Below are 230,686 nucleotides of genomic sequence, written 5' to 3'. Positions count from 1 at the left end.
TGGGAACTCCGCTGATTCGCTCCCACAGTGTATCAAGCGCCGAATCGGCGCCGCAACGCCCGCCTGACGACGAAAATGCGGTCTTTCTACGGACTTAGCGCTCTACGAAGGCCTTTTCGACCACGAACTGGGCCGGCTCGCCGTGATTGCCCTCGACGAAGCCGCGTTCGCCCAGGAGGACGCGGGTGTCCGCCACCAGCGCGGGGCTGCCACAGATCATGACGCGGTCGTGGGCGGCTTCCAGCACCGGCAGGCCGATATCGCTGAACAGCTTGCCCGAGGTGATCAGATCGGTGATGCGGCCGCGATTGCGGAAGGGATCGCGGGTCACGGTCGGATAGTAGATCAGCTGCTCGCGGATATATTCGCCGATCAGCTCGTCCTGCGGCAGCGTCTGGGTGATCATCTCGCCATAGGCGAGCTCCTTGACGTGCCGGCAGCCATGCAGCAGCACCACCTTCTGGAACCGCTCATAGGTCTCGGGATCCTTGATCACGCTCAGGAACGGCGCAAGGCCCGTGCCGGTGCCGATGAGGTAGAGGTTGCGCCCCTCCTCCAGATTGTCGATCACGAGCGTGCCGGTGGCCTTGCGGCTGACGATGATCTCGTCGCCTTCCTTCAGGTGCTGCAGCCGCGACGTCAAGGGGCCGTCCGGCACCTTGATCGAGAAGAACTCCAGCGTGTCCTCGTAATTGGCGCTGGCGACGCTGTAGGCCCGCAGCAGCGGCTTCTCGCCGACCTTGAGCCCGATCATGGTGAATTCGCCGTTGCGGAAGCGGAAGGTCGGGCTGCGGGTGGTCTTGAACGAGAACAGCGTGTCGGTCCAGTGGTGAACGCTCAAAACGCTTTCCTGATTGAAATTGCTCATCTCACCTTCCCTGTCGCGTCAATTGCGGTCTTCGAGGCGGTCCAGCTATGCGTCGTTTGTACACGATCATTCGTATACTAATGAATAATCCGGCTTGATCCCGCGGTCAAGGCTGCCCAAGATCGGAAGCGTTGCAGTTAGGAAGAAGGAGCCCTTTCCATGGCGCATGACGCACCCCAGGCCGCCGGACCCTCCAAGCTCGTGATCCGGAATATCGGCCTGATCCTGTCCGGCGCTCTGGAAAAGCCGATCCTGGACGGCGACACCATCGTCGCCGAGAACGGCAAGATCACCGCGATCGGCCGCTTCAAGGACGTCAACCCCGAGGGCGCGACCACCATCGTCGATGCCCAGGGCACCACGGTGGCGCCGGGCCTGATCGACAGCCACGTCCACCCCGTCGCCGGCGACTGGACGCCGCGCCAGAACCAGATCAACTGGATCGACAGCTACCTCCATGGCGGCGTCACCACCATGATCTCCGCCGGCGAGGTGCACATGCCCGGCCGTCCCCGCGACGTCGTCGGCCTCAAGGCCATGGCGGTGTTCGCCCAGCGCGCGTTCTGGACCTTGCGTCCCGGCGGCGTGAAGGTTCACGCCGGCGCGCCGGTGATCGAATGCGAGATGGTCGAGGAAGACTTCAAGGAGATGGCCGCCAACGGCGTCAAGCTGCTCGGCGAGGTCGGCCTCGGCGGCGTCAAGGACGGCCCGACCGCACGCAAGATGGTGGGCTGGGCGCGCAAATACGGCATCCAGAGCACGATCCATACCGGCGGCCCCTCGATCCCCGGCTCCGGCCTGATCGACAAGGACGTGGTGCTGGAGGCCGACACCGACGTGGTCGGCCACATCAACGGCGGGCACACCGCGCTGCCCGACGACCAGATCCGCTGCATCTGCGAGGGCTGCAAGCGCGGGCTCGAGCTCGTGCACAACGGCAATGAACGCTCGGCCCTGTTCACGCTGCGCACCGCGCGCGAGATGGGCGACCTGCATCGCGTCATCCTCGGCACCGACGCGCCCGCCGGCTCCGGCGTGCAGCCGCTCGGCATCCTGCGCATGGTCTCGATGCTGTCCTCGCTCGGCGACCTCCCAGCCGAGATCGCGTTCTGCCTCGCCACCGGCAATACCGCGCGGATGCGGCAGCTCGATTGCGGCCTGATCGAGGTCGGCCGTTCCGCCGACTTCGTCATCATGGACAAGGCGCAGCACTCGCCGGGCAAGAACATCCTGGAGAGCGTCCAGCTCGGCGACCTCCCCGGCATCGGCATGACCATCATCGACGGCATCGTGCGCACCCAGCGCAGCCGCAATACCCCGCCGGCCGGCAAGGTGCCGGAGGTGGTGGCGAAGTGACCCAGGCGGAGCGGCCAACCGCTCCGCATCGTCCCTCGAAGGGTTTGAACAAGTTTGCGGCCTGCTGCGTCTAACGCAGGCAGCCCTCGGCGGCGGCAGTTCATTGCTGGACCATCGAGGGGGATATGAAAAGCTCATCGCGAATAGCCGTCGGTGTTGCCGGCGCGGTGGCGGGCTATATCGCCACTTTTGTGCTGTTGTCCTTCTTCGATTTCGGCAACCGGGCGGACCCGATCACATCGGGCCTGCTGGGACTGTTCGTCTACTCCCCCATCGGCGCAATCGCCGGCGCGGTGCTCGCAAGCTGGCTGGTGACGCGCCCAGAGACGGACGCAAGCAACGGGAGCGTCGCCCGCACCAGCCTGAAGTCCCTTGGTATCGTCGCACTCTTCTGCGTCGCAGCCGCCGCCACTTACCTCGCTTACGCCTATGCGACCGCGACGCCGTGGCTCAATCCGAACGCGGCCAATCCTCTTCTCGTGTTCGAGGTCCGCCTTCCGGCGGGAGTAACGGTGCCGGCGTCAGCACAGGGCATCAGCATCGAATTGCAGACCGACCTCAACACCATGCCCGCCGATTTGACCCCGGCCGCCTTCTATCGCGACGGCGACCGGCCTGTCATCGCAGGCGAAGTCGAACTCGCCTTTCGAACCTCGCACCGTCAACTCGCTGTGAGCATCCAGGACCAACCGACCCGAATCTATCCGATCAACTTGACGGCCCGGGCGCCGCATACGCCGGAGTTCGGAACGTGGCGGCGACTTAGCGATGGCAGCGAAATCCGCTACCGCGCCAAATGGCCGGGCAAGACGTAAACCTCGAGAACGGCACTCTTTGGGAATTCACGACGCGCACAGATGTGCGCCCCTTGTTCAACTGCCGTTAGGGTGGGCAAAGGCGCGAAACGCCGTGCCCACGATCTCTTGCTGATTGAGAGAGATGGTGGGCACGCTGCGCTTTGCCCACCCTACGCACTACGGCACGTCGCTACCGCAGCTTGTTCAATAGCCCCATCAGCGTCTCGCGCTCTTTCGCGTCGAGCGGGGCCAGCGTCTCGCGGGTGATCGCCAGCGCGTTGGGCGCCAGCTTCTCCGCAAGCTGCTGGCCGGCTCGCGTCAGGCTCACCAGCAGGCGCCTTCCATCCTCGGGATCCTGGCTGGTCTCGGTCAGGCCGCGCGCCGTGAGGCGGTCGATCACGCCCTTGATGGTGGCGACATCCATTGCCGTGAGGCGGCCGAGCTGGTTCTGCGAGCACGGACCGGTCTCGGCGAGCTTGGACAACGCCGCCCATTGCGTCGGCGTCAGATTGGTACCGATGTCGCGGGCGAAGATCGAGCTGTGGCGCTGCCAGACCTGGCGCAGGATGAAGCCGACCTGCTCGTCGAGCACGTAAGGCGGTTTTGCCGGTTTGACGTTCTTCTTCGCCGTGACGCTTCTCGCCATCCGTTCCCCGCCCTTACAACGACAGATGCGCGTCGCGGATATCAGGACGCGCGTCGAGCTCGGCCATGGTGCCGCCGAAGCAGATGCGCCCGCGCTCGATGATGTAGGCGCGATCCGAGATCAGCCGCGCGAAATGCAGGTTCTGCTCGGAGACGACGATGCTGACGCCTTCCTTCTTCATGGTCAGGATGGCATCCACCATCTGCTCCACGATCTTCGGCGACAGGCCTTCCGAGGGCTCGTCGAGCAGCACCAGCGAGGGATTGCCCATCAGCGTGCGTGCGATGGTGAGCATCTGCTGCTCGCCGCCGCTCATGCGGCCGCCCGGACGGCTCTTCATCTCACCGAGATTGGGAAACAGCGCAAACAGCTTCTCGCGGGTCCAGTGCGGTGCGTTCGCACGCTTCGGCTGGCGGCCGACCTCGAGATTCTCTTCAACCGTCAAATCCGTGAAGATACGCCGCTCCTCCGGCACGTAGCCGAGCCCCTCGCGTACGATCTCGTGGGTCGGCTTTGCCGAGACATCCCTGCCCTCGAACATGATGCGGCCGGTTCGCTGTGGGACGAGGCCGACGATCGAGCGGAACGTGGTCGACTTGCCGGCGCCGTTGCGCCCGAGCAGCGCGACGACCTCGCCCTCGCCGACCTCGAAGCCGATGTCGAACAGGATATGCGCCGGGCCGTAATGACTGTTGAGGTCCTGCACCGTGAGCTTCATGCCGAGGTCCCCTCGCGGTGGCGGGCATCGTAGACCAGGCCCTCGCCGAGATAGACCGCCTGCACCTGCGGATTGCCGCGCACCTCGGCCGGCGAGCCCTCGGCGATCAGCGCGCCGCGGTTGAGCACGATGATGCGGTCAGCATGCTCGAACACCACGTCCATGTCGTGCTCGGTGAAGAGCACGCCGATCGATTTCTCCCGCGCGATCTGCGCCGTGAGCCGCATCAGGTCGACGCGCTCGCGCGGCGCCATGCCGGCGGTCGGCTCGTCCATCAACAAGAGCTTGGGCTGGTTGGCGAGCGCCACCGCAAGCTCGAGCCGCTTGAGGTCGCCATAGGCGAGCTCGCCGCAGGGCCGATCCGCATAGCCGCCCATACCGACCAGTTCGAGCAGACGGCCGGCCTCGTCGCGGTCGAACTTCGGTGCAGAACCGAACGGATTGAACAGCTGCCTGCCGTGCGAGATCAGCGCGACCTGCACGTTCTCGCGCACGGTCATGGTGGCGAAGGTCGCGGTGATCTGGAAGGTGCGCCCGACGCCGAGCCGCCAGACATCGCGCGGCTTTCTGCCGGTGATCTCTTCGCCGAGCAGGCGAACATGGCCGCTATCGGGCTTGTTCTGACCGTTGAGCATATCGAAACACGTGCTTTTTCCCGCGCCGTTCGGCCCGATCAGTGCCAGGATTTCGCCTGATCGCAGCGAGAACGACACCCCGCGCACGGCGTGGATGCCGCCATAGGATTTGGTCAGACCTTCGACCGCAAGAAGTGGGGGTGCGACGCTCATTCGGCAGACTCGATCGGCTTGGCAAGCAGAGGTGAGGCCGGCGGCGGCGCTTTCCTGCGGCGCTGCGCCAACGTTTCCAGCATGCCGACGATGCCCTTGGGAAAGACGACGACGATCAGCATGATGAAGCCGCCGAGCACGAGCTTCGACAGATCGGTCTGGCTGACCAGCCAGATGTTGAGCGCCTTGTAGACGATGGCGCCGATCACCGCGCCCGACACCGTCTCGACGCCGCCGAGCAGCACCATGACCAGCGCGTCGACCGACAGCGAGATGCCGAGATTGTCAGGGAAGACGCTGCCCTTGAGGTAGGCGAACAGCGCGCCGCCGATGCCGGCAGTCGTGCCTGCGATCACGAACGCCGTCCACTGGATGCGCTTGGCGTCGATGCCGATCGCTTCGCTGCGCAGCAGCGAGTCGCGCGTGGCACGAAGCGCGTAGCCGAACGGCGAGAACACCGTCGCCCGCAGCGCGATGGTCACCAGCGCCGCAACGCCGAGCGCCAGCCAATAGAAGTGCGACGGGCTCGCCGCCCACTTTTCCGGCCAGACGCCCAGGATGCCGTTGTCGCCGCCTGTCACGCTCACCCATTGGAACGCGATCGACCAGACGATCTGTGCAAAGGCCAGCGTCAGCATCGCGAAGTAGACACCGGAGAGCTGCACGGCAAAGAAGCCGAACACGGCGGCGCCCAGGCAGCCAAGCAGCGGCCCGAGCAAGAGACAGACGACCATCGGCAGCCCCGCCATCTTGGCAAGGAATGCGATGCCATACGCACCGAGGCCGAAATAGGCGGCATGGCCGAACGACGCGAGTCCGCCGACAGACATGAGGAAATGCAGGGAGACCGCGAAGATCACGAAGATCGCGATCTCCGAGCCGACGGTGAGCAGATAATTGCCCGCAAACAGCGGCAGCGAAGCTGCGACGGCAAGCGCCGCAAGCGCCATCAAACGCTCGTTCGCCGTCAGCGGCCGCCACGGATTGACGGTGAGCCCCGGCGTCTTGCGCGCGGGCGCCTCCGGCTTGCCGAACAGGCCCCAGGGGCGCACGATCAGCACCACCGCCATTACCAGGAAGACCAGGATGATGGAAATCTTCGGAAAGATCAGGATGCCGAAGGCATTGAGCTCGGAGACCAGCACCGCCGCGACGAAGGCGCCGATGATGCTGCCGAGACCGCCGATCACGACGACCACGAAGACCTCGACGATGATGCGCAGATCCATAGCGTGATGCACGGCATCGCGCGGGATCTGAAGGGCGCCGCCGAGGGCTGCGAGGAAGACGCCGACCGCGAACACCGATGTGAACAGCCATTTCTGGTTGACGCCGAGGGCTGCGACCATGTCGCGGTCCTGCGTCGCCGCGCGCACCAGGACGCCCCAGCGCGTGCGCTGGAACAGCAGCCAGAGGATGCCGAGCACGACGGGTCCCAGCACGATCAGGAACAGGTCGTAGGTCGGAATGTTCTGGCCGAAGAAATCGATGGCCCCCCTGAAGCCCGGCGCGCGGCGGCCGACGAGATCGTCGGGCCCCCAGACCAGCACCACGAGGTCCTCGACCATCAAGGTCAGGCCGAACGTTGCGAGCAACTGAAACAATTCCGGCGCATGATAGATGCGGCGCAGCAGCACCATCTCGACGATGACGCCGATGACGGCCACCGCAAGCGCCGCCAGCACGATGCTGCCCCAGAAGCCGAACGCGCCGGACAGTCGCTCGGTCAGCGTGAAGGCGATGTAGGCGCCGATCATGTAGAAGGCGCCATGCGCGAAATTCACGATGCGCGTCACGCCGAAGATGATCGACAGGCCCGAGGCCACCAGGAACAGCGACGCTGCGCTGGCGAGACCGGTCAGAAACTGTACGACATAAAAGGCCATCGGCGTTCCGGTTGGATGTGGCATGCCGCGGCATGCGGAGCTTGGTTCACCTCTCCCCGCAAGCGGGGAGAGGGAGAAGGAGGGAGAAGGACATCAATCCTTCGGACGCAGCTTCGCGACTTCGGCGTCGCTGGGCAGGTAGTCCGCGCCCTTCTTGTAGGACGAATCCACCATCACGCCCTTGCCGTCCTTCAGTGCGGTCTTGCCGACGAAGGCACCGAGTGTCGACTGGTGATCGATCTTGCGGAAGGTGATCTCGCCGAACGGTGACGGCATGGAGAGACCTTCCGCGGCCGCGATCAGCTTCTCCGGGTCGGTGGAGCCGGCCTTGGCCAGGATTGCCGCCGCCGCCTTGATGGTCTGGTAGCCGACGATCGAGCCGAGACGCGGATAATCGTTGTACTTGGCCTGGTAGGCCTTCAGGAACGCGTCGTGCTCGGGCGTCTTGATCGAGTACCAGGGATAGCCGGTGACGATCCATCCCTCGGGCGTCTCGTCCTTGAGTGGATCGAGATATTCCGGCTCGCCGGTCAGGAACGAGACGACCTCGCGTCCCTTGAACAGGCCGCGGGTGTTGCCTTCACGCACGAGCTTGACGAGATCGGCGCCGAAGGTGACGTTGAGGATCGCTTCCGGGTTTGCGGCGGCGACGGCCTGCACCACGGGACCTGCGTCGATCTTGCCCTGCGGCGGCCATTGCTCGTCGACCCACTGGATGTCCGGGCGCTTCTCCGACATCAGCTTCTTGAACACCGCGACCGCCGACTGGCCGTACTCATAATTCGGTGCGATCGTCGCCCAGCGCTTGGCCGGCAGCTTGCTGGCGGCTTCCACCAGCATCGCGGCCTGCATGTAATTGGAGGGGCGCAGGCGGAAGGTGTATTTGTTGCCCTTCGACCAGGTGATGGCGTCGGTCAGCGGCTCGGCCGCGAGGAAGAACACCTTCTTCTGGTTGGCGAAGTCGCTGACGGCAAGGCCGATGTTGGATAGGAACGTGCCGGCGAGCATCGCAACCCCCTCGCTCGACACCAGCTCGTTGGCCGCGGTCTGCGCGTCCGCCGGCTTGCCGCCGTCGTCCTTGGAGACGACGACCAGCTTCTTGCCGTTGATGCCTCCGGCTGCGTTGACCTCCTCGACCGCGAGCTGCCAGCCCTTACGATAGGGCTCGGTGAACGCCGGCAGCAGCGAATAGCTGTTGATCTCGCCGATCTTGATGTCCTGCGCCATCGCCGAATGAGCTATGCCGCCTGCCAGGAGCGCGAAGGCCGCTCCCACAAAAATGTTTCTCGCTCGCATCCCAACCTCCAGTTTTTGAACTCTTTGACGTCGTCAGCGTGACCTTGTCGGGAAAGCTGTGCCCGCCTCCCCGGCCTCAAATCCTATCTCAGACCGTCTTCGCCCTTGATCTCCGCGACCGTGAGCCCGCCGACGCGCGGCAGCGGACGGCCGCTGTCGGTGACGGCGACGGCGACCATGATCTCGTTGGCGCGCGGCGCATCGTTGATCTGCACTTCCATGCCGTCGAAATGACTGCGCACGAAGGCCGCATCCTTGTGCCCCAGCGGAATGTCGAGCGTCGTGCCCGGCCCGCTGCGCTTCTTCGACGACGGGATCAGCGCCGCGCCCTTGCTCAGGACCTTGCGCACCGGCGCCCCCATCTTGGGATGCAGGATCGCGGCGGCATGCTCCAATTCGCCGTTCTCGCCGACGGCAGCGGCCTTGCCGTAGCTCTGCGCCTTCGCGCCGTCGATACCAAGCGCGGCCACCGCACGCTTCGACAGCAATTCGCCCAGCTCCTCGCCGATCGCGATCAGCGGCGAAAGATCCTCGACATATTGTCCAGCGAAGGGATTTTCGATCACGGCGATCGCAGCCGCACGCCGCGTCGGGGGCGACACCTGCCGGCCCATCTCCATCTGCGTCTCTTCGACGACGGTGACGATCTTGCGGATGATCGCGCTCATGTTTCGCTTCCCTGTTCAGGCACAGACCGCGTCTTCCGGCAGACGCGGGCGCGTTCGTTGCTCTCTTATATCCTTGGGTCCGATGACAAGCATATCACCACAAAGCCGCACTACCGCGCCCTCGATCAATCCGCGATCGAACAATCGACGTGCACATTCCGCGCCAGATTCGAGGGCGGCAGCGATCTCGTTCCGTGACAATTCACCGACATGCCGGGTGACAAGACGTGCGCCGAGATCGCTGTCGGGCTGAAGCTCGCAGGCCGGTTGCCTGACGATGGCAGGATGCCCGGGCAGATCGACGGCATTGGCGATGACCGTCGCCGCGGCATCGGCCTGCGACGCCGTCGCGGCCAGCACCGTCACCGCATCGGCGATCCCGAGAGAAAAGCTGCGGCCGTGGCGCCCGCTGGTCGCAATACCCCCGACCTGGTCATCCGCATCGACCCGCATGGCGCGCATCACGCCCTCACCATCGGGGCGATCCATCAGGCCAATCGAAAAATGCTCGCCTCTGCCGAGATGCAGAGCGATGTCGCCGCCATTATTGACATAGGCCCGATCAAGCGTCGCAGCGCCCAGCATGGCGCCGAGGATCTCCTCGGCCACGCTGCCGGCAACGGCGGCCATCGGCGTGATGAAGCCATCGGCGGCAAAGGGCGCGACAGCCGCGTGCATCCGGCGCGCCACCACGCCGCCCAGCGAGGTCCGCGCCTCGGCCGCAGCGCGTAGCGCCGGCAGCTCCGCGCAGAGCTCGTCGAGCAATCCGGTGAACCGCTGCGCCGCGGCCTCATAGGCCGCAAGCACCGCGTCCGTACGCCCCCTCGCCTCGATGATCAGGTCGATCGGTCCATCCTGCAAATGCAGCCGCCGGCCGTCAGACAGCAATGCGATTTGCGGTAGCCTCGTCATGCTCGTGGCCCAGGGATCGGGTTCTGCCACGGCAGCTGCCGCACATCCTCGCCGTTCTGCACCTCGGACAGCGGCTTCACGTAATCCATGTGGCCGCCGAGCGCGGCGTAATCAGACAGCTTCATCGTGAACTCGATCGGCGCGACCAGCGCCGGGGTCGGAACGTAGCCGAAAGCCCCCGCCGGCATCTGCGTCACATCGACCATGTAGGTGATTCCGCCGCCGGGCCAGACATAGACCGGCGCGCCGCCGCTGGTGACGCGCGTCAGCGCGTCTTTCACCGAGCGCGTCAGCCGCACCGGATTGTCGGTGACGCCGGCTCGCAGGGAACCGCCGGCCCCCGCCATGAACAGCACCGTGCACAGCGCCGGCTCGCAATTCTCCTGGATGCGCTCGACCGAGAACTTCAGATCATCAGGCATCTCGGTCTCGACCGGCTTCAAGGCCTCGTCGAGCACGTAGTAGGACGAGTGCTCACCGGTCGTGGAGACCATCAGCATGGTCAGACCGGGTCGGGCTTCCCTGGCATCGAATGGTCCGAGGATCGCTAGCGGATCGGAAATGTTGGTGCCGCCCCACCCCGTGCCGGGATCGGCGACCTGGAAATAGCGGCCCGGGGTCGAGCGCCGGCCCTTCATCTTGATGCCGGTGTCGGCGATGTCGAGCAGCTTGCCGGCCTGGTGTTCACTGAGCACGCCGGTGATGTGGTCGTCGACCACGACAACCTCGTCGACCTTGCCATGCCATTGCTTGGCGAACATGCCGATCGTCGCCGAGCCGCAGCCGACGCGCATGCGCTCTTCCCTGACGCCGTTCACGATCGGCGGCTGGCCGGCCTGCACCACCACCGTGGCGCCGCCGTCGATGGTGAGCTCGACCGGCTTGCAATTGGCGAGGTCCATCAGCGTATCGCAGGTGACGCGGCCCTCCTTCTTGGAGCCGCCCGTCAGGTGATGCACGCCGCCGAGCGACAGCATCTGCGAGCCGTATTCGCTGGTCGTGACGTGGCCGACCGCCTCACCCTGCGCGCGCACGGTCGCGGTCTCTGGACCGAGATAGCGGTCGGTGTCGATCTTCACCTTGACACCGCAATAAGAGAAGATGCCCTCGGTGACCACGGTCACCATGTCGACGCCTTCAACCTCGGCGGAGACGATGAAAGGCGCCGGCTTGTAATCGGGATAGGTGGTGCCCGCACCGATCGCCGTCACGAAAGTGGAAGGCTCATGGACGATCTTGCCGTCCCAGTCTTCGGTGCGGCTGAACGGAACCAGCTTGCCGCCATGCGAGACGGTGCGCTCCAAGATCACGTGCGGATCGACGCGGACGAGCTTGCCGTCGTGGTTGGCATAGCGGTCGCAGGCACCCGCCGCGCCCGGCTTGATGTAGCACATCACCGGACACGCATCGCAGCGGATCTTGTCGATGGCGGCGCTCGTCGTTTCAGTCACCATGTCGGAGCCAGCTGGCGCGGGTTATCATTCGTATACGAACGATGTTGCGCGCGGTCGCCTCCGACTGTCAAGCGGCGGTGCAGTGCAAAAGATGCAGCTGCCGCATAAAGCCTCATTTGCCCATCCGCTCTGTCCACAAACAAGGCAGCCGCGCTGCACTGCGGCATGCATGGCTTGCACGTTTGTGTACAAACGGTATCGTCGCGATGTCGAATTTGATGCGGGCTTGGGACCTAGGGATGACGCAGACACCGATCCGCCTCACCGTGAACGGCAGGATCCACGAGATCGATGCGGCGCCGGAGACGCCGCTGCTCTACGTGCTGCGCAACGATCTCGCGCTCAACGGCCCGAAATATGGTTGTGGTCTCGGCGAATGCGGCACCTGCACTGTCCTGATCGATGGAGCAGCAGCACGCGCCTGCGTGATTCCCCTCAGCGGCTGCGCTGGCCGCGACATCGTGACGCTCGAAGGGCTCGGCACGCGCGACAAGCCTGACGTCGTGCAGCAAGCCTTCATCGACGAGCAGGCCGCGCAATGCGGCTATTGCCTCAACGGCATGATCATGACCACCAAGGCGCTGCTCGCGATCAACCCGCGGCCGACCGAACAGGAGACGTTGGCGGCGTTGCGCTACAATCTCTGCCGCTGCGGCACCCATGTCGAGATCCTGCGCGCCGTGATGCGGGCGTCGGGCCAGCTCACCGAGGCGGCTGACTGATGGCCTCCCCTGTTTCGAACGGAGCCGACCGGTCATCGGGATCGCTTGTCGTCGTCCGCACCGTGGACGAGATGACGTCCGAGACCTTCGTCCGCATCACGGCCGACGGATCGGTCACGGCCTATAACGGCCATGTCGATCTCGGCACCGGCATTCGCACGGCACTCGGTCAGATCGTCGCCGAAGAGCTGGACGTGTCTTTTGCGCGCGTCGTCGTGGTGCTCGGCGACACCGCCGTGGTGCCGAACCAGGGCGCGACCATCGCGAGCGAGACCATCCAGATCACCGCCGTGCCGCTGCGCAAGGCCGCAGCGCAGGCAAGAGGCTTCCTGATCTCGCGCGCTGCGGAGCGGCTGGAGCTGCCGGAGGCCGATCTCAGGATCGAGGACGGCCTGGTGCGCGGACACGACAACCGCAGCGTCAGCTATGGCGAGCTGATCGGCGGCGAAGAGATCCGGCTCGAGCTTGCCGAAGATGTCGCGGTCAAACCCGTCGGCGACTACGCGATCGTCGGTCAGTCCGTCCCCCGCGTCGACCTGCCGGCCAAGGCCACGGGCGAGCTGACCTTCGTCCACGACATCCGCCTGCCCGGCATGCTGCACGGCCGCGTGGTGCGGCCGCCCTATGCCGGCGTCGATGCAGGACCCTTTGTCGGCACCAGCCTGATCGCGGTCGATGAAGCATCTGTCCGCGACATTCCTGGCCTGGTGGCCGTGGTGCGCATCGGCGATTTCGTCGGTGTCGTCGCCGAGCGCGAGGAGAATGCGATCCGCGCGGCGGAGCAGCTCAAGCTGAGCTGGAAACCGACGCCCACCCTCACCGATCTTTCCGACGTCGAGACCGCACTGCGCGCCAATCCATCGACCCCGCGCACCCTGATCGACAAGGGCGATGTCGGCGCGGCGATATCCGGCGCGGCCAAGCCGATGCAGCGCACTTATGTCTGGCCGTATCAGATGCACGCCTCGATCGGCCCCTCCTGCGCAGTCGCGGACTATCAGGACGGCAATATCAGGGTGTGGTCCGGCACGCAGAATCCGCACCTGCTGCGCAGCGATCTTGCGCTCCTGATCGAGCGGCCCGAGAGCGAGATCGAGGTCATCCGCCTGGAGGCCGCGGGCTGCTACGGCCGCAACTGCGCCGACGACGTCACCGCCGACGCGCTGCTGCTGTCGCGCGCGGTCGGCCGTCCCGTGCGCGTGCAGCTGTCGCGCGAGCAGGAGCACGCCTGGGAGCCCAAGGGCACCGCGCAGCTCATCGACGTCCATGGCGGGCTCGATGCCGACGGCGGCATCGCCGGTTACGACCTCGCCACACGGTATCCCTCGAACGCCGCGCCGACGCTGGCACTGCTGCTGACCGGTCGCATCTCACCGGAACCAGCCGTGCTCCAGATGGGCGACCGCACCGCGATCCCGCCCTATGACTACGAGCACATGCGCGTCGTCGCCCACGACACGCCGCCGATCGTGCGCGCGTCCTGGTTTCGTGGCGTCTCCGCGCTGCCGAACACCTTTGCGCACGAATCCTACATCGACGAGGCCGCCACCGAGGCCGGAATCGACCCGATCGAATATCGCCTGCGTTACCTGAAAGACCAGCGCGCCATCGATCTCGTCAATGCCGTGGCGGAGCGCGCCGGCTGGACGCCACGCCCTGTGAGGCAGGACAAGGACGGCGAGGTCGTGCACGGGCGCGGCTTTGCCTATGCCCTCTATGTCCACAGCAAGTTTCCCGGCTACGGCGCGGCCTGGTCGGCCTGGGTGACAGATGTTGCCGTGAACAAGACAACCGGCGACGTCAGCGTGACCCGCGTCGTCGCCGGGCAGGATTCCGGCCTGATGATCAACCCGGACGGCGTGCGCCACCAGATCCACGGCAACGTCATCCAGTCCACCAGCCGCGCGCTGATGGAAGAGGTCTCGTTCGAACGCGGCGCGGTGGCGGCGCGTGAATGGGGCGCCTATCCGATCATCCCCTTCCCCGACGTGCCCAAGATCGACGTCTTGATGCTGCCGCGGCAGGACCAGCCGCCGCTCGGCGTCGGCGAGTCCGCCTCGGTGCCGAGTGCGGCGGCGATTGCCAATGCGATCTTCGATGCCACCGGCGTGCGCTTTCGCGAGCCGCCGTTTACCCCGGAACGTATCTTGAAGGGGTTGCATGGTGAAACAGCGGCTGTGCCCCTGCCCGCGCCCACGGCCCCGCCTCCCTCTCGCATCTGGGAGAATCCGTTCGCCAAGCGCGCCGGCATCTTCGCAGCAATTGCGGCGGTGTGCACGGCTGCGATCGGCATTGGCGCCGCGCTGCTGCCGGGGCGCGCGATCGCGCCGATCGCACGGCCCGACGCGTCGGTTTATTCCGCAGCGACGATCGCCCGCGGCGAGCAGCTCGCAGCGCTCGGCAATTGCGCGGAGTGCCACACCACGCTTCGAGGCGCGCTCAATGCCGGCGGCCGCGCGCTGGAGACGCCGTTCGGCACGATCTACAGCACCAACATCACGCCCGATGTCGACACCGGCATCGGGGCATGGTCCTATCCCGCCTTCGCGCGCGCGATGCGCGACGGGCTGCATCGTGATGGGCGACAGCTCTATCCGGCCTTCCCCTACACGCATTTCGCCAAGACCAGCGACGCGGACATGCAGGCGCTCTACGCCTATCTGATGGCGCAGCCTGCGGTGCGCGCGACGCCGCCGACGAATCAGCTCGCCTTCCCGTTCAATCTCCATCCGCTGCTCGCGGGGTGGAACGCGTTGTTTCACGAAGCGACGGAGTTCAAGCCCGATCCGACAAAATCGGACGCCTGGAATCGCGGTGCCTATCTGGTCGAAGGTCTCGGCCATTGCAGCGGCTGCCATTCGCCGCGCAACGCATTCGGCGCCGAGCAGCGCAATGCCTATCTCGCCGGCGGCTTCGCCGAAGGCTGGGAGGCGCCGGCGCTGACCGCGCTGTCGCACGCGCCGATCCCGTGGAGCGAGGACGAGTTGTTTGCCTATTTGCGCACCGGCCATTCGCGCTATCACGGCGTCGCCGCCGGCCCGATGGCGCCTGTGGTCAGGGACCTCAAGGCCCTGCCCGACCAGGACATTCGCGCGATGGCAGTCTATCTCGGCTCCTTCAATGACGCCGCCGCCGACACACCTGCTCTCGCCGCGAAGCTGGAGAGCGCAACGCAGGTCACCGTCGCCTCCTCCACCGGCGCGCGGCTCTATCAGGGCGCCTGCGCAGTCTGCCACGAGGTCGGCGGCTTGCCGCTGTTCGGCACTCGACCCTCGCTCGCGCTGAACAGCAACCTGCACAGCGCGAGGGCGGACAATCTGGTCAAGGTGATCCTGCATGGGATCACTGATCCGGTCTCCAGCGATCTCGGCTACATGCCCGCCTTCAAGAACAGCATGAGCGACGCGCAGGTCGAGGAGCTGGTGACGTTCCTGCGCAGGCAGTTCGCACCGGACAAGCCGGCGTGGCCGGGCGTGCGCGATACGATCGCACGGGTGCGCGTGTCGGCGCACTGAGATAAGGCGAACGAAGGCGTGGCTGAACGCTCGCGTGTGGCCATCCTTCGAGACGCCCGCCTGCGGCGGGCCCTCAGGATGAGGACGGAGTACGTGGGACGAGTTCATAAGGCAAGGCTGCCGCTTAGCCTCACCCTGAGGAGACCGCGAAAGCGGTCGTCTCGAAGGGCGAGGCGCTTGCTCAGACCTCGCCCCGCTCACGCCTTCAACTCTAACCGTGCTTCATCTCCACCGGCGGGGTGCCGTGGGTGTGGAAGGACTCGATCGTCTTCAACCCCCAGGCCTGGCCTTTCTTGCGCTCCTCCTCGCTCCACACGATCGGCTTCCAGTCGGGCGCGAGGATGAGGCGCGCGCCGGCATTGGCAACCTCGACGCGGTTGCCGCCGGGCTCGTAGACGTAGAGGAAGAAGGTCTGCTGGATCGCGTGCTTGTGCGGACCGGTCTCGATGTGCACGCCGTTCTCGAGGAAAATATCGGCCGCGCGAAGAATCTCCTCGCGGCTGTCGAGCGCGTAGGTGACGTGATGGAAACGGCCCGGCACGCCGGAATGGTCGAGCGAATAGGCGAAGTCGTAGCTCTTGTTCGACATCGTCAGCCACATCGCAGCTTCCCGGCCGTCGTTGAGCACGATCTGCTCCGTGAGGCGGCAACCGAGGTAATTCTCGAAGAATTCGCGGTTGGCCTTGATGTCGACGGCGAGGCAGTTGAGGTGGTCGAGCCGGCGCACGTTGACGCCCCGCGCGGGAAAGCGCTGCGCCTGGTTCTTCAGCGCGGGCTTCAGCTCCGGCGGCGCCTGATACCATTCGGTCTCGTAATAGAGCTCGACGATGTGGCCGTCGGGATCGCGGCAACGGAAGGTCGGGCCCTGCCCCATGTCGCCGTCGATCCAGCCAATGTCGAAGCCGGATCCCTTCAGCGCGGCGACGCGGCGCTCCAGCGCCTGCTGGCTGCGCGCGCGCAGCGCCATGTGCTCCATGCCCGAGGTCTTCGACGCCGTCAGCTTCAGCGAGTAGCGTTCGTAATCGTCCCAGCCGCGCAAATAAACCGACTCGCCCTTTTGGCCGCTGACGGTCATGCCCATGACGTCGACGAAGAATTTCAGGCTCTCATCGGGCTTGGGCGTCAGCAGCTCCATATGGCCGAGATGAGCAAGATCGAGGATCGGTTCGGGCTGCATGTCTTCCTCCAGCAAGGCTGGCGATCCGCCGGATCGCGCGTTCGGGTGCAGGATCGCAACAGGCTGACCCACCCGAAGGCGGCACCGAGGCCGCCGGTTCATTTGTACTAATGTACAAATGATTAGGTCCCGTCAACAAATCAAACGCCAGTCTGGACTCGGATGACGTTCGCTGTGCGAGGGGCCATCATTCCCGAAAACGGGAAGCGGAGTGACCGGATGGTAAAATATTCCTTAACCCCTCTTTTGCGCCAACGGCCCTTGAACTGCAGCATTTTCCCGACGTTTCCGCCCATAAGTCCGCGTTCGGAAACAAACCCCACGGCCGAATTGTCACAGATTTAACGAAGCGGCCGCGCCTGGCGCTTAACCGTTTGTCCAGCGACGGCCGGGCATAGTCCGGGACAAATCTCTCGCTCTTGCCAGGTTCATTGATCGTGACATCCTTTGGACGCGTGATTTCGGTTCGCGGATCGCTCGCCCGGGTCGGGCTGCTGGCGGAAAGCCAGATGCCGATCTCGGAAGTTCGGGCAACCGTCGGCCGCTTCGTCAGCATTCGCAGTGCCAGCTCGGTCATCGTCGCGATGATCACCGAGGTGTCCTGCGAGAATTTGTCGAGCAGCGACAATTACATCGCGGTCGCCTCGGTCGACCTGCTCGGCGAAATCCTCAACGCCAGCGACAAGCCGAAATTCCAGCGCGGCGTCACCAATTATCCGACCATCGGCGATGCCGTCGACCTGATCACCAGCCAGGAGCTGCGCACGATCTACGCGCCGACCGGCTCGGACCAGATCAATGTCGGCTTCCTTCAGCAGGACCGCTCGGTCGTCGCCTATGTCGACGTCGAGGAAATGCTGTCCAAGCATTTTGCGGTGCTGGGATCGACCGGCGTCGGCAAATCGACCGGCGTGTCGCTGCTGCTCAACGAGATCCTGAAGGCGCGCCCGAACCTGCGTATCTTCCTGCTCGACGTGCACAACGAATATGGCCGCTGCTTCGGCGACCGCGCGCTGGTGCTCAACCCGCGAAACCTGAAGCTGCCGTTCTGGCTGTTCAACTTCGAGGAAATCGTCGACGTGCTGTTCGGTGGCCGCGCCGGCGTGCCCGAAGAGCTCGACATCCTCGCCGAGGTGATCCCGCTCGCCAAGGGCGTCTACACCCAGTACCAGAACGCCGACCGCATCGGCCTCAAGCGCATCGATCCCAAGCAGATCGGCTACACCGTCGACACGCCGGTGCCCTATCGCCTGGTCGACCTGATGTCGCTGATCGACGAGCGCATGGGCAAGCTCGAGAACCGCTCTTCGCGCATCATCTATCACAAGCTGATCTCGCGCATCGAGGCGGTGCGCAACGACCCGCGCTACGCCTTCATGTTCGACAACGCCAATGTCGGCGGCGATACCATGGCCGAGGTCATCAGCCATCTGTTCCGCCTCCCGGCCAACGGCAAGCCGATGACCGTGATGCAGCTCGCCGGCTTCCCGGCCGAAGTCATCGATTCCGTCGTCTCGGTGCTCTGCCGCATGGCCTTCGATTTCGGCCTGTGGAGCGACGGCGTCTCCCCGCTGCTGTTCGTGTGCGAGGAAGCGCATCGTTACGCCTCCGCCGACCGCAACATCGGTTTCGGGCCGACCCGCAAGGCGGTGTCGCGCATCGCCAAGGAAGGCCGCAAATACGGCGTTTATCTCGGCCTCATCACCCAGCGCCCGGCCGAGCTCGACGCCACCATCATCTCCCAGTGCAACACGCTGTTCACGATGCGTCTTGCCAACGACCGCGACCAGGCGCTGCTGCGCGCCGCGGTGTCGGACGCCGCCGCCAACCTGCTGTCCTTCGTGCCCTCGCTCGGCACGCGTGAAGTGCTGGCCTTCGGCGAGGGCGTCGCGCTGCCGACGCGCTTGCGCTTCAAGGAGGTGCCGCCGCATCAATTGCCGCGCGGCGAAGCCACCATCTCGAGCGTGCCGTCGGTCACCTCCGGCCACGACATGCATTTCGTCAGCGCCGTGCTCGAGCGCTGGCGCGGCGCCACCTCGCAGCGCGACGTGCCGAACGATCCGGTGTTCTCGGCCCCGCCCGCCAAGACGCTCTCCAACGTCGAGGCCCCGATGCTGCAACCCTCGATGGGGCTCGATCCGGACCGCTTCTCGCTGCTGAAGAAGCCGCTGCGGTAAGGGGCGGACGGCCGCCTCCGCAAATTCCGGTGTCATGCCCCGGCTTGACCGGGGCATCCAGTGCGCCGCAGCTTCTCTGCTCAAGCACTAACGCATCTGGAATACCGGATCGCCCGATTGAATCGGGCGATGACATCAGTGCGTTGCACCGTCGCCCGTCGCACCTCGTTGAGCCTCTCGCCCGCATAGACTATGTTTTGCCGGCGCAAAGCCGGCGGGAGATGACGGATAAGACATGACCGAGCTGGACTGGCCCGAAATCCTGCTGCGTCTCGGAAGCGCGACGCTCGCCGGCAGCGCGATCGGCCTGAACCGCGACTTGCACGGCAAGCCGATCGGGCTGAAGACGCTCGGAATCGTCGGGCTCTCCACCGCAACCGTCGTGCTGCTTGCGGTCCAATTCGCCGAGCCCGGCAAGATCACCGATGCGGCGAGCCGTGTGATCCAGGGCATCCTGACCGGCATCGGCTTCCTCGGGGCCGGCGTCATCGTCCATGAAAGCGAACGTTTTCGCGTGCGCGGCCTGACCAGCGCCGCCTGCACCTTCCTGGCCGCCTGTCTCGGCATTGCCTGCGGCGCCGGGCAATGGAAGATCGTGCTGGCCGCGCTGGCCTTCGCCTTCGTTCTGCTGACGATCGGCCGCCGCCTGGAGCGCTGGCTGCATCGGATGCTCGGTGGCAAGGACGATCCTCATCGGGTGGAGGCTTCGACAAAGACGGCCCGCCGGGACGAAGGCTAGAATCGCAGCCGCCGTGCCCATATCGGTTTCAGCAATTCGAGCACCGTGAGCACGAGCAGGCCTGCACCGAGCGTGACCATAAGATCGTTCAGGTGCAGGGGACCGAAACGAAACAGGCCGGACGCCGGCGGCCAGACCAGAGCAGTGGTCAGAATCGACGCGATCGACACGAAGATCCAGAGCAATGCCGGGTTCGGACGGAAGAAGGCGGACAGGAACGACGCGCTGAAGGACCGGTTGACCAGCACCAGCGCGACGATGCAGACGACGAGCGCGATGAAGGCGAGCGTGCGCGCCTCGTCGGCAGATATGCCGGAACGAAGCGCGACGATAAAGATCGCGGCGATCAGCGCAAATGCCAGAACCCCCTGAAGAACGCTCCAGCCGACCAATGCCCACGAGAACAGCACCGCATCGGCGCGCCGCGGCGGGCGCGCCATGACATCGCGCTCCTCCCGCTCGGCTTCGAACACCAGCGAGCAGACGGGGTCGATGATCAGCTCCAGAAACGCGATGTGAACGGGGCCGAGAATCACCGGCAACCCGAACACCAGGGGAAGCAGAGCAAGCCCCGCGATCGGAACATGGACGGCGAAAATGAAGGCCATCGCCTTGCGGAGATTGTCGTAAATCCGGCGCCCGAGGCGGACGGATGCGACGATCGAGCCGAAGTCGTCGTCGAGCAGGACGATCGAGGACGCCTCGCGGGCCACATCGGTGCCGCGGCCGCCCATCGCGACCCCGATATGGGCAGCCTTCAGGGACGGCGCGTCGTTGACGCCGTCGCCGGTCATCGCGACGATCTCGCCGTTGCGCTTCATCGCCTGAACGATCCGCAGCTTCTGCTCCGGCAGGACCCGGGCGAACACGTTCACGTTCCTGACGAGTGCCTCCAGCTCGCCCTCGTTCGCCAGCTTGATCTGCTCGCCGGTTACGACCTCCTCGACGTCGAGCCCGGCCTGCCCGGCGATCGCCATGGCGGTCGCAGGATAATCGCCCGTGATCATGACGACGCGAATGCCGGCCGAACGACATTCCGCCACTGCCTCGGGGACGCCAGGACGCAGCGGATCGGCCAGCCCGACGAGACCGAGGAAGCGAAACGAAAAGCCTTGCTGCGAGGTCGGCAGACTCTCACCGCCATGGCTCGCAGCGGCCACGCCCAGCACGCGGAGGCCGTTCTTCGCCATCGCCGCGACCGAATCGCGCATCGCCTCCTGCTGCGCACCGTCCAGCTTGCAGAGGCGGGCAATCGCCTCCGGGGCGCCTTTCGCCGAAGCGAAGACGTCCTGATGATGCGGCAACCGCCAAACCTGGGTCATCGCCAGCAGCTCGGGCCGCAGGCCGTAGGTGCGTATCAAGGTCCGAGCGCCGCCGGCTTCCTCATCCTTCGGCAGCTGCGCCTGCACGAACATGTGCAGGGCCTTCTCCATCGGGTCGAACGGTTCCGGCGAGCTCGCCAGCACGCTGCAACGCGCCAGCTCGAAGAACTCTGCTCCCACGGGAGCGGGCTGCGGTGAGGCAAGGCGCACGCTCGTCCCGTCGCGCAGCCTCAGCTCCGCAACCGACATCCGGTTCTGCGTCAGCGTGCCGGTCTTGTCGGTGCACAGCACCGTGGCAGAGCCAAGCACCTCGATCGCGGCGGAGCGCCGCGTCAGCACGCGCGCCTTCGAGATGCGCCAGGCACCCATCGCCATGAACACCGTGAGGACGACGGCAAACTCCTCGGGAAGCATGGACATGCCGATGGCGATGCCCCCGAGCAGCGCCTGCAGCCAATCCCCGCGCAACGTTCCGTAAAGCAGGACAGCGGCCAGGCTGATCGCCGCGCCGCCGAGAAAGCAAAGCCGCACGAGCCGTGCGGTCTGTTGTTGCAACCGCGGCGGCTCCGCCTGCAAGCCATGCAGCGACAGTCCGATCTTTCCGATTTCGCTGCGAGGGCCGGTGGCCTCGACCTCGGCCAGGCCCTCGCCTCGCACCACCAACGAGCCCGAATACACGAAAGGCTGATCGTCGCCGCCCGGGCGATGCTCGGCCGAAGCGGCTTCGCGCGCCGGCGTCTTGACGGCCTGCTTGCGAACAGGGACCGACTCGCCGGTCAGCAGCGACTCGTCGACCGCCAGATCATGCGCGCTGACGAGCACCGCGTCCGCCGGCACCCGGTCGCCTTCGGCCAGGACCAGAAGATCGCCGCGGACGACGTCCCGGCCCGCGATCCGCCGCCGCTCCCCATCCCTGACCACGAGGGCGCGCGGACTGGTCAGCTCCCGCAGGGCTTCCAGCACGCGTTCGGTGCGGGTCTCCTGTACGATCGTGATCACGACGGAGATGGCGCCGAACGCCAGCAGAAGCAGCGCCTCGCGGAGGTCGCCGAGCAGGAGGTAGACCAGCCCGCCGCCCAGGAGCAGCGCAAGCATCGGTTCGCGCAGCACCTCCAGCACGATGCGCAGCGGCGTGCGTCGCTCGGCCCGAGGCAATTCGTTGAAACCCTCGTGTTGCAGCCGCAGCCGAGCCTCGGTTTCGCTCAGTCCGCCGGAAACGCCGCGTTCTGCCTTGCTCACGTCTTCCGCCGCAGGCTCCAGAGACTTCCAGCCCCCACGACGGCCGTCACAAGCAGGACGGCGACGAAGGTCTGAATGATGGTGAAGTTCAGGGCATCACGCGCCACGAACAACGCGGTGATGGCGCCGGCAATGACGAAGAGGATGCGGAAGATGATGCTCATGGTCGTGTCTCCAGTTCGCATGACCTGGAGCCCACCTCACCCCCGACATCGGGGCAGAACGCTGCTTCGGCAATCATGCAGGCGGACAGTACCGGGCTGCCACCATACACGTTTGCGGAATGTCAAACCGTTGCCTCTGGCGCGATGGCGCTTCCCGCGAACTCCGCCGCCCGTTTGCTTGCTTCATTACATTCCCATGACAGGCGCGGTTCAGCGATGGGGGTGGCTCGCAGGTGAAAATGACGCCGCCGGCGGGCAAATAAAGTTCCCGTCCTGCGGGAATCAAAATGATTTCACAATCGAATACGCTTTATTAAGAGTCTCGCCCCGTACTGGCGCAAACACTTCGGCACAACCTTCACGGTTTCCGTTAAAGTCCTTGACGGAGACGCGGACGAGTCGTGCCTGCCAGAGGGCGCGATCTCATGAACCTGCGAGCATCCATCATCGCGACGTGCGTCGGCGCAGCATTCTTCGGTGCTGGCTACATGTGGAACTACCAGCCCGACATCCTCAATCCCGACGAAATATGGAGCATGTTTCAATCTGAGCATCGCAAGGCCCGAGCAGCGGTCAGCCGCATGCTGATCGAGCCGCATTCAGCTCACTTCAGCGGCCTCCGCACGGTCGAGGCGGACGCTGCGAGATACGTCTGCGGCGCTGTGAGCGCGAACGACAAGGCCGGCCACGCGATCGGTGCTGCATTCATTTACGCCGTGGCCAGCGACCTCGCCCGGGTCGACGACGGCGGCCGGATTACCTCTCAACACCTGCCATACAGATCGTGCCCAACGGCAACTGAGGTCAGGACTGCCGAACAACAAATGCCGATAGCTCCCGGCGCGCTGGCCGTGGCCAAGGCCGTCGGGAAGGTCATTCCCCAATCGAGTGGCGGCACGATGGAGCAACAGCTTGGTCAACTCGCGGCGCGGACAGCAGCCGTCGCACCGGAAGCAGCTGGCTCGCCCGTCCCGGCAACAACAGGACCGGTCCGGGCGGGAGCGGCGCCGGCAGGGCCACCTTCAGTGTCGCAGACGAAGACTGTACCGGACAGCGAACCGATCTGGCAGGCCGATCGGCCACCGGTCGCATGGCCGGCGCCGCCGCTAGGCCAGTGTCCGGCGAAATCGACGCAGGAGCTGACGGCCGCCGAAGCCTTGGCTGCTGCCAAGGAGATCGGGGCCCGTTGGGAGCAGTCGAGAACATCGCAGGCTCCGACGAAACTTGTGTCGTCGCAAGAGATCCAGAGAGCACGTTGCGCGCTGCTCGCGATCGATCCCGCCGACAAGGATTATCCGCGGGCATGGGCAGCCTTCGTGCGGCTGCGGAATATCGAACGAGACCTGGCCGGTTGACGCCATGCGCTCGCGCGCGGCCGCGTTGATGGTCGATGACATGGCGGCGCGCGGCGGCGCCGGAGACGGAAACCAGGGCGCGACGTCTATAGCGGTCGCTACGCCCGTTGTTGCAACGCAACCCTCGCGTCCTGCCGCCGCCATGACGGCCGGTTTCACGATCGCTCCGCAGGTCCATGCGCAAATAGAGCGGGCGTATGATTGCACGCGGACATTGCGAAGATTTTCTGCAACACGTTCATCCCGTATGCTATCAAAAAGCGTGCTTCGGAGTGATCCCCGCCCTATGACGACCCAGCGGCCCATAAGCTCTGACGACGAGCACCGGGTGCTCCAGTTCAGGCCGCGCACCTCGCCTCCCCCTGCGGTCCACCGCGGTAGCGGTACCGTGAAGCCGTTGCGCGGTGCGCCCGAACCGCTCGACCTAGCGCGCTACGAGCAGCCTCGTGCCGAGCCGGGCGATTTCCGTCATCGTATGCTCGCCAACATCGCGGCGCTGGCCTTCACCATCGCGTTGACCGCAATTGGAATTTGGCTCGCGGTCAGCATCGCCGACCTGCGCCGGACCCAGGATTGCGTGCTGATGGGCCGTCGCGACTGCGTCAAGATCACGACGCCGCATATCTAGGCCCGATCCGCCGGCGGGAGCGGGCCCCGGCGGGCGTCCCCAGCCTCGTCTCCTCGCCTGCCCGGCTCCATTGAACTCAGGGCGGCGCTCCGATATACGGGCTTTCGACCCGGCCAGAGCGGGGGTTGAGGGCGTCATCAGGGGCGCGATGCCCACCCACCGTGCCACTCTGGACAATCTGACAAATACCCGCAATATATCAAAGGCTTAGTGATGTCCTCCACATTCGATCAGGTCGCCACGATCATCGCTGAAACCTGCGACATCCCACGCGACACGATCACGCCGGATAGCCATGCCATCGATGACCTCGGCATCGACAGCCTCGATTTCCTGGACATCGCGTTCGCGATCGACAAGCAGTTCGGTATCAAGCTGCCGCTGGAAAAGTGGACCCAGGAGGTCAACGACGGCAAGGCGACCACCGAGCAATATTTCGTGCTGAAGAACCTGTGCGCCCGCATCGACGAACTGGTTGCGGCCAAGGGCGCGAGCGCGTAAGCGCGCGGCCATGCAACTCGAATACTTCCACATGATCGATCGCATCGTCGACCTCAAGGTCGACGAGAAGACGATCGTCGTCGAAGCCCAGGTCCCTAAGGAGAGCACCATCTTCGAGGGGCACTTTCCGGGTTACCCCTTGATGCCCGGCGTGCTCCTGATCGAATCGATGGCGCAGGCCTCGGGCTGGCTCCAGCTCGGCGTGTTCAAGTTCGAGCGCATGCCAATTCTTGCCGCCGTGAAGGAAGCCAAGGTGCGCGGCTCGGTCTTCCCCGGCGATCTCATGAGCATCGAGGCGAGCCTCACCTATGAAGGCTCCGGCTACGCCATGACCGAAGCCAAGATCAGGGTCGGCGGCAAGCTGCGCGCGAATTCGGCGCTGACCTTCACGCTGATCCCCTTCCCCAATGCGGATATGCGCGGATACATGGCGAAAGTCGCCGAGCGTGTCGGCTTTCCGCAACAGGCCGTATCGCCATGATTGACACTGCTTCGAAGCCCGGCCAGACCGAGGTCTGGATCACCGGCATTGGCCTTGCGACCTCGCTCGGCGAGGGCCTGGACGCCAATTGGGCCGCGCTTTCCGAGAAGCGCATCAACGTCGACGAGAAGGGCTTTGCGCCCTACATCGTGCATCCCCTGATGCCTGTCAGCTTCGACAGCCAGATCCCGAAGAAGGGCGACCAGCGCCAGATGGAAGCCTGGCAGCGCATCGGCACCTATGCCGCCGGCCTTGCGCTCGATTCCGCCGGGATCAAGGGCAACAAGGACATCCTGTCGAAGATCGACATGGTGGTGGCCGCCGGCGGCGGCGAGCGCGACCTCAACGTCGACACCGGCGTGCTGACGGCCGAGGCCAAGGGGGCGAACGCGCCCGGCTTCCTCAACGAACGGCTGATGAGTGATCTGCGGCCGACCTTGTTCCTGGCGCAGCTCTCCAACCTGCTCGCCGGCAACATCGCCATCGTGCACGGTCTTGGCGGCACCTCGCGCACCTTCATGGGCGAAGAGGTTGCGGGGGCCGATGCCGCCCGCATCGCGTTGGCGCGCATCGCCTCGGGCGAGAGCGACATTGCCCTGGTCGGCGGCTCGCATAACGGCGAGCGCAAGGACCTTATGGTCCTCTACGAATTCGGCGACTTCAACCTGAAGGACAAGTTTGCACCGGTGTGGGCGCGCAAGGATCACGCCGGGTTCGCGCTCGGCTCGGCCGGCGCGTTCCTGGTGCTGGAATCGAAAGCCCACGCGCAAGCGCGCGGCGCAAAGCCGTTCGCAAGACTGTCGAGCGTCGTCGCCGATCTCGCCCGGCGCAAGCAGCCCGGCGACATGGCCGCGACGCTGGAGCAGCTCTGGGCCAAGCTGCCCAAGCGCGAGGGCAAGGGCGCGATCATCACGGGCGCGACCGGTGCGGAGCCGGCAACGAGCGAAGAACGCGGCTTCCTGAAGGCTCACGCCGAATTCCCGGTGCGTTCGACCGGCACGATGTTCGGCCACACCATGGAGACGCAATTCCCGCTCGGCATCGCACTCGCCGCGCTGTCGATCTCGCGTGGTGCGCTGTTTCCGCCGAACGATTCCACCGGCACCGAGATTGAAATGCAGGGAGCGCCCACCCAGATTGTGGTGGTGGGAGCCGGACACTGGCGCGGCGAAGGCATGGCGCTGGTCGAGGCAGTAGACTAGCTCACCCGGGGGATCGATATGACTGCACCACGCGACAAACTCGGGCGCCCCGTCGTCGTCGTCACCGGCATGGGGATCATGACCTCGCTCGGTGCCGGCAAGGCCGACAATTGGGCGAAGCTCGTCGCCGGCGAATCCGGCATCCGCACCATCACCCGCTTTCCGGTCGACGGTCTGAAGACCACGATGGCCGGCACTGTCGATTTCGTCAGCGTCGAGCCGTTCTCGTCCACCGGCCTGTCCGAACGCATGGCTGAGCTGGTCACGCAGGAGGCGCTCGATCAGGCCGGCATCGGCGCCAAGGCCGATTTCCCGGGTCCCCTCTTCCTCGCGGTCGCGCCGGTCGAGGTGGAATGGCCGCAGCGCCGCGAGCTCGGTCGCGCCGTCGGCAAGCCCGACTTCAACTATGATGATCTGCTGCGCATCTCCGGCGGCGGCAAATACGCCGCCTATCATCACCGTTTCATGTTCGGCTCGGTCGCAGCGCACCTCGCCGAGACCTTCGGCACCAAAGGCTCGCCGATCTCGCTGTCAACGGCCTGTGCCTCCGGCGCAACCTCGATCCAGCTCGGCGTCGAGGCGATCCGCCGCGGCGAGACCGACGCTGCGCTGTGCGTCGCGACCGACGGCACGGTCAATCCTGAGGCCATGGTGCGGTTCTCGCTGCTCTCGGCGCTGTCGACCCAGAACGATCCGCCGCAGGCGGCCTCCCGCCCCTTCTCCAAGAACCGCGACGGCTTCGTGATGGCAGAAGGCGCCGGCGCGCTCGTGCTCGAAAGCTACGAAGCCGCCATCGCGCGTGGCGCAAAGATTCTCGGCGTGATCGCCGGCTGCGGCGAGCTCACCGATTCCTTCCATCGCACCCGCTCCTCGCCCGACGGCAAGCCGATCATCGGCTGCATGAACAAGACGCTGGCCGACGCCGGCATGACGCCGGACCAGATCGACCACATCAACGCGCACGGCACCGCAACGCCCGAGAACGACAAGATGGAGTACAACACGACATCGGCCGTGTTCGGCGAGCTCCTGCAGAAGATTCCGGTCACCTCCAACAAGTCGATGGTTGGCCACACCATCTCGGCCGCCGGTGCGGTCGAGGCGATCTTCTCGCTGCTCACGCTCGAGCATCAGCGCATTCCGCCGACGATCAACTACGACACCCCGGATCCCACGATCCTGTTCGACGTCGTCGGCAACAAGGCACGCGATGCCCGCGTCACCGCCGTGATGTCGAACTCGTTCGGCTTCGGCGGCCAGAACGCCTCGCTGATCCTGACCCGCGAACCGGCCTGACCGGACGCATGGCGCTACTGACTGCGAGCACGAAGGCCCGCGCGCGGGAGGCTGCCAAATCGATCGGCGGCAGCCTGATCGGTGCCGCCACGGTCGGCTTGCTGCGCACCACGCGCTATTTCGACCCGGTCAAGACTTCAGACTTCTTCGCACGCGTCGTGAAGACGATCGGCCCGCGCCTGCGCGAGCACCGCATCGGCCGTGCCAATCTCGCTGCGGCCTTTCCCGAGAAGTCGCCGGAGGAGATCGAACGGATCCTGATGGGCGTGTGGGACAATCTCGGCCGCGTCGGCGCCGAGTTCGCCCATATGGACCGTGTTTGGGATTACGACCGTGCCCATCCGGAGAAGAGCCGGATCGAACTGACCCAGAGCAGCATCGAACTGTTCGACCGCATCCGCGACGACGGCAAGCCGGCCCTGATCTTCGCCGCACACCTGGCCAATTGGGAATTGCCGGCGCTCGCGGCAGTCGCGCACGGGCTGGACGCTGCGATCCTCTACCGCCGCCCCAACATTGCCTCCGCCGACCGCATCATCCAGGAGATGCGCCAGGTCAACATGGGCACGCTGGTCCCCGCCGGCCGCGACGCGCCGCTGCGGCTCGCGCAGGCGCTGAAGGACGGCAAGCACGTCGCCATGCTGATCGACCAATACCTGACCGGCGGCGTGGAGGTCACCTTCTTCGGCCGCAAGACCCGCGCCAATCCGATGCTGGCGCGCCTCTTGCGCCAGGTCGAATGCCCGATCCACGGCGTGCGCATCATCCGCCTGCCCGGTGGCCGCTTCCGCGGCGAGATCAGCGAAGAGATCCCGCCGGTGCGCGACGCCGAGGGCAAGATCGACATCCAGGGCACGACCCAGGCGATCACGAGCGTGGTGGAGAGCTGGGTGCGCGAACATCCCGAGCAATGGCTGTGGCTGCATCGCAGGTGGCGGTAAGGCTTACCGCTCCGGCAATCCTGCGTCGACCTCGGCCTGAACCACGCGATCCCAGGCAGCGACACAGACTGGACTTGCGTTCTTCATCGGCGGCGAGACGGTAAGCCGGGTCGTCCCGGGCCGCAGCTTCAGTCCCTCTGCCATCGCCGCCCTCGCCTCCGCGTGCCGGCCAGATCGCTGATAGGCAGCGGCGAGCAGAAAGTGCGAGCGGCCGGTCCCCGGCGTGATCGCGATCGAGCGTTGCAGCCAGGGCACCGCCTCCTCGAAGCGCTCCATCAAGGCATACGCCAAGCCTGCGCCGAGCAGCCAGGTCCAGCGCGAGGCCGCGGGCGTATCGTAACGATCGGCCTGCTGGAAGGTCGCAAGCGCATCGTCGAAGCGGCCGAGATAGATCTGCCCCAGGCCGATCAGATAGAGCGCCGATCCGTTCCACGGATCGAAGCTCAAGGCCCTGGCGCAGGTGACGAGACTTTCCACGAAATGGTTGGTCGCGCTGAGGAAGCGGCAATGCGCCTCGAGCACCGCAATCGAATTCGGCTTGACGCGCAGCGCCTGCTCGAGCGTCGCATTCGCCTTCGCCTCCAACGTGACGGCCTCCTCCGGACTGAACCAGACCATCTGAATGCCGCGCATCTGCAGCGAGGCGAGCGCGACGGCGAGATCGACATTATCGGGATCGTTAGTGAGTGCCTGCTGCAGCATCGCTTGCGCCGCGCCAAAGCGCTCTCGCGTGGTCTGGTTGATCGAGGCGAGCGCCTGCTCGACGGCGACCTTGTCGCCGCCCGCGGACGACGTCCGGCTCGCGGCCGGCGAGGTGCTGGCCTCCAGCAACTCGTTGAGGCGGCGCGCCAGCACATGCCCCACGCCGGCGACGAGGCGCGATTGCTGAAACTGCGCATCGACCTCGTCGGCACCGACCGAAGCCGTCGCGACCGATTGAACCTCTGCGCTGCCGGTCCTGATGATGCGAGCCCGCAAGGTCCAGGCCTGATCGCCGCGCTGGAGTTCGCCGCGCACTTCGTAGTCGGGCGATACGGCCGGCAGCCCGACGCTTTCGACACCCGCCGACGCACGCGGCGCGACCACGCTGATATTCTGGATCCTGGCAAAGCCATCCGTGAGACGCCCGGTGACTTCGGCTGCCATGGCCGCGCCGCGCGGATCGTTGCTGGCATCAACGATCGGCATCACGGCGACCCGCGGCGGCGTGCGCTTGAACAGGAAGTCGGGTTTCAGCACCGGGGCCGCGACCGCAAGCCCGATGATGACGACGCCGAACGCAGTCACGGCGCCGATCATGGCCGGGCTGCGCAGGCGGAAGATGGCGCGCGGTGCCGGCGTGTGTGTCAGGACCCTGGCCTCCGCCGGCGCCGCTGGTTCGCCCGCTGCCGTAGCCGGCAGCTCGGCCTGAGCCGGGTCGGCCTCCGCTTCAGCCCGAACCTCGGCTGTCAGCGAGTAGCCGCCTCCGGCGGCGAGCTTGATCAGCTGCCGCCGCTCGTCGCCGAGCGCGGTGCGAAGCTCGCGGATGCATTGAAACAGGCTGTCCTCGCCGACATGGACGTTCGGCCAGACCGCCTCCATCAGCGCCTGCTTGCTCAGCACCCGGCCGCCGCTGGTGGCGAACAGCCGAAGCATCTCGAAGGTCTTGGGCCGGAGCTTGATCGGCGCGCCATCGGCCCCGCGCAGCTCCGCGCGCAGCTGGTCCAGCTCGAAGCCGGCGAAACGAAGCAAGCTATCCCCCAAAGCGTCTCCTAAGGCGGCTCATATAGCGGAAGTCTGCCGAAACCGCCCGAAAATCGGGTCTGAAACGCAAATATCAGAAACTTTCAGAAACTAGCCAAGCCCTTATCAGGACACCACTCCCGCCCGGTGCGAACAATCCGATCGAGGACTCGTGATTGCGCCGGGGGAAGTGGTGAGGACGGGGAAAGGTTATTTCAAAGCGAGCGGCCGCCTGCGCACCGCCCTGCTGACGTCGTCGGCGCTGGCCTTGGCCTGGGCGCTGCCGGCCGCGCCAGCGCACGCCGCCTCGGACGGCACTTGGCTCACCTCCCCCGGCAGCAACGATTATGGCACCGGCTCCAACTGGGACGGCAACTTCGTGCCAGCGGGCACGGCCTCATTCGGCACCTCTGCGACCACCAGCCTGGTGATCTCGAGCGCCAGCGTCGGCGATTGGACCTTCAACGCCGGCGCCTCGAACTACACGTTTGACGTCAGCGGTCCGTTGAACTTCACGGGCGCCGGCATCATCGTCAACGGCGGCAGCGCCACCATCTACAACAACAATCAATTGGTCTTCTTTAGTTCAAGCACCGCCGGTAACGCCGCCATCACCAACAACTCCGTCCTCGGCTTTGCAGACACCGCCTCGGCCGGTAACGCGACCATCCTCAATATCAACTTGTTATCATTCACGGGTGCAAGCACGGCCGGTGCAGCGACAATCGCCAACAACTTCAGTGCCGCCTTCTCCGGCTCCAGCACTGCTGGCAATGCCACGATCACCAATAGCGCCTCTGGCATATTGAGTTTCTTGAGCAGTAGCAGCGCCGGCAGTGCCGCCATCACGAACGATTATGTGCTGTACTTCCAGAACGACAGCACGGCGGGAAGCGCTGATATCACCAACAATGGCGGCATCGCATTCAGCGGCTTCGCCACAGCCGGCAATGCAACCATCACCAACAACGGCGGCCTGACATTCGCCAACCGCAGCACGGCGGGCAATGCGGCCATCATCAATAACGTCAACGGCTCCGTCGATTTCGGTTCCACCTCGGGCATCAACGGCGATAACAAGATCAGCGCCGGCTCGATCGCGGGCGCTGGTTTCTACCAGCTCGGCGCCATCGAACTGACTGTCGGCTCGAACAATCTCTCGACCGAGGTGAGCGGCGTCATCGCCGGCATCGGCGGTTCGCTCGTGAAGACCGGCACCGGCAAGCTGATCCTGTCGGGCGTCAACACCTACACCGGCGGCACTACCTTCGCCGGCGGAACGGTCAGCGTTTCCTCGGACGCCAATCTCGGCGACGCGGCGGCGGGCCTGACCTTCAACGGCGGGACCTTGCAGGTCGCCGGTACGGCGTTCAACACCACCGCACGCACCGTCAATCTGGGCGCCGGCGGCGGCACGTTCGACATTGCCGACGCCGCCAACGACTTCGTCATCAGCCAGAGCATCAGCGGCGGCGCGCTGACCAAGTCCGGCGCCGGTACGCTGACCTTGACCGGCGCGGCAGGTTTTTCCGGCGCGACGGTCTCCGCCGGCGCGCTGGTGTTCGACGGCAACGCGACGGCCGGCAATGCGGCCATCACCAACAACGCGGAGCTGGTCTTCGCGTCCAGCGCCACGGCCGGCAACGCCACCATCACCAACTCCAATCAGTTGACGTTCTATGGCAACACCACAGCCGGCAACGCTGTTATCTCCAGCAGCGGCAATGTGCTGTTCGACGGTAATTCCACCGCCGGCAACGCTCAGCTCATCAACATTGTATCCAGCGCCGTCATCAACTTCTTCACCCCCGGCCCGGGCAGCGACGGCAAGATCAGCGCCGGCTCGATCGCCGGCAACGGCCGCTTCGACCTCAATGGCGCAGAACTGACGGTTGGCAGCAACAATCTGTCGACCATTGTGACCGGCGTGCTCACCGGTGACGGGAGCATCACCGGAACATCGCTGATCAAGGTCGGCACCGGCACGCTGACCCTGGCAGGGATCAACACCTACAGCGGCGCGACGATCGTGGATGGCGGCACGCTGGCGGTGAACGGCTCAATCGCATCCTCCAGCAACCTCACCGTGAACAGCGGCGGCACGCTCGGCGGCACCGGCGTCGTCGGCAACACGACGATCGCGAGCGGCGGCACTCTGGCGCCCGGCAATTCCGTGGGCACCCTCACCGTCAGCGGCAATCTCGGCTTCACCGCCGGCAGCTTCTACAGGGTGGAAGTTTCCGCGTCAGCCGCCGACCGCACCAACGTGTCGGGCACCGCGACGCTCACCGGCGCCACGGTGCAGGCGGTCGTGATCCCCAGTAGCTTCCGCGGCCAAACCTTCACGCTTTTGAATGCAACCGGCGGGCTCGGTGGAACGCAATTCGCCGGGCTGACCATTGCCGGAAGCTTCAGCCCCGCCCGTAATCCCCGCCTCACCTACGATCCGAACAACGTCTTCCTCGTGCTCGATCCCGGCAAGATCGAGCTGCCCGCTGGCACGAGCGGCAACCAGACCAGCGTGGCCGGCGGCATCAACAACGCGGTCGAGAGCGGCGCGACGCCGCCGGCTGGCTTCGACGTTCTGCTCAACATGAGCGGCGCGCAGCTCGACCGGGCGCTCAGCCAGGTCTCGGGCCAGCCAGGTGCCGCCGGCACGCAGGCCGCGTTCAATGCCATGCAGCAGTTTCTGGGCATGCTCGATCCGGTCGGCGGCAGCATGGACAGCGAGCGCGGCATGAACGGCAGCACGTTGGGCTACGCCAACACCGCGCAGGGCGACGCCAGGGTGCGCGAAGCCTACGCCGCGGTGACGCCGCGCGAAGCCAGCGGCGATGTCATCGACCGGCGCTGGGGCGTGTGGGCCTCCGGCTATGGTGGCGGCAGCACGTTGAGCGGCAATGCGGCGGAAGGTTCGCGCTCCACCGCCAGCCGCATCTACGGCACCGTGGTCGGCGCGGACTACCGCGTCTCACCGGACACTCTGGTCGGTTTTGCGCTCGGCGGCGCGGGCTTCAACTTCTCCGTCGCGGATGCGCTCGGCGGCGGCCGCGCCGGTGTCTTCCAGGCCGGCCTCTATGCCCGCCACAATTTTGGCCCCTCTTATCTCTCGGCGGCCCTGGCCTACGGCTGGCAGGACGTCACGACCGACCGCACCGTGACGGTGTCAGGCACCGACAGGCTGACCGCCAACTTCAAGGCCAGCACGTTTGCCGGGCGCCTCGAAGCGGGCTGGCACTTCGTCCCCTTCCCCGCCTCGAGCTTCGGCGTGACGCCCTACGCAGCGGTGCAGGCCACCACCTTCCACCTTCCCGGCTACGGCGAGACCGCGCTCGTCGGCAGCAACCAGTTTGCACTCTCTTACGGCGCGCAGGACACGACGAACGTCCGCACCGAGCTCGGAGGGCGCACCGACCAGCGCTTCCTCGTCAATGACGGCGTGCTCACCCTGCGCGGCCGGCTTGCCTGGGCGCATGACACCAACACCAACTGGTTCGTGAATGCCGCCTTCCAGACGCTTCCCGGCGCCGCCTTCACAGTCAGCGGCGCGCGCCCCGCTGCAGATTCCGCACTGGTCGGTGGTCGCGCCGAGATGAAATGGAGAATCGGTCTCTCGCTTGCCGGAACGGTCGAGGGCGAGTTCTCCCGGAACGTGCAGACATACACCGGCAAAGGCACGGTGCGTTACGAGTGGTGAGGTTCGTGGTGCGCTCTCGTCATAATCCGCTGTCATCGCCCGGCTTGACCGGGCGATCGAGTACTCCGAGACGGTAGTGATGGAATCGAGAAGCCGCGGCGTACTTTCATGCCCCAGCCAAGCCGGGGCTTGACAGCGAGGAGAAGGACGCCGCTTGCGCTCCTGACGCACGCTTCCATTGCTTTGCGCCCGCGCGGCGATTGGCTGAGGTTGCACCACCGCTTAAGCCCCGCCACCACCGCCAACCCCGATGGTCGCGGTTCTACTGTGCATGGGGTTGTTTTTCAGGTTTTGTAGTCGAGGCCGGTTTCCGGAACGTCTACCGCCCCGTCTTCACCTTGGTCCAGAGCCGGTTGATGATGCGCTGCGTCGCCGGCTCCCGCGCCGTGATGACGAACAGCTTTGAAAGCGTTGCCTCGTCCGGATAGATGTTCTTGTCGTTCAGGATCTTCGGATCGACCAGCTTCTGGCTGGCGAGGTTGCCGCTGGCGTAGGACAGGAAGTCCGAGTTCTTGGCGGCAACGTCTGGGCGGTAGAGATAGTTGATCAGCTCATGGGCTTCGTTGACGTTCTTGGCGTCGGCGGGGATGGCCAGATTGTCGAAGAACATCTGCGCGCCCTCCTTCGGGATGGCGTAGCCGATCTCGATGCCGCTGCTGCCGTCTTTCTTGGCTTCGGCGGCGCGGGCGCGGGCCTGCATGATGTCGCCGGACCAGCCGACCACGAAACAGATCTCGCCGGTGGCGAGCGCGCTCAAATATTCGGACGAGTGGAACTTGCGGACGGACGGACGGACCTTGGCGACGGCATCGGCGGCTTTCTCCAGGTCGGCCTGCTTGGTCGAGTTCGGATCGAGCCCGAGCCAGCTCAGCGCCGCCGGAAAGATGTCGTCGGCGGAATCGAGCATGTGCACGCCGCAATCTTTGAACCTTGCCAGGTTCTCCGGCTTGAAGACGATGTCCCAGCTGTCGATCTTGGCATCGGCCCCGAGGATTTGCTTCACCTTGGCAACGTTGTAGCCGATGCCGGTCGTGCCCCACATGTAGTTGGCGGCGTAGACGTTGCCGGGATCGTAGGTCGCCAGATGCTTGGTCACCATCGGCCAGGCATTGGCGAGGTTCGGCAGCTTCGCCTTGTCGAGCTTCTGGAAGATGTTGGCCTTGATCTGGCGCTGCAGGAAATAGGCCGTGGGCACCACCACGTCGTAGCCGGACCTGCCGGCCATCAGGCGCGTCTCCAGCGTCTCGTTGGCATCGAACGTGTCGTAGACGACCTTGATCCCGGTCTCCTTGGTGAATGCCTCCAGGACATCCGGCGCCATGTAATTGGACCAGTTGTAGAAATTGACGACCCGCTGCTCCGCCTGAACTGGGGCGGAATGCAACGTCAGCGGCGCGACGATCGCAAAACCAAGGCAAAGCCAGGAAAAGCAAAGCCTCGCGCGGCCGACCTTCGTCATCACTACCTCTTGCGTCCACGCACCGCGTCAGACAGCCGTTCCAACGCGGTGTCCAGCGTCTGGTCCTTCTTGGCGAAGCAGAAGCGCACCACCGAGGTCACGGGGTCCTGCTCGTAGAATGCCGAGACCGGGATCGCCGCGACCTTGTAATCCTTCACGATGCGCCAGCAGAATTCGGTGTCGCTCTCATTGAGCCCGAGCGGCGACAGGTCGACGGTGAGGAAGTAGGTGCCTTGCGACTTCAGTACGGGGAAGCCGAGGCTCTCCAGCCCCTTGGTCAGGCGGTCCCTGCTCCGCGTCAGATCCTTGCGCATCGACAGGAAGTACTCGTCGGACTTGCCGAGACCGTAGGCCACGGCGGCCTGCAGGTTCGGCGCGGTGGTGAAGGTCAGGAACTGGTGCACCTTGGCGGCGACGCGCAACAGCGGCGGCGCGGCGCAGACGAAGCCGATCTTCCAGCCGGTCAGCGAGAAGATCTTGCCGGCCGAGCCGACCTTGATGGTGCGCTCGCGCATGCCCGGGATGGTGATCAGCGGGATGTGCTTGTGCTCGTCGAAGGTGACGTGCTCCCAGACCTCGTCGCAGATCGCGATGACGTCGAACTCCTGGCAGTAGCGCGCCAGCAGCTCAAGGTCCTCGCGCGGATAGACCACCGCGGACGGATTCAAGGGGTTGTTGAACAGCACCGCCTTGGTCTTTGAATTGAAGACACTTTTCAGCATGTCCTCATTCAGCCGCCAATGCGGCGGCTCGAGCCGGACGAGGCGCGGAATGCCGCCGGCCTGCCGGATGATCGGCAGATAGGAATCATAGACCGGCTGGAAGCACACCACTTCGTCGCCGGGCTGGACCACCGCGAGGATCGCCGAGGTCAGCGCCTCGGTGCCGCCGGAGGTGACCATCACCTCGCTCATCGGATCGAGCTTGAGGCCGTGCCAATGGCCGTAATGGGTCGCGATCGCCTGGCGCAACTCCGGCAGACCCATCATCGACGGGTATTGGTTGTAGCCGTTCAGCGAGGCCTCGGCCGCGGCGCGGCGGATGTCCTCCGGGCCGGGATCGTCGGGAAAGCCCTGGCCGAGATTGATCGCGTCGTTGTCGCGGGCGGCCTGCGACATCGCTTCGAAGATGGTGACGGGAAGGTCGGCGAAGACCTTGTTCAGCGAGGAGCTCTTGGACATCGGGTGAGGTCAGCCACCGGCCTTGCTGGGAAGACCGGCCGCCTTCCAGCCCAGCATGCCGCCGGCCAGATGCTTGTCGTAAGGCAGGCCCGCCGCTTGTGCCGCGAGCGAGGCCGTCACCGAGCGTTTGCCCGAGCGGCAGGCGAACACGACCTGCTTGCCCTGGGGATCGGGAATCGCCTTGGGATCGAAGGTCGAGAGCGGGACGACGACGCCGTACGGATAGGCCTCGGCCTGGACCTCGTTCGGCTCGCGAACGTCGACCAGCAGATATCGTCCTTCCGCGACACCTTTGGAGACCTCGTCCGGGGTCAGATCCTGTACCTGGTTTGCCACATCATCCTCCAACGTCGCGAGCCGCAGGCCGGGGCGTCCGGCCGGCGGCAACCTCGCCTCTCAGGAGACGAAAATCAAGCGCTACAAAGGCTTGAGCCGCGCGGCGCAAGTTAAAGCTAAATCGCAGCGACTTGAAGTGCGGCTTTCGGGAAGGCTGAAACCACACATCCAGGGTCATCCCCCCGCGCAGGCGTGAATCCAGTACGCCGCGGCGGTCACGGCGAGAGCGAACTCTTCGACGCCGGCCTCTGGGATACTGGATCGCCCGCCTTCGCGGGTGATAACAGCGGTGGAGGACGCCGATCTGCGCCTAGATCGCCACCTGGGTGCCGACCTCGACCACGCGGCCGCTCGGGATCTGGAAATAGTCCGTGGCGTCGTTGGCGGAGCGGCTGAGCGAGATGAACAGCCGGTCCTGCCAACGCGGCATGCCCGAATGAGCTGCGGGCTTCAGCGCCCTTCGCGACAGGAAGAACGAGGTCGACATGATGTCGAACTGCCAGCCGAGCTTGCGGGCGATCGCCAGCGCCTTCGGCACGTTGGGCGATTCCATGAAGCCGAACCTGAGCGTCACCTTGGAGAAGGTCGGTGAGATCTGCTCCAGCTTGACCCGCTCGGACGGATCGATGCGCGGGGTCTGCGCCGTCTCGATGGTGAGAATGACGTTCTTCTCGTGCAGCACCTTGTAGTGCTTCAGGCTGTGCATCAGCGCCGTCGGCGCGCTCAGGGGATCCGAGGTCAGGAACACGGCGGTGCCGGGCACGCGCTGCGGCGGCCGCTTCTCCAGCATGGCGACGAGCTCGGCGAGCGGGAACTCGAGCTTGCGCGACTTCTCGAACAGGAGCCGGCTCCCGCGCCGCCATGTGTACATCACGATGATCATGAGCGCGCCGAGCGCCAGCGGCACCCAGCCGCCTTCGAGCACCTTGAGCAGGTTCGCGCTCAGGAAGGTCAGATCGAGGAGCAGGAACGGGGCGATCAGCGCCGCGGCCGCCAGCGGCTTCCAGCGCCAGCCCTTCCAGACCACGACGAAGCCCATCATCGCCGTGACCACCATGGTCCCGGTGACGGAGATGCCGTAGGCCGAAGCCAGCGCGCTCGAGGAGCGGAACAGCAGCACCAGCAGCACCACCGCGACCAGCAGCAGCTGGTTGATGCGCGGGATGAAGATCTGGCCGGAATGGGCTTCAGACGTATGGCGAATTTCGAAGCGCGGCAGCAGGCCGAGCTGGATCGCCTGGCGCGTCAGCGAATAGGCGCCGGTGATGACCGCTTGGCTGGCGATGACGGTCGCCATGGTGGCGAGCACGACCATGCAGCCGCGGAAGAAGCCTTGCGGAAACAGCTGGAAGAACGGGCTCACGATCGCGCCGGGGTCGCTGAGCACGAGCGCGCCCTGCCCCAGATAGTTCAGCGCCAGCGAGGGCAGTACGATGGAGAGCCAGGCGAACTGGATCGGCCGCTTGCCGAAATGGCCGAGGTCGGCGTAGAGCGCCTCGGCGCCGGTGACGGCCAGGAACACCGCGCCCAGGGTCACGAAACCGATGATGCCGTGGTGGAGCATGAAGGACACGGCGTAGAGCGGGTTCAGAGCCAGCAGCACCTGCGGCTGCTGGATGATCGGATGGATTGCCGCCGCCGCGATGACGGCGAACCAGACGCACATGATCGGGCCGAAGAAGGCGGCGACGCGGGCGGTGCCGCGCGACTGCACGGCGAACAGGCAGACCAGGATCACCACCGTCAGCGGCACGATATAGGGCTCGAACCTGAGCGTGACGTCCTTCATGCCCTCGATTGCCGACAGCACCGAGAGCGCCGGCGTGATCACGGCGTCGCCGTAGAACAGCGCGCCGGAAATGATGCCGAGCAGCACGATGGTCGCCCCGCCGGTGCCGACCGCGCGCTGTGCCAGTGCCATCAGCGCCAGCGTGCCGCCCTCGCCGTTGTTGTCGGCCCGGAGCAGGATCACGACGTATTTGAGCGTCACCACGACGATCAGCGCCCACAGGATCAGGGAGAGCACGCCAAGCACCGCGGCCGGCGTCGGCAGCCCCTCTGCGCCCGAGGCGGCCATCACCGCCTCGCGGAAGGCGTAGAGGGGACTGGTGCCGATATCGCCATAGACCACCCCGATGCTGCCGAGCGTCAGCGCCCCGAAACCCGCGGTGGTATGGGCATCGCCATGCCCATTGGCCGCCACCGTTTCCGGGGCGGAAATCGCTACATCACTTGTCATGGGAGAGCCAACGGCCTCTAAAATGCTTCACTGCACAACGGCGGAAGAGCGCGCGGCTTATAGTCCTGCGCTACCGGCATGGCCTAGCCCGATTTCGGGCCTTAGCTATGCAAATCTGCATAGCTGCTACAGTTTCGTTCTAGATGGTGACCTGGGTTCCGACTTCAACCACGCGTCCGGTGGGGATCTGGAAATAGTCGGTGGCATCGTTGGCGGACCGGCTGAGCGCGATGAACAGATGATCCTGCCACAACGGCATGCCCGACTGCGCCGATGCTTTCAGCGATCGCCGTGACACGAAGAACGACGTCGACATGATGTCGAACTGCCAGCCCTGCTTGCGCGCGATCGCGAGGGCCTTGGGCACGTTCGGCTGCTCCATGAAGCCGAAGCGCAGACGAACCTTGGAGAACTTGTCGCTGATCTTCTCCATGCGGAATCGCTCCGCGAGATCGACCCGCGGCGTATGCGCGGTCTCGATGGTCAGGATCACGTTGTGCTCGTGCAGCACCTTGTTGTGCTTGAGATTGTGCAGCAGCGCGGTCGGCACGAACGCGGGATCGCTGGTCAGGAACACCGCGGTACCCTTGACGATGTGCGGGGGCCGCTTCTCGAGGCTGCGGATCAAATCGTCGAGCGGCACCTCGATCCGTCGCGTCTTCTGGATCAGAATTCCGGAGCCCTTACGCCAGGTCCAGATCGTCCCTGCCATGACGATGCCGAACAGCAGCGGCACCCAGGCGCCTTCGAGCAACTTGAGCAGGTTGGCGCTGAAGAAGCTCAAATCGACAATGACGAAGGGGACGATCACGGCCGCGGCCGTCGCCGCGCGCCAGTTCCATAGCTTCCAAATCACGACGAAGCCCATGATGCCATCGGCGACCATGGTGGTGGAGACGGCAATACCGTAGGCCGAAGCCAGATTGCTGGGAGTGTGGAACAGCAACACCAGCAGCATCACGCCGATCAGCAGCAGGCGGTTGACGCGTGGCAGATAGATCTGGCCGGCATGGGATTCGGAGGTGTAACGCACCTCGAAACGCGGCAGGAGCCCGAGTTGCACGGCTTGGTGGACCAGCGAATAGGCGCCGGTGATCACCGCCTGGCTCGCGATCACGGTTGCGGCTGTCGCGAGTCCGACCAGCGGCAGCACCAGGCTCTCGGGCACCATACGATAGAAGGAGTGCTCGATCGCGCTGGGATCGGACAGCACCAGCGCACCCTGCCCGAAATAGTTGATCAGAAGCGCGGGCAGCACGAAGAACATCCAGGCCGACTGGATCGGCTTGCGGCCGAAATGGCCGAGATCGGCATAAAGCGCCTCGCCGCCGGTCACCGCCAGGAACACCGCGCCGAGCGTCACGAGGCCGATAACGCCGTGCGACAGCACGAACTGCACCGCGTAATAGGGATTGATTGCCGCGAGCACGGTGGGGTCGTCGGCGATGTGCACGGCCCCCATCACCGCGATCACGGCGAACCAGACCACCATCACAGGCCCGAAAGCCGATGCGACCAAGGCGGTCCCCTTGCTCTGGACCGCGAACAGCAGCACCAGGATGAGGACGGTGAGCGGCACGACATAGTGCTCGAGCGCGGGGGTCGCGAGCTTGAGGCCCTGCACCGCCGAGAGCACCGAGATCGCCGGCGTGATCATGGAATCGCCGATGAACATGGAGGCGCCCACCACACCGAGCGCCATCAAGACCCAGCTTCGCCGCCCGAGCGCGCGTTGACCGAGCGCCATCAGCGAGAGCGTGCCGCCCTCCCCGTTATTGTCGGCACGCAGCAGCAGCAGGACGTATTTGGCGGTGACGACGATCAAGAGGGCCCACAGAATCAGCGAGAGCACACCGAGCACGATGACCCGTGAGACCGGCTCGCCATGGGCCGCGCCCTTGACCGCCTCGTGAAATGCGTAGAGCGGCGAGGTGCCGATATCGCCGAAGACAACGCCGATGCTCCCGAGCGTAAGGGCCCAAAAACCTGATCTGACCGGCCCTTCCTGGGTCTCGGCCTGTGTGATGCTCGCCGTCATGAGGGTGGAGAACGCTTCTTCCCTGGGAATTGATCCGGCGCCTTTTGACGCTTCCGGTGCGCCTGTCAATCGGCGCACCACCATAGCAGGCGCGGAGCCGGATGTTGTGACGCTGCAGCCACGCTCATCGCCCGCGCGACGACATGCCTCAGGTAACATGGTAGCGCAAGAGGGTTATCCTCCGGGCATGATCGCGTCGGAAGCCGACGCTCACCATGCCCGGTCATGGCTTCAGATTTGGCGGCAGCGGCGGATCCTCGCGCATCAGGGTGATGGTCACCCTCCGGTTGGCCGCGAGGGACGGATCGTCCGGAAACAGGGGCTGGGTGTCCGCCTTGCCGGAGACGGCGAAGATGTGCGACGGCGGCAGGCCCTCGCGTTCGAGAATCTGACGCACGGCATTGGCGCGGTCGGCCGACAGATCGAAGGCGCCGTAATCGCTGCGGTTCGGCACGAAGCCGGCCGCGGTGTGACCGGCGATGGAGACGCGGAGCGGCGTGGCCTTGAGCGGGATCGCGAGCTTCTCGACCAGGCGGCGGGTCCGGTCATAGGGCACCTTGGAGCCGTCGGCGAACATCGAGCGGCCGTCCTGGTCGACGATCTCGAGGTTGAGGCCCTGCTTGGTCTCCTCGAACATGATGTGCTTGGACATCTCGGTCAACTCCGGCATGTCCTGCAACGCCTGGCGCAGCGAGGCTGCGGCGAGCGCGAAATTGCGGTCGACCTTGATCTTTGCGCCGGAGGTCTTCTCGCGGTCTTCCTGATCCGGCGTCGGCGTGTTGGACGCATCTTCCGGCTGGATGTGGTCGACGTTCTTGAGCCGCGGGCGCGTCGGCAGGCCGTCCGATTCGACGATGCCGGAGTAGCGCGCTTCGCTCTGCACGCCGAACGCCTCGCGCATCGAGCCCGCGACGATCTTCAGCTTGTTGGCATCCTGCGTGGAGAACGCGACCAGCATCACGAAGAACGCCAGCAGCAGCGCCATCAGGTCGGCGAAGGTCACGAACCAGCCGTGGCCGCCGCCGTGAGCATTGCCGCGCTTCTTCTTGGCCATCTCTCAAATTCCGGGCAGCGGCCTTAGGCCGGCACCGGCTCTCCCTCGGTGTTACGATGCTTCTCCGGCAGATAGGCCAGCAGCATTTCGCGCACCAGGGTCGGGCTCTTGGAGTCGCGGATCATCAGGATGCCGTCGATGATCAGGGTGCGGTTGGTCTCTTCGTCGAGCAGCTTGCCGTGCAGCTTGTCGGCAATCGGCAGGCAGACCAGGTTGGCGACAACGGCGCCGTACAGGGTCGCCAGCAGCGCGGTGGCCATGAACGGACCGAGCTTGGAAGGATCCGACATGTTGGAGAACATCTGCACCATGCCGAGCAGCGTGCCGATCATGCCGAACGCCGGGGCGCAGTCGCCGACGGCGCGGTAGATCTTGCTGCCTTCGTCGAGGTGCATCAGGAAGTTGTCGCGGTCGCGCTCGAGATTGTCGCGAATGAAATCGAGGTCGTAGCCGTCGGCGACGTAGCGGATGCCCTTGGCGAGGAACGGCTCGTCAGTCTCGACCTTTTCCAGCCCGACCGGACCCTGCTTGCGGGCGATTTCGGCGATGCGGGCGAGTTCGTCGACGAGGTCGTGGGCCGAAAGGCGGCTCAGGGTGAAGGCAAACTTCGCGCCGAGCGGCACGCCGTGGATCATCGCGGACAATGGAAAGCGGATCATCGTTGCGGCGAAGGAGCCGCCGAAGATGACGATCACGGCGTGGATGTCGTAGAACATCCCGAAGCTGCCGCCCATCAAGATCAGCGTCGACACCACCACGGCGCCCGCGGCCAACCCGACGAGTGTTGCGATATCCATTCTCGACTCCAACGCGTACGCGACAACGGCCGTCCTGGCCGCTGGTGCGGCCCAACCCCGAACCGCATCGCAAACCCTAGAGCGCCGCCCTTAAAGCCGCGTAAAGGTTAAGTTGAGCCAGCACGCCGGACCGGCACAGTGTGCTTGGGGGATGCCGACTTTGCCGCTTGCCGACAGGCATCTCAACGTTTCACTAACCATAAAAGCGCCCTCGGCCGATGATGTCCTCGCCCTCCGGGCGGCGGACTCATGAACACGCAGCCGTTATGGCCGATACAAAAGCGTCGAGGGGTTCTCCCATGGTTTTCTGGCTGGCGAGCGCGATTGGATTGGCCATCGCCTATCTCTTCGGTTCTGTGCCCACCGGTTATCTCGCTGGGAAACTGCTGAGGGGTATCGACATCAGGGAGCACGGCTCCAAATCGACCGGCGCGACAAATGTGCTGCGCATCCTCGGAAAATGGCCCGCGCTGGCTGTGCTTCTGGTTGATGTGCTCAAGGGTGCCGCGGCAATCGTCTTTGCCCGCTGGTTCTTTGGCTGGGTCTTCACGTTTCCATCAGGCACGCCGCCGGCCGCGCTCGATCCGCAAGGCTGGATCGACTGGGCCGTGTGTCTTTCCGGACTTGCCGCGTTGCTGGGACACGCCCTTTCGATTTGGCTGAACTTCACCGGCGGCAAATCCGCGGCGACAGGGCTCGGCGTGCTGCTTGCGATGGCGTGGCCAGTCGGGCTCGGGGCTGCAATCGCTTTTGCTGTCGCCTTGGCCGTCTCGCGCATCGTCTCGCTGGGCTCGATGCTGGCCGCGCTGACGGCGATCGCCCTCGTCTGCGTCCTCGAGCAACCCTTGCCCTATCGATTGCTGGTGATTGCAGGTGGCATCTATGTGATCGTGCGGCATCGCACCAACATTCAGCGCCTGGTGGCCGGGACCGAGCCACGGTTCGGGCAATTCAGTCCGGAACCACGGCCGAAGGGTTAAGGAACTGCTCGCTCGCCATCGAAGCTGAGTTCCCAAGCGAACTGCGGCCCTGCGCCACGGGCCGGCCCCTCAATGATCTGCTATTCTGCAGCCCGCGCAGACCAAATCGCGGGAGCGATCTGCAATGTTGACGCTATTCGGTGTTCTCACCGCGTTGCCGGCGGTGCTGGCGCTCCATCTGCTCGAGCCGGAGCTGGTCCTGCCGGCGTTCAGCGCGCTGCTCTTTGTCGAGGCGGCCTTCGCCCTGCTCGCGGCGCGATTGCTTCACAGCCCCAACAGCGCGGACGACATCACCCTGTGGGATTTCGCCGGCGGCTTCGCCCTGATCGGATGTGCCGCCGCCGTGCTGGGAGAGCCGGATCAGGCTGCCCTGTTCCTGGCCGAACAAGGCAGCACACGACCGACGTCATCGCCATAGGCTCAGTGGATCTCCGCCGAGCGCTTCAGCGCGGCCTTCAGCTTCTCCAGCGAGAAATCGGAACTGCGGGCGATCTCCAGGATCGGCGTCTCGCGGCGGCCGCAGAGCTCGGCGGCCTCAGGCAGCTTTGCGGCGACGTCGAGCGGGATCACGATGGCGCCGTGCCGGTCGGCGTGTATCAGGTCGTCAGACCTCACGGTCATGCCGGCGACGCGGACCTCGCCGCCAAAGCTCTCGGCATGGACCCAGGCGTGCGACGGCCCGATCGAGCCGGCCAGCGCCTGGAAGCTGGGGGCCCATTGCGGGATGTCGCGGATCGAGCCATCGGTGATGACGCCGAGGCAGCCGAGCGCCTTGTGGACGTTGCTCTGCACCTCGCCCCAGAACGCGCCGTAGCCGACGTCGGGACCGTCGATGTCCTGGATCACGGAGATGCGCGGCCCATGGCCGGTGCCGACATATTCGTAATATTCGATGCGGCGCTTCGACTGCTCCTCGGCGGGCAGCGAGGATTTCAGCACAGAGCGGATCGCAACCGTGCGGGCATAGCCGACGATCGGCGGCAAATCGGGGAACGGGCAGACCAGTTGCTTGGTGGTGTAGCCGATCAGCCGGCGCTCGGGTGCCACGATCTCCATGGCATTGCAGATCGTCGGCGTGTCGTAGCGGCCCAGCGCTTCGAGGACGGAAGCGGGCAGCGGCCCGGTCGCTTTATCGGTCACGGCGTTCTCTCCCAGATTGGCGGCTGATTGACGCGATGCCGCCGTCACAGGGCGATATAGCCGAGATCGGGTCTCAACCCAACTCGGGGGGCCTCATGGCAGATATCCGCGTGTCGCTGCTCAGTGCAGCCGTCCGGGCCGGTCGTCGTCCTGCGGCGGCTCCGACAAATTCGTCAGCGTCGGCGCCGAGGGCGGCGAGGAGACCTCGTCTCCCGCAGGCGTAGCAGCCTCCATCGCGCGGGCCTGGTCGCGATAGGATTTGTAGCCGAGCGGCAAAGCGAGAAGATACAGCACCGTGCCGATCGACAGCACGTGCCAGGGATAGGCGATCAGCAGCGCGATGAAGACGACCACCGCGACGAAGGCCGGCAGCACCAGCTCCGGCGGCACGCGCATGCGCTTGGTCTTGCCGGAGAACACCGGCAGGCGCGACACCATCAGGAAAGCGATCAGGAGCGTGTAGGCCGCCGTCACCGCCGCAGGCATGCGGCCGAGATCGAGGAAGGCGACGTAGATCGGCAGCAGCACGGTGATCGCGCCGGCCGGCGCCGGCACGCCGGTGAAGAAATTGGCGGCGAAGGCCGGCTTGTTGGGATCGTCCATGGTGGCGTTGAAGCGCGCCAGGCGCAGGCCGCCGGAAATCGCGAACACCATGGCGGCGATCCAGCCGGCATTGCCGAGCTCGTGCAGCTGCCAGAAATACAGCATCAGACCGGGCGCGACGCCGAAATTGACGAAATCGGCAAGGCTGTCGAGCTCGGCGCCGAACTTGGACTGGCCCTTGATCATGCGCGCGATGCGCCCGTCGATGCCGTCGAGCGCGGCCGCAAACACGATGGCATAGACGGCGAGCGACATCCGCCCTTCGATCGACAGCCGGATCGAGGTCAGGCCGGCGCAGATCGCCAGCAGCGTGATGACGTTGGGGACCAGCATCCGCACCGGAATCGGGCGGAACCGCCGGCGGCGCGTATCGGGATCCTTGAAGTCATAGGGCGTCATGGCTCGTCCTCACCTTGAGGCGAGATATAGCAAGCCGCGTCCCCCTCCGCTATTGCGGCGGAAGGCCCGCGTGGACCGACTATTGGTTAATTGGCGCGGTAAGCGCGGCTGGGGTCGTCGACAGCAAGATCGGCCAGGATCGTCTCGCCGGCGATGGCGGTCTGCCCTTCCGAGACCAGCGCCTTGGTGCCCACGGGCAGATAGACGTCGAGCCGCGAGCCGAAGCGGATCAGGCCGAAGCGCTCGCCGGCGCCGATCGCCTGGCCTTCCCGGACGAAGCAGACGATGCGCTTGGCGACGAGGCCTGCAATCTGCACCACGCCGATGCGGGCCGTCGGCGTCGAGATGACCAGCGAGTTGCGCTCGTTGTCCTCGCTGGCCTTGTCGAGCTCGGCATTGATGAAGAGGCCGGGGCGGTAAGCGATCCGGTCCACCCGGCCCGCGACCGGCGCGCGGTTCACGTGGCAATTGAACACGCTCATGAACACCGAGATGCGCGGCAGCGGCCGGTCGCCGAGCCCGAGCTCGGCCGGCGGTAGCGCCATGGTGATCATCGAGACGCGGCCGTCGGCCGGCGACACCACCAGCCCCTCGCGCACCGGCGTCACGCGCACGGGATCGCGGAAGAACAGCGCGCACCACACGGTCAGGATCGTGCCGATCCAGCCCAGAGGCGACCACAGCCAGAACAGGACCAGGCTGACCAGCGCAAAGCCGCCGATGAAGGGATAGCCCTCCTTGTGGATCGGCGGGATCTGACGCTGGATCGAATCGAGAATGGACATCGTTATCTGCCGCTCGCGGTTAATGGCGCAGGTCGCGCGGGCCTGTTTAGGCCAGAGTTGGGACCGGAGACAAGGTCACACCGCCGCCGCAGGCGTCGTCAGGGCGTCATCGACCGGGGGCGGCTCCCGGTTGGGGGCCTCGCCGGTGTCGCCCATCTGCGCCAGCTTCTCGCGCGCCGCCTCGGCCTCGCGCTGCCTGTTCCACATGCTGGCATAGAGGCCGCCATGGGCGAGCAGCTTGGCGTGGGTGCCCCGCTCGGCGATGCGGCCCTGATCCAGCACGATGATCTCGTCGGCCCCGACGATGGTCGAAAGCCGGTGCGCGATCACCAGCGAGGTGCGGTTCTTCGCCACGCGGTCGAGCGCGCCCTGGATCTCGTGCTCGGTGTGGGTATCGAGCGCCGAGGTTGCCTCGTCCAGCACCAGGATCGGCGGCGCCTTCAAGACGGTTCGCGCGATCGCGACGCGCTGCTTCTCGCCGCCGGACAGCTTGAGCCCGCGCTCCCCGACCTGGGTCTCGTAGCCCTTCGGCGCCATGCGGATGAAATGATCGATCTGCGCCAGTTGCGCCGCTTCCTCGACCTCGGCATCACTGGCGTCCCAGCGACCGTAGCGGATGTTGTAGCGAATGGTGTCGTTGAACAGCACGGTATCCTGCGGCACCATGCCGATCGAGGCGCGGAGCGAATCCTGCGTCACCGCGCGGATGTCCTGGCCGTCGATCAGGATCCTGCCGCCGGAGACGTCATAGAGGCGGAACAGAAGGCGTGAGATGGTCGACTTGCCAGCGCCCGACGGGCCGACGATGGCGACGGTCTTGCCAGCCGGCACCTCGAAGCTGATGCCCTTGAGGATCGGGCGCGTCGGCTCATAGGCGAAGCGCACGTCCTCGAAGCGCACGGTGCCGGCGGAGACGACCAGCGGCTTGGCATCGGGGGCGTCCTTGATCTCGGCCTCGCGGCCGAGCACGCCGAACATCTTCTCGATGTCGATGATCGCCTGCTTGATCTCGCGATAGACCATGCCCATGAAGTTCAGGGGCTGGTAGAGCTGGATCATCATGGCGTTGACAAGCACGAAATCGCCGACCGTGTTGGTGCCGTTGCGCACGCCGATCGCGCACATCAGCATGGTCGCGGTCAGGCCCAGCGTGAAGATCACCGCCTGTCCGGTGTTGAGCACCGCGAGCGAGGTGTAGGTGCGGACGCTGGCTTCCTCGTAGCGCTCCACCGATTTGTCGTAGCGCTGCGCCTCGCGCGCCTCGGCGCTGAAATATTTCACGGTCTCGTAGTTGAGCAGCGAGTCGATCGCCTTGGTGTTCGCCTCGGTGTCGGAATCGTTCATCTTGCGGCGGATGCCGATCCGCCACTCGGTCGCGATGTAGGTGTAGTACATGTAGAGCGCGACCATGATCAGGGTGGCGACCACGTAGCGCCAGTCGAACTGCCAGAGCAGCACGGCCATCAGCAGCGAGACCTCGACGATGGTCGGGATCAGCTGCAGGATCACCATGCGGACGATGACCTCGATGCCCTCGCGGCCGCGCTCGAGCACGCGGGTCAGGCCGCCGGTCTTGCGCTCGAGATGGAAGCGCAGCGACAGCTCGTGCATGTGAATGAAGGTGATGGTGGCGAGCTTGCGCACCGCGTGCATGGCGACGCGCGCGAAGATGCCGTCGCGCCATTGCGTCAGCAGCGCCATCAGGATGCGCATCACGCCGTAGCTCACCGTCAGCAACAACGGCGAGGCGATCACCCAGAGCTGCCAATTGTCGGCCTGCACCGGCGCGGTGTTGGCGCCGGTCAGCGCGTCCGTCGCCCATTTGAAGCTGAAGGGGACCGCGAGCGTGATCAGCTTGGCCGCGAGCAGCAGCACCAGCGACCACACCACGCGCATCTTCAGGTCGAAGCGGTCGCCCGGCCAGATATAGGGCCACAGATGCGCCAGCGTGCCCATCAGTGTCCCCTGCTCGGGCGGGCCGCCGGCGGGAACGTCGGCGCCGTCGAACGATTGAGGTTGGTCCATCAAGAAGCCTGAAAGCCCACCGGATGCGGGCGTCGTCGAGATTTACGATTTTCGCCTGTCATATAGAGCCTTCCCGATGCCAGCGCACCCCGTCAAATGGCGAATCTTCGATTGTTTGCCGCCATTTACCGGTAGATTTCCGGGAGTATCGAATCACCTGAAGGGCTTGACGCCTCTTCGCTGCAATGCATCATGGCACCAATGAGCACGATCAAAACCGTCTGTGTCTATTGCGGCTCCGGCCCTGGAACCAATCCCAACTTCATCGAAGCGGCGAAAGCGCTCGGCAAGGCGCTGGCGGACAGCAAGATCCGCCTCGTTTATGGCGGCGGCTCGCTCGGGCTGATGGGGGCGGTCGCAACCTCCGTGCTCGATCACGGCGGCACCGTCACCGGCATCATCCCCGACTTCCTGCGGATGCGCGAGAACGCGCTCACGCGCGTGCAGGAGATGGTCGTCACGCCCGACATGCATGAGCGCAAGCGGCTGATGTTCGAGCGCTCCGACGCCTTCGTCGCCCTTCCCGGCGGGCTCGGCACGCTCGAGGAGCTGGTCGAGCAATTGACCTGGCAGCAGCTCGGTCGTCACGCCAAGCCGGTGCTGCTCGCCAATATCGACAATTTCTGGGAGCCGCTGTTCTCTCTGGTGGCCCACATGCGCCAAACCGAGTTCATCCGCGCCGGTCTCACCGTCGATATCCTGAAGGCCGACAAGGTCGAGGAGATCGTTCCGCGATTGCGCGCCGCTGCTGCGCAGATTCCTGACAGCCAGCGCGATCTCGCGCCCGACGTGGCGCGCCGGCTCTAAAGCATGATCCGGAAAAGTGCGCAGCGGTTTTCCGAAAAGATCATGCTTAAACAACAACCTAAAGCGCGATGACGATTCATCGCATCGCGCTTTAGGCCTCCGCTACCCTTGCGGAAACGTCACCGCCTCGATGCGGTTGCCGTCGGGATCGACGACGAACGCCGCGTAGTAGCGCACGCGATCGTGCGGTCGGATGCCGGGCGCACCGTCCGAGGCCCCGCCCGCCGCGAGAGCCGCGGCATGAAACGCATCGACCTCGTCCGTCGTCTTGGCCCGCAGGCAGATGTGCACGCCGCTTTCCCGGGCTACAGGCGGCATGCTCTCGCGCAGATTGATCCAGAACTCGGGATAGGCCTTGCCGAAGCCGACCGTCCGCGGCCGCGCGACGAGGCGCGCAAGGCCGAGCGCTGCGAGCGTGGCCTCGTAGAATTTCGCGGCGCGCTCGAGATCGCTGACGCCGACGGAAATGTGGTCGATCATTGGCCGTGCTCCCTCCCCTCGTCATTGCGAACGAAGCGAAGCAATCCAGGGCGCGCCCGCGGAAACAGTCTGGATTGCTTCGTCGCTTCGCTCCTCGCAATGACGGCGCTTGTCGCGACGCCGTCCCCTACGCCGGCGCGCCCGACTTCACGAGCTTGTAGATCACCGAATCCATCAGCGCCTGGAACGAGGCGTCGATGATGTTCGGGGAGACGCCGACCGTGGTCCAGCTGTCGCCGTTCTCGTCCTCGCTCTCGATCAGCACGCGCGTGACCGCGCCGGTGCCGCCGTTGAGGATACGCACCCGGTAATCGATCAGCCTCAAGCCCTCGATGTACTTCTGGTACTTGCCGAGGTCCTTGCGCATGGCGACGTCGAGCGCGTTGACAGGACCGTTGCCTTCGGCGGCCGAGATCAGGTGCTCGCCGGCGACGTCGACCTTCACCACCGCGAGCGCCACGGTGACGCGCTCGCCGAGCGCGTTGTAGCGCTGCTCGACATTGACGTCGAACTGCTCGACCTGGAAATAATGCGGCACCTTGCCGAGCGTGCGACGCGCCAGCAGCTCGAACGACGCGTTGGCGGACTCATAGGCGTAGCCTTGCGCCTCGCGCTCCTTCAACTCCTCGACGAGGCGCGTCAGCTTCGGATCGCTCTTCTCGTAGGGAATGCCGGCCCGCTCGAGCTCGGCGATGACGTTGGACCGTCCGGCCTGGTCCGAGACCAGCACCTTGCGGTGATTGCCCACCGTCTCCGGCAGCACGTGCTCGTAGGTCTGCGGGTCCTTCAACACCGCGGAGGCATGAATGCCGGTCTTGGTGACGAAGGCGCTCTCGCCGACGTAAGGAGCATGCCGGTTCGGGACGCGGTTGAGCATGTCGTCGAGCGTGCGCGAGACCTTGACGAGGGTCGCCAGCTTCTCCGTGGTGACGCCGATCTCGAAGGAATCGGCAAAACCCTGCTTCAACTTCAGCGTCGGGATCAACGAGCAGAGATTGGCGTTGCCGCAGCGCTCGCCGAGGCCGTTCAGCGTGCCCTGGATCTGCCGCGCGCCGGCCCGCACCGCGGCGAGCGAATTGGCCACCGCCTGCTCGGTGTCGTTATGGGCGTGGATGCCGACGTGATCGCCGGGGATGTGCTTCGTCACCTCGGTGACGATGGCCTCGACCTCGTCAGGCATGGTGCCGCCGTTGGTGTCGCACAGCACCACCCAGCGCGCGCCGGCATCGAAGGCCGCTTTGGCGCAGGCCAGCGCGAAAGCGGAATCTTCCTTGTAGCCGTCGAAGAAATGCTCGCAATCGAGCATGACCTCGCGGCCGGCGGCCTTCGCGGCCGCCACGCTGTCGCGGATCGAGGCAAGGTTCTCTTCCTTCGTCGTCTCCAGCGCGACGCGCACCTGATAGGCCGAGGCTTTTGCCACGAAGCAGATCGCATCCGCCTTCGCTTCCAACAAGCCGGCCACGCCGGGATCGTTCGAGACCGAGCGCCCGGCCCGGCGCGTCATGCCGAACGCGGTGAAGCGAGCATGATTGAGCTTCGGCTTGCTGGCAAAGAACTCGCTGTCGAGCGGGTTGGCGCCGGGATAGCCGCCCTCGACATAGTCGATGCCGAGGTCGTCGAGCATCGCGGCGATGACCTGCTTGTCGGTCAGCGTGAAATCGACGCCGTTGGTCTGCGCACCGTCGCGCAGCGTGGTGTCGAACAGATAAAGACGCTCTTTGCTCATTGCGCTGCTCCGAGCGTCTTCTTCATGGTGGTGTTGGCGAGCCACTCGTCGTTGACGGTGATGCTGTTGCGCTGCATGGCGACATAGCCGCGCTTGGCGAAGAAGCCCTGCGCGTTGTCGCTGGCGTCGACGGTGAGGCTTTGCACGCCGCGGCCGCCGGCAAGCTTCTCCAGCGCGTCGACCAGCATGGTGGCGATGCCGTACCCGGCGACGGCCGGATGCACATAGAGCATGCGGATGTGGTCGTTGCCGCGCAGCGACGCAAAACCAACCGGCGAGCCTTCGATGGTCGCGATCAGCGTCAGGTCGGCCGCGAGGTGCTTGCCGAACTCTTCGCCTTCCGCGAGCTCCATCCAGGCCTGCTGCTGCGCCTCGCTATAATCCTCGCCGGTCAGCTCTTCGATGCTGGCGGTGAAGATCGCGGCGAGCAGCGGGACGTCCTCGGGCAGGAACGGCCTAAGTGCGGGCTTTGGCAAAGTCTGTCCCATCGTCCTCACCACATCCCATAGAGCTTGAGCACCAGCGCCACGGCGCCCGCGAGCAGCGCAATCTTCAGCGCGATGTAATAGATCCAGTGCCGCGGGAAAGGCGTGTCGGGCCGCTTCATCGCGCGATCTCCCACGTGGTTCCTTCCTTGGAGTCCTTGATCGCAACGCCCATCGCGGCGAGCAGATCACGAATGCGGTCGGATTCCCCAAAGTCCTTGCGGCTACGGGCGGCAGTCCGCTCCGCGATCAGGCGCTCGACTTCCCTGGCATCGACGCCGCTTGCCTGCTGCTTGCGGCCCTCCCACTGCGCAGCGCTCTCGGACAGGAAACCGAGCAGCCGCAGCGATCCCGCCAGGGCGCTCACGTCTCCGCCGCGCAGGCCATGCAGTGCCGCGATCGCCAGCGGCGTGTTGAGATCGTCGAGCAGCGGCTCGACGACGGACGCAGCCGGCTTGCCGGGCTCGACGTCCGCCGCGACGCGATACCAGTCGTCGAGCGTCTTGGCGCTCTCCTCCAGCGACTTCATGGTCCAGTCGATCGGCGAACGGTAATGCGTCTTCAGCATGTTCAGGCGCAGCACCTCGCCCGGCCAGTCCTTGAGCAGCTCGTGGATCGTGATGAAGTTGCCGAGGCTCTTCGACATCTTCTCGCCCTCGACCTGGAGGAAGCCGTTGTGCATCCAATAGTTCGCCATGCGCTCGCGGTGGAAGGCGCAGCAGCTCTGCGCGACCTCGTTCTCGTGATGCGGAAACACGAGATCGATGCCGCCGCCATGAATGTCGAAATGCTCGCCGAGATGCTTCCAGGCCATCGCCGAGCACTCGATGTGCCAGCCCGGACGGCCCTCGGCCTTGATGCCGACCGGCGACGGCCATGAGGGCTCACCGGGCTTGGACGGCTTCCACAGCACGAAATCGGTCGCATCACGCTTGTAAGGCGCGACATCGACGCGCGCACCTGCGATCATCTCGTCGAGTGACCGCTTCGACAGCGTGCCATAGCGCGGCAGCGAGGAATTGGCCGCGTTCATCGCCTGCGGCGAGAACAGCACGTGGTCCTCGGCGACATAGGCGAAGCCGCCCTTCACGAGCCGTTCGATGATCTCGCGCATCTCGGCGATATGCTCGGTCGCGCGCGGCTCGACGCTCGGCCGCAGGCAGCCCAGCGCGTCGACGTCGGCATGAAACTGCCGGCCCGTCTCCTCCGTCACCTTGCGGATCGCCTCATTCAGCGGCAGGCCGGGAAAATCGCGCGCGGCACGGTCGTTGATCTTGTCGTCGACGTCGGTGATGTTGCGGACATATTTGACGTGCGCCTCGCCGTAGGCGTGACGCAGCAGCCGAAACAGCACGTCGAACACGATCACCGGCCGCGCATTGCCGATATGGGCGAAGTCATAGACGGTCGGCCCGCACACATACATGCGGACGTTGCTGGCATCGAGCGGCACGAAGGCGCGCTTGTCCCGGCTCAGCGTATCGTAGAGGCGCAATTCCATGACAACCCATCCCTTGCGGCCGGGCGTCCAAGGCTCTCAACGTGTTTGAGAAAAGACGGCTCCAGCCAGCGAATCGCTAGCTCGTAATCTCGCGGCAAATGGCGCAAATGGCGAGGAGACCGTTCATGCGGAACATATGGGCCATCAGGCGCCCCTGCGTCAAGAGAGCCGCGACAACCGCCGTTTGGTCTCCTGCAAGGCGCGTCCGTCATGAGGGTTCACGATCCCCTAACCATTTGAGCCCATTCTGGAACCGGCAGTTCCCCTTTTTGCCCCGGTGCCTTTTCATGCGATTCTTGCCCGCGCTCATTTCCAGCGCCTTCGTCTTCGCCGCCTCCGGCGCTTGCGCCGAGACCCGCGTCTTCATCATCGCCAACCAGGCCAGCGGCTACGGCGTCGACCAGTGCCTGGCCAAAGGTGACAAATGCGGCGCCTCCGCCGCGCGCACCTATTGCCAGTCACGAGATTTTGCCCAGGCATCAGCCTATCGCCGGGTCGATCCCGACGAAATTACCGGCTCCGTCCCCAAATCCGGCACAAATTGCTCCCATGGCCATTGCGACGAATATGTCGCAATCACCTGCCAGCGCTGAATTTGCTCGGAGCTGGCGCAGCTTAGGCCGGTCCTTGGCCCCCTGAAACGACGTGACGATGCCGCAGGAAGCGGCTATTGGGAGGGCGCGCTTCGGCCCTCCAAGTCAAGTTGGTGGATAGTCACATTGGGCCGTGACCTCGCTAGAATGGCGGATATGCCTGAATTTCTGTCTCCCTCCCGTGCTCGCTGTCTCCTTGCCTGCACCGTGCTGTTGAGCACGGCCGTGCTCGTCACCGGTGCTTTCGCGCAGGCCGGTCCGCCCGGACCGCCGCCGCAAGCGGGCCAGAACGGCGTCGGGCCAAATCCGATGTGCGTGCGCCTGGAGGGGCAGCTCGCCGCGCTGGACCGCGGCGGCGGGGGCGACCCCGCGCGCGAGGAGCAGGTCCGCCGCTACCAGGATTCCCAGACCCGCCAGCAGGCCGAGCTCGATCGCGTCACCATGCAGGCCAAGCGCATGGGCTGCGATTCCTCCGGCTTCTTCTCGCTGTTCAACGGCCAGTCGGCGCAATGCGGCCCGGTCAACACCCAGATCCAGCAGATGCGCGCCAATCTGGACCAGATAACCGGCAATCTCGAGCGCCTGCGCGGTGGCGGCCCCGGCGGCTTCAGCCCGGAACGCGACGCCCAGCGCCGCTCGGTGCTGGCGGCGCTGGCGCAGAACAATTGCGGCCCGCAATATGCCAATGCCGCGCAGTCGCAAGGCGGCGGCAACTTCCTGAGCAACCTGTTCGGCGGCAACAACGCCGGCAATCCGCAAGGCGTGCCGCCCTCCGATCTCGGACCGCAATCCGGCACCTTCCGCACCGTGTGCGTGCGCACCTGCGACGGCGCCTATTTCCCGGTCTCGTTCGCGACGGTGCCGGCGCGCTTCCCCGACGACGAGAAGACCTGCAAGGCGCTCTGCCCGGCCGCGGAAGCCGTGCTCTACACCCATCGCAATCCCGGCGAAGACATGAACTCCGCGGTCTCGATCAGCGGCCAGCCCTACACGGCGCTGCCGACCGCGTTCAAATTCCGCAGCGAGTTCAATCCGTCCTGCTCCTGCAAGGCCGCAGGGCAGACCTGGGCGGATGCGCTGAAATCCGCCGACGACAAGGCCGCGGCCGAGCAGCAGGGCGACATCATCGTCACCGAGGAGAGCGCCAAGAAGATGCAGCAGCAGCGGCTCAACAAGGGCACGCCTGCCAACGCCAAGAAGGGCGCCGCTCCCGCGCCGACGACCGCGAATGCACCGGCTGCAACGCCGCCGGCGGATGCAGCCCCCGCGACCTCGTCGGAGAACAAGCCGATCCGCTCGGTAGGCCCGACCTTCCTTCCGCAGCAGCAGAAATAACCAGCCACAAACTCGTCTGTCATGCCCGCGAAGGCAGGCATCGAGTACTCCGCGGCGGCAGTTGGTTTTCACGACGCACGCCGCGGAGTACTGGATCATCCGCTTTCGCGGATGATGACAGTGGAATGAGTCCGTAGGGTGGGCAAAGGCGCACTTGCGCCGTGCCCACGATCTTTGACAACAGCGAAGAACTCGTGGGCACGCTTCGCTTTGCCCACCCTACTCCGATCAACTCACCCCTCGAACGCGTCGATCGACGCCTTGCTCGCGCGCGACACCAGCGCTTCGTCCGCCGCAGGCAATGGTTCACCCTTGTCGCGAAAGCGGTTGGTGATGGGATAGCGGCGGTCGCGGCCGAAATTCCTTGGCGTGACCTTGACGCCGGGCGCGGCTTGGCGGCGCTTGTATTCGGCGACGTTGAGCAGATGGTCGATGCGGGTGACGATCTCGCGGTCGAAGCCGGCGGCAATGATCCGGTCCAGCGGCTCTTCGCGCTCGACCAGGCGCTCCAGGATGGGATCGAGCACGTCATAGGGCGGCAGCGAATCCTGGTCGGTCTGGTTCTCGCGCAGCTCCGCGGTCGGCGGCCGCGTGATGATGTCGGGAGGGATCACCTCGCCGGCGGGTCCGAGCGCGCCGTCCGGCTTCCAGCTGTTGCGCAAGCTTGCCAGCCGGAACACCTGCGTCTTGTAGATATCCTTGATCGGATTGAAGCCGCCGTTCATGTCGCCATAGAGCGTGGCGTAGCCGACCGACATCTCGGACTTGTTGCCTGTCGTCACCACCATCAGGCCGGTCTTGTTGGAGATCGCCATCAGGAGCGTGCCGCGGGTGCGGGCCTGGAGATTCTCCTCGGTGACATCAGGCGGCAGATTCTTGAACAGGCCCGAAAGGATGGTCTCGAATCCATTGACGGCTTCCGCGATCGGCAGCACCTCGTAGCGGATGCCGAGATGGCCGGCGAGCTCGCCCGCATCCGCAATCGAATGTGCCGCCGTGTAGCGATACGGCAGCATCACGCCATGCACCTGATCGACACCGAGCGCATCGACCGCGATGGCCGCGCACAAAGCTGAATCGATGCCGCCGGAAATGCCGAGCAGCACGCCGGGAAAGCCGTTCTTGCCGACATAGTCGCGCAAGCCCAGCACGCAAGCGGCGTAATCGGCCTTGTCGCCTTCAGGCAGCGCAGCGACCGGCCCCGCGCAGCGCCAATCCTCGCCGTTGCGGGTGAAGCGCAGCGTGACGATGCTGTCCTCGAATGCCGGCAATTGCGCCGCGAGCGAGAGATCGCCGTTGAGCGCGAAGGAGGCGCCGTCGAACACCAGCTCGTCCTGGCCGCCGACCTGGTTGAGATAGACCAGCGGCAGCCCGCTCTCGGTGACGCGCGCGACCGCGACCGACAGGCGCACGTCGTTCTTGTCGCGGGCGTAAGGCGAGCCGTTCGGAACCAGGATGATCTCGGCGCCGGTCTCGGCCAGCGTCTCGACCACGTTCTCGTAATCCTCGGACTCCTCCAGCCAGATGTCCTCGCAGATCGGCACGCCGATGCGCACGCCGCGCACGGTCACCGGTCCCGCCGCCGGCCCGCGCGAAAACAGCCGCTTCTCGTCGAAGACGCCGTAATTCGGCAGGTTGCATTTGAAGCGCAGGCTCGCGATGCGGCCGCCGTCGAGCAGCGCGCAGGCATTGTAGAGCTTGCCCTCCTCGAGCCAGGGCGTGCCAACCAGCATGGCAGGCCCGCCATCGGCGGTCTCGCGCGCCAGGGCTTCGATCGCGGCGCGGCAGGCGGCCTGGAAGGCCGGCTTCTGCACGAGGTCTTCCGGCGGATAGCCGGCGATGAACAATTCCGGAAACAGCACGAGATCGGCGCCTTCGGCGACCGCTCGCGCGCGCGCCGTCCGCGCCTTGGCGGCATTGCCCGCGATGTCGCCCATGGTCGGATTGAGCTGGGCGAGCGTGACCGCGAATGCGGCGAGACGTTCGGTCATCGGGCGCCCTTATCCGTTCCTCGTTAGACGAAACCCAACCGCTCGACGATGGCGAAAATCCAGAACGCACCGGCCATGAGCAACGCCACGCCGACCGCCGCCGAGCCCATGTCCTTGACCCGGCCGATCTGCTTGTCGTGGTCCATGGTCAGGCGGTCGGCGAGCTTCTCGATCGCGGTGTTGAGGAGCTCGACCGTCAGCACGAAGGCGACGGCGCAGACCAGCTCCACGGCCCGCATCGCGGTCGCGCCGATCAGCCAGGCGAGCGGCACCGACAGCAGAAGCGCAAAGATCTCCTCGCGGACGGCCTGCTCCGATTTGAACGCAAAGGCCAGACCGTTACGGGAATTGATCGTGGCCTTCCAGATCCGCAGCAAGGTGTCAGAGCCCCGCTGCGACCGGCATCGGCTGGGCCTTGCCGGCGCGCTCCTGCTTGAGCAGCTCAGCGACCAGGAAAGCCATGTCGATGGATTGCTCGGCATTAAGACGGGGATCGCAGACCGTGTGATAGCGGTCGTTGAGGTCCTCATCGGTGATCGCGCGGGCGCCGCCGAGGCATTCGGTGACGTCCTGGCCCGTCATCTCCAGATGCACGCCGCCGGCATGGGTGCCTTCGGCGGCATGGATCGCGAAGAACGACTTCACCTCGGACAGGATGCGGTCGAAGGGGCGCGTCTTGTAACCGGACGTAGAGGTGATGGTGTTGCCGTGCATGGGATCGCAGGACCAGACCACCACCCGGCCCTCGCGCTTCACGGCGCGGATCATGTTCGGCAGGTGCTCGCCGATCTTGTCCGAGCCGAAGCGGCCGATCAGCGTCAACCGGCCCGGCTCGTTGTCGGGGTTGAGCACATCGATCAGCTTCAACAGCTCGTCGGGCTTCAGCGACGGGCCGCACTTCAGCCCGATCGGGTTCTTGATGCCGCGGAAATATTCGACATGGCCGTGGTCGAGCTGGCGGGTGCGGTCGCCGATCCAGATCATGTGGCCCGAGGTCGCGTACCAGTCCCCGGTGGTGGAATCGACGCGGGTCAGGGCCTGCTCGTAGCCGAGCAGCAATGCCTCGTGGCTGGTGTAGAAATCGGTGGCGCGCAGCTCCGGATGGCTCTCGAGGTCGAGGCCGCAGGCGCGCATGAAGTTGAGCGCGTCGGAGATGCGGTCGGCCAGCTCCTTGTAGCGGCGGGACTGCGGGGAATCCTTGAGGAATCCCAGCATCCATTGATGCACGCTGCCGAGATTGGCGAAGCCGCCGGTGGCGAAGGCGCGCAGCAGGTTGAGCGTCGCGGCCGACTGGCGATAGGCCATCAGCTGGCGCTGCGGATCGGGGACGCGCGCATCCCTGGTGAAGGCGATGTCGTTGACGATGTCGCCGCGATAGCTCGGCAGCTCGACGCCGTTCACCTTCTCCGTCGGCGACGAGCGCGGCTTGGCGAACTGCCCGGCGATCCGGCCGACCTTCACCACCGGCACCGCGCCGGCATAGGTCAGGACCACCGCCATCTGCAGCAGCACGCGGAAGAAGTCGCGGATGTTGTTGGCGCCGTGCTCGGCAAAGCTCTCGGCGCAGTCGCCGCCCTGAAGCAGGAAGGCCTCGCCGGCCGCAACGCGGCCCAGGGCCTTCTTCAGGTTGCGTGCCTCGCCCGCGAACACCAGCGGCGGAAAGGTCGCAAGCTGCGCCTCGACGTCGGCCAGGGCCTTGGCGTCGGGATAGTCGGGCACCTGTAGCACCGGCTTGCTGCGCCAGGACTCGGGCGTCCACCGCTCGGACATCGCAATCTCTCCGTGAAGCAAAAAAGCACAACCTGATCTAGGGGTTGTGAGGGCCGCCTTATACACAGGCTCGCTGCGCCCCGCCAGTTGTAAATCCGTTTGGCGCCGCAAGCCCTTGCGGCGAAAGCCAAATTCGCATTTGCTGGGAAAGCTTGAGGAAACTGGCAAATACCTTCTGGCCATGGGCGCGGCATTGGACGACGTTTTCATCGACGAGATCAGCTTCCCGGCGGCCGACGGGTATGGGCTCACCGGCACCCTGTTCCTGCCGCGAGGTGCCAAGCGCCACGCGGTGCTGATCAGCTCGGCGACCGCGGTCCCGCGCAAGATCTATCGCGGCTTTGCTTCCTACCTCGCCCATCGCGGCTGCGCAGTGCTCACTTACGACTATCGCGGCATCGGCGATTCCCGCCTGCCGGCGATGGTCGGCTACAACCGGCCGAAGTCGCTGGTCGGCTTCAAGGCCTCGATGTCGGACTGGGCCGCGCTCGACGTCACCGCCGCGGTGCGCTGGATGCGCGAGCGGTACAATACGCTGCCGCTCGCCTATATCGGCCATTCCTTCGGCGGCCAGGCGCTCGGACTGATCGAGAACAATACCGACATCTCCCGCGCGGCCCTGGTGGCCTCGCAGGCCGCGACCTGGCGGCTGATGACTTCACCCGAGAAGTACCGCGTCTTCGCTTTCATGAACCTGATCGGCGTACCGCTGGCCCACGTGCTCGGCTATGCGCCGGGCTGGGCCGGGATCGGCGAGGATCTGCCCAAGGGGGTCTTCCTGCAATGGGCCGAGTGGGTCTCGAGCCCCCGCTATCTCTTCGATTCCAAGCTGCCGGCGCTGGACAATTTCACCCGGTTCAAGGGCGAGCTGCGCGCGCTGTGCTTCTCCGACGATCCCTGGGCGACGCGGCCCGCGGTCGAGCTGCTCACGAGCGGGTTCTCCGCGATCAAGCCGGAGGTGCTGACGGTGAAGCCGTCCGAGGTCGGCGCCAAGGCCATCGGCCATTTCGGCTTCTTCCGCCCCGAACACCGCGACACGCTATGGCGCGGCGTCGCGGAATGGGTCCAGGGGGAATGAGACCGTGTCAACGAATGATGGTCGTGAGCGACGAGTACCGCCTGTTCGGTTTTGCATCGCCCGGCGCGAATTGCGCGAATGCCTCGCTGACGCGGACCGCCGGCGGCGTGTCGCTCGCAAACCGAAACTCCTTCGGCCGCGGCGCGTAGAAGCTGGCGCGGTAATAGGCGTCGTCGAAGCGCGCCTCGCCGACCCCGAACAATGCGTCACAGAGCAGCAGGAATGCGTAGACTCCCGCGACGGCTGCGACGGTCTCCCTGAGAATTGCCATGCCCATAGCCCTGCCCTTTTGCGGGCAGGATGCAGACCGGTTCCAAAGGCCTGGTTTAAGGCGCCGGGCTTCTTGTCCGCAGGCTTTGCCGCCGCTGAACGGATTGCAGACAATTTTATCGATCCTGCAAAAAAGAGCCCGCCGGATCGGAGGATCAGGCGGGCTCCAGGCTTGACCGCTCGGGAGGTCTCAGGCGGCCGGATTCGTCAGTTGTGGACGGCTTTCTCGCGATGGCCGCTCTCGCTGAGGCGGTCGACCCAGGCGATGCCGACCGCGGAGACGATGAAGGTCATGTGAATCAGCACCTGCCACATCACACCGCTCTCGGTGAAATTGCTGCGCGTCGTGCCGAGATTGCCGGCCTCGATGAAGGTCCTGAGCAGCGAGATCGAGGAGATGCCGATGATCGCCATCGCGAGCTTGATCTTGAGCACGCTGGCATTGACGTGACCGAGCCATTCCGGCTCGTCGGGATGGCCGGTGAGGTTCAGCCGTGAAACAAAGGTCTCGTAGCCGCCCACGATCACCATGATCAGCAGGTTCGAGATCATGACCACGTCGATCAGCCCGAGCACGACCAGCATGATCTGCTGCTCGCTGGCGTCGAACGAGTGCAAGACGAGATGCCAAAGCTCCTTCAGGAACAACAGCACATAGACGGCCTGGGCGACGATGAGGCCGACATAGAGCGGCAATTGCAGCCAGCGCGAGCCGAAGATCAGCTTCGGAAGCAGGCCGACCGGCGGCAGTGGCGCGGCCGGCGCCGAAGGTTCTTTGGGTTCAGGCGTCATTGATCACTCCGGGTTGCAAGCAGGCATGCTGCCTCAGAGACTCGCGATGACAGGCGCGAGCTCGAGCGAACCCCGATAGATCATCTCGAAGGCGACGTAAATGATGATGGCAAGACCGACATAGGCGACCCAGCGCTGCTTCTGGAGCACGCGGCCGAGCAGATCGGCGGCGACGCCCATCATCGCGACCGAGAGCAACAGGCCGAAAGCGAGGATGTAAGGGTGCTCGCGCGCGGCGCCAGCGACCGCGAGCACGTTGTCGAGCGACATCGAGACGTCGGCTGCAATGATCTGCAACGCCGCCTGGCCGAAAGTCTTTGACTGCACCGGGGCAGCGTCCTGGCTGCCGCCATGGCTGAAGGCGAGTTGCCGCGAATGCGCAGACTGCTCGCGCAGCTCGCGCCACATCTTCCAGCACACCCAGAGCAGCAGCACGCCGCCGGCAAGCAACAGGCCGATGACCTGCAGCAGCTGGGTCGCGACGCCGGCAAAGGCGATGCGCAGCGCGGTGGCGGCAGCGATGCCGACGATGATGGCGCGGCGGCGCTGCTCGGCCGGCAATCCCGCTGCGGCAAGGCCGATGACGACGGCGTTGTCGCCGGCGAGAACGAGGTCGATCAGGATGACTTGGAACAGGGCGGTCAGCGCTTCGGCGGTGATGAGTTCACTCATGATTGATCATTCCTAGAGGCCGACGATTCGAGCCAATGCGGCTTGCGGCGCTCGATCCAGTCGAAGACTTTTGAACGGGAGGTGCGCAGCGCAGGGACGTCCTCGGCGAGCAGAGCCAGGCCGAGCGGCAGCATCCAGACACCGAGAATCGGAAGGAAGGACAACACGCCGCCGAAGATGAGCAGCGCGCCGGAGGGAATTCTGACCCAGCGGCTCGACGGTTTGAGCAGATAGGTGACGGTATCACCCATGCGCGGCGGCAGTCGATCGACGAGCTTGTCGAGGCGCGGGTCACCGCCCGCCAGCTCACTGGCGGGACCCGCGGCCTCACGCGTACGCCCGTTCGATGCTGCGCTCATGCTTACTCCTCTGTGGCCAATTGGCGTTCGGTGCGCCCCTGACCCGACGGGATCGGCTTCGCGCGCGGCAGCGCCAGCGTCAGCAGGCGCAACAGTTTGATCGCCTGCACTTCGTGGGGATGGACATCCTGGTCGGCGGCCGCGACCCGCTGCGACAGTTCCATCAGATGTGACGACAACGGCATGTCCGAGACCGGCCGCAGCGTGTCGATCACGACATTGGCGAAATCCGGTTCCTCCAGCCGTTCGGCGAGTGCGTCGAACATTGCAAACAGTCTCTCGTCGTCGAGATGCGGCGCCAAGCCGCGATCCCTAATGAACCGGATCACCTCGTCGCGCTCGACCGGCGAAACCTGCCGGTCGGCCACGGCGACGAGCGCGCCGGCTATCACCAGCGCGGCCGCGGCCTGCTCGTTCAGGCTGGACGGCTCTGCGATCTCGATCTCGATGGGATTTGAATGCTTGGCGTCAGACATCGTTGCTCCCTTGGTCTTGCGAAATGGCCGCACGGAGCTGCGATGGGGGTCGATGGAGTCGGAGAGAACATCAAGGGCCCGACGATCGGCCAATCCATCGCATTCGCGCGGGACAGGTCATCCGACATCACGAGGTTTGCCGACATTGTCGGCGTCCTCGCCAGAGGGGCCCGGATTCTTGTTCGGACCAGAAATATAGGTGCGTCTGTCGGAATCAAGGCAAAATGACTGCGACCAGCCGCCGCATCGGTTCCATCTGTCGGAACGGACCGAGGGAGCGATGCCTTCGAACCTCCTCCCGATGTCAGTTTGCGCAGGCGCGCACGGTCACGCGCTCCCCCCTGACGACTGCTTCAACCGTTTTGCGTGCGACGTCGTCGAAGTCGGACGGTTGCAGATAGCCCTGCGCATAAGCTTCCTGCGTCAGTCGCTCGAGACGCTTGTCTTCGCCGGTGGACCATTGCTTCGTGATGTAGTCCGCACCGGGCCTGCCAAAGGTCTCGGGGTAACGTTCGGCCTCGTTCTGACGGCGATAGTAATATCCGCTGACCGAACCGATGAACCGCTTCCGGCCCTCACCTGCGCAGCGCGAACCATAAGGAATTTCGAACGCCAGCGTCGCTTCACGGCGCGTCCTTGCTCTCCCGTCAACGAAGATCGCTTCGTTGGTGCCATAGCCCGGACCGTCGGTCGGCCTTGCAGGCTCGGCTGGCTTTTGCGGCGCAAATGCCCATGCTGCAACCTGATAGACGACCAGGGCCCAGACGATGAACCAGGCACGTTTCATCGCGCATTCGTCCCGCGTTGCTGCGGCAGGCATACAGGAGACGGATCGGACCACAGGCCGGGCCCGGCAAACTGGAGTACCGTGAGGCGGATCTCCTCCGGGAAATCCTCCTTGACGATTCCCTTTTGGTCAAACGCCTCGGCGAGCTGGGCCTGGACGCGGACGTCGAGCGGCGTCGAGTATGCGGCGTTGGCCTGATCACGCTTCTTTTCGCTACAGAACATCGCCAGTGCCGGATTGGGGCAGTCGAAAATCTTCGTGTAGCCCCGCGCATAGGCCGACGTGGCCGCGATGAGGTTCGCCTTCATCGTCTTGTCACACGGCGACATCGCGTAGGCGGTGCCTGCCTGCAGCGCGTCCATGCGTAGCGCATCGAGCTGCGGATCCTTGTCACTTTGCAGGGTGTGCTTGGCTTCCCACGCCTTGCGTTCGTGCACCTTGACACTCTCGTCGCCGAACGAGGTCGTGAGTCTCGCCTTCAACTCTCCGCTCAGTGAAGAGGAAGCGACGGTCGTGGGAAAACCACGCATCGCCCAGGACACGCCGACGAATGCGGTGACGAATGCCATGCAAGTGAAAAGAATGAAGCGGCTCATGATGCGCACTCAAATTACCGAGCGCAACCTAACCGTGTCCTGTTAACAGTTCACTACGACGCGTTCTCCTAAACCCCATCAACTCGCGCGGACGCAGGTCCGTTTAACCTTCAAGATGGGACATGGCCAGTTCGCCCCGATTGGTCCCTTGAGGGCCAACAGGCGACATCACAGTTTATCTTTTCAAGTGCGAAAAGCTGGTGCAGACAACCTCGTAACAAGGGCCGTCATCGAAGCAAATCATTAAGTGCCGAATATTCTCTTTCTGCGATCTGTCGGCAATTTGAGACCACAATTCAGTACGCCCTAAATCCACGAACTTGCCGTAAGCTGACCGGATCATCTCTCGTGTTAGAGAGGTGAGATAGGTGCACTTGAATAGCTCGGTCCCCTCAAAAGAAAGATCGTGATATTGAACCACATCAACATCATCCCTCAGCACCACTAAGGAAATGGCCAAGCGCGTGATACGCTTCGGCAACTGCTCAATCCTTGTAGATTCAACCTGAGTGGGAGGGACCGGGACCTCCCAAAGCGTTGCTGTCATGAACCTAGCCTCTGCGAATTATCTCGTCCGATCCCCGTTCAGCTTGCATGCAGTCCTCGATGACTGCAATGGGCCAAAAGCGGACGTGGCAGCATCTGAATGCTCGGTTCGATCGATCGTGCGCCGCGCGTGGCAACAATACTGATCGCTGATCGCTGATCGCTGATCGCTGATTGTGATGTCGGTCACGCCGTCCGCGCTGATCTTGAACCCGTCCGATTTGCGTAGCCACCAACGGATGTCTGAACTCAAACTCCAAAAGGACAAAACCATGATTACCAAGACGCTGTTCGTCGGCCTTCTTACAGCCGGTTTTCTCTCCGCATCTTTCGCGGTTGATGCACAAGCAGACCCACGTCATTCCCAGCAGGTGAAGAACGGGGGAATCAGCCAGCTCGGCACGACCCAGAATGGTGCCCGGGCGGGCTCCATGGATAGCTGGCCGCAGACCATGGACGAACTGACCAACGCCTATAATTGTGGTCCGTATGCGGACAAAGAGGCGGCCAAGAAGTGCAAGAAGTGAGCGCTTTTTCTTGACCGTTACAGTGCTGCAGAGGGGGTCAGCTCCACGCTGGCCCTTTCTCTTTGGCAATAACGCCGTGGCTACCACAACTTGTCAGTGACCGGGACGCTCGTCCTGCGGCCGTATGCACTGGCAGAACCCGGCGGGCAGCTCGCCAGCGGTCAGGAACTATCATGCGAGCCAATGAGTTACCGCACATCACGGCATCTCCCGACAGGATACACGCATGTGCCGCTGGATCGCATACCGGGGCGAGACGACGTCGTTCGAGCCTTATGTTACCGAACCCGAGCATTCCCTGGTCGCGCAGAGCATCCGCTCGCTGCAATCGACGGCGGGCTCGAACGGCGACGGCTTTGGTCTCGGCTGGTACGGCGAGCATCCTGAGCCGGGCCTCTATCGCGAGACGCGCCCGGCGTGGTCGGACGAAAATTTGCGCTACCTCTGCCGGCATCTGCGCTCGCATTTGTTCTTTGCCCATGTGCGCGCCGCCACCGGCACGGCGGTGACGCGGCAGAATTGCCATCCCTTTGCCTGCGGGCACTGGATGTTCATGCACAACGGATTCGTCGGAAGCTGGAATCGGCTGCGGCGCAAGGTCGAGGCGCTCATTCCCAACGACTATTACCCGTCGCGGCTGGGCACGACCGACTCCGAAGCCGTGTTCCTGGCGATGATGGGCGCCGGCCTCGACAGCGATCCGCTCGAGGCGACGCGGCGGGTGCTGCAAGCGCTCGTCGGTCTCGTCAATGAAGGCCACTTGCGCGAACGGCTGCGCTTCACCAGTGCGATCGCCAACGGCAGGGACCTCTACGCCTTCCGTGTCGCGGTCAACGACGCCGCGAACACGCTCTATTTCCGCGAGGACGGCGGCGAGGTCATCGTCGTCTCCGAGCCGTTCGACAAAGAATCGGATTGGATCGAGGTGCCTCCCAATCACGCCTTGATCGCGCGTGCATCCGAGAGCGCAAAGATTGTTCCGTTCGAGCTTGCAATTTCCGGTGAGAGCGATGCGGAACCGGTTCCGGTCAAAAGGATTATCGCCCGCAGATAGTTCCTTTGCCGGGTGGGCTAAATGTCAATCGCTTCCGACGTTTTGAAACTGCTGCGTCTCGATTCTTCCGACGACAAGCAGCACGTCGTCATCCGTTCCGCCGGCGGACGCGGCAAGGCCACCGACTATTCCTTCGGCATCGAGGAGGAGTATTTCCTGGCCGACCGCCGCAGCCTCGAAGTCGCGATCCAGACTCCCAACGAGCTGTTCGAATCGGCGAACTGGTCGACCGGCGGCCAGGCCATGCGCGAGATGCTGCAATCCCAGCTTGAGGTCGCCACCAACGTTCACGTCGACGTCAACGACGCCCGCGAGGAGCTGCGCTTCCTGCGGCGCGAAGTCGCGAACGTCGCCGCGCAATATGGCTTCGTGATCATGGCCTGCGGCACGCATCCGACGGCGGTGTGGCGCATGTCGCAGCCGAGCCCGAAACCGCGCTATGAGGAGATGATCGAGGATCTGCGCAGCATCGGCCATCGCAACATGATGTGCGGCATGCATGTGCATGTTCAGTTGCCGGATCCCGAGAAGCGCATGGCGGTGATGCGGGCGATGCTGCCGCACCTGCCGCTGTTCATCGCGCTGTCGGCATCCTCGCCGTTCTGGGCTTCGCACAAGACCGGGCTGAAGGGCTACCGCCTCGCGGCCTATTCCGAGCTGCCCCGCACCGGCCTGCCCGAACTGTTCGAGAGCCGGCGGGATTACGACGAATATGTCGGCGCCTTGCAGCGCTCCGGCGTCATCCCCGACGAGAGCCACATCTGGTGGGCGATGCGTCCTTCGATGCGGCACCCGACGCTCGAGCTGCGTGCGCCCGACACCTGCACCTTCGTCGACGATGCCGTTGCCATCGCCTCGCTCTATCGCTGCCTGACGCGTCACCTCTATCTGCGGCCTCATTTGTCGAAGGAGGTCACGGCGGTCGACCGCGCCATCGCGGTGGAGAATAAATGGCGCGCCCAGCGCTACGGGACCGATTGCATCTTCGCCTCCCGGGAAGGACCGGTCACGATTTCGGAGATGCTCTCCCGAATCATCGACGCCACCGCCGAGGACGCGGACGCACTCGGCTGCACCGCCGAGATCGAGCATTGCCGCGTCATCGTGGACCGCGGCAGCTCGGCCGAATTCCAGCTTCGCGCCTATCGCGACAACGGCGACGACATCACAGCCGTGTCACGATGGATCGCTACATCTACCCTGTCCGGGACGAGCGCGCCTGTCCAACGCAGCGCTCCTGCGCCGTCGTAGCGGCCGCGCAAGCTTTGCGAACGAGAACGTCATTTCTGAATTTGGTAGGCCGTGGGGGAATGCATGACTGACATCACCTGGTGCACCGGTTGCGGCCACAGCCTGGTTCCGATCCTGTCCGAGAACGACCGCGCGCGGCCGAGCTGCTTGTGGTGCGAGGGCGTCGATGCGCGGACCATGGAGATGGCAAAGTGGGCGGACAGCCCGGCCGGCAAGCCGGATCGGGCCGCGCCCCGCGCCTTCGATTGAGGCGCCCTCCGCGTCAGGCCCGCGCCACCAGGCGCGGACGGAACACGGATTCGGCGGCGGAGGAAAGCGCCGCGACCGGCTTTCGCGCCGGCCGCCGCCGCGGGATGAAGAAATTGTTCACGAGGATCGGCTCGTGATCGCCGAGCGCGATCCGCTCCTTCGCGAGCAGGCTCATGACCGCGCGCATCTTGATGACCTCCTGCGCCACGAAGCTGCAATCCTCGTCGCGGTTGATCTGCTCGTGCATGATCGCCTCGGCTTCGCGCATGCTGACGCGAAGCGCCCTGATGGTTCTGCGAATCTCGCTGATACGGTTGTCCATGGCTGCCTCCATCTCGGTGACAGCATAAGAACAAAACATGAACAATCTGTCAATCGCCGCTTGGCCAGTCGCGACGTTTTCGCTCATCCCAAGGCCCGCAGCGCACGCGCTTTCCCCGACGCGCTGCACGCACTGGCGAAGCTTGCTGACAAATTAGACAGCTGCCGTCGCGCCCCGGAAGCACGCGCCCCTCGCACCGGCGCCTGACAATCAGACCCAGCCATCGATCTAACGTCCCGTGCAACCATCGAATTTTCTTCTGCACAAGCACGCCCGCATCGCCGCGCCGGGCTCGCTTGACGCTTCGTCAACCGACTGGCCCAAAATTCGCAATGACGTTGCGAGCGAAGCAACGGCGCAGAGCGGAGAACGTCATGAACGTGCATGCTGCGGGCGATCTCAAGACGATCGGCCTGACTCATCCGAATGGCGCGCCGCTTCGTCTCAACATGCAGGACTTCGTCGCAATCGATCGCGACCGGAATGCGAAGTTCGAGGCGACGTATCGTCCGCAAGCGCTCTACAATCGCGCCAACGAAGGCTTTCACGCCAACAACGAAACCTTTCTGCTGCACGAAGTCGCGACCAATCTGCCGATCTACCGTCCCGACACCGGTCCCACCGATTTCCATCTGCATCTTCCGCCCGGCGGCTTTCAGCTCGTGCTGGTCACCTCAGGCGCGTTCACCTTCGACTATGACGGGCGTTTCTATAATGTCGGCCCTGGCGCGGTGATGCTGCAAAGCGCGATCGTGCATCGCCAGTTGTTCTACACCTGGTCGGGCCTGTCGACCGAAGAGAACCTGAAGACGCCCCAGACAGTGGTGCCCGACCCGATCTCGATGGGCTATTCGGGCAAATTCCTCGAAGCCTTCATCACCGATCCCACCACCTTTCCGAATCCGACCATCGTGGGTCCGGACCAGATCAACGAGGCCGAGACGCCGCGCGTGGCCTGGAGCCACAAGCTTCACAACCGGCCGGCCGATGCCGGCTTCTGGCTGCAGGATCCGCTGGCGCTGGATGCGCTGTTCAAGCCGCTCACCGATGGTTCCGTCAAATCGGCCATGCCGGTTTATCTGCGCGATATCGGCATCGAAGGCCCGAGTGGCCGTCTCGTCACCGGCCACATCATCGCAACCGATCCGCGCGGCCAGTCGCTACTGCCGAAGAGCACGTCGATCGCCGCCGATGCGACCTGCTTTGCGAAGGGCGAGGTCGTGATCTACCGCGTCATTCGCGGCTCAGCCGAATTCAGGAAGAGAGCCGGCGAGACCTTCGAGCTTGCCGCCGGCGACGTCGTGACGGCGGGCAAGGATTCGATCAGCCTCGTCGGCCTCGGCGAAAATACCCAGTTGCTCCGCCTCGGCCTGCTCAAGGGCATGAACGAGCTGCGCAGCTGGACGCCTGCGCAGCGTGACGAGATCGACGGCCTTGCCGGTCAGATCATCACCCACAGTGATATCCGTCCGCTGCGCACCGAAGGCAAGCCGGTCGGGTATCTGTACGGCTGAGCGGCCGAGCCTACTCCGCCGCCTGGCGCACGTGCCGCGCGGTCGGCGTGCGCATGGTGACGAGCTCCTCGGCCGCGGTCGGATGCAGCGCGATGGTCGCGTCGAAATCGGCCTTGGTCGCCTTCATCTTCACCGCGATCGCGACGGCTTGCGTGATCTCGGCGGCGGCATCGCCGACGATATGGCAGCCGAGCACGCGATCGGTCGCACCGTCGACCACGAGCTTCATCAGAACGCGGGTGTCGCGGCCCGACATCGTCGCCTTGATCGGGCGGAACGTCGTCTTGTAGATGTCGACGTGGCTGAATTGCGCGCGCGCCTCGGTTTCAGTCAGCCCCACCGTCCCGACCTCCGGCTGCGAGAACACGGCGGTCGGGATGTTGGCGTGATCGACCCTGACCTCGCGCTTGCCGAACACGGTGTCGGCGAAGGCATGGCCCTCGCGGATCGCGACCGGCGTCAGGTTGAAGCGATGGGTGACGTCGCCGATCGCATAGATGCTGTCGACCGAGCTCTTCGAGAAATGGTCGACCGCGATGCCGCCATTGGCGGGATTGATGGCGACACCGGCGTTCTCCAGCCCGAGATTGGCCACCGCCGGATGACGGCCGATCGCGAACATCACCTGCTCGGAGGCGAGGCTCGATCCGTTCGACAGATGCGTGGTGAACTCCTCGCCGTGGCGATCCACCTTCGCCACCGTGCAGCCGGTGAGGATGGTGATGCCCTGCTTCTCCATCTCGGCCCGGACATGGGCGCGGACGTCCTCGTCGAAACCGCGAAGGATGTTGTCGCCGCGATAGACCACGGTGACGTCGGAGCCGAAGCCGGCGAAGATGCCGGCGAATTCCAGCGCGATATAGCCGCCGCCCTGGATCACGATCCGCTTCGGCAGCTTCTTCAGATGGAACGCCTCGTTGGAGGAGATCACGTGCTCGATGCCGGGGATCGCGGCCCCGTGGTTGGGCGCGCCGCCGGTGGCGATCAGGATGTATCTTGCGGTGATCTTGCGGTCGTTCTCAAGCAGACGGACGGTGTGCTTGTCCTCGATCACCGCGCGGCTCTTGACGATCTGCGCGCCGGATTTCTCGACATTGGCCGTGTAGGCCGCCTCCAGCCGCGCGATCTCCTTGTCCTTGTTGGCGATCAGCGTCGCCCAGTCGAAGCTCGCGGGCGGAACGGTCCAGCCGAAACCGGCGGCATCTTCCAAATCCTGCCGGAAGTGCGAGCCGATCACGAACAGCTTCTTCGGCACGCAGCCGCGGATCACGCAGGTCCCGCCCATGCGGTACTCCTCCGCGATCGTTACGCGCGCGCCGTGACCGGCCGCGATGCGGGCGGCACGCACGCCGCCCGAGCCACCGCCGATGACGAAGAGGTCGACGTCGAATTCAGCCATTGTCCACTCCGACCTCTAATTCATGGTCCGATCCCGGAGGGCCGCGCCAGCGCAAAGCGTGCAGCGGTCTTCCGAGAGGACCATGCTCAAACAACAACCTGAAGCGCGATGACGCGCTTGAGGAATTCCCTGTCAGATAGGATCTGTCAGATTTCCTTGCCACGCTTGCGCATCTCGGCGCGGAAGGCCCCCATCACGGTCTCGGAGAAGGTCTGGGCCCAGGAATTGATGAAGTTCATGCTGAGCCCGATGGCGCGCGGCTCGGCGTCGAGCAGCTTCTTGCCCAGCGGCGACTTGTAGAAGACGACGAGGTCCTTCAGCTCCTGCTCGGTGAACTCGCTGGCATAGATCTGCGCCATGCCGTCGCCGATCTCGTTCTGGCGCCCGTTGAGCTGCTGGGCCACGATCGGGGCGATCTCGTTGAGGTCCTTCTGGTAGTTGAGGTTCTGCTGGATCAGCGCATTCTTGGTCTTCTCGACGAGGCCGGGCACGGCGCCCGCATACATCCCGCTGGCGTTCTTGATCTGCAGGATCTCCTTGGCGGCCGCAATCGCCCCGGGCGAAGCCTTCGACTGGGCCGGCGCCGCGGGCGCCTTCTGGGCCTGCTGCGCCACGGCCGGGACGGCCGCGAGGGCCAAGCCCGCAGCGAGCGTCGCGGCCGGCAAGAATTTCAAAAAGCTCTTCATTCCTAGTCTCCTTTCGGCTTGCGCCGTTCAATCACGCGGATTCCCTCGCCACCCGCCAGAACGGCAGAGCTGGCCAAGCCGATGAACAATCCATGCTCGACGACGCCGGGGATCGCGCTCAGCGCCTTGGCGAGGCTGGCAGGATCCTCGATCCGTCCAAGCTGGGCATCGATGATCCAGTGGCCGCCGTCGGTGACGAAAACGTGGCCGTCCTTGCCGTTGCGGACCGCCATTTGCCCGGAAACGCCGCATTCGGCAAATGCCTTCTCGATCGCGCGGCGCGTCGCACCGAGGCCGAACGGGATGACCTCGACCGGCAGCGGAAACTTGCCGAGGGTCGGCACCCATTTGCTGTCGTCGGCGATCACGATCATGCGATCCGAGGCCGCCGCCACGATCTTCTCGCGCAGCAGTGCGCCGCCGCCGCCCTTGATCAGGTTGAGGGCGGGATCGATCTCGTCGGCGCCGTCGACCGTGATGTCGAGATGGTCGATCTCGTCGAGCGTGGTCAGCGGCACGCCGCAGCGCGTCGCGTCCAGGCGCGTCGCCTCGGAGGTCGGCACGCCGATCACCTTCAGCCCGGCGGCGACGCGCTCGCCGAGCAGCTCGACGAAATGCTTGGCGGTCGAGCCGGTGCCGAGCCCGAGCTGCATGCCGTCCCGCACCTCCTCGAGCGCGCGGGCGGCAGCCTGTCGCTTCAACTGGTCCATGTTCACGTTGCGCCCGCCTCTGAATTCGTGAGCCGCCGACAGCGACCGTTTTCGGCGGCCTATGTAGCCTCGTTTTCCGCGCGGGAACAGGCCTATAAGGTGATCTTATGGGCCCGCCCCTTGCGTGGACGCGACCGGGCCGGTAGCGCTTGGATCATGACCTCCCCACACACCATCGTTTTCGATCTCGACGGCACGCTCGTGGATACGGCGCCCGACCTGATCACCGCGCTGAACTACGTGCTCGACCGCGAAGGGCTGCCGCCGGTGCCGATGGCCTCGGCCCGCAACATGATCGGCGCCGGCGCCCGCAAGCTGATCGAGCGCGGGCTGGAGGCGGAGGGCCGCACCGTCACCCCCGCCGACATGGACCGGATGACCGCGGATTTCATCGCCTATTACGCCGATCATATCGCGGTCGAATCCCGCCCCTTCGACGGGCTCGAAGCCGCGCTCGACCAGTTTTCGGCCCAAGGCCACCGCCTCGCGGTCTGCACCAACAAGCTGGAATGGCTCTCCAAGCGGCTGCTGGACCAGCTCGACCTCAGCCGCCGCTTCGCGGCGATCTGCGGCGCCGACACTTTTGGCGTCCAGAAGCCCGATCCGACCATCTTCCGGGAAACGGTGGCGCGGGCCGGCGGCGCGGTCAAAGCCAGCATCATGGTCGGCGATGCCGGAACCGATGTCGGGGTAGCCCGGCGGGCCGGGGTGCCGGTGATCGGGGTCAGCTTCGGCTACACGGACGTGCCGATTGCCGAGCTGAAGCCTGACCGGCTGATCCATCACATGCGCGACCTGCCGGCTGCCGCCAGCAGCCTGATGACCGCATAACGCCATCAACATATTGAAATAACTTGTTGTTTTAATCGACCCCGCATTAACCATTCGTTGACTATGCGCCGCCCGCCGGTTGCCTGCCTCAAACGACACTCCTAAGGTCGGTGCGGGGCTTGTGTGGCGGTTCGTCGCAGTTGAAGTGGATGGGTCATGCGTCGTGTCATCTCGGCTGCGTTAGCGGGAGCGGGCCTGTTGGGAGCGGCCAGCCTTGGCGGCTGCTCCTCGATGTCGGACGTGTTCAAATCGACCCCGCCGACGGTCCAGGTCCGGCTCGAATCCAATCCTCCGGGTGCGGACGCCACGACATCGCTCGGCCCGGGCTGCAAGACCCCCTGCTCCGTCTCGGTTCCAGCTCCCGATGGCCCCTTCACGGTCGCGTTCGCGCTGCCGAAGTACCAGCCGGCAAGCGTCCCGGTGAACCTGATCAAGAATCCTGGGGATTTCACCACCCCGGCGTCGGTGACCACGGACCCGAATCCGGTGTTTGCGGAACTGCAGCCCGCAACGCCGCCCAGACCGGTCCGCAAGCCGCACCGGCCGAGGAAACCGAAACCAACCGCAGCGACGCCTGCTGCGGCACCGCCTCAGGCTACTCCGGCCGCGGCCTCGCCGTTCCCCGATCCGAACGCCGGCCGGCGTTGAGCTAAGTATACCACCCGATTGTCCTCGCCGCGTCCGATGCTTAGATTGCGTCCCGAGCACCGCTTGAAGCCAAGGTGCGCCCGTCGCCATAAGTGACAAGGCCTCTCGCATGAACGGATCCGCCGCGCTGTCGACCCCGATGACCGATCCGTTCGGGCGGACCATCAGCTATTTGCGCGTGTCCGTGACCGACCGCTGCGACCTGCGCTGCTTCTACTGCATGTCGGAGGACATGACGTTCCTGCCCAAGGCGAACCTGTTGACGCTGGAGGAACTCGACCGGCTCTGCTCGGCCTTCATCGCCAAGGGTGTCAAAAAGCTGCGCCTCACCGGAGGCGAGCCGCTGGTCCGGCGCAACGTGATGACGCTGGTGCGCTCGCTGTCGCGGCATCTGTCGAGCGGCGCCCTGAACGAGCTGACGCTGACCACCAACGGCACCCAGCTGGCGAAACACGCGAGCGAGCTCGCCGATTGCGGCGTCCGCCGCATCAACGTCTCGCTCGACACGCTCGACCCCAAGAAGTTTCGCGAGATCACGCGCTGGGGCGAGATCGACAAGGTGCTGGAAGGCATCGAGGCCGCGCGCGCCGCAGGCCTTGCCGTCAAGATCAACGCTGTGGCGCTGAAGAACCTCAACGAGGACGAGCTTCCCGAGCTGATGCGCTGGGCCCACGGCAAGGGCATGGGCCTGACGCTGATCGAGGTCATGCCGATGGGCGAGATCGGCTCGGGCCGCATCGACCAATATCTGCCGCTGTCGCTTGTGCGTGCGCGCCTTGCCCAGCAATTCACGCTGACCGACCTCGCCGAGAGCACCGGAGGTCCGGCCCGCTATGTCAGCGTCGCCGAGACCGGCGGCAAGCTCGGCTTCATCACGCCGATGACGCACAATTTCTGCGAATCCTGCAACCGGGTTCGCATCACCTGCACTGGAACGCTGCACACCTGCCTCGGCCACGAGGATGCCTCGGATTTGCGCAAACCTCTGCGTGCATCCGATGACGACATGCTGCTTGCGGATGCGATCGACCGCGCCATCGGCCTGAAGCCCAAGGGCCACGATTTCATCATCGACCGCCGCCACGACCGTCCGAGCGTCAGCAGGCACATGAGCGTCACCGGCGGCTGACACCGGCGGATTACGGGCTTATTCCCCTTAACTATCAACAAACTTCCGATTGACTGGCGGCACGCCCGCTGGTTTGGTGCGGCGGCCTCATGCCTGCGCGGCGAGACAAGCCACGCGCCATCTCGGCGCAGTCAAGACGGCCGGGGCACAATCGGGGGAGGACCTATCGTTGCAAGCGCTCCTTAAGCTGAGCAGCAGGATTGACGCGTTCACGCGCTGGACAGGCAAGCGCGTGGCGTGGCTGATCGTGCTCGCCGTGATCATCTCGGCCGTCAACGCCATCATCCGCAAGTCGTTCGACACCTCCTCGAATTCATGGCTCGAGCTGCAATGGGTGCTGTTCAGCATCGTCTTCCTGCTCTGTGCCCCCTGGACCCTGCTCGACAACGAGCACATCCGCATCGACATCGTGAACAACGCGCTGCCGAAGAAGGCCCGCAACATCATCGACGTCGTCGGCCACGTATTCTTCCTGTTTCCGATCTGCATCGTCATGATCGTCACGGGGGTGCCGTTCTTCCTGCGCTCCTTCCAGATCAACGAGCAATCCGGCAACGCCGGCGGACTGCCGCAATGGCCGGCCAAATCCCTGATCATGATCGCATTCGCGTTCCTGCTCGTTCAAGGCATCTCCGAGCTGATCAAGCGGATTGCGGTGATGCGCGGATTGATCCCGGACCCGCATGAATCCCAGGTGTCGGCGCTGGAGGCGGAAGTCGAGCATCTCGTCGAAGCGATCGAGAAGAAATAGCCGTTGGCGACGGTGTAGGGGGAATTCATGACCGCATTCATCATCGCCAATATGGCGCCCATCATGTTCGTGTCGCTGGTCGTCATGCTGCTGCTTGGCTATCCCGCGGCATTCTCGCTCGGCGCCGTCGGCCTGTTCTATGCCGTGATCGGCGTCGAACTCGGCCAGTTCCACCCCGACTTCCTCCAGGCCCTCCCGGAGCGCGTCTACGGCGTGATGAACAACGACACGCTGCTCGCCATTCCGTTCTTCACCTTCATGGGACTGGTACTGGAGCGGTCGGGCATGGCCGAGGACCTGCTCGACACCATCGGCCAATTGTTCGGCACCATCCGCGGCGGCCTCGCCTATGCGGTGATCTTCGTCGGCGCGCTGCTCGCCGCGACGACAGGCGTGGTGGCGGCTTCCGTGATCTCGATGGGTCTGATCTCGCTGCCGATCATGCTGCGCTACGGCTATGACCGCCGCGTGGCAGCCGGCGTCATCGCCGCCTCCGGCACGCTCGCCCAGATCATTCCGCCCTCGCTCGTTCTGATCGTGATGGCCGACCAGCTCGGCAAGTCCGTCGGCGACATGTACGAGGGCGCCTTCATCCCCGGCCTCGTGCTCGCGGCCCTCTATGCCGGCTACGCCTTCCTCGTCAGCATGATCTTCCCGGCGGCAGCACCCGGCCTGCCGAAGGACGCCATCGGTTTCCGCGAAGACAATGGCGACCGCGGCCTGGTCTCGCTTGGCATGCTGTTCCTGGCGAGCTGCGTGTTCGGATGGTTCATGATGCGCAATTCGAGCACGCATGGCGCCGATTACGTCGTGCTCAGCATGTTCTACGGCATCGTCTTCGCGTTCGCGGTCGCCGTGGTGAACTGGGTCGTCGACAGGCTAACCGGCTTCCGTTTCCTGTCCAAGATGGCGCAGCAGACCACCTTCGTCATGGTGCCGCCGCTGTTCCTGATCTTCCTCGTGCTAGGCACCATCTTCATCGGTATCGCAACCCCGACCGAAGGCGGCGCGATGGGCGCGGCCGGTGCCCTCATCCTGGGCGCCGTGAAGCGCCGGCTCAGCTGGGACCTGATCCGGCAAGCCACGGAATCGACAGCCAAGCTGTCGGCTTTCGTCGTGTTCATCCTGGTCGGCGCCCGCATCTTCTCGCTGACCTTCTATGGCGTCAACGGGCACGTCTGGGTCGAGCACCTGCTCACCTCATTGCCCGGCGGCCAGGTCGGCTTCCTGATCTTCGTCAACGCCCTCGTGTTCGTGCTGGCCTTCTTCCTCGACTTCTTCGAGCTGGCCTTCATCGTGATCCCGCTGCTCGGGCCTGCCGCCGAGCATCTCGGCATCGACCTGATCTGGTTCGGCGTCATTCTCGGCGTCAACATGCAGACCTCGTTCATGCATCCGCCGTTTGGCTTCGCGCTGTTCTATCTCCGCTCGGTCGCACCGAAGGATCGCTACACCGATCGCATCACCGGCAAGCGGATGGAACCCGTCACCACGGGCCAGATCTATTGGGGCGCGGTGCCTTTCGTGATCATCCAGCTGATCATGGTCGGTCTGGTCATCGCCTTCCCGGCGATGGTGATGCACTACAAGGGTGTGCAATCGAACATCGATCCCAACACCATCAAGATCGAGGTGCCGCAGATCGAGCTGCCGCCGCTGGATCTCGGTCCGCCGCAGAAGTAGCGGGACGAGCCTTCTTCCTTCTCCCCTTGCGGGAGAAGGTGGCGCGAAGCGCCGGATGAGGGGTTCTCTCCACGCGTCAATTGAGAGTGGGACTCGCGGAGAGAACCCCTCACCCGTCTCGCCGCTAACGCGGCGCGCCGCCCTCTCCCACAGGGGGAGAGGGTGCAGCGTCACTGCCGCGCCAGTTGTTCTCAACAGCCTTTGCCGCATCCGCCAACCGAAACCGTAGCGTGAACTCGGCTCCGCCGCCGGGAAGATTCTCCACCGCAACCGTAGCGGCGTGATCGTCCGCCACCGCGCGCACGATCGAGAGTCCGAGGCCCGCGCCGTCGCTGCGGCGGCGGTCGGCGCGCCAGAAGCGCTGGAAGATCAGCTCGCGTTCAGCCTCCGCGACCCCCGGACCGGAATCGCGCACACGCACCGAACCGTCCTCGCCCACCTCGATTTCGACGGTGCTGTCCTTTGCCGTGAACTTGATGGCGTTTTCGGCGAGGTTGAAGATCGCGCGCTGCAGCATCTCCGCATTGCCGTGGATCGGCACCGGCGCATCGGTGCCCTTCAGCGCGATGTCCTTGTGCTGCGCGATCGCGAACGGGGCGATCGCGGCGACCACCTCGGCGGCGACGGCGCGCAAATCCGCGGTCTCGCCGGGATCCAGCACCAGGGTGTCGAGCTCGGCGATCTCCAGCAGCTGGGCAACGAGGCGGCTCATGGTTTCGATGTCGGCATGCAGCGCCTGCCGCGCCGCGCGATCGTCGAGTGTCTCGATCCGCGTGCGCAGGATCGCGAGCGGCGTGCGCAATTGATGCGCGGCGTCCGCCGTAAACTGCCGCTGCACCCGAAAGCCGCCCTCGAGCCGGTCGAGCGCCTGGTTGACGGCGGTGACGAGCGGCAGGATCTCGCGCGGAATCTGCTCCGTCGGCAGGCGGATGTCGGTGCGCGCCGGGCCGATATTGGCGGCCTTCTCGGAGGCCCTCCATAGCGGCGCGATCGCACGGCGAAAGATGATGATGTCGGTGGCGAGCAGGACCAGGAGGATCGGAATCGTGATCCAACCGACGCGCCGGAAGAAGTTCGAGACGATGTCGTCGATGATGACGTCGCGGTGCGCAAGATCCTCGGCGACCTGGACCCGCACTGTCTTGCCGTCGATCTCCCGGGTGACCGAGGCGCCGGAAATGCTCTCCGACGCGCGCGGTGCGGCGGCAGCGGCGCGCCGGTGCGAGGAGAACAGCAAATGGCCGTCGGCATCGCGAATGTCGTATTGATAGCGGCCATACGCTTCCGAATAGAGGCCCTTGAGACTGTCGGGCAGATTGAACGTCAACAGGCCGCCCGGCTGCGCGACGATGCGCTCCGCCAGCACTTCGGCCTGCGCGCGCATGGCATCGCGATGCAGCTGGCCGATCTCGGAATTGAGCAGCCAGAACAGCACCAGCGGCAGGAAGAGCGCGGCCACCGCGACCGCCAGGATGTGCAGGAACACGATGCGCCAGATCAGCGATTTGAACGTCGGCGAGCCGCCATAGGACCTTGCACTGGACCTGGCACGGGACCCGGTCTCGGCCACGCTATTTCTCCGCGTCCATGAGATAGCCGACGCCGCGGATGGTGTGGATCACGACCTTGGCGCCGTGTTCGGCGAGCTGCTTGCGCAGCCGCGAGACATAAACCTCGACGGCGTTGGAGGCGACCTCGCCGTCCAGCCCGAAGATATGGTCCTCGACGTTCTTCTTTGGCACCACCCGCCCCTGCCGGCGCAGCAGGATCTCGAGCACCGAGGTCTCGCGCGCGGAGATGATCCGCGGCTGGTCGTCGACGAAGATCTGGCGGCTCTCGGTGTCGTAGACCAGGTTGGCGAGACTGAGCGAGCGGCCCAGCAGCTGGCCGGGCCGGCGCAGGATCGCCTCCAGCCGCGCCACTAGCTCCTCCATCGCGAACGGCTTTGCGAGATAATCGTCGGCGCCGCTGCGCAGGCCGCCGACGCGGTCCTGCAAGCCGCCGCGTGCGGTCAGCACCAGCACGGGGAGCGGCTCCATCCTGGCGCGCAGCTCGCGCAACACCGACAGGCCGTCGCCGTCGGGCAGCCCGAGGTCGAGGATCATCGCGGCATAGCTGACGCTGCTCACCGCCTCGCGCGCCTCGGCCGCGCTGCCCACGATGTCGCTCTGGTAGCCGGCCGCCGCCAGCCCGCCCGCGACCAGCCGCGACAGCTCGGCATTGTCCTCGACGATGAGAAGGCGCATCGCATATCCGCCGAAAACTCAAGTCACCGCACGGCTCGCGCGGCATCTTCGCTCTCTTCCACCATTCCGGCCGCCTCGGCCAGCGAAAAAGCACGGCGCCGGTCGCCCTTCCCTGTCAAGTTCATGCCGGCTGTTGCTCCATTGACGAGGCCGCGACCAAACGGCTAAATTCGTCATGTCGGAAAAGGCAGACTTGGCTTGGTAAGCCCAAGTCCTTTCGGTAACGAAAGCTCTGGTCTTTGGCCCCGTGCCTGAGATCCCCACGACGAACCCGATCGCTGTTCAAGCGGTCAGGCGTTCGTCCGTGAGGTCCTCAGGTCTGGGAAACGCTCCGGTCGAACATCGACAACGGAGCAGTTTATGCAGATCCCCGACACTTCCCCCTACGACGTCATCATCGCGGGCGCTGGTCCCGTCGGCCTTTTTCTGGCTTGTGAATTGCGGATCGCCGGCTGTTCGGTGCTGGTCCTGGAAAAGGCGCGACACCCGCACTCGCCGCTCAAGAGCCAGCCGTTTGGCCTGCGTGGTCTCTCGGTGCCGACGATCAAGAGCTTCGACCGCCGCGGCTTGCTGGAGCGTCTGAAAGCTGGCGCGGCGAGCCGGGAGACGCCAGCGGGTGCGCACTGGATGCAGCAGCAGCGTCGCCCCGCCGGTCATTTCGCCGGCATCCAGTTCTTTCACGATCAGATCGATACAACGCAATGGCCACACCGCCTGCCCGGCCCGATCGGGAGCATGGCGGTCGAAATGGCGAGCATCGAGGCCGTCCTTGCGGTCCGCGCCGAGGCGCTGGGTGCAGAGATCCGGCGCGGCTGCGGCGTCGAGGCTCTGAGACAATCCATGGACGGCGTGACCGTCGACACGGCCAGCGAAACCGTCCATGGCCGCTGGCTCGTTGGTTGCGACGGCGGCCGCAGCAGCGTGCGAAAGGCGGCCGGTATCGGCTTCACCGGCACCGATCCGGAATTCACCGGCTATTCCGTGCAGGTCGAACTGGCCGATCAGGGCTCGCTCGAGCTTGCTGGCCGGCGATGCTGCGCACATCCATTCGCCGCTGGGCGGCCAAGGCCTGAACCTCGGCCTCGGCGATGCCATGAACCTCGGGTGGAAGCTCGCCGCAACCATTCGCGGCGATGCGCCCGCCGGCCTGCTCGACAGCTATTCGACTGAACGATATCCGGTGGGAGCACAGATCCTCGACTGGTCGCGCGCCCAGGTCGGGCTGATGCGCCCCACCAGGAGTTCGCGCGCACTCGAAGCCGTTGTCCGTGACCTCGTCAACACGCGCGACGGCGCGACCTACTTCGCCGAACGCGTGTGGGGCGTTTCCCTCCGCTATGATCTCGGCGGGAGCCATCCGCTGGTGGGGCGGAGTGCGCCGACTTTGAACTGGGCAATGGGACAAGACTGAGCGAGCTCCTCAGAACAGGGAAAGGACTGCTGCTTGATTTCGGCGCGCGGCCATCGCTTCAAGCGCTTGCGCGCCGCTGGATTGGCCGGATCAGCTATGTTGCAAGCGAGGCAAAGGACCGATTGGGCTTGATCGCTTTGCTCGTGCGCCCCGACGGCGTCGTGCCTGGGCCTGCGAACTAGCTCCCGACAACGAGGAAGCGTCCCGGGCCGCGGCGCGATGGTTCGGTGAGCCCAATGCCAGCCAAAGCCGTTCGTCTCGTCGGCCGTAGCGTTGCTTCGCTTCAGCCTGACTTCGTGCTGTGCAGCCGGAAAGCGGTCCTGAGCTCAGCCAATTCGTCCGCCGTCGCCCCTCGCTCTGCGTCGGCGCGGCTTGCCGGCAAGTCCACGTAAGCGATCGGCTGATCGAACTGGCTTGCCGTGAAGTCGTACCTCTCGCCTTCGATCCGATTGTAAAAATGGTCGCCGGCCGGCAGCGGCGTCTTCAGGAGGTCGCCGCCGAACAGTTCCTGCACGAGCAGCGCCGTGACGTTGCATTGTCCCGCCGCCGGATTGCTCGCGGTCCATTGCCTCGCCGTCGCCGGCGACCATGCCCTGCACAGCGTTCTCTGAACGTCATCTGGATCGAAGCTCAGCACCGTTCCCGCCTCGGCGAAGACCGCTTGGATCGCCAATTTTTTCCGATGACTTATCAATCCGTTGGCTACTGTGCATGGGGTTGTTTTTCAGTTTTCAAGTCCGGGCCCCTCCAGACACGACAGCGCCCCGGAGCTTTCACACCGGGGCGCTGCCTGCGAGAGATGGCGTGATCAGCTCTGCGAGCGGCGCGCCATGAAGATGTCGTAGCCGACCTCGGCGACCTGGAACCAGGAGTAGCCGTCGCTCGTGAACTTGGCGAGCGAGTCGTGCACCTTCTTGAAGTTCGGGTTGCTTGCGGCGACTTCGGCGTGCAGCTCCTTGGCAGCCTTGTGGCAGGCGTCCATGATCGACGGCGAGAACGGGTGCAGCTTGGTGCCGCCGGCGAGCAGCTTCTTCAGCGCCAGCGGATTGGCATTGTCGTAGCGCGCCATCATGTAGTTGTTGGCGTAGTGGCCGGCCTGCTCCAGCACGCTCTGGTAATATTTCGGCAGCGCGTTCCACTTGTCGAGGTTGACGAAGGCCATCAGCATCGGCCCGCCTTCCCACCAGCCGGGATAGTAGTAGTGAGGCGCGATCTTGTAGAAGCCGAGCTTCTCGTCGTCATAGGGGCCGACCCATTCGGCGGCGTCGATGGTGCCCTTCTCCAGCGCGGGATAGATGTCGCCGCCGGCGAGCTGCTGCGGCACCACGCCGAGCTTCTGAAGCACGCGGCCGGCGAAGCCGCCGATGCGGAATTTCATGCCCTTGAGATCGTCGGGCGTATTGACCTCTCTCCTGAACCAGCCGCCCATCTGGCAACCGGTGTTGCCCGCGAGCAGCGAGACGACGTTATAGCTCTTGTAGAATTCGTTGAGCACGTCGCGGCCGCCGCCCAGCATGTACCAGGCCTGGTTGATGCGCATGTTGGGGCCGAACGGCACGGCCGAACCGAAGGTGAAGGTCGGATCCTTGCCGAAATAATAGTAGGACGCGGTGTGACCGATTTCGCAGGTGCCGTTCTGCACGGCGTCGAGCACCTGGAGGCCCGGAACGATCTCGCCGGCGGCGAAGATCTGGATCTGGAATTTGTTGTCGGTCGCCTCAGCGACCATCTTGCACATCATCTCGGCCCCGCCAAACAGCGTGTCGAGCGACTTCGGCCAGCTCGTCGGCATACGCCATTTGATCTCCGGCATCGACTGCGCGATCGCGGGAGCCGCGAGCGTGGCGGCGCCGGCCGCGCCAAGTCCGGTGACCTTGATGAAGTCTCTTCTCTTCATGATTTCCTGCCCTGATGGTTTGCGATTGTGGGCCTTCTTGCCGAGGCTTAGGGCCAGCATGACGCAAGCCGGGACGCAATGCCATCCCCCGATCGCACTGTGGCAAAGAAAAAGCCCGGCCTCCAGGAGGCCGGGCTCTGCGGTCTTGCGATTCCAGGCGATCAGCCGCGCGTGCGCGAGCGGATCATGAAGCTGTCGTAGGTATATTCGGCAACCTGCCACCACAGATATTCGTCGGAGCGGTAGGCCTGCATGGCGTCAATCACCTTCTTGAAGTCGGCGTTCTTGGCCGAGACCTCGGCCCAGAGCTCGTTGGTCGCCTTGAGGCAGGCTTCCAGCACCTCGTTGGTGAAGGGACGAAGCTGGGTGCCGCCGGCAACCAGACGCTTCAGCGCGGCCGGATTCTGCATGTCGTAGCGCGCGGCCATCCAGGTATTGGCATGGGTGGTCGCGTTGGCGAGGATGGCCTGGTAGTTCTTCGGCAGCGCGTTGAACTTCTCCAGGTTGGCGAAGGCGTGGACGGTGGGACCGCCCTCCCAGAAGCCCGGATAGTAGTAGTACTTGGCGACCTTGGCGAAGCCGAGCTTCTCGTCATCGTAGGGGCCGACCCACTCGGCGGCGTCGATGGTGCCTTTCTCCAGCGCCGGATAGATGTCGCCGCCGGCGAGCTGCTGCGGCACCACGCCGACCTTCTGGAGCACCTGGCCGGCGATGCCGCCGATGCGCATCTTGAGGCCGGAGAGGTCTGCGACGGTCTTGATCTCCTTGCGGAACCAGCCGCCCATCTGGGTGCCGGTGTTGCCGCAGGGGAATCCGATCACGTTCGACTTCTTGAAGAACTCGTTGGCGAGCTCGTTGCCGCCGCCCTGGAACAGCCAGGAATTCTGCTGGCGCGCATTGAGGCCGAACGGCACCGAGGCGAAGATCGCGAAGGTCGGGTCCTTGCCGACGTAGTAGTAGGACACCGTGTGGCACATCTCGACCGTGGCGCTGGAGGTCGCATCGAGCGCCTGCAGGCCGGGAACGAGTTCACCGGCGGCGAACACCTGGATCTGGAATTTGTTGTCGGTCATCTCGGCGACGTACTTCGCCACCTGCTCGGCACCGCCATAGATGGTATCGAGCGACTTCGGGAAGCTCGAAGTCAGGCGCCACTTCACCTCGGGCGAGGACTGCGCGATCGCCGGCGAGGCCACTGCGGTCGCCGCCGCGCCTGCTGCCGACACTTTCAGAAAATCACGACGCTTCATCTTCAGGTCTCTCCTTGCTGGGGCGTTTCCCCTTGAACTTCTCTTGTGCCGCCGCTGATTCCGGCGACGCGACAGGGCCGCGTCGAACCGAAGGGGCTTGACTGCGGTGGGCCTTTAACACGGAAGGCGCGTTTTCGGAACGCGACAATGGCATGACGGGGCTCTACGAAAGTCGCATGTCTCCCAAGGGGACGAGGCGGCGCGCCGGCGGCCGCTTCAGGCCGCCGCGATGACGCCCTTGAGCTGGTCCCTGACCTGCTCTGCAATGGCGCGGTAGATCGCCGCATGGGGGCCGTCCGGCTCGCTGTCGACGACGGGGTTGCCGGCATCCGAGGTCGCGCGAATCGCCATGTGCAGCGGGATCTCGCCGAGGAACGGCACCTCGAGCTTCTCGGCCTCGTGGCGCGCCCCGCCATGGCCGAAAATGTCCGACCGCGTGCCGCAATGCGGGCACTGGAAGTAGCTCATGTTCTCGACGATGCCGAGCACGGGCACGTTGACCTTCTTGAACATGGCAAGCCCCCGCCGCGCGTCGATCAGGGACAGGTCCTGCGGGGTCGAGACGATCACCGCGCCCTTGAGCGGCACGTTCTGCGCCAGGGTGAGCTGGGCATCGCCGGTGCCCGGCGGCATGTCGACCACGAGAACGTCGAGCTTGCCCCATTCGACGTCGCGCAGCATCTGCGTCACCGCCGACATCACCATGGGACCGCGCCAGATCATCGCGGTCTCTTCCTCGACCAGGAAACCGATCGACATGATCGCGAGGCCGAAGCGACGAAGCGGAATCATCTTGCGCTCGTCGTTCAGCTCCGGCTTGTCGCGAAGGCCCGTCAGGCGCGGCACCGAGGGGCCGTAGATGTCGGCATCGAGCAGCCCGACCTTGAGGCCAAGATCGCGCAGGCCGAGCGCCAGGTTCAGCGCGGTGGTCGACTTGCCGACGCCGCCCTTGCCGGAGGCGACTGCGATCACGGCGGCGACGCCCGGGATCTCCGACTGCCGCGCCATGGGCGAGCCGCCTCCCTGCGGCGGCTTGTGGGCATGGGCCGGCTGCACGCCCGGCGCGCCGCGACTGGGCTGCGGAGGCGGCTGCGGTGCGGAGCCCGGCTTGCGCTCGGCGGTCAGTGCCACCATGACGGTGGTGACGCCGAGGATGCTGCGCACGGCGGCTTCGGCCTCGGCCCGGATGGATTCCCAGGCCCTGGCCTCGGCGGCATCGACATTGATCGAGAAGAACACCTTGCCGTCGGACGCGCTGATCGCGCTCAGCACATTGGCATTGGTGAGCGCGACCCCGCGGGGCGACTTGATCCTGGCGAGGCTGTCGAGAACCTGTTGCTGCGTCACGCTCAAAGTGCATCTCCTGGACGGAGCCTGATCCGGACCCGGAGGGCCGCACCAGCGCGAAGCGGGAAGCGGCTTTCCGGCAGGGCCAGGCACGAGACTTTAGGATGCCCCATTAGAGCGGAAACGCCCAAAAGGCTACTGCCTGCCGATATCGTCAGCCATCTCGGCGGGCGCCGCCCCCTGCTCCTTGGCGGCCTCGTAATTCAGCTCGATCATGACCCCGTTGGGGTCGTGAACGAAGATCTGCCAGAGATCGCCGCCGGGCACCTGGCGGGCGTCGAACTTCATCCCCTTGGAGGCCAGCCGCTGCTTCATGCCGTCGAAACCGCGGCTGACGAAGGCGACATGATGGACGACGCCGGAATCCGGCTTCTGCGGCTCCGCCGTCGCGGAAATATCGACCAGATGCACCACCGCCCGGCCCTCGCTGTACATCCAGGCACCGGGGAAGGCGAAATTCGGACGGGCGCCGTTTTCCAGCCCCAGCACGTCCTCGTAGAAACGGACGGTCTCGGCCAGATTGCGGGTCCGGATGTTGAAATGATCGAGGACGCCAACGCTCACACCGCCCAAGCCCGATGCCATGCTTTCGCTCCCTTTTTCGAAGTCCTTAGGTCCCACCATCCTAACACAGGGGGCCGCCAAACGAAGCCGTTGCCCTCCCGGCTTAACGGTTTATGGTGCGCCTCCGATCCGCCCTCGCAGCGGAACTTCGAGGGTGCCGCCCGGCGCCCTCGCCCTGCTACAACCGTAAAGCTCAAAACTACGGACAAGGTACCACACATGGCTAAAGTCGCTTTCCTCGGTCTCGGCGTCATGGGCTTCCCGATGGCCGGACACCTCGTGAAAAAAGGGGGCCATGAGGTCACCGTCTACAACCGCACCGCGGCCAAGGCGAAGGAATGGGCGGACAAGTTCGGCGGCAAGACCGCGGCGACCCCGAAGGCGGCCGCCGAGGGGCAGGATTTCGTGATGTGCTGCGTCGGCAACGACAACGATCTGCGCGCGGTCACGATCGGGGCCGACGGCGCCTTCGCCGGGATGAAGAAGGGCGCGACCTTCGTCGATCACACCACCGCCTCCGCCGAGGTCGCGCGTGAGCTGGACGCAGCCGCCGGCAAGGCCGGCTTCAAATTCGTCGACGCGCCGGTCTCCGGCGGCCAGGCCGGCGCCGAGAACGGCGTGCTGACGGTGATGTGCGGCGGTGCGCCCGACGCCTATTCCGGCGCCGAGCCGATCATCACGGGCGCCTATGCGCGGATGTGCAAACTGCTCGGGCCGGCCGGAAGCGGCCAACTGACCAAGATGGTCAACCAGATCTGCATCGCCGGTCTGGTGCAGGGTCTCTCCGAGGGTATCCATTTCGCCAAGAAGAGCGGCCTCGACGTCACTGCCGTGATCGAGACCATCTCGAAAGGGGCCGCGCAGTCCTGGCAGATGGAAAATCGCTACAAGACCATGAACGAGGACAAGTACGATTTCGGCTTCGCGGTCGAATGGATGCGCAAGGACCTCTCGATCGCGATCGCCGAAGCCCGCCGCAACGGCGCCAACCTGCCTGTCACCGCGCTGGTCGATCAGTTCTATTCCGAGGTCGAGAAGATGGGCGGCAAGCGCTGGGATACGTCGAGCCTGCTCGCGCGCCTGCAGCGCTGAGGGGCTGTTGCGGCGTCGTTCGGGGACGTGCAGCATCCGAGCTTCGTCGCGACCTCGGCCGCGACGAAGCTTCGGCCAGCGGTCGAACGGAAAGAAAAATAGCCTTCGGGGGGAGCCTTGCCTAGCGTGATCGCCGCCATCCTTGTTGTTGTGCGCCTGCTCCCGGTCGCGCTCCTGATCCTGGCTGCATCACCTTCGCAGGCGCTCGCCGCATCGCTCGATGGCGCCAGCATCGGCCCGCAATGGGCGCTTCCCTTCGCCGGCATGCTGCTGTCGATCGCGATATTTCCGCTCGCAGCGCCTCACTTCTGGGAGCACCACCAGGGCAAGATTGCCGCGATGTGGGGTGCCCTGATCGTGCTGCCGCTTTTAGTCTGGCACGGCCCGCTGCCGACCATCCAGGCTCTCGTTCATACCGCGCTGCTCGAATACATCCCCTTCATTCTGCTGCTCCTTGCGTTGTTCACGGTCGCCGGCGGAATCGTGGTGCGCGGCAATCTTCACGGCTCGCCGGTCCTGAACACCCTGCTGCTCGCGCTAGGCACCCTGATCGCGAGCGTCATCGGCACGACCGGCGCGTCGATGGTCATGATCCGGCCGGTGATCCGCGCCAATGACGACCGGCGGCACAACGCGCACGTCGTCATCTTCTTCATCTTCCTGGTGTCGAACATCGGCGGCTCGCTTTCGCCCCTGGGAGATCCGCCGCTGTTTCTGGGATTCCTGCGCGGCGTGGACTTCTTCTGGACAACGACGCACCTGTTCCCCCAGACGACGTTCGCCGCCTGGATTCTGCTCGTCCTGTTCTTTTGCATCGACGCTTATCTGTATCGCAAGGAAGGCCGCGTCAAACCGGACCCGACTCCGGACAATCCCTTGCGGGTCAGCGGCGGCCTCAACTTCGCTCTGATGGGCGTCATCATCGCTGCGATCCTCTTGAGTGCCAAGCTCGATCTCGGCGGATTCGAGGTTCTCGGCACGCACCTTCAGCTGCAGAATCTTCTGCGCGATGCCGTGATGATCGGCGTCGTGTTCGCATCTCTCGCCGTCACCTCGAAGGAGGACCACGACGCGAACGGCTTTTCGTGGGGGCCCATGATCGAAGTGGCAAAGCTGTTCGCCGCCATCTTCATCACCATCATTCCCGTGCTTGCGATCCTCAACGCCGGCAAGTCCGGCGCGTTTGCCGCCGTCGTGAACATGGTCACCAATGCCGACGGCACGCCGAACAATGCCGCCTATTTCTGGCTGACCGGCTTGCTCTCGTCCTTTCTCGACAATGCGCCGACCTATCTCGTCTTCTTCGAACTCGCTGGAGGCGACGCCAAGCATCTGATGACGAATGGCGCGGTGACCCTTGCCGCGGTCTCGGCAGGCGCGGTGTTCATGGGCGCAAACTCCTACATCGGCAACGCGCCCAACTTCATGGTGTACGCGATCGCGCGAGGGAGCGGCGTCGCCATGCCGGGCTTCTTCGGGTACATGGCCTGGACCTCCGTCCTGCTGCTGCCGGTGTTCGCGTTGGTCACGCTCGTTTTCTTCAGGTGAAGGGCCCGCGGGTTCCGCGAGCGGGAGGTCGAATCGGACCTTGGATTAACGCCCCGTTAACGTAATTCTTTAGCTCCTTAAGTCACCTCTTAAGGATTTCTTGCCAGAGATAGACAATGCAGAAGGCCCGCGTCCGGCGTGGGCAGGAATCGTTGTTGCTTGATGAGTAACCCCGCTGAAAAGCCCGAGGTTGTGCAGCTTCCGGCCGAGCCGGTAAGCGCTCCATCGGCGAGCAGCCGACGGGCTGCGGCGCAGCGGGTGCGCGAGGCGCGCGACAAGTTAACGTCGACCAGCGGAACCCGGCCGGCCTTCGACGCCGAGATGCTGCGCCAATACGCCCAGACCCGGCTGTCGGCGTCCTATGTCGTGATGCTGCTGGTGGTCGCGACCGGGTTGCTGTTCGGGCTGTGGATGCAGCCGATCCCCGCTGCCGCCTGGACCGTCGGCATGCTCTGCATTCACGCGGCGATGATCCGCAGCTGCCGGCGCTTCCTGACCGAGCCCGCCTCGCCCGCGGCGACGCGCGCATGGCGGACACGCTTCGTCGTGCTCGATCTGCTCTATGGCCTGTGCTGGATGGCGATCCTGATCCATCCCGTGCTCGACATGGTCACGGAAACGCTGATGATGTTCCTGATGCTGCTGGTGATCGCGGTATCGAGCATGGTCGCCGCGAATCTGCCGATCGCAGCCCTTGCCGCCACCGCGCCGGTCGCGGTCGCCATGGCGCTGAGCTTTGCGTTCACCGGCTCGCTGGACAATTACATCCTGGCCGCGCTCTCGCTCGCGGCCGAGGGCTATTTCGTGCTGCTGGCGCATCGCCTGCACTCCTCGACCTTCGCGGCGCTGGAGGCGCGCGCCGAGAAGGACGCGCTGATCGGCGAGCTCGAACAGGCCAAGGCGATCTCGGACGAAGCGCGCCACCGCGCCGAATCCGCCAACGTCGCCAAGTCGCGCTTCCTGGCGCAGATGAGCCACGAGCTGCGCACGCCGCTGAACGCCATCCTCGGTTTCTCCGAGGTGATGAAGAGCGAGATCTTCGGCGCCCATGCGGTGCCGGTCTACAAGGAATATTCGGCCGACATCCATAATTCCGGCGTCCACCTGCTCAACCTCATCAACGAGATCCTCGATTTGTCGCGGATCGAGGCCGGCCGCTACGAGCTCAACGAGGAGGCGGTGTCGCTGGTCGGCATCGTCGCCGACTGCCACCATCTGATGAAGCTGCGCGCCTCGAGCCGGGGCATCACCATCCACGAAGTGTTCGAACAGTCCATGCCGCGGCTCTGGGCCGACGAGCGCGCGATCCGCCAGGTCGTGCTCAACCTGATCTCCAACTCGATCAAGTTCACGCCGCAGGGCGGCGAGATCTGGCTCAAGGCCGGCTGGACCGCTTCGGGCGGACAATATCTCTCGGTAAGGGATACCGGCTCGGGCATCCCCGAGGACGAGATTCCGGTCGTGCTCGCCTCGTTCGGCCAGGGCTCCAACTCGATCAAATCGGCCGAACAGGGCGCAGGCCTTGGCCTGCCGATCGCCAAGAATCTGATCGACCTGCACGGTGGCACGTTCACGCTGAAATCGAAGCTGCGCATCGGCACCGAGGTGATCGTCACCTTCCCGCCGGAGCGGGTGATGAGCGCGCTTGCGCCGCTGTCGGACGATTCTCCACCGCTCCAGCCGGAGGGTTCCGCACTCCCCGACGAGAAGCGCCGGCCGCGCCACAAGCCGATCATGAGCGCCGGCACCGGCTCCTAACCAGATGCTTGCAGACATGCCCGACAATCCCCCACTATGTCCGAATGAGCAAAGAAACGCCGTGCGTCGCCGTCTGCATGATCGATCCCAGGACCAAGCTGTGCTTCGGCTGCGGCCGGACCTTGCCCGAGATCGCGCGCTGGCACGCCATGGACAGCGCGGAACGGCGCGCGGTCATGGCCCTGTTGCCGGCACGCATGACGGAAGCCGGGCTTGCGCCGATCGCGGCATCGCCGAAGCGGGCCTGACCGGCCTGCGCGCCCGCGGAGGCGCGCGATGATCCGCTTCCTGCTCGTCCTCGTCATGCTCGCCGGCACGGCCGGCGCGGTCGTCGCCTATGGCGATCCGAAGCAGATCGCGCGCGCCGGCCACAAGGTCTCGCACATCTTTCGCGCGCAGACGGTGGCGCCCGCCCCTGCCGTGCAGATCCCGCGCGGCCAGGGCGGCGAATTTGCCCTGCGTGCGAAGATCAACGGTGTCGCAGCGCCGATGGTGATCGATACCGGCGCGACCTCGGTGGTGCTGACCTGGGAAACCGCAAAAGCCATCGGGCTGCCGCTCGAGATGCTCGAATACGATGTCGAACTCGAGACCGCGAACGGCCACACCAAGGCGGCCCGCCTCACGCTCGACCGTCTCTCCGTCGGCCATCTCGTCGAAAAGTCGGTGCCGGCCCTCGTCGTCCAGCGCGGGCAGATGAAGACCAACCTGCTCGGCATGAGCTTCCTCGACCGCCTGGAGAGCTGGGGCGTCCGCGCCGACAAGCTGATGCTGACCGGCTACCCCGAGCTTCAGAGCAGCCCCCGCCGCTCGCGCACCGCGATCGACTAGATCGCAGCGGCGCCCGCGGACCACCGCCGGTCTAGAGCAGCGGCGGGCCCTGCCGCAGATTCATGTGCCGGTTGACGTCCTTGTAGAGCAGATAGCGAAACCGGCCAGGGCCCCCGGCGTAGCACGCCTGCGGGCAGAAGGCGCGCAGCCACATGTAGTCGCCGGCCTCGACCTCCACCCAGTCCTGATTAAGACGGTAGACCGCCTTGCCCTCGAGCACGTACAGCCCGTGCTCCATGACATGCGTCTCGGCAAAGGGGATCGTCGCCCCCGGCTCGAACGTCACGATGTTGATGTGCATGTCATGCCGCATATCGGCCGGATCGATGAAGCGGGTGGTGGCCCACCTTCCCTCCGTGCCCGGCATCGCGACCGGTTCGATGGACTCTTCGTTGGTCACGATCGCCTCGGGCTCGGCCAACCCCGGCACGCGCTGGTACAGCTTGCGGATCCAGTGCACCTGTGCAGGGCTGGGACCGCGGTTGCGAACGCTCCAGGCGCAGCCGGGCGGCAGATAGGCGAAGCTACCAGGCCTCAGCTCACGTTCACCTTCTGCCAATTTGAGCATCAACGTCCCGCCTGCGACGAACAGCGCCCCTTCAGCATCCTTGTCCGGCTCGGGCATGTCGCTTCCGCCGGCCGGCGCGATCTCCATGAGGTAATGGGAGAACGTCTCGGCGAAGCCGGACAGCGGTCGCGCCAGCACCCAGAGCCGCGTGTCGTCCCAGTGCGGCAGGTGGCTGACGACGATATCGCGTTGCACGCCGCTGGGGATGACGGCGTATGCGTTCGTGAAGACCGCGCGGCCGCTCAGCAGGTCCGTCTGGGACGGAAGGCCGCCTTGCGGTACGTGATAGGTGCGCGATGACATCATCAAGCCTCGTGAAGGTTACCGATGGGAACGTATCAGCTTGCAGCCGACTGGACGCCGAGCTGTAGCGGCTCGCTCAGCCAATATTCTTCGAGATTGGCGCCATCCCCCTTGCGGTCGACAACGAGGAACGCGCTTGCGTCCTCGAGAACCAGAAGTGGATGGTGCCAGCAGTTTCTAGCATAGTTCACGCCCTGATGGCCCTTTGCCGCGAACGCCCGGTAGCTGGACGAGACGCTGGGGTCCGTGCAGACGACGACCAGCCAGTCGGCTGCGTTCAGGGGCATGAACAGCTGGCTCCCAAGCGGATGGCGCTCCATCAGGCGGATCGCGATCGGCGCGGGCCGCACCGAGGCGACGAACCAGCTGATGTTGACTTCTCCGCCTTCCGCGACAACGTCGATATCGGCAAGCCCGTTGAAGCGCTGAGCGTAGCCCTGGTTGATCGATAGCGGGGTCCTGCCTTGCGTTTCGACGACGTCTCCGAATGGAGCGAACGCCTGCTTCGTCAAAGGCTCGATCGAGAGCGTCACCATAGCCAACCTCAAGCACTCCGCATTCAAAGGGTCTGCAGGCCCGCGACGGGACACTCAGAAGGCTCCAGCGGTCATTCGTTGACCGGGTGCGACACCAAGTCCAATATATAGAATGACACGATTGATAGGTTTTCGCTATGGATCTCCGCCAGCTTCGGTACTTCATCGCGGTCGCCGAAGAGCGCAGCTTCACCCTCGCCGCCCGGCGGCTGAACCTCTCGCAGCCGCCGCTCAGCCAGCACATCCAGGCCCTCGAGGCAGAGCTCGCGACCCCGCTGCTCTACAGGACCAGCCGCAGGGTCGAGTTGACGCAGGCGGGTGAGGCCATGCTGGTGCGGGGACGCGCCATCCTGCAACAGGTCAAGGCCGCGGAAGACGAGGCGCGGTCGATCGGAGCCGGCCTGATCGGAACGCTGGATGTCGGAGCGACCGGCTCGATCCTGCGCGGCCGTCTCGCCGAGCTGCTCGCGGCCTACCGCAAGGTCGCTCCGCAGGTCAGGATGACGGTGCATGAGCAGGCGCCGGCATTGCAGATCGCGGCGCTGCTCAGCCGCACGACCAACATCTGTCTCATTCGCGGAATTCCCGCCGAGCGCGACCTGACCAGCAAGCTGGCGTGGCGGGAAGAGGTCGTCATCGCAATGCCCCGCACCCATCGGCTGGCGCGCCGCAAGCGTATCGCGCTCGGTGAGCTCGCGTCCGAGGATCATGTCGTCCTCGATCCCGACAGCTCCGATTTCGCACGGTACGTGCGGACCTGCTGTGTCGATGCCGGCTTCCTGCCAAAGGTATCCCAGCAGGTGGTCGACGCCCAGTCGATCCCGAGCCTGATCGCGGCGGGGTTCGGCGTCGCGCTCGTGCCGCAGTCGATCGCGCGCTTCACCACCGCAGACATCGCCTTCCGTCCGATCCGGCCCTCGCCGCCCACGGCCGACGTGTTTCTGGTCTTCAGAGCGGACGAGACATCGATGGTGGTGCACAATTTCATCAAGCTCGCGCTTCGATACCTGAATCATCGCAAGGGCGTGGCTTGATGCTCCCGGCGTCGACGCCGCCTCCTCTCCGCGCCATTGCAAAACCACCGTGTCCCGGACAAGCCGCAACGCGCGAGCGTTGCGGCGCAGAGCCGGGACCCAGGGCGACACGGTCCAATGCCGCGACATGGGCCCGGCTCTGCAGCGCACCGCTGAAGAAGCGCTGCGCTGCGTCCGGGGCACGAGTGCTGAGTGGCGCACGGTTTCCTAACGACGTCATTGCGAGGCTGTAGGGTGGGCAAAGGCGCCCTTGCGCCGTGCCCACGATCTGTCCGATGCGGCGGTAGACGCGTGGGCACGCTGCGCTTTGCCACCCTACGAAATCGCGTTTGTCGCAAGCACTTTGCCTCACAGACACGCCTTCTCACTCTCGCGGCGCAATTCGCCCGAGTTTTGCTTCGTCGCTCCACCCTCAAATCCAGGAGGGCACAGGGAAGGCCGGGTGCTGACAACGCACCCGCGGTCTGCTGCGCAAAATGCACACGCAGAAGAACCGCACAGCAGCATACAGGTGGTGCCGATCACTCGGCCTTCCCTGCGCGATGGTCGGACGGCTTATGCCGTGCTCTCCCGGGAGCCGAACTTTCCTTCTGGCCTCCCTCGCCCCGCGAATTGGATGATGCAGTCTGCCCGGTTGGGCTCGCTCGCACCTCCGCAAGAGCTTGACCGTAGCAACGACGGCCAGGACCACACGGTTTTGCCGTACGCACGGCCCGCCCTTTCGCCGCAGTATTTCCAGCCCTGTCGACGAAGCCGGAAACTTACAGGCGAGACGAAGCCTAGCAGCGCCGTTCGTCCGCACGCGGTTACGGACTCACAGGGACTACCCGCCCTGCCCGCACCTCTCGTGCCGACGCTGCCGCGTCCACCGCAAGCCCGGCTCGCGATCAAGACGACCTCGAGATCGCCCCTCCTGGATGAGCCGGGATGGACGACACATACGCCATTTCCGAATTTCGGTAAAGTGGAATATTTTCGAGCGAAGGGATTGACAGAGGGCGACACAAGGTCGTCGAGATCCGCTCGCCTTCGAAGCGCAAGAGGCTCGTTTGCGCCTCAATCGTGAGCGCCGGATATTTCGTCATGCTTCAGGTGCCGCCTGCGGATATTGCGGGTGACGATCCAGATCACCGCCACGGCGATCGGCACGAAGATCGCGGTTGCCAGCGAAGGTTCGACATGCAGGCCGCCATCATGGGCGCCTTTGGCGAGATAGCCGAACAGGCTGACGACGTAATAGCCGATGGCCGCCACCGACAAGCCTTCGACCGTGCTCTGCAGCCTCAATTGCAGCCGGGTGCGGTCGTTCATCGAGCGCAGCAGATCGCGGTTCTGCTCCTCGAGCTCGACGTCGACGCGTGTCCGCAACAAATCGGCCGCGCGCGCGAGCTTGATCGACAGGTCGGCCTGCCGGTCCTCCATCGTCGCACAGGTGCGCATGGCCGGTGCCATGCGACGGGCGAGGAAGGAGGACCAGGTCGGATAGCCCGCGATCTCGCCGCCTTCGATCACCGCGAGGCGAGCCTGCACGATCTCGTTGTAGGCCCGGCTCGCGCCGAACCGAAACAGGCTGCCGGCCGCGCCCCTTTCGAGCGAAGCCGCCAATGCGGTCAGTTCCGTCAGGAGATGATTGTTGAGCTTGAGGTCTTCGGCGCCTTGCATCTCCTCGAGCACTTCGACGAGACGCCGGCCGATATGATCGACGGAGGGCGCAAGCTCGAGCGCAGCGGGCAGACCGAGCAGCGCCAGCGTGCGATAGGTCTCGATCTCCAGCACGCGCTGCACCAGGGCGCCGAGCCGGCCCGGCGACAAGCCGTCGTTGCAGACGAGGATGCGAACGAAGCCCTGATCGTCGGTGCGAAAGTCGGATGCGACGACCGCGGGTCCGCTGCGGACCGCCGCGATGGCGAGGCTGCCCCTTTCGAACAGCTGCTGCGCGCGCTCCAGGGCCGCCGAGGTCTGCTCGACCTCGAGCTTGACCGCGACCAGCAATTGCCCGGACTGGCGCAGCGACCGGATCAGCGCGGCGGACTCGGCGCCGATCTCGCCGAACCGGCGAGCCGACGTCTCGGAGCCGCCCAGGATCCAGGTGAAGGTACTGAACTCCGAATGCTGCTCCCAGCGCAGCTGGGTGGTGCCGATCGTCACCTGGTGATGCTTGGTCCCGTCCTCCGGCGGCGCCTGCCCGTGCGAGGTGCAGAACGCCACGAACTCTTGCCGGTCCGCCGCCGCGACCTCGCCCTGGCCCAGAAAAGCAAAGCGGAGCACCGTGACCGGCGCCGTCAGCCGGGTGAACGGGCGAGCATGCACCTCGGCCAGCACCGCGCCGCGCTGCGGATGCAGTTCAAACTCGGCGAGGTCGAGGTCACGGTTCATCGGCGGTCCCCTGCTGCGCTTTCAGGCCGCGACGTGCCGCCATCTGGCCGTTCACTACCACAACCCACCCATGGTCCAGCAATCCCGGATGCGCGACCCGCGCGAACCTAGAACGCCCCGGCGATGGTAACCCGGAACGTCAACGGCTCCACGGGATGCAGCACGTAGTCCATCACGCCATTCTGACAGACCGAAGCCGGCGCGGTGCCCGATGTGCAGAGGTTGTAGAGCGTATCGGTCTTGAGCAGCGAGCCATAGGCATAGGTGATCTGGTTCGCCCTGGTGTTGAAGAGGTTGAGCACGTCGAGCTGGAGGCGCCAGCCGTTGTCCATGCGATAGCCGAGACGGCCGTTGAAGATGCTGGTCGCGGAGGAGCGGAACGCGTTGTCCTCCGTCAGCGGGCTCGACGCCAGATAGCGCCAGCGCAAGGTTCCGAACCAGCCGGTCCTCTCGCCCAGCGTGACGCCGGCCGACGCCACCATCGCCGGCGCGTTCGGAATGTAGTTGCCGGGTGCATTGCCGATCTGCGCCTCGGGATAGCCGGCGAGCGAGGCATAGACCTCGGCCTGCTCGCTGTCATAGCCGCGGAAGCGGGCATGGGTCATGGCGAGATCGGCATCGATGTCGATCCACGATCTCGGCCGATAATGGTTGGTCCATTCAAAGCCGTAGCGGCGGCTGGCGCGCGTCGCCGACGTGTCGCCGGCATCGCCCGCGAACAGGATCTCGGAATCCTGATCCAGGATGAAGACGCTGAGCGAGGTGTCCAGGCCGGGAACGATCCTGCTGCGCACGCCGACCTCCGCGCCCTTGGTCCGCACCAGGAGCGGCGACGGCGTGAGCCTCGTCGCGGGATCGCTGGGGTCCTCGGTCGTGGTCGCGCCGCGGGCGTCGTTGGAGTGCATGCCGTAGCCGGCGCCGAGGAAGAACTCGGTCTGGCGGAACGGACCGAGCACCATCCTGAATTTCGGGCTGCCGAGCGCGGCGTCGGCGCGGCCGGAATTGTCGGCATTGAACCGCGAGGTGACGTCGGCGGCATAATAGTCGCCGCGCCAGCCCACCGTCGTTCTGAGCCAGTCGGTCCAGCGCACCGTGTTCTCGGCATAGAGGCCGACGCTGCCCTCGCCGACCTTGTCGCTGCGGACGTTGGAGAGGAAGCCGCGCTGGAAGGTGTTGGTGAGCGCGAGATCGATCGCATCATAACGCGATTGCAGGCCGAGGGTGGTCTGCATCGGCAGGCCGGCAAGCGAGCCGTCCAGCGTGCGCGAGACATTGGCGCCCGCCATCAGGCGATCGTCGTGCTGGTGAAACTGATCGCCGAGCACGGGATCGCTGAGGAAGTAGGTGAAATTGTTGAAGAGATCGAGCTGGCTCTTCACCACATAGGCGTTCGCTCGCCAGGAGCCGAGTTCGTCGGTCTGCGCAATGCGGCCTGACAATGCAAACCGGTTGGCATTGCCGCCGTCGGTCGGATCTTCCGAACCGAACCGATCGAGCAAGCCGCCGGTGATCGCACGCTGCGGCACCTGATCGGTCGAATTCCAGGCGTTGGTGTAAGCCATGCCGGTGACGGACACGCCATCGGTCGCGGTGCCCTGGCTGTAGCGCACGAGACCGTTGAGCTTTCGCACATTGTCCGGATTGTCCCACGGACCGTTGTAGGTGCCGATCTCGCCGGCCACGAGCAACGTGCCGTCGCCGAGCTTCGCGGAATCCATGCCGAGCATGCGGCGGTAACCGAAGCTGCCGACGGTGACCTGCCCCAGTGTCCTGGTGCGATCGATCAGGCCGACATGGACGCTGCCGACCGAGGCGAAATCGCCTTCGTCGGCGAAGTAAGGGCCCTTGCGCACGTCCACGGCTGCGATGGTTTCCGGGATCAGCCAGTTGAGATCGGCATAGCCCTGGCCGTGCCCATGGGTGCGCATGTTGACGGGGACGCCGTCGACGCTGATGGCAAGGTCGGTCCCATGATCGAGATTGTAGCCGCGCAGGAAATACTGGTTGGCTTTGCCCTCGCCGGAATGCTGCGTCACGATGAGACCCGGCACCGCTTCGAGCGCTTCGCCCGGCCGCGTGAAAGGGCGGGCGTTGAGCTCCTCGCCCGAGACGGTGATCTCGCTGGCCATGCCGGGCTGGCCCTTTGCCCCCGAGGCAACGCTGCGGACGTCCGCACCAGGCGCCGCCGCTGGATACACAAGGATGCGGTGGCCCGCCGCGGGCGGCTTGGCGGCGCGGCGCGCTGCAGCCGGCTTCTTTCGCGCCGGCGTTTCGCCGCCAGCAATCTCGATTGGCGGCAGCTCACGCGAGGTGGGACTGCTCTGCGCCAGGGCGCGGCCGTCGTCGGCGAGCAGCAGCAGGGCCGAGAGTGCCGTCAGCGCGCCGCCACGACCGGGCTCACGCCGCTTCGGTCGCATCGGCGCATTCCAGAGCTTCCGCTGAGGCCAGGTGCCGGCTGCTCCCGAAAATACGACGATAGAGCACGACCGAGACCAGCCAGGCGATCGCAAACAGCGCGACCACGGCGAAGCCGACATTGGCGAGCGACTCGTTGAGGCCCTCGACCAGTGTCCACATGGTCCCCGACAGGCCGAGCCGGTCGGCGGCCAGGCCGAGCGCCTCGATGCCGCCGATCAGCAGCGCGACCGCCACGGAGGCGCCGGTGATCGTGAGGTTGTACCAGAGCTTCCGCAAGGGATCGACGAACGCCCAGCGATAGGCGCTCACCATCAGCGCGGAATCGGCAGTGTCGACCAGCGCCATGCCGGCCGCGAACAGCGCAGGGAAGACCAGGATGTCCCCGACCGAAGCGCCGCGCGCGGCTTCGGTGGCGGAGATGCTGAGCAGGCCGATCTCGGTCGCCGTGTCGAACCCCAGTCCAAACAGGAATCCGAGCGGATACATGTGCCAGGGCTTCGTGACCAGGCGGAACAGCGGCCCGAGCAGTCGGGCGAGGACGCCGCGACTGGCGAGCAGCCTCTCCAGCCCTTCGGCGTCGTGAACCCCCTGCTCCCGTGCAGCGCGAAACGTCCGCCACAGGCCGACGAAGATGACGAGATTGATGGCCGCGATCACGAGCAGGAACAGCGCCGACACCGACGTGCCGATCAGGCCGCCGATCTCCCGGAGCAGGCTGTCGCCGCCAAGGCTCACCACGCCGAACGCAAGCAATATGGTCGCGACCACGACAATTGTAGAATGGCCGAGCGCAAAATAGAGGCCGACGCTCTGCGGCGCGCCACCCGTCTGCATCAGCTTGCGCACGACGTTGTCGATGGCGGCGATGTGATCGGCGTCGACGGCGTGGCGCAGGCCGAACACCCAGGCCAGCAGCGCCGTCGCCAGCACCGTCGGCCGGTCGCCGAACAGGGCGAAGGCCCAGGCCCATGCCGCGATGTTGGCGGCGACGAGCCCGCCGAACAGCACCAGCGTGCCGGATTCGATCGCCCGCAAACTCCGCCTCACCGCTTGCTCCATCCGTCCCGTCCCACAGTATGACGTTTATCAAGAACCCTCATACTGGCAAGAGCAAGAGCCGCGCCACTTTCGACCTGACGGCCGGAAGGCGCACGGATGGGAAAGCTACCTCATTGATTCAACAGACGATTTAAGATTCCGGCGCGACGCCGCGCCGGCGCGGGATGAGCTGCGCCGATTGGCAAGCAAGTATCCACTTGGCCGACCAAGTTGACCGCTCCACGGGCGCGTCGCCCACGACTCCCGCGACCGCCGTCACGCGCGGCCGGAGCCGTTTCACATGTCCACGGTCATCGACAGCAGATAGGTGCGTGGTGCTCCCAGGAAGAACGTTCCGAACGAGGCCACGCTGGACCAGTAGCTCTCGCCGGTCACGTTCTGGATGTTGGCGCGGAAGACCGTCTTCCTGCCGTTGATCGCCGTGGTGTAGCGGGCGCCGAGATCGAGCCGCGTCCACTCCGGGATCGGCTGCTTGTTGGCGGTGTCGATGAACTGCCTGCCGGTGTAGATGACGGCTCCGTTCAACGTGAGCTCTCTCATCCACGGCAGATCCCATTCCATGCCGATATTGGCCTGAATGTTCGGAACGCCGATCGGCGTGTGACCCACATTGGCCGCGACGGCAGTCTTCGTCAGCGTGCCATCCAGCAGCGAAACGCCTCCGAGCACGCGCACATCCGGCATGAGCTCGCCGTAGACGTTGAGCTCGAGCCCGCGGACTTGCTGTTCGGCGGTCGCCGCGAAGCGCCCGGCGGACAGCTCGCCGCTCGCCTTCGAGATCTGGAAGGCGCTGAAGGTCGTTGCGATCCGGCCGAAGTCCACCTTGACGCCGGCTTCGTACTGCTTGGCGACGTAGGGCTGCAACACCTCGCCGAAATTGGATGCGGTCTGGGGAGCCACGTCGCCTCGCGCGAGGCCTTCGACGTAGTTCGCGTACAGGGAGACATTCTCCACGGGACGGACGACGAGGCCGACCACCGGGGTAACCGCGGTCTTGTCGTAGGACGACGTCAGCGTCCCGACATTGGAGGCATAGTTGTGCGCCTCGATGCCCTGGCGCCGGACACCCAGGGTCAGCAGCACACGCTCGTCGAGCACGGACAAGGTGTCGGCGATGGAGAGACCGGTGAGCTCGCTGTCCGAGAGCCGCGGGCGGTCGCTGATCTCGTTGGCGAACTGTGTCGGCGCGACGGTCGGATTGTAGATGTTCGACGTGACCGGGCTGCCATTGGTCAGCCGCCGGTGCAGCGCGTCGTGATAAACCGAAGCCTGGAAGGCCACGGCGTGATGGACGAAGCCGGTATCGAAACGGGCGCGAACACCGCCATCATAGGTGCTTCGATCGATGCTAAGTCCGAAGAATTGGGGCGTGGAGGTTGTGTTGCCGTTGGCGTTGACGATCGTCGGAAGGCCGAAGAACCGCTCGACATTGGTGCGGGATCCGCCGACATCCGCAAACAGCGTGACCTGGTCGCTGACATCGTACTCGGTCTTCAGCAAGGCGGATTGGTCGGTGATGTGCGACCATTCCCAGGGCTGGGTGACGTTCAGCCGGCCGTCCGGCGCCTTCGGCACCTGCAGGCCGGGAGCCATCAGGAAGGGACGTGACGGCGCATCGAACCGATCGGTCTGCGTGATCAGATAGAGCCAGGACCTGAACCGTTCGCCCCGATAGTCCAGAGCCAGCGATCCGACACCTGTCGCCTCGGATTGGCGATCGATCGGCGTGTCGCCGCCGCGGACGCTCCCGCTCGCGCGCACGCCCCATTCCTTGCCGTCGCCGTAGCGCCGCGCAACATCCCAGTGCCCGCCGAAACGTGCAGTCGAGCCGTAGCTTGCGGTCAGGCGCGTCAGGTCCTCTTCCGCGCGCTTGGGCACGATGTTGATGACCCCGCCCACGCCGCCATTGGGCGCCATGCCGGAGAGCGCGGCCGAGGGACCTTTGAGCACCTCTATGCGCTCGACGTAGTCAGTGAAGATGCGATATGACGGCGCGATTCCGTAAAGACCCTCGAAGGCGAATTCACCGTTGTTGCCTTCGTTGATCGGAAATCCACGAATGTTGAAGGAGTCCACCACGCCGCCCGTCGGATGCGAGCTTCGCACGGACGGATCGAGGATCAAGGCATCCGCACCCGTTGCCGCCTGCTGATCCCGAATGAATTTGTCCGTGTAGCTCGTCGCGTTGAATGGCGACTTCATCGTGCTGGTATTTCCGAGCAGTCCAAGCCGCGCGCCTTGAGCGACCTGGCCGCCGGCGAATTCGGTCACGACACTCGGTTGCGACTGCACCGCGACGGTCGGGGCCTGCGGCGCGCGCCGCGGCGTCGATCGGACGCGGGCGTCGCTTCTCCTTGTTGGCGCACGGCGAGCCGCTTGCTGCGCCGGCGCATCGACGGTGACGGGTGGAAGCGTGCTGCCGCCTTGCGCTGTTTGAGACCGAGCAGGCGATTCGAACCACGCCAGCAACGCCACGCCACCCAGCAGCGCCGCAGCAAAGCGAGCTACCGTACCGACCCCACCCGTACGCCGCATTTCAAGAAAGTCCTTCATCAATAGCACGTAACCCACCGTGAGCGGTCGCTCGGCGCGCGGGACGATGACGGATCATCGCTCTTCGCGTCCGAACGCGGCCGGCACTTGTGGCCTTCAACCAAATCGTCCGCAGCCTCACGCTTCGCGTTGACGGCCTTCGCCTGCAACATCGATGCTCAGCAATCTGCATCGCCTCTTTAGAAACACGCTCTCGTGACGGCAACGCAAATGCGTGCACGGCGATTTAGAATGTCTCGATCATGCGATGTGGTCGCGTTGCGATCTGGAAAGATTCCAAAGTTCTTCTTTGAAAGATTCCAAATCAGCGCTGCTGAAATTCGGCAGAGAGAATAGAGAGCGCAATCGCGCGGAGCGCGTTGGCCGCTCAACGAACATGGAACCGATCGCTGTGAAGTGGCTCACATCCAACGGGACGATGCGGATGTATTGATCATGTCGGGTGGAATTGGCCGACGGAGATGCGCATGAACCGCGTCCTGCTCTCGCTCATTGCAGCCCTCGCTCTGGCCGGTGCGGCCAGCACCATGCTCAGATCGCAAGCCTTGTTCGGCTCCGGTCAAAACGGCATGGCGTCCATTCAGGACATGCAGACAGGCCAAACGGCCCGGCTCCACGAACAGGACATCCAGGACCGTTCCGTCTTGTTTGGCAAGGAGCCGGCCCCATAGCCGGCTGACCGCGTTCAGGCGGCGCTCTACTCCGCCGGCGCGGTTGCGGGCTGCGGCCGTCCGTCGTTCGGTCCGGTTCGCGCGTTCTGCTGCTCGAGCCAGAGCCTGTGGTGCTCGCGCGCCCAGTTGACGTCGACCTCGCCCGAGCCCATGGCCTCGAACGCACCTTCCATCCCGATGGTGCCGATATAGATGTGCGCGATCATCGCCGCGACGAACAGGACCGCCACGATCGAGTGGACGATCTGGGCCATTTGCATGCCCTCGATTCCCGTCCCGTAGAACGGGAACATCAGCGCATAGCCGCTCGTCGCGACGAGAGCGCCGCCGACTACGACGATCCAGTAGATCATCTTCTGGCCGCCGTTGAAGCGATAGGCCGGCGGATGGTCATGCCCGATCAAGCCGCCGCCGCGCTTGGCCCATTCGATATCCACCTTGTTGGGGATGTTGCCGCCGATCCACATCAGGAAGATCAGGATGACACCGAGAGTGAACGGGAAGCTCAGGTAATTATGGGCGAACTTCGCCCATTGCGACCATTCCGAGAAAGCCTCGAAGCCGATCAGCGGCAGCAGCAGGGGTCGGCCGAACGTGATGTTCAGCCCCGAAATCGCCAGGACGATGAAGCAGGTCGCCGTCAGCCAGTGCACGAACCGCTCGAACGCGTTGAAGCGCACGATGGTGCGGCCCGACCGCCCGGCCTCGAGGCGCACCATGCCGACGGTGAGATAGAAGATCACGATGATCGCGATCATGCCGAGGATGGCGATGCCGCCGATCCAGCGCAGCGTCACATTCCGGAACTCGCGCCACTCCCGTCCCTGCGGCTGCTCGAGAACGCCGGAATTCCGATCGGGGATGCTGACACGACCCTGAATCCGGTTGAGCTCCTGCAGAAGCTGCTCCTCCTTGACCGCGCTAGCGGTCGGATTGACCTGTTGTGCGCCGGCGGGCACCGCCGTGACCAGGAGAAGCAGCGCGAAGGCGCCCAGCGCCAGACGAACGAACCTTCCAAACGACGCCATGACGTCCTCCCCGGTATTGCGCGCCCGTCGACCATCCATGTTGCGACTGCCCATGTCAGGACTCGATCGTCTCGCGATAAGCGGTCTTCCAGCCCCAGGCGCCCGAGCCATAGCCGCGCTTCATGACGCGCTCCTTGTAGATCTGCGCAATGATCTCGCCGTCGCCTGCAAGCAACGACTTGGTCGAGCACATTTCGGCACAGAGCGGCAGCTTGCCTTCGGCCAGCCGGTTCGCGCCGTATTTCTCGTATTCCTCCTTGCTGCCGTCGGCCTCGGGGCCGCCGGCGCAATAGGTGCATTTGTCCATCTTGCCGCGCGAGCCGAAGTTGCCGACCTTCGGGTATTGCGGCGCGCCGAACGGGCAGGCGTAGAAGCAATAGCCGCAGCCGATGCAGAGATCCTTGGAGTGCAGCACCACGGCATCGGCCGTGGTGTAGAAGCAGTTCACCGGGCACACGGCCGCGCAGGGCGCGTCCGTGCAGTGCATGCAGGCCATCGAGATCGATCGCTCGCCCGGCTTGCCGTCGTTGATGGTGACGACGCGGCGCCTGTTGATGCCCCACGGCACCTCGTGCTCGTTCTTGCAGGCGGTGACGCAGGCGTTGCACTCGATGCAGCGATCAGCGTCGCAGAGAAATTTCATCCGAGCCATGTGCGTGCTCCTCTCAGGCTGCGACGATCTGACAAAGCGTAACCTTCGGCTCCTGCATGCCCGTTGCAGGATCGTAACCGTAGCTCGTGATCGTGTTGGCGCTCTCGCCCAGCACGATCGGATCGGTGCCGGCGGGATAGTTCTTGCGCAGGTCGACGCCGCCGAGCCAGCCGCCGAAATGGAACGGCATCCAGGCGACGCCCTTGCCGACGCGTTCGGTCACCAGCGCCTTCATCCTGGCGCGCGAATTGTTCTCGGCGCCGCTCACCCAGACCCAGCCGCCGTCCTTGATGCCGCGATCGGCGGCATCGGCCGGGCTGATCTCGATGAACATGTCCTGCTGCAATTCGGCGAGCCAGGGATTGGTGCGGGTCTCCTCGCCGCCGCCTTCGTATTCGACGAGACGTCCCGAGGAGAGGATCAGCGGGAATTGCTTTGCGATGCCCTTCTCCACCGCCGCCTTCTGAACGGAGAAGCCGATATTGGGCAGGCGGAACTGCCTGGCATCGGGCAATGTCGGATATTTCTCGACGAGATCGACGCGCGGCGTGTAGATCGGCTCGCGATGGACCGGGATCGGGTCCGGCAAGCCGAACGCATTCATGCGCGCCTTGCCGTTGCCGAACGGCACGCAGCCGTGCTTCAGCGCGACGCGCTGGATGCCGCCGGAAAGGTCGAGCGCCCAGGACACCGCGTCCGGATTGGCCGGGTTGACCCTCTGGATCGTCGCCATTTCGGCTTCGGTCAGATCCGTGTCCCAACCGAGCTTCTTCAGGCTCGCCAGCGTGAACTCGGGATAGCCGTCCTGGATATCCGAGCCCTTGGAGAAGGATTTCTCGGCGAGCAGGCTCACCTTGCGCGTCGTGCCGTCCGGCAGCTTTTCCTCGCGCTCGATACCGAAGCGTGGGCGGAAGGCGCCGCCGCCATCCATGACATGCAGGTTGTTGTTGTAGAGCAGCGGCGAGCCGGGATGCCTCACCTCGGGTGAGCCCCAACACGGCCAAGGCAGGCCGTAATAGTCGCCGCCGACCTCCGGATCGTCCTTCGGCGCGCGCATCGTCACCAGGTCGAACTTGTGCTGGTTCTTCATGTGCGCCTTGATGCGCTCGGGCGACTGGCCGCAATAGCCGGTCGACCAGCTTCCGCGGTTGATCTCGCGCAGCACGTCCTCGGCAACGGGGAGGTTGCTCTCGACCTTGATGTTCTTGAACATCTTGTCGGCGAAGCCGAGCTTCTTCGCCATCAGGTAGATGATCTCGAGGTCGTCCTTGGATTCGAAGATCGGCTTGACGATCTGCTCGCCCCACTGCATCGAGCGGTTGGATGCGACGCGTGATCCCGCGCACTCGAACTGCGTCGCCACCGGCAGGATATAGACGCCGTCCTTGCGCCCGGCCTCGACCGCCAGAGACGCCCACGTCGTCGGATGCGGATCGGCGATCACCAGCAGCTCCAGCGCCTTCAGGCCCTTCATCGATTCCGGAATGCGGGTGATGCTGTTGCTGGCATGGCCTTGCACGAAGACGGCCTTGACGTTGTCCTTCTGCGCGACGTCGGCCTTCGGCAGCAGCGCGGCATCGAACCACCGCGTCAGCGGGATGCCTGGGGTCTCCATCTGCTTCTTCTCGTCGAAGCGCGAGACCAGGTACTCGTAATCGACCTCCCAGACCCGGGACCAGTGCTTCCAGGCGCCTTCCGCCAGGCCGTAATAGAACGGCAGAGTCACGATATCGAGGCCGACATCGGTCGCGCCTTGCACGTTGTCATGGCCGCGCAGGATGTTGGCGCCGGCCCCGGACTTGCCGATGTTGCCGGTCATCAGCAGCGCGATGCAGCTCGCCCGCACATTGGCCGTGCCGACGGTGTGCTGCGTTTGCCCCATGCACCAGATGATGGTCGCCGGCTTGACCGTCGCGAACATCTTGGCGACGCGCTCGAGCTGCGCGGCGGGCACGCCGGTGACGCGCTCGACCTCCTGCGGATTCCACTTCTCGACCTCCTTGCGCAGGTCGTCGAAACCGTAGACGCGCTGGGCGATGAACTCCTTGTCCTCCCAGCCGTTCTTCAGGATGTGCCACATCATGCCGTAGAGGACGGGAATGTCGGTGCCGGGACGGATCCGGACATATTCGGTGGCATGCGCCGCGGTGCGGGTCAGGCGCGGGTCGAAGACGATGAAGTTCGCCTTGTTGAGCTCCTTGCCTTCGAGCAGGTGCTGCATGCTGACGGGATGCGCTTCCGCCGCGTTGCTGCCGATGAACAGCATCGTCTTGGAGTTGCGCATGTCGTTGATGCTGTTCGTCATCGCGCCGTAGCCCCAGGTATTGGCAACGCCGGTGACGGTGGTGGAGTGACAGATTCGCGCCTGATGGTCGGTGTTGTTGGTGCCCCAGAACGCGCCGAGCTTGCGGAACAGGTAGGAGCCCTCGTTGGTCATCTTGGCCGAGCCGAGCCAGTAGACCGAATCGCTGCCCGACTTCTCCCGGACCTGAAGCAGCTTGTCGCCGATCTCGTTCACCGCGGTGTCCCAAGACACGCGCGTCCACTGCCCGTTCACGAGCTTCATCGGATAGCGCAGCCGGCGATCGCTGTGCACGAGCTCGCGCACCGAGGCACCCTTGGCGCAATGAGAGCCGCGGTTGATCGGCGAATCCCAGCTCGGCTCCTGCCCGATCCAGACTCCATTGAGCACTTCCGCCGTCACGGTGCAGCCCACCGCGCAGTGCGTGCAGATGCTCTTCTTGACCACGGCGCCGGCCGCGAGCGGACCGGCAGCCGCCGCTTCCGCCTTGCGCACGCTGCCGACCGGCATGGTACCGAGCGCAGCAAGAGCGCCGCCGGCAAGGCCGGACCTGCGCAGGAACGTACGGCGGTCAAGTCCGCCGCCCTGGCCTGCGAGGGTTTCGGCGACGGAGCCGCGGCGATCGGACCGCTGGTGTGTTCGCTTGATAAGCACGGGCAGCCTCCCTGTCAGGCCGGATAACGGTTGACGCGGTAGAACGTCTTGACGTGATCGGATTCCTTGTAGCGCGCCTTGCGCTTTTCATCGTTGTTTTCGCTGTCCGCCTGCGCGGACCCGACCAGCGGCGTCGCAAGCGTCGCGCCGGCGCCGACCGTGCCGATGCCGACCTTGCGAAGGAAGTCGCGGCGTCCGACCTTTGCTTTCGTCTCGTCACTCATCGCATCTCTCCCGGACCGACCCGCGTCGATCAGTTGGCGAATGTGAATGCTTCCGTCTCGATCTCGATGAAGGTGCGCCCGAGCGCGCCGACCGCCCGATAGAAGCGGACGCTGCCGGCACTCTCCATGTCGGCGAACAGCCGCCCCATCCAAGGCGACACGTGCTTTTCGAAGAATGCGCGCTGCGCCTCGGGCGAAGCATCGAAGCTGCCGTCGGCAAGTCCCGACATGATCTCGCACAGGATGGCGGCGTGATCCTCAGGTTCGGAATTGTTGGCGATCCGCTCGATGCCGAGCGCCGTCAGATCGGCGCGCAGGCGCGACAACGGCCGTTCGTTCAGGAAACCCGTCAGGTAATAGGACGCGTAGGGCAACAATTCGCCGCGGCCCAGACCGACGAACAGATCGAAATACTCGCGCTCGACTTGCGCTGCGACCGCGCTCGCGGCGGCGTCGGCCAGCGCCGCATGCGCGCGCCCGAGCGGCGTTGCATCACCCGTCAGCGCAGCGAGTCGATCGAGCAGACGTTTCGACGGAGGCGCAGACAGCAGCGTCGCCAGCAGCGCGTATTCCTGCGCGCGCGCGGCATCGACGGGGTCGACCAGCTCAGTGGCTTCAGTGTGCTCGCAGTAAAGATCGGGCCGCAGGTCGTTTCGGGAAACACCGGTCGCGGTTTCGACGGCGATGACCCGCTGTGCGGGCACGCGAGTCCAGTTCGAGACGGAGGGCTGGCTGATCCCGATTTTGCGCGCAAGTTGAGCGATGCCGCCTGCGGCATCAATCGCGCGATCAAGCCCGTCATCACGCACGTGGACCTCCCATCCAAGTCCCGTCTGCTTGATTATCGCTTTTGTTACAAAGCAGTAGGCAAGCGTAATCCGGGTTCCGCGGGCGGTCAATCGCTCCCCATAGGCTTATCCTATAGCCTTTGGTCGCGTTGCTCAGCGCGGCAACGCGCCTCCATGAGTGCGGGCCCTGATCGGCTCAGCATGGTCGATCGATCGGTCAACCGCGCTCGGTTGCATTGCAACAGGGATTGCCAATGGATCTGTCGCCTCCGGCGGCTCGTCGAGATCGGCGGCCGCTGCCACATCGGCCTGATGCAATTGCGGCGAAGAATCCGCTGCTTCGATCAAGGCATCCGGAGCAGATTGCAGTGCCTCACGCACACCGCCGACGACGCGATCGACAAGCGCGGCCAATTCCTCCGAGGAGCAATCCAGTGGCCCAAAGCCCGGCATCGCAGTCGGGTCGTTGAAGTCCCATGCGTTCTCCGCAAGCCCGACGAAGTCGCGAATGGCGGGATCGGTCGCCCAGGCGCGGCGAAGAGCCGCACGGCTCAACTCCTGTGGAATGTTCTTGCTGAGGAAGGCGGTGATGTCGGTCGCCGCATTGATCTCGTCGATCGACGGCAGGCTGGAGAGATCAAACTCGCTCTCGGCATTCTCCGTCTCGGCCGGCGGCGCGGGCTGCGCCTCGGCAGGCTTCGCCGGCTCCGCCCGCGATTCGCGCTTGCGGCGGGACCACCGCGAAAGGAACTCCTCCTCGCTCATTCCTGTCCGCCTTCAGGTTCGCGCCGCGCCAGTGCCTCCGGGTCGGCGCGCCGCCGCTTGCGCTTGACGAACTCCCGCTCGACATGATGCTCGGCAACGAACTTTTCAATTGCCTCAAGCAGCGCCTCCGGCATCGGCACCGCCTCGACGAGATTGTCGGCGGCTTCCGTGAAGCCCTCGCCCTCGGCGGGATCGGCGGTCACCGCCGCAACCGCATAGGGAAAGACGCCTTCCGATGGCGACAGCACGGTCCACAGGCTTGGATTGCCTGAAGCCAGATTGTCGCGATAGCGCGCCGTTTCGGACGGATAAAGCTCGATGGCGGCGCTGCCGGCATAGAACAAGGTCGTGTCGTCCTGCTCGCGAAGCACGGTCCAGGGCCTTGTGGTCGGCTCGTCCGGCAGCACGGCGATCCCGCGCCAGACGAAATCGACCCAGGGCGAGGCGGCCTTGCGCCGCTCGACCACGACGCCGACAGGAATCGAGAGGGTCGGCAGCGCCGCAGGGCTCATGTCGCCATCTCCAGCCGTTTCACCGGCAGCCCGGTCAGCAGATTCTGCGGCTTCAACCGAAGCTTCTGATCGGACGTCATCGACAGGATCAGGTAGACCGGCTCAGCCCCGACATCGTCGAGCGCCTGGCTGGAATCTGCAAAGGTCAGCCGGAACAGCGCGAGCACGCGGTCGGCGCTGCGCTCGTCGAGCTCCTCGCCGCGCCAAAGACGATCGCCAAGCCTGGTGGCGTCGGCGTCGAGCCCGACATACCAGGTCAGCCTGGCGTCCTGCAGCGCCCGCAGCGGCTCGATCGTCACGTCGATGCCGAGCAGATGGGATACCCAGCGCGTCATCGCCAGGGCCAGCGCCGCAGGTCCCCGCCCATCGGGCGTGAGGTCGAGCGCCATGTCGAACTGGTCGCTGCGCTGCCAATAGGCCTGCGCATTGTCCTCGCTCAAGACCTCGACCGTCGCATCGGTGGTTGCCCCCAGCATCGACATCAGAGAGAGCACCGGTGTCGGGGTCCGGCCGCCGACGATCTCCTCGTCGCCGAGCAACAGGGCCTGCTCATGCGGCAGGACGCGCTGGATCCGGAAGAACAGCTCGGCCGCGCGCAGCACGAAGGGGTCATCGCAGCCATCGAGCGCATTGCGCAGGATGACGTGCACGAGCTGGTTGACGAACAGCGGCGGCAGATCGTTCGCGCCGGACCGGACGAATGCGAGATAAGCGGCTTCGAGCGTCGGATGCCGCACCAGGAGATCGCGAAACGCCAGCACGAAGCGCCAGTTCTCCCGGGCATCGGCATCGACGATCGCGGCGATCTCGTCAGCGCTGACCATGCGCCGCGGCTCGGCGAGCAGTTCGCGGTGCAGCCGACGCTCGACCGGGCACGCGTCCTCCGGCGGCATCAGCTCAGGCCGGGCAAAATAGGCCTTGAGGAACTCGTCGGTGACGCGAAGCCCGCCGCCCTCGTCGCGATCGAGCAGGTGATGGCCGCACGCGATCCAGAAATCGTTCATCTGACGGTCGGCTCCCGGCCCAGATCCGCAAGCTTGAGATCGCCGTCGGGCTGGACGTCGTCCTGCATTTCCATGAACGAGAATGCCTTGCTGTGCCCCTGCCCTTCGCGGAGCTGCAGCCGGCGGAAGGATTCGCGCACCTCGCCATCGCTCGAGCTGCGGTGCACTGCAATAAGCGCGCTGATCGGATGGCTGCAGAGCGACTGCGCAAACGCGACCTCCTCTTCCGCAGCAGCCCTCGCAACGGCCATGTCCGGCGCGCCGAAACGATCGACGAGCTGCCCTGCCAGAAGATCGACCAGGCCGCGGTAATCGTCTTCGGTCGCCGGAACGACCTGCGCCAGCGTCGACCAGCCCCAGGATTGCACCCCGAGGAAGCCGCCACGAAACGCCGCGCGCGGCTTGCCCTCCAGCTTCGATCCGTCGCAGTCCCAGAAGCGGAAAGCGCCGGAGACGGCCCATTCGCCCGGCTCCGCCGCCACGTCGAATATGAAGGTGTCGGAGGGATCGAGTGCGATGGTGCGCAGGAGCTTCATAGGCGTGGCCCTCCGAGAGCCGGATCGAGCCAGGATGGCGTCGCGAGCGCCTGCACGAGATCGTTCCTTTCGCTCTTGTCCGTGCCGAGGCGGCGCGTGAGCAGATCGCCGCGATCATCAATGCGCTGAACCGTCTGCCTTTCACGCGGCATCCGCGTGAGATAATCGCGCGCGAGGCTGTCAAACCCATCGACGCGCCAGCCGTCAAGCGCCAGCATCAGGTGCCGGGCGAAGCTCTCCGTGATCTGCGCCGCGCCGGCCTCGCCAAAGCCTTCCTGATCGAGCGCCGAGGCCAGCGGGTGAACGCCCGGTTCGTCATCGTTCATGGCAACGGTCCGGATCATGGCTGCGAATACCAGCCAGGGCGGCGGCGTATCCTCGTCGGCATCGGAAGGCCACCCCATCCGGCCGCCGCCGACCAGCCCGCCATCGATCCTGACCGCATCCGGCCAGCCGATCGTGATCGGCTTGCTCGGCGGCGCATAGGCGCGAAGCGCATCGGTGAGCGCGACCATGCCGGCGTAGAATGCGCGCCGCGCGCTGCGCAAGGGCTCGGCCGGCTCGAGCACGACGGCGAACTCTGCGAGGTCGAAGCGGCCGACATAGACGAGCGTGCCGGCGCCGCTTTCCGGTGCAATGCGGCATGCGTGGGTAAAGGCGTCGCCGCTCTCACGCAGCCGCACCAACGTGAACGGCGGCGGCAGGTGAATCGGTTCCGCCAGGGAAACATGGCTCACTGGGGTCGACGGCAGGCCGTCCTCCGCTTTCCTTTTCTTCCCGATGGATAATGTCTATACGAGACGAGAGGCCGGCGCGAGTCCGCCGCCGGCGTCCGAATGGCGGAGGGCTTGACCTGGAGCAGCCAGCGAAGACCGTCCTGATCTGCTCGTGCGAAGGCACGATGCGCCTCGACGCGGCCGCGATCCGGCGCGGATGTCCGGGCAGCGAGATCAAGAGCTTCAGCCATCTCTGCGGTGCGGAGCTGGATCATTTCCGCAAGATCGCGGCGGCAGAAGGCACCTTGACCGTCGCCTGCACGCAGCAGGCGGCGCAATTCTCGGACGAGGCCGGCAACCGGGGTGACGCGATCAGTTTCGTCAATACCCGCGAAACCGCCGGCTGGTCGCGCGATGGTGCGCGCGCCGGCGCGAAAATGGCGGCCCTGCTCGCGTCCGCTTCCGTCCAGGCACCGGACTATCCGCTTCTCACCTTGTCGAGCGAGGGCGTGGTCCTGGTCTACGGACGCGATGAGGCCGCGATCGAGGCCGGCCGCCTGCTTGCCGATCATCTCGACGTCACCGTGATGCTGAAGCAGCTCGACGATACGGTGCCGCCCGCCGCGACGGTCTTCCCGATCGTGAAGGGGACGATCCGCTCCGCGAAGGGGCATTTCGGCGCCTTCGAGCTTGCGATCGACGACTACGCGCGTCCCCGCCCCTCCTCGCGCGATCGCTTCGTGCTGGATGCGGCGCGAAGCGGCGTCACCTCGCGCTGCGACATCGTGCTCGATCTTTCCGGCGATGTGCCGCTGTTTCCCGCTCACGATTTGCGCGACGGCTATCTTCGCGCCGACACCAAGGATCCCGCGGCGGTGCTGCGCGGCGTGCTGACCGCCCGCGATCTCGTCGGCAGCTTCGACAAGCCGAAATATGTCGATGTCGCGCCCGCTCTTTGCGCCCATTCGCGCTCGAAGCGCACAGGCTGTCATCGCTGTCTCGATCTCTGCCCGACCGGGGCGATCACGCCCGTCGGCGATCATGTCGCGATCGACCCGAATATCTGCGCGGGCTGCGGCCAATGCGCCGCCGCCTGTCCGACCGGCGCTGCATCTTACACGCTGCCGCCCGCCGACACGCAGCTGCAGCGAATTCGCGCCATGCTGCTCGCTTACCGCGAGGCGGGCGGCGCGAACGCCGTGCTGCTGTTTCACGACGGCCCGCACGGCACGCCGCTGATCGATGCCCTGGCGCGTCACGGCGACGGCTTGCCGGCGAACGTGCTTCCCTTTGCCGTCAACGAGCTCACACAGCTCGGGCTCGAGGCGATCGTCGGCGCCTTCGCCTACGGCGTTTCCGCCGTGCGCTATCTGCTGCGCGCCAAGCCGCGCCACGATGTGAGCGGATTGTTGCAGACGATCGGCATGGCCGAGGCGATCCTCAGCGGTCTCGGATTTTCCGGCCGCCGTCTCGCCACCATCGAAACGGACGATCCCGACGCGCTCGGCGAGCATTTGACCGGCATCGGCCCCCTCGCGGCCGTGACGACGCCCGCGACCTTCAAGACCGTAGGCAAGCGGCGCGACCTCTTGCGCTTCGGATTGAGCGAGCTGCATCGTCTGGCGCCGCAGCCGGTCGACGTGATCGCGCTGCCGCAGGGCGCGCCGATCGGCGCGATCCGCGTCGACGCCAGCGGCTGCACGCTGTGCCTTTCCTGCGTCTCGGCCTGCCCGACCGGCGCGCTACGGGACGATCCCGATCGGCCCGTGCTGAAGTTCATCGAGGATGCCTGCGTGCAATGCGGGCTGTGCCAGAGCACCTGTCCGGAAAAGGTCATCAGCCTCGAGCCGCAGATCGATTTCCGCGCGGCCCGCGCGCCCGCCACTGTTCTCAAGGAGGAGGAGCCGGCGCTCTGCATCCGTTGCAGCACGCCGTTCGGCGTGAAGAGCACGATCGACCGCATCGCAGCCAAGCTCGAGGGCCGCCATTGGATGTATCCGGCCGGCGACAAGCTGGTCGAGACGCTCAGGATGTGCGCCGACTGCCGCGTCATCGTCACGAGCGAGCAGCAATTCGATCCATTCAAGGGCGTTCCGCAACGAACACCGCCGCGGACGACGGACGACTATCTACGCCAGCGCGAGGGCAAGGACTAGACAAGACCGCCAGACATCAGGGGCACAGGAAACCAGGGGGAAGCATCACCATGTCTCGTTTGATCACAGCTCTGTCGACGTGCATGATTTCCATCGCTCTTGCCGGCGGCGCGGCCGAAGCTGCCGCTCCGCCGCTGACCAAGGCACAGAAGTTCGCCCTGAAGCAGGCAATCGTCGGCTGCAAGGCCGAAGCCAAGGGCAAGAAGATCGCGTGGCTGTCGCGCCGCAAATACGTCAACCATTGCGTCGCGGAAGCGCTCAAGGAGCACCCCGGCATCGACGTCATTCAGATCCTCAAGCAACATCCCGAGATGAAGGATCTTCCGATGGACAATTGGGATTCGATCTGAGGCCGCGGCTGCTCATGATCATTCCGGAAAACCGCTGCGCACTTTTCCAGAGCATGCCCTAGCGCGACGTCACCCGGCCAAGGAAATCGGTGAGCGCGCGGCGATCCTCGGCTGAGCCGATGCGCTGCTCCGGCATCTTGGTGCCGGGGGTATAGGCGTTCGGCCCGATTTCGAACAGCTTTGCAACCGTCTCCGGCGTCCAGATGATGTCCATCGTCTTCAGGGCATCGGAGAAGCGGTAGCCCGGCAGCGATGCGATCTTGCGGCCATACAACCCGGCAAGCGTCGGACCCGCGCGCTGCACCTCCTTCTCCGACAGCGTATGACAGGCAACGCATGCCCGGAACACATCGGCACCATGATCGCCGGCATAGGCGGCGAGCGGATCGGGCGGCGATCCTGCCAGGATCGAGCCGATGGGCTCGCCGGTGCGCGCATTCCAGCGTCTGATCTTGCCGTCCGCGCCACCCGTGAGCAGCGTCTCGCGATCCGGCAGGAAGGCCACCGACCACACCGGCAGTCCAGGTCCGATCAATGTTCGTAGCAGGCTGCGCGACTTGCGATCGATGATCGCCACTGTGCCGCCGATGCCGGCCGCAGCAATCAAGGCGCCGTCCGCCGACATTGCCAAAGCCACCACGGGCGTGGGACCGGCCGCGACCTCGCCGCTGACTTTGCCCTCCCCCGTCACCATGCGCAGCTTGCCATCGACCGCGGCCGTGACGATTTCACCATCCGGCGCCACGGCCACGGCGTTCAGCGGCGCCGGCAACGTCACGATCTCGGGCTGGCCATCCGGCAAACGCCAGATGCGCAGCGCAAGATCATATGCGACGCTGACAAGCCTGCCGTCCGGCGTGAAGGCGACGCCGTTGACGTTCTGCGAATGCCCTTCGAGCACACGCGACGTGCCGTCCGATAGCGACCAGAGCCGCACCGTCCGATCCCACGATGCCGAGGCGAGAAGCGATCCATCGGGCGAGGCGGCAAGCGCCACGATCGGCGCGGCATGCCCCTCCAGCACGCGGTCCGGCTGCGGCCGGCCTGCCGTCCACAGCGCAATCCGTGCGTCCGCGCCGGCCGTGATCATGCGGCGGTCCTTCAGCAGGGCGACCGCATTGACGCCATCGGCATGATACCGAAGCACTTGCACTGCGCTGTCCGTCCTGAGCGACCAATGGATCGCGGACGTGTCGAAGCTGCCGGACAGAAGCTCGTCGCCGTCGGCGGAAACGGCAAGCGCCCGTATCGGGCCACCGTGTCCCGCCATGTCGGCGTGCGCGGATGCGACGGCAAAGACGGCCCACAGTGCGGCGGCCAACCTCGCGCACAAAGGTGATCTGATCATTCCTGGCCGGCCCTGGTCACATCCACGCTCCCAAGATTGCCAGAAGAGCCGCCAGAGATGAACATCGGAGCCGGCCTATTTGGCCGGAGCCGTCGTGGTTTTCGACGACCCCTCAGGCGCAGCTTGCATTCCAGGCGGGCTCTGACCTTGCGGACTTTCGGCGGGCGCGCCACCCGATCCCGTATTGATCGGACCGGTCCAGCCTTGCGGCTGGAGCTGGCCCTTGTCCTCGGGCGGGGTTTGCGCAGGCGATGAGCCGGATTGTGCGGGCTGCGCCCGGACGCTTCCGGAAAGGCAAAGTGCTGCGAGGCACAAAGACGTTGTCAGCAGTTTCACGCGGAATCCTCCCATGTCCGTACTGAAATGGGCCAGGCCGCCTTCCGTTCCGGAGCGTGCACCGCAATAACCGACTTTTGGCATCGCCGGGACGCTGGTTTCCGGCTGGTCACATCAAGGATGTATCGTATAGATGGCTTGATGTTCCGATCGAGAGAGTCTGAAGATGAAGGCCTTTCTGCTTGGCTGTGTCGCGGCCGTACTCATCGCGGTTGCGGGGATGGTGATCTTGAACAGATTCGAGGAGCCCGCCGCCCAAGCGTTTGCGACGACCAGCGTGCGCCTCTGACATCGCGTCAAATAGCTGGATCGACTCCTCGCGACACGCGATTCGGGCTCATGCCAACATTGTGACGGCGCGCAACCGCCGATCGCTCGTCACGGCGATCAGCCGCAACTTGCCCGCATGGTGCAATTGCAGGATCTTGCGGCTGCAATCCTCGCGGTCGAGGTCGATGAACCACCGCGATCGGGGCACGATATCCAAACGGATCTGAGATCTTAAGAGTTTGGTAACGATACCAACATGGTTGAACGCATTGATGCAAATCGCACAGTGCTGGTGTCTCGCCCGTAACGAGCCTGCTATAAAGCGCAGCGACGGTTCGATCGATCTTCGCGAATTGCCCGGTGTCCTTGATTGCGCATGAACAAGCCTAGCAACACGTTCGACATCGGCATCGATCAAACGTTCGACTTTCTGTCCCCGGAATATGCCGAGCTGTTCGATCGCTCGGCCGCGACCGCGTTCCAGCATCCGATCTGGCTGCACAGCCTCTACACCAGGCTCGCCTCGGATGCCGGCGCGACAGCGCTGGTCGTCGTGGTCCGCACCCGCGCGACGGGGGCGCTTGCGATGGTGCTGCCCCTGCTGCGGATCCGGCGCGGGCCGATCCGAACGGTCGAGTTTGCCGACCTGCGCGTCTCCGACTATCTGGCACCGGTTTGCAGCCCGGAGGTGTTCTCGCAACTGCTCGACGACGCGGAGGCATGCGCGGAGATTCGGCGCCTCGTTCGCCCGTTCGATCTGCTGCGCATGACCAAGCTGCCCGACGCGCGGCTTCCGATCGAAAAACTCCTGGCGGCCTCGCGCCGCGTGTCGATGGACACCAATGCCTACGCGACGGTTCTCGTCGCACCGTTCGAGCAATGGCGGGCCAGCGCGATCGATCGCTCCTATCAGAAGGAGCTTGCAAAGAAATATCGCCAGCTCCAGAAGAAAGGCGCGCTGAGCTTCTCATGCTGCACCGACGACGCCTCCGTGCTCGAGGCACTGGAGGTAATGAAGAAGTTTCGCGGTCCGCGCTTTCAGGCACAAGGCGACGGCGACCTGCTTCAGCGCCCCGAATATTTCGGCTTCTATTCCGACGTCGCTCTTCGTGGTCTCGGCAGCTTCGTGCGCCTCTACGCCATGAAGATGGACGGCGAAGTGATTGCGGCTGTGCTCGGACTGTGCCATCGGGGCAGCTTCCTCGTCATCATGAGCGCCTTCGACATTGCCGGGTACAAGAGCCAGTCGATCGGCGCACAGATGTTCGAGCAGGTGGCGCGGGATTGTATCGAGCGCGGCGACCAGATGCTCGATTTCACCATTGGTGACGAGCCATACAAGAAATTGTTCGGCGGACAGCCATCGCCGATGTGGGCGGTCACGCAGGCCGGCAGCCCCGCAGGCGCCGTTGCCCTGTTCGCGCTGAAGCAGGCCCCCTGGCTCAAGCTGGCGGCGAAGCGGCTAGCGGACTTGCGGCTCCTGCCCGCCCGCACGCCGACGCCCACGCGCTGATCCGGCGGCAGACAAAGGACAACGGACTCAGGCGCGCAACGCGCCGCGAAAGCGCCCGAGCCAGCCCGGATGCATCTGATCGACACGATGTGCCAGGCTGCGGCGCAGGAAGTGCAACCGGCGCCGAACGTCCCAGCCGATATCGTCGCGGGACGTCAGGGCCTGGCGGAAGCGCGCCATCTTCAGCGACTGCTGGTCCGCCGCGATCTTGTCGTGATCGGAATAGAACTGCGAAATCTTCTCCTGGCCCATGCCTGATGTCATGAGCCATCGCGGCGCATATTCGGTGCACAGACGATCGACGTCCACCAGCAGGCGCGCGACGCCGGTGCCGGCGGCAGGACAATTGGTCTGGAATGCATCGCCGATGAGCACGACGCCAGGCTGCAGGTGTCCCTCGACGACGGTCAGATCCATCACCCAGTTCTGGACCCGGCCGATGACGCGGAAGTCGCCAAGATAGGGCCGCAATCCCGGCAGCAGGCGCAAGACGGTGGCCTCCGGCTCCCGACGCAGCTCGCGCATGATCGGATCGGTCGGGTCGCGGAACATGAAGAGATTGGCCCGCATGCCGGCGCGGACGGGAAACAGGCTGAGATAGTCGATGCCGTCCGCCGTGCGCTCGCCATAACAGGTCAGCGCCTCGAAATCGAACGGGCGACCGTCCTGGCGGACGATCGTGAAACCGAACGACACCGAATGGCGCTCGGCCAGCACGCGCCGTCTGATCCCGAGCTTGTAAGCGACAGCTTCCGACATGCCTGTGGCGAGAACGACGAGGCGCGCGGTCACGCGCCGTCCGGAGGCCAGTTCGAGATGCTGGACGTCGTCGCTGCAGCTGATCGCAGTGACCTCGTCGACGATCAGGCCGGATGGATCGAGCATCTGGCTGCGCGCCATGGCCACGAGATCGGCATAGGGAAAGCCGTAGGCCTGACCGACGCTGACGTCGACCACCTTGCCTTCCCGGATATTGAGCACCTGATCATATCGACAGGCAACATTCTCGAGCGCGCCGAGGAAGCCCAGCTTGCGGAGCATCGCCAATTGATGCCCGCCGATCTTCTCGACCCGGAATTCGTCCGGATAGACCGCGCGCTTGTCGATCAGGGCAATTCGGTGCCCTGCCCGCGCCAGCACGGCCGCCGCAAGCGATCCCGCAAGGCCGCCGCCGACGATCGCGATGTCGGCATCGGTCCTCGAAGTGCCGGCTTTGGCGATCGGCTCGGTCCCGGTTCTGTCCGCCGTCATGATCCAAGGCTCCCACGGTCAACTAAAGTCGCACGTGCAATTCTCCGGCCTGATGTCGCATCGCAGGATCAAACGCGATCATTTCTCGCTATCGAGGTTAACGGAGCTGTGAGCCGGCTGTCGCGACGATGGCCGGCACGCCTCTTGCTCGGGATTCCCGCAACTTGTGTGTTCGGCAGCCCGGTGTCGATCCGGGCGGGCCAACCCGCATTCGAACGACCGATCTCGCCGTTATCGGCCGTCGATATGGCGCTACGCCTTCATTCGATCCGGCCAAGGCCTGCTCTATTTGAGACAACGAGGACGGCGATGTTTCACAGTGAAGCAATTGGAACCACGAGGTTGATGTCGCCGGCAAGATCCCGCTTGCCGCCCATTAACACTCGCGATTTTTCCGCATGCTAGATTGCCATCGGCGTCCGAACACGTCCCTCCGGAGAGAGCAGCTCCTTAAATTTCCATGATCGAATCCATCCTTCAATTGTTGCGGCGTGACGTCACGCGCGGTGTCGTCGGAACCATCCTCTTGAAGGTTGGCAGCGGCGCACTTGCGTTTGCGCTGTTCTCGCTGGCGGCACGAACGATGTCGCCCGATGGCTTCGGCATTTTCGCGACCTGGCTTTCTGTGGCCCAGATCGCCGCGGTGGTGGGACTGGTCGGCCAGGAATCGTTGCTGGTGCGCTTCCTGAACGAGTACCAGGTCGGCGGCAGGCCGGACCTCACCAAAGGCGTCTTGCTGTCGAGCTTCAGGATCACCTCGATTGGCATGCTGATCGTGATCGTCGGTATTGCCATTACAGCGCACATGAGAGGCGATTGGTGGGTGCTCATCCTGGCGGTGTCGGCCTATACGGCCCTGAATGCCGGCATAATGCTCGGCAGCCAGGTCGCACGCTCGCTCGTCAGCATTCTCATGGGCGAAGGAAATCGCGAGTTCTTCTGGCGGGCCATCGTCGTGGTCTTCCTGCTCGCCATGCTGCTCGGGCACCGGCAACTCGATCCCGCCGAGTTGTTCGCGGTGATGACCATTGCCATGTCGGTCAGCCTGGCGTCGCAGATCATTTCGGTCGTCCGCGTGCTGCCGGATCTGCGCGGCACGCCGGCACGCTCGGAAACGTCGCGCTGGCGGTCCAGCGCCCTGCACTTCTGGATCGCATCCATCCTCGAGGTCGCCAACCAGTATTTCGACGTCATCCTGGTTTACTGGATGCTGGATCCTACGACGGCCGGAATCTACTTTGCCGCCTCGCGCCTCGCCAACATCTTCGCCATGGTCTCCGCGGCGCTGTACACGTTCGGCGCGCGTCGGCTGCCCTCGCTGTACTTCAGCAAGAATCACCGGGAGTTCGAGCGGACCCTGCGGTTGATGGCGGAGGTGACCGCGCTGTGCGTGGCCGCCGGACTCGCCACGGTCTGGGTCGGCGGCACCTATCTCCTCAATTTGTTCGGACCCCATTTCACCGAGCAGCATTCCGTCTTGATCGTGCTTGCGATCGGAACCGCCATCCAGGCCGCGGGCGGCCCCGCCGCTGCGATCCTGCAGCTGACAGGTCACGAACGAATCTATGTTCCCGTCGTGGCCGCGAACGTCGCACTGCGGCTCGTGGGATTTCTCGTCCTCATTCCCTGGCTCGGCCTGCTTGGCGCGGCGATTTCCGCCACGGTGTCGCTGGCGCTCGCGACCATTGCCTTGAACGTGATCTGCCGTCGGCGCTCAGGGGTCGATCCCTCAATTCTGGTGCTGTTGCGCTTCAGCGGAATCAAACGCGGCAATTATGCCGTTCGCGGCGCCGACTCCGGCGACTAGCTCGCGTTCACGCATCAGCGGCGCGCAAGACCGATTGGTTAACGCGCTCGCTGCGCAGCGTCCGGGAACCAGCGAAATAACTGCGTGATCGATGTCGACGGTCGCGCCTCGCATTAACTCCGTTTGATGCTAGCCGGTGTCCGCGCGATGCCCGCATGATAGGTACGGAGTTAAGAAGGTGAAGATTTCGTTTCTTGAGCGGGTCGGGAGCCGTGCTGCACTATCAGCCGAACAAGGACTTGGGCGAGCCGACTGCGACCGCACCCGCGCGGTCGAACCATGGCGGACCAAAGCCGCACGTGCTGCTCGCGCAAACCCAGGCCGAGAACGCCGGCGCGCAGGAGATCTCAAGGCTGCTCGGCGCCGGGCTGACCGCGCGCGGCTACCGCGTCACCAATTTGTTCTTCTTCCGTAAATCGGATTCGTTCGACGAGCCGCCCGATACGCTCTATTGCGCGCCGAGCCGGCCGGGCAATCCGGTCGCGCTGCTCCGGATGCTGTGGACGCTCGGCCGTCACATCAGGACCATCAGGCCCGACGCCGTCTTGACGTTCCAGCATTTCGGCAACGTGATCGGCGCCGGCATGACGCGCCTCGTCAGCCGCGCCCCTGTCGTCGCCAATCAGGTTTCATCCGCGCTGGCGATGAGCCGGCCGGTCCGCACCGCCGACATCGCCATGGGCAGCCTCGGCTTCTTCGACCGCATCACGCTCAATTCGAAGGACATGGAGCGCGAATATTCGCGTTACCCCGCAGCCTACCGGGCGCGCATGGTGCACGTGCCGCACGGCTTCGACGACAAGGCCCTCACCCTGTCGAAGGACGCTGCACGGCAGACATTCAATCTGCCGCGCGATCGCGTCCTGCTCGGCTGCGCCGCGAGGCTGCATCCGCACAAGCGGCTCGACCTGGCAATACGTCTGCTGCCAGATGAGCCGTCCTGGCATCTCGCGCTCGCCGGCCAGGGCGCCGACGAGGCCCGGCTGAAGCTGCTGGCGGATGAGCTGAAGGTCCCCGACAGGCTGCATCTGCTCGGCGAGATTCCCCCCAGCCGGATGGCGGACTTCCTCGCCTGTCTCGACGTGTTCGTGTTCCCGACACAGGCCGAAACCTTCGGCCTGGCCGCGGTCGAGGCTGCCAACGCCGGTGTTCCCTCCGTCGTGACCGATCTTCCCGTCCTGCGCGAAGTGCTGTCCTGCGAAGGCAAACCGACTGCGCTCTTCGTCGATGCCTCCGAGCACGCGAAGCTCTCGGCGGCCGTCTCCCTGCTGCTGACGGACCAAGATTTGCGTGAGGCGCTGCGACAAAACGCCAAAGGCCTGAGGCTGCGCTATTCGGTAGATGCCATGGTGGAGGAATACGTTCGTATTCTCGACGAGGTCATTTGACCTGAAACCTTGGATAGATCGGCTCGACATGATCATCGAGTTTCGCTGTGAACGAGACTACGCGCGGCGGTGGATGAGCCGCGAGACGCTGTCGATCGACGGCCGGGATGTTCCGGTTCAAATCGCGTGGACGGCAAATGCCGAGCCGCGGCCCGCGGGCCTCGACAGCCTTTTCGAACTCGAACGCGTGGTGTTGCACAGGGGCAAGCCCAGCGGCGCCAACAGGCTCGATGTCATTCGGCAGCCGACGCAGGCTCATACCGAGACCGCCGACGTGATCGTCGATTTCACCGGCGGCGCGCGCGATCCGGGCAGCTCCGCCCGGCTGTATCTCCGTCCGCTGTTCAACGGAGTTGCCGGCGAGAATGCCGCGCTCGCCGCCATTCTGGCCGGCGACCTGCCGGTGATCGAGATCATCAACGAGGTCGACGGCTCGGTCGTCGATCGCGGCCATCCATCCGGCGAAATTGCCGCAGGCCTCAGCGGCGCGCTCGAAACCGTCATGGCGCGAACCCTGACCATGGTGGCGGCGATCCTGTCGGGACGGCCGCGCATCGTGCCGCAACTGGCGCGCCCCGCCGGAGCAGGCGTCGGCCGGCAGCCGACGGCCTATGTCGTGCGCGGCCTCGCCGTATCGATCGCCAAGGAGATCTATCGTCTCTGCTGCTATGCCCCGCATTGGCATGTCGGATGGCGCTTCAATGACGGCGCGGGGGTCTGGCAGACCGGAGATCTCTCAGGTCCGGGCTGGAACGTTCTGAAGGATCCCGGAAACCACTTCTACGCCGATCCCTTTCCCATCACCTGGCAGGGACGAACGTTCGTCTTCTTCGAGGACCTCGATCACCGCGTCGGAAAGGGCATCATTTCGGCGGTCGAGTTCGGTGACAACGGACCGGTCGGCGAGGCCGTGCCGGTGCTGGAGGAGCCCTGGCATCTCTCCTATCCGTTTCTGATCGAACACGACGGCGCCTTGTGGATGATCCCGGAGAGCTCGACCCACGGCGACGTCGCCCTCTACAAATGCGTCCGCTTCCCCGACAAATGGGAGCGGCACGCGACGCTGCTGTCCGGTCTCGAGCTGGCCGACGTGACGATCACGCAGCACAATGGCCTGCATTATCTATTCGGCGCCTGGCGCGACGGAACCGGCGGCTACTCGGATTCGCTGGCGATCTATTACGCGGAGCACCTCCTGGGCCCCTGGTTACCCCACGCCAGCAATCCGGTCCTGATCGACCGCGCGAGCACGCGACCGGCAGGGAATTTCGTCACCATCAACGAAAAATTGTGGCGCCCGGTCCAGAACTGCGCCGACGGATACGGCGCGGCGCTCGCGCTGGCGGAAGTGGTCGAACTGTCGCCGACGGCCTTCAGGCAGACCGTGCGCCATTGCCTGAAGCCCGGACCGGCGTGGCCCGGCAGGAAGCTCCACACCCTGAACCGCTGCGGCCGGCTCGAGGTGATCGACGGCTCGAGGGTCCAACCCAAGACCCGCGCTCTTGCGAGCAAGTCTCCGTCGACCGTGTTGCCCGCGCGAGCCAATCCTTCCGCCGCGCGCTGACGCGGATCAGCGCGTGTCGGCTATCACGATACGGGCGGCGTGCATCAAGCACACCGCCCGCTGTCTCGTCGTCTGCACGTCAGCAAGGGCGGCGCTTACTGCGAACGATCCGAGGTCCAGCCCTTGTACTGGGCGACGTTGTCCCTGGTCACCAGCTTGGACGGCAAGAGCTCGACGGTCGAGGCCGGCTTCTGGCCATTGAGGATACCGACGCCGACTTGCACGGCCCGCCGCGCCATGAAGAACGGGTCCTGCGAAGCGGAAGCCTGGATCTGCGCCGACTGCGGATCCTTCAGCGCGGCCTCGATATCGGGCGCGCCGTCGACCGCGGTGATGATGATGCCGCTGCGGTTTTGCTGGCGCGCCGCAAGGTCGGTGCCGATCGCCTGGGGGTCGTTGATGGCGAAGATGGCATCGATCTTGGGGAAGCGGGTCAGATAGCCCTGCGCGACGGTGAGGCCGCCTTCGCGCGAGCCTTTGCCGTCCTGGTCGCTGGACAGCACCTTGATGCCCGGATTCTTCGACAGGACGTTCTTGCAGCCGACGACGCGGTCGATCACGGCGGAGACCTGCGGTCCGTTCTCGATGATGACGTCGCCCTTGCCGCCGAGCTTGTCGACGATGTACTGGCAGGAGATCTCGCCGGCCTGCACGTTGTTCGTGGTCACGGTGGCATCGGCGCCTTCGGCCGCGGTGTCGACCGCAACGACGACGATGCCCGCGGCTTGCGCCTTCTTGATCGCCGGCCCGATCGCCTTGGGATCGCCGGGATTGAGCAGGATCAGATCGACGCCGGCGGCGATGAAATTGTCGATCTGGGTGACCTGCTTGCCGAGATCGTATTCGAAGCCGACCGTGGTGATCTTCACGTTGGGGTTGGTCTTCTTTGCCTCGAACTCGGCGCCCTTCGACAACGCCACAAAGAACGGGTTACCCATCGACCCCAGCGAAACGCCGATCGACTTGAGCTCCTTGGCCGAGGACGGCGCGGTGCTGAGAACAAGCGCCGTCGCGGCGCCGGCGAGCATGATCGTCTTCAACATGGACTTCCTCCCTGGTCTGTCTTCTTTCCCGGCACGGCAGACCAGTTGCCGCAACGGAAGCTTTCGAGTTCTAGCGGGGCCTTTCAGGTTCTGGCGGAGCCATTCAAGTTCTGGCGGAGCCTTGCAGCCGATAACGATCGAGCGCCACGGCGCCGATGATCACGAGACCCTTGATGACATATTGCCAGATGTCGGAGACACCGACGAGGATGAGGCCGTTCGACAGCACCGCGATGATCAGCGCGCCGACCAGCGTCCCCCAGATCGAGCCGATGCCGCCGACGAACGAGGTGCCGCCCAGGATCACCGCGGTGATCGCATCGAGCTCGTAGGACTGGCCGAGCTGCAGGCCGTTGGCGGCGTAAAGCCGCGCCGCCTGCATGGCGCCGCCGAGCCCGGCGAACAGTCCGGAGATGCCATAGACGAAGATCAGCACGGCCCAGACCTTGATGCCCGCGAGCCGCGCCGCGCTCTCGTTGCCGCCCACCGCGTAGATGTGCACGCCGAGCACGGTCCGGCGCAGCACCAGCCACGAGACCAGGATGACGAGCAAGGCGATCACCGAGAGCCACGGGATCGACGCGACGCCGGGAACGAGCGTCAGCGAGCCGTTGCCGATGAAGGCGTAGGGAATGGACGGATTGAATACGGTGGTGTCGGCCCCGAGCAGTCGCGCGAGGCCTCGCACCGCCGTGAGGGAGCCGAGCGTGACGATGAAAGGCGGCAGGCGGAGCAGCGCGATCAGCGCGCCGTTGACGACACCGAAGACAAGGCCGGTGAGCAGCGCGGCCGGCAGCCACAGCACGCCAAGCTCCGGCAGCTTGGACAGCGTCAGTCCGGCCATCGCGGAGGCCGCCAGGATCGAGCCGACCGAGAGATCGATGCCGCCGGTGAGGATGACGAAGGTCATGCCTGCGGCGAGCACGGTGTTCACTGCGGCCTGCTGCAACACGATGCCGAGATTTTGTCCGGTGAAGAAGCGTCCCTCGGACAGGAAATGGAAGCCGATGCAGAGGATCAACAGCACCGGCAGCATGCCGAGCGCACTGATCAGCATCCTCACCCGCTGGCGCTTTGTCTCGGCGGCAGCACCGTTGGTCGCCGTCGGGGCAGACTGGACCTCCGCGGCATCGTTGTCAGGCATCGAGATGCTCCATCCCCGTGGCAAGCGCCATGATGTCCTCTTGTGTCAGCGGCGAATTGGGTCCGCGCCTCACCTCGCCGGCGATGTGGCCGGCCCGCATGACGACGACACGGTCGCAGATGCCGATGATCTCGGGCAGGTCGGACGAGATGACGAGGATGGCGGTGCCGGCCTTGGCCAGATTGTCGATGATCGAATAGATCTCGGATTTGGCGCCGACATCGACACCACGGGTCGGCTCGTCGAGGATCAGGACCTTCGGCGCGATGGCGAGAAGCCGCGACAAGAGCAGCTTCTGCTGATTGCCGCCGGACAGGCCACCGGCGGGGACGCCGACATTGGCGGCGCGGATGCTGAGCCCCGCGAAGGCCCTGTCGGCGCGCTCGCGCGCCTTGTCGCGATCCAGGAACCAGCCAAGCTTGGCGTCGCGCCCGAGCACCGCGAGGTTGATGTTGTCAAGACACGACATATCCAGGAACAGGCCGAGCGCCTTGCGGTCCTCGGTCAGATAGGCAATGCCCGCCTCGAGCGCCGCGCCGGGGGTACGGATCTCGACCGGACTTCCCTCCAACTCGAGCCGGCCGGAGGTCTTTGGCTGCGCGCCGATGATGAGATGGGCAAGCTCGGTGCGGCCGGCGCCGATCAGGCCGGCGAGCCCGACCACTTCGCCCGCATGCACGGTGAGCGAGCAGCCCTTGACGCGCCGGCCGTCGGCCATGTCGATCGCTGCGAGCACGGGATGTCCGCGCCCCGCGTCGGGATCGTGATCCTTCTTGTAGAACGACGAGACGTCGCGACCGACCATCAGCCGCACGATGGTGTCGGCACGGATCTCGGGCTTGTCGAGCGATCCGACCAGCCGGCCGTCGCGCAGCACCGTGACGCGGTCGCCCAGCGCGTAGACCTCGTCCATGCGATGCGAGATGTAGATGATGGCAAGCCCCTCCGCCCGAAGCTGACGGATCAGCGCGAACAGCCGCGCAGTCTCGCCGGCCGACAACGCGGTGGTCGGCTCGTCCATGATCAGGATTTTCGATCTGGCGTGCAGCGCACGCGCAATCTCGACCAGTTGCCGCTGGCCCATGGACAGATGCGCCACCAGCGTCGACGGCAGGAAGTCTGCGCCCAGCCGCTTCAGAATCGGACCGACGCCCTCGCGCATCTCCCCGCGCGCCAGCAGTCCTGAACGCGAGATCTCCCGTCCGAGATAAATATTCTCCGCGACGCTGAGATTAGGCGCCAGCGACAGCTCCTGATAGATGATGGAGATGCCCGCCGCGCGGCCGCCGAGCGGACCTTCGATCCGGACCGGATGTCCTTCGATGCGAATCTCGCCGCCGGGATCAGGCTTGTAGGCACCGGACAGGATCTTCATCAGCGTCGACTTGCCGGCGCCGTTCTCACCCATCAAGGCGTGAATCTCGCCGGCGTAGACGGTGAGATCGACGCTACGCAGTGCCTTGATGCCAAAGAAAGATTTTGACACCCCGCGCATCTCGAGGATCGGATCGTTCATCGTGCCTCCCGCGCACAATGCGTTTCCCACCCGCGTCTCAATCGTTCTTGTCAGCGCGGTTCACGCATTAAACAAAAGGCCGCGACGCAGGGCAAGGCTGAACACGAGCGAACGCAACATCGCGGCGGCGCTAGTGGCGCGGCCGATACAGTTCGCGCCAGGCGGGAAGCCGCTCGGCGTACGCATCCGCCAGCCCGGCGTCAGGTTCGAACGTCTCGACGCGCTGCGGCCGCGTGCACACGGCGGCAATTGCCTCACCAGTGACAGCAAGCCGCCCCAATCTCGCCGCACCGAACGCCGCGCCGGTCGCGCCGCCGGCAAAGCGATGGATCGGAACATTCAGCACGTTCGCGAGAACCGAGAGCCAGAATGGCGAGCGCGATCCGCCGCCGATGGCGTCGGCTTCCGCGATCACGATGCCGGCATCCGCGAGCGCGTCGCGGCAATCAGCCAGCGCGAAGGCAACTCCTTCGAGCACCGCCTGCACGATCGCCGTGCGATCGGTGCCATGGCTCAAGCCATCGAGCATGCCGCGCACGGCGGGATCGTCGTGCGGCGTCCGCTCGCCCGCGAGATAAGGCAGGAAGCTCACCGGCGACGGCGCCTGCGGGCGCGATCCCAGCGGAGCCAACAACTCGGCCTCCGTGACGCCGAACAGACGCGCGGCCCAGGCGAGGCAGGAGGCAGCCGACAGGATCGCGCCTGCCTGAATCCACATGCCGGGAATGGCGTGGCAGAACGTATGCACTGCGCGGTCCGGATTGGCAGCGATGGTGGCGGTCGGCGCCAGCAACGCACCCGATGTTCCCAAAGTGACGAACGCGGTTCCCGGCTCGACCGCACCGATGCCGACGGCGCCCGCCGGATTGTCGCCGGCACCGCCCGCGATCACCGGCTGCCTCATCATGCCCCAGCGCCGCGCGAGCTCGGCGCGCAGCCTTGCGGCGGGCGCGCAGCCCTCGACGAGACGCGGCATGTGCTCGCGCGTCAGCCCGGTCGCGGCCAAAGCGGCGTCCGACCAGTCCCGGCGCGCAACATCGAGCCATAGCGATCCCGATGCATCCGAGACGTCCTCGACGGCCTCGCCCGACAGCACCAGGCGCAAATACGCCTTTGGCAGCAGCACGAGCTTGGTCGCCGCAAGGATCTCGGGCTCATGCGTCGCGATCCAGAGCAGCTTGGGCGCGGTGAATCCCGGCATCGCCTTGTTGCCCGTCACCGCACGCAACGCCGGCCAGCGTTGCTCCAGGATACGGCACTCCGCCGCGGCGCGTCCGTCGTTCCAGAGGATGCAAGGCCGCAAGGGACGTAAGCTCGCATCGAGCAGCACAGCGCCGTGCATCTGGCCGGACAGCCCGATGCCTTCGACGGCCGCCAAGGCGCCGGCATGGCTCGCCTTGAGGGCATCCAGCGTGGCGAAGGTCGCCTCGATCCATTGCGCGGGATCCTGCTCGGAATGACCCGGTCGTGGCGAGGCGATCGTCAGCGGCCGGCTCGCGCTTGCAATCACGCGCTGGGCGTCGTCGACGAGAACGGTCTTGACTGCGGAGGTGCCGAGATCGATGCCGAGATACATGGATGCTTCCCGCTCACTTCGCCGCGTCGATCCAGATCCCCGGCTCCGAATGCTCGCGGATGTGGCTGACCAGGAAGTCCGAGAAGACCCGGATCTTGGCCGGCAGCCTGACGCGGTTCTGGTAGGCGATGTTCATGGTGAGCAGCGGCAGCTGCCAGTCCCTCAGGACCGGCACCAGCCGGCCGGCCGCGATATCGCCCTGCACGATATAGAGCGGTTGGATCAGGATGCCGAGCCCTGCACGCGCCGCGCCGCAAATGATCTGGCCGTCATTGCTGTCGAGCGTCGGCGCGATCCGCACCGTCTGCGTCGTGCTGCCCTGGCTCAGCCGCAGCGAATAGGGATCGTTGGCGAGATTGTAGACCAGCATGTCGTGACGGGCGAGATCGGCGGGATGCTCGGGCCGGCCGTGCTTCTCCAGATAGGAGGGAGCTGCCGCGAGCACGCGGTGCATCTGGCCGATGCGGCGGACGATGATGTTGGAATCCGGCTCGTGCTCGCGCGTGCGGATCGCGACGTCAATCCCGGCTTCGATGAAGTCCGGATAGCGGTTTGCGCTGATGATCTGCACGTTGAGATTGGGATAGAGCGCGCGGAAGGCGGGCAACATCGGCGCGAGGTAGATCATCGCGAAGGACAGCGAGGAGGTGACGCGCAGCATGCCCTTCGGCGACAGCGCACGGTCGGAGACGGCGTCCTCGGCTTCGGCGAGTTCGTTCAGCAGCGGGCCGCAGCGTTGCAATAGCTCCTGCCCTGCCTCGGTCAGCCATTGCCGGCGCGTGTTGCGCTCGATCAGCCGGACCGCAAGCCGCTCCTCCAGCGCACTGAGATGACGGCTCGCGGCCGCGTTCGACATCCGCAGGATCTCGGCAGCTTTGGAAAGGCTGCCGAGCTCAGCGGTTTTGGAGAAGACCTCGAGTTGAAGCAGCCGGTCCATTTTTGCGAAATTAGGAAAAGAGACTTACAAATTTTGACCTTTATTTCCGATTTCTGCAAGGCAAAATGGTGCCAACAAAGCGCGATACAGGAGAGGAAATCAGGAAATGTCGGGCCCGATCAGGCACATCGTGATGTGGCGGCTGCGCGGGGAGACCCCCGAGGAGCGCTCCGCCGCCCGGCTCAAGGTCAAGACCCTGTTCGAGGGCCTCAAGGGCCGGATCGACGGCCTCACCCACATCGAGGTCGGCATCGACGTCAGCGCGGTCGATTACGCCTGCGACGTCGTGCTGTTCTCCGAATTCACCGACCAGACGGCGCTCAGCGCCTACGCCAACCATCCGGAACATCTGCGGGTACGCGAAGCATTGGGCGAATTGCGGATCGGCCGCTTCCAGGTCGATTATCCCATCAAAGAGACCGGCGCATGATCGGTTCGTTCACCTTTGAAAACCTGCCCTGCCGCGTCGTATTCGGCAGCGGAACGCTGGCGAGCGCCAAGGCCGAGGTCGAACGGCTCGGCGGCAAGCGCGCGCTGGTGCTGACGACGCCGCAGCAGGAGGCGCAGGGCGAGAGCCTGGGGGCAGCGCTCGGCCCGCTCTATGCCGGGCTCTTTCCCGGCGCCACCATGCACACGCCGGTCGAGGTCACCGAGCGCGCGCTCGCGGCGATGACGGCGTGCGAGGCCGACTGCGTCGTCTCGCTCGGCGGTGGCTCGACCACGGGCCTCGGCAAGGCGCTGGCCTTGCGCACCGGCGTCAACCAGCTCTGTATTCCCACCACCTATGCCGGCTCCGAGATGACGCCGATCGTCGGCCAGACCGAGAACGGCCTGAAGACCACGGTGCGCGACGCGGCGATCCTGCCCGAGACCGTGATCTACGATGTCGATCTGACCCTGACCCTGCCGGCGAATCTGACCGCAACATCCGGCATCAACGCGATCGCGCATGCGGTCGAGGCGCTGTATGCACGCGACGCCAATCCGGTGACGTCGCTGATGGCCGAGGAAGGCATCCGCGCGCTGGCACGTGCCCTGCCCGCGATCGCCGTCAAGGCCAACGACCGCGAGGCCCGCACCGAGGCTCTCTACGGCGCGTGGCTGTGCGGCGTCTGTCTCGGCACCGTCGGCATGGCGTTGCATCACAAGCTCTGCCATACGCTCGGCGGCACCTTCGACCTGCCGCATGCCGAGACCCACACCATCGTGCTGCCGCATGCGCTGGCCTACAACGCCCCGGCCGTGCCCGAGGCAATGACGCGCATCGCGCGTGCCAACGGCGCGGCTGACGCCCCGCAAGGTCTCTACGATCTCGCCAAGCGGCTGGGCGCGAAGCTGGCGCTGCGCGACATCGGCATGCCCGAAAGCGGCATCGACAAGGCGACCGATCTCGCGGTGACGAATGCCTACTGGAATCCGCGCCCGCTCGACCGAAACGCCATTCGCGACTTGATCGCACGCGCCTGGGCCGGCGAGCCGCCGGTCGTCGTCAAAGCGGCGGCTTGAAACGATGCCGCGCACGCTGATCAAATCTGCGACGATCATCAGCATGGATGACGCGATCGGCGACCTCGCAACCGGCGACGTGCTGGTCGAGGGCAGCCGCATCGCCGACCTGCGGCCGACGATCGACATCGCGGCGGACATGGAGATCATTGACGGCAAAGGCCGCATCGTCATCCCCGGGTTGATCAACGCGCATATGCACACCTGGCAAACCGGCTTGCGCGGCTTTGCCGCGAACTGGACGCTGCTGGAATATTTCCGCCGCATGCATGCGGGCCTGGCCACCGTGTTCCGGCCCGACGATATCCATATCGCAACGCTGGTCGGCGCGCTGAACCAGATCAACCACGGCGTCACCACGCTGGTCGACTGGTGCCACAACAATCCGACGCCCGATCACACCAACGCGGCTGTGCGCGGCCTGATCGAGAGTGGCATGCGCGCCGCCTTCTTCCACGGCTCGCCGAAGCCGGAGCCGAAGCCCGGCGAGCCGCATTTCTCGGAAGTGCCGCATCCGCGCCGCGAGGTCGAGCGGCTGCTGGCGGGGCCCCTCGCCGACCGCGACGGCCTCGTCACGCTCGGGCTCGCCATTCTCGGCCCACATTATTCGACGCTCGACGTCGCCATGCAGGATTTCCGTCTGGCGCGTGAACACAAGCTGATCGCATCGATGCACCAGGGCGGCGGTCCGGCCAAGACCCCGGGCGGCTGGGACAGGTTGATCGAGGCCGGCCTTGTCGGCTCCGGCATCAACATCGTCCACGGCAACGATCTGCCTGACGATCTGCTCGATCGTCTCGTCGATCTCGGCGTGTCCTTCTCGGTGACGCCGGAGAACGAGATGATCCAGGGCCACGGCTTCCCGATCACCGGCCGGCTGCTCAAGCGCGGCGTCCGCCCGACGATCGGCATCGACCTCGAATCCATTCTGGCCGGGGACCTCTTCTCGGCCGCCCGCATCGCGCTGTCGATGCAGCGCGCGCTCGACAACGCCGAGTCGCGCCAAACCAGCGGCACCATCCCAGCGACGACCACGATCCCTGTGCGCGAGGCGCTGCGCTGGATCACGACGGAAGGCGCCCGCATGCTCGGCCGCGAGCACCAGATCGGCTCGCTGACACCGGGCAAGCTCGCCGACCTCGTCATCATCAACGCCTCCGACCTCAATCTCCATCCGGTGCATGATCCCGTCGCCACCGTCGTGATGCAGACGAGCCTTGCCAATATCGACGCCGTGATGATCGGAGGCGCCTGGAAGAAGCGGAACGGCCGACTGCTGGTCGAGGGGCTGGAGACCAAGAAGGAACTGCTGGCGCAATCCGGCCGGCGATTGGTGCAGGACATCGAACGACAAGGACGCGCTGCCTAGCGGCGCCAACGGACAACAATAATGACAGACAGTTCAAGGAACATCGCATTCATCGGGATCGGCAAGATGGGCCTGCCGATGTCGGTGCTCGTCGCCAAAGCCGGCTACGCCGTCACCGCGTTCGATCGGAGCACGGCGCGGCTCAATGAGGCGCGCGCACAGGGCATTTCGACTGCGGCCGCACCGGCCGAGGCCGCCAGCGGCAAGACCGCGGTCGTCACCTCTCTGCCCGACGACGACGCCTTGCGCGCCGCGCTGCTCGGTTCCACCGGCCTCATCGCCGCGATGGCGCCGGGTGCCGTCCTGATCGAGACCAGCACCGTCAGCGTCGAAGCTTCAACTGAAGTTGCAGCGGCAGCTCAGGCGCGCGGCATCGCCTATCTGCGTTCGCCGGTCTCCGGCAACGCCAGCATCGTCCACACCGGCGCCCTGACCTGCTTCGTCTCCGGCCCCAAGGACGCGTTCGAGAAACTCCAGCCCCTGTTCGCGGCCTTCACCCGCGCGCAGACCTATCTTGGGTTCGCTGAAGAAGCGCGCTACGCAAAACTCTCGGTCAATCTGATGATCGCGGTCTCGGCCGCGATGATGGCAGAGAGCCTCGCGCTGGCGCGCAAAGGCGGCATCGCCTGGCCGGACATCCTGAAGGTGCTGGACGACAGCGCGGTTGCCTCGCCGATGGTGAAGTACAAGACCGCGCCGCTCAGGACGCGCGATTTCGCATCGACCTTCTCCTGCAAGCAGATGGCCAAGGACCTCGACCTGATCTTAGGTGCCGGCCACGCCGTCGGCGTGCCGCTTCAGCTCGCCGCCCAAGTGCGCGAGACCTATGGCTCGCTGGTCGCCCAAGGCGACGGCGACACCGACTTCATCGCCACCGTCAAGCATCTCGAGCGGCTGTCCGGCCTCGGCGAGCCAGAACTCTGACCCACGGAGTCCCTATGCGCAACTTCAACGAGAACACGATCACCGACGCAGTGCTGGAGCGGATCGCGGGCGCGACCGATCCGCGGATCAAAGAGGTGAGCGAAGCGCTGGTGCGTCACCTTCACGCCTTCGTCCGCGAGGTGCGGCCGACCCAGAAGGAATGGGAGTTCGGCATCGACTTCCTGACCCGCACAGGACACATGTGCAACGACAAGCGCCAGGAGTTCATCCTGCTGTCCGACACGCTCGGCGTCTCCATGCTGGTCGACGCCATCAACCATCCGGTGCCGGAAGGCGCGACCGAGACCACCGTGCTCGGGCCGTTCTTCGTGCAGGCCGCGCCGGACAAGAACAACGGCGCCGATATCTCCGGCCCAATGGAAGGCGACCCGATGCTGGTCACCGGTTCGGTCTCGACCGTCGACGGCAAGCCGCTGGCGGGCGCCATCGTCGATGTCTGGCACTCCGACGATGACGGCTATTACGACGTGCAGCAGCTCGACCGGATCGGCGATCTCGCGATGCGCGCCCGCTTCCACACCGATGCCAACGGCCGCTTCCATTTCTGGTCGATCAAGCCCGCCGCCTATCCGATCCCCCATGACGGCCCGGTCGGCGACATGCTGGAGGCGCAGGGACGCCATCCCTGGCGCCCGGCGCATGTGCATTTCATGATCTCGGCGCCCGGTTTCGAACAACTCGTGACGCACGTGTTCGTTGCCGGCGACCAGTATCTCGACAGCGACGTGGTGTTCGGCGTCAAGGACAGCCTGATCCGGGAGTTCGTCCGACATCCCGCCGGCCGTGCGCCGGATGGTCGCATGGTGGAGCGCGAGTATTTTCATCTCAACTATGATTTCGGCTTGAAGCAGGTTGCGAGCAACGCAAGAGCCGCCTAAGCCGGACGACACCACTAGCGGACCGCAAGAGTCCGCAATCGGGCAGACAGGGAGCTGAGGATGGGACCGCGGGTCAGCACGAGCGTTTTGGCCGATCGCCTCACCGGCATGATCGGCCCGCGCGCGAGCGTTGCGCGCGGCGTGCTCGATCAGCATGGGCAGAGCGAGTCGCATTATCGCAATCTGCCGCCCGACATCGTCGTCTTTCCCGAGACGACGCAGGAAGTGGCCGAGATCGTCAAGCTGTGCGCCGGCGCAGCCATGCCGATCGTGCCGTTCGGCGCCGGCACCTCGCTCGAAGGCAACGCGGCCGCGGTCGCGGGCGGCGTCTGCCTCGACTTCGCACGCATGAACAGAGTGCTGGCGGTACACGACAGCGACATGGACGTCGTGGTGCAGCCCGGCATCACCCGCAAGCAGCTCAATGCGGAGCTGCGCAATACCGGCCTGTTCTTCCCGATCGATCCCGGCGCCGACGCTTCGATCGGCGGCATGGCCTCGACGCGCGCCTCCGGCACCATGGCCGTGCGCTACGGCACCATGAAGGACAACGTCATGGCGCTCGAAGTGGTGCTGGCCGACGGCCGCGTGATCCGCACCGCCAGGCGCGCGCGGAAATCGGCAGCGGGCTATGACCTGACCCGCATGTTCGTCGGCGCGGAAGGCACGCTCGGCGTGATCACCGAGATCACGCTGAAGGTGCATCCGGTGCCGCAGGCGATCTCGGCTGCCGTTTGCAGCTTCGACACGCTGCATGACGCTGTCGACACCGCGATCTCCGTGATCCAGTCCGCGATCCCCGTCGCCCGCATCGAGCTGCTCGACGACGTCATGATGCGCGGCATCAACGCCTACGCCAAGCTCGGCTATCGCGAGGCACCCACCCTGTTCTTCGAATTCCATGGTTCCGAGAGCTCCGTCGCCGAGCAGGCCGAGGCCGCACAGGCGATCGCCGCCGATCATGGCGGCCATGGCTTTGCCTGGGCCAAAGCACCGGAGGACCGCAGCCGGCTCTGGCACGCCCGAGACAACACGCTCTATGCCGGCCTGGGCCTGCGGCCGGGTGCGCGCGCGGTGATCACCGATGTCTGCGTGCCGATCTCGCGGCTGGCGGAATGCCTGACCGAGACGCGGCAGGACGCGGACGTGCACGGCTTTGTCGCGCCGATCGTCGGCCATGTCGGCGACGGCAACTTTCACATGCTGATCCTGATCGATCCGGCCAAGCCGGAGGAGGCCGAAGACGCCAAGGCGCTGCAGGCCCGCATGGTCGCCCGCGCCATCGCCATGGACGGCACCTGCACCGGCGAGCACGGCATCGGGCTCGGCAAGATCGACTATCTCACCGACGAGCTCGGCGAGGCCGTCGACGTGATGCGGTCGATCAAGACAGCGCTCGATCCGAATGGACTGATGAATCCCGGCAAGATCTTTGCGAGCGGAGCCAAAGCATGAAGGAGACGGCATGAGCGACGCGCTCCCGATCGAGGTCTCCTCGCCCGCCCCGCTGCTGGAGCTGCGCGGCATCAGCAAGGAGTTTCCCGGCGTCAAGGCGCTGGATGATGTGTCCTTTGCCGTCTATCCCGGCGAAGTGCACATGCTGCTGGGCGAGAACGGCGCCGGCAAGTCGAGCCTGATGAAGGTGCTGTGCGGTGCCTATGGCGCCGATGCCGGCGAGTTCTTCTACAAGGGCGAGAAGGTCGCGATCGCTTCCACAGCCGACGCGCAGAAGCTCGGCATTGCCGTGATCTTCCAGGAATTCTCGCTGGTCCCCTATCTCGACATCGCCCAGAACATCTTCCTCGGCCGCGAGCCGAAGGGCCGCATCCCCGGCACCATCGACCGCCGCAAGATCTTGGCCGATGCCAGGCGCGTGCTCGATACGATCGGCTTCGACATCGATCCCTCCACCATTGTCGACAAGCTCGGCGTGGCCCAGCAGCAGATGGTCGAGATCGCCAAGGCGATCAGCCAGGACGCCCGCATCCTCGTCATGGACGAGCCGACCGCGGCGCTGTCCGACCGCGAGACCGAGCTGCTGTTCGCGCTGATCGCGCGGCTGAAGGCCGACGGCGTCGCCATCGTCTATATCTCGCACCGTATGGCGGAGGTGTTCGCGCTCGGCGATCGCATCACGGTGCTGCGCGACGGCCGCCGCATCGACGGCGTTCGCCCCGCCGACGTGACGCCGGACCAGCTCGTCCGCATGATGGTCGGCCGCAACGTCGACATGACCTATCCGCGCCATTTTGCCGACAAGCCCGGCGAGCTGCTGCTCGAGGTCAAGGGCCTGACTTCGTCCACCGGCATCTCCGACATCAACATCGAGGTGCGCCGGGGCGAGATCGTCGGCCTGTGCGGCCTGGTCGGCTCCGGCCGCAGCGAGGTCGCTCGCGCCATCTTCGGTGCCGATCCCATGACGTCAGGCGAGATCATCTTCGACGGCAAGGCGATCTCCGGTGAGCCTGATCTTGCCGCCCGCCGCGGCATCGCGCTGATCCCGGAGAGCCGCAAGAGCGAGGGTCTCGCGCTGCTGCGCTCGGTGAGCGACAATCTGGTGGTCTCGGCGTTGAAGAAACTCTTCCCGAGCGGTCTGTTCGACCAGCGCTCGGCCCAGCGCACCGCCGACGGCCTGATTCGTCAGCTGCGCATCGCAACCCCGAGCGCGCGGCAGACCGTCGGCCTGCTGTCGGGCGGCAACCAGCAGAAGGTCGTGATCGGAAAATGGCTGGCGGCCGGCTCGAAGCTCTTCATCTTCGATGAGCCGACGCGCGGCATCGACATCGGCGCCAAGTCGGAGATTTTCGCGTTGATCGACCGCCTCGTCGCCGACGGCGCGGCGGCGCTGATGATCTCGTCCGAGCAGATCGAGATCTGCCATGTCTGCGACCGCGCCTATGTGATGCGCGAGGGGCGCATTGCCGGACATCTGACGCGCAACGAACTGACCGAGGAGAACATCGTGCGACTGGGGATGCATCATGCGTGAGGCCGCAGTCGCTTCAGAGCCCAATCCGCTGCAACGCATTCCCGGCGTTGCCATCGCGCTGGTGCTGCTCATCGCCCTGTTCGGCGCGATCGCGCCCGGATTCCTGTCGGTCGCGAACCTCTCCAACGTGCTGGTCCAGTCAACCATCCTGACCATGCTCGCGCTGCCGATGACGCTGATCATCATGACCGAGGGGCTCGACCTGTCGATGGGCGCGGTGCTGACGCTGACCTCGCTCTGCGTCGCCATCGTCTCGCTCGCGACCAAGTCGATGCTGCTGGGCTTGGGTGCCGGCCTGCTGGTCGGCGTGGCCTTCGGCACCGTCAACGGCTGGCTGGTCGCCATCCTCGGCATTCCGCCCTTCGTCGCGACGCTGGGCACGCTCGGCATGGCGCAGGGACTGTCGCTGATCGTCAGCGACGGCCAGAGCGTGGTCGGCATCCCCCACAGCGTGCGCGACATCTATTCGGCGACGCTTCTGGGAGTCCCCGTTCCGATCGTGATGGCGCTCGTGACCTACGCGGTCTTCCACATGCTGCTCTATCACACCCGCTTCGGCACCTACATCTTCGCCCTCGGCGGCAACCGCGAGGCGCTGCGCTATGCCGGCCTCTCGCCGAACCGGCTCCTGATCGCCGTCTACGCGCTCGGCGGCGCCATGGCCGGCATCGCGGGTCTCCTGATGACCGCGCGGATGAACTCCGGTCACCCCACCGCCGGCCTCGGCCTTGAATTCGATGCCATCGCGGCGGTCGCCGTCGGCGGCACCTCGTTCGAGCGCGGCAATGGCTGGTTGCTCGGCACCCTGCTCGGCGTCCTCTCCGTCGGCGTGCTGCGCAACGGGCTGAACCTGATCTCGCTGCCGTCCTCGGTGCAGGTCGCCAGCGTCGGCGTCCTCGTCATCGTCGCGCTGTTCCTCGATGGTCTCAGGAGCCGCGCATGACCGACATCAGCAAAGAGGCGATCGTGCCGCCCCGCTCCTTCCTGTCGCAGGACGCGATCCAGGTGTTCTACCGCCTGCTTGCGGCGCTTCTGATTTGTGCCGTGCTGGCCGTGCTCAGCGATTCCTTCCTCAGCCTCGGCAACATCCTCAACGTGCTCCGCCAGGCGAGCCTGACCTTCTTCATCGCCTCCGGACTGACGCTGGTTGTGCTGACAGCCGGCCTCGATCTTTCCGTCGGCGCCAATGTGGCGCTGTCCGCCTGCATCGCCGGCACCCTGATCCACAAGACCGGCTCGCCGGCGCTCGGCATCCTCACCGGACTTGCCTGCGGCGGCATCGTCGGACTGCTCAACGGCATCATGGTCACCGCGCTCCGCATCCCCTCCTTCATCGCCACCTACGGCATGCTCTGGGTGCTGAACGGCCTAACCTACTGGTACATGGCCGGGGAGACCCTGCACGGCTTCCCGGCCGGCTTCCGCCAGATCGGCAGCGGCTATCTGTTCGGCCTGCCCATCCCGGTCTATCTGCTGCTGGTCTTCCTCGGGATCGGCACGTTCTTCGCGCAGCGCACGATCTGGGGCCAGGAGATCTATGCGATCGGGGCCAATCCGGTCGCGGCGCGGCTCTCCGGCATTCCGGTCGCGCGGCGCCTGCTGCTGGTCTATGCCGTCTCCGGCCTCATGGCGGGGCTCGCCTCGATCATCTTCCTGTCGCGGCTCAATTCAGCCGAAGCCGACATCGGCGAAAGCCTGACGTTGCCGGCGATCGCGGCCGTGCTGATCGGCGGCACCTCGCTGTTCGGCGGCGTCGGCACCGTGTTCGGCACCTTCATCGGCGCGTTGATCCTAACACTGGTGCTGAACGGCATGAACCTGCTCTCGGTCAGCGCCAACTGGCAGCCGCTGGTGACCGGCATCATCGTCATTCTCGCGGTCTGGCTCGACATGAAGACGCGCCGGCGCACGCAATGAGTTTCCAAGAGGTCCAACAAGCAAAACGAGGGATGGAGGCAACATGAAACAGAAACTGGGATATTTGGCAGTGCCGTTATTGGTGGCTGCCGCGTTCACGACACAGGCCCGTGCCGACGGCGAGACCATCGCCGTCTTCACCAAGAACCAGACCAACCCGTTCTTCCAGACGGTGCGCGTCGGCGCCGACAGCATGGCGAAGACGCTGAACGCGAAGACGCTGCAATACATCCCGACCAAGCCGGACTCGATCCCCGAGCAGCTCAGCCAGATCGAGGACGTCGTGGTGAAAAAGCCGAGCGCGATCGTGTTCACGCCGGTCGACTACAAGGCGATGGTGCCGGGGGTCGAGAAGATCAACGAGGCCAAGATCCCGGTCGTCAACATCACCGACCGCTCCGCGGGCGGCAAGTTCCTGTCCTTCGTCGGCGCCGACGATTACAGCCTCGGCCTGGAGACCGCGCGCTTCCTGCTGAAGACGCTCGGCGGCAAGGGCAACATCGTCATCATCGAGGGCGTCAAGGGCTCGCTGACCAATGTCGACCGCGTCCGCGGCTTCAACGACGCGCTGAAGGAGAATCCGGGCGCCAAGCTGCTGGCCTCCCAGCCCGGCAATTACCAGCGGCTGCAGGCGCTCCAGGTCATGGAGAACCTGATGCAGTCGAATTCGCAGATCGACGGCGTGCTTGCCGCCAACGACGCCATGGCGGTCGGCGCGATCGAAGCCCTCGACGGCGCCAACCGCAAGGCGCAGGTGATCGGCATCAACGGCACCAAGGAGGCGATCGACGCGATCAAGTCAGGCAAGCTGCTCGCCAGCGGCGACTACAACGGCTTTGCCCAGGGCTGCCTCGGCACCATGATGGCGATCCGCGCCCTGCGCAACCAGCCTGTGATCGCCGAGATCGTGCTGAAGCCGACGGTGATCACCAAGGACAATTACCAGCCGTTCGACGTGCCGCTGGAGCAGCGGACCTGCCCGACCTTCGAGGACGCCGGCAAGCTCGGCGCCAAGTAAGGCCACCCATCACGTCCGGACGGTCGCCACGGCGGCCGTCCCAAAACCAAGTCAAGAAACGGAGACCCCATGCTGTTCGCCATTCACGCCCTCGACCGCGCCGGGGCACTGCCGACCCGGCTCGCCAATTACGATGCCCACAAGGCGTTCCTGAGCGACACCTCGCGCTTCGGCGTCAAGATCGTGATGTCGGGGCCGCTGGTCTCCGACGACGGCGCGACCATGATCGGCAGCCTGTTCCTGATCGAGGCCCCCGGCCGCAGCGAGGTCGAGGCCTTCAACCGCGCCGATCCCTTTGCCGCGGCCGGGATCTGGGACAAGGTCACGATCACCGGCTTCCTGCGCCGCCAGGGCTGAGGCCGGCCACATCAAAACTGCGAAAACAACCCCATGCACAGTAGAACGGGGTTGTTTTTGCTAACGAATTTCCAGCGCGAAACTCACCCTTCCGGGCTCGCCGCCGGCGCGGCCTCTTCGAGATGACAGGCCACCCATTGCTCGGCTCCGGCCGCGCGAAGCACCGGCTCCTCGGCCCGGCAGCGATCGAACACGAGCGGGCAGCGGGTGTGGAAGCGGCACCCCTTCGGCGGATTGATCGGGCTCGGCACGTCGCCCTTGAGGATGATCGGGTTACGCTGGGCACCCGGCTCGGGCAGCGGCACCGCGGACAGCAGCGCCTTGGTGTAGGGATGTCTGGGCGCGGCGAAGATCTCGCGACGCGGCGCCACCTCCACGATCTTGCCGAGATACATCACCGCGACGCGGTGGGTCATGTGCTCGACGATCGCGAGGTCGTGGCTGATGAACAAAAGCGCGAGGCCGAACTCGCTCTGGAGATCCTGCAGCAGATTGACGATCTGCGCCTTGACCGAGACGTCGAGCGCGGACACCGCCTCGTCGCACACGATCAGCTCGGGCTCGGCCGCCAGCGCCCGGGCGATGCCGATGCGCTGACGCTGGCCGCCGGAGAATTCGTGCGGCCTGCGATTGAGCGCCTCGCGCGGCAATCGCACGGTGTCCATCAGCGCCGTGAGGCGAACTTCGAGATCCTCGGCGGATTTCGCGAGGCCGAAATTGCGGATCGGCTCGGCCAGGATATCGCGCACCCGCATGCGCGGGTTGAGGCTCGAGAACGGATCCTGGAACACCACCTGCACCCGCCGGCGCATCTGGCGCATCGTGCTCGGCGCGGCATCGTCGATGCGCTGACCGTCGAGGATCACCTGCCCCGCGGTGATGTCGAACAGCCGCAGGATGGCGCGGCCGACCGTCGACTTGCCGCAGCCGGACTCGCCGACCAACGACAGCGTCTCGCCGCGCGCGATCTCGAAGGAGACGCCGTCGACCGCATAGACGAATTCGGACTTGCGGCTGAACAGCCCGGCCTTGACCGGGAAATGCTTCTTGAGGTCGTTGACCTGGAGCAGCGGAGGGCTCATGCCGCAACGGCTCCCTTGGCCGCGTAATGACAGGCGGCGATGTGGCGCGGGCCCTTCTCTTCGAGCCCGGGCGCATACTGCCGGCACAGATCGGTCGCGAGCGCGCAGCGGCCGGCGAAGACGCAGCCGGCGATCGGCTTGCGCAGATCGGGCACCTGCCCGGGAATCTCGGCCAGCCGCCTCGCGGTGCCCGTCAGCGAGGAGCCGAGCCGCGGCACCGCACCCAACAGGCCTTGGGTGTAGGGATGACGCGGGGAGCGGAACAGCTCGGCGACCGGCGCCTCCTCGACCTTGCGGCCGGCGTACATCACCATGACGCGCTCGGCGATCTCGGCGACGACGCCGAGATCGTGGGTGATCAGGATGATGGCGGCGCCGACCCGGCGCTTGAGGTCCAGCATCAGCTTGAGGATCTGCGCCTGGATCGTCACGTCGAGCGCGGTGGTGGGCTCGTCCGCGATCAGAAGCTTCGGATTGCAGGCGAGCGCGATGGCGATCATGACGCGCTGGCGCATGCCGCCGGAGAGCTGGTGCGGATATTCGCGCACCCGCCGCTTCGGCTCGGGGATGCCGACCAGCGTCAGCATCTCCACCGCGTGCGCCTCGGCGGCCTGCTTGTCGAGGCCCTGATGGATCATCAAGGTCTCGCGGATCTGGCGGCCGACGGTGAGCACCGGGTTCAGGCTCGTCATCGGCTCCTGGAAGATCATCGAGATGTCGTTGCCGCGGATGGCGCGCATCTCGCGATCGGACAGCTTGAGGAGGTCCCTGCCCGCAAAGCGGATGCTGCCTGCGATCCGGCCCGGCGGCTCCGGGATCAGCCGCATCAGGGACATCGAGGTCACCGACTTGCCGCAGCCGGATTCGCCGACGATGGCCAGCGTCTCGCCTTCATTGACATGGAAGGATACGCCGTCGACCGCGCGGTTGATGCCGCCGGGGGTGCGGAAATGGGTCTGGAGGTTGTCGACTTCGAGCAGGGCCATCGCGATCAGCCTCGATCCATCACAGGCTTTTGGCCATGCGCGGGTCGAGCGCATCGCGAAGGCCGTCGCCGAGGAGATTCACGGCGAGCACGGTGACCGAGAGAAACGCTGCCGGGAAGAACACGATGTAAGGCTTGACCTGCCACAGCGCCCGGCCCTCCGCCATGATGTTGCCCCAGGACGGAATGGTCGGCGGCGTGCCGGCGCCGATGAAGGACAGAATTGCCTCGGTGATCATGGCGCTGGCGCAGATATAGGTTGCCTGCACCAGCATGGGCGCCACCGTGTTGGGCAGGATGTGGCGCAGGATGATCATCGGCGTGCGCGTTCCGCAGGCGACCGCGGCATCCACATAGGGCTGCTCGCGCAGCGACAGCACGACGCTGCGGACGAGGCGCGAGACGCGCGGGATCTCGGCCACGGTGATGGCCAGGATGACGTTGCCGACGCTGCCCCGCGTCAGCGCCATCAGCGCGATCGCGAGCAGGATCGGCGGGATCGACATCAGCCCGTCCATGACGCGCATCAGAATGCCGTCGGCCCAGCGGATGAAGCCGGAGACCATGCCGATGGCAAGGCCGGCAGCAGACGCAAAGATCGCAACTGAAAGCCCGACCGTGAGCGAGACCCGCGCGCCGTAGAGCACGCGCGAATAGATATCGCGGCCGAGCACGTCGGTGCCGAACCAGAAATCGGCCGACGGTGCCCGCGTGCGCTTGGCCGGCGCGAGCGCGGTCGGATCGACCGACCCGAGATAGGGCGCAAAGATCGCGATCAGCACCAGCGTCAGCAGCAATGCGCCGCCGATCGCAACGGTGGGATGCCCGCGCAGGAATCCGAGGAAGCCGCGCCGGATCGTGACCGGCCGCAGGATTTCGGGCAGCTGTGGTGCAAGCACGAACCCAGCCGGAAGCGATTGCGGATTGACGGTCGTGTCGGTCAATAGCGGATCCTCGGGTCAACGAGCGTGTAAATGACGTCGATCATCAGATTGACGAGGACGTAGACGAAGCTGAACAGCAGCACGATGCCCTGGATCACGGGATAGTCGCGCCGCAGGATCGCATCGATCGTGAGCCGGCCAAGGCCCGGAATCGCGAACACGCTCTCGGTCACGACCGCGCCGCCGATCAGCAGCGCGATGCCGATCCCGATCACCGTCACGATCGGCACCGCCGCGTTCTTCAGCGCGTGAACGAACAGGATGCCGCCCTGGCCGAGGCCCTTGGCCTTTGCGGTGCGGATGTAGTCCTGCTGCAGCACTTCGAGCATGGCCGCGCGGGTGATGCGCGCAACCAGGGCGATGTAGACGCAGCCGAGCGCGATCGCCGGCAGGATCAGGTTTTCCAGCCACGGCCAGAAGCCTGAGCTGAGCGGCGTGTAGCCTTGCACGGGCAGCCATTCGAGCTCGAGTGCGAAGATGTAGGCGAGCATGTAGCCGACCACGAAGACCGGCAGCGAGAAGCCGAACACGGCAAAGCCCATGATGACGCGGTCGATCAGGCTGCCCGCCTTCCACGCCGCCACCACGCCGAGCGGCACCGCCACCACGATCGTGAGCAGCAGCGTGACGATCATCAGCGACAGCGTCGGTCCGAGGCGCTGCCCGATCATCGCCGACACCGGCAGATTGGTGAAGATCGAGGTGCCGAGGTCGCCGTGCAGGATGCGCCAGACCCAGCTTCCGAACTGGATCAGGAACGGCCGGTCCAGACCGAGGCTCTGGCGGATGCGCTCCACATCCTCCGGACTTGCCTGGTCGCCCGCGATCACCACGGCGGGGTCACCCGGCGCGATGTAGAGCAGGCTGAACACGAACAGCGCGACGATCGCCATGACCGGCAGGGTCGCGACGATGCGACGGAGGATGTAGGAGAGCATCTGGCTTCAGCGCAGCATCATGCGGATTTCGACACGCCCCAGAAGAACGGCAGCGGTCCCTTGGTGATGCCGGAGACGTTCTTGCGCCATGCCGTATAGGTCAGGAAGAAGCCGGTCGGCGCGTAGACGACATCCTCGAGTGCCGCCTTGTTGACCTTGCCGATCGCGGCCTTTTCCTCCTCGACATTCTTGGCCTCGAACCAGCCCGTGATCTCCTTCTCGGTGTTCGGGCTGTTGGGCCAGCCGAACCAGGCCTTGTCGCCGTTGGCGCGGATGGCCGTGTAGGCGGCGGGCGTGATGCAGTCGGCGCCTGCGTGCCAGCTGTGGAACATGTTCCAGCCGCCCTGCCCCGGCGGCGTCTTCGCCGCACGGCGGGAGCCGACCGTGCCCCAATCGGTCGCGACGAAGTCGACATTCATGCCGAGCTTCTTGAGGAGGTCGGCCGTGACGTCGCCTTGCGCCTTCGTGATCGGCTGGTCCTGCGCGACCAGGCACGTCACCGGCTGGCCGGAATAGCCGCTCTCGGCGAGCAGCTTCTTGGCGGCGTCGAGATCGCGCTTGCCCTTGAGGATCTCGCCGCCCAGCTCGTTGTAAACAGGCGTGTCAGGCGTGAAGAAGCCGGGCAGCGGCTTCCACAGCGCGTTATCGTCGCCGACGATCGCGCGCATGTAGTCTTCCTGGTTCATCGCCATCAGCACAGCGCGCCGCGCGCGCACATCGTTGAACGGCGCGAACAGATGGTTCATGCGGAACGAACCGATATTGCCGAGGGGATCGCCGATATCGACGCTGATGTTCTTGTTCTTCTTAAGCACGGGCACGAGATCGGCGATCGGGTTCTCCCACCAATCGACCTCGCCGTTCTGCAGGGCGGCCGCGGCGGTGGCCGGATCCGGCATCACGATCCACTCCACGCGATCGACCATCATCTGCTTGCCACCGGCGAGCCAGGATGCCTTCTCCTGGCGCGGCACGTAATCGGCGAACTTCTCGAACACGGCCTTGGCGCCCGGCACCCATTCGCCCTTGGCGAACTTCATGGGACCCGAGCCGACATATTCTGTGATCTGCTTGAAGGGGTCGGTCTTGGCAATGCGCTCGGGCATGATGAAGGAGCACGGCGCGTTGTTCTTGGCCAGCGCATAGAGCATTTTCGGGAAGGGCTGCTTCAAGACCCATTTGAAGGTGCGGTCGTCGACGGCCGTCAGCTCCTGCTGGATCGCGATGATCATCAGGCCCATCGGATCGCGCGCCGCCCAGCGCGACAGGCTCGCGACCACGTCCTTGGCCAGCACCGGCTCGCCGTCATGGAACTTGAGACCGGGGCGCAAGCGGAACGTCCAGATCCTGCCGTCGTCGGACGTCTCCTCGGACTCGACCATCTGGCGCTGCGGCTGGAGCGAGGAATCGATGCCGTAAAGCGTGTCCCAGACCAGCGCGGCGGCATTACGCACGACATATTGCGTGCCCCAGATCGGATCGAAATTGGCGAGATTGGCCTGGGGCACGAAGCGCAGCGTGCGGACCGATGCGCCCTGCGCGATGGCCGGAGCCGAGAGGCCGGTCAATGCCAGACCGCCCGCGCCAGCCAGTCCCTTCAATACGGTCCTGCGATCCATGAAGTCCTCCCAGTAATGCCGTGATTGCCGGCCATCGTTGGCCAAAGGCAGGTGAAACCAGAGCTCATTGGCAAGCAAATGGTATGCCACTAACTGGCCCTTCGCCAGCAGGATCTCATTGCGATCTGGGCCACCCCGGCATGCGCAGCACGTCGAGATCGCGGCTGGTTCGCGTGGGTCAGGTCATCAGAGAGAGCCGCAAGCGCCGCCAGCCGATCACGACGCCGGTCAGGGAGAACACCAAACCCAGCGCACAGAACCCGACGATGAGAACATCGCGCAGAAACGGATGCGTCATCAGAACCGGAAAATCGAGGGTGTGGAGCGCGCTGTAGAACCAGCGATAGGCGCGCCGCGAGGCATCCAGCCGTTGCAGCACCTGGCCGCCGGCACCGTCGATGTCGAACCAGAGATCGCCGCAGCGGACGCGATAGACGGGGGCTCCGGCGACGGCCGATCGCGCGGGATAGTCGTCGTTTCCGGCAAGGACCGACAGCGTACCGCATCCAGTAGCAAGTCGCGCCGCGAGCCCTCCGACCTCGCGCGCAGTCAGAAATTCCGCGCGGGAGGCATCCCCTGCCATGGCCAAGGTCTGGACGCCGAGGGCAGAGCGATCGCGGCGATAAAGTTGGCCGCCAAAGGCGAACCATTCAACCTCGCGGACCGACGACGCTATCGGCTGTCGATCGAATGACGGAGCCGCCGTCCAGCCCGGGGCCGCGTTCATCACGCCGGCCTCGGTGGGGCTCAGCTCCCCGCGCGAGAACAGCCGGCCGTGATCCATCGAAAGCCAGCCGCTGAAGATCCAGGTCAACACGAAGACCGTTGCTGCAAGGCCAACGAGGTGATGCAGCGCATGCCAGCCGCGGTAGGGTGTCGAGATCCGGCGATCTCGCATCCTGATCCGTACCATCCCGAGCACCGCGCCCAGCGCAGCCGCGAGCAAGGCCAGCAGCGACAGCGTCCAGACGACGCGGTCCCATAGCGACCAATTGCTCCGCAGAACCGTGGGGTAGATCCAGTGCAGCACAGCGCCGGCCCAATTCCAGCCGCGCTCGCCTCGCGTCGTATCGAGGACGACCTCGCCGGTGCGCGACGAGACATAGATCTCCGTTCCCGCGGCATCGCCGAGCGCGATGTGAAACAAGGGTCGATGGCGGTCGAGGCCGTTCGGCACGCTCCACTGATCGTAATCCGCCAGTGCCACGATCCCGGCCCGCGCGGCATCGAGCCCGCGGCGGCGGGCGTGATCCTGCGCGATGGCGAGCACGAGATCGGCGGAGATCAAAGCTGCATCCTGCCCGTCGGCGGCACGAACCGCACGGACGCGCGATGGGCCCGACACGATATAGACCGATCCGCCGCGCCGCTCGACCAACCGCACGCGCGTGGCATCGATGATTCCGCTCGCGGCGACGGCGTCGGCGACCGAGATCCTCGTCTCCGCATGCTGCACCGGCGCGAGGCCGGCAAAGCGCTCCGCTTCCGTCAACGACGGAAACGGAACGAAGTGCATCACGATGCCGGTCGAAAACCACATCGCGAACAGCAGGCAGAACGCGATTCCAAGCCAGCGATGCAACAGGACGACCGCGCCCATCATGCGGTCAGCGTCCTACCATTTGAACGCCGCCGAGAGCTCGTAGGTGCGCGGTGCGCCGAGCAGGATCTGGTCGGGATAGAACGGATCGCCCCAGATCGCATAGCGCCTGTCGGTGATGTTGCGGACGCGGAAGGTCAGGCGGGCCTGGTCGACCGCACCAAACACCGTCTTGGGGATGTCGACGAAGGCATAGACGTCGGCGACGGTGTAGGCCTTCATCGTCACGACATTGGCATCGGTGTTGTAGCGGTCGCCGACATGGCGGCCGGTGATGCCGAGCTCCACCGGCCAGGGCGTGAAGAAACGCCAGGAGGCGCCGGCATTGGCGACGATCCGCGGGACGTTCGGCGGCGTGTTGCCGGAGAACGAGCCGCCGGCGAAATTATAGTCGGCATAGCGCGCATCGACATAGGCGATGTTGCCCCAGAGCCGCAGCGGCTCGATCGGACGCAACGACGCCGCAAGCTCGACGCCCTTGGACTCCTGCCGCCCGGCGATGTTGAGCGCCTGCCCGCCGGCCGCGGCATAGACGTTCTTGCGCACGATGTCGTAGGCCGAGAACGACCACTCCGCCCTGTTGTCCCAGAACAGATGTTTGACGCCGGTCTCATAGGTGCGCGCGGTGGTGAGGTCCAATGGCTGGGTCGGCGAGAGCAGGAAGATGTTGTTGGCCGACACGTCAGCGCCGGTGGCGTACTGGCTGAAGAAAGTCAGTCCGGGCACGGCCTCCCAGGTGTAGCCGACGCGTCCTGTCACAGGCGCCCAGTCCTTGGTGTACGGGAAGCCCGCTTTCACGACCCCGGCGGAGTCGGTCGAGTTGCGATCGAGCCCGATATGCTCGAGGCGCAGGCCGCCAATCAGCGCGAAGTTATGCGTCAGCTTCAGCCGGTCCTCGAACGACAGAGCTTCGTTGTCGATCCGCGCCGTCTGTTGCTGCGTCGTCAGCAAGCCGTAGAAGCCGCGGTTGGGATCGACCAGCGAGACGGAATCGCCGGGGAAGTTTGCCGCGCCCGGCCTGACGAAATCGAGATAGCTCGACGACAATGTCGTGACCAGCCGATTGTCGAAGCCTGCGATGTCAGTGTCCCAGATCAGGTCGGTGATGTTGCCGACGAGACGCTGGCTGTGTGCGACGTAGAAGCGCTCGCGATCGACCAGGTTCGTTGCCGAATTGAACGCCTCGACCTCGTTGTTGAACCAGCTGCGTTCCGCTCCATAGCCATAGGCCTGGCTTTTCAGCGTGAGATCGGGCGCGAGCTTCAGCTCGAAGCCACCGCGCAACCAGACTTCCTGCGCGACATTGCGGTTGTCGAGGACGTTGTAGTTGGTGTTGAAGGTGCGGTCGTCGATGGTGACCGCGCCGAGATTGGTCTTGTTGTAGTTCGAGACGTAATTGCCCGAAACGATCTCGCTCGTCGCATGCGAGCCGCTATAAGCGATCGGCACCAGCGGCGCGCCCCAATAGGCCTTGCCACGATCCTCGCGGTACTCGATCGCACCCCAGACCTTGAGGCTGTCGGAGACGCGGTAGTTGAGCTGTCCGGACACATCCAGCATCCTGGTGTTGGTGTCGTCGGCAAAGCCGTTGAGCGTGGCGCGGCTGACGTCGAAGCGGTAGTCGAGGCCCTGAACGTTGGTGCTGCCGCCCGAGCCATAATGCGCGCGGAACGAGTTCAGGGAATCCCAGGAGAAGTCGGCTTCGTTCCGGATCGGTCCGGTGTGCGGCTGCCTGGTGACGAAATTGATCGCGCCGCCGGCTGCGCCCTCGCCCGAGATCAGCGAGGCCGGGCCTTTCAGGAATTCAACGGCCTCCAGATTGGCGGTGTCCATGATCCGCGAGGTCATGTTCTGCGGGCCGATCTTGATGCCGTTGTAGAGCGTGTTGATCTGGCTGTTGGTGAAGCCGCGCATCGAGAAGGCGGAAGGCTCCGCGGGATTGTCGCCGGAGGTGACGCCGACGGCGCCCTGGGCGACGTCGGAGACGGTGCGGTAGCCCTGCTCGCGCATGGTCTCGGCCGAGATCACCTCGACGGTCGCGGGCGTCTGCCGCACTGTCAGGCCGAGCCGCGAGGCGCTTTCGGCCACCGCGTTGGTGTTGAGCGGCGTCGGCGCCGTCGCAGCCGGGGCGACGGGCTTGGGCGCTGTGGATGCGGCGGCAGGCCTGCGCGCCGCCGCGCGGCGCGGGCTTTGCGCCTCCCGGCCGGTTGACCTGGCCGGTTTGCGGGATTGGGCCGGCGACACCTCGACCGGCGGCAGCGGTTCGCGAACCTGCTGCGCCTGTGCGGCGGGCAGATCGAGCACGGCCAAGGATGTGAGGGCGGCGGCGGCAAGCAGGACGCGGCGTGGTCGTAAGATGCAAACAGGAGACACGGCACAGAACCTCGGTATGACGTCAGTGGCACGTCACAGCGAACGAGGTCTCACCTTTGGCCTTGCAGCCGTCCGATGAAGCCGAATGTCTGTACTCCCCGACCGACATCTTCGCGTGTGACCACGGCTGACGGCAGGTCTCCTGGCTCGCGGGTCATCACCACTTCGTCGCCTTCCCGGGACCGAGGACCCAGTGGCGTCTGACGAAGGACTATCCGCTCACAGTTGCGGGGGCAGCCACGGCATTGGGGGACAACGTCCCCGCACCGCATTCCCTTTTCATCCCCTCTCGGGGAAACCGTCGCGAGCATCTAGGATTACCATCACAACGGAGTCAATGTGCCAGTTGCGGCGTTACTGCCACAGCGAACAACTTCCTTGGAGATGAGAGCATGGAAGGCGAGACCTTCCTCTGGCTGATACGGCACGCGCCGGTCGATGGCGTCAAAGGAACGATCCATGCCGCCGATGCGCCGGCCGATCTCCGCGATCGCGCGCAATTGGAGGCGCTGCGGCAGCGCCTGCCACAGGACGCTGCGAGCTACGCCAGCCCGTCGCGGCGCACGGTCGAGACGGCGCGTGCGCTGGGGCTCGAACCGGAGCAGGTCAGCGAATTCCGCGAACAGGATTTCGGCGACTGGACCGGCCATCGGCACGACGAGCTCGCTGCCGCCGGCGGCGCGGCCTATGCGCAGTTCTGGGACGATCCGGCCGGTGGACGGCCGCCGGGCGGCGAAAGCTTTGCGGATCAGGTCGCGCGCGTGCGGCTCGGTCTGTCGCGGATCGCAGCGGGACCCGCCACGCTGGTCGTGCATTCCGGCACCATCCGCGCCGCGCTATGCATCGCGCTCGATCTGACGCCGCAGGCCGCCTTGCGCTTCGTGATCGAGCCGCTGTCGCTGACCCGGATCGATCGGCTCGCGGCCGGCTGGCGCGTCGTCTCGGTGAACCAACGGATCAGCTAGGCCTGTCAGGCACATTGGCCTCTGCAAAGGTCGCCATGCCGTTGTGGAGCGCGCAGGCCGACCGCACCAGCGGCAGCGCGATGGCGGCACCCGATCCCTCCCCGAGCCTGAGATCGAGGCTGATCAGCGGCTGCACGTTCAAAGCGCGCAGCACCAGGCGATGGCCCTGCTCGGCCGATTGGTGCGACGGCAGCAGATAGGGCTCACATGACGGGTTCAGCCGCTCCGCTGCAAGCGCTGCAACCGAAACGATGAAGCCATCGATCAGCACGGGGATGCGGCGCTGCGCGGCCGCGATGATCGCGCCCGAGATAGCGGCGATTTCGAGCCCGCCGACGGCACACAGGATCTTCTCCGGCGCCGCGCCCGCAACGCCCTGACGTGCAATCGCCGCATCGATCATGCGCGCCTTGTGCGCCCGGCCGGCCGCATCGATGCCGGTGCCGCCGCCCGCGATCTCCTCGGCGCTGATGCCGAGCAGGCTCGCCGCGATCGCCGCCGACGTCGTGGTGTTGCCGATGCCCATCTCTCCGAAGATCAACAGATCGGGCTGGCTGGCCTCCGCCCGCGCAACCGCACGCCGGCCGGCCTCGAAGGCAAACGCCAGCTCCGCAGGCAGGAGGGCGGCCTCCACGCTGAAATCGCGGGTGCCGTGGCGCGGCTTGTCGGTGACGATGCCCGTCATCTCCTCACTGGCCAGCGTGCCGGCATCGACCACCTCCAGGCGCGAGCCAAGCTCGCGCGCCAGCACCGAGATCGCAGCACCGCCGGAGGCAAAATTCGCCATCATCGCGATGGTCACTTGTTGCGGATAGGCCGAGACGCCCTGCGCGACGATGCCGTGGTCGCCCGCGAAGACGATGATCGGCACGCGCGCCGCGCGCGGCTGCTCGGTCGCTTGCAAACCGGCGAGCTCGATCGCGAGCTGCTCGAGCCGGCCGAGCGCGCCGGTCGGCTTCGTCAGCTGCGCCTGACGCGCGATCGCCGCCTCGCGATGAAGCGCGGAGATCGCGGGGCAGTTCCGGGTGACCCATTCGGGGAGCATGCTGCCTCGCTTAACGCCTGCGCTTGAGAATATAGCTGTCCATGATCCAGCCATGCCGCGCGCGCGCTTCCTGCCGTGCCGCGACGATGCGCCGGCCGGTTTCGGCGAGGGCGCCGGACATGATGATCTGATCGGGCATGCCGAGATAGGCGCCCCAATAGATGTGAATTCCTGCCGGATCCAACGATTCGAATGCCGTGCCGCCGTCGAGCATCACCACCACGGTGTCGACGCCTTGCGGCCAGCCGCCTTCGCGCAGGCGTCGCCCGGTCGTGACCAGGAACGGCTCGCCGATGTCGTTGAGCGGCAGCGCATGGGCCGCGCACAGCGCCTGGATCGACGTGATGCCGGGCACGACCTCGATTCTGGGCAAGGGAGCGAGCCGCCGCGCGATGCGCAGCGAGGAATCATACAGCGAAGGATCGCCCCAGATCAGCAGCGCGACCTTGCCGTCGCTTCCGAGCTGATCTGCGATCGTCTCGGACCAGGTCGCGGCGACCGCATCGTGCCAGTCGTCCACGCCCTTGCGGTAATCCGCCTCGGCAGCATCGCGCACGGGAAGATCGAACTCGGCGATGGCTGTCGTGTCGCTGGTGAGCACATCCGCGCAGATCGTCCGCCTGAGATCGGCGAGATCGGATTTCGCCGTTCCCTTGCGCGGGATCAGGACGAGGTCGGCGGCGTTGATGGCGTCAACTGCGGCGCGCGTGAGCTGCGCGGGATCGCCGCAACCGATGCCGATCAGGGAGAGCGTGAGCATTGCGCGTGGGGGCGGCCATGACGGCCGCCCCTTGTCTCAGTTAAGCTGCGTTGTGCAGGCGCGGAGTGACGAGGCCGGGCGCGGTGACGCCGCGCAGCGACTTCGCCAGCGCCAGCACGGCGAGATCGGCCAGCGGCTCGATCACGATCACGAGCGCGTAGGACGCCGCAAACGTCGCGATGCTGGCGAGGTTGCTCATCGCAAAGCCGGAGCCATAGAGCGCCCAGAACGCCACCCAGGCGATCACGCCGGCCTGATAGGTGGTCGACAGCGCCAATGCCTGCCGATACTTCAGGTCGACATAGGCCGTGTTGCGCGGAATGATCCGCGTGGCGATCGCCTGGATCGCGAACAGCGGCACCAGCAGCGTCGTGACGTTCATACCGTATTGCGGCAGATCGACCGGCTCGAGCAACACGCCCTGAAGCAGCAGGCCGAACGCGAGGCCGAAGGCCGCCGGCGCAGCACCGAACAGCAGGAACAAGGTCGAGCCGAGGATGAAGTGCACCTCGGAGACGCCGACCGGGAAGTGCGGCAGGATCTCGAAGAACGTGAAGACGAGGACCGTCGTGGCCAAAGTGCGCGCCGCGAACGAGCCGATACCCTGCTCGCGCACGGTTTGGGCTGCGAGCTTCAAGGCAACGCCGCCTGCGGCGATGCCGGTTGCGTAACTCAGCACGAGCTTGGCGCCCGTCACTAGACCGGGTTCGATATGCATGGCTCAGATCCTTCCTGCCGTCACACCCGACGGCCTTGGCCTCAAAACGTGCAGGGCCGGTCTCCTGGCTCGCGGTTCACTGGGTTCTCCGGCCTTCCCGAACCTTGCGGCCCAGTGGCTGATCGAAGTCCCTCACCGCTTACAGTCGCGGGGGCGGCTGGGGTTTTGGGCGCCGCAACTTGGTCCGCCCATCCCCATTCCCGATTATGCTCCGGCGCTTTGCGCCGCGTCGAGCACCTTGCTTCTCCTGTGTGCCCCTTTCGCCGAGCCTGCGTCAAGGGGCGAGGCGCGGCCGGGGCGATCACGACGGATAATCCCCGGCCAGCGCACCGAACAGGATCACGGCGGCGGTCGAAGGAGCGCCACCGCGGGCAAGCTGCTCGGCCAGCTCAACAATGGTGGTGCGGACCAGCCGCTCGTCGGGTCGGCCGAGGGATTCGGCGACCAGCGCCGGGGTCTCCGCGGCGAGGCCGTGCGCGATCAATTTTGCGGCAAGCGCCGGAAAGGTGCGCCGGCCCATATAGACCACGGTCGTCGCCTCGGGATCGGCCAGCGCCGCCCAGTTCAGATTCGGCGGCAGCTCGCCGGTGACGTCGGCGCCGGTGATGAACTGCACCCGGCGCGAGGTGTGGCGCCGGGTCAGGGGAATGCCGGCTTGCGCGGCGGCGACGCAGGCCGAGGTGACGCCGGGAACGATCTCATAGCCGATGCCGGCCTCGCGCAGCGTCTCGATCTCCTCCTCGAGCCGGCCGAAAATGCCGGCATCGCCGGACTTCAGCCGCACCACGCGCACCCCTGTTGCGGCATAGTCGACCAGCAGGCGGTTGACGTGATGCTGCTTGGTCGAGGGCCGCCCGGCGCGTTTGCCGACCGCGACGAGATTGGCGCCCGGCCGGGCGAGATCGAGGATCGCACCCGAGGCGAGATCGTCATAGAGCACGACGTCGGCCTCGCGCAGCCGCGCCGCGCCCTTGAGCGTGAGCAGCTCGGGATCGCCGGGTCCGGCGGAGACGAAGGAAACGAACCCGCTCACCGGTCCTCCGCGATCAGATGAAAGAAGGTGCCGCTGACATGGCCGCGCTGCGAGCCGGTCTCGGCGATGACGGCGCCGGTGGCATCATGCACGACCGCCAGCGGCGTGTCAGGCTGGGCGAGAATGGTCGAATAGTGGAACTCGTGACCGCGCAGACGCGTGCCGGGACGATGTCCCGGCATCGGTGCGGCGAGCGCCGCGAGGCGATAGCCCAGATGCATGCGGCGCTTGGCAAAGCTGGTCTCGAGGCCAAGCAGGCCCGTCATCTCATGGCGGACACTTTCCGCGTCGGTCAACCCGGCCCCCAGCACCATGTAGCCCCCGCACTCGCCATGCACCGGCCGCGTCTCGGCGAAGGCACGAAGGCCGCTGCGAAAGCGTACATTGGACGCGATCCTGCCGGCATGAAGCTCGGGATAGCCGCCGGGCAGCCAGCACACATCGGCACTCGCGTCCGGTGTTTCGTCGGCCAGCGGCGAGAACGGCACGATCTCGGCGCCCGCCGCGCGCCAGGCTTCCAGCATATGCGGATACACGAAGGAGAACGCGGCATCGCGCGCCAGCGCAATGCGCTGACCGGGCGGCGTCACGTTCAGGCCGCTCGCCGCCGGTTGCGGCGACCAAACGGCCGCGGAGCGCAGCACCGCATCGAGATCGACGTGCCCGGCGACGAAGCGCGCGGCCTCGTCGATCAGCTTGCCGATCTCGGCCTGCTCCTCCGCCTGCACCAGGCCGAGATGCCGCTTCGGCAGGCTGATCTCGGCATGGCGCGGCAGCGCGCCGAACACGGCGATGCCTGAATCGTTCAGCGCCCGCCGCACCAGATCCTCGTGGCGCGGGCTCGCGACGCGGTTGAGCACCACTCCCGCGAGGCGCACGCCGGGACGATAATCGCGCAGGCCCGCGGCGATTGCGGCCGCGGTCTGCGCCTGGCCCGAGGGGTCGATCACCAGAAGCACCGGCCAGCCCAGCATCTCCGCGATGTCGGCGGTGGCGCCGGTGCCGCAGACGCCGCGCGCGGCGACGCCGTCGAACAGGCCCATCGAGCCCTCGGCGAGCACGATGTCGGCATCCGTACCGCGGCCAACCAGATGCAAGATCGTCCCGCGGTCCATCGCCCAGCTGTCGATGTTGACGGAGGCGCGTCCCGTGGCGGCGGCATGAAAGGCGGGATCGATGTAATCCGGCCCGCTCTTGAAGCACTGCACGGTCAAGCCGCGATGGCGCCAGGCCCGCGCGAGCGCCAGCGTCAGTGTGGTCTTGCCGACGCCGGAGGCCGGTGCGGATATGACGAGGCCAGCCGGCATCACGACGCCTCCGGAAAGCGCGGCTCGGCGCCGACGGGCCGATAGCGGCGGTCGTAGTCGGCCGCATAGAGACGGCTCTCGTCGAAATCCGCAGCGCCCAGCGTCCTGCCGACCAGGATCAGCGCGGTGCGCTCCATCTCGGCGCCCACGGCGGCATCGAGCGTTGCCAGCGTCGCACGCACGATGCGCTGGTCCGGCCAGCTCGCGCGCCAGACAATCGCGACCGGGCAATCCGCGCCATAATGCGGCGTGAGCTCGGCGACGACCTTGTCAAGCATGTGGATCGACAGATGGATCGCGAGCACCGCGCCGGTCGCGGCGAACGCGGCCAGTTGCTCGCCGTCAGGCATCGCGCTGGCGCGGCCCGGCGTGCGCGTCAGCACCACCGTCTGGGCAAGGCCCGGCAGCGTCAGCTCGGCCTCCAGCGCTGCCGCAGCGGCGGAAAAGGACGGCACACCCGGCGTGACCGTATAGGGAATGCCGAGCGCGCGCAGACGGCGGAGCTGCTCGCCCATCGCCGACCAGATCGAGAGATCGCCGGAATGCAGCCGCGCGACATCCTTGCCCTCCGCATGCGCCGCGGCGATCTCCGCGATGATGTCGTCGAGCGATAGCGGCGCCGTATTGACGATGCGCGCGCCAGGCGGGCAATGCGCCAGCACGCCTTCAGGGATCAGGGAGCCGGCATAGAGGCAGACCGGACAGGCCGCGATCAGGTCACGGCCGCGCAAGGTCAGCAAATCAGGTGCGCCCGGCCCGGCGCCGATGAAATGCACCGTCATGCGCCGTCTCCTTCCGCGATCGCGGCGGTTGCGGTGCGATCCTGCGAAATCACGCGCGTCGCAATCAACCGGGCCCGAGGACCGGCCGCCGCGAGCGCCGCGGCTTCCGCGACCGACCCGGTCCCGAACTTCTCCATCACGAGATGTGACTGGGTCGGCGTTGCGATACCGGTCAACATGTCGGCCGGAACAGCCTTGATCGGCACACCGCACTCGCGTGCGAGCTGCTTCAGCGGCTCCGCATCGGCCTTGTCGCTGACCGTTGCTACCGCGTCGAGCCCTTCGAGGCCGCCCGCCGCCAGCAGCGCTTCGCGCAGCGAGGCCAGCGTGACATCCCCTCTGAATCCGAGCCCGGCCACCTTCATCGGACCGCGCTCCACTGCACCACCGGCCGTGCTGCCTCCCAGGACCGATAGCGGCCGAGCGGGCCAGCATGCGCGATCTCCACTCGCATCAACTCGCCGCCGTGGCGCTGATGCAGCTCGCCAAGCAGCGCTTCGGTCTCCAGTGTAACCGAATGTGCAACGAGCCGCGTTCCCGGCGCGAGGCGCGACCAGATCGCATCGAACATCGCGCTGTCGAGACCGCCGCCAATGAAGACGGCATCCGGCGCTTCCAATGCGGCAAGAGCTTCCGGCGCCCTCCCCGCGACGACGGCGACCCGATGCGCCAGTCCGAACGCAGCTGCGTTCTTGCGAATATTCGCGACGCGATCCTCGCGCGGCTCGATGGCGGTCGCCGTCCCCCCGCACAGCGCCCACTCGACCGAGATCGACCCCGAGCCGGCGCCGACGTCCCACAGTCGCTCGCCCGGACGCGGTGCCAGCGCGGAAAGCGCGAGCGCACGCACCGGCCGCTTGGTGATCTGGCCATCGTGAACGAACAGATCGTCTGGCAGACCCGAGCTGCGGGGAATGCCCTGTCCGCCCATCGCCTCAATGGCGACCGTAACCAAGGCTCCATCGTGATCGTCGGCGAAACTGTCGGCGCGACATTCTCTGACGCTTTCGCGCGGTCCACCGAGGGCGGCGAACATCCAGAAGGTTGAGGCGCCCCATCCGCGCTCGCTCAACCATTTTGCGAGATCACTTGCCGCCTTCCCATCGCGCACGAGGCAGATGATGCGCGCACCTCGCGCCAGATGCGGCACGAGACGCTCGAACGGCGCGGCGTGGAGCCCGAGGCAGACGAGGAGTTCGAGCCGCCAGCCCAGCCGCGCCGCAACCAGCGAAAATGTCGACGGCGCGGAATGCGCGATCCACTCGCCGGCTTGCAGCTTCTCAGCAAGACCGGCCCCCGCGCCGTGCCAGAACGGATCGCCGGAGGCCAGCACGACGGTCGGAGTACCGCGGCAAGTCAGCACCGCATCGGCGTTGAAGGGCACGGGCCACGCACGGCCGCGACTGCCGACGTCCACGAGCGCAAGATGGCGCTCACCGCCAAAAACGGTTTCCGCGTTGGCAAGCGCCTTTCGGCTTGCCTCGGACAGCCCGGCAAGGCCATCTTCGCCGATACCGATGATGGTCAGCCAGGGATCAGACACGATGCGCGCCCTCATACTGGGCGGAACGGCCGATGCCGGCCTGCTCGCCGCGGAGATCGCGCGCGCCGGGCTTGATGCCGTGTATTCCTATGGCGGCCGCACCCGCACGCCCGCCGATCAACCGCTGCCGACCCGCATCGGCGGCTTCGGCGGCGTGAGCGGACTTGCCGACTACATCCGTCGTGAGGGAATCACCCACGTCATCGACGCGACGCATCCGTTCGCTGCCGAGATGAGCCGTCATGCGGTCGAAGCGTGCGCGCAAACCGCCACGCCGCTGATCGCGCTGGAGCGCGCGCCCTGGACCAGGGCCTCCGGCGACAATTGGACCGAGGTTGCAGACGTCACTGCCGCCGTTGCGGCGCTGCCCGAGGCGCCCGCAAACGTGTTCCTCGCCATCGGCCGCCAGCATATCGCGCCGTTTGCGACGAAACCGCAGCACACCTACACGCTGCGCTTCGTCGATCTGCCCGAAGCGCCCCTGCCCTTTGCGGCCGACGTGATCGTATCGCGCGGACCGTTCACGCTTCCAAGCGAGTTGGAGATGCTGCGCAAGCGCGGCATCGCCTGGATCGTCGCCCGCAATTCGGGCGGCGACGGCGCGCGTGCCAAGATCGACGCGGCCCGCAGGCTCGGCCTGCCCGTGGTCATGATCGCGCGACCAAAGCTGCCCGAGCGGCGGCGGGTCGAGAGCGTCACTGAGGTGATGCAATGGCTCGGTCATTCTGCCCGCCTCGGCGCATAGATCCAGCGGCCGACGCGGCGCGTCTGCGAATTGCCGACGATCACCAGCGTGCGCATGTCGGCCATCTCGGGGGTCGCTTCATTCAGCGTCACGATCTCGATCTTCTCATCGGCTGCGCTGACCGCGCGCGCAAAAATCACGAGGCGCTCGCCGCAACCCGCGTCCTTCAGCACCGCGAGCGCGCGGCCAAAGCCCTCCGGCCGGCTTGCCGAGCGCGGATTATACATCGCGATCGCAAAGTCAGCTTCCGCGGCGAGCCGCAAGCGTTTCTCGATCACGGCCCAGGGCTTGAGATTGTCGGAGAGGTTGATCGCGCAGAAATCATGGCCGAGCGGGGCCCCGGCGCGGGCGGCGGCCGCCAGCATCGCGGTGATGCCGGGCAGCACGCGGATCGGAAGCGCCTGATAGTGCGGCGCCTGTTCGAGCGCCTCGAACACGGCGGAGGCCATCGCGAACACGCCGGGATCGCCGGACGACACGACGACGACCTGCCCGCCTTCGGCAGCAAGCCGCAAGGCCTCGCGGGCGCGCTGCAGCTCCTCGCGGTTATCCGAAGGATGCAGGGTGAGCCCCGCTCGCCGCGGCACGCGCGCGACATAGGGCGCGTAGCCCAGAATGTCGGTTGCCGAGCCGAGCGCAGCCGTGACCTCGGGCGTCACCAGCGCATCGCTGCCCGGCCCGAGGCCCGCGATGGTTAGTGAGCCCCTCATTCGGCGGCGTCCAGATGCCGGCCCTTGCCGTGAACCAGCACGATCGCGAAATAGGGACAATCGGCGGCGTCGATCTCGGCCAGCCGCACCACGCGCTCGCCCGGCATGGTGCCGCGCTCGACCAGCCAGGCGTCATCCAGCCGGCCGGCTGAGCTGAGTGCACGGCGCACCTTTGCAAGATTGCGGCCGGTCTTCATGACGACGAGCGCATCGGAATCGCGCATGTGCCGTTCGAGCTCGTCCTCCGCCAGCGTGCCCATCAGCACGGTCGTCACGTCGTCGCCGAGCGCGATCGGCTGTCCGACGCCGTTCCAGCAGCCGACCATGCCGGGAATGCCCGCGATCACCTCGATCTCGACGCGGCCTTGCAGGCGCGTATGGAGATGCATGAAGGAACCGTAGAAGTAAGGATCGCCCTCGCAGAGCACGACAACATCGACCGCGCGCGAAAGCCGCGCCAGGCGCTCGGCCCATTCATCGTAGAAGCCGGCGAGCAAGTGGATGTATTCCGGACTGTCGAAGGCGATCTCCGTCGTGACCGGATATTCCATCGGATATTCGGTGACGCCGGCCGCCAGCATGCCCTCGACGATGCGCCGGGCCTGGCCCGGCCTTCCCTTCTTGCGGAAATAGGCGACGTGGCTGGCGCCGCGCACGGTGCGATCGGCGCGCACGCTCATCAAATCAGGGGCGCCGGGGCCGAGACCGCAGCAGATGATGCGTCCCATCGCTATTCGCTCCGGCTCGCCAGCGCGTTCACGGCGGCAACGGTGATCGCGGAGCCGCCGAGGCGGCCGGCGACGGTCAGCGCCGGCGCCGGCGGATCGGCCATCAGCGCGGCCTTGGATTCGGCCGCACCGACGAAACCGACGGGACAGCCGATGATCGCCGCCGGCCGCGGGCAGTCGGGATCCTCCAGCATGTTGAGCAGATGAAACAGCGCCGTCGGCGCATTGCCGATCGCAACGATCGCACCGGCGAGATGCGGCCGCCATAGCTCGAGCGCAGCGGCCGAACGAGTGTTGCATATCGATTGCGCAAGTGCAGGCACGGTCTCGTCGCCAAGCGTGCAGATGACGGCGTTGGCCGCGGGCAGCCTCGCGCGCGTGATCCCTTCGGAGACCATGCGCGCGTCGCACAGGATTGGCGCGCCCTTCTGCAAAGCCGCGCGCGCGGCGATCGCCATGCCTGGTGTGAAGCGGATATGCGCCTCCAGGCCAACCATGCCGGCGGCATGGATCATTCGCACCACGACCTGCTCCTCGTCGGGCGAAAACCGCGCAAGGTCCGCCTCGGCGCGGATCGTCGCGAAGGACTGACGGTAGATCGCCGCGCCGTTGGTCTCGTAGGTGTGCGGCATCAGTGCCCTCCCACCAGGATGGAGGGATCGCTGACGATGTCGACGCCGGCCAGGCCACGCAGGGCCGGCTCGTCACGCGTCGAGCCGTCGCGGACGAGATCGAAGCCGGCGCGCGTGGCGACCAGCGTGACCGCGGCCCTGCCGGAATGGGCGCAGCCCTTGCCGCAGCCGGAGACGTGAAGCCGCGCATCGGCGGCGATGCGCGGCGCGAGCGCCGCGGCCAGCGCGCGCGTATCGGCATGGGCTTCGCGGCAGCGCGGCGCGCCGCTGCAGGCGATGACGCGCAGCGCAGGATCGAACGGCTCGGTGATGAGGCCCGGTGCGCTCGGCATCTCGCGCCTGCCTTCGCTCAGCAGCATCCGCCACGGCGTCATGCGCAGCGCATGTCCGCTACCGGCGAGCTGGTGCAGCGTCGTGTGCAGCATCTGCCCGAACGCGACGCCGACCATCGCGCCTTGCGGATAGTGCCCGGGCCGCGAGGCGGCCATCACCGGCGCAGGCTCGGTCTCGCCGCGCAGCGATTGGGGCAATACCGCACCGGACGCGATATGCGCCGCCATCCGCCCTCGCCCACCCTTCGCGCCGCCCGAGATGATGAACCAGCTGGCGAGCGCCAGCGCCGTGCCCACGGCCTCGCCGCGCGCGACGGAGCGGCCAAGCCTCGCACCGTCAGCCCGCACCAGCAGATGGCCCGAGCGATCACGCTCGATGCGGATGTCGGCAGAATCGCCGGCGAGCACCCGCGACCTGCCGTCGTCGATGGCGAACCCGAACTTGGTCGGAAGCGCGAGGCCGCACTCGGCGAGCGCCTCCTCCAGCTCGGCAGCGAGCGACTGCGTTTCGTCGCCGCCGCCCCAGAACGGCGTCACCAGAATGTTGCGCCGGGCTTCGATCTCGGTGTCGGGATCGAGCAGCCGCAGTTGCGCAAGGCCATCGAGCAGCGGGCGATGGCTCTCTTCGCTCACGCCTCTGATCTGGAGATTGGCGCGGCTCGTGACGTCGATCAGGCCATTGCCGTGCCGCCCGGCGAGGTCGGCAAGGCCGGTGATCTGTGGCGCGTCAAGACGCCCGCCGAACGGGCGCACCCGCACCACGAACCCATCGCCCGACAGCATCGGGCGCAGCGCGCCGGGACACCAGCCCTTGATTGCGGAAGCGCTCATGAGGCCTCCCGCAGCGCCGCCGCGATCGAGTTGCGGCGCGTCTGCCAGAGCGCCGCATCGTGCAGGCGTGCAAAACAGGTCTCCATCGCGGCAAGCGCCGACGGATTTTCACGCGCCATGAAGGCGCGGACGTCGTCATTCCCAAGCGTCGCATCATAGTAGAGATCGAACAGATGCGGCGGCACGGCGCCGGCAAGATGGGCGAACGCGGCCATGTGCTCCAGCGTCGCGGTGATCTCGGCGGCCCCGCGGAAACCGTGGCGCATCATGCCGGCGATCCAGGCCGGGTTGGCGGCACGCGCCCGGACGACGCGGGAAATCTCCTCGGTCAGCGTACGCGCATGCGGCTGCTCGGGGCGCGTCGTGTCGAGATGATAAAGCGATGGTCCTGCCGCACCGAGATGCGCAGCGGCGGCCGCAATACCGGCTTCATGCGCGGCATAGTCGGCGGCGAGCAGCAGGTCGGTTTCCGGCAAATCCTGGACGTGGACGAAGGCATCGGCAGAGCCAAGCCGCGCCTCGATCCCGGCGCGATCGTACCGCATCTCGCCGTCGGCCGAGAATGTCCAGGACGAGGCCGACAGCCAGGCTTCGCCGGCGGCATCCCGCGTCTCCGGCGTGAACGCGTCGGGGATCGCCGACAGGCCGACACCATATTGGCCGGGACGCGGCGCGAACACGCGCGAGGCGCGGTGACGATACGGATTCTCCTCGCCCTCGTCCTCGCGCGCCGCGAGCGCCTCGGAGGCGGCCTCGAACAATTGCGCAAGGCCGGAGAACACGTCGCGGAACAGGCCCGAGACCCGCAGCGTGACGTCGATGCGTGGGCGGCCGAGCTCGGCCGGGGCGATGATGTCGTAGCCGGTGACGCGGCCGGAGGCGTGATCCCAGCGCGGCGCGAGGCCGGCCAGATGCAGCGCCATCGCGAATTCCTCGCCCGCGGTGCGCATCGTCGCCGAGCCCCAGAGATCGACCACAAGGCCCTTCGGCCAGTCGCCATGATCCTGCAGGTGACGGCGCAGCAGCTCCTCGGCGAGCTTTATCCCCTGAGCATGTGCGGACGGTGTCGGCACCGCGCGCGGGTCGACGGCAAAGAGATTGCGCCCGGTCGGCAGCACGTCCTGGCGGCCACGATAGGGCGAGCCGGATGGTCCCGGCGCGATGCGCTGGCCCGCCAACGCAGCAAGCAGCGCATCGCGCTCGGCGTCGCCGCAGACGCCGCGGCCGAACACATGGAGGCCGTCGCCGAACTGGCTCTCCTTGAGATCGCAGACGAAGCGATCGATCCGCGGGATCGCTTCGGCCGGTGCTGCCGATGCGTCGAGACCGAGATCCTCTTCGAGACCGGCGGCACGCGCTTCGTCGCGGATCGCCGCGATCAGGCGCTGGCGGCGGGCGGGATCGAGGCCATCGGCGGTCGAATATTCGTCGAGCAGGCGTTCGAGCCGGCGCAACCCTTCCGGCACCGCGGATTGCGCGAGCGGCGGCGGCAGATGGCCGAGGGTGACCGCGCCGATGCGGCGCTTGGCCTGCGCGGCTTCGCCGGGATCGTTGACGATGAAGGGATAGATGACGGGCAGATCGCCGATCAGCGCTTCCGGCCAGCACGCGGACGACAGCGCGACGGATTTTCCGGGCAGCCATTCCAGCGTGCCATGCGCGCCCATGTGCACGACGGCATCGATCCCCTGCGCATGGAGCCAGAGATAGAACGCGACATAAGCATGACGCGGCGTGCGGGCGAGATCGTGGTAATCGGCATCGCGCGTGATCGCATCGCCGCGCTCGGGCTGGACCGCGATGATGGAGCGGCCGCACGCGATGGCCGCGAATTGAAACGCACCGCCGTTGCAGCTGGGATCATCCTCCGGCGCGCCCCAGGCCTGCGCGAGATCGTCTTGCAGGGACTGCGGCAGGCGCGAGAGGGCCGCGCGATAATCGGCGACGCCCCAGGTCAGACTCTGCTTCAGCAGCGTCTCGCCGAGCGCATCGCCCGGCGCAACATCGAAGCCGGCCTGCACCAGATCGGACAGCAGCCCTTCAACGGAGACCAGCGCATCGAGACCAACCGCATGGGCGATCTGATGCGGCCGGCCCGGATAGTTCGAGAGCACGATCGCGACCCGTTTCTCGGCGGCGGGCTTCTGTGCAAGTCGCCACCAGGCCGCAACGCGCGCGGCGACGGCCTTGACGCGCTCCGCGTCGGGCCCGTGCGCCAGATGGGCGAATTGCAGATCGGGATCGCGCATCGCGGCCGACTTGAAGCTCACAACGCCCGCGAACAGGCGGCCGTCGACCTCGGGCAGCACCACATGCATGGCGAGATCGCCGGGCGAGAGACCGCGCAGCGACTCTGCCCAGTCCGCGCGCCGCGCCGTCGCGAGCGCGACCTGGAACACCGGGCACGAAGCTTGATCGAACGGCGTCGTGCCGTCGTCGCCGACGGCCGAGAATGCCGTCGCGTTGACGATCGCGGCCGGAGGATGTTGCGCGAGATGCGCGCGCAGCCAATCGGCGACGCCGGGCGCTTTCAACGAGGTGACGAACACGCCGTAGGAGTCAAAGCCCTCCTCGCGCAGCGCGGCAATCAGGGCATCGACCGGACCCGTATCCGCGGCCGTGAGATAGGAGCGATAGAAAGCCACCAGCGCAAGCGGCCTGCCCGCACGCGAGGCCGGCGCAGCAATGACGCCGCGCGAGGGATCGTAGAAGCCCATCTCCGGCACGGTCAGCTCGCCAGTGACCGGTCCGGCATAAAGTCCCGAGGCCAGCGCGAGCTGCGCGATCGCCGCTTGCGCGGCGACCGGACCGCCGGTGTCGCAGAGCACCTTGAGCCGGCGCAGCGTCGACAGGGGCAAGGTCGAGTAGGCATCGAGCCGCGTGTCGTCGCGGCCGTCCGCCGGCAGCACGGCGAGCGCGACGCCGCGATCCTGCGCCAGCTGCTGCAGGGCCGTGAGACCATAGGACCAGTAGGATTCGCCGCCGATCAGCCGCACCAGAATGCCGCGCGCCTGCGACAGCGTCTTCTCGATATAGGTGTCGACCGAGAGCGGATGGCGCAGCTCCGCGAGATTGGCGAGCCGCAGCGACGGCAGGCTATGGCGGCCACGGCGCCAGCCGGCCGCGAACGCCGCAAGGTCGGAATCCGAATACGAGAGCACCACGAGATCGGCCGGGTCCTGGCCGATGTCCCTGGGCGTCGCGGTCTCCTCCAGACCGCGGCTCTCGCGGAAGACGACGTGCATCAGATACCAAGTCCTGACCTGATCGCGGCCTCATCGATATCGCCGTGCTCGCCGATCACGACGAGCCTGGACTGCCTGTGACCCGCGCCCCAGGGCTTGTCGAACTGGTGGCGCACGCGCTCGCCCACGGCCTGAAGCAGCAGGCGCATCGGCTTGCCCGCGACCGCGATATAGCCCTTTGCGCGCAGCACGTTCTGCTCGCGCGCCAGGCGCTGCACGGAGGCAACGAGCGCATCGACGTCGGCGACTTCCGGAAGGTCGATCACGACGGAAGCGAAATCGTCGTGCTCGTGCTCCTCCTCGCCGTCATGATGCGAGGGCCGCGCGGCGAGATCGTTCTCGGCGGCCGCGCCGAGGCCGAGGATGACGCGGGCGTCGATCGCGCCGTCGGTGACGGGCAGCATCGGCACGCGGCGCGGCATCTCGGCAATGATCGCCGCCCTGGCGGCTTCGATCCCGGCGCTGCCGGCGAGATCGGCCTTGGTCAGCAGCACGATGTCGGCGCAGGCGATCTGGTCCTCGAACACTTCCGACAGCGGCGTCTCGTGGTCGAGATTCTCATCCGCCGCGCGCTGCGCTTCCACTGCAGCCGGATCCGGCGCGAAGCGGCCGGCCGCGACAGCCTCGGCGTCGGCGAGTGCGATCACGCCGTCGACCGTGATGCGCGAGCGGATCTCGGGCCAGTCGAACGCCTTCAAGAGCGGCTTCGGCAGCGCCAGGCCCGAGGTCTCGATCAGGATGTGATCGGGCCGCACCGGGCGCGCCAGCAATTGCTCCATGGTCGGAATGAAATCATCGGCGACGGTGCAGCAGATGCAACCATTGGCGAGCTCGACGATGTTCTCCTCCGGGCAATTGGCATCGGCGCAAGACTTCAATATCTCGCCATCGACGCCCTCGCTGCCGAACTCGTTGACGAGCACCGCGAGCCTCTTGCCGTTGGGATTTGCGAGAAGATGCTGGATAAGCGTCGTCTTGCCGGAGCCGAGGAAACCGGTGACCACCGTGACCGGGACTTTTGCGAGCGAGCTCATTCGGCGGCCTCCGGCACGATTGCAATGGGGGGAATGCGGGCAAGCGACTGCTTGCGGAAGATTTCGGGGCGGCTGCGCCAGGGCACGAGCCCGTCCGGCGCGGCTGCATAGGCCGCAGCGCCTGCGACCACGTCCTGCGCATTCGCATCCGACAGGCGGCCATAGACATAGGACCAGCGGCCCGGCGCGCTCAGCGCCACCGAGCAGCCCTGGCTGCACGCCGACAGGCATTCGACGGGAACCACATTGACGCCGTCGGGCACGCCGGCCTCGAGGATCGCACCATGCAGGCGCTTGCCGGGCGTGGTCTCGCCCTCGCCAAGCGTCTGGCCGGCACGGCAGGTGATGCAGACGTGAAGTGTGACGGTCATCGCCTCTTCCAGATAACAGCGGGAGGCGATGAGGCACACGGACCATTCGTCAGAAGGCCCGTTTCCCCGTCGCGGAACACCCCGTCCGCCGGTCCAAAACTCGTCCGCGCTGGCAGGTCTCCCGGCTTGCGGAGTAGGGTTTTGCCCTTCGATCCCCGCCTTCCCGATTCCCTGAGGAATCAGTGGCTTTGGGCATCTCTCCGGTCACGGTCGCGGGGGCGGCTGCATTTTGGACCCAAATCTTGCCGATTCGGACCCTATCGCATTCCCTCTTCGCCTGTCATAGGACAGGAACCAACGCCGGGCCACCATTTGCCGGTGGCCGCCTCTTGTCAAGCCGAAGGACCGGATCCAATGACGCCTGAACCGGACACCCAAACACCTGAGGAAACCGACGCCCGGCACGCCGCAAAAATGGCGAAGAAGAAAGCCGCCCGCGACAAGATCATGGCGACCAAGAGCGGCGAGAAGGGCCTCATCATCGTCCACACCGGCGCCGGCAAGGGCAAGTCGTCCTCGGCCTTCGGCATGATCGTGCGCTGCGTCGCCCATGGCTTCCCCTGCGCGGTGGTGCAGTTCATCAAGGGCGCCTGGGACACCGGCGAGCGGCGCCTGCTCACCGGCCATTTCGGCGAGCTCTGCCAGTTCCACGCCATGGGCGAAGGCTTCACCTGGGAGACGCAGGACCGTGCCCGTGACATCGCCGCCGCGCGCGCCGGCTGGGAGAAGGCCAAGGAGCTTATCCTCGATGAGAGCTTGCGGATGGTCGTGCTCGACGAGATCAACATCGCGCTGCGCTACGATTATCTCGACATCGCCGAGGTGGTCGATTTCCTGACCACCTCGAAGCCGCCGCTGACGCACGTCGTGCTCACCGGGCGCAACGCCAAGGACGAATTGATCGAGATCGCCGATCTCGTCACCGAGATGACGCTGGTCAAGCATCCCTTCCGCTCCGGCATCAAGGCGCAGGCCGGCGTCGAGTTCTGATGCCGATGGCACGCGCGCTGATGATCCAGGGGGCCGGCTCGGACGTGGGCAAATCGCTCATCGTCGCCGGCCTTGCGCGCGCCTTCACGCGGCGGCACCTGCGCGTGCTGCCGTTCAAGCCGCAGAACATGTCGAACAACGCGGCCGTCACCGTCGATGGCGGCGAGATCGGCCGCGCGCAGGCGCTGCAGGCGCTCGCCGCCGGCGTCGAGCCGCACACCGACATGAACCCGGTGCTGCTGAAGCCCGAGACCGATGTCGGCGTGCAGGTCATCGTGCATGGCAAGCGCATCGCCACGGCGCGCGCGCGCGACTACGCGGCGATGAAGCCGTCATTAATGGGCGCGGTGCTCGAGAGTTTCGAGCGCCTGAAGGCGCGCGCCGACCTCGTGCTGGTCGAGGGCGCCGGCAGTCCGGCCGAAGTCAACCTGCGCAAGTCCGACATCGCCAACATGGGTTTTGCCCGCAAGGCCGACGTACCGGTCGTGCTGGTCGGCGACATCGACCGCGGCGGCGTCATCGCGCAGCTCGTCGGCATCAAGACGGTGATCGACCCCGAGGATGCCGCGATGATCCAGGGCTTCGTCATCAACAAATTCCGCGGCGATCCCACGCTGTTCGACGACGGCTACAGGCTGATCGAACAAAAGACCGCCTGGCGCGGCTTCGGCGTGCTGCCCTGGTTCACGCGCGCCGGCGAGCTGCCGGCCGAGGACGCGCTCGGCCTGAGCGACGCGCGCAAGCCCGGCCAATGCAAGATCGCGTGCCTAGCACTGTCGCGCATCGCCAATTTCGACGACCTCGATCCGCTCAAGCTCGAGCCCGGCATCGATCTCGTGATGGTGCGACCGGGTGAAGCGATTCCGGGGGACGTCAGCCTCGTCATCATCCCCGGCTCGAAATCCACCCGCGGCGATCTCGCCTTCCTGCGCGCGCAGGGCTGGGACATCGACCTGCTCGCGCACCATCGCCGCGGCGGCCACGTGCTCGGCCTCTGCGGCGGCTATCAGATGCTGGGGCGCAGCGTCGCCGACCCAGATGGCATCGAGGGCCCCGCGGGCGACACGCCGGGACTTGGGCTGCTGGACGTCGAGACGGTGATGAGCCCGCAGAAAACGCTGACGCGTGTCGCGGCCGTGCATGCCGCCACGAAGCAGGCGATCCAGGCTTACGAAATCCACATCGGCCGCACCGACGGACCGGATCGCATCCGCCCCTTCGCGACGCTGAACGGTGAGCCCGAGGGCGCGATCTCGCGCGACGGCCGCGTGCAGGGCAGCTATCTGCACGGCCTGTTCACCTCGGATGATTTCCGCAAGGCGTACCTGGCAAAGCTCGACATTCCCGCCGGCAACGAGCCCTATATGGGCCGGGTCGAAAGCGCGCTCGAGGCGCTGGCCGATCACATCGAGCAACATCTCGACGTCGCAGGCCTGCTCGCGCTAGCGCGCTAGCACTTCGGCAAGGCGTGTCCATTCGGCTTCGCTGCCGGGAAGCCCGAGGCGCAGCCATGTCGGCTCTCGCGCAAACACGCGCGACCAGATATGGCCATGAGCCAGCTTCTCCTGCGCAGCCAGCGCGTCAGGCGTCTGGTAGAGACGAAACAGCGGCGTGCCGCCAAGCAGGGTCCAACCTTGCGCGCGCGCCATCTCGTCGAGGCGGACGCAATCGCGCGCAAGCCGCGCGGTCGTGGTCCCGGCCCAGGCATCGTCGCGCAAGGCGCGGCAACCGATCGCGATTGCTGCGCCCGAGACCGGCCACGGACCCGAGAACTCAGCGAGCCTGGCGATGTCGGCGGCATTGCCGACGGCGAAGCCCAGCCGCAAGCCGGCAAGCCCGTAGAATTTTCCGAACGAGCGCAGGACCAGCAGCCGCGGCCGATCCGCTTCGGATGCAAGCGACAGCAGCGGAACGGCGTCGACAAAGCTCTCGTCGATCACGAGGCGGCCGACGCGTGGCAGCAGCGCCAGCAAATCCTTCGGCGCATGATTCCGGCCGTCGGGATTGTTGGGATTGACGACGATCGCGAGGTCCGCACCGGCCAGCGCGTCGAGCTTACCGGTCTCCTGCACATCCCAGCCCGCGGCCGACAGCACCCCGGCATATTCATTATAGGTCGGCGCGAGGATGCGCGCGCGGCCGGGCGGCGCAAGCTGCGGCAGCAATTGAATGGCGGCCTGCGCGCCGCCAAGCGCAACGATCGGCGCGCTGGTGCGATAGGCGTGCCGCGCGGCCTGATGCAGCGCCTCGATCTCGGCACGCGAGGGCAGCGCGCTCCACGCACGCGCACTCAGTTCGCCGACGGGATAAGGCGACCGGTTGATCCCGGTCGACAGATCGATCCAGTCCTCGGCGCGTCCGCCAAAACGCTCCTGGGCTTGATCGAGATTTCCGCCGTGCTCGCGCATGCCCCGTTCTTTCACGCGAAGGCCAGGATCGCAAGCACGCCGGCGAGCAGCAGCATGGCACGGCGATAGACCGTCAGTCCCTCGCCGATATCCGCGGCAAGCGGATCGCGCGCGCCCTCGTTGAGCCAGGGTTCGTTCGTGATGCTGCCGTGATAGATGCGCGGACCGCTGAGCCGTACGCCGAGTGCACCGGCCATCGCCGCTTCGGGCCAGCCGGCATTCGGCGAGCGGTGACGGCGCGCATCGCGCGTCATGCATGCCAGCGCCTCGGACCGCCTTGGCGCCAGCAGCACGAACAGGAATCCGGTCAGGCGCGCCGGAATGAAATTGGCGACATCGTCGATGCGTGCCGCGGCCCAGCCAAAGGCTTCGTGCCGCTCACTGCGATGGCCGATCATGGAGTCCAGCGTATTGATGGCCTTGTAGCCCAGAATGCCGGGAAGACCGAACAGCGCGCCCCAGAACACCGGGGCGACGATACCGTCGGAGGTGTTCTCGGCAAGGCTCTCGATCGCCGCACGCGCGATGCCGGCCTCGTCGAGCGCCGTGGGATCGCGACCGACGATGCGCGAGACCGCCGCGCGGGCGGCCGCGATGTCGCCGGCCTGCAACGGCTTCGCCACGGCCGCCACGTGATCATATAGCGAACGCAGCGCGACCAGCGGCCAGGCCAGGATGCCGACCAGCACGCTCTCGATCCAACCTTTGGGAAGCAAGGATTGAATCATCCAGCCGATCACGACGGAGACTGCAATCACCAGGAGCGCTCCGGAGATGCCGGCCGCACGGCGCAGCGCCGGGGCATCGGAGGCGCGATTCCAGCCGCGATCGATGGCGCCGATCAGCCGCCCCAGCCAGGTCACGGGATGGCCGATCCGCGCGAACAGCCATGTCGGCCAGCCCAGGAAGGCATCCACCGCCATCGCCACCACCATCGCGCCCGCAAAGCTCAATCCCGCCTCCTGTCCAGCCCCTGTTGCGCAAAGCAAGGCGCGAGCGCAAGCCCCTCCACGCCTGATTTCGGCTTTGTCTTTGACCGCGTTTGATGATTAGTCAGGCCCAAAGGAGACCTTGATGGCCGTCATCTTGATCACCGGCGGAGCGCGATCCGGCAAGAGCAAGCGCGCGGAAATGCGCACGCGCGCCTTTCCCGGGCAGCCCGTCTATGTCGCAACGGCCGAGCCGCTCGACACCGAGATGGAAGCGCGCATCGCAAAGCATCGCGCGCGTCGCGGAACCGACTGGATCGAGCGCGAGGTGCCGCTCGATCTCGTGTCGGCGCTGGTCGCGAGCGATGGTGGCGGCGCGCGGCTTGTCGACTGCCTGACGCTGTGGCTTTCCAATTTGATGCATGCGACGCGCGACTGGGAGCACGAGGTGACCGAGCTCGCCAGCGCCCTGCCCCGTCTGAAGAGCCCCGTCGTCCTCGTCACCAACGAGGTCGGCCTCGGCATCGTGCCCGACAACGCGCTGGCACGCAGTTTTCGCGATGCCGCCGGGATCATGAACCAGATGGTCGCGGCCGCCGCCGACGAAGTCGAATTCGTCGTCGCCGGCCTTCCCATGAAACTGAAATGATGCCGCGCGCCGAGCTTCTCAAAGACATCGTCGCCGATCTCAGGGTGGCGGCATCGTTCGTGACGATCCTTCCCGTGGCATCGTCGAAGCCGGCAAGTGACGGCGCAATCGCGCGCGCGACCTGGGCGCTTCCCGTCGCGGGAGTGCTGGTCGGCCTCGCCGGCGCTTTCGCCTACAAGGTTGCCATGTGGTTCGGGCTGACGCCGACCCTTGCTGCCCTGCTCGCCCTGGTTACGACCGCCCTCGTCACCGGCGCGCTTCACGAAGACGGTCTTGCAGATACCGCCGACGGGCTCGGCGGCGGCCGCACGCGCGAGCGCAAGCTGGAGATCATGCGCGACAGCCGGATCGGCACCTACGGTGTCTGCGCGCTGATCTTCTCATTCGGCCTGCGCTGGAGCGCGCTCGCGACCATCGCCGATCCGGTTGCCGTCGCACTCGCGCTTTGCGCCGCGCATGCTGCTGTCCGCGCCGGCGTGCCGGCCTTCATGGCCCTGGTCCCGCCGGCCCGGCCGGACGGGCTGTCGGCAAGCGCCGGCGCGCCGCCGGGCCGGAGCATCGCCCTCGCCTTTGCCGTCGGGATGCTCGCGCTCGTCCTGGCTTTGGGGCCGGGAAAGGCGCTGGTCGGCCTCATCCTGCTGTCGCTCGCCGGATTGATGCTGGCGCGGCTTGCGATCCGCCAGATCGGCGGGCAGACCGGCGACATCCTCGGCGCGTTCGAGCAACTGGGCGAGATCATCATCCTGCTGGTCGCCGCTTCCTTCCAGATCGGAGGCTGAGCTCATGGTCGAATTCGATGACAGCTTCCGCCGACAATTGCGCGAGCTGTTCGTGTGGCGCCGCGACGTGCGCCGCTTTCGCAGCGATCCCCTGCCGGACGGCGCCATGGACCGCCTGATCGAGACCGCCTGCCTGTCGCCCTCGGTCGGCCTCAGCCAGCCTTGGCGCTTCGTCATCGTCGACGATGCCGCGCGTCGCCGCGCCGTGATCGACGATTTCAGGACGTGCAACGCCGATGCGCTGAGCTGCTATTCCGGCGAGCGCGCTGCGCGCTACGCCACGCTGAAACTGTCGGGCCTCGAGCAGGCGCCCGGACATCTTGCGGTGTTCGCCGACAAGACCGGCGACATCGGCCACGGTCTCGGCCGCGCCACTATGCCGGAGACCACGGAATACTCTGTGGTGGCCGCCATCACCGCGATGTGGCTCGCCGCGCGCGCGGAAGGCATCGGCCTCGGCTGGGTGTCGATCCTCAATCCGGATCGCGTGCACGCCATCCTCGACGTGCCGGATGGCTGGAAGTTCATCGCCTATCTCTGCATCGGTTATCCGGAAGCCCAATGCGACCGGCCGGAGCTCGAGCAGGCGAAATGGGAGCACCGGCGCGGGGCGGACGAATTTACGCTGCAGCGTTAGCGCACCGCGCCATCCCTCGGCCCGCGTACGAATACGGTATCGGGCTGCCAAACGCTGCGAATGAACATTCACAAGGGCATTTTTTGATCAATTGTGAACGCCGGCCGTTCGCGCTAAGCATCCGGACTGGGGCGAGCCAGCATGCAAAGAACTTCATGACCGAACGGCCTTCCGCGCTCGCGGTCGATCGCCGCGGCTTCATTCGTCTTGCGGGAGCAACCGCCGCGGGATGGATCGCGCTCGGCGCGACGTCGGACCGCATGCGGATCGTCGCTTCGTTGACCGCATTGCCGCTCGACGACGAGCTGACGAGGCGGAGCATGATCGACAGCGCGACCTCTCGCCTCGGCAATCTCGTCGTCGGCCTGAGACAGCGCGGCTGGGTCGAAGGCGTCAACTTCCGCCTCGAGCTGCGCTCGAGCTTCGGCGCACCGGACAGGCTGAAGGCGGCCGTTCAGGAACTGCTCGAACTCAAGCCGGACGTGATCCTGACGGGATCGACCGTCGAAACCGCAGCGGTCCTTGCCGCCACCAAGACCGTTCCGGTCGTCTTTGCGACCGCCAACGATCCGGTCGGCCATGGCTTCGTCCAGAGCCTTGCCCATCCTGGCGGCAACGCGACCGGCTTCACCAACAGCACCGCCGAGATGGGCGGCAAATGGCTGCAACTGATCCGGGAGGCGGTGCCCGACCTTGCGCGTGTCGGCGTCCTGTTCAATTCGGCGACCACGCCTCGGGCGGGACGCTTCTTCCTCGACTCGATCGAGCAACAGGCGGCCGAGTCCGGCGTGTCGGTCCTCCCGGTCCCCGTCAATGTGCCGGCGGACATCGACGAATCCGTCAGGCGCTTCTCCGGACCGCCCAAGGTGGCGATGATCGCGCTGGTCGACAGCTTCCTCGTCGTCAACCGGCAGGCGGTCGTCGCGGCGGCGGCCAAGTATCGCGTGCCCACCATCTATCCGTTCCATTACTTCATGGATGCCGGCGGGCTGATGAGCTACGGGCCGACGCTGGAGGTGCGCTCAGCCGACTACGTCGATCTCATCCTGCGCGGCACCAAGGCAGGCGATCTTCCGGTGCAGTCGCCGCGAAAGTACGAGCTCCTGATCAACCGCACGGTTGCCCGCTCGCTGGGATTGACCATTCCGTTCACGCTGCTCGCGCGCGCCGACGAGATCCGCGAGTGAACGGGACAGCCGACCAGGGAGACTTGCGGACACCTCCCGGACGGCTGTTCCGCAAATATCTCTACTCGATCCTCGCCCTCGCCTTTGCCGCGCTCGCCATCAACACCGGCTTCGACGTCTGGTTCTCCTATCGCGAGCAGAAGCAGCTGCTGGCGGCAACCCAGCGCGAGCAGGCAGCGTCCGCCGCGATCCAGATCGGCCAGTTCGTCGGCCAGATCGAGAGCCAGATCAGATGGCTCTCGCGCCTGCCGCCGGAGCTGTCGACCAACGAGGACGAGCGCCTCAACGCCATCCGCCTCCTGCGCCTCTCGCCGGCGATCGCGGAAATCGCGGAGCTCGACTCGCAAGGGCTGGAGCAGGTGCGCGTGTCCCGCCGTGTCGCCGACCGGATCGGCAGCAAGGCCGATCTGTCCGCCTCGCCCGCCTTCCGCGGCGCCAACGAAAGCCGCGCCTATTACGGGCCGGTCTATTTCTTCGCCGACACCGAGCCGTTCATGACGTCGCCACGCGCGGCACCGGCCGCAATCCGAACGTGATCGTCGCCGAGGTCAATCTGCGTTTCATCTGGGACCTCGTCACCGGGATCAGGGTCGGCAACACCGGCAAGGCCTATGTGGTCGACCGCATGGGAGTCCTGATCGCGCATCCCGATCTGTGGCGGGCACTGCAGCGCAGCGATCTGTCCGGCCATGCGGACGTGCGCGCCGCGCTCGACGGCGTGGGGCCGTCCTCGGGCGGGTTGGTCAAGCAGGATCTGACCGGCCAGCGCGTGCTGTCGACCTATGCGACCGTGCCCTCGCTCGGCTGGCTGGTGTTCGTCGAGCTGCCGCTCAGCGAAGCCTATGCGCCGATCTATGCGTCGATCGGCCGTTCGGCCTTTCTCCTCGCCGTCCTACTGGTGGGTGCGGTGCTGGTCTCGTTCTTCCTCAGCCGGCGCATGACGGGGCCGATCCAGCTGCTGACGCAGGGCGCGCGGCGGATCGGCAGCGGCGACCTCGGCCTGCGGCTCGCGATCAGAACCGGCGACGAGCTGGAAGCGCTCGGCGACCAGTTCAACCGCATGGCGGCGCACTTGCGCGAGTCCTACGCGACGCTCGAGCGCAAGGTGATCGAGCGCACCTCCGAGCTGGAGAAGGCTCGCGATCACGCGCTCGCCGAGCACGATTCCGCCGAGCGCGCGCGCAGCGCGGCGGTGGCGGCCAACGAGACCAAGTCGCGCTTCCTCGCCGTCGTCAGCCATGAGCTGCGCACGCCGCTGAACGGCGTCATGGGCGTGGTGCAGCTGCTCGACGACGGCAGCCTCGGTGAGGCGCAGCGGCGCCACCTCGCGACCGCGGCCGCATCGGGCGAGACGCTGATCGCGCTGGTCGACACCATCCTCGAATATGCCCGCCTCGAGGCCAGCGCCGAGACGCTGGAGCCGCGCAATTTCCGCCTCGACCAGCTGATCGAGACCGCCGCCGAATTGATGCGTCCGCAGGCCCTCGGCAAAGGACTGACCTTCGACCTCACCTGCGATGCGTCGGTCCGCGCCTCGGTGCATGGCGATCCCGTCAGGCTCAATCGCATCCTGCTCAACCTGATCGGCAACGCCGTCAAGTTCACGCCGTCGGGCGGGATCGCCGTGGCCGCAGCCGCCGGGCGGCACGACGATCACGTCCTGCTGCGTATCACCGTTCGCGACACCGGCATCGGCATCGCGCCGGACATGCACGAGCGGATCTTCGAGGATTTCGTCCAGGCCGACGACAGCATCGCGCGGCGGTTCGGCGGCACGGGCCTCGGCCTTGCGATCGCGCGGCGCCTCGTCCGCCTGATGCACGGCCAGTTGACGGTTGCGAGCACGCCGGGCGCGGGCAGCACGTTCAGCTTCGAGGTGCCGCTGGGCCTGGCCGCAAGCGGCATCGCGCAAGGCGTGCTGCCGCCGCCGTCGCGGTCGCGCCGCGTGCTGCTGGTCGACGACGATCCCGTCAATTGCGAGGTCGGGGAAGCGATCCTGAAGCGGCTCGGCCATCACCCCACGATCGCCAGGAACGGCGCATCGGCCGTCGCGCTCGCCCGCGATCGTCCGTTCGACGTCATCCTGATGGATCTGCACATGCCCGACATGGATGGCGTCGAAGCTGCGACCCGGATCGGCGCGCTCGGTCTACCAGACATCCCGCGCATCATCGCCGTGACGGCGGACGTATCGTCCGGCGCGCGCGAGCGGCTCGCGGACGCCGGCATCGTCCGGATCATCGGCAAGCCGATCCTGATCGGCGCGTTGCGCGAGGCGATCGAGGACGATCCGGAAGCCGAGCCGGCCGCCGCGCAACTCGCCGCGGGCGCCTTGATCCACCGGCATTTTCTCGACGACCAGAGGGAACTGCTGGGCCCGACCCAGATCGCAAAGCTGCATCATCTGCTGCAGGAAACCAGCGACAGACTGATCGCCGACATCGTCAGCGCCGCGGCGGCCTGCGATCAAAAGCAGCTGGCGCGTTCCGCGCACCAGCTCGGCAGCGCCGCCAGCGCGCTCGGCCTCGTCCGCCTGTTCGAACGCTGCCGCGAGGTCGAGCTGGCTGCGCCCTCGATGTCTTCTGCCGAATGCGAAGATGCCGCGCACGAGCTCGGAGCGCTTCAGGAGGCCTCGATGATGGCATTGGACGAATTGCTGCGGCCGGCCGAGCAGCTCTCGGTCAGGTAAGATGCGCCCTCATCGACGCGGGATGTGTCGCCGACATCAAATGATCGACATCGGCCGCGACGCGTTTCTCCAGGAAGCCCATCACCGCCTTGATGCGGGCGATGTGCAGCAGGTCCTCGTGAACCGAGAGCCAGATGTCGCGGACGGAAAAATAATTGGGCAGGATCGGGCGCAGGTCCTTGTTGTGGGCCGCCACGTAGGACGGCAGCATGGCGATGCCGAGCCCGTTCGATGCCGCGACATACTGCGACACCAGGCTGGTGCTGCGAAATACGACATGGGCCGGCCGCAGGATGTCGGACAGCCAGCGGTTCTCCTTGATATGGATGTGCTCGTCGATGAAATCGATGAAGTCGTGGTTGTCGAGGTCCTTCAGATCGGCCGGGGCTCCCGCGCGCTGCAGATAGGCATTGGAGGCGTAGAGAAAGATCCTGAACTCGCCGATCTTCTTGACCGACAGCCGCCTTCCCTTCGGCCTGAAAAAGCTGATGAAGATGTCGGCCTCGCGGCGCGTCATGTCGAGCAGGCGCGTGTCGGTGATCAGCTCGACCTGGATCGAGGGCCAGGCCTTGCTGAAGGCGGCCATGCAGCCCGTCAGATACATGCTGCCGATGCCTTCCATGGCGGCAATTCGCACCGCTCCGGCCGCGTCCGCCTTCTCGGAGCCGACCACCGTCTCGATGATGGCGTTGGCGTTGTTCTCCATGCCTTCGGCGAACTGGAGCAGCCGCAGGCCCGCCTCGGTCAGTGCGAAGCCTGATTTGCTGCGCTTGAACAGCGTGGTGTTGAGGCTGCGTTCGAGCTCCCTCACCCGCCGGCTGACGGTGGTGTGGTCCACCTTCAGCTTCTGGCCGGCGCGAACGAGGTTACGGGTGCGCGCGACCTCCAGGAAGAAGATCACGTCGTCCCAATTGTAGCGCAGCGTTCGCGCAGCCTTCGCCATCTCGGCCGTCCTGATATGCCCGTTCGCGAGCTTCGGCATCTAACTCTCGCTAGTTTCGGGCATATCAGCAGGCACGGCAATCGTCAGGCGGCAATGATCGGGGCGTAGGTCTCGACCAGCCGGTTGGCGAACATGTCGACCTTCGGGATCATCAGCTTCTGCCGACAGACCGCGAGATCGATGTGCTTGGGCATCACGGCGCCAAGCTTGAACACGCGCGGCGCGACGACGTTGATGTCCCAGAGCGGAAAGCCGGTCGGGGGGATCACAAGGCTGCCGCCCGGATAGGGCGAATCGACGCGGTTCGCCAGCACCACCGCCACCCGATTGTCCTCGGCCCTCGGGATCGCCAGCAGCTCCCGTTCGAACGGCTCGCGCAGCGAGGCCGGCCACAAGATGATGTCCGCGGCCGCGATGCCGAGGCAGCGCGAGACCTCGGGAAATATGGCGTCATAGCCGGACATGACGCCGATGCGGCCGAACGGGGTCTCGAACACCGGATAGTCATCGCCCGCCCTCGCCCATTTGCGCTCCTCGGCAGTCAGGTGGGTCTTGCGATACTTTCCGACCTCCTTGCCGTCGGGCCCGATCAGGAATGTCGTGACGTAAAGGCCCGCTGCGGCCCGCTCCACGGTGGGCAGCGCGATCAGGCATTGGTAGCGGGAGGCGATTGCAGCGGTCTTGGCCAGCAGCGACGTCGTCTGGTCGGCCAGGGCCACGGCCTCCGCCGCGTTCGGGATCGCGGACGGGCAGAAGGCATATTCCGGCAGGGTGAGAACCTTGATGCCGAGCTTGGCCGCGTGATCGACCATGTCGAACACGTCCTCGGCCGTGCCGTCCCTGGTCACGTGCATCTGCACGGCCGCGACCTTGGCGACGGACTTCGCGGGGATCAGCGGCTGCTCCGCGATCCGGTACACCGGCGTCTTCTCGTACGGCAGCGCCATCAGGCCGTAGGTTTCCGGACGCCGGTCGGCGATCTTGTCGTTCGCCGAATAGATCGACTTGTCGTGCGCGGCGTCGAGATCGACGTCGGCAATCGCCATGCCGTGGGTATCGTACGGCACCTTCGACAGCACGCGTCCCTTGGGATCGACGATCATGCTGCCGCCGGGATAATAGATCGACCGCTCATAGCCGGCCTTGGTCGCCGCCACCAGCCACAAGCCGTTCTCGTAGCTGCGGGCCGGGCCCCACATGTCCGCCTGGTCCATGGCGAAAAAGTTCGCCATGTCGACGATCACCTCCGCGCCCTGCATCGCCATCGCGCGGAAGATCTCCGGGATGCGGCCGTCGAAGCAGATCAACAGGCCGATCTTGCCGAGGTCGGTGTCCACCACCGGACAGCCGCGCTCGCCGAACGCAAACCAGTTCTGATCGTGGGTGGCGAGGAACTGCTTGTGATAATGGCAGACGGTCTCGCCGTTCCGGCCGAACATGATGCCGGTGTTGAAGATCTTCTCCTTGTCCGGATCCCACTCGGTGACGCCGCTGGCGATATAGATCCGGTGCTTCCTGGCGAGCGCAGACAACGCCGTCACGAACGGGCCGTCCGACATCGTCTCGGCGAGCTCGCGGCAGTGCTCGGCGGAATCGAACAGGTAACCGGTGTCCATGCACTCGGGGAACACCACCAGCTCGGCCCCCTGCCTCACCGCATCCTCGACGTATTGCGTTGCCAGCGCGATGTTGTGGTCAAAGTCGCCCAAACGGGCAAGCGTCTGGACGGCGGCGGCGCGGAAACGGCGCTTCGTCATGTTGGTCTCCATCTTTCGAAGGTTGATCGAATTAGTCTCGCTTGACCTCGCGCCAGAAGCGGTCGAGGCAATGGCGTTTCAGGGTGATGAAGCCCTCGCCGGTGGTGACGTCGAGGTCGCGCGGCCAGGGCAGATCCACCGGAACGATCTCCGCCACCCGCGTCGGCCGGCGCGTCAGCAGCACGACCTGGTCGGCGAGCTGGATGGCCTCTTCGAGATCGTGCGACACCAGCAGCATCGTGGTCTTGAGCTTCATGAAGATGTGCTGCAACCGCTCGCGCATGAACAGCGTCATCTCGTAGTCCAGCGCGGAGAAGGGCTCGTCCAGGAACAGCACCTCGGGCTCCGTCACGAGCGCGCGCAAGATCGAAACCGTCTGCTGCTGGCCTCCCGACAGGGTGTAGGGATAGGCGTTGAGGTCGAACGGAACGTCGAAATCCGCGAGCAGCTTTTCGACGCGCCGCCGCCGCTCCTTGCGGTCCACCCCGATCACCTTCAGCGGATAGTGGATGTTGTCGATCGCGCGCATCCAGGGAAACAGCGCTTCCCTGTAATTCTGGAAGACGTACGATATCCTGGTGTCCCGGATGGTCTGGCCGTCGTAGAGCACCTCACCCGCATCCATCGGCATCAGGCCGGAGATCATGTTGATGAAGGTGCTCTTGCCGCAACCGTTCGGCCCGAACACCGAAATGAACTTCCCCATCGGCAGGTCGATCGAGAAGTCGTCGTAGATCGTCGTGCCCTGGAACTTCTTGCTCAGGCCACGCACGGTGACGTAAGCCTGCCGCGGCCTGGGCGGCGGAACAGGTGACGGGCTCTCGGCGGCTGGCCGGTCCACGCTACGGATCGCAGTCACGTTCCCCATCGGATGATCCAATCAGTTGCCGAGATCGGACTTGGCGAGGAGCTTGTCCTTGACGTTGATCGGACCTGCGACCACGCCCTCCTTGATGAAGACGTCGACCAGCGCCTGATACGACTTCAAGTCGGTGTCGTTGAGCTCCTTGAAGCCGCGCAGATAAGGCTGCGCCAGAAGCTCGAGCTGATCCTCCTTGATCGGCGTGTACTTGGTGAGGATCGGCTTGTACTTCTTGAAGTCGGCGTTCACGAGGTCGGTCGCCTCGTCGATCGCGGCAACCACCTTGCGCGCAACCTCGGGCCGCTCCTTCAGGAACTTCGTGGTCATCAGCGAGGCTCCGGAATAGAAGGGATCGGCAATCACGCGCGCGACCGGATTGGTCATGGCGCGGGCCGCCTTGCCCGAGGCGACGGCGATCGATCCGACCGGCTCGAGCGACAGCGTCGCGTCGACCGTGCCCCCGACCACGGCCGGCACCTGCATCGCGACCGCAAGGTCGACCAGCTTGACGTCGGTATCGGGATCGAGCCCCGCCGAGCGGACCATGTGGCGGGAGATGGTGCGCCACTGAATACCCGGGACGTGGCCGAGCGACTTGCCCTTGAGGTCGGCAAAGCTCTTGATCGGGCTGTCCGGCTTGACGATCAGCCCGTCATTGATGCGGTCGGCGGCAATGCCTCCGCCCTGCAGGCCGAACACCTTCAGCTTGCCCGGAAATTTGGCCTCCGCGATCATCGCGATGCCGGCCGCCGCGCCCGGAGGACCGAAGTCGGCACGCTCCGCGATCAAGGCATCGATGATCTGGTTGGGCGCTTCCATCTTGGTGGAAACGATCTCGATGCAGGCCTTTTCGAACAGCTTCTCTTCCAGAGCGACGTAATAGGCCGTGGTCTGCATGATCGGCAGCCAAACTGCCGTCACCTTCTCGGTCTTGTCGCAGGCCGCATCCGCGCCGGTCGCACCAAACAGGAACGTGGACGTCGCGAGCGCCGCAAAAAATCTCTTCGTCTGCATGTTGGCCTCTTCGTGTTAAATTGGCTGACTATCTGCCGGACCAGTGAATGAACGAGCGTTCGATCATCAGGAGCATAAGGTTGAGCCCGTATCCCATCGCGCCCGCGATCAGGATGGAGCCGTACATGTCGGTGAGCGAGTACGAGATCTGCGCATCGATGATGCGGTGGCCGATGCCGTCGGTGGCGCCGATGAACATCTCGGCGACGATGATCACGACCAGGGCGAGCGACACCGCGGTGCGCAGGCCGACGAAGGTCTGCGGCAGGGTCTCGTAGAAGATGACGTCCTTGAAGATGCGGAGCGACGAGGCGCCCATCGAGCGGGCCGCGAGGATCCGGGTCTGGCGGGCATTCATCACGCCGTAGGCGACGTTGAAGACGATGACGAGCCAGGCGGCGAAGGCGGCGACGGCGATCTTGGCGAAATCGCCGAGGCCGAACAGCAGCAGGAAGAGCGGAAACAGTGCGGTTGCCGGCGTGGAGCGGAAGAAATCGACCAGGAATTCGACCGAGCGATAGATCGCGGCCTTGGCGCCGAGCACGATGCCGATGGGAACGCCCGCGACCACGGCGATCAGGGTCGAATAGCCGACGCGTGCGATGGTGTGGAGGAAATCGCCGGTCATCTTGCCGGCTGCGATGCTGGCCGCGGTATCGCGCAACGTGTCGATCGGCGACGGCAGCAGATCCTTGTTGACCAGCTGTCCCTTGAACGCGATCCACCACAGCGCGAACAGCAGCAGCGGACCTATCGCGAGCTCGATGGCGCGCTTCACTCTTGGATTCGAGATCGCCTGACTGATCTGTTGCATCGGCATCCTCGTGAGCTCTGCGGCTTGCTTGGCACTTTCCGCCGCGAGCACGAGAAGTGTTGGCCGCAGCGACGCGAAAGAAAATGGCGAGATGTGCAATCGATCGTGCAGGAATGCATATTGAAATCAATCTTCCGGATGATTGATTTGCAGGCTTGCAGTGCCCGTCGCTTAGGCAAACCACGCCTTTTCGCCCAGCAGAACAGCAGGGCGATGGCGGATGGCAATTGCCTACCGTCGGCCAATTTGCGGTCGGAGACCTTACCGGCGGCTCACGCGATGCCGTCGTGGGATCCTCAGCGCGTTCGCACGCCCTCGTCCTCGCGGCCGAAACGCTCAACCAGGAAGTCGATGAAGAGCCGCACCTTCACCGACAGATGCCGCGTCGGCGGGTACACCGCATAGAGCGCGAGCGGCGGCGCGGCATAGTCGTCCAGCACGGTTCGCAGCTCGCCCCTCTTCAACGCATCGGCGGCGATGAACTCCGGCAGCAGCGCCAGCCCCCTGCCCTTGATCGCGACGTCGCGCAGCACCTCGGCATTGTTGACGCAGAGCGACCAGGCCGGCTGGATCCAGTGGTCGCCGTGGCTGCCTGTGAGCTTCCACTGATTGCCGGTCAGCAGGAAGCCGTAGGTGAGCGAGGCATGCTCGCGCAGATCCTGCGGATGTTTTGGCGTGCCGTGCCGCGAAAGATAGTCCGGCGAGGCGCAGATCATGCGCGATACCGGCATGATCTTTCGCGCGATCAGGCTCGAGGATTCCAGTTCCGCGATCCGCAGCGTCACGTCAAAACCGTCCTGCACGGGATCGAGCAGATCGTCGCTGAGCACGATCTGGAGCTGAAGCTCCGGATATCGCGCCATGAAATCAGCGAGCACCGGACCGAGCCGCATGGTGCCGAACGACATCGGCGCGTTGACGCGCAGCAGCCCGCGCGGCGCCGATTGCGCCTGCGTCACCGCCTGGTCGGCCGCTTCGACCTCCGAAAGGATGACGAGCGCACGCTCGAAATAGCGCTTGCCGTTCTCGGTCGGGCTGGCGTGCCGCGTGGTCCGGATCAGCAACTGGACGCCGAGGCTTTCCTCGAGGTCGGCGATGTACTTGCTGATCGCCGAGCGCGACAGCCGCAGCTGCCGGCCGGCTTCCGCGAAGCTGCCGCTTTCCACCACCTTCACGAAGGCCCGGAGGCTGCCGAGCTTATCCAAGGGCCGCCTTCGCCGATTGTTTCCAAATCGTAGACATAGCCGTCATATTTGCATGGATTGTCTCCAATCCAAAGCGGAACAATATTTCCGGCCAGAGCAAGACGCCCGAACTCAGGAGGACGACCATGTCTGGACTGCACCATGTCACCGCGATCGCCGGCGACCCCATCCGCAATTTCGGCTTCTACACCCGGGATCTAGGCCTGCGCTTCGTCAAGAAGACGGTCAATTTCGACGATCCCGGCACCTATCACTTCTATTATGGCGACGAGACAGGCCGCCCCGGCACCATCCTGACCTTCTTCCCATGGGCCGGCGTGTCGCCCGGACGCCGCGGCGTCGGCGAGACTCATCAGACCGCCTTCCGCGTGCCGCAACGCTCGCTCGGCTATTGGACCCAGCGCTTCACCGAGAAGGGCATTGCCTATGAGGCGCTGGAGAAGCGCTTCGGCGAGTCCGTGCTGCCGTTCACCGACCCTGACGGCATGGCGCTCGCGCTGGTCGGCATTCCCGGCGCCGAAGGCGAGCCCGGCTGGAGCAATGGCGACGTGCCGGCCGAGCATGCGATCCGCGGCTTCCACGGCGTGACCCTGCTGCTCGACAGCGCGGCGAAGACCGCCGCTGTCCTCACCGACGTGTTCGGCTTCAAGGAGACCGGCCGCGAGGGCTCGGTGATCCGCTTCAAGGCCGCAGGCGATGCCGAGGGCAGCATCGTCGACATCTACGAGGCCAAGGGATTCTTGCGCGGGCATCAGGGCGGCGGCTCGGTGCATCACATCGCGTTCCGCGCGGCTGACGATGCCGAGCAAGGCAACATGGCGCAAAAGCTCGTGAGCAATCACGGCCTGCATCCGACCGAGCAGAGGGACCGCAACTACTTCCGCTCGATCTACTTCCGCGAGCCCGGCGGCGTGCTGTTCGAGATCGCGACCGACGTCCCCGGCTTCGCCGTCGACGAGCCCGTCGCGACGCTGGGACGCGACCTCAAGCTGCCTGCATTCCTCGAGCAGCACCGCAAGCAGATCGAGGGCGTGCTGCCGAGCCTGGAAGAGACCGTGTCATGACCGAGAGCACCTTCATCCATCGCTTCGAGCCCGCGACCCGCGCGGGCTCCCCTCCGCTGCTGCTGTTGCACGGCACCGGCGGTGACGAGAACGACCTGCTCGGGCTCGGCAAGATGGTCTCGCCCGGATCGGCCCTGCTCTCGCCGCGCGGACGCGTGCTCGAGCACGGCATGCCCCGCTTCTTCCGCCGCCTCGCGGAAGGCGTGTTCGACGAGGAAGACGTGCGCCGCCGCGCGCATGAGCTCGGCGACTTCGTGGGCGAGGCGCGGCAGCGTTACGGCATCGCCGCGCCTGTCGCGGTCGGCTTCTCCAACGGCGCCAACATCGCCGCCGCGCTGTTGTTGCTGGAGCCTGACGTGCTTGCCGGCGCGATCCTGCTGCGCGCGATGGTGCCGCTGTCTGATCCGCCAACGGCGGATCTCGCCGGAAAGCCGATCCTGCTGCTGTCCGGTCACGGCGACCCGATCGTGCCGGCCGGCAATTCGGCCAGGCTTGCGGCCCTGCTCTCGCAAGCTGGCGCGAGCGTGACCCACAGGATCCTGCCGGCGGGCCATCAATTGTCGCAAGCCGACGTGACGCTCGCGCGCGACTGGATCGGCAATGTCGAGGCGAAAGCCGCATGAGAGAGGCGGCGCATCGTTTTCCGAACGATGCGCCGCCGCCTTCACTCAGATGGAGAATCGAGTTACCGGGCTTCGGCGAGGTCAGGTCCAGACGACGGCATCTTCGCGTTGGCTGCCAAGGACCGGTTCGACGGCGATGCCGGGTCCGGCAACCGGAAAGCGGCGTCGGACGGCACGCCCTGGGATGGTCGACGCGCAGCACTCGTCGGAAGCACGATCACTTTCGCGCCGATCTTCACCCGCTCATAGAGATCGACGACATCCTCATTGGTGAGCCGGATACAGCCAGACGAAACCCGCTTCCCGATCGTATCGGGCTTGTTGGTGCCGTGAATTCTATATTCGGTGTCGCCCAGATACATCGCCCTGGCGCCGAGCGGGTTGCCGGGGCCACCTGCCATGAACCGCGGCAGATAAGGCTGACGGGTGACCATCTCCGCGGGCGGATGCCAATCCGGCCATTCTGCCTTACGGGCCACGGTCTGCTCACCGGACCATGTGAAGCCTTCGCGGCCGACACCGATGCCGTAGCGCATCGCTTGCGTGTCGTTCAGGACGAAATAGAGAAACGTGTTCTTGGTATCGATGATCACGGTGCCCGGCGCTTGGCGGCTCGCATAGTCAACCACCTGCCGGACAAAAGCGCCGGGGCCGTCAGCAGCTTTTGGAGGCTCGACCAGAGGCGCGGGGGCCGGAACCGGAGCTGAAGCTGGAGCCGGCGCTGATGCATGAACTGGAGGCGCCACGTAAACCGGAGTTGACGATGCCTGGGCCTGGGACGCGGCCGGCTTCCGCGCCGGTTGCACGCCCGCCGGCCGAGACAGCAAGCCGTAGCCCAATGCGGCGACGGCCACTGCGCCAATTGCGACTCTGGCGGCCATCGGTATTGCGAGCGTCTCCGCCTTCCTGCGTTTGGCCCGCTTGCTCATATGCTTCCCCAGGTCACCATGCCCAAGAGAGGTAACCCGGCAAAATTTAAGAAACTTCGAAGCGATGGCGTTCGGATTGAAACCGTCGGCGATGGTTAACGCGGACTCCTGTTCCGCAACCTAGGTTGCGAATATCGCTGTTTTGCCCGACGGGACAACGGTCCCCGCGCGTCCCCTCGACCATCGAACGTGCAGCGCGCAAGCCATTGAAATGACTACGCCCGGCTACTGTGCATGGGGTTGTTTTTCAGTTTTTGATCTGGACCTGCCAAACGATTGGCCTCTCCCCGACGGGAGAGGCCAAGATTGAACCGGCGCGCTCCACTTGAGCGCGCGTTCCTACTCCCAGGCCCAGGCCGAGAAATCGTTCTCGAACTGCGGGACTTCCTTCCAGACGCCCTTCAGCTTCTTGTTGATGACGGTGGGCCATTGCGGCTGGAACAAATAGGCGGAGACGGCGTCGGTGGCGAGCATGCGCTGGGCATCGCCAAGCAGCTTGGCGCGGGCGTCTTGCTGCGGCGTCGACACGATCTGCTTGTAGAGCGCGTTGAACTTCTCGTTGTTGTAGCCGAGATAATAGTCGGGCTCGGTGATCTTGACGAGATCGAACGGCTCGACGTGGCTGACGATGGTGAGGTCGAAATTGTGCGGGCCATTGCCGGCGAACACCTGCGACAACCACTGCGCCCACTCGACGTTCTCGATCTTGGCGACGATGCCGACCTTGGCGAGCTGGGCCGCGACGATCTCGCCGCCCTGCCGCGCATAGGGCGGCGGCGGCAGCTTCAGCGACAGCTCGAGCGGCGTGGTGACGCCGGCCTCGGCAAGCAGCTTCTTGGCCTTCTCGGGGTCGTAGGGATTGACGCCGGTGGTGTCGACATAGCCGAGCGATCCCGGCGTGTAGAAGCTGCCGATCGGCGTGCCGAACCCCTCGACGGCACCGTCGATCAATGCCTTGCGGTCGATCGCCGCGAGAATGGCGCGGCGAACGCGGACGTCGTCGAGCGGCTTCTTGCGGTGATTGATCGCGACGATGGTCTTGGCCCTGGATCCGCCGATCAGCACCGTGAAGCGCGGGTCGCTCTTGAACTGGGCAACGACGCGGGTTGCAATGCGCGGAAACGCGTCGACGTCGTTCGAGAGCAGCGCCGCGGCCTGGGCGGCCGGATCGGAGATGAAGCGGATCGTCACCTTCGAGAGCTTGATTGCGGAGGCGTTGCGATAGTCCGCCCATTTGTTGAGCGTGATCGAGGAGCCCTTGGCCCAGGCGCCCAGCTGATAGGGGCCGGTCCCGACCGGCTGGGTGACGTTGGTCGCCGCGCTCTTGGGCTCGACGATCGAGCCGCTCGCCTGCCCCAGCAGGAACGGCAGGTTCGGCTCGGAATATTTCAGGGTGATCACGATCGTGTCGGCGTCGGGCGCGTCGACCTTCTCGAACGCCTGGAACAGGCTCTTGTCCTTGTTGGTGCTGGTCGGCGCCGCGTTGCGCTCGAACGAGAACTTCACCGTCGCGGAATCGAACGGCTCGCCATTGTGGAATTTGACGCCCTTGCGCAGCTTGAAAGTGTAGGTCTTCAGATCGGGTGAAGCGGTCCAGCTCTCGGCCAGCAGCGGCGAGACCGAGCCGTCCTCGTTGATCTTGGTCAGCGTCTCGTAGATGTTGTAGAGCGTGACCTCGGCGATCGCGGCGGCGGCGGCATTGGTGGGATCGAGCCCCGGCGGCTCCAGCGTCATCCCCATGACGACGCTGTCCTTCTTGCTCTGCGCCAGCACGGGCAAAGGCGCCGCGATCAGCGCGGCCGCTACGGCGACAATCGACAATTTCCTCAACATGCGTAACTCCCCGGCCTGTTCCGTTCTTCAGCCTACGCCAATCCGGCTCCGGACACTAACCTTCCATCGCGACCTGCGGCAACGCCATCACGGCCTCCGCCCTGTGGCAGGCTGCAAGGTGTCCCTCGCCGACCTTGCGTAACGCAGGCAGGGCCTCGCGGCAATGCTGCTCGGCGAGCGGGCAACGCGGGGCATAGGGACATCCGGCCGTCGCCGACGATTGCGAGGCGATGGCCTGGCCGCCGCGCCGCCGCCGACCTCCGCCGGCGCGCGCCCGCGGCACCGCCTCCAGCAGCGCCCGCGTATAGGGATGGGCACAATGCTCGAAAAGGTCTTCGGGCCGCCCCTGCTCGACGATGCGGCCGAGATACATCACCGCGACCTCGTCGCAGAGATAGTCGACGACGGCGAGGTCGTGGCTGATCAGAATATAGCTGAGGCCGAACTGCTCCTGGAGATCCTGCATCAGGTTCAGCACCTGGGCCTGCACGGAGACGTCGAGCGCGGAGACCGGCTCGTCGGCGACGATCAGCTTGGGCTGGGTGATCAGCGCGCGCGCGATGGCGATGCGCTGGCGCTGGCCGCCGGAGAACTCGTGCGGATATTTCTCCATGTCGGCATCGCGCAAGCCGACCTGGCGCAGTACCGCGGCGACGCGGTCGCGGAATGTGGAGCGGTCGGCTCCCTCCAGCACGGTCAGCGGCTCGGCCACGATGCGCGCGATGGTCTGGCGCGGATCGAGCGAGCCGTAGGGATCCTGGAACACCATCTGGAAATCGCGGCGGGCACGGCGCAATTCATCGGCGGGGATGCGGTTGAGATCGCGGCCGAGCAGCGCGACCTGTCCCGACGTCGGCCGCTCCAGCGCCATCACCAGTCGCGCGAAGGTCGACTTGCCCGAGCCGGATTCGCCGACGACGCCGAGGCTCTTGCCCGCGGCCACCTGCACGCTGACACCATTGAGCGCACGCACCTGCCCCGGCGCCCGGAACAGGCTTTCCCGCGGCAGCGCATAGCGCTGTTCGAGATCCTTCACGTCGAGAAGCGGCGCGGCGGTCATGCGGTCAGCGCTCCGACACGTTCTGCCATCGACACGTCGGTCCTGATGCAGCGCACGCCATGCCGCGGTCCGACCTCCACCATCGGCGGCAGCGCGGCGCGACACGCATCGATCACCAGCGGACAGCGGTCGGAGAAGGTGCATCCCACCGGCAGATCGGCCAGCTCCGGCACCGTGCCCGAGATCGTCTGCAGCCGCGTCCCCTTGCGCGCGCCGAGCTTCGGCCGGGCGCGGAACAGGCCCTGCGTATAGGGATGGCCCATGCGGCGGAAGACCTCGTCGGTCGGTCCGCTCTCGACGACAGCGCCGCCATACATCACCATCATGCGCTGCACGTTCTCGGCGATGACGCCGAGATCGTGCGAGATCAGGATCATCGACATGCCGCGCTCCTCGACGAGATCGGCAATGAGGTCGAGGATCTGGCCCTGGATGGTGACGTCGAGCGCGGTGGTCGGCTCGTCCGCGATCAAGAGGTCCGGCTCGCAGGCGAGCGCCATCGCGATGGTGATGCGCTGGCGCTGGCCGCCGGAAAACTGGTGCGGATAGGCATCGACGCGCCTGCCAGCATCGGGCAGTCCGACGCGGTCGAGCAAGGCGATCGTCTCCCTGCGCGCCTGCGCCGCCGAGTATGCCTTGTGCCGCCGCAGCGGCTCGGCGACCTGATCGCCGATCGTGTGCATCGGGTTGAGCGCGGTCATCGGCTCCTGAAAGATCATGCTGATACGGTTGCCACGCAGGCGGCAATAATCCGCATCCGGCAATCCTACGAGCTCGTGGCCGTCGAGCTTGATGCTGCCAGAGACCACGGCGCTATCTGGCAGCAGCCCCATCAGCGACATCGCGGTGACCGACTTGCCGCAACCGGACTCGCCGACGAGCCCGAGCGTCTCGCCGCGCTTCAGCGAGAAGCTGAGGCCGCGTACGGCCTGCGCCGGCCCGCGACTGGTGTTGAGGCGGACGCCGAGATTCTTAGCTTCGATCAGCGGCATGTCGGAGCGCTCGGCCATGGTCATCGCTCGCGCGCCAATCTTGGATCAAGCAGGTCGCGCAATCCGTCGCCGAGCAGATTGAGGCCCAGCACCGCGATCGCGATCGCCGCGCCCGGATAGACCGCGAGCATCGGCGATTGGAACAGCAGTGTCTGCGCATCGTTCAACATCCGTCCCCAGGACGGCTGCGGCGGCTGCGTGCCGAGGCCGAGATAGGACAGCGCCGCTTCGGCGAGAATGGCGAGCGCGAACTGGATCGTGACCTGCACGATCAGGATCGACAGGATGTTGGGCAGCACGTGCTCGATGGTGATGCGGAAGCGCCCCTTGCCCGCGGCGCGCGCGGCCAGCACGAATTCGCGGGCCCAGATCGCGTTGGCCGAGCCCCGCGTCAGCCGCGTCAGCGTCGGGATCTGGAAGATGCCGATCGCGACGATCGAGGTGACCATGCCCGGCCCCGCCACCGCGGCGAGCATGATCGCGGACAGCACGGCCGGAAAGGCGAAGGTGAAGTCGGAGAAGCGCATGATGATCTCTTCGGTCCAGCCGCGCCGCGCCGAGGCGATCAGGCCGAGCGTGACGCCGAAGGTGAGACCGATGCCGACCGCGATGATTCCGACCATGATGGTGGAGCGGGCGCCGGCGAGCAGCAGCGAGACGATGTCGCGGCCGAAGGAATCGGTGCCGAGCCAATGCGTCGCCGACGGCGGCCGCAGCTTCGAGGCGATGTCGATCTCGTAAGGCGACCACGGCGTCCACACCAGCGACAGGAGTGCCGAGGCGAGCACCAAAAGGCTCAACGCGCCGCCGAGGACGAAGCTGCGGTGGCGCAGCGCGCGGCGCCAGAAGGTCCGGGCCGGCAGCGGCCGCGTGGCCAGCGGCGCGTCGATGGTCATGGGCGCGCTCACAGGTCGTGGACCTTGATGCGGGGATCGATCAAGGCGTAGAGCACGTCGACCACGAAATTGACGATGACGACCATGGTCGCGAGCAGCATCACGCAATTGCGCACCACGATCAGGTCGCGGTTGGCGATCGACTGGAAGATCAGGCGGCCGAGCCCCGGCAGGTAGAACACGTTCTCGATCACGATGGTGCCGGCCAGCAGATTGGCGAATTGCAGCCCCATCACCGTCATCACGGGGATCATGGCGTTGCGCAGCACGTGGCTCCACAGCACCTCGCGCTTGCCGAGCCCTTTGGCGCGCGCGGTGCGGACGAAATCCTCGCGCAGCACTTCGAGCACGGCGGAGCGCGTGACGCGCGCCAGGATCGCGGCCTGCACCACCGCGAGCGAGATCGCCGGCAGCAGCAGCGATTTGAAGCCGAGCCAGATGCCGTCCTCCCAGCCGGCGAAGCCGCCCGCCGAGAGCCATTGCAGCCGCACGGAGAACAACAGCACCAGCAGGATCGCAAACCAGAAATTGGGCAGCGCGATTCCGATTTGCGTCAGCGACATCACGCCGACGTCGCCGAGCTTGTTGTGGTTGGCGGCGGTATAGATGCCGGCCGAGAGCGCCAGCGTCACCGTGATCGCCATGGCCATGATCGCGAGCGGCACGGTCAGCAGCAGCCGCTCCCCGATCAGACTGGCGACCGGCGTGCCGTAGACATAGGAATTGCCGAGATCTCCGGAGAGAAGTCCCTTGATCCATTGCAAATAGCGAACCGCCAGGGGCTGGTCGAGCCCGAGCTTGATGGTGAGCGCGCGCACCGCGTCCGGCGAGGCATCGGCGCCCATCAGCATCTGCGCGGCATTGCCGGGAAGCGCATCGAGCACGAGGAAGATGATCAGCGAGGCGCCGACCAGCGTCGCCAGCAAGGTCACCAGACGTCGGAGGACAAATACGCTCATGCGCGCTCGGCTTCAGGGCTCAGTTGCGGCACGATCAACATGTCCGGACGACAGAGGCAAGCCTTTTGCTGCGGGGGCATGTCGTCATTCCGGCCAGCGGGACAGAAGCCCTGCGGAGGCCTCGAACAAGGCGCAGACGCGCAGCAGCTCCGCATCCGCGCGGAAGCGGCCGACCAGCTGCAACCCGATCGGCAAGCCGTCACGGCCGAAGCCGGAGGGCAGGCTGATGGCGGGATGGCCGGTCATGTTGAACGGCATGGTCCAGGGGAACCAGTGCGGGCGAACGCTGTCGAAATGCCGACCGTCGATCTCGATGGTGCCAAACAAGTCCTGGCCGATCGGCAACGCCGTCCGCGTCAGGGTCGGCATCGCCAGCAGGTGCCCGCGCGCAAGCAACGATTGCACCCGGCGGAACAGTGCGGTGCGCGCGAACATCGCCTCCTGGTAGTCGACGCCGCTGACCTCGGTGGCGAGTGCGAGCTGCTTGAGGAAAGCCTCGCTCAACACGTCCTTGTGCTCCGCGGCGAGCTTGGCAAAGCGCGTGCGCCAGACCGTGTGATTGATGGCGCGCCAGATCGGCTCGATATCGAAACCGTCGCCCGAGAATTCCTCGAGCTCGGCCCCCAGCCCTGCCAGCCGGTCGAGGCTCGCCTTGAAATTGGCGGCGACCTCCGCGGACACCGGACGGCCCGGCGGCGTCAGGCAGTACAGGATCCTGAGGCCGCGTAGATCGCCGTGCGCGGCGGCGGTGCCGATGAAGTCCGGCACGGGCACGCCGATCGACCAGGGATCGCAGGCGTCCTCCCCCGCCATCGCCTGCATCATCAGCGCGGTGTCGGCGAGGGTGCGCGTCGTGGGTGTGACATAGGTCTGGTTGCCGAACACATCCAGCGCCTGGCTGTGCGGGATGATGCCGTTGCTTTGCTTCAGGCCGACCACGCCGTTGCAGGCGGCGGGAATCCGCGTCGAGCCGCCGCCATCGGTCGCAATCGCAAGCGGCGCGATGCCGCTGGCGACCGCAACCGCCGCGCCGCCGCTGGAGCCGCCGGAGGAGCGGCACGCGTCCCATGCGTTGCGGGTCCGACCGAACAGCGGAGAATCCGTCAGGCACTTGCTGCCGAATTCCGGCGTGGTGGTCTTGCCGATCAGGATGGCGCCTTCGCTGCGCAGCCGCGCCACCGCGACGGCGTCCTCGGTCGGCACGTTGTCCTTGTAGGGAACGGCGCCGAAGGTGGTCCTGACGCCTTTGGTGTTGACGATGTCCTTGACGGTGACCGGGATGCCGTGCAGCAGGCCGAGCGGCTCACCGGCCATCAGCTTGCGCTCGGCCGCGCGCGCCTGCGCCATCGCCTCGTCGCCACAGAGCGTGATGAAACAGTTCAACTCGGGTTGGAGCGCCTCGGCGCGCGCAAGCACGGCACGGACGATCTCGACCGGCGAAATCCGCTTTGCGGCAATGAGGCCGCGCAGCTCGGTTGCGGACAAGAGACAAGGATCGCCGTTGATCGCCACATCACGCTCCGAAGCGGGCCGCAATTGGCCCCAGGACACCGACAAGACATTGACAGCGAGAATGACAGTTTTGTTAACTCGCCGTCCAATACGATTTTGATCGCCAACCCATACGTTTTCGGTATGCCAATGGATCTTCGCCGGCTCCGCTATTTCGTCGCCGTCGCCGAGGCGCGCAGCATCGGCAAGGCCGCCGACCGGCTGCGGATGGCGCAGCCTCCGCTCTCGGTGCAGATCCGCAAGCTCGAGGCCGAGATCGGCGCGCCGCTGTTCCGCCGCGGCACCCGTGGCATGGACTTGACCGAGGCCGGCCAGGCGCTGCTGGCCCGCGCGAGCGAGGCGCTGGCGCTGGCCGTCGACGGCGCCGAAGCCGCGCGCGCGGTCGCCGCCGGCAAGCGCGGGCGGCTCTCGGTCGGCTACATGTTCGTGCTGGCGAATGCGATGCTGCCATCTTTGATTCCGGAGCTGCGGCGATCCATTCCGGGCATCGATCTCGAATTCGCCGAACTCAGCGCATCGACGCGCGAGGCCCGGCTGCTCGATCGCAGCGTCACGGTCGCGCTGTGCATGCCGGCCATCAACCATCCCGAGATCCAGGTGGCGCGGATCGGCGTGCAGCCTCTCATGCTGGCAATGCCGATCCGCTCGCCGCTCGCACGGCTCAGTGCGGTGCCGATGGAGCGGTTGCACGGCCGCCCGCTGATCGCGCTGCCGCCGCCGGAGCAGGATCCGGCCTCCTCCGCAGTCGCGGCCCTGCTGCGCCGGCATCAGATCGTGATGCCGATCGCGAGCCGGGTCGAGACGGTGCATTCGGCGATGAGCCTGGTTCTCGCCGGGGAAGGCTTTGCGATCGTGCCGGGCTGCGCCAAGCTCGGCGCGCCACACGGCATCGTGTTCAGGCCGCTGCGCGATGCAGCCGACTCCCTCGATATCGCCGTCTGCTGGCGGCGGGATTCCCAGAGCCCGCTGATCTCCAGATTTCTCAAATGCGCCGAGAAGGCCGTCACACGGATGTGAGACGCTCTACCAACTCCAAGTGATCTCCTTGCTCCAGGGCGGATCGGCGCCTGGGCGGGTGCAAGTCAGGCCGGCGCAATTGGCGGCAAAGGACAGCGCGCGGCGGAGCTCGTCGGCACTGATGTCCTGCAATGCTTCCCGGGCAATGCGTCCCTGCTTGTGCAGGGCAAACAGAAGCGCCGCCTGAAAGCTGTCGCCCGCGCCGATCGTGTCGGCAACGTCGACCTTGGGTGCTTCGACCTCGATCTGGCCTGCCCCCGCGTGCCAGGCGATCGCGCCATGATTGCCGCGGGTGATGACGACGAGGCTGGTGCCTTGCCCGAGCAGCACGCGCGCGCGCTGCGGATACGGCTCCTCGCCGAAGAGATAGTCGAAGTCGACGTCCGACATCTTGATGAGATCGGCTTGGTTCGCGAACTCCGCCATGCGCGCGAGATAGGCCGGCTTGTCCTTGACCAGATTGGGCCGGCAATTCGGATCGAAGGAGATCGTCGAAGTCGCCCGCGCGTCCGCGATCAGGGCCTTGGTCTCGGCCGCGCCTCTGTCGTTGACCAGGGTGGTCGAGCCAATGTGGACGGCCTCGATCGTGTCGAAGCGAATGGACCCGCGCCGGTAGGTCCAGTTCCGCGTCGCGGTCTCGGCATCGTAGAAGGCGTAGTGCGACTCGCCGGCGACGATACGGACGAAGGCGAGCGTGGTCTGATGATCGCTGCGGGTCGCGAGGTCGAGATCGACGTGAGAGGCCGCGGCATGATCTGCGATCATCCGCCCGAACAGATCGGTCGAGATGCCGCCGACGAAGCCGGTCGGCGCGCCCAGCCGCGCCATGCCGATCGCGACATTGAGGCAGGAGCCGCCGACGGCCGGCATCACCGCCTCGCGTCCCTCGGCGGTTCGCGTCGGCACGAAATCGATCAGCGCATCGCCGCAGGCAATCAGCATGTCCTTCAACCTCTCGCGATGCCGCTCATCGCCGCGCGGCTGCCGCGATCGACCTCGCGCAGCAACTTGTAGACCTCGCGCTTGCGAGTGTGAAACGCCGCCATGTCGGGCGCTGTCGGCTCGCTCTTCCGTCCCAGCGCCGACATCCTGGCCATGGTCTCGCCGATCGACGCATACGCCCCGCCGGCAACCGCCCCCAGCATCGCGGCACCGAGCAGCACCGGCTCCTTCGTCTGCGGCAGCGCGACGGTGAGCCCCGTCGTGTCGGCCATGATCTGCCGCACCAGCGGGCTGCGGCTGGCGCCGCCGCCCATGATCATCATGCTGGCGCGCACACCATGCGCGGCAAAGGCCTCGATCACCTCGGCGAGCCCATAGGCCAGCCCGCACAGGCCGGCGACGAACAGCCGCTCCATCGAGGCGATGTCGGTGTCGAGATCGAGGCCCGCGATCAAAGCGCGCGTATCCGGATCGGCGTGGGGCGAGCGGTTGCCGATGAACTCGGGAAGGACATGGATGTCGCGGGCGAGCAGCGCGGCGCGGCTGGCGTCGCCGGCACGCGCGATGATCCGGCGCTCGAGGAAGTCGATGAGATCGAGCCCCTCGCCGCGCGCCGCCGCGCTGGCCTCGGCATGGCCCGGATGCGACTTGAGGAGATGGTCGATCGCCGCGCCCGCGGCAGACTGACCGCCCTCGTTGAGCCAGAAGTCCGGGACCATGCCGGAGTAATAGGGTCCCCACACCCCCGGCACGAAGCACGGCTCCTTGGTCGTCGCCATGATGCAGGCCGACGTCCCCATGATGTAGGCGAGCCGGTCGCAGACATCGCTGTCCCCGCCCGAGCCGTCGCGGCCGCCGATTGCGCCGATGCCGCCGGCATGGGCATCAATCAACGAGGCGCCGACCGGTGTGCCCGGCGACAGGCCGAGCTCGACCGCGGCCGTGCGGGTGAGACCAGTGCCGAGCCGCGTACCGGGGGCGACGATCTCGGTGCCGATGCGGGCGTATCTCTCGTTCACGAAGTCCGACAGGCCGATGCGCTTGAAGAATTGCGCACTCCAGCCGCCGCCGTCATGGGCCAGATAATTCCACTTGCAGGTGACGGTGCAGGTCGAGCGCTGCAGCGAGCCGGTCGCGCGCCAGGTCAGATAATCCGCCAGATCGAAGAAGTGGCCGGCTGCGTCGAAGCTGCCACGAAGGTGCCGCTTCAACCATAGCAGCTTCGGCATCTCCATCTCCGGCGAGATCGAGCCGCCGACATAGCGAAGCACGGCATCTTCGGTTTCGTTGATCAGCCGTGCCTCGGCAATGGCACGATGATCCATCCAGACGATGACATTGCGCTGCGCCTCGCCGGACGCGCTGACGGTGAGCGGCTCGCCTTGTCTGTCGAGGACAACCAGCGAACATGTGGCGTCAAAGCCGATGCCCCCGATGCTGTCGGGCGCAATGCTCGCTTGCGCCATCGCCGCTCGCACCGACGTCGTGCAGGCCTCCCAGATGTCCTGAGACGACTGCTCAACGATGTCGCCGGCCTCGTGCCAGATTCGGATCGGATGCCGCGCGGTCGCAAGCAGGTTTCCGGCCTCGTCAAACACCCCTGCCCGCGTGCTGGTTGTCCCTACGTCGACGCCGATATACGCTCGCGGCATTGTCGCTCCCGGTCGCTTTCCGTCGTTTTGACGGTGAGCCTACCAGCAAGTGTAGCCGCCATCCACCAGCACGATGCTGCCGGTCATCAGGCTCGCGGCTTCCGAGGAGAGGAACAGCACGACGGAGGCGATCTCCTCGACCTGTCCCATCCGCGCCATTGGAGTTCCACCGATCCAGGCGTCGTACATCCTGGCATTGCTCTTCACGAAGGCATTGAGCGGCGTCTCGATATAGGTCGGCGCCACTGCATTGACGCGGATGCCGCGCGCGCCCCATTCGGCGGCCAGCGATTTGGTCAGGTGATGCACGGCAGCCTTCGAGGCGTTGTAGAAGCACTGCTCTTGCGGCTTGTTGACGATGAAGCCGGACATCGAGCCGACGTTGACGATCGAGCCGCTTTTCGCCTTCAGCATGTGCTTGCCGAATTCGCGGCAGCACCAGAACGTGCCGTTGAGATTGACGTCGATGACATTGAGCCAGTGCTCGTCGGTGACGGTTTCGGCCGGCGTTTCGCTGCGGGCGATGCCGGCATTGTTGACGAGAATGTCGACCTTGCCGTGGCGGGCGACGAGGTCGTTCGCGACCTCTGCCACGCGCTTGGTATCGGTCACGTCCATGATTGCGGTCTCGATGTCGAAGCCCTTTGCCTTCAGGCTGGCCTTGGCGCTGTCGGCGACCTTGCCGTCGCGGTCGCCGATGATCACCCTGGCGCCGGCTTCAGCCAGCGCTTCCGCGCAGCCAAGGCCGATGCCCTGCCCGCCGCCGGTGATGAACGCGGTCTTGCCGTTCAGCTTGAATTTTTCCAGGTACATGGCGGTGTTTCCGTTGTCTTGACGTTTCTTGTCAGCCTTGAAGCGCGTTGCCGGCCTCGTCGAAGCGGTGGATGCGCGCAGGGTCCGGCAACAGCGAGACGCGGTCGCCGGCGTGCAGGCTCAATTCCCCGACATAGCGCGCCGTCAGCATGCCAAGCGCACCGGCATCGACATAAAGAAAGGTGTCGCTGCCGAGATGCTCGGCGACCGCGATCGTGCCCAGCCAGCCGCCGACGCCGTCGCGATCGATCTTGAGGTGCTCCGGCCGCACGCCGATCGTGGTCGCGCCCTGCTGCGCAGCGAGCTCGCCGGTGACGAAATTCATCCTGGGCGAGCCGATGAAGCCGGCGACGAAGAGATTGGCCGGCCGCTCGTAGAGCTCCAGCGGCGAGCCATATTGCTCGATCTTGCCGCCGTTGAGCACGACGATCTTGTCGGCCATGGTCATGGCCTCGACCTGGTCGTGGGTGACATAGATCGCGGTGGTTCCGAGCTGCTTCTGCAGCCTGGTCACCTCGATGCGCATCTGCACGCGCAGCGCGGCATCGAGGTTGGAGAGCGGCTCGTCGAACAGGAAGGCCTTGGGCTCGCGCACGATGGCGCGGCCGATCGCGACGCGCTGGCGCTGCCCCCCGGAGAGCTCGCGCGGCTTGCGGTCGAGATAGGGCGTGAGGTTCAGCGTGGCGGCGGCGGCCTCGACCTTGCGGTTGATCTCGTCCTTCGGCAGCCCCGCCATCTTCAGGCCGAAGCCGATATTGCCGCGCACGCTCATATGCGGATAGAGCGCGTAGGACTGAAACACCATCGACAGTCCGCGCTTGGCGGGCGGCGTGTCGACGACGTTCTTGCCGTCGATCAGGATCCTGCCGCCGGAGACGTCTTCGAGCCCGGCAATCAGCCGCAGCAAGGTGGTCTTGCCGCAGCCGGACGGACCGACGAAGACCACGAAGGAGCCATCGGCGATGTCGAGGTCGGCGCCCTTGATGATGTGCACGGGGCCGAACGATTTCTGCACGCCTTGAAGTGTGATCTGACCCATGATCCGGCAGCCCCTCTACTTCACCGCGCCGAAGGTGAGCCCGCGCACGAGCTGCTTCTGGCTGAACCAACCGAGGACGAGAATGGGCGCGATCGCCATCGTCGAGGCCGCCGACAGCTTTGCCCAGAACAGCCCTTCCGGGCTCGAATAGGAGGCGATGAACGTGGTCAGGGGCGCCGCGTTCGAGGTCGACAAATTGAGCGTCCAGAACGCCTCGTTCCAGGCCAGGATCAGGTTCAGCAGCATCGTGGACGCCAGCCCCGGGATCGCCATCGGCGTCAGCACGTAGACCAGCTCGCGGCCGATGGTGGCGCCGTCCATGCGTGCGGCTTCGAGAATGTCGCGCGGGATCTCCTTGAAGTAGGTGAACAGCATCCAGATGACGATCGGCAGGTTGCCGAGGCACAGGATGAAGACGAGGCCGATGCGAGAATCCAGCAGACCGAACGACTTGTAGATCAGGTAGATCGGCACCAAGACGCCGACCGGCGGCATCATCTTGGTCGAGAGCATCCAGAGCAGGATGTCCTTGGTGCGCTTGGTCGGCGAGAACGCCATCGACCAGGCCGCGGGAATGGCGATCAAGAGAGCGATGAGCGTCGAGCCGCCGGCGATGACGATCGAGTTCATCGCGTGGTGGAAATAGTCGCTGCGCTCCTGCACGGTGGCATAGTTCTCCGTGGTCCAGTGGAAGAGCAGGAAGGACGGCGGTATGGCAAAGGCCTCGAGCTCGGTCTTGAAGCTCGTCAGCATCATCCACAGGATCGGGAAGAAGATCAGGAAGCCGAAGAACCAGGCTCCGATCGTCGAGACCACCACCCGTCGCGTCGTCGCCATCCGCGCCATGCTTCAAGCCTCCAGATTGCGGCCGACGATGCGGACGAGGAAGAAGGCGACGACGTTGGCGATCACCACGGCGACGAGGCCGCCCGCCGAGGCGGTGCCGACGTCGAACTGGATCAGCGCCTGCGAATAGATCAGGAAGGCGATGTTGGTGGTTTGCAGGCCCGGCCCTCCCCCTGTCGTGACGAAGATCTCGGCGAACACCGTCAGCAGGAAGATGGTCTCGATCAGGATCACCACCGTGATGGGACGCGCCAGATGCGGCAGCGTGATGTAGATGAAGGTCGATACCGCGCGGGCGCCGTCCATTTCGGCCGCCTCCTTCTGCTCTTCGTCGAGCGATTGCAGCGCGGTGAGCAGGATCAGCGTCGCGAACGGCAGCCATTGCCAGGTCACGATCAGGATCACCGCAAACAGCGGCACGTCGTTGAACCAGTCGATCGGCGTCAGGCCGAACAACGAGGCGAGCCAGGCGAACAGGCCGGACACCGGATGCATCAACAGGTTCTTCCAGACCAGCGCGCTGACCGTCGGCATCACGAAGAATGGCGCGATCACCATCAGCCGCACGACATTGCGCCCGATCACCGGCTGGTCCATCAACAGCGCGAGCGGAATGCCGAGCAGGATCGTCAGCGCGAGCACGGAGCCGACCAGCACCAGCGTGTTCCGAAGCGAGGCCAGGAAGGCGGGATCGGTGAGGAAGTAGCGGAAGTTCTCCAGGCCCACGAACGACTCGGAGCCGGGATCGAGCAGGCTGTAATGCAGGGTCGAGAAGTAGATCGTCAGCGCCAGCGGAACGATCATCCAGATGAAGAGCAGCCCGACCGCAGGCGTCAGGAGCGAGCGCGCAAGGAGCTGCGTCTGCCGGGTTGCCATGCCTGACTTCTCCTTTAGAGCATTTTCGAGCGAAGTGGAGACCGGTTCGCGGGAAGATAACGCGTCAGAATGAAACCTCGGGAAGAAGGCGGCCATCCATCCGGGGATCGGCGGGATGGCCGCAAGTCTGAGCTCAGGAGGTCGAGCTCGGGTTCACTTGATGTAACCGGCGCGCTTCATCTCGCGCTCGGTCGCCGATTGCGCCGCAGTCAACGCGGCATCGACCGTCATCGAGCCCGCAAGCGCGGCGGAGAATTGCTGGCCGACCTGGGTGCCAATGCCCTGGAATTCGGGAATCGCGGCGTATTGCACCCCGACATAAGGCACCGGCTTCACCGTCGGCTTGTTCGGATCGGCCGCGTCGATCGAGGCCAGCGTCAGCTTGGCGAACGGGGCGACCTTCAGATAGTCGGGGTTCTGGTAGAGCGAGGTGCGCGTGCCCGGCGGCACATTGGCCCAGCCGTCCTTCGAGGCGACGAGCTTGGTGTAATCCTTGCTGGTCGCCCAGGCGATGAACTTCTCGGCAGCCTCCGTCTTCTTGGAGCCGGCGGGGATCGCGAGATTCCAGGCCCACAGCCAGTTGGCGTTCTTGCCGAGGCCGGTGTTGGGCGCCAGCGCGAAACCGACCTTGTCGGCGACCTTGGAGTCCTTCGGGTTGGTGACGAAGGATGCCGCGACCGTGGCGTCGATCCACATCGCGCACTTGCCGGCGTTGAACAGCGCCAGATTCTCGTTGAAGCCGTTGGAGCTCGCGCCGGGCGGGCCGGCGTCCTTCATGAGATTGACGTAGGTCGTCAGCGTCGTCTTCCATTCCGGCGTGTTGAACTGCGGCTGCCACTTCTCGTCGAACCAGCGCGCACCGTAGGAATTGGCCATCGCCGAGAGGAACGCCATGTTCTCGCCCCAGCCGGCCTTGCCGCGGAGGCAGATGCCGTAGGTGCCTGCACCCTTGTCGGTGAGCTTCCTGGCGGCATCGACCACGAAATCCCAGGTCGGCTTTTCCGGCATCTTCAGGCCGGCCTTCTCGAACAGATCGGTGCGATACATCACCATCGAGCTCTCGCCATAGAATGGCGCGGCGTAGAGCTTGCCGTCGACCGAGACCGCGTCCTTGATCTTGGGCAGGAGGTCGGCGACGTCGTAATCGCCGCCGAGATTGGCGAGCGGCACCAGCCAGCCCTTCTTGGCCCAGATCGGCACCTCGTAGGTGCCGATGGTGAGCACGTCGAATTGACCGCCCTTGGTGGCTATGTCGGTGGTGACGCGCTGGCGCAGCACGTTCTCCTCCAGCGTCACCCATTTCACGGTGATGTCGGGATTCTTCTTGGTGAACTCGCTCGTCAGCCCCTGCATGCGGATCATGTCACCGTTGTTGACGGTGGCGATCGTCAGGGTCGTCTCGGCCATCGCGGGAATGGCCAGCAAAAGTGCAGATGCGCCGCAGACGGCGCCCAGGATGAGCTTCACGGTGACCTCCCCTCAATCGCGTTTGAGCATATGCCCACGCGTTGGGTGTATGTTCAGCTCATAGGAGGAGCCTTGTCAAGCAGGCGCGCCGGCGTTTTGCGCAACTTATGAGTGCTGCAGTGCAGGAGGGCCGGCCCAAACCTCGGTGTCATGCCCCGCGAAGGCCGGGCATCCAGTACTCCGTGTCGTAAGTGGGTTTGCCCTAAGAGAGGCCGCGGCGTACTGGATCGTCCGCCTCCGCGGACGATGACAGCGGCGCGAGAAGCTAGCCCGCCGGCCTATCGCTCCAGAATAGCACGTGCCGTCGTCTCGTCGGTGATCAGGCCGTTGATCAGCCCCCCGTTCAGGGCGGCCGCGATGGCTGCGACCTTGGCCGCGCCCACCGCGGCGCCGATCGTTGTGGTCTTCGCCGGCACTTCCGGCGGGATGCTGGTGAGGCGCTTGTTGGTGCCGGCCTTGAGCAGACGTCCCTTGGAATCATAGGCCCAGCCGGTGATCTCGCCGATGGCGCCGAGCCGCATCATTTCGAACAATTCGTCGCGGGTGACGAAGCCGTCGACGTGAACCTGCGCCTTCTGGTCCATCTGGCCGATGCCGACGAGGCGCAAATCCGCCTTGGCCGCGACAGCCTTCACCTTGGCGATCGGCTCGATGCGGACCATCTTGTTGCGCTCGTCCTCCGACGACATCAGGAACGGCAGCGGCATCGGATAGTGCCGCGCCCCGGTGCGGTCGGCGAGCCGGCCGACGGTGTCGTAGAAGCTCGCCGAACCGTCGGCGGAGATGTTGCCGACCAACGAGACGATCTGGTGATTGGGCCGGTCGATCGGCGTAACGCGCTCGACCGCGGCGCGAACGGCACGGCCGGTGCCGAGCGCCACGATCACGGGCGTCTCCGACCGCAGCGTCGCATCAAGCAGATTGGCGCAGCGCTCCGCGATGCCTGCGGTGGCCTGGGGAGCAGCCGGATCGGCCGGTACCACCTCACAATAGACGAGGTCGAACCGCTGCTTCAGACGCGCAGCAAGCTCCATGCAGGCGGCGATGGGGTGTTCGAGCCGGAAGGTGATGAGGCGTTCGGCGAGGCACAGCGACACCAGCCGCTGCGCCGAGGCGCGCGAGACCTGCAGCATCTTTGCGATCTCGTCCTGGGTGTGACCGGCGATGAAGTAAAGCCAGCCGGCCCGCGCGGCATCGTCTAATCGCGACTTGTCGTTGTCGGCGGCCATGCGGGCCTCACGCCTCCCAGAAATCGCTCATGCGCGCGAAGACCCGGTCGGCCCCCGCACCGGACAATATAGCCTGCCCGTCGCGGCCGCGGTAATGGCTGCCGCCGACAAATCCCCAGACCGTCATGCCGGCCGCCTTGCCCGCCGCAACGCCGCTGACGCTGTCCTCGATCACCAGCGTGCGTGCAGGCCGCGCCCCCATCTTCTCCGCCGCGAGCAGGAAGAGATCCGGCGCCGGCTTGCCATGCCTGACCATTTGCGCGGTGTAGATCCGCTCGCCGAAATGCGCCCGCAGGCCGGTGACATCGAGGGAGAGCGCGACGCGGTCGAGATCGCTGGACGAGGCGACGCAAAACGGCACGGACAAGTCGGACATCACGCCGGCAATGCCGGGGATCGGCTGAAGAGAAGCTGCAAAAGTCGACATCACTTGCGACTTCAGGCGCGGCAGAAAGCCCTCCGGCACGATCTGGCCGAGGCCACGATAATGCTGCTCGATCGCCCTGGTGCTGCGGCCGAGAAAGAGCTCGAGCGCCTGCTGCTGGCTGAGCGCGATATCGAATTCGGCCAGCACCTCGGACAGGCACCGGCAGCTCAATAGCTCGCTGTCGACGAGCACGCCGTCGCAATCAAAGATGATCAGTTCGGGTCTCGGCCGGTCCTGCTCCATCCGGCCATTCGATCATATGCCCACAATGTGAGCAATAGCTCACAGGAAAACGGGCGCCGGGGGGTTCCTGTCAATGCGCGACCTGCCGGTAGATCGCCGTTAGCGCCGCGGGCAGCCGCTTGATGTTGCCGACGATGGCGTAGCCGCCGCGGCCGAACAGGGTCGGGAAGTAGGATTGCGCGGTGGCGTCCACCGTGACACCGAAGGCGGCGATGCCTAGCCGGCGCGCCTCTTGCACCGACTTGCGGGTGTCCTCGACCGCGAAGCGACCCTCGTAGTGATCGACGTCGTTCGGCTTGCCGTCGGTGAGGACGATCAGCAGCTTCTTGCGTTGCGGCTGGCGCACGAGCTCGGCCGCGGCATGGCGCACCGCAGTGCCGATCCGCGTGTAATAGCCGGGCTTCAGCGCGCCGATACGACGCTCCACCGTCGCGCTCATCGCCTCGCCGAACGCCTTGACCGTTTCGAGCCGCACCCAGGAGCGCCGGCGCGAGGTGAAGGTCAGGATGCTGTGGTGGTCGCCGCAGGCCGAGAGACCGTGGGCGAGCACCAACAGCGCCTCTTTCTCGACGTCGAGCACGCGGTAGCCGTCGACCCAGGCGTCGGTGGACAGCGAGACGTCGACCAGCAGCGTGACGGCGAGATCGTGCCCTTGCGGACGCATTGCGACATGGATGCGATCGAGACCGCTGCCGCCACTGCCGGCACGCAGGTCGCATTGCGCCCGCACCAGCGCGTCGAGATCGAGGTCGTGTCCGTCGGCCTGTGCGCGCATCAATTCGTGGCGCGGCCGCAGCACCTCGAAGCGACGGCGCACCTGACGGATGTGCCGGCGCATGGCATCGTCAGGCGTCCAGCTCTCACCCTGCTCGGAGGCCGCGCCTGCGAGCACGCGGCAATGGTCAGGCAGATAGGAGTCGCTGCGATAGTTCCATTCGGGATAGGTGAGGTCCGCATTCAGCTTCGAGGCATCGAGGGCTTCCGGCGGCAGGTCGAGATCGAACTTGAACCGGCTCGCCGGCTTGCCGGTGCGGCGACTGAGCGTGATCTCCTCGAGATCGTCGGCCGCCTTCTGCGCATCCTCGTCCTCGCTGTCGTCGGCCGGACGGTCGACATTGACCATCTCGGCCATCGCCAGGATCTTCTCGAAGCGGTTGAGCACGAAAGGATCGCGCCGGTTGGCATTGTCCTCGCGCTCGCGGACGGCAAAGCGTTTGCGATCGTTCTCGGCCGCGGCTTCCGCGCCCGGTGCGCATTCGTCCTCGCCGGCATGTGCGGGCGAGAGCTCGCGCGTCCAGCAATCCCCCCAGAGCGGGCACGGCAGGATCGATCGATAGCCCGGCGGCGCCTTGTCCGGCAGCGGGCCGATGCCCATCATCGCCGGCCACAGCTTGCCTGCAGGCGCCTTGCCGGTTCCGAGCAGGGCCAGCACGATCTGCTCGACCTCCTGCTCGATCCGCGGGAGGGGACGGCGGGGCCGGGCTTCGGCGGTGGCTGCGGCGAGCTTCGCGTAGTCGGCGACGAGCCCTGGGAATTGCGTGAGCACCCAGACCGCCGTCTCGCTTGCCCGGCGCAACATCAGCAGATCCCGCCGCAGCGGATCGGCTTCCGTGATCGTGTCGATCGGCGCGGCGGCGAACCACGCCGCAAGCCAGCGATAGAGCGCCGCGTTCAACGCGCGGTCGGGAAAGATCGAGATGCGATCGGGAAGGAAGATGGTCGCCGCGTCGCGGCCCGGCTGCTCGAGCCGCTCGTCTCCGAGGCCGATGCGTTGCCGCCAGCCGAGGCGGTGCCCCGATCTTCGCGCGCCTGCGCTTGCAATCTGCACCCCGGTCTCGCCGCCGAGCGCGCGGAACATCACCGCGAGCCGCCCCCTCACCTCGTTCAGCGCGACGGCGTGTTCGTCGTGAACCGGATAGCTCGCGGTGCCGCCGACCATCCTGTGCCAGGCGCGGCCGACAGTCTCCTCCAGTTCGAGGAAGTCGAGCATCGGTGCGGCCTCACCCGATGACGGCGCGTGCGACATCCAGCAGCGCCGCCTTGACGTCGGGGTCATCGGTGAGCGGCTCGATCATGCCGGCCAGCACGGCATCGGCGACCGCCGTGCCCGCGGCGATCAGGGTGGCGCAATAGACCACGAGCCGGGTCGAGACGCCCTCCTCCAGATCGTGCCCCTTGAGCGCACGCAGCCGGCCAGCCAGCCCCACCAGCGGCCGCACCTGCTCCGGCGACAACCCGCTTTCGGCGGAGACAACGCCGATCTCCTGCTCCGGCGGCAGGAAATCGAATTCGATGGCGACGAAGCGCTGCCGCGTCGAGGGCTTCAGCGCCTTCAGCAGCGTCTGGTAGCCGGGATTGTAGGAGACGACGAGCATGAAGCTGCGCGGCGCCACCAGCTCCTCGCCGGTGCGTTCCAGCGGCAGGATGCGGCGATCGTCGGTCAGAGGATGCAGCACGACGGTGACGTCCTTGCGGGCCTCCACGACCTCGTCGAGATAGCAGATGCCGCCATCGCGCACGGCACGCGTCAGCGGACCGTCGGTCCACACGGTGTCGCCGCCCCTGAGCAGATGGCGGCCGGTGAGATCGGCGGCGGTCAGATCGTCATGACAGGCAACGGTGTGAAGCGGCAGCCCCAGCCGCGCTGCCATATGCGCGACGAAGCGTGTCTTGCCGCAGCCGGTCGGCCCCTTCAGAAGAACAGGGAGCTGATGGCGCCAGGCGTGTTCGAACAGCGCGCATTCGTTGCCGCTCGCGACATAGGCCGGCAGCTCGGGTCGAGGTGCTGCCACGGCGAGAAGTGCTGCGTTCATGATCTTCCTCCGGAATTCACAAAGAGAGGGCGGCCGCGACGAACCGCGGCCGCCTTTTGCGTTTACTCAGCCGGCTGCAGCGCGGCGGGAATGACCGCCTGCTTCTCGCGGCTCGGCACCAGTACGGCCCAGACGAACATCAGCGCGGAGATTGCCACGAACACACCGGAGCCGAGACGGACCCAGTAGAACATCGCGAGCTGGTCCTGCACGTCCATGTAGCCCTGGCCGAGCACGCGCTGGAGATGGACCTGGACCACGCCGGCGAAGGTCAGCGCGAAGGTCATCACCATCATGGCCGTGCACATGATCCAGAAGCTCGTCATGGACAGCCACTGGTTATAGGGCGCACGTCCCTTCAGCTGCGGGATCGCATAGGCCATCACCGACAGGTTCAGCATCACATAGGCGCCGAAGAAGGCGAGATGGCCATGTGCGGCAGTGACCTGCGTGCCGTGAGTGTAGTAGTTCACCGAGGACAGGGTGTGCAGGAAGCCCCACACGCCGGCGCCGAGGAACGCCATCACCGAGCAGCCGACCGACCACAGCAGCGCGGCGCGGTTCGGATGCTTGCGGCCGGCCTTCCAGGTCATCTGCACCGTGAAGATCACCATGGTGAAGAACGGCGCAACTTCGAGCGTGGAGAACAGCGAACCGATCCACTGCCAGTAGCCGGGTGCGCCGATCCAGTAGAAGTGGTGGCCGGTGCCGAGGATGCCCGAGAACAGGGCAAGACCGATGATGACGTAGAGCCACTTCTCGACGACCTCACGATCGATGCCGTTGAGCTTGATCATGAGATAGGCGAGCACGGAGGCCATGATCAGCTCCCAGACGCCTTCGACCCAGAGATGGACGACGTACCACCAGTACATCTTGTCGACGGCAAGGTTCACCGGATTGTAGAAGGCGAACAGGAAGAAGATCGCGACACCCCACAGGCCAAACAGCAGGATGTTGGTGATCGTGGTCTTGCGGCCCTTCAGCGCCGTCATCGTGACGTTGAACAGGAACATCAGGCAGACGACGACGATGCCGACCTTGAGGATGAAGGGCTGCTCGAGGAACTCGCGGCCCTCGTGATAGTGGAAGAGATAGCCGACCACGGCGACGCCGGCCGCGCCGAAGAACATCCAGAACTGGATCTTCGCCAGCAGCGGGCTGTAGAGCTCGGTCTCGGTCTCTTCCGGGAGCAGGAAGTAGGTCGCGCCCATGAAGCCGATCAGCGACCAGACGATCAGCGCGTTGGTGTGGATCATCCTGACGATGTTGAACGGCAGGAGGGCCGACAACGTGTTGGGCAGGACGTAGATGGTTCCGGCGAGAAGGCCGAACAGGACCTGGGCCAGGAACAGGGTCAGCGCGCCGTAGAAATACAGCATCGCGACTTTCTGGGTTTGATATTTCATCTCGGGTTCTCTCTGTCTTGAAAGAGGAAGGCGCTCAGCCGGCCTTGTTCGGCGGCCATTCCTGCCGCTTGATCTTGCTGGTCCATTCCAGGAAGTCGGCGAGATCGTCGAGCTCCTGGTTGGTGAGGTTGAACTGCGGCATCTGCCGCCGGCCGGGCGCACCGGAGGGCTGCGACTGCATCCACGCCTTCAGCGTCTCGCGCGCTGCGGCCGGGTCCTCGTTGCCGCCCCAGCGATCCCAGACATTGCCGACCTCAGGCGCGAAATAAGCGCCCTCGCCGAGCAGGGTGTGGCAGTTGATGCAGGAGTTCTTCTCCCAGACATGCTTGCCGCGGGCGACCGACGACGTCAGTGTGGTTGCGTCCGTGGACGTCGTGGCGATGTAGTAGTGGCTGTGTGCCGTCAGCCCTATGAAAATGGCGAAGAAAAAGGCCGAGCCGCCGTAGAACACATTTCGAGCGGCCGACTTGGTCAGGCGTTCAGCCATTGCCAATCCTTTCCGGTTTGAGTCTCAGAATTCGGTGATGCGATTTATTGCCGAAGGGCGCCGATCAATCTTTGTCGAAGCGCAACGAGCGCGAAGATGCGCGACATGGGGGTCAGATCAGAACGACGATGGCGGATGCGAGCCACGCGAACAGCACCACGATGAGGATCCAGGCACTGACGAGGCCGCGCCAGAGCGCCGGTGCCGCGCGAAGGTCGAGGAAGTCAAGCACGACACGGCGGCCCTTGAGGGCGGCGAAGGTCAGCAGCAAGGCATTGGCGAACAAGGGTCGCGACACCAGCGCCGGAACCAGAAGGGTCGCGAGCGCGAGGCCGATCAACACGATCCAGGCCAGGTCGAGACGATCGGGAATCACGGGTGCACCAGATAGATGATGGGAAACATGACGATCCAGAGCAGGTCGACCATGTGCCAGAACGCGGTTCCGGTCTCGACGCTTGCCGCCCGTGCACCCCGGGAAACCACGGCGAGAATCACGATGCCGAGGCCGACATGCAGCAGATGGAATCCGGTGAGGAGGAAGTACAGCGTGAAGAACGGGCTGGTCTCCAGGCCGTTTCCGGAGGCGACCTCGCCGGCATATTCGAGCAGCTTGACCGCGATGAAGAGCGCGCCGAGCGCCATGGCGCCGAACAGCCAGCCGCGCGCACGTCCCCTGTCGCCCGCGCGTGCTGCAGCCGTCGCCCGTGCGGCAGCCCAGCCGCTGGTCACGAGCACGATGGTGTTGAGTCCCGCCAGATGCGCATCAAGCGTGGCCTGACCGGCCGCGAAGACCGCCGGGTGAAGCGCACGAGCGACGGCGAAGGCACCCAGGAACAGGCCGAAGGCGGCGAGCTCGCTGAAGATGAGCACCCAGATCATGGGATCGCCGGGAAGATCTTCCAGGATTCCCCAGCCGCTGCCTTCTTGTTCGAGGTCCGTCGCCGACATCTGCCTTCCGCATCAAGCCGCCGGACAGATATCCCACATGCGCCGTTCCGACTTTGTCGCCGGACAAATAGTGCGACCGGCCAGAGGCGCGTTTGCGCTGCCGCAACGTTCCGCCCGCCCCACCATCATAGGGTGGATGCCATCGAGCGGTTCCGCGAAACGGCGAGCGAAGAGATGAGCGATGCACAGATCGGGCTGATGACGGCGACCCCCATCATCATCGTGTTCGCCCTCGCGCTCCGGCGAATGGGGGTGCTGTCGACCGTGGCAACGATATCGGCGGTGAGCCTGTCCGTCGCGATCGCGGCGGTGCTGTTCACGACGCAATCACCGCTGCCGTAGCGCCGTCGTTGTAGGGTGGGCAAAGCCGTAGCGTGCCCACCACTTTCTTCGATCGGAGAACGATGGTGGGCACGGCGCGTTGCGCCTTTGCCCACTCTACAAGACCTTCTCTGCGACTACCGTCGCTGGTTATACACGTCGATACACACCGCCCCGAGCAGCACCAGGCCCTTGATGACCTGCTGATAGTCGATGCCGATGCCGAGGATGGACATGCCGTTGTTCATCACGCCCATGATCATGGCGCCGACCACGGCGCCGCCGACCCGACCCACGCCGCCATAGGCCGAGGCGCCGCCGATGAAGCAGGCGGCGATGACGTCGAGCTCGAAGCCGAGGCCGGCCTTCGGGGTAGCGGTGTTGAGGCGCGCGGCGAAGACGAGGCCGGCCAACGCGGCGAGCACGCCCATGTTGACGAAGGTGAGAAAGGTCAGCCGCTCCGTCTTGATGCCCGACAGCTTCGCCGCCTTCGCATTGCCGCCGACTGCATAGACCTGCCGACCGATCACGGTGCGACGGGTGACGAAGCCGTAGAGCGCGATCAAGGCGGTCATGATCACCAGCACGTTCGGCAGGCCGCGATGCGAGGCGATCAGATAGGTGAAATAGAGCACGGCGCAGGCGAGCAGGACGCTCTTGCCCAGGAAGAACGCGTAAGGCTCGACCTCGATGCCATGCGCTTGCTCGCGCGACCGCCCCTTGGCGCTGGCATAGACGAGGCCGAGCGCGAGCACGGCGCCGATCAGCATGGAGGTCGGATGCAGCGTGCCGGCCTCGGGCAGCAGCTCCGGAATGAAGCCGGAGGACAGCTTCTGGAAGGTTGCCGGGAACGGGCCGAGTGACTGGCCCTGCAGCACCGCGAGCGCGAGCCCCTTGAACACCAGCATGCCCGCCAGCGTGACGATGAAGGACGGAATGCCGAAATAGGCCACCCAATAACCCTGCGCCGCACCGATCGCCGCCCCCAGCAGCAGGCAGGCGATGAAGGCGAGCGTGTAGTCGACCTTGTAGGTCACCATCAGCACGGCGGCGACCGCGCCGACGAAGCCGGCGACCGAGCCCACCGAGAGGTCGATATGGCCGGTGACGATCACCAGAAGCATGCCCAGCGCCATGATGACGATGTAGCTGTTCTGAAGCACGAGATTGGTCAGGTTGAGCGGCTGCAGCAGCGTGCCGCCGGTCATCACCTGGAAAAACAGCATGATCGCGATCAGCGACATCAGCATGCCGTAGTTGCGCAGATTGTTCTTGATGAAGCTGCCGTGCCGGCGCTCCTCGGGCAGCGATACCGTCTTGTCGGTCATGGCTGCATTCCTCCCATTTCCGCGGCCGCGGGCGCGGCGTTCCCAATGTTTCGTTCGTTGCGCATGATGGCGCGCATGATCTTCTCTTGCGTCGCGTCCGCGCCCTTGAACTCGCCAACGAAGGCGCCTTCATTCATGACACAGATGCGGTCGCAGATGCCGAGCAGTTCGGGCATCTCCGAGGAGATCACCACGACGCCGCGGCCGGCCTCCGCCAGCTCGTTGATGATACAGTAGATCTCGTACTTGGCACCGACGTCGATGCCCCGCGTCGGCTCGTCCAGGATCAGGACTTTCGGGTCGGTCATCAGCCATTTCGACAGCACCACTTTCTGCTGGTTGCCGCCGGAGAGCTGGCCGGTCTCCTGGTAGACGTCGGAGCAGCGGATGCGCATGCGGGTGCGGTAGTCGCTGGCGACCTTCAGCTCGGCGATGTCGTCGATCACCCGGCTCGGCGCGACCTGGTCGAGGCTGGCAAGCGTGATGTTCTTGCGAACGTCGTCGGCCAGGATCAGGCCGAGCTGCTTGCGGTCCTCGGTGACATAGGCAAGGCCGGCGTCGATCGCCGCCGCGACGCTCGGCAGCACGATCTCCCGCCCCTCCAGCCGGATCGTGCCGCTGATATTGGTTCCCCAGGAGCGGCCGAACAGGCTCATGGCAAACTCGGTACGTCCGGCGCCCATCAATCCGGCAATGCCGACGACCTCGCCGCGCCTGACGCCGAAATTGACGTTCTTGATCACCTGCCGCTCGGGATGGATCGGGTGATAGACCGACCAGTTCGCGACGTCGAGCACGGGCTCGCCGATCTTGGCGTTACGCTCCGGGAAGCGGTGGGCCATATCGCGATTGACCATGCTGCGGATGATGCGATCTTCCTGGATCGGCTCGGCATGGCAATCGATGCTGTCGACGGTACGGCCGTCGCGCAGCACGGTGATGTGGTCGGCAACCCTGGCGACCTCGTTGAGCTTGTGCGAGATCAGGATCGAGCCGATGCCCTGCTGGCGGAAGGCCATCAGGCGCTCGAGCAGCGCGGCGCTGTCGGCCTCGTTCAGGCTGGCGGTCGGCTCGTCCAGGATCAGCATCCGCACGCGCTTGGACAGCGCTTTGGCGATTTCGACCAATTGCTGCTTGCCGACGCCGAGATCGGTGATCAGCGTATCCGGGGATTCCTTCAGGCCGACCTGGGCCAGCAATTCCTGCGTGCGCCGGTACACCTCGTCGCGGTCGATCACGCCGAGCTTCGAGGGCGGATGCGACAGGAAGATGTTTTCCGCGATCGACATCAGCGGGATCAGCGCCAGCTCCTGGTGGATGATGATGATGCCGAGCGCCTCGGAATCGTTGATGTCGCGGAAGCGCCGCTCCTCGCCTTCGAAGACGATGGTGCCCTCGTAGCTGCCGTACGGGTAGACCCCGCTCAGCACCTTCATCAGCGTCGACTTGCCGGCGCCGTTCTCGCCGACGAGCGCGTGGATCTGCCCGGCGTGAACCGAGAAGTTGACGTCGCGCAGCGCCTGCACACCGGCGAAGCTCTTGCTGACGTTACGCATCTCCAGCATGGCGGTCATGGCATCATACTCCTGAACGTCTCCGCATCGTCATGGCCGGGCTTGTCCCGGCCATCCCCGTGCAGCCCCCTGCGACGAAGGGCGTGGATGCCCGGGACAAGCCCGGGCATGACGAGTGTGTGGACGTGCTTTTCGTCCCTCATCGAGAGTCCCCCACTCCCACACGCGGGGAGAGGGAAAGGGAAGTTACTGGAACTGCGCCTTCTTGTAGTAGCCGCTGTCGACCAGGACCTTCTCCCAATTGTCCTTGTAGACCACGACCGGCTTGAGCAGGTAGGACGGCACGGTCTTGACGCCGTTCTCGTAGGTCTTGGTGTCGTTGACCGTGACCTGCTTGCCGGCGAGCGCGGCGTCGACCATGTCGGCGGTCACCTTGGCGAGGTCGCGGGTGTCCTTGAAGATGGTCGAATATTGGTCGCCGCGCAGCATCGCCTTGATCGAAGGCACCTCGGCGTCCTGCCCCGAAATGATCGGCATCGGCTGACCGGCGCTGCCATAGCCGACGCCCTTCAGTGACGAAATGATGCCGATCGAGATGCCGTCATAGGGCGACAGCACGGCGTTGAGCTTCTTGTTTCCGTAATAGGCGCTGAGCAGGTTGTCCATGCGGGCCTGGGCGGTGGCGCCATCCCAACGCAGGGTCGCGACCTTGTCCATGCCCATCTGGCCCGAGGCGACGACGAGCTTGCCGCTGTCGATGTAGGGCTTCAGCACGCTCATCGCGCCGTTGTAGAAGAAGTAGGCATTGTTGTCGTCCGGCGAACCGCCGAACAGCTCGATGTTGAACGGGCCCTTGCCGTCCTTCAGCCCGAGCCCCTGCTCGATCGATTGCGCCTGCAAGACGCCGACCTGGAAATTGTCGAAGGTCGCGTAATAGTCGACGTTCGGCGTGCCGCGGATCAGGCGGTCATAGGCGATCACGGTGATGCCTTTTGCTTTCGCCTGCTTGAGCACGTCGGACAGCGTCGTGCCGTCGATTGCGGCGATCACCAGCGCTTTCGCGCCCTTGGTCACCATGTTCTCGACTTGCGAGAGCTGGTTCGGAATGTCGTCCTCGGCATATTGCAGGTCGGTGTTGTAGCCGCGTTCCTTCAGCACCTTGACCATGTTGTTGCCGTCGTCGATCCAGCGCGCCGACGATTTCGTCGGCATGGCAATGCCGACGGTCGCCTTGTTCTGGGCGGCAGCGGGAAGGCTCGTGGCCATCGTCGCAGCGCCCGCCAGCGCCAGTGCGAGGAATGCGGTCTTCAGTTTCTGCATGTTTCACTCCCTTGGGTATCAGATTGTCTGTTCGTGTCGTCGAGAACGTGCCGTGGTTGCTTTCTTGTCTCCTATGCGAGCTTGACGTCGGGCTCCGCGCGACCGCGCGCGGAGGCCTCCAATAGAAAGGTGTAACCGGCTTGCGGATCGGCGGCGCGCGCGGCCGTGTCCATGTCCTGCCAGGCGGAGGTGACGAGGAGACGCGATAGGTCGGGGCCGACGAAGGCCGGGCAACTCGCCTGCCGCGCCGGCACGCCGAGCGAGCGCAGGCGTTCGCCTTGCGGAGAATAGACGTCAATCCGGCTCGCGCCCCAGCAGGCGTTCCAGATCTGCCCGTCGGCGTCGCACACCGAGCCGTCGAGACCGCCAATGCCGGTATGGCGCAGCAGCACCTCCGGCTCGCCGCGCGGCAGGCCGGTCGCGGGATTGAGCGGCACGGCATAGAGCACGGCGCGCGGAGTGTCGGTGAAGTAGCCGGTGGCGCCATCCGGCGAGAAGCAGATCGAATTGGGGATGCTGATGCCGGAAAACAGCGTCGAGATCTTGCCGCGATGGAGCGCGTAGATCGCTCCGGCCCTCGGCTCGGCCTTCTTGCCCATGGTGCCGATCCAGAACGTGCCGGACTGGTGCACGCGGCAATCGTTGGAGCGCGTGACCGGATTGTCCGCCTCGAGCGCGAGGAACAGCGTCATGGCGCCATCGGCGAGCTTGCGGATGTAAAGCCCGTCCTCGGCGACGATCAACTGCCGTTCGGCATCGATGCGCCCGAGCGCGCTCGCCATCCGGCCGAGCGCATGGACGCGGATGCTGCCGCTGCCGAGTTGCGCCTCGAACAGCCGTCCCTCGCGGATGTCGAACCACCAGGCGGTGTCGGTGGTCACGTCATAGGTCGGGCCCTCGCCGAGATGGCAGGGGTCGTCCGAGAGAACGGTGGTCGGCACCTGCTCCATCATGGCGTCCTCACTGCAAAGCGATACACCGTGTGATGGCGATAGACCTGGCCGGGATCGAGGCGCGGGCTCGGAAAATCCGGCCGGTTCGGCGCATCAGGCCAGATGTGCGGCTCCAGGCAAATGGCGTCCGACTGCCGGATCATCTTGCCGCCCTTCCCCGAAATCGTGCCGTCCAGGTAATTGCCGGAATAGACCTGAAGGCCGGGCTGGTCGGTGAACAGCTCCATGATCCGCCCCGAGCGCGGCGCCTCCAGCCTTGCAGCGAGCGCGAGCTTGCCGTCGCGGCCGAGGCAATAGGTGTGGTCGTAGCCCCTGCCGTTCTGCAATTGCTGATCGCCCTGCCGGATGCGCTCGCCGACCGGCCGAGCTTCGCGGAAATCGAACGGCGTGCCGGCAACGCGACGCGGCGGCTCCGGCAACGGAATGGCGGTGGGGTCGATCGCGAGGAAATGCTCGGCGGCGACCGTCAGGCGGTGGTCGAGGATGGACGTGCCCGACGTTGCGCCTTCGAGATTGAAGAAGCTGTGGTTGGTCAGGTTGACGATCGTCGGCCGGTCGCTGCGCGCTTCCATACTCAGCGACAGCTCGGATGGGCCAGTGACGCGATAGGTCAGGCGGACATCGAGCTTGCCGGGATAATTCTCCTCCCCGTGCGGACTCGTATAGGCGAGTGTCACTGCGGGCTCTGCGCCCTCGTCGATCTCCACGATCTCCCAGAGCTTGCGGTCGAATCCATCGAGACCGCCGTGCAGGGCATTCGGCCCGTTGTTGACGGCAAGCTGCACCGTCTCACCATCCAGCGAAAACCGTCCCTTGGCGATGCGGTTGGCGTAGCGGCCGACGGTGGCGCCGAAAAACTTTCGTTCCGCAAGATAGCCGGTGAACGCGTCATGGCCGAGCACGACGTCGTCATGGCCGCCCTTCGCATCCGGCGCGATCAGCGCCTGAAGCACCGCACCATGGGTGATGATCCGCGCTTCGAACCCGCCTGCCCCGCGCAGCACGAAGCGCTCGACGTCGCGGCCATCAGGCAGTCTCCCGAAGACATCCTTTTCGATTGTTGAGCCAGCCATGTCTAATCCACGAACGGTTCGACAATTGTGCGCTTGCCGAGCAGGAAGGCGTCGGCGACGAGACGCAGCGGTGTCAGATCGACGTCGCTTGCGCCGGTCGCCGCGAGCCCGACGAAGCGCCGGTAGAGTCCGCGATATTCCTCATCGGGAGCTTCGGCAAGAACCTTGTCGTCGATGGCCATGCGCGCGCCCCCATTGGACAGGGTCATCCGGCCGCGATCGGTATCGACGACAATATCCCAGCTTTGCGGCCCGGTCTGGCGAAAGTCGAACTCGGCGGTCACGGGCAGGCCTGCAATGTCGGTCAGGGTCAGGCTCGCAGCGATCGGCGCTTGGCAGTTGGCGGGAAAGGCAAGTTCGGCCGCGGTGACGAACACCGGCCTGGGCAGGATTCTGGTCAGGATCGACAACGCGTTGATGCCGGGATCGAACACGCCAAGACCACCTGGTTCCCAGATCCAGCTCTGGCCGGGATGCCAGACGCGGACATCCTCCTTCCAGCTGATGTGCACCGATTTGACGCGTCGCGCGGCGAGCCATTGTCGGGCCGGCTCGACCGCCGGTGCATGGCGCGAATGCCAGGTCGCAAACAGCGTTCGTCTTGCCTGCGCCGCCATCTCGATCAACGGATCGAGCTCGGCCACACCGGCGCCCGGCGGCTTTTCCAGCATGACATGCTTGCCGGCAGCAAGCGCCGCGGCCGCCTGCGCGCGCCTCACCTGCGGCGGCGTGCACAGCGACACGGCGTCAATCGGCGGACCTTTCTCCAGCAGCTCCTCGATGGTCGCGAAGTGCGGCAGGCCCGGCAGCGAGGCATTGCGGCTGGCAATCGCCGCCAGCATCGCGCCCGGCACCGCCGCAATTGCGCCGACGTGCTGGTCGCGCGCGATCTTGCCGAAACCGACGATGGCGATGCGAAGTTCCGTCACGATCTCTCTCCGGATTCGGCCGATGGCACCGTCTCGGCCGCTGCGGTCTCGATGACCGTGCCCTCATGGCGATGCATGCCGTTGTGAATGACGAAGACCATCGCCTCCGAGGCGGCGTCGGCATCGCCCGCCGCGATCGCATCGACGATGTTCTGGTGCCATTGCAGCACCGTGTCGCGGTCCTCCGGCTCGACCGGGGCGCTGAGCAGGAACGAGGCGCGCAGCGCTGCCTCGATGACGTGGCCGATCGAGCGCATGAACAGATTGCCGGAGGCGCGCGCCACCGCGACGTGAAGCGCGAGGTCGGCATCGGCAAAGCCGACCGAGTCGGACGCTTCGAGCCGCATCCGCTCCATGCTGTGCCGGAGCTCGGCGAGATCCTGCTCGGACCGCCGCGTGGCCGCCAGCATCGCCGCGCGCGGTTCGACCGCAAGACGGATCTCGGCGAGATCGTTGAGGAAGCGCTTGTCGATGCCGGCGTCCAGGTGCCAGGCCAGCACGTCGGCGTCGAACATGTTCCAGGCGCCGCGCTCGCGCACGACGGTGCCGACCCGCGCCTTGGTGGTGAGCAGTCCCTTGGCGACCAGCGTCTTCACGCTCTCCCGCAGCACCGGCCGCGACACGCCGAACATCGCGATCATCTCGGCGTCGCCCGGCAGGCGCGTCCCCTCCGCGTAACGTCCGGCGATGATGTCGATGCCGATCGAGCGGGCGACCTCCGCATGGTTGGAGTGGGCCCGCCGCGTCGGGATGACGACGATGCGCGAGGTCATGAGGCGGCTCCTGCGCTCTTCGCCACCGGCCGGCGCGCGAGTGCGACCAGGCTGCCGCCGAGCGCGTAGACGTTGGCGCCGAACCGGGTGAGATGCAGCAGCAGCGCGCCGCCGATGACGGGCACCAGCAGGATGATCGCGATCGCCGTCAACCGCCCGCCTCCGGGCATCCGCAACGCGGCGTCGAACACCGCCGGGCGGGCTGCGCGAGCAGCAACGCGGCGGTGGCGCTGGCCGCAAAGAGGGCTTTGAGGGTCGTCAGGCGCGTCTCCCAAGATTTGTCCGGGGCGCCGGATTGGTCGCGTGGCGCCCGCAAAGACCGCCCTTTGCGGGCGATGGCGGGTACTATTCCACGGAAGATGAGTTCCGACTAGTCATATTATTTGACTATTTAGGGGAAAATGCACGGAGGAGCGGCGCGCGGTTCTATGACACGCTAAGCGGGATTTTGTTCCAGTGATGCAACGGGCAGATGAAGGGAATTTGCGGATTTGGATGCAAGTGCTCGGTCCGCAACGGCGGCGATAAACGGTCGCGCGCGCTCTTCGGTCATCGCGAGAGAGGGGAAGGCAATGCAGAATTTCTAAGATTCTGAATTGCCTTCGCTGCGCTCGCGATGACGGTGTGGAGAGAGCTCCGCGTCTATCAACCCACGCTTCGCGTATCTTGCGCCGAGCGAAGAGCTAGATCAGCTTCCGCTGCGCCAGGTTCTTCATCAGCGCGCCGATGCCGAAGGTCCACGGCTCGCACTCGTCGCTGGTGCGCATGCGGTTGACGAGCTTGCCGAGCTGGGGCGCGGCAATCGTGACGATGTCGTCGCGCTTGTGGGTGAACCCCTGCCCCGGCGCATCGCGGTCCTTCACGGGCGCGAACATCGTGCCGAGGAACAGCACGAAGCCGTCGGGGTATTGATGGATCTTGCCGATGGTCTGCGCGACGAGGTCGGTCGGGTCGCGGCTGATCTTGCTGATGGAGGAATGACCGTCGAGAACGAACCCGTCCGTGCCCTTGACGTTCAGGCTGATGTCGAGCTTGCGCGCATCGTCGAGCGTGAAGCTGTCGTCGAACAGGCGCAGCAACGGGCCGATCGAGCAGGAGGCGTTGTTGTCCTTGGCCTTCGACAGCAGCAGCGCCGAGCGCCCTTCGAAGTCGCGCAGATTGACATCGTTGCCGAGTGCACCGCCGACGATCTTGCCGCGGCTGGAGACGAACAGCACGAGCTCAGGCTCGGGATTATTCCAGGTCGATTTCGGGTGCAGGCCCGCATCCATGCCGGTGCCGACGGAGGACATGGTCGGGGCCTTGGTGAAGACCTCTGCATCGGGGCCGATGCCGACTTCGAGATACTGGCTCCAGGCGTTCTGGTCGATCAGCACCTGCTTCAGGTGCATGGCCTGATCGGAGCCCGGCTTGAGCTTCGACAGATCGTCGCCGATCAGCCGCGTCACTTCTTTCCGGATCGCCTCGGCCGAGGCCGGATTGCCCTTGGCGCGCTCCTCGATCACACGCTCCAGCATCGAGATGGCGAAGGTGACGCCCGCCGCCTTCAGGGTCTGGAGATCGACCGGCGCGAGCAGCCAGGGCTTTTTCGGATCACGCCCATCGGGTGCCGTGTTGGCCACGAGGGCCTCGAGATCGCCGATGCGCTCGCCCTTGGTCGCGCCGAGCGCCTTGGCCGGATCGTCTTCCTCGCAGAGCGCGCTGACGGTCGGAAACTTTGCGGTGACGTCGAATACGCCATCGCCTCGCACTGCGACGACGGCTGGACCGTTCACCTGCGGCAGCCAGACGCGGCCGACCAGCGTCCCCTTCGTTCCATCCTCGGGGAGAAGGTCCTTCACGGTCAATGTCGTCATGGCGGCGTCCTCGCTCTATCCAGGGGATCGGCCGTTCGCAGCAGCCGATCTCGTTGGCGAAGACCAATAAACGTCTGGCTCCGGATGTCCAGAGCGACGCCGCTAGGCCCCTGCCCGGGCCTTGCGGGCTGCGATCTGCTGCAGCGCCCAACGCGCATTCTTGCGGACATCGGGATCGGGATCGTCAGCGATCACGGCCAGGAATGCCTCACCGTCGGGATGCGCGATCTCGCCGAGCGCGGCGGCGGCTTCCTTGCGCAGGTTGGCCTGGTCGTGGTTGACGCAATTGCCGATCGGCCGCACCGCGCGTTCGATCTTCATCCTCCCGAGGCTGCGGATCGCCTTCAGCCGCACCTGCCAGAACTCGTCCGCGAGGCTGGCGACGAGCTGATCAGCCGCGATCGCACCATTGGCGTTCAGGCCCAGGGTCTCCGCGGCCATCTCACGCACCATCCAGTCGCCGTCCTTCAGCGCACGGGTGATGGTCTCGGCCGCCGGCTTCATCTGCGAGAACGCCAGCGCGCTCACGGCGGCACGGCGGACATGGGCGTCGGGATCGTTGATCAGCGCGGTCAGGGCGGGGATGGATTCCTCCAGCTTGAGGAAGCCGATCACGCCGATGGCCTGCACGCGCACGGCGGCATCGGAATCCTGCAGCGCTTCCAGCGCCGGCTTGAGCGTGTCCTTGCAGCGCAATTCCTTGAGCGCACGCAGCGCGCCCATGCGGACGAAGGCGTGCGCGTGCTTCACCAGGGGCAGGATCACCTCGGCGCAGGCGGGATCCTTGAACTCGGCCATGCTGTCGGCCGCGGCGGCCGCGACGATCCTTTCGGGATCGACCAGCAGCTTGACCAGCGCGCTTGCGGCCTCCGGCCCGTCGAACTCGCCGAGCGCCATCGCCACTTGCTGGCGCACGCCGCCGTCGGGATCGGCGACCATGTTGGCGAGATGCGCCACGGCGGCCGGATCGCCGGAATGGCCGAGCGCGATGATGGCGACGCGGCGCTCGGCGGGATCGGCCGCCTGCAACCGCTCGTCGGCGTCTTCCAGATCGTCGTAGGATTCGAACGGGCTCGACATGATCACCTCAACAGATAGGGAATGTTGACGGTGACGGCGCCGGTCGGGCAATCGGCCTCGCAGGGCATGCAGTACCAGCACTCGTCATAGGCCATGTAGGCCTTGTTGGTCATGTCGCTGATGCGCAAGACGTCGAGCGGGCAAACGTCGACGCAGACGGTGCAGCCCTTGTCGGCGATGCACTTGGCGTCGTCGACGACCACCGGAACCGAGGTCTGATAGGACGCGAGAGGCATTTGATGTCTCCTGTTGCTTTGGCGCGGTGGTTCAGGCGGAGGCGCGAATGCGCTGCTTGTCGTAAAGGTCCTTCTCGTCGTCCGCGATCGGCACGACATAGGGCTCGACGGCGCGCTTTTCGCTGGTCATCTTGCCGTCCTGCTTGGACAGCAGCGTGTGGCAGAACCAGTTCTCGTTGTCCTTCTCCGGGAAATCGGTGCGCCAGTGATAGAGGCCCCAGCGGCTCTCCTCGCGGTAGAGCGAGGCGTGCGCGGCCATGTCGGCGCAGTCCATGATCGACTGCACTTCGAGCGCGCGCAGCAGCTCGTGCGCGTTGCGCGCGATCATGCGCTCCTGCATGTCCTCGCGCGCTTCGGCCAGGCGCCGCATGCCGAGCTCGTACTTGCGCGTCACCTTCGGCGGCTGGAGATAGTCGTTGACGAGGCGGCGGGTCTTGTACTCGATCTGATTCGGCGGAATGCCGTCCTCGCGCTTCGTCGGCGCCATCACGCGGTCGCGCTCCACCGCGACGTCGGCCGCATCGAACTCCGCGAAATCATGGCTGTCGGCGAACTCCATGGCGTCGATGCCGGCGACCGAACCGTTGGTGAAGGCGCCCAGCATGTAATTGTGCGGCACGCTCGCCATGTCGCCGGCGGCATAGAGGCCCGGCACGGTGGTGCGCGCATTGTCGTCGACGAACACGCCGGAGGCACTGTGGCCCGAGCAGAAGCCGATCTCGGAGATGTGCATCTCGATCGACTCGCTGCGGTAGTCGACGCCGCGTCCTTGCTGGAACAGCCCGCGCGTCGGCCGCTCCACCTTGTGCAGCGTGGATTCGATCTCCGAGATGGTGTCCGGATGCAGATGCTTGAGCTGGAGGAACACCGGGCCCTTGCCGGACAACAGCTCGTTGTAGAACTCCAGCATCATCTGGCCCGACCAATAGTCGCATTCGATGAAGCGTGAGCCTTCGTTGTTCGCCGTGTACGCGCCGAACGGACCGGCGACATAGGCGCAGGCCGGGCCGTTATAGTCCTTGATCAGCGGGTTGATCTGGAAGCATTCGAGGTTCGCGAGCGCGGCGCCGGCATGGTAGGCCATGGCGTAGCCGTCGCCGGAATTGGCGGCGTTCTCATAGGTGCCGAACATGTAGCCGGAGGTCGGCAGGCCGAGGCGGCCAGCGGCGCCCATGCAGAGGATCACGGCCTTGGCCTTGATCACCAGCATCTCGGCGGTGCGGGTATTGACGCTGATCGCGCCGGCGATGCGGCCGTCCGACGATTTCAGCAGCCGCGTCGCCATGTAGCGATTGGAGATCAGGATGCGGGCGCGGCGGAGCTGGCGGTAGAGCGCCTTCTTCACGGTCTCGCCGTTCGGCATCGGCAGCACGTAGGTGCCGATGTGGTGCACCTTCTTGACCGCGTAATCGCCATTCTCGTTCTTCAGGAAGCGGATGCCGAAGCTGTCGAGCTCCTCGATGATCGAGTAACAGTTCTGGGCATATTTATAGACCGCCTTCTGGTCGACGATGCCGTCGTTGGCGATGGTGATTTCCTTGGTGTACTGCTCCGGCGTCGCATAGCCGGGGATGACGGCGTTGTTCAGACCGTCCATGCCCATCGAGATCGCGCCGGAGCGCTTGACGTTGGCTTTTTCGAGCAGGACGACGTTGGCCTTCGGGTTCTTCAGCTTCGCCTTCAGCGCCGCCATCGGGCCGGCCGTGCCGCCGCCGATCACCAGCACATCGCAGGAAACCTCCGAAAGTCCGTCGACGATCTGATCTAGTGCCATCACTTGCTCCTGGTTCGCCGATCTCCGGCGCCTTTGCATCAGAGTTGTTCAGGGGGCGTCGCGGCGATAGCAATTAGTTGTCGCCCGAGCGCGATTTGCGCCTCAGCGCTCGACAAAGGCCTTCTCGATAACGAAATGGCCGGGCGCGCTGTGATTGCCTTCGACAAAGCCGCGCGCGGAGAACATCTCGTGAAGCTCTTCGAGCATCGCGGGGCTGCCGCACAGCATGATGCGGTCGGTCTCGATATCGAGCCCTGATAGCCCGACATCCTCGAACAGCTGGTTCGAGGCGATCAGATCGGTGATGCGGCCGCGATTGCGGAACGGCTCGCGGGTCACGGTCGGGTAGTACACCAGCTTGTCGCGGATCAGCGGTCCGAAGAATTCGTGGTTGCGCAGGCTTTCGACGACATTTTCGCCATAGGCGAGCTCGGAGACCTGGCGGCAGCCATGGGCGAGCACGATGGTCTCGTAGTTCTCGTACACATCGGGGTCCTTGATCAGGCTGGCGAAGGGCGCAAGGCCCGTGCCGGTCGAGAGCAGCAGCAGCCGCTTTCCAGGAATGAGATTGCCGGTGATCAACGTGCCCGTCGCCTTGCGGCCGACCAGGATGATGTCGCCCTCCCTGATCTTCTGCAGGCGCGAGGTCAGCGGGCCGTCCTGCACCTTGATCGAGAAGAATTCGAGCGCCTCCTCGTGATTAGCGCTGGCCATGCTGTAGGCGCGCATGAGGGGCCTGCCCTCGACCTCGAGCCCGATCATCGCGAACTGGCCGTTCTGGAAGCGGAAGCCCGGATCGCGCGTCGCGGTGAAGCTGAACAGAGAGTCGGTCCAGTGCTTGACTGACAGAACCGTCTCCTTCTGGAATGCACTCATGATCTCTCCTTATCGATTGCCTCAAGGTCTCGGAGAGAGGAGAGTCCGGCAATTCGGAAGTGAGAGTTCCGGTCGATTAGTTTCCCATTTCGCGGAGCGGTGATCGACCTGAGCGCGGTGGTCATGCCCGCCCCGGCAATTAGTTGCTATTCGTGCACGCCCGCACCGACATAGATAGAGGCCGGAGGTTCGTCATGACCATGACTGCATTGGTGGCGCCGACCGTGGCCGACTATGAAGCCAGCGCTGATCTGGCCGCGCTTCTCGTCCGCACCACGCAGGACGATGCGCTGCGCGTGTCTGCCGAAACACTCCGCCTCTCCTGCAAATGCGCCCACTGCACGCGCGCCCGCTTCGACGGCCGCTTCCCGGAAACCTTTCCGGGAATTGCGATCACAGAGGTCGGCGATCTCGGCTACGGGCTGAACATCTCGTTCTCGGACGGGCATGACAGGGGGATTTACCCGAAGACGTATCTGCTGAGCCTGGCGGGGCGTTGACCAATGTCGTCATTCCGGGGCGCCCGGAGGGCGAGCCCGGAATCCATAACCCCCGCTCGTAATTATGGATTCCGGGTCTACGCGCCTTGCGCGCGTCCCGGGAATGACGCCGGAGGTTGGCGCTTTTCATCTGGCACGGACATTGCTCCTCTTTAGAACGATTTGAACGTTCCGGAGGCAAACGATGTTGCAGGCGGCGAATGCGGTTCGCGGGGCCGTTCCCCCGGCAGTCCGGCCTGCGGGCAGCTCCTCGCTGCTGCTCACCGAGAACCAGCAATGGATCGGCGGGCCGCCGCCACTGATGGACAAGCTGTCGCCGCGCGAGCGGGAGCTGGTGCTGAAACAGGGCCGGCGAAAGGTGCTGAACCGCGGCCAGACGCTGTTCAACCAGGGCGGCAAGCATGACGGCATCTGGCTGATCGAGAGCGGCCGCATCCGCGTGTTCTATACCTCGCCGCAGGGGCGCGAGATCACGCTTGCCTATTGGCATGTCGGCAATTTCGTCGGCGGCCCCGAGGTGTTCGAAGGCACCGTGCATCAATGGTCCGGCGTTGCGTCCAGCAATTGCAGCGTCGTGCACCTGCCCGGCAAGGAATTGCGGTCCCTGGCCGCCGAGATCCCGAACCTCGCCATCGGCCTGATCGAGGGCCTGACCTTCAAGGGCAAATGCTACTCGGCGCTGGCGCAGATGCTGGGAACGCGCTCGATCACCCAGCGCCTTGCGCATCTCCTGCTGCATCTCGTCGAGCTCTATGGCGTCGACGACGCCGACGGTACCGTGATCGCGGCGGCTTTCACCCACGCCGACATCGCCCACATGGTCGGCGCCACCAGGCAGTGGGTCACCATCAGCCTCAAGCGCATGCAGGAGAAGGGAATCGTGCAGACCAAGCGGTCGCAGATCGTGGTCTGCCGGACCGACGTGCTGGAGGAGATGCGCGGTCACGCAGCTGACTAGGCGAATTTGCGACCAAGGCCGATGCACAGGCAAGCGGCTTTATAGTGCAGGACTGCCCAAGGAGTATGCAATCACCTTTTCCCGGCAACTAATCGACTGCGGTCACCATTCCGGATTTGCCCTGCCCCCGCCCTCACCCAATCATGGCAACCACAGCACATCCAACCGAATGAGGATGAGAATGGTCCGCCATCTTCCCACGCTCTCGATCGCGATGTCGGTGACGTCGCTGGCGCTACTCGTCACGCAACCGGCCGCGGCGGAAACCGTCACGCTCGGTATCGGAACGCAGGACACCACGACCAACACGGTGACCGCGGGCGTCGTCATCCGCCAGCTCCATCTCCTGGAGAAATATCTGCCCAAGGACGGCAAGTACGCCAACATCAAGTTCGCGCTGGAGTGGCAGAACTTCACCTCGGGTCCGCCCGTGACCAATGCGATGATGGCGAACAAGCTGCAGATCGGCATGATGGGCGACTATCCCCTGATCGTGAACGGCTTCACCTTCGAGAGCAATCCCGAGAGCAAGAGCCGGCTGATGGGCATCGCCGCCTACAGCCTGTCCGGCTCCGGCAACGGCATGGTGGTTCACAAGGATTCACCCTACTACGACCTCGCCGATCTCAAGGGCAAGCTGGTCAGCGTTCCCTTCGGCTCCGCCGCGCACGGCATGGTGCTGAAGGCGATGCAGGATCGCGGCTACGCATCGGACTTCTTCCAGCTCGTCAGCCAGAGCCCCGAAGTTGGCTCGACCAATCTCCAGGAGAAGAAGATCGATGCGCATGCCGACTTCGTCCCCTTCGCCGAGCTGCTGCCGTTCCGCGGCTTCGCGCGCAAGATCTTCGATGGCGTCGAGACGAACTTGCCGACCTTCCACGGCATCGTGGTCCGCACCGACTTCGCCGAAAAATATCCGGAGGTCGTCGTCGCCTATTTCAAGGCGCTGATCGCCGCCAATCAGTGGCTGCGCGACGATCCCAAGCTGGCCTCCGAAAAAATCCAGGAATGGACCGGCATCAACAAGGAAGTCGTCTACATCTTCCTGGGGCCGAGCGGCAACATGACCACCGATCCGACGATCAAGCCCGCTCTGATCGATGCCGCCACGGCCGACGTCAAGGTTCTGCAGAACCTCGGCCGCATGAAGGAATTCGATCCGAAGAAATGGGTCGACGAAAGCTACATCCGCAAGGCCTATGCCGAGATGAAGCTCGACTACGACGCACAATTGGCCAGCACGAAGAACTACGAGATCTCCGGCGAAGATGCCTTCTGCAAGAAGCCGATCGCCGATCCGCGCAAGGCCGGCGAGGTCTGGGTGGATGATGCCGGCATCATGCCCTTCTCGTCCGCCGCCTGCACCCTCGGGGCGTACGCCGACTACAAGGCCAAGGGCAAGAAGATCAACGTCGCCTATGTCTTCGACACGACGCGCGGCATCAAGCTGTTCGCCGACCAAGCCTTCTTTGCGGTCGGCAACGGCGAGGTCGCCCCGTTCCTGCTCAAGAAGGACGCCGAAGCCTATGCCGCCAAGGTCGGCGGCAAGGTGCTCGGCTTCGACGACGCGGTGAAGGCCGCCGTCGGCGGAGGCAAGACGTGAGCAGTCCCGCCCTCCTCAGACATCCCGAGGACAGCATGCCGGCAACAGCCATTGCAGAGGCGGGACCAGCGCCCGCCGTCAGCGCCCAGCCTGCGGCGCCGCCTTCCTTCGGCACACTCGCGCTGCGCTGGTACCGGCTCAATCGGGCTGGGCTGCGCGCGACCGCGATCGGCGTGATTTCGCTGCTCGCCTTCCTGCTGGTCTGGCATCTGCTGACCACCTATCGCGTCGTGTTCTTCGTGCGCTTCACCAACGTGCCCTCGCCGCTCGCGGTCTATGCAAGCTTCAACACGGCGATCCACGATCCCAAATTCCTGATGCACATCGCGCTGAGCTGCCGGCGCATCTTCATCGGCTTCTCGCTCGCCGCCATCGTCGGCGTCCCGCTCGGCCTGATCATGGGCCGCTTCAAGCTGGTGCACGAGATCATCTTCCCGGTCGCGGAAGTGCTGCGGCCGATCCCGGCGATCGCCTGGGTGCCGATGGCGATCATGCTGTGGCCGACCAACGAGCAGAGCATCGTCTTCATCACCTTCCTCGGCTCGTTCTTCCCGATCCTGGTTAACACGCTGCACGGCATGTCGCTGGTCGATCCCGTGCTGGTGCGTGCCGCGCAATGTCTCGGCGCCCGCGAGCGCTCGATCTTCCGCGAGGTGTATTTCCCGGCCTCGCTGCCGCACATCTTCACGGGCCTCACGGTCGGCATGGGCGTCGCATGGGTCTCGCTGATCGCAGCCGAGATGATCTCGGGCCAATACGGTATCGGCTACTTCACCTGGGAGGCCTATTCGCTGGTCCAGTACGCCGACATCGCGCTCGGCATGATCGCAATCGGCGTGCTCGGGCTCGGATCGAGCGTCCTGATCAGAGGCGCCGGAAAATTGGTGATGCCATGGAGGTCGACATGAGCGATATGATTGCGGGCACGCCGAAGGGCCATGTCGAGGTCAAGAACTTCTCCCTCGCCTACGAGACCATCGAGGGACCGGTGCAGGCCGTCACCGATACGCAGATCCACGTGAAGCCCGGCGAGTTCGTCTCGATCGTCGGCCCCTCCGGCTGCGGGAAGTCGACCCTGCTCAACGCGGTCGCCGGCTTCCTCAAGCCCACCACCGGGATCGTCACCGTTGACGGCGAGAAGGTCAGCGGTCCCAGCGCCGAGCGCGGCATGGTGTTCCAGCAATATTCGCTGTTTCCCTGGAAGACGGTGCGTGAGAACGTCGAGTTCGGCCTGAAGATGCGCGGCATGCCGCGCTCGCAGCGCGAGCGCGCGGCGCGTACGCTGCTCGGCCTTGCCGGGCTTGAAGCCTTCGAGAAGCACTATCCTGAAAAACTCTCCGGCGGCATGAAGCAGCGCGTCGGCATCGTCCGCGCGCTGGCGACGGGGCCGAAGGTGCTGCTGCTGGACGAGCCGTTCGGTGCACTCGACGCGCAGACCCGCGTCATCATGCAGCAGATCCTCACCAACATGTGGCAGCGGCTCAAGATCTCGGTGCTGTTCGTCACCCACGACATCGACGAGGCGATCTTCCTGTCCGATCGCGTCTACTGCATGACCGCGCGCCCCGGCTCGATCAAGGCGGAAATCCCGATCCCGCTGGAGCGGCCGCGGCAGCAAGCGATGATGATGTCGTCGGAGTTCCTGGCGCTGCGCCGCGGGCTGATGTCGCTGATCCGCGAAGAGAGCCTGAAGGCGATGGGCGGCGAGATCAGCGACATGGGCATGCAGGGGCTGAGCATCGAGCTGCATGGGCACTCCCTGGCGGATGTGATCTGACTTAGCCACGGCGATGACGGTCTCGTAGGGTGGGCAAAGCGGAGCGTGCCCACCACCTGTCGCCATACTGGAGAGATCGTGGGCACGGCGCTTCGCGCCTTTGCCCACCCTACGGCAGTTTTGCCCCGATCACTTGAACCAATGCACCAGTGCGATGCTGATGCCGAGCAGCAGCAGCAGCGACAGCGTCACGGCTGCGGTCACCCGTCCCCCGACATTGGCGAGTACGCGGACGTCGACGCCGAGGCCGAGGGCGGCCATCGAGACCACGGTGAGGAAGCCCGTGATCTTCGTCACCGGGCCGACCACCGTGGGCGGAACGATCTCGAGGGAGCGCAGCGTCGCGAGCGCGAGGAAGCCGAGGATGAACCAGGGGACCAGGCGGAAGAAGCCGACATTGGTCTTCTTG

General features: G+C 65.5%; 209 protein-coding genes, 3 pseudogenes and 3 riboswitches (1 of these 215 cut by a window edge). Of the genes and pseudogenes, 74 read left to right on the top strand and 138 right to left on the bottom strand.

All coding sequences use genetic code 11. The features are described from left to right. Positions 1-94: 94 nt before the first annotated feature. Positions 95-868, bottom strand: a complete 774-nt coding sequence (locus WI560_RS11525) for a ferredoxin--NADP reductase (protein ID WP_375308093.1) — start codon at positions 866-868, stop codon at positions 95-97. Between the two features lie 159 nt (positions 869-1,027). On the opposite strand from WI560_RS11525, the gene WI560_RS11520 reads away from it, so the two are divergent. Both WI560_RS11520 and WI560_RS11515 read left to right on the top strand, forming a co-directional pair. Continuing rightward, positions 1,028-2,224, top strand: a complete 1,197-nt coding sequence (locus WI560_RS11520) for an amidohydrolase family protein (protein ID WP_375308092.1) — start codon at positions 1,028-1,030, stop codon at positions 2,222-2,224. Positions 2,225-2,349: 125 nt separating this feature from the next. Beyond that, complete coding sequence (locus tag WI560_RS11515) at positions 2,350-3,039, top strand: hypothetical protein (protein WP_375308091.1); 690 nt, start codon at positions 2,350-2,352, stop codon at positions 3,037-3,039. A gap of 172 nt (positions 3,040-3,211) precedes the next feature. On the opposite strand, the gene WI560_RS11510 is transcribed toward WI560_RS11515, so the two are convergent. From WI560_RS11510 to WI560_RS11475, 8 genes are all read right to left on the bottom strand, one after another. After that, positions 3,212-3,667: a MarR family winged helix-turn-helix transcriptional regulator gene (locus WI560_RS11510; protein WP_375308090.1), complete on the bottom strand. Its 456-nt coding sequence runs from the start codon at positions 3,665-3,667 to the stop codon at positions 3,212-3,214. A 13-nt stretch (positions 3,668-3,680) separates the two neighbouring features. Then, positions 3,681-4,385: an ABC transporter ATP-binding protein gene (locus WI560_RS11505; RefSeq protein ID WP_375308089.1), complete on the bottom strand. Its 705-nt coding sequence runs from the start codon at positions 4,383-4,385 to the stop codon at positions 3,681-3,683. Beyond that, positions 4,382-5,173, bottom strand: a complete 792-nt coding sequence (locus WI560_RS11500) for an ABC transporter ATP-binding protein (protein ID WP_375308088.1) — start codon at positions 5,171-5,173, stop codon at positions 4,382-4,384. The genes WI560_RS11505 and WI560_RS11500 overlap by 4 nt, the downstream gene beginning before the upstream one ends. Next, positions 5,170-7,059: an ABC transporter permease gene (locus WI560_RS11495; protein WP_375308087.1), complete on the bottom strand. Its 1,890-nt coding sequence runs from the start codon at positions 7,057-7,059 to the stop codon at positions 5,170-5,172. The genes WI560_RS11500 and WI560_RS11495 overlap by 4 nt, the downstream gene beginning before the upstream one ends. Positions 7,060-7,152: 93 nt before the next feature. Then, positions 7,153-8,355: an ABC transporter substrate-binding protein gene (locus tag WI560_RS11490; RefSeq protein WP_375308086.1), complete on the bottom strand. Its 1,203-nt coding sequence runs from the start codon at positions 8,353-8,355 to the stop codon at positions 7,153-7,155. An 83-nt stretch (positions 8,356-8,438) separates the two neighbouring features. After that, a complete protein-coding gene (locus WI560_RS11485; protein WP_126261219.1) occupies positions 8,439-9,023 on the bottom strand; it encodes an amino acid synthesis family protein in 585 nt (194 codons plus the stop codon). Between the two features lie 15 nt (positions 9,024-9,038). After that, positions 9,039-9,935, bottom strand: coding sequence for a UPF0280 family protein (locus tag WI560_RS11480; RefSeq protein WP_375308820.1), 897 nt, complete (start codon positions 9,933-9,935; stop codon positions 9,039-9,041). After that, positions 9,932-11,389, bottom strand: a complete 1,458-nt coding sequence (locus tag WI560_RS11475) for a 6-hydroxynicotinate reductase (protein ID WP_375308085.1) — start codon at positions 11,387-11,389, stop codon at positions 9,932-9,934. Before WI560_RS11475 ends, WI560_RS11480 begins: the two co-directional genes overlap by 4 nt. Before the next feature lie 239 nt (positions 11,390-11,628). On the opposite strand from WI560_RS11475, the gene WI560_RS11470 reads away from it, so the two are divergent. Both WI560_RS11470 and WI560_RS11465 read left to right on the top strand, forming a co-directional pair. Next, on the top strand, positions 11,629-12,111 hold the full coding sequence (locus WI560_RS11470; RefSeq protein WP_375308084.1) for a (2Fe-2S)-binding protein: 483 nt from the start codon (positions 11,629-11,631) through the stop codon (positions 12,109-12,111). After that, positions 12,111-15,626 carry a molybdopterin cofactor-binding domain-containing protein gene (locus tag WI560_RS11465; RefSeq protein WP_375308083.1) on the top strand — a complete coding sequence of 1,172 codons (3,516 nt, stop codon included), beginning with the start codon at positions 12,111-12,113 and terminating at the stop codon, positions 15,624-15,626. Before WI560_RS11470 ends, WI560_RS11465 begins: the two co-directional genes overlap by 1 nt. Positions 15,627-15,837: 211 nt before the next feature. Here the strand turns inward: WI560_RS11465 and WI560_RS11460 are convergent, their stop codons facing one another. Then, a complete protein-coding gene (locus tag WI560_RS11460; protein WP_375308082.1) occupies positions 15,838-16,803 on the bottom strand; it encodes a catechol 2,3-dioxygenase in 966 nt (321 codons plus the stop codon). A 437-nt stretch (positions 16,804-17,240) separates the two neighbouring features. Between WI560_RS11460 and WI560_RS11455 the strand changes: the two genes are divergently transcribed. Together WI560_RS11455 and WI560_RS11450 are read left to right on the top strand one after the other, a co-directional pair. Next, positions 17,241-18,980: an ATP-binding protein gene (locus WI560_RS11455; RefSeq protein WP_257177785.1), complete on the top strand. Its 1,740-nt coding sequence runs from the start codon at positions 17,241-17,243 to the stop codon at positions 18,978-18,980. A gap of 235 nt (positions 18,981-19,215) precedes the next feature. Beyond that, positions 19,216-19,719: an MgtC/SapB family protein gene (locus tag WI560_RS11450; protein WP_257194021.1), complete on the top strand. Its 504-nt coding sequence runs from the start codon at positions 19,216-19,218 to the stop codon at positions 19,717-19,719. Here the strand turns inward: WI560_RS11450 and WI560_RS11445 are convergent. Next, on the bottom strand, positions 19,716-22,280 hold the full coding sequence (locus WI560_RS11445) for a cation-translocating P-type ATPase (RefSeq protein ID WP_375308081.1): 2,565 nt from the start codon (positions 22,278-22,280) through the stop codon (positions 19,716-19,718). The genes WI560_RS11450 and WI560_RS11445 overlap by 4 nt on opposite strands. Next, positions 22,277-22,444: a hypothetical protein gene (locus WI560_RS11440; protein ID WP_375308080.1), complete on the bottom strand. Its 168-nt coding sequence runs from the start codon at positions 22,442-22,444 to the stop codon at positions 22,277-22,279. The genes WI560_RS11445 and WI560_RS11440 overlap by 4 nt, the downstream gene beginning before the upstream one ends. 425 nt (positions 22,445-22,869) lie before the next feature. Here WI560_RS11440 and WI560_RS11435 point away from each other — a divergent pair, with 425 nt between their 5' ends. The 7 genes from WI560_RS11435 to WI560_RS11405 all read left to right on the top strand — a co-directional run bounded on the left by WI560_RS11435 (position 22,870) and on the right by WI560_RS11405 (position 28,848). Continuing rightward, complete coding sequence (locus WI560_RS11435) at positions 22,870-23,799, top strand: hypothetical protein (RefSeq protein WP_375308079.1); 930 nt, start codon at positions 22,870-22,872, stop codon at positions 23,797-23,799. A 286-nt stretch (positions 23,800-24,085) separates the two neighbouring features. Beyond that, positions 24,086-24,427, top strand: a complete 342-nt coding sequence (locus WI560_RS11430; protein WP_375308078.1) for a hypothetical protein — start codon at positions 24,086-24,088, stop codon at positions 24,425-24,427. Between the two features lie 213 nt (positions 24,428-24,640). Beyond that, the gene (locus WI560_RS11425; RefSeq protein WP_007592476.1) at positions 24,641-24,928 is read left to right on the top strand and encodes an acyl carrier protein; all 288 of its coding nucleotides are present in this window, start codon (positions 24,641-24,643) and stop codon (positions 24,926-24,928) included. 10 nt (positions 24,929-24,938) lie between these two features. Next, positions 24,939-25,409, top strand: a complete 471-nt coding sequence (locus WI560_RS11420; protein ID WP_028135689.1) for a 3-hydroxyacyl-ACP dehydratase FabZ family protein — start codon at positions 24,939-24,941, stop codon at positions 25,407-25,409. After that, entirely contained in the window at positions 25,406-26,611 is a 1,206-nt protein-coding gene (locus tag WI560_RS11415; RefSeq protein ID WP_028135688.1) for a beta-ketoacyl-ACP synthase, read from the top strand. Before WI560_RS11420 ends, WI560_RS11415 begins: the two co-directional genes overlap by 4 nt. Positions 26,612-26,629: 18 nt before the next feature. After that, a complete protein-coding gene (locus WI560_RS11410) occupies positions 26,630-27,907 on the top strand; it encodes a beta-ketoacyl-ACP synthase (RefSeq protein WP_375308077.1) in 1,278 nt (425 codons plus the stop codon). Between the two features lie 8 nt (positions 27,908-27,915). Next, entirely contained in the window at positions 27,916-28,848 is a 933-nt protein-coding gene (locus tag WI560_RS11405) for a lipid A biosynthesis lauroyl acyltransferase (RefSeq protein ID WP_375308076.1), read from the top strand. Between the two features lie 3 nt (positions 28,849-28,851). Here the strand turns inward: WI560_RS11405 and WI560_RS11400 are convergent, their stop codons facing one another. Then, positions 28,852-30,579, bottom strand: a complete 1,728-nt coding sequence (locus WI560_RS11400) for a winged helix-turn-helix domain-containing protein (RefSeq protein ID WP_375308075.1) — start codon at positions 30,577-30,579, stop codon at positions 28,852-28,854. Between the two features lie 184 nt (positions 30,580-30,763). Here WI560_RS11400 and WI560_RS11395 point away from each other — a divergent pair, with 184 nt between their 5' ends. Continuing rightward, positions 30,764-34,267: an autotransporter domain-containing protein gene (locus WI560_RS11395; protein ID WP_375308074.1), complete on the top strand. Its 3,504-nt coding sequence runs from the start codon at positions 30,764-30,766 to the stop codon at positions 34,265-34,267. A 319-nt stretch (positions 34,268-34,586) separates the two neighbouring features. Here WI560_RS11395 and WI560_RS11390 read toward each other — a convergent pair whose 3' ends face one another. The 7 genes from WI560_RS11390 to WI560_RS11360 form a co-directional block, all read right to left on the bottom strand. Beyond that, positions 34,587-35,726, bottom strand: a complete 1,140-nt coding sequence (locus WI560_RS11390; protein WP_375308073.1) for a polyamine ABC transporter substrate-binding protein — start codon at positions 35,724-35,726, stop codon at positions 34,587-34,589. 2 nt (positions 35,727-35,728) lie between these two features. After that, positions 35,729-36,907 (bottom strand): aminotransferase, encoded by a 1,179-nt coding sequence (locus tag WI560_RS11385; RefSeq protein WP_375308072.1) that lies wholly within the window; start codon positions 36,905-36,907, stop codon positions 35,729-35,731. A gap of 9 nt (positions 36,908-36,916) precedes the next feature. After that, on the bottom strand, positions 36,917-37,243 hold the full coding sequence (locus WI560_RS11380) for a rhodanese-like domain-containing protein (protein WP_028135683.1): 327 nt from the start codon (positions 37,241-37,243) through the stop codon (positions 36,917-36,919). Positions 37,244-37,553: 310 nt separating this feature from the next. Then, on the bottom strand, positions 37,554-39,482 hold the full coding sequence (locus tag WI560_RS11375; RefSeq protein ID WP_375308071.1) for a potassium transporter Kup: 1,929 nt from the start codon (positions 39,480-39,482) through the stop codon (positions 37,554-37,556). Between the two features lie 139 nt (positions 39,483-39,621). Next, positions 39,622-41,520 (bottom strand): potassium transporter Kup, encoded by a 1,899-nt coding sequence (locus WI560_RS11370; RefSeq protein ID WP_257177775.1) that lies wholly within the window; start codon positions 41,518-41,520, stop codon positions 39,622-39,624. Between the two features lie 223 nt (positions 41,521-41,743). Continuing rightward, positions 41,744-42,574 (bottom strand): flagellar motor protein MotB, encoded by an 831-nt coding sequence (locus WI560_RS11365; RefSeq protein WP_028135680.1) that lies wholly within the window; start codon positions 42,572-42,574, stop codon positions 41,744-41,746. A 23-nt stretch (positions 42,575-42,597) separates the two neighbouring features. Beyond that, the gene (locus tag WI560_RS11360) at positions 42,598-43,371 is read right to left on the bottom strand and encodes a motility protein A (protein ID WP_028135679.1); all 774 of its coding nucleotides are present in this window, start codon (positions 43,369-43,371) and stop codon (positions 42,598-42,600) included. A gap of 299 nt (positions 43,372-43,670) precedes the next feature. Between WI560_RS11360 and plsY the strand changes: the two genes are divergently transcribed. Together plsY and WI560_RS11350 are read left to right on the top strand one after the other, a co-directional pair. Further along, positions 43,671-44,351 (top strand): glycerol-3-phosphate 1-O-acyltransferase PlsY, encoded by a 681-nt coding sequence (plsY, locus tag WI560_RS11355; RefSeq protein ID WP_375308070.1) that lies wholly within the window; start codon positions 43,671-43,673, stop codon positions 44,349-44,351. Between the two features lie 124 nt (positions 44,352-44,475). Beyond that, positions 44,476-44,769, top strand: coding sequence for a hypothetical protein (locus WI560_RS11350; RefSeq protein WP_375308069.1), 294 nt, complete (start codon positions 44,476-44,478; stop codon positions 44,767-44,769). A 2-nt stretch (positions 44,770-44,771) separates the two neighbouring features. Here the strand turns inward: WI560_RS11350 and WI560_RS11345 are convergent, their stop codons facing one another. From WI560_RS11345 to WI560_RS11330, 4 genes are all read right to left on the bottom strand, one after another. Beyond that, complete coding sequence (locus tag WI560_RS11345) at positions 44,772-45,491, bottom strand: RraA family protein (protein WP_375308068.1); 720 nt, start codon at positions 45,489-45,491, stop codon at positions 44,772-44,774. 120 nt (positions 45,492-45,611) lie between these two features. After that, complete coding sequence (locus WI560_RS11340; protein ID WP_375308067.1) at positions 45,612-46,493, bottom strand: CDP-alcohol phosphatidyltransferase family protein; 882 nt, start codon at positions 46,491-46,493, stop codon at positions 45,612-45,614. Between the two features lie 86 nt (positions 46,494-46,579). Next, complete coding sequence (locus WI560_RS11335; RefSeq protein WP_375308066.1) at positions 46,580-47,278, bottom strand: phosphatidylserine decarboxylase; 699 nt, start codon at positions 47,276-47,278, stop codon at positions 46,580-46,582. Between the two features lie 75 nt (positions 47,279-47,353). Continuing rightward, positions 47,354-49,303: an ABCB family ABC transporter ATP-binding protein/permease gene (locus WI560_RS11330; RefSeq protein WP_375308065.1), complete on the bottom strand. Its 1,950-nt coding sequence runs from the start codon at positions 49,301-49,303 to the stop codon at positions 47,354-47,356. Positions 49,304-49,504: 201 nt separating this feature from the next. On the opposite strand from WI560_RS11330, the gene WI560_RS11325 reads away from it, so the two are divergent. Continuing rightward, complete coding sequence (locus WI560_RS11325; protein WP_375308064.1) at positions 49,505-50,110, top strand: TIGR00730 family Rossman fold protein; 606 nt, start codon at positions 49,505-49,507, stop codon at positions 50,108-50,110. Between the two features lie 102 nt (positions 50,111-50,212). Here WI560_RS11325 and WI560_RS11320 read toward each other — a convergent pair whose 3' ends face one another. From WI560_RS11320 to cysS, 4 genes are all read right to left on the bottom strand, one after another. Continuing rightward, entirely contained in the window at positions 50,213-50,590 is a 378-nt protein-coding gene (locus WI560_RS11320; protein WP_375308063.1) for a VOC family protein, read from the bottom strand. Between the two features lie 127 nt (positions 50,591-50,717). After that, on the bottom strand, positions 50,718-52,316 hold the full coding sequence (cimA, locus tag WI560_RS11315; RefSeq protein ID WP_375308062.1) for a citramalate synthase: 1,599 nt from the start codon (positions 52,314-52,316) through the stop codon (positions 50,718-50,720). Then, positions 52,313-52,804: a GNAT family N-acetyltransferase gene (locus WI560_RS11310; RefSeq protein ID WP_375308061.1), complete on the bottom strand. Its 492-nt coding sequence runs from the start codon at positions 52,802-52,804 to the stop codon at positions 52,313-52,315. Before WI560_RS11310 ends, cimA begins: the two co-directional genes overlap by 4 nt. A gap of 115 nt (positions 52,805-52,919) precedes the next feature. After that, positions 52,920-54,302 carry a cysteine--tRNA ligase gene (gene cysS, locus WI560_RS11305; RefSeq protein WP_375308060.1) on the bottom strand — a complete coding sequence of 461 codons (1,383 nt, stop codon included), beginning with the start codon at positions 54,300-54,302 and terminating at the stop codon, positions 52,920-52,922. Between the two features lie 287 nt (positions 54,303-54,589). On the opposite strand from cysS, the gene WI560_RS11300 reads away from it, so the two are divergent. Next, the gene (locus WI560_RS11300) at positions 54,590-54,895 is read left to right on the top strand and encodes a hypothetical protein (RefSeq protein ID WP_257177765.1); all 306 of its coding nucleotides are present in this window, start codon (positions 54,590-54,592) and stop codon (positions 54,893-54,895) included. 147 nt (positions 54,896-55,042) lie between these two features. Then, the gene (locus WI560_RS11295) at positions 55,043-56,230 is read left to right on the top strand and encodes a DUF2865 domain-containing protein (RefSeq protein ID WP_375308059.1); all 1,188 of its coding nucleotides are present in this window, start codon (positions 55,043-55,045) and stop codon (positions 56,228-56,230) included. Between the two features lie 233 nt (positions 56,231-56,463). Here WI560_RS11295 and WI560_RS11290 read toward each other — a convergent pair whose 3' ends face one another. Genes WI560_RS11290 through WI560_RS11280 form a run of 3 tightly spaced genes read right to left on the bottom strand, consistent with a single transcriptional unit; the run spans position 56,464 to position 59,991 of the window. Beyond that, on the bottom strand, positions 56,464-58,221 hold the full coding sequence (locus WI560_RS11290) for an NAD+ synthase (RefSeq protein ID WP_375308058.1): 1,758 nt from the start codon (positions 58,219-58,221) through the stop codon (positions 56,464-56,466). A gap of 23 nt (positions 58,222-58,244) precedes the next feature. After that, on the bottom strand, positions 58,245-58,598 hold the full coding sequence (locus tag WI560_RS11285) for a diacylglycerol kinase (protein WP_375308057.1): 354 nt from the start codon (positions 58,596-58,598) through the stop codon (positions 58,245-58,247). Positions 58,599-58,602: 4 nt separating this feature from the next. Continuing rightward, positions 58,603-59,991: a class II 3-deoxy-7-phosphoheptulonate synthase gene (locus tag WI560_RS11280; protein WP_375308056.1), complete on the bottom strand. Its 1,389-nt coding sequence runs from the start codon at positions 59,989-59,991 to the stop codon at positions 58,603-58,605. A 181-nt stretch (positions 59,992-60,172) separates the two neighbouring features. On the opposite strand from WI560_RS11280, the gene WI560_RS11275 reads away from it, so the two are divergent. Further along, entirely contained in the window at positions 60,173-61,069 is an 897-nt protein-coding gene (locus tag WI560_RS11275; RefSeq protein WP_375308055.1) for an alpha/beta fold hydrolase, read from the top strand. A gap of 7 nt (positions 61,070-61,076) precedes the next feature. Here WI560_RS11275 and WI560_RS11270 read toward each other — a convergent pair whose 3' ends face one another. The 7 genes from WI560_RS11270 to WI560_RS11240 all read right to left on the bottom strand — a co-directional run bounded on the left by WI560_RS11270 (position 61,077) and on the right by WI560_RS11240 (position 65,021). Next, on the bottom strand, positions 61,077-61,340 hold the full coding sequence (locus tag WI560_RS11270; protein WP_375308054.1) for a hypothetical protein: 264 nt from the start codon (positions 61,338-61,340) through the stop codon (positions 61,077-61,079). Between the two features lie 206 nt (positions 61,341-61,546). Next, positions 61,547-62,131 carry a TIGR00645 family protein gene (locus tag WI560_RS11265; protein ID WP_375308053.1) on the bottom strand — a complete coding sequence of 195 codons (585 nt, stop codon included), beginning with the start codon at positions 62,129-62,131 and terminating at the stop codon, positions 61,547-61,549. Between the two features lie 33 nt (positions 62,132-62,164). Further along, entirely contained in the window at positions 62,165-62,803 is a 639-nt protein-coding gene (locus tag WI560_RS11260; RefSeq protein WP_375308052.1) for a TerC family protein, read from the bottom strand. Next, complete coding sequence (locus WI560_RS11255) at positions 62,800-63,162, bottom strand: hypothetical protein (RefSeq protein ID WP_375308051.1); 363 nt, start codon at positions 63,160-63,162, stop codon at positions 62,800-62,802. The genes WI560_RS11260 and WI560_RS11255 overlap by 4 nt, the downstream gene beginning before the upstream one ends. Before the next feature lie 2 nt (positions 63,163-63,164). After that, on the bottom strand, positions 63,165-63,638 hold the full coding sequence (locus WI560_RS11250; RefSeq protein ID WP_375308819.1) for a TerB family tellurite resistance protein: 474 nt from the start codon (positions 63,636-63,638) through the stop codon (positions 63,165-63,167). Positions 63,639-63,942: 304 nt separating this feature from the next. Further along, on the bottom strand, positions 63,943-64,425 hold the full coding sequence (locus WI560_RS11245; RefSeq protein ID WP_375308050.1) for a hypothetical protein: 483 nt from the start codon (positions 64,423-64,425) through the stop codon (positions 63,943-63,945). Then, on the bottom strand, positions 64,422-65,021 hold the full coding sequence (locus WI560_RS11240) for a hypothetical protein (RefSeq protein ID WP_375308049.1): 600 nt from the start codon (positions 65,019-65,021) through the stop codon (positions 64,422-64,424). Before WI560_RS11240 ends, WI560_RS11245 begins: the two co-directional genes overlap by 4 nt. 725 nt (positions 65,022-65,746) lie before the next feature. Between WI560_RS11240 and WI560_RS11235 the strand changes: the two genes are divergently transcribed. From WI560_RS11235 to WI560_RS11220, 4 genes are all read left to right on the top strand, one after another. Continuing rightward, positions 65,747-66,094, top strand: a complete 348-nt coding sequence (locus WI560_RS11235; protein ID WP_375308048.1) for a hypothetical protein — start codon at positions 65,747-65,749, stop codon at positions 66,092-66,094. A gap of 226 nt (positions 66,095-66,320) precedes the next feature. Next, a complete protein-coding gene (locus tag WI560_RS11230; protein WP_375308047.1) occupies positions 66,321-67,148 on the top strand; it encodes a class II glutamine amidotransferase in 828 nt (275 codons plus the stop codon). A 21-nt stretch (positions 67,149-67,169) separates the two neighbouring features. Beyond that, positions 67,170-68,399: a carboxylate-amine ligase gene (locus tag WI560_RS11225; protein ID WP_375308046.1), complete on the top strand. Its 1,230-nt coding sequence runs from the start codon at positions 67,170-67,172 to the stop codon at positions 68,397-68,399. A gap of 63 nt (positions 68,400-68,462) precedes the next feature. Next, a complete protein-coding gene (locus WI560_RS11220) occupies positions 68,463-68,648 on the top strand; it encodes a hypothetical protein (RefSeq protein WP_028135649.1) in 186 nt (61 codons plus the stop codon). 13 nt (positions 68,649-68,661) lie between these two features. Here the strand turns inward: WI560_RS11220 and WI560_RS11215 are convergent, their stop codons facing one another. Then, a complete protein-coding gene (locus tag WI560_RS11215) occupies positions 68,662-68,970 on the bottom strand; it encodes a hypothetical protein (protein WP_375308045.1) in 309 nt (102 codons plus the stop codon). Between the two features lie 374 nt (positions 68,971-69,344). On the opposite strand from WI560_RS11215, the gene WI560_RS11210 reads away from it, so the two are divergent. Further along, the gene (locus WI560_RS11210; protein WP_375308044.1) at positions 69,345-70,484 is read left to right on the top strand and encodes a hypothetical protein; all 1,140 of its coding nucleotides are present in this window, start codon (positions 69,345-69,347) and stop codon (positions 70,482-70,484) included. A 10-nt stretch (positions 70,485-70,494) separates the two neighbouring features. Here WI560_RS11210 and gor read toward each other — a convergent pair whose 3' ends face one another. The 3 genes from gor to rpiA form a co-directional block, all read right to left on the bottom strand. After that, complete coding sequence (gene gor, locus WI560_RS11205; protein ID WP_375308043.1) at positions 70,495-71,883, bottom strand: glutathione-disulfide reductase; 1,389 nt, start codon at positions 71,881-71,883, stop codon at positions 70,495-70,497. Positions 71,884-72,029: 146 nt separating this feature from the next. Then, complete coding sequence (locus WI560_RS11200) at positions 72,030-72,569, bottom strand: DUF2059 domain-containing protein (protein ID WP_257177746.1); 540 nt, start codon at positions 72,567-72,569, stop codon at positions 72,030-72,032. A gap of 2 nt (positions 72,570-72,571) precedes the next feature. Further along, positions 72,572-73,285 carry a ribose-5-phosphate isomerase RpiA gene (rpiA, locus tag WI560_RS11195; RefSeq protein WP_257177745.1) on the bottom strand — a complete coding sequence of 238 codons (714 nt, stop codon included), beginning with the start codon at positions 73,283-73,285 and terminating at the stop codon, positions 72,572-72,574. A gap of 150 nt (positions 73,286-73,435) precedes the next feature. On the opposite strand from rpiA, the gene WI560_RS11190 reads away from it, so the two are divergent. The 5 genes from WI560_RS11190 (at position 73,436) to WI560_RS11170 (ending at position 78,321) form a co-directional block, all read left to right on the top strand. Then, positions 73,436-74,110, top strand: a complete 675-nt coding sequence (locus WI560_RS11190; protein WP_257193985.1) for an HAD family hydrolase — start codon at positions 73,436-73,438, stop codon at positions 74,108-74,110. 156 nt (positions 74,111-74,266) lie between these two features. Next, positions 74,267-74,758, top strand: a complete 492-nt coding sequence (locus WI560_RS11185; RefSeq protein ID WP_375308042.1) for a hypothetical protein — start codon at positions 74,267-74,269, stop codon at positions 74,756-74,758. Positions 74,759-74,867: 109 nt separating this feature from the next. Further along, positions 74,868-75,887 (top strand): GTP 3',8-cyclase MoaA, encoded by a 1,020-nt coding sequence (gene moaA, locus WI560_RS11180; protein ID WP_375308041.1) that lies wholly within the window; start codon positions 74,868-74,870, stop codon positions 75,885-75,887. Between the two features lie 169 nt (positions 75,888-76,056). Further along, positions 76,057-76,638 (top strand): TRAP transporter small permease subunit, encoded by a 582-nt coding sequence (locus tag WI560_RS11175; RefSeq protein ID WP_375308040.1) that lies wholly within the window; start codon positions 76,057-76,059, stop codon positions 76,636-76,638. A gap of 27 nt (positions 76,639-76,665) precedes the next feature. Beyond that, positions 76,666-78,321, top strand: a complete 1,656-nt coding sequence (locus WI560_RS11170; protein ID WP_375308039.1) for a TRAP transporter large permease subunit — start codon at positions 76,666-76,668, stop codon at positions 78,319-78,321. A 124-nt stretch (positions 78,322-78,445) separates the two neighbouring features. On the opposite strand, the gene WI560_RS11165 is transcribed toward WI560_RS11170, so the two are convergent. Together WI560_RS11165 and WI560_RS11160 are read right to left on the bottom strand one after the other, a co-directional pair. After that, positions 78,446-79,891, bottom strand: coding sequence for a sensor histidine kinase (locus WI560_RS11165; protein WP_375308038.1), 1,446 nt, complete (start codon positions 79,889-79,891; stop codon positions 78,446-78,448). Between the two features lies 1 nt (position 79,892). Then, positions 79,893-80,567, bottom strand: coding sequence for a response regulator transcription factor (locus tag WI560_RS11160; protein ID WP_257177739.1), 675 nt, complete (start codon positions 80,565-80,567; stop codon positions 79,893-79,895). A 360-nt stretch (positions 80,568-80,927) separates the two neighbouring features. Here WI560_RS11160 and WI560_RS11155 point away from each other — a divergent pair. Further along, a pseudogene (locus tag WI560_RS11155) lies at positions 80,928-82,249 on the top strand (FAD-dependent monooxygenase). A gap of 12 nt (positions 82,250-82,261) precedes the next feature. Here the strand turns inward: WI560_RS11155 and WI560_RS11150 are convergent. The 5 genes from WI560_RS11150 to WI560_RS11130 form a co-directional block, all read right to left on the bottom strand. Continuing rightward, positions 82,262-82,612 carry a hypothetical protein gene (locus WI560_RS11150; protein WP_375308818.1) on the bottom strand — a complete coding sequence of 117 codons (351 nt, stop codon included), beginning with the start codon at positions 82,610-82,612 and terminating at the stop codon, positions 82,262-82,264. Between the two features lie 174 nt (positions 82,613-82,786). Then, on the bottom strand, positions 82,787-83,875 hold the full coding sequence (locus WI560_RS11145) for a TRAP transporter substrate-binding protein (protein WP_375160990.1): 1,089 nt from the start codon (positions 83,873-83,875) through the stop codon (positions 82,787-82,789). 161 nt (positions 83,876-84,036) lie between these two features. Further along, entirely contained in the window at positions 84,037-85,125 is a 1,089-nt protein-coding gene (locus tag WI560_RS11140; protein ID WP_375160991.1) for a TRAP transporter substrate-binding protein, read from the bottom strand. A 216-nt stretch (positions 85,126-85,341) separates the two neighbouring features. Then, complete coding sequence (locus tag WI560_RS11135) at positions 85,342-86,478, bottom strand: Mrp/NBP35 family ATP-binding protein (RefSeq protein WP_375308037.1); 1,137 nt, start codon at positions 86,476-86,478, stop codon at positions 85,342-85,344. 129 nt (positions 86,479-86,607) lie between these two features. Continuing rightward, entirely contained in the window at positions 86,608-87,057 is a 450-nt protein-coding gene (locus WI560_RS11130; protein ID WP_375308036.1) for a VOC family protein, read from the bottom strand. A gap of 198 nt (positions 87,058-87,255) precedes the next feature. On the opposite strand from WI560_RS11130, the gene WI560_RS11125 reads away from it, so the two are divergent. The 5 genes from WI560_RS11125 (at position 87,256) to WI560_RS11105 (ending at position 92,265) form a co-directional block, all read left to right on the top strand. Beyond that, positions 87,256-88,128: an NAD(P)-dependent oxidoreductase gene (locus WI560_RS11125; RefSeq protein WP_375308035.1), complete on the top strand. Its 873-nt coding sequence runs from the start codon at positions 87,256-87,258 to the stop codon at positions 88,126-88,128. Between the two features lie 126 nt (positions 88,129-88,254). Next, entirely contained in the window at positions 88,255-89,676 is a 1,422-nt protein-coding gene (locus tag WI560_RS11120) for a sodium:proton antiporter (protein ID WP_375308034.1), read from the top strand. Positions 89,677-89,838: 162 nt separating this feature from the next. Then, a complete protein-coding gene (locus WI560_RS11115) occupies positions 89,839-91,434 on the top strand; it encodes a HAMP domain-containing sensor histidine kinase (RefSeq protein ID WP_257177733.1) in 1,596 nt (531 codons plus the stop codon). A gap of 44 nt (positions 91,435-91,478) precedes the next feature. After that, positions 91,479-91,682: a DUF1289 domain-containing protein gene (locus WI560_RS11110; protein WP_375308033.1), complete on the top strand. Its 204-nt coding sequence runs from the start codon at positions 91,479-91,481 to the stop codon at positions 91,680-91,682. Positions 91,683-91,710: 28 nt separating this feature from the next. Then, entirely contained in the window at positions 91,711-92,265 is a 555-nt protein-coding gene (locus WI560_RS11105) for a TIGR02281 family clan AA aspartic protease (protein ID WP_375308032.1), read from the top strand. Positions 92,266-92,296: 31 nt separating this feature from the next. On the opposite strand, the gene WI560_RS11100 is transcribed toward WI560_RS11105, so the two are convergent. Both WI560_RS11100 and WI560_RS11095 read right to left on the bottom strand, forming a co-directional pair. After that, entirely contained in the window at positions 92,297-93,136 is an 840-nt protein-coding gene (locus WI560_RS11100) for a bifunctional allantoicase/(S)-ureidoglycine aminohydrolase (protein ID WP_375308817.1), read from the bottom strand. A 35-nt stretch (positions 93,137-93,171) separates the two neighbouring features. Then, entirely contained in the window at positions 93,172-93,672 is a 501-nt protein-coding gene (locus tag WI560_RS11095; RefSeq protein ID WP_375308031.1) for an ureidoglycolate lyase, read from the bottom strand. 137 nt (positions 93,673-93,809) lie between these two features. Here WI560_RS11095 and WI560_RS11090 point away from each other — a divergent pair, with 137 nt between their 5' ends. Beyond that, a complete protein-coding gene (locus WI560_RS11090) occupies positions 93,810-94,706 on the top strand; it encodes a LysR substrate-binding domain-containing protein (protein WP_375308030.1) in 897 nt (298 codons plus the stop codon). 1,056 nt (positions 94,707-95,762) lie between these two features. Here WI560_RS11090 and WI560_RS11085 read toward each other — a convergent pair. From WI560_RS11085 to WI560_RS11070, 4 genes are all read right to left on the bottom strand, one after another. Next, a complete protein-coding gene (locus WI560_RS11085) occupies positions 95,763-97,082 on the bottom strand; it encodes a DUF3422 domain-containing protein (protein ID WP_375308029.1) in 1,320 nt (439 codons plus the stop codon). A gap of 107 nt (positions 97,083-97,189) precedes the next feature. Next, the gene (locus WI560_RS11080; RefSeq protein WP_375308028.1) at positions 97,190-99,499 is read right to left on the bottom strand and encodes a TonB-dependent receptor; all 2,310 of its coding nucleotides are present in this window, start codon (positions 99,497-99,499) and stop codon (positions 97,190-97,192) included. After that, positions 99,480-100,559 carry a HoxN/HupN/NixA family nickel/cobalt transporter gene (locus WI560_RS11075; protein ID WP_375308027.1) on the bottom strand — a complete coding sequence of 360 codons (1,080 nt, stop codon included), beginning with the start codon at positions 100,557-100,559 and terminating at the stop codon, positions 99,480-99,482. The genes WI560_RS11080 and WI560_RS11075 overlap by 20 nt, the downstream gene beginning before the upstream one ends. A gap of 276 nt (positions 100,560-100,835) precedes the next feature. After that, on the bottom strand, positions 100,836-103,094 hold the full coding sequence (locus WI560_RS11070; RefSeq protein ID WP_375308026.1) for a TonB-dependent receptor: 2,259 nt from the start codon (positions 103,092-103,094) through the stop codon (positions 100,836-100,838). Positions 103,095-103,579: 485 nt separating this feature from the next. On the opposite strand from WI560_RS11070, the gene WI560_RS11065 reads away from it, so the two are divergent. Further along, positions 103,580-103,783: a hypothetical protein gene (locus WI560_RS11065; RefSeq protein WP_375308025.1), complete on the top strand. Its 204-nt coding sequence runs from the start codon at positions 103,580-103,582 to the stop codon at positions 103,781-103,783. A 26-nt stretch (positions 103,784-103,809) separates the two neighbouring features. Here WI560_RS11065 and WI560_RS11060 read toward each other — a convergent pair whose 3' ends face one another. The 10 genes from WI560_RS11060 to WI560_RS11015 all read right to left on the bottom strand — a co-directional run bounded on the left by WI560_RS11060 (position 103,810) and on the right by WI560_RS11015 (position 112,985). Next, positions 103,810-104,811, bottom strand: coding sequence for a formate dehydrogenase subunit gamma (locus WI560_RS11060; protein ID WP_375308024.1), 1,002 nt, complete (start codon positions 104,809-104,811; stop codon positions 103,810-103,812). Between the two features lie 55 nt (positions 104,812-104,866). After that, a complete protein-coding gene (gene fdh3B, locus WI560_RS11055) occupies positions 104,867-105,463 on the bottom strand; it encodes a formate dehydrogenase FDH3 subunit beta (protein WP_027571966.1) in 597 nt (198 codons plus the stop codon). Positions 105,464-105,476: 13 nt separating this feature from the next. After that, positions 105,477-108,419 carry a formate dehydrogenase subunit alpha gene (locus WI560_RS11050; protein ID WP_375308023.1) on the bottom strand — a complete coding sequence of 981 codons (2,943 nt, stop codon included), beginning with the start codon at positions 108,417-108,419 and terminating at the stop codon, positions 105,477-105,479. 14 nt (positions 108,420-108,433) lie between these two features. Then, on the bottom strand, positions 108,434-108,643 hold the full coding sequence (locus WI560_RS11045) for a twin-arginine translocation signal domain-containing protein (RefSeq protein WP_008553089.1): 210 nt from the start codon (positions 108,641-108,643) through the stop codon (positions 108,434-108,436). Positions 108,644-108,672: 29 nt separating this feature from the next. After that, positions 108,673-109,452 carry a molecular chaperone TorD family protein gene (locus WI560_RS11040; RefSeq protein ID WP_375308816.1) on the bottom strand — a complete coding sequence of 260 codons (780 nt, stop codon included), beginning with the start codon at positions 109,450-109,452 and terminating at the stop codon, positions 108,673-108,675. 132 nt (positions 109,453-109,584) lie between these two features. Beyond that, positions 109,585-110,196, bottom strand: a complete 612-nt coding sequence (locus WI560_RS11035) for a DUF3306 domain-containing protein (protein ID WP_375308022.1) — start codon at positions 110,194-110,196, stop codon at positions 109,585-109,587. Then, complete coding sequence (locus WI560_RS11030; protein WP_257177701.1) at positions 110,193-110,708, bottom strand: DUF3305 domain-containing protein; 516 nt, start codon at positions 110,706-110,708, stop codon at positions 110,193-110,195. The genes WI560_RS11035 and WI560_RS11030 overlap by 4 nt, the downstream gene beginning before the upstream one ends. After that, positions 110,705-111,712 carry a DUF6352 family protein gene (locus tag WI560_RS11025; RefSeq protein ID WP_375308021.1) on the bottom strand — a complete coding sequence of 336 codons (1,008 nt, stop codon included), beginning with the start codon at positions 111,710-111,712 and terminating at the stop codon, positions 110,705-110,707. The genes WI560_RS11030 and WI560_RS11025 overlap by 4 nt, the downstream gene beginning before the upstream one ends. Further along, entirely contained in the window at positions 111,709-112,248 is a 540-nt protein-coding gene (locus tag WI560_RS11020) for a DUF6505 family protein (protein WP_375308020.1), read from the bottom strand. Before WI560_RS11020 ends, WI560_RS11025 begins: the two co-directional genes overlap by 4 nt. Then, positions 112,245-112,985, bottom strand: coding sequence for a biotin/lipoate--protein ligase family protein (locus WI560_RS11015; RefSeq protein WP_375308019.1), 741 nt, complete (start codon positions 112,983-112,985; stop codon positions 112,245-112,247). The genes WI560_RS11020 and WI560_RS11015 overlap by 4 nt, the downstream gene beginning before the upstream one ends. A 164-nt stretch (positions 112,986-113,149) precedes the next feature. Between WI560_RS11015 and WI560_RS11010 the strand changes: the two genes are divergently transcribed. Then, positions 113,150-115,120 carry a 4Fe-4S binding protein gene (locus WI560_RS11010; protein WP_375308018.1) on the top strand — a complete coding sequence of 657 codons (1,971 nt, stop codon included), beginning with the start codon at positions 113,150-113,152 and terminating at the stop codon, positions 115,118-115,120. A 50-nt stretch (positions 115,121-115,170) separates the two neighbouring features. Beyond that, positions 115,171-115,470 (top strand): hypothetical protein, encoded by a 300-nt coding sequence (locus WI560_RS11005; protein ID WP_375308017.1) that lies wholly within the window; start codon positions 115,171-115,173, stop codon positions 115,468-115,470. Positions 115,471-115,528: 58 nt separating this feature from the next. Here the strand turns inward: WI560_RS11005 and WI560_RS11000 are convergent, their stop codons facing one another. Further along, positions 115,529-116,818, bottom strand: coding sequence for a c-type cytochrome (locus tag WI560_RS11000; protein WP_375308016.1), 1,290 nt, complete (start codon positions 116,816-116,818; stop codon positions 115,529-115,531). A 502-nt stretch (positions 116,819-117,320) separates the two neighbouring features. On the opposite strand from WI560_RS11000, the gene WI560_RS10995 reads away from it, so the two are divergent. Together WI560_RS10995 and WI560_RS10990 are read left to right on the top strand one after the other, a co-directional pair. After that, complete coding sequence (locus tag WI560_RS10995) at positions 117,321-117,443, top strand: hypothetical protein (protein ID WP_375308015.1); 123 nt, start codon at positions 117,321-117,323, stop codon at positions 117,441-117,443. A gap of 357 nt (positions 117,444-117,800) precedes the next feature. Then, complete coding sequence (locus WI560_RS10990; RefSeq protein WP_375308014.1) at positions 117,801-118,937, top strand: GNAT family N-acetyltransferase; 1,137 nt, start codon at positions 117,801-117,803, stop codon at positions 118,935-118,937. 27 nt (positions 118,938-118,964) lie between these two features. On the opposite strand, the gene WI560_RS10985 is transcribed toward WI560_RS10990, so the two are convergent. Next, on the bottom strand, positions 118,965-120,188 hold the full coding sequence (locus WI560_RS10985; protein WP_375308013.1) for an FAD-dependent oxidoreductase: 1,224 nt from the start codon (positions 120,186-120,188) through the stop codon (positions 118,965-118,967). A 460-nt stretch (positions 120,189-120,648) separates the two neighbouring features. Here WI560_RS10985 and WI560_RS10980 point away from each other — a divergent pair, with 460 nt between their 5' ends. The 3 genes from WI560_RS10980 (at position 120,649) to WI560_RS10970 (ending at position 124,947) form a co-directional block, all read left to right on the top strand. Next, a complete protein-coding gene (locus tag WI560_RS10980; protein ID WP_375308012.1) occupies positions 120,649-121,995 on the top strand; it encodes a lipopolysaccharide biosynthesis protein in 1,347 nt (448 codons plus the stop codon). A 212-nt stretch (positions 121,996-122,207) separates the two neighbouring features. Then, the gene (locus WI560_RS10975; protein ID WP_375308815.1) at positions 122,208-123,383 is read left to right on the top strand and encodes a glycosyltransferase family 4 protein; all 1,176 of its coding nucleotides are present in this window, start codon (positions 122,208-122,210) and stop codon (positions 123,381-123,383) included. Positions 123,384-123,411: 28 nt separating this feature from the next. Further along, positions 123,412-124,947: a hypothetical protein gene (locus WI560_RS10970; protein ID WP_375308011.1), complete on the top strand. Its 1,536-nt coding sequence runs from the start codon at positions 123,412-123,414 to the stop codon at positions 124,945-124,947. Positions 124,948-125,042: 95 nt separating this feature from the next. On the opposite strand, the gene WI560_RS10965 is transcribed toward WI560_RS10970, so the two are convergent. From WI560_RS10965 to WI560_RS10945, 5 genes are all read right to left on the bottom strand, one after another. Then, on the bottom strand, positions 125,043-125,990 hold the full coding sequence (locus WI560_RS10965) for an ABC transporter substrate-binding protein (RefSeq protein ID WP_375308010.1): 948 nt from the start codon (positions 125,988-125,990) through the stop codon (positions 125,043-125,045). A 103-nt stretch (positions 125,991-126,093) separates the two neighbouring features. Then, the gene (locus WI560_RS10960; protein WP_375308009.1) at positions 126,094-127,134 is read right to left on the bottom strand and encodes a ribose ABC transporter permease; all 1,041 of its coding nucleotides are present in this window, start codon (positions 127,132-127,134) and stop codon (positions 126,094-126,096) included. Beyond that, positions 127,127-128,650: a sugar ABC transporter ATP-binding protein gene (locus WI560_RS10955; protein WP_375308008.1), complete on the bottom strand. Its 1,524-nt coding sequence runs from the start codon at positions 128,648-128,650 to the stop codon at positions 127,127-127,129. Before WI560_RS10955 ends, WI560_RS10960 begins: the two co-directional genes overlap by 8 nt. Positions 128,651-128,780: 130 nt before the next feature. Further along, positions 128,781-130,226, bottom strand: a complete 1,446-nt coding sequence (xylB, locus tag WI560_RS10950) for a xylulokinase (protein ID WP_375308007.1) — start codon at positions 130,224-130,226, stop codon at positions 128,781-128,783. Between the two features lie 13 nt (positions 130,227-130,239). Then, positions 130,240-131,163 (bottom strand): LysR family transcriptional regulator, encoded by a 924-nt coding sequence (locus WI560_RS10945; RefSeq protein WP_375308006.1) that lies wholly within the window; start codon positions 131,161-131,163, stop codon positions 130,240-130,242. A 106-nt stretch (positions 131,164-131,269) separates the two neighbouring features. Here WI560_RS10945 and WI560_RS10940 point away from each other — a divergent pair, with 106 nt between their 5' ends. The 11 genes from WI560_RS10940 (at position 131,270) to WI560_RS10890 (ending at position 142,142) form a co-directional block, all read left to right on the top strand. Then, on the top strand, positions 131,270-131,593 hold the full coding sequence (locus WI560_RS10940; RefSeq protein WP_375308005.1) for a Dabb family protein: 324 nt from the start codon (positions 131,270-131,272) through the stop codon (positions 131,591-131,593). After that, positions 131,590-132,669 carry a maleylacetate reductase gene (locus WI560_RS10935; RefSeq protein ID WP_375308004.1) on the top strand — a complete coding sequence of 360 codons (1,080 nt, stop codon included), beginning with the start codon at positions 131,590-131,592 and terminating at the stop codon, positions 132,667-132,669. Before WI560_RS10940 ends, WI560_RS10935 begins: the two co-directional genes overlap by 4 nt. A 4-nt stretch (positions 132,670-132,673) precedes the next feature. After that, a complete protein-coding gene (locus WI560_RS10930) occupies positions 132,674-134,038 on the top strand; it encodes an amidohydrolase family protein (protein WP_375308003.1) in 1,365 nt (454 codons plus the stop codon). Between the two features lie 21 nt (positions 134,039-134,059). Next, the gene (locus WI560_RS10925; protein ID WP_375308002.1) at positions 134,060-134,962 is read left to right on the top strand and encodes an NAD(P)-dependent oxidoreductase; all 903 of its coding nucleotides are present in this window, start codon (positions 134,060-134,062) and stop codon (positions 134,960-134,962) included. Between the two features lie 14 nt (positions 134,963-134,976). Beyond that, a complete protein-coding gene (locus WI560_RS10920) occupies positions 134,977-135,861 on the top strand; it encodes an intradiol ring-cleavage dioxygenase (protein WP_375308001.1) in 885 nt (294 codons plus the stop codon). 60 nt (positions 135,862-135,921) lie between these two features. Continuing rightward, complete coding sequence (locus tag WI560_RS10915) at positions 135,922-137,316, top strand: FAD-linked oxidase C-terminal domain-containing protein (protein ID WP_375308000.1); 1,395 nt, start codon at positions 135,922-135,924, stop codon at positions 137,314-137,316. Positions 137,317-137,326: 10 nt separating this feature from the next. Then, entirely contained in the window at positions 137,327-138,850 is a 1,524-nt protein-coding gene (locus WI560_RS10910) for a sugar ABC transporter ATP-binding protein (protein ID WP_375307999.1), read from the top strand. Then, positions 138,843-139,793: an ABC transporter permease gene (locus tag WI560_RS10905; RefSeq protein WP_375307998.1), complete on the top strand. Its 951-nt coding sequence runs from the start codon at positions 138,843-138,845 to the stop codon at positions 139,791-139,793. The genes WI560_RS10910 and WI560_RS10905 overlap by 8 nt, the downstream gene beginning before the upstream one ends. Next, on the top strand, positions 139,790-140,767 hold the full coding sequence (locus WI560_RS10900; protein ID WP_375307997.1) for an ABC transporter permease: 978 nt from the start codon (positions 139,790-139,792) through the stop codon (positions 140,765-140,767). Before WI560_RS10905 ends, WI560_RS10900 begins: the two co-directional genes overlap by 4 nt. 43 nt (positions 140,768-140,810) lie before the next feature. Then, positions 140,811-141,785 (top strand): sugar ABC transporter substrate-binding protein, encoded by a 975-nt coding sequence (locus WI560_RS10895; RefSeq protein WP_375307996.1) that lies wholly within the window; start codon positions 140,811-140,813, stop codon positions 141,783-141,785. 69 nt (positions 141,786-141,854) lie between these two features. Further along, positions 141,855-142,142: a YciI family protein gene (locus WI560_RS10890; protein WP_375307995.1), complete on the top strand. Its 288-nt coding sequence runs from the start codon at positions 141,855-141,857 to the stop codon at positions 142,140-142,142. Positions 142,143-142,225: 83 nt separating this feature from the next. On the opposite strand, the gene WI560_RS10885 is transcribed toward WI560_RS10890, so the two are convergent. The 7 genes from WI560_RS10885 to WI560_RS10855 form a co-directional block, all read right to left on the bottom strand. After that, entirely contained in the window at positions 142,226-143,224 is a 999-nt protein-coding gene (locus WI560_RS10885; protein ID WP_257177686.1) for an ABC transporter ATP-binding protein, read from the bottom strand. Further along, entirely contained in the window at positions 143,221-144,210 is a 990-nt protein-coding gene (locus WI560_RS10880) for an ABC transporter ATP-binding protein (protein ID WP_375307994.1), read from the bottom strand. Before WI560_RS10880 ends, WI560_RS10885 begins: the two co-directional genes overlap by 4 nt. Before the next feature lie 19 nt (positions 144,211-144,229). Beyond that, complete coding sequence (locus WI560_RS10875; protein WP_375307993.1) at positions 144,230-145,153, bottom strand: ABC transporter permease; 924 nt, start codon at positions 145,151-145,153, stop codon at positions 144,230-144,232. After that, the gene (locus WI560_RS10870) at positions 145,150-146,091 is read right to left on the bottom strand and encodes an ABC transporter permease (protein WP_375307992.1); all 942 of its coding nucleotides are present in this window, start codon (positions 146,089-146,091) and stop codon (positions 145,150-145,152) included. The genes WI560_RS10875 and WI560_RS10870 overlap by 4 nt, the downstream gene beginning before the upstream one ends. 17 nt (positions 146,092-146,108) lie before the next feature. Then, positions 146,109-147,710, bottom strand: coding sequence for an ABC transporter substrate-binding protein (locus WI560_RS10865; RefSeq protein ID WP_375307991.1), 1,602 nt, complete (start codon positions 147,708-147,710; stop codon positions 146,109-146,111). Between the two features lie 178 nt (positions 147,711-147,888). Then, entirely contained in the window at positions 147,889-149,313 is a 1,425-nt protein-coding gene (locus tag WI560_RS10860; protein WP_375307990.1) for a PepSY domain-containing protein, read from the bottom strand. A 12-nt stretch (positions 149,314-149,325) separates the two neighbouring features. Beyond that, complete coding sequence (locus WI560_RS10855) at positions 149,326-151,683, bottom strand: TonB-dependent receptor (protein WP_375307989.1); 2,358 nt, start codon at positions 151,681-151,683, stop codon at positions 149,326-149,328. 114 nt (positions 151,684-151,797) lie between these two features. Further along, positions 151,798-152,001: riboswitch (cobalamin riboswitch) on the bottom strand. A 74-nt stretch (positions 152,002-152,075) separates the two neighbouring features. Here WI560_RS10855 and WI560_RS10850 point away from each other — a divergent pair. Beyond that, on the top strand, positions 152,076-152,648 hold the full coding sequence (locus WI560_RS10850; RefSeq protein WP_375307988.1) for a histidine phosphatase family protein: 573 nt from the start codon (positions 152,076-152,078) through the stop codon (positions 152,646-152,648). On the opposite strand, the gene cobT is transcribed toward WI560_RS10850, so the two are convergent. The 8 genes from cobT to cbiT all read right to left on the bottom strand — a co-directional run bounded on the left by cobT (position 152,641) and on the right by cbiT (position 159,836). Further along, the gene (gene cobT, locus WI560_RS10845; protein ID WP_375307987.1) at positions 152,641-153,693 is read right to left on the bottom strand and encodes a nicotinate-nucleotide--dimethylbenzimidazole phosphoribosyltransferase; all 1,053 of its coding nucleotides are present in this window, start codon (positions 153,691-153,693) and stop codon (positions 152,641-152,643) included. The two genes, WI560_RS10850 and cobT, sit on opposite strands and share 8 nt — an antisense overlap. Positions 153,694-153,703: 10 nt before the next feature. Next, on the bottom strand, positions 153,704-154,453 hold the full coding sequence (gene cobF, locus WI560_RS10840) for a precorrin-6A synthase (deacetylating) (protein ID WP_375307986.1): 750 nt from the start codon (positions 154,451-154,453) through the stop codon (positions 153,704-153,706). A 40-nt stretch (positions 154,454-154,493) separates the two neighbouring features. Continuing rightward, positions 154,494-155,171: an energy-coupling factor ABC transporter permease gene (locus WI560_RS10835; protein ID WP_375307985.1), complete on the bottom strand. Its 678-nt coding sequence runs from the start codon at positions 155,169-155,171 to the stop codon at positions 154,494-154,496. 36 nt (positions 155,172-155,207) lie between these two features. Beyond that, a riboswitch (cobalamin riboswitch) is annotated at positions 155,208-155,427 on the bottom strand. Between the two features lie 45 nt (positions 155,428-155,472). After that, positions 155,473-156,204, bottom strand: coding sequence for a uroporphyrinogen-III C-methyltransferase (cobA, locus tag WI560_RS10830; protein ID WP_375307984.1), 732 nt, complete (start codon positions 156,202-156,204; stop codon positions 155,473-155,475). Beyond that, positions 156,201-157,511, bottom strand: a complete 1,311-nt coding sequence (locus WI560_RS10825; protein WP_375307983.1) for a cobyrinate a,c-diamide synthase — start codon at positions 157,509-157,511, stop codon at positions 156,201-156,203. Before WI560_RS10825 ends, cobA begins: the two co-directional genes overlap by 4 nt. After that, positions 157,511-158,293, bottom strand: a complete 783-nt coding sequence (gene cobM, locus WI560_RS10820; RefSeq protein ID WP_375307982.1) for a precorrin-4 C(11)-methyltransferase — start codon at positions 158,291-158,293, stop codon at positions 157,511-157,513. Before cobM ends, WI560_RS10825 begins: the two co-directional genes overlap by 1 nt. Continuing rightward, positions 158,290-158,658 (bottom strand): cobalamin biosynthesis protein, encoded by a 369-nt coding sequence (locus tag WI560_RS10815; protein WP_375307981.1) that lies wholly within the window; start codon positions 158,656-158,658, stop codon positions 158,290-158,292. Before WI560_RS10815 ends, cobM begins: the two co-directional genes overlap by 4 nt. Further along, the gene (cbiT, locus tag WI560_RS10810; RefSeq protein ID WP_375307980.1) at positions 158,655-159,836 is read right to left on the bottom strand and encodes a precorrin-6Y C5,15-methyltransferase (decarboxylating) subunit CbiT; all 1,182 of its coding nucleotides are present in this window, start codon (positions 159,834-159,836) and stop codon (positions 158,655-158,657) included. The genes WI560_RS10815 and cbiT overlap by 4 nt, the downstream gene beginning before the upstream one ends. A 1-nt stretch (position 159,837) precedes the next feature. Here cbiT and WI560_RS10805 point away from each other — a divergent pair, with 1 nt between their 5' ends. Beyond that, the gene (locus WI560_RS10805; protein WP_375307979.1) at positions 159,838-160,581 is read left to right on the top strand and encodes a cobalt-precorrin-6A reductase; all 744 of its coding nucleotides are present in this window, start codon (positions 159,838-159,840) and stop codon (positions 160,579-160,581) included. On the opposite strand, the gene cobJ is transcribed toward WI560_RS10805, so the two are convergent. Genes cobJ through WI560_RS10770 form a run of 7 tightly spaced genes read right to left on the bottom strand, consistent with a single transcriptional unit; the run spans position 160,557 to position 168,464 of the window. Beyond that, a complete protein-coding gene (cobJ, locus tag WI560_RS10800) occupies positions 160,557-161,291 on the bottom strand; it encodes a precorrin-3B C(17)-methyltransferase (protein ID WP_375307978.1) in 735 nt (244 codons plus the stop codon). The two genes, WI560_RS10805 and cobJ, sit on opposite strands and share 25 nt — an antisense overlap. Next, positions 161,288-162,019 (bottom strand): precorrin-2 C(20)-methyltransferase, encoded by a 732-nt coding sequence (locus WI560_RS10795; RefSeq protein WP_375307977.1) that lies wholly within the window; start codon positions 162,017-162,019, stop codon positions 161,288-161,290. Before WI560_RS10795 ends, cobJ begins: the two co-directional genes overlap by 4 nt. 2 nt (positions 162,020-162,021) lie before the next feature. Continuing rightward, complete coding sequence (locus tag WI560_RS10790) at positions 162,022-162,651, bottom strand: precorrin-8X methylmutase (protein ID WP_375307976.1); 630 nt, start codon at positions 162,649-162,651, stop codon at positions 162,022-162,024. After that, entirely contained in the window at positions 162,651-163,814 is a 1,164-nt protein-coding gene (cobG, locus tag WI560_RS10785; protein WP_375307975.1) for a precorrin-3B synthase, read from the bottom strand. The genes WI560_RS10790 and cobG overlap by 1 nt, the downstream gene beginning before the upstream one ends. After that, positions 163,811-167,059: a cobaltochelatase subunit CobN gene (gene cobN, locus WI560_RS10780; protein ID WP_375307974.1), complete on the bottom strand. Its 3,249-nt coding sequence runs from the start codon at positions 167,057-167,059 to the stop codon at positions 163,811-163,813. Before cobN ends, cobG begins: the two co-directional genes overlap by 4 nt. Further along, positions 167,059-168,093, bottom strand: coding sequence for a cobalamin biosynthesis protein CobW (cobW, locus tag WI560_RS10775; RefSeq protein ID WP_375307973.1), 1,035 nt, complete (start codon positions 168,091-168,093; stop codon positions 167,059-167,061). The genes cobN and cobW overlap by 1 nt, the downstream gene beginning before the upstream one ends. Continuing rightward, entirely contained in the window at positions 168,090-168,464 is a 375-nt protein-coding gene (locus WI560_RS10770) for a DUF1636 domain-containing protein (protein ID WP_126255986.1), read from the bottom strand. The genes cobW and WI560_RS10770 overlap by 4 nt, the downstream gene beginning before the upstream one ends. A gap of 93 nt (positions 168,465-168,557) precedes the next feature. Continuing rightward, positions 168,558-168,778, bottom strand: a riboswitch (cobalamin riboswitch). A gap of 40 nt (positions 168,779-168,818) precedes the next feature. On the opposite strand from WI560_RS10770, the gene cobO reads away from it, so the two are divergent. After that, the gene (gene cobO / locus WI560_RS10765; RefSeq protein WP_375307972.1) at positions 168,819-169,454 is read left to right on the top strand and encodes a cob(I)yrinic acid a,c-diamide adenosyltransferase; all 636 of its coding nucleotides are present in this window, start codon (positions 168,819-168,821) and stop codon (positions 169,452-169,454) included. Between the two features lie 5 nt (positions 169,455-169,459). Then, positions 169,460-170,908: a cobyric acid synthase gene (locus tag WI560_RS10760; RefSeq protein WP_375308814.1), complete on the top strand. Its 1,449-nt coding sequence runs from the start codon at positions 169,460-169,462 to the stop codon at positions 170,906-170,908. On the opposite strand, the gene cobD is transcribed toward WI560_RS10760, so the two are convergent. Together cobD and cbiB are read right to left on the bottom strand one after the other, a co-directional pair. Further along, positions 170,897-171,862, bottom strand: a complete 966-nt coding sequence (gene cobD, locus WI560_RS10755) for a threonine-phosphate decarboxylase CobD (RefSeq protein WP_375307971.1) — start codon at positions 171,860-171,862, stop codon at positions 170,897-170,899. The two genes, WI560_RS10760 and cobD, sit on opposite strands and share 12 nt — an antisense overlap. A gap of 11 nt (positions 171,863-171,873) precedes the next feature. Continuing rightward, positions 171,874-172,815: an adenosylcobinamide-phosphate synthase CbiB gene (cbiB, locus tag WI560_RS10750; protein ID WP_375307970.1), complete on the bottom strand. Its 942-nt coding sequence runs from the start codon at positions 172,813-172,815 to the stop codon at positions 171,874-171,876. Positions 172,816-172,936: 121 nt separating this feature from the next. Between cbiB and cobU the strand changes: the two genes are divergently transcribed. From cobU to WI560_RS10725, 5 genes and pseudogenes are all read left to right on the top strand, one after another. Then, positions 172,937-173,440 carry a bifunctional adenosylcobinamide kinase/adenosylcobinamide-phosphate guanylyltransferase gene (gene cobU, locus WI560_RS10745; protein ID WP_375307969.1) on the top strand — a complete coding sequence of 168 codons (504 nt, stop codon included), beginning with the start codon at positions 172,937-172,939 and terminating at the stop codon, positions 173,438-173,440. Next, positions 173,437-174,219: an adenosylcobinamide-GDP ribazoletransferase gene (cobS, locus tag WI560_RS10740; protein ID WP_375307968.1), complete on the top strand. Its 783-nt coding sequence runs from the start codon at positions 173,437-173,439 to the stop codon at positions 174,217-174,219. The genes cobU and cobS overlap by 4 nt, the downstream gene beginning before the upstream one ends. A 4-nt stretch (positions 174,220-174,223) precedes the next feature. Further along, the gene (bluB, locus tag WI560_RS10735) at positions 174,224-174,856 is read left to right on the top strand and encodes a 5,6-dimethylbenzimidazole synthase (RefSeq protein ID WP_375307967.1); all 633 of its coding nucleotides are present in this window, start codon (positions 174,224-174,226) and stop codon (positions 174,854-174,856) included. Positions 174,857-175,011: 155 nt separating this feature from the next. Further along, the gene (locus tag WI560_RS10730; RefSeq protein ID WP_375307966.1) at positions 175,012-176,043 is read left to right on the top strand and encodes an ABC transporter substrate-binding protein; all 1,032 of its coding nucleotides are present in this window, start codon (positions 175,012-175,014) and stop codon (positions 176,041-176,043) included. Next, a pseudogene (locus WI560_RS10725) lies at positions 176,040-178,732 on the top strand (ATP-binding protein). The gene WI560_RS10730 and the pseudogene WI560_RS10725 overlap by 4 nt, the downstream one beginning before the upstream one ends. Here the strand turns inward: WI560_RS10725 and WI560_RS10720 are convergent. The 6 genes from WI560_RS10720 to WI560_RS10695 form a co-directional block, all read right to left on the bottom strand. After that, on the bottom strand, positions 178,725-179,714 hold the full coding sequence (locus tag WI560_RS10720) for a LysR family transcriptional regulator (RefSeq protein WP_257177653.1): 990 nt from the start codon (positions 179,712-179,714) through the stop codon (positions 178,725-178,727). The pseudogene WI560_RS10725 and the gene WI560_RS10720 overlap by 8 nt on opposite strands. A gap of 44 nt (positions 179,715-179,758) precedes the next feature. After that, positions 179,759-181,432 carry a carbon-nitrogen hydrolase family protein gene (locus WI560_RS10715; RefSeq protein ID WP_375307965.1) on the bottom strand — a complete coding sequence of 558 codons (1,674 nt, stop codon included), beginning with the start codon at positions 181,430-181,432 and terminating at the stop codon, positions 179,759-179,761. 31 nt (positions 181,433-181,463) lie between these two features. Continuing rightward, a complete protein-coding gene (locus WI560_RS10710) occupies positions 181,464-182,300 on the bottom strand; it encodes an ABC transporter ATP-binding protein (RefSeq protein WP_257177651.1) in 837 nt (278 codons plus the stop codon). A gap of 12 nt (positions 182,301-182,312) precedes the next feature. Next, positions 182,313-183,308, bottom strand: coding sequence for an ABC transporter substrate-binding protein (locus WI560_RS10705; protein ID WP_375307964.1), 996 nt, complete (start codon positions 183,306-183,308; stop codon positions 182,313-182,315). Positions 183,309-183,336: 28 nt separating this feature from the next. Then, on the bottom strand, positions 183,337-184,122 hold the full coding sequence (locus WI560_RS10700) for an ABC transporter permease (protein WP_375307963.1): 786 nt from the start codon (positions 184,120-184,122) through the stop codon (positions 183,337-183,339). Between the two features lie 296 nt (positions 184,123-184,418). Continuing rightward, positions 184,419-185,327 carry a LysR family transcriptional regulator gene (locus WI560_RS10695; RefSeq protein WP_375307962.1) on the bottom strand — a complete coding sequence of 303 codons (909 nt, stop codon included), beginning with the start codon at positions 185,325-185,327 and terminating at the stop codon, positions 184,419-184,421. A 125-nt stretch (positions 185,328-185,452) separates the two neighbouring features. Between WI560_RS10695 and WI560_RS10690 the strand changes: the two genes are divergently transcribed. Further along, positions 185,453-186,391, top strand: coding sequence for a ring-cleaving dioxygenase (locus tag WI560_RS10690; RefSeq protein WP_375307961.1), 939 nt, complete (start codon positions 185,453-185,455; stop codon positions 186,389-186,391). Continuing rightward, positions 186,388-187,014: an alpha/beta hydrolase gene (locus WI560_RS10685; protein ID WP_375307960.1), complete on the top strand. Its 627-nt coding sequence runs from the start codon at positions 186,388-186,390 to the stop codon at positions 187,012-187,014. Before WI560_RS10690 ends, WI560_RS10685 begins: the two co-directional genes overlap by 4 nt. A 62-nt stretch (positions 187,015-187,076) precedes the next feature. Here WI560_RS10685 and WI560_RS10680 read toward each other — a convergent pair whose 3' ends face one another. The 7 genes from WI560_RS10680 to WI560_RS10650 all read right to left on the bottom strand — a co-directional run bounded on the left by WI560_RS10680 (position 187,077) and on the right by WI560_RS10650 (position 195,189). Beyond that, the gene (locus tag WI560_RS10680; protein ID WP_375307959.1) at positions 187,077-187,943 is read right to left on the bottom strand and encodes a L,D-transpeptidase; all 867 of its coding nucleotides are present in this window, start codon (positions 187,941-187,943) and stop codon (positions 187,077-187,079) included. Positions 187,944-188,282: 339 nt separating this feature from the next. Next, on the bottom strand, positions 188,283-189,776 hold the full coding sequence (locus WI560_RS10675; protein WP_375307958.1) for an ABC transporter substrate-binding protein: 1,494 nt from the start codon (positions 189,774-189,776) through the stop codon (positions 188,283-188,285). A gap of 55 nt (positions 189,777-189,831) precedes the next feature. Beyond that, a complete protein-coding gene (locus WI560_RS10670) occupies positions 189,832-190,836 on the bottom strand; it encodes an ABC transporter ATP-binding protein (protein ID WP_375307957.1) in 1,005 nt (334 codons plus the stop codon). Further along, positions 190,833-191,846, bottom strand: a complete 1,014-nt coding sequence (locus WI560_RS10665; protein WP_375307956.1) for an ABC transporter ATP-binding protein — start codon at positions 191,844-191,846, stop codon at positions 190,833-190,835. Before WI560_RS10665 ends, WI560_RS10670 begins: the two co-directional genes overlap by 4 nt. 2 nt (positions 191,847-191,848) lie before the next feature. Continuing rightward, positions 191,849-192,736, bottom strand: coding sequence for an ABC transporter permease (locus tag WI560_RS10660; protein ID WP_375307955.1), 888 nt, complete (start codon positions 192,734-192,736; stop codon positions 191,849-191,851). After that, a complete protein-coding gene (locus tag WI560_RS10655; RefSeq protein ID WP_375307954.1) occupies positions 192,733-193,683 on the bottom strand; it encodes an ABC transporter permease in 951 nt (316 codons plus the stop codon). Before WI560_RS10655 ends, WI560_RS10660 begins: the two co-directional genes overlap by 4 nt. An 84-nt stretch (positions 193,684-193,767) precedes the next feature. Beyond that, complete coding sequence (locus WI560_RS10650; protein WP_375308813.1) at positions 193,768-195,189, bottom strand: amidase; 1,422 nt, start codon at positions 195,187-195,189, stop codon at positions 193,768-193,770. Positions 195,190-195,324: 135 nt separating this feature from the next. Here WI560_RS10650 and WI560_RS10645 point away from each other — a divergent pair, with 135 nt between their 5' ends. After that, positions 195,325-196,212 carry a LysR family transcriptional regulator gene (locus WI560_RS10645; RefSeq protein ID WP_375307953.1) on the top strand — a complete coding sequence of 296 codons (888 nt, stop codon included), beginning with the start codon at positions 195,325-195,327 and terminating at the stop codon, positions 196,210-196,212. Positions 196,213-196,218: 6 nt separating this feature from the next. Here WI560_RS10645 and WI560_RS10640 read toward each other — a convergent pair whose 3' ends face one another. From WI560_RS10640 to WI560_RS10570, 15 genes are all read right to left on the bottom strand, one after another. Beyond that, the gene (locus tag WI560_RS10640) at positions 196,219-197,154 is read right to left on the bottom strand and encodes a carbohydrate kinase (RefSeq protein WP_375307952.1); all 936 of its coding nucleotides are present in this window, start codon (positions 197,152-197,154) and stop codon (positions 196,219-196,221) included. 5 nt (positions 197,155-197,159) lie between these two features. Then, positions 197,160-198,806: an FGGY-family carbohydrate kinase gene (locus WI560_RS10635; RefSeq protein WP_375307951.1), complete on the bottom strand. Its 1,647-nt coding sequence runs from the start codon at positions 198,804-198,806 to the stop codon at positions 197,160-197,162. Between the two features lie 39 nt (positions 198,807-198,845). Beyond that, positions 198,846-199,619, bottom strand: coding sequence for an SDR family NAD(P)-dependent oxidoreductase (locus tag WI560_RS10630; RefSeq protein ID WP_375307950.1), 774 nt, complete (start codon positions 199,617-199,619; stop codon positions 198,846-198,848). A 31-nt stretch (positions 199,620-199,650) separates the two neighbouring features. Continuing rightward, a complete protein-coding gene (locus tag WI560_RS10625) occupies positions 199,651-200,658 on the bottom strand; it encodes an ABC transporter ATP-binding protein (RefSeq protein ID WP_375307949.1) in 1,008 nt (335 codons plus the stop codon). A 15-nt stretch (positions 200,659-200,673) separates the two neighbouring features. Continuing rightward, positions 200,674-201,504 (bottom strand): carbohydrate ABC transporter permease, encoded by an 831-nt coding sequence (locus tag WI560_RS10620; RefSeq protein WP_375307948.1) that lies wholly within the window; start codon positions 201,502-201,504, stop codon positions 200,674-200,676. A 3-nt stretch (positions 201,505-201,507) separates the two neighbouring features. After that, a complete protein-coding gene (locus WI560_RS10615; RefSeq protein ID WP_375307947.1) occupies positions 201,508-202,380 on the bottom strand; it encodes a carbohydrate ABC transporter permease in 873 nt (290 codons plus the stop codon). Positions 202,381-202,533: 153 nt separating this feature from the next. Further along, on the bottom strand, positions 202,534-203,847 hold the full coding sequence (locus WI560_RS10610) for an ABC transporter substrate-binding protein (protein ID WP_375307946.1): 1,314 nt from the start codon (positions 203,845-203,847) through the stop codon (positions 202,534-202,536). A 278-nt stretch (positions 203,848-204,125) separates the two neighbouring features. After that, positions 204,126-205,076, bottom strand: a complete 951-nt coding sequence (locus tag WI560_RS10605; RefSeq protein ID WP_375307945.1) for a sugar-binding transcriptional regulator — start codon at positions 205,074-205,076, stop codon at positions 204,126-204,128. A gap of 7 nt (positions 205,077-205,083) precedes the next feature. Continuing rightward, positions 205,084-205,746, bottom strand: a complete 663-nt coding sequence (locus tag WI560_RS10600) for an HAD family hydrolase (RefSeq protein WP_375307944.1) — start codon at positions 205,744-205,746, stop codon at positions 205,084-205,086. A gap of 70 nt (positions 205,747-205,816) precedes the next feature. Continuing rightward, on the bottom strand, positions 205,817-207,736 hold the full coding sequence (locus WI560_RS10595) for a nitric oxide reductase activation protein NorD (protein WP_375308812.1): 1,920 nt from the start codon (positions 207,734-207,736) through the stop codon (positions 205,817-205,819). A 10-nt stretch (positions 207,737-207,746) separates the two neighbouring features. After that, positions 207,747-208,559, bottom strand: coding sequence for a CbbQ/NirQ/NorQ/GpvN family protein (locus tag WI560_RS10590; RefSeq protein WP_257177629.1), 813 nt, complete (start codon positions 208,557-208,559; stop codon positions 207,747-207,749). Between the two features lie 62 nt (positions 208,560-208,621). After that, entirely contained in the window at positions 208,622-209,968 is a 1,347-nt protein-coding gene (locus WI560_RS10585; RefSeq protein WP_375307943.1) for a cbb3-type cytochrome c oxidase subunit I, read from the bottom strand. A gap of 34 nt (positions 209,969-210,002) precedes the next feature. After that, a complete protein-coding gene (locus WI560_RS10580; protein WP_028135519.1) occupies positions 210,003-210,455 on the bottom strand; it encodes a cytochrome c in 453 nt (150 codons plus the stop codon). A 112-nt stretch (positions 210,456-210,567) separates the two neighbouring features. Continuing rightward, entirely contained in the window at positions 210,568-210,828 is a 261-nt protein-coding gene (locus WI560_RS10575) for a cytochrome C oxidase subunit IV family protein (protein WP_028135518.1), read from the bottom strand. Next, entirely contained in the window at positions 210,828-211,406 is a 579-nt protein-coding gene (locus WI560_RS10570; protein WP_375307942.1) for a cytochrome c oxidase subunit 3 family protein, read from the bottom strand. The genes WI560_RS10575 and WI560_RS10570 overlap by 1 nt, the downstream gene beginning before the upstream one ends. A gap of 132 nt (positions 211,407-211,538) precedes the next feature. On the opposite strand from WI560_RS10570, the gene WI560_RS10565 reads away from it, so the two are divergent. Next, positions 211,539-211,748 (top strand): hypothetical protein, encoded by a 210-nt coding sequence (locus tag WI560_RS10565; RefSeq protein WP_257198121.1) that lies wholly within the window; start codon positions 211,539-211,541, stop codon positions 211,746-211,748. Positions 211,749-211,864: 116 nt separating this feature from the next. Here the strand turns inward: WI560_RS10565 and mmsB are convergent, their stop codons facing one another. The 13 genes and pseudogenes from mmsB to WI560_RS10500 all read right to left on the bottom strand — a co-directional run bounded on the left by mmsB (position 211,865) and on the right by WI560_RS10500 (position 225,439). Then, the gene (gene mmsB, locus WI560_RS10560) at positions 211,865-213,055 is read right to left on the bottom strand and encodes a multiple monosaccharide ABC transporter permease (RefSeq protein ID WP_257177625.1); all 1,191 of its coding nucleotides are present in this window, start codon (positions 213,053-213,055) and stop codon (positions 211,865-211,867) included. Continuing rightward, a complete protein-coding gene (gene mmsA / locus WI560_RS10555; RefSeq protein WP_375307941.1) occupies positions 213,052-214,629 on the bottom strand; it encodes a multiple monosaccharide ABC transporter ATP-binding protein in 1,578 nt (525 codons plus the stop codon). The genes mmsB and mmsA overlap by 4 nt, the downstream gene beginning before the upstream one ends. A 186-nt stretch (positions 214,630-214,815) precedes the next feature. Further along, complete coding sequence (gene chvE, locus WI560_RS10550) at positions 214,816-215,889, bottom strand: multiple monosaccharide ABC transporter substrate-binding protein (RefSeq protein ID WP_375307940.1); 1,074 nt, start codon at positions 215,887-215,889, stop codon at positions 214,816-214,818. 71 nt (positions 215,890-215,960) lie between these two features. Further along, on the bottom strand, positions 215,961-216,839 hold the full coding sequence (locus tag WI560_RS10545; RefSeq protein ID WP_375308811.1) for an SMP-30/gluconolactonase/LRE family protein: 879 nt from the start codon (positions 216,837-216,839) through the stop codon (positions 215,961-215,963). Then, entirely contained in the window at positions 216,839-217,915 is a 1,077-nt protein-coding gene (locus tag WI560_RS10540) for an aldose epimerase family protein (RefSeq protein WP_375307939.1), read from the bottom strand. Before WI560_RS10540 ends, WI560_RS10545 begins: the two co-directional genes overlap by 1 nt. 2 nt (positions 217,916-217,917) lie before the next feature. Continuing rightward, complete coding sequence (locus tag WI560_RS10535) at positions 217,918-218,844, bottom strand: Gfo/Idh/MocA family protein (protein ID WP_375307938.1); 927 nt, start codon at positions 218,842-218,844, stop codon at positions 217,918-217,920. Then, positions 218,841-219,617 (bottom strand): FadR/GntR family transcriptional regulator, encoded by a 777-nt coding sequence (locus WI560_RS10530; RefSeq protein WP_257193863.1) that lies wholly within the window; start codon positions 219,615-219,617, stop codon positions 218,841-218,843. The genes WI560_RS10535 and WI560_RS10530 overlap by 4 nt, the downstream gene beginning before the upstream one ends. 20 nt (positions 219,618-219,637) lie before the next feature. Further along, positions 219,638-219,808: pseudogene (locus tag WI560_RS10525) on the bottom strand (sugar ABC transporter permease YjfF); the annotation flags it as partial. Between the two features lie 492 nt (positions 219,809-220,300). Beyond that, positions 220,301-221,473, bottom strand: a complete 1,173-nt coding sequence (locus WI560_RS10520) for a fumarylacetoacetate hydrolase family protein (RefSeq protein WP_028135508.1) — start codon at positions 221,471-221,473, stop codon at positions 220,301-220,303. Between the two features lie 102 nt (positions 221,474-221,575). Next, on the bottom strand, positions 221,576-222,553 hold the full coding sequence (locus WI560_RS10515) for a HEAT repeat domain-containing protein (protein WP_375307937.1): 978 nt from the start codon (positions 222,551-222,553) through the stop codon (positions 221,576-221,578). Between the two features lie 2 nt (positions 222,554-222,555). Continuing rightward, the gene (locus tag WI560_RS10510) at positions 222,556-222,789 is read right to left on the bottom strand and encodes a ferredoxin family protein (RefSeq protein WP_007593252.1); all 234 of its coding nucleotides are present in this window, start codon (positions 222,787-222,789) and stop codon (positions 222,556-222,558) included. A 31-nt stretch (positions 222,790-222,820) separates the two neighbouring features. Further along, positions 222,821-224,563: a fumarate reductase/succinate dehydrogenase flavoprotein subunit gene (locus tag WI560_RS10505; protein ID WP_375307936.1), complete on the bottom strand. Its 1,743-nt coding sequence runs from the start codon at positions 224,561-224,563 to the stop codon at positions 222,821-222,823. Positions 224,564-224,665: 102 nt separating this feature from the next. Beyond that, positions 224,666-225,439 carry a ferredoxin--NADP reductase gene (locus tag WI560_RS10500; protein ID WP_375307935.1) on the bottom strand — a complete coding sequence of 258 codons (774 nt, stop codon included), beginning with the start codon at positions 225,437-225,439 and terminating at the stop codon, positions 224,666-224,668. 194 nt (positions 225,440-225,633) lie between these two features. Between WI560_RS10500 and WI560_RS10495 the strand changes: the two genes are divergently transcribed. The 5 genes from WI560_RS10495 to WI560_RS10475 all read left to right on the top strand — a co-directional run bounded on the left by WI560_RS10495 (position 225,634) and on the right by WI560_RS10475 (position 230,277). Next, a complete protein-coding gene (locus WI560_RS10495) occupies positions 225,634-225,939 on the top strand; it encodes a gamma-butyrobetaine hydroxylase-like domain-containing protein (protein WP_375307934.1) in 306 nt (101 codons plus the stop codon). A 184-nt stretch (positions 225,940-226,123) separates the two neighbouring features. Next, positions 226,124-226,897, top strand: a complete 774-nt coding sequence (locus WI560_RS10490; protein WP_375307933.1) for a Crp/Fnr family transcriptional regulator — start codon at positions 226,124-226,126, stop codon at positions 226,895-226,897. A 181-nt stretch (positions 226,898-227,078) separates the two neighbouring features. Then, positions 227,079-228,500, top strand: a complete 1,422-nt coding sequence (locus tag WI560_RS10485; protein ID WP_375307932.1) for an ABC transporter substrate-binding protein — start codon at positions 227,079-227,081, stop codon at positions 228,498-228,500. Continuing rightward, positions 228,497-229,408, top strand: a complete 912-nt coding sequence (locus tag WI560_RS10480) for an ABC transporter permease (RefSeq protein WP_373568066.1) — start codon at positions 228,497-228,499, stop codon at positions 229,406-229,408. The genes WI560_RS10485 and WI560_RS10480 overlap by 4 nt, the downstream gene beginning before the upstream one ends. Then, positions 229,393-230,277, top strand: a complete 885-nt coding sequence (locus WI560_RS10475; RefSeq protein ID WP_375307931.1) for an ABC transporter ATP-binding protein — start codon at positions 229,393-229,395, stop codon at positions 230,275-230,277. The genes WI560_RS10480 and WI560_RS10475 overlap by 16 nt, the downstream gene beginning before the upstream one ends. Before the next feature lie 129 nt (positions 230,278-230,406). Here the strand turns inward: WI560_RS10475 and WI560_RS10470 are convergent, their stop codons facing one another. After that, positions 230,407-230,686, bottom strand: the 3' portion of a protein-coding gene (locus WI560_RS10470; protein WP_375307930.1) for a YeiH family protein. The gene runs 779 nt beyond the window's last position; 280 of the gene's 1,059 nt are visible here — the last part of the coding sequence; its start codon lies beyond the right edge, outside the window; it ends in the stop codon at positions 230,407-230,409.

This window comes from Bradyrhizobium sp. A11 (genome assembly GCF_042077125.1).
Taxonomy (GTDB): domain Bacteria; phylum Pseudomonadota; class Alphaproteobacteria; order Rhizobiales; family Xanthobacteraceae; genus Bradyrhizobium; species Bradyrhizobium japonicum_B.
Note: the sequence above shows the minus strand (reverse complement) of the source record. Positions and strands in the feature narration are given on the sequence as shown.

Bases quoted from the DNA above. Each gene is read 5' to 3' on its own strand.
- WI560_RS11525 (WP_375308093.1), bottom strand. From the start codon at position 868: ATGAGCAATTTCAATCAGGAAAGCGTTTTGAGCGTTCACCACTGGACC.
- WI560_RS11520 (WP_375308092.1), top strand. From the start codon at position 1,028: ATGGCGCATGACGCACCCCAGGCCGCCGGACCCTCCAAGCTCGTGATC.
- WI560_RS11515 (WP_375308091.1), top strand. From the start codon at position 2,350: ATGAAAAGCTCATCGCGAATAGCCGTCGGTGTTGCCGGCGCGGTGGCG.
- WI560_RS11510 (WP_375308090.1), bottom strand. From the start codon at position 3,667: ATGGCGAGAAGCGTCACGGCGAAGAAGAACGTCAAACCGGCAAAACCG.
- WI560_RS11505 (WP_375308089.1), bottom strand. From the start codon at position 4,385: ATGAAGCTCACGGTGCAGGACCTCAACAGTCATTACGGCCCGGCGCAT.
- WI560_RS11500 (WP_375308088.1), bottom strand. From the start codon at position 5,173: ATGAGCGTCGCACCCCCACTTCTTGCGGTCGAAGGTCTGACCAAATCC.
- WI560_RS11495 (WP_375308087.1), bottom strand. From the start codon at position 7,059: ATGGCCTTTTATGTCGTACAGTTTCTGACCGGTCTCGCCAGCGCAGCG.
- WI560_RS11490 (WP_375308086.1), bottom strand. From the start codon at position 8,355: ATGCGAGCGAGAAACATTTTTGTGGGAGCGGCCTTCGCGCTCCTGGCA.
- WI560_RS11485 (WP_126261219.1), bottom strand. From the start codon at position 9,023: ATGAGCGCGATCATCCGCAAGATCGTCACCGTCGTCGAAGAGACGCAG.
- WI560_RS11480 (WP_375308820.1), bottom strand. From the start codon at position 9,935: ATGACGAGGCTACCGCAAATCGCATTGCTGTCTGACGGCCGGCGGCTG.
- WI560_RS11475 (WP_375308085.1), bottom strand. From the start codon at position 11,389: ATGGTGACTGAAACGACGAGCGCCGCCATCGACAAGATCCGCTGCGAT.
- WI560_RS11470 (WP_375308084.1), top strand. From the start codon at position 11,629: ATGACGCAGACACCGATCCGCCTCACCGTGAACGGCAGGATCCACGAG.
- WI560_RS11465 (WP_375308083.1), top strand. From the start codon at position 12,111: ATGGCCTCCCCTGTTTCGAACGGAGCCGACCGGTCATCGGGATCGCTT.
- WI560_RS11460 (WP_375308082.1), bottom strand. From the start codon at position 16,803: ATGCAGCCCGAACCGATCCTCGATCTTGCTCATCTCGGCCATATGGAG.
- WI560_RS11450 (WP_257194021.1), top strand. From the start codon at position 19,216: ATGACCGAGCTGGACTGGCCCGAAATCCTGCTGCGTCTCGGAAGCGCG.
- WI560_RS11440 (WP_375308080.1), bottom strand. From the start codon at position 22,444: ATGAGCATCATCTTCCGCATCCTCTTCGTCATTGCCGGCGCCATCACC.
- WI560_RS11435 (WP_375308079.1), top strand. From the start codon at position 22,870: ATGAACCTGCGAGCATCCATCATCGCGACGTGCGTCGGCGCAGCATTC.
- WI560_RS11430 (WP_375308078.1), top strand. From the start codon at position 24,086: ATGACGACCCAGCGGCCCATAAGCTCTGACGACGAGCACCGGGTGCTC.
- WI560_RS11425 (WP_007592476.1), top strand. From the start codon at position 24,641: ATGTCCTCCACATTCGATCAGGTCGCCACGATCATCGCTGAAACCTGC.
- WI560_RS11420 (WP_028135689.1), top strand. From the start codon at position 24,939: ATGCAACTCGAATACTTCCACATGATCGATCGCATCGTCGACCTCAAG.
- WI560_RS11415 (WP_028135688.1), top strand. From the start codon at position 25,406: ATGATTGACACTGCTTCGAAGCCCGGCCAGACCGAGGTCTGGATCACC.
- WI560_RS11410 (WP_375308077.1), top strand. From the start codon at position 26,630: ATGACTGCACCACGCGACAAACTCGGGCGCCCCGTCGTCGTCGTCACC.
- WI560_RS11405 (WP_375308076.1), top strand. From the start codon at position 27,916: ATGGCGCTACTGACTGCGAGCACGAAGGCCCGCGCGCGGGAGGCTGCC.
- WI560_RS11390 (WP_375308073.1), bottom strand. From the start codon at position 35,726: ATGACGAAGGTCGGCCGCGCGAGGCTTTGCTTTTCCTGGCTTTGCCTT.
- WI560_RS11385 (WP_375308072.1), bottom strand. From the start codon at position 36,907: ATGTCCAAGAGCTCCTCGCTGAACAAGGTCTTCGCCGACCTTCCCGTC.
- WI560_RS11375 (WP_375308071.1), bottom strand. From the start codon at position 39,482: ATGACAAGTGATGTAGCGATTTCCGCCCCGGAAACGGTGGCGGCCAAT.
- WI560_RS11370 (WP_257177775.1), bottom strand. From the start codon at position 41,520: ATGACGGCGAGCATCACACAGGCCGAGACCCAGGAAGGGCCGGTCAGA.
- WI560_RS11365 (WP_028135680.1), bottom strand. From the start codon at position 42,574: ATGGCCAAGAAGAAGCGCGGCAATGCTCACGGCGGCGGCCACGGCTGG.
- WI560_RS11360 (WP_028135679.1), bottom strand. From the start codon at position 43,371: ATGGATATCGCAACACTCGTCGGGTTGGCCGCGGGCGCCGTGGTGGTG.
- plsY (WP_375308070.1), top strand. From the start codon at position 43,671: ATGGTTTTCTGGCTGGCGAGCGCGATTGGATTGGCCATCGCCTATCTC.
- WI560_RS11350 (WP_375308069.1), top strand. From the start codon at position 44,476: ATGTTGACGCTATTCGGTGTTCTCACCGCGTTGCCGGCGGTGCTGGCG.
- WI560_RS11340 (WP_375308067.1), bottom strand. From the start codon at position 46,493: ATGACGCCCTATGACTTCAAGGATCCCGATACGCGCCGCCGGCGGTTC.
- WI560_RS11335 (WP_375308066.1), bottom strand. From the start codon at position 47,278: ATGTCCATTCTCGATTCGATCCAGCGTCAGATCCCGCCGATCCACAAG.
- WI560_RS11330 (WP_375308065.1), bottom strand. From the start codon at position 49,303: ATGGACCAACCTCAATCGTTCGACGGCGCCGACGTTCCCGCCGGCGGC.
- WI560_RS11325 (WP_375308064.1), top strand. From the start codon at position 49,505: ATGAGCACGATCAAAACCGTCTGTGTCTATTGCGGCTCCGGCCCTGGA.
- WI560_RS11320 (WP_375308063.1), bottom strand. From the start codon at position 50,590: ATGATCGACCACATTTCCGTCGGCGTCAGCGATCTCGAGCGCGCCGCG.
- cimA (WP_375308062.1), bottom strand. From the start codon at position 52,316: ATGAGCAAAGAGCGTCTTTATCTGTTCGACACCACGCTGCGCGACGGT.
- WI560_RS11310 (WP_375308061.1), bottom strand. From the start codon at position 52,804: ATGGGACAGACTTTGCCAAAGCCCGCACTTAGGCCGTTCCTGCCCGAG.
- cysS (WP_375308060.1), bottom strand. From the start codon at position 54,302: ATGGAATTGCGCCTCTACGATACGCTGAGCCGGGACAAGCGCGCCTTC.
- WI560_RS11300 (WP_257177765.1), top strand. From the start codon at position 54,590: ATGCGATTCTTGCCCGCGCTCATTTCCAGCGCCTTCGTCTTCGCCGCC.
- WI560_RS11295 (WP_375308059.1), top strand. From the start codon at position 55,043: ATGGCGGATATGCCTGAATTTCTGTCTCCCTCCCGTGCTCGCTGTCTC.
- WI560_RS11290 (WP_375308058.1), bottom strand. From the start codon at position 58,221: ATGACCGAACGTCTCGCCGCATTCGCGGTCACGCTCGCCCAGCTCAAT.
- WI560_RS11280 (WP_375308056.1), bottom strand. From the start codon at position 59,991: ATGTCCGAGCGGTGGACGCCCGAGTCCTGGCGCAGCAAGCCGGTGCTA.
- WI560_RS11275 (WP_375308055.1), top strand. From the start codon at position 60,173: ATGGGCGCGGCATTGGACGACGTTTTCATCGACGAGATCAGCTTCCCG.
- WI560_RS11270 (WP_375308054.1), bottom strand. From the start codon at position 61,340: ATGGCAATTCTCAGGGAGACCGTCGCAGCCGTCGCGGGAGTCTACGCA.
- WI560_RS11265 (WP_375308053.1), bottom strand. From the start codon at position 62,131: ATGACGCCTGAACCCAAAGAACCTTCGGCGCCGGCCGCGCCACTGCCG.
- WI560_RS11260 (WP_375308052.1), bottom strand. From the start codon at position 62,803: ATGAGTGAACTCATCACCGCCGAAGCGCTGACCGCCCTGTTCCAAGTC.
- WI560_RS11255 (WP_375308051.1), bottom strand. From the start codon at position 63,162: ATGAGCGCAGCATCGAACGGGCGTACGCGTGAGGCCGCGGGTCCCGCC.
- WI560_RS11250 (WP_375308819.1), bottom strand. From the start codon at position 63,638: ATGTCTGACGCCAAGCATTCAAATCCCATCGAGATCGAGATCGCAGAG.
- WI560_RS11245 (WP_375308050.1), bottom strand. From the start codon at position 64,425: ATGAAACGTGCCTGGTTCATCGTCTGGGCCCTGGTCGTCTATCAGGTT.
- WI560_RS11240 (WP_375308049.1), bottom strand. From the start codon at position 65,021: ATGAGCCGCTTCATTCTTTTCACTTGCATGGCATTCGTCACCGCATTC.
- WI560_RS11235 (WP_375308048.1), top strand. From the start codon at position 65,747: ATGTCGGTCACGCCGTCCGCGCTGATCTTGAACCCGTCCGATTTGCGT.
- WI560_RS11230 (WP_375308047.1), top strand. From the start codon at position 66,321: ATGTGCCGCTGGATCGCATACCGGGGCGAGACGACGTCGTTCGAGCCT.
- WI560_RS11225 (WP_375308046.1), top strand. From the start codon at position 67,170: ATGTCAATCGCTTCCGACGTTTTGAAACTGCTGCGTCTCGATTCTTCC.
- WI560_RS11220 (WP_028135649.1), top strand. From the start codon at position 68,463: ATGACTGACATCACCTGGTGCACCGGTTGCGGCCACAGCCTGGTTCCG.
- WI560_RS11215 (WP_375308045.1), bottom strand. From the start codon at position 68,970: ATGGACAACCGTATCAGCGAGATTCGCAGAACCATCAGGGCGCTTCGC.
- WI560_RS11210 (WP_375308044.1), top strand. From the start codon at position 69,345: ATGAACGTGCATGCTGCGGGCGATCTCAAGACGATCGGCCTGACTCAT.
- gor (WP_375308043.1), bottom strand. From the start codon at position 71,883: ATGGCTGAATTCGACGTCGACCTCTTCGTCATCGGCGGTGGCTCGGGC.
- WI560_RS11200 (WP_257177746.1), bottom strand. From the start codon at position 72,569: ATGAAGAGCTTTTTGAAATTCTTGCCGGCCGCGACGCTCGCTGCGGGC.
- WI560_RS11190 (WP_257193985.1), top strand. From the start codon at position 73,436: ATGACCTCCCCACACACCATCGTTTTCGATCTCGACGGCACGCTCGTG.
- WI560_RS11185 (WP_375308042.1), top strand. From the start codon at position 74,267: ATGCGTCGTGTCATCTCGGCTGCGTTAGCGGGAGCGGGCCTGTTGGGA.
- moaA (WP_375308041.1), top strand. From the start codon at position 74,868: ATGAACGGATCCGCCGCGCTGTCGACCCCGATGACCGATCCGTTCGGG.
- WI560_RS11170 (WP_375308039.1), top strand. From the start codon at position 76,666: ATGACCGCATTCATCATCGCCAATATGGCGCCCATCATGTTCGTGTCG.
- WI560_RS11160 (WP_257177739.1), bottom strand. From the start codon at position 80,567: ATGCGCCTTCTCATCGTCGAGGACAATGCCGAGCTGTCGCGGCTGGTC.
- WI560_RS11145 (WP_375160990.1), bottom strand. From the start codon at position 83,875: ATGAAGAGAAGAGACTTCATCAAGGTCACCGGACTTGGCGCGGCCGGC.
- WI560_RS11140 (WP_375160991.1), bottom strand. From the start codon at position 85,125: ATGAAGCGTCGTGATTTTCTGAAAGTGTCGGCAGCAGGCGCGGCGGCG.
- WI560_RS11130 (WP_375308036.1), bottom strand. From the start codon at position 87,057: ATGGCATCGGGCTTGGGCGGTGTGAGCGTTGGCGTCCTCGATCATTTC.
- WI560_RS11125 (WP_375308035.1), top strand. From the start codon at position 87,256: ATGGCTAAAGTCGCTTTCCTCGGTCTCGGCGTCATGGGCTTCCCGATG.
- WI560_RS11115 (WP_257177733.1), top strand. From the start codon at position 89,839: ATGAGTAACCCCGCTGAAAAGCCCGAGGTTGTGCAGCTTCCGGCCGAG.
- WI560_RS11110 (WP_375308033.1), top strand. From the start codon at position 91,479: ATGAGCAAAGAAACGCCGTGCGTCGCCGTCTGCATGATCGATCCCAGG.
- WI560_RS11105 (WP_375308032.1), top strand. From the start codon at position 91,711: ATGATCCGCTTCCTGCTCGTCCTCGTCATGCTCGCCGGCACGGCCGGC.
- WI560_RS11100 (WP_375308817.1), bottom strand. From the start codon at position 93,136: ATGTCATCGCGCACCTATCACGTACCGCAAGGCGGCCTTCCGTCCCAG.
- WI560_RS11095 (WP_375308031.1), bottom strand. From the start codon at position 93,672: ATGGTGACGCTCTCGATCGAGCCTTTGACGAAGCAGGCGTTCGCTCCA.
- WI560_RS11090 (WP_375308030.1), top strand. From the start codon at position 93,810: ATGGATCTCCGCCAGCTTCGGTACTTCATCGCGGTCGCCGAAGAGCGC.
- WI560_RS11085 (WP_375308029.1), bottom strand. From the start codon at position 97,082: ATGAACCGTGACCTCGACCTCGCCGAGTTTGAACTGCATCCGCAGCGC.
- WI560_RS11080 (WP_375308028.1), bottom strand. From the start codon at position 99,499: ATGCGACCGAAGCGGCGTGAGCCCGGTCGTGGCGGCGCGCTGACGGCA.
- WI560_RS11075 (WP_375308027.1), bottom strand. From the start codon at position 100,559: ATGGAGCAAGCGGTGAGGCGGAGTTTGCGGGCGATCGAATCCGGCACG.
- WI560_RS11070 (WP_375308026.1), bottom strand. From the start codon at position 103,094: ATGCGGCGTACGGGTGGGGTCGGTACGGTAGCTCGCTTTGCTGCGGCG.
- WI560_RS11065 (WP_375308025.1), top strand. From the start codon at position 103,580: ATGAACCGCGTCCTGCTCTCGCTCATTGCAGCCCTCGCTCTGGCCGGT.
- WI560_RS11060 (WP_375308024.1), bottom strand. From the start codon at position 104,811: ATGGCGTCGTTTGGAAGGTTCGTTCGTCTGGCGCTGGGCGCCTTCGCG.
- fdh3B (WP_027571966.1), bottom strand. From the start codon at position 105,463: ATGGCTCGGATGAAATTTCTCTGCGACGCTGATCGCTGCATCGAGTGC.
- WI560_RS11045 (WP_008553089.1), bottom strand. From the start codon at position 108,643: ATGAGTGACGAGACGAAAGCAAAGGTCGGACGCCGCGACTTCCTTCGC.
- WI560_RS11035 (WP_375308022.1), bottom strand. From the start codon at position 110,196: ATGAGCGAGGAGGAGTTCCTTTCGCGGTGGTCCCGCCGCAAGCGCGAA.
- WI560_RS11030 (WP_257177701.1), bottom strand. From the start codon at position 110,708: ATGAGCCCTGCGGCGCTGCCGACCCTCTCGATTCCTGTCGGCGTCGTG.
- WI560_RS11025 (WP_375308021.1), bottom strand. From the start codon at position 111,712: ATGAACGATTTCTGGATCGCGTGCGGCCATCACCTGCTCGATCGCGAC.
- WI560_RS11020 (WP_375308020.1), bottom strand. From the start codon at position 112,248: ATGAAGCTCCTGCGCACCATCGCACTCGATCCCTCCGACACCTTCATA.
- WI560_RS11010 (WP_375308018.1), top strand. From the start codon at position 113,150: ATGCGCCTCGACGCGGCCGCGATCCGGCGCGGATGTCCGGGCAGCGAG.
- WI560_RS11005 (WP_375308017.1), top strand. From the start codon at position 115,171: ATGTCTCGTTTGATCACAGCTCTGTCGACGTGCATGATTTCCATCGCT.
- WI560_RS11000 (WP_375308016.1), bottom strand. From the start codon at position 116,818: ATGATCAGATCACCTTTGTGCGCGAGGTTGGCCGCCGCACTGTGGGCC.
- WI560_RS10995 (WP_375308015.1), top strand. From the start codon at position 117,321: ATGAAGGCCTTTCTGCTTGGCTGTGTCGCGGCCGTACTCATCGCGGTT.
- WI560_RS10990 (WP_375308014.1), top strand. From the start codon at position 117,801: ATGAACAAGCCTAGCAACACGTTCGACATCGGCATCGATCAAACGTTC.
- WI560_RS10985 (WP_375308013.1), bottom strand. From the start codon at position 120,188: ATGACGGCGGACAGAACCGGGACCGAGCCGATCGCCAAAGCCGGCACT.
- WI560_RS10980 (WP_375308012.1), top strand. From the start codon at position 120,649: ATGATCGAATCCATCCTTCAATTGTTGCGGCGTGACGTCACGCGCGGT.
- WI560_RS10970 (WP_375308011.1), top strand. From the start codon at position 123,412: ATGATCATCGAGTTTCGCTGTGAACGAGACTACGCGCGGCGGTGGATG.
- WI560_RS10965 (WP_375308010.1), bottom strand. From the start codon at position 125,990: ATGTTGAAGACGATCATGCTCGCCGGCGCCGCGACGGCGCTTGTTCTC.
- WI560_RS10960 (WP_375308009.1), bottom strand. From the start codon at position 127,134: ATGCCTGACAACGATGCCGCGGAGGTCCAGTCTGCCCCGACGGCGACC.
- WI560_RS10955 (WP_375308008.1), bottom strand. From the start codon at position 128,650: ATGAACGATCCGATCCTCGAGATGCGCGGGGTGTCAAAATCTTTCTTT.
- xylB (WP_375308007.1), bottom strand. From the start codon at position 130,226: ATGTATCTCGGCATCGATCTCGGCACCTCCGCAGTCAAGACCGTTCTC.
- WI560_RS10945 (WP_375308006.1), bottom strand. From the start codon at position 131,163: ATGGACCGGCTGCTTCAACTCGAGGTCTTCTCCAAAACCGCTGAGCTC.
- WI560_RS10940 (WP_375308005.1), top strand. From the start codon at position 131,270: ATGTCGGGCCCGATCAGGCACATCGTGATGTGGCGGCTGCGCGGGGAG.
- WI560_RS10935 (WP_375308004.1), top strand. From the start codon at position 131,590: ATGATCGGTTCGTTCACCTTTGAAAACCTGCCCTGCCGCGTCGTATTC.
- WI560_RS10930 (WP_375308003.1), top strand. From the start codon at position 132,674: ATGCCGCGCACGCTGATCAAATCTGCGACGATCATCAGCATGGATGAC.
- WI560_RS10925 (WP_375308002.1), top strand. From the start codon at position 134,060: ATGACAGACAGTTCAAGGAACATCGCATTCATCGGGATCGGCAAGATG.
- WI560_RS10920 (WP_375308001.1), top strand. From the start codon at position 134,977: ATGCGCAACTTCAACGAGAACACGATCACCGACGCAGTGCTGGAGCGG.
- WI560_RS10915 (WP_375308000.1), top strand. From the start codon at position 135,922: ATGGGACCGCGGGTCAGCACGAGCGTTTTGGCCGATCGCCTCACCGGC.
- WI560_RS10910 (WP_375307999.1), top strand. From the start codon at position 137,327: ATGAGCGACGCGCTCCCGATCGAGGTCTCCTCGCCCGCCCCGCTGCTG.
- WI560_RS10905 (WP_375307998.1), top strand. From the start codon at position 138,843: ATGCGTGAGGCCGCAGTCGCTTCAGAGCCCAATCCGCTGCAACGCATT.
- WI560_RS10900 (WP_375307997.1), top strand. From the start codon at position 139,790: ATGACCGACATCAGCAAAGAGGCGATCGTGCCGCCCCGCTCCTTCCTG.
- WI560_RS10895 (WP_375307996.1), top strand. From the start codon at position 140,811: ATGAAACAGAAACTGGGATATTTGGCAGTGCCGTTATTGGTGGCTGCC.
- WI560_RS10890 (WP_375307995.1), top strand. From the start codon at position 141,855: ATGCTGTTCGCCATTCACGCCCTCGACCGCGCCGGGGCACTGCCGACC.
- WI560_RS10885 (WP_257177686.1), bottom strand. From the start codon at position 143,224: ATGAGCCCTCCGCTGCTCCAGGTCAACGACCTCAAGAAGCATTTCCCG.
- WI560_RS10880 (WP_375307994.1), bottom strand. From the start codon at position 144,210: ATGGCCCTGCTCGAAGTCGACAACCTCCAGACCCATTTCCGCACCCCC.
- WI560_RS10870 (WP_375307992.1), bottom strand. From the start codon at position 146,091: ATGCTCTCCTACATCCTCCGTCGCATCGTCGCGACCCTGCCGGTCATG.
- WI560_RS10865 (WP_375307991.1), bottom strand. From the start codon at position 147,710: ATGGATCGCAGGACCGTATTGAAGGGACTGGCTGGCGCGGGCGGTCTG.
- WI560_RS10860 (WP_375307990.1), bottom strand. From the start codon at position 149,313: ATGATGGGCGCGGTCGTCCTGTTGCATCGCTGGCTTGGAATCGCGTTC.
- WI560_RS10850 (WP_375307988.1), top strand. From the start codon at position 152,076: ATGGAAGGCGAGACCTTCCTCTGGCTGATACGGCACGCGCCGGTCGAT.
- cobT (WP_375307987.1), bottom strand. From the start codon at position 153,693: ATGCTCCCCGAATGGGTCACCCGGAACTGCCCCGCGATCTCCGCGCTT.
- cobF (WP_375307986.1), bottom strand. From the start codon at position 154,453: ATGCTCACGCTCTCCCTGATCGGCATCGGTTGCGGCGATCCCGCGCAG.
- WI560_RS10835 (WP_375307985.1), bottom strand. From the start codon at position 155,171: ATGCATATCGAACCCGGTCTAGTGACGGGCGCCAAGCTCGTGCTGAGT.
- WI560_RS10825 (WP_375307983.1), bottom strand. From the start codon at position 157,511: ATGCCGGCTGGCCTCGTCATATCCGCACCGGCCTCCGGCGTCGGCAAG.
- cobM (WP_375307982.1), bottom strand. From the start codon at position 158,293: ATGACGGTGCATTTCATCGGCGCCGGGCCGGGCGCACCTGATTTGCTG.
- WI560_RS10815 (WP_375307981.1), bottom strand. From the start codon at position 158,658: ATGAAGGTGGCCGGGCTCGGATTCAGAGGGGATGTCACGCTGGCCTCG.
- WI560_RS10805 (WP_375307979.1), top strand. From the start codon at position 159,838: ATGCGCGCCCTCATACTGGGCGGAACGGCCGATGCCGGCCTGCTCGCC.
- cobJ (WP_375307978.1), bottom strand. From the start codon at position 161,291: ATGAGGGGCTCACTAACCATCGCGGGCCTCGGGCCGGGCAGCGATGCG.
- WI560_RS10795 (WP_375307977.1), bottom strand. From the start codon at position 162,019: ATGGGACGCATCATCTGCTGCGGTCTCGGCCCCGGCGCCCCTGATTTG.
- WI560_RS10790 (WP_375307976.1), bottom strand. From the start codon at position 162,651: ATGCCGCACACCTACGAGACCAACGGCGCGGCGATCTACCGTCAGTCC.
- cobG (WP_375307975.1), bottom strand. From the start codon at position 163,814: ATGAGCGCTTCCGCAATCAAGGGCTGGTGTCCCGGCGCGCTGCGCCCG.
- cobN (WP_375307974.1), bottom strand. From the start codon at position 167,059: ATGCACGTCGTCTTCCGCGAGAGCCGCGGTCTGGAGGAGACCGCGACG.
- cobW (WP_375307973.1), bottom strand. From the start codon at position 168,093: ATGAGCTCGCTCGCAAAAGTCCCGGTCACGGTGGTCACCGGTTTCCTC.
- WI560_RS10770 (WP_126255986.1), bottom strand. From the start codon at position 168,464: ATGACCGTCACACTTCACGTCTGCATCACCTGCCGTGCCGGCCAGACG.
- cobO (WP_375307972.1), top strand. From the start codon at position 168,819: ATGACGCCTGAACCGGACACCCAAACACCTGAGGAAACCGACGCCCGG.
- WI560_RS10760 (WP_375308814.1), top strand. From the start codon at position 169,460: ATGGCACGCGCGCTGATGATCCAGGGGGCCGGCTCGGACGTGGGCAAA.
- cobD (WP_375307971.1), bottom strand. From the start codon at position 171,862: ATGCGCGAGCACGGCGGAAATCTCGATCAAGCCCAGGAGCGTTTTGGC.
- cobU (WP_375307969.1), top strand. From the start codon at position 172,937: ATGGCCGTCATCTTGATCACCGGCGGAGCGCGATCCGGCAAGAGCAAG.
- cobS (WP_375307968.1), top strand. From the start codon at position 173,437: ATGATGCCGCGCGCCGAGCTTCTCAAAGACATCGTCGCCGATCTCAGG.
- bluB (WP_375307967.1), top strand. From the start codon at position 174,224: ATGGTCGAATTCGATGACAGCTTCCGCCGACAATTGCGCGAGCTGTTC.
- WI560_RS10730 (WP_375307966.1), top strand. From the start codon at position 175,012: ATGACCGAACGGCCTTCCGCGCTCGCGGTCGATCGCCGCGGCTTCATT.
- WI560_RS10720 (WP_257177653.1), bottom strand. From the start codon at position 179,714: ATGCCGAAGCTCGCGAACGGGCATATCAGGACGGCCGAGATGGCGAAG.
- WI560_RS10715 (WP_375307965.1), bottom strand. From the start codon at position 181,432: ATGACGAAGCGCCGTTTCCGCGCCGCCGCCGTCCAGACGCTTGCCCGT.
- WI560_RS10710 (WP_257177651.1), bottom strand. From the start codon at position 182,300: ATGGGGAACGTGACTGCGATCCGTAGCGTGGACCGGCCAGCCGCCGAG.
- WI560_RS10705 (WP_375307964.1), bottom strand. From the start codon at position 183,308: ATGCAGACGAAGAGATTTTTTGCGGCGCTCGCGACGTCCACGTTCCTG.
- WI560_RS10700 (WP_375307963.1), bottom strand. From the start codon at position 184,122: ATGCAACAGATCAGTCAGGCGATCTCGAATCCAAGAGTGAAGCGCGCC.
- WI560_RS10690 (WP_375307961.1), top strand. From the start codon at position 185,453: ATGTCTGGACTGCACCATGTCACCGCGATCGCCGGCGACCCCATCCGC.
- WI560_RS10685 (WP_375307960.1), top strand. From the start codon at position 186,388: ATGACCGAGAGCACCTTCATCCATCGCTTCGAGCCCGCGACCCGCGCG.
- WI560_RS10680 (WP_375307959.1), bottom strand. From the start codon at position 187,943: ATGAGCAAGCGGGCCAAACGCAGGAAGGCGGAGACGCTCGCAATACCG.
- WI560_RS10675 (WP_375307958.1), bottom strand. From the start codon at position 189,776: ATGTTGAGGAAATTGTCGATTGTCGCCGTAGCGGCCGCGCTGATCGCG.
- WI560_RS10670 (WP_375307957.1), bottom strand. From the start codon at position 190,836: ATGACCGCCGCGCCGCTTCTCGACGTGAAGGATCTCGAACAGCGCTAT.
- WI560_RS10665 (WP_375307956.1), bottom strand. From the start codon at position 191,846: ATGGCCGAGCGCTCCGACATGCCGCTGATCGAAGCTAAGAATCTCGGC.
- WI560_RS10655 (WP_375307954.1), bottom strand. From the start codon at position 193,683: ATGAGCGTATTTGTCCTCCGACGTCTGGTGACCTTGCTGGCGACGCTG.
- WI560_RS10645 (WP_375307953.1), top strand. From the start codon at position 195,325: ATGGATCTTCGCCGGCTCCGCTATTTCGTCGCCGTCGCCGAGGCGCGC.
- WI560_RS10640 (WP_375307952.1), bottom strand. From the start codon at position 197,154: ATGCTGATTGCCTGCGGCGATGCGCTGATCGATTTCGTGCCGACGCGA.
- WI560_RS10635 (WP_375307951.1), bottom strand. From the start codon at position 198,806: ATGCCGCGAGCGTATATCGGCGTCGACGTAGGGACAACCAGCACGCGG.
- WI560_RS10630 (WP_375307950.1), bottom strand. From the start codon at position 199,619: ATGTACCTGGAAAAATTCAAGCTGAACGGCAAGACCGCGTTCATCACC.
- WI560_RS10625 (WP_375307949.1), bottom strand. From the start codon at position 200,658: ATGGGTCAGATCACACTTCAAGGCGTGCAGAAATCGTTCGGCCCCGTG.
- WI560_RS10620 (WP_375307948.1), bottom strand. From the start codon at position 201,504: ATGGCGCGGATGGCGACGACGCGACGGGTGGTGGTCTCGACGATCGGA.
- WI560_RS10615 (WP_375307947.1), bottom strand. From the start codon at position 202,380: ATGGCAACCCGGCAGACGCAGCTCCTTGCGCGCTCGCTCCTGACGCCT.
- WI560_RS10605 (WP_375307945.1), bottom strand. From the start codon at position 205,076: ATGGCCGCCGACAACGACAAGTCGCGATTAGACGATGCCGCGCGGGCC.
- WI560_RS10600 (WP_375307944.1), bottom strand. From the start codon at position 205,746: ATGGAGCAGGACCGGCCGAGACCCGAACTGATCATCTTTGATTGCGAC.
- WI560_RS10595 (WP_375308812.1), bottom strand. From the start codon at position 207,736: ATGCTCGACTTCCTCGAACTGGAGGAGACTGTCGGCCGCGCCTGGCAC.
- WI560_RS10590 (WP_257177629.1), bottom strand. From the start codon at position 208,559: ATGAACGCAGCACTTCTCGCCGTGGCAGCACCTCGACCCGAGCTGCCG.
- WI560_RS10585 (WP_375307943.1), bottom strand. From the start codon at position 209,968: ATGAAATATCAAACCCAGAAAGTCGCGATGCTGTATTTCTACGGCGCG.
- WI560_RS10580 (WP_028135519.1), bottom strand. From the start codon at position 210,455: ATGGCTGAACGCCTGACCAAGTCGGCCGCTCGAAATGTGTTCTACGGC.
- WI560_RS10570 (WP_375307942.1), bottom strand. From the start codon at position 211,406: ATGTCGGCGACGGACCTCGAACAAGAAGGCAGCGGCTGGGGAATCCTG.
- mmsB (WP_257177625.1), bottom strand. From the start codon at position 213,055: ATGACCGACAAGACGGTATCGCTGCCCGAGGAGCGCCGGCACGGCAGC.
- mmsA (WP_375307941.1), bottom strand. From the start codon at position 214,629: ATGACCGCCATGCTGGAGATGCGTAACGTCAGCAAGAGCTTCGCCGGT.
- chvE (WP_375307940.1), bottom strand. From the start codon at position 215,889: ATGCAGAAACTGAAGACCGCATTCCTCGCACTGGCGCTGGCGGGCGCT.
- WI560_RS10545 (WP_375308811.1), bottom strand. From the start codon at position 216,839: ATGGAGCAGGTGCCGACCACCGTTCTCTCGGACGACCCCTGCCATCTC.
- WI560_RS10540 (WP_375307939.1), bottom strand. From the start codon at position 217,915: ATGGCTGGCTCAACAATCGAAAAGGATGTCTTCGGGAGACTGCCTGAT.
- WI560_RS10530 (WP_257193863.1), bottom strand. From the start codon at position 219,617: ATGACCTCGCGCATCGTCGTCATCCCGACGCGGCGGGCCCACTCCAAC.
- WI560_RS10520 (WP_028135508.1), bottom strand. From the start codon at position 221,473: ATGACGACATTGACCGTGAAGGACCTTCTCCCCGAGGATGGAACGAAG.
- WI560_RS10515 (WP_375307937.1), bottom strand. From the start codon at position 222,553: ATGTCGAGCCCGTTCGAATCCTACGACGATCTGGAAGACGCCGACGAG.
- WI560_RS10510 (WP_007593252.1), bottom strand. From the start codon at position 222,789: ATGCCTCTCGCGTCCTATCAGACCTCGGTTCCGGTGGTCGTCGACGAC.
- WI560_RS10505 (WP_375307936.1), bottom strand. From the start codon at position 224,563: ATGGCACTAGATCAGATCGTCGACGGACTTTCGGAGGTTTCCTGCGAT.
- WI560_RS10500 (WP_375307935.1), bottom strand. From the start codon at position 225,439: ATGAGTGCATTCCAGAAGGAGACGGTTCTGTCAGTCAAGCACTGGACC.
- WI560_RS10495 (WP_375307934.1), top strand. From the start codon at position 225,634: ATGACCATGACTGCATTGGTGGCGCCGACCGTGGCCGACTATGAAGCC.
- WI560_RS10490 (WP_375307933.1), top strand. From the start codon at position 226,124: ATGTTGCAGGCGGCGAATGCGGTTCGCGGGGCCGTTCCCCCGGCAGTC.
- WI560_RS10485 (WP_375307932.1), top strand. From the start codon at position 227,079: ATGGTCCGCCATCTTCCCACGCTCTCGATCGCGATGTCGGTGACGTCG.
- WI560_RS10475 (WP_375307931.1), top strand. From the start codon at position 229,393: ATGGAGGTCGACATGAGCGATATGATTGCGGGCACGCCGAAGGGCCAT.